Annotated in this window: 210 protein-coding genes, 1 tRNA gene and 1 other RNA gene (1 of these 212 running past the window's edge); 93 read left to right on the top strand and 119 right to left on the bottom strand. The window is 63.4% G+C overall.

All coding sequences use genetic code 11. The features are described from left to right. Positions 1–13: 13 nt before the first annotated feature. Positions 14–1,210 carry a CaiB/BaiF CoA transferase family protein gene (locus AC0L20_RS12475; RefSeq protein ID WP_473288767.1) on the bottom strand — a complete coding sequence of 399 codons (1,197 nt, stop codon included), beginning with the start codon at positions 1,208–1,210 and terminating at the stop codon, positions 14–16. 210 nt (positions 1,211–1,420) lie between these two features. Between AC0L20_RS12475 and dctP the strand changes: the two genes are divergently transcribed. The 5 genes from dctP to AC0L20_RS12450 all read left to right on the top strand — a co-directional run bounded on the left by dctP (position 1,421) and on the right by AC0L20_RS12450 (position 6,261). Next, positions 1,421–2,419, top strand: coding sequence for a TRAP transporter substrate-binding protein DctP (gene dctP / locus AC0L20_RS12470; RefSeq protein WP_473288766.1), 999 nt, complete (start codon positions 1,421–1,423; stop codon positions 2,417–2,419). Between the two features lie 6 nt (positions 2,420–2,425). Continuing rightward, entirely contained in the window at positions 2,426–2,980 is a 555-nt protein-coding gene (locus AC0L20_RS12465) for a TRAP transporter small permease (protein WP_473288765.1), read from the top strand. Continuing rightward, positions 2,977–4,284, top strand: coding sequence for a TRAP transporter large permease (locus AC0L20_RS12460; protein WP_473288764.1), 1,308 nt, complete (start codon positions 2,977–2,979; stop codon positions 4,282–4,284). Before AC0L20_RS12465 ends, AC0L20_RS12460 begins: the two co-directional genes overlap by 4 nt. Positions 4,285–4,297: 13 nt before the next feature. Beyond that, on the top strand, positions 4,298–5,215 hold the full coding sequence (locus AC0L20_RS12455) for an SMP-30/gluconolactonase/LRE family protein (RefSeq protein ID WP_473288763.1): 918 nt from the start codon (positions 4,298–4,300) through the stop codon (positions 5,213–5,215). Between the two features lie 137 nt (positions 5,216–5,352). Continuing rightward, a complete protein-coding gene (locus AC0L20_RS12450; protein WP_473288762.1) occupies positions 5,353–6,261 on the top strand; it encodes a tripartite tricarboxylate transporter substrate binding protein in 909 nt (302 codons plus the stop codon). Between the two features lie 440 nt (positions 6,262–6,701). Here the strand turns inward: AC0L20_RS12450 and AC0L20_RS12445 are convergent, their stop codons facing one another. From AC0L20_RS12445 to AC0L20_RS12405, 9 genes are all read right to left on the bottom strand, one after another. Further along, positions 6,702–8,105 carry an amidase gene (locus AC0L20_RS12445; RefSeq protein WP_473288761.1) on the bottom strand — a complete coding sequence of 468 codons (1,404 nt, stop codon included), beginning with the start codon at positions 8,103–8,105 and terminating at the stop codon, positions 6,702–6,704. A gap of 83 nt (positions 8,106–8,188) precedes the next feature. Next, a complete protein-coding gene (locus tag AC0L20_RS12440) occupies positions 8,189–8,950 on the bottom strand; it encodes an SDR family NAD(P)-dependent oxidoreductase (protein ID WP_354208889.1) in 762 nt (253 codons plus the stop codon). 45 nt (positions 8,951–8,995) lie between these two features. After that, complete coding sequence (locus AC0L20_RS12435; RefSeq protein ID WP_354208890.1) at positions 8,996–9,721, bottom strand: ABC transporter ATP-binding protein; 726 nt, start codon at positions 9,719–9,721, stop codon at positions 8,996–8,998. Beyond that, complete coding sequence (locus AC0L20_RS12430; RefSeq protein ID WP_247288218.1) at positions 9,711–10,430, bottom strand: ABC transporter ATP-binding protein; 720 nt, start codon at positions 10,428–10,430, stop codon at positions 9,711–9,713. The genes AC0L20_RS12435 and AC0L20_RS12430 overlap by 11 nt, the downstream gene beginning before the upstream one ends. A 2-nt stretch (positions 10,431–10,432) precedes the next feature. Further along, complete coding sequence (locus AC0L20_RS12425; protein WP_247288217.1) at positions 10,433–11,506, bottom strand: branched-chain amino acid ABC transporter permease; 1,074 nt, start codon at positions 11,504–11,506, stop codon at positions 10,433–10,435. Between the two features lie 11 nt (positions 11,507–11,517). Then, complete coding sequence (locus tag AC0L20_RS12420) at positions 11,518–12,384, bottom strand: ABC transporter permease subunit (RefSeq protein WP_473288760.1); 867 nt, start codon at positions 12,382–12,384, stop codon at positions 11,518–11,520. A gap of 97 nt (positions 12,385–12,481) precedes the next feature. After that, positions 12,482–13,699 carry an urea ABC transporter substrate-binding protein gene (locus AC0L20_RS12415; protein ID WP_456769839.1) on the bottom strand — a complete coding sequence of 406 codons (1,218 nt, stop codon included), beginning with the start codon at positions 13,697–13,699 and terminating at the stop codon, positions 12,482–12,484. Between the two features lie 57 nt (positions 13,700–13,756). Continuing rightward, the gene (locus AC0L20_RS12410) at positions 13,757–14,752 is read right to left on the bottom strand and encodes an acetamidase/formamidase family protein (protein WP_247288215.1); all 996 of its coding nucleotides are present in this window, start codon (positions 14,750–14,752) and stop codon (positions 13,757–13,759) included. A gap of 17 nt (positions 14,753–14,769) precedes the next feature. Further along, positions 14,770–16,170: an amidase gene (locus AC0L20_RS12405; protein WP_473288759.1), complete on the bottom strand. Its 1,401-nt coding sequence runs from the start codon at positions 16,168–16,170 to the stop codon at positions 14,770–14,772. Positions 16,171–16,579: 409 nt separating this feature from the next. Here AC0L20_RS12405 and AC0L20_RS12400 point away from each other — a divergent pair, with 409 nt between their 5' ends. Both AC0L20_RS12400 and AC0L20_RS12395 read left to right on the top strand, forming a co-directional pair. Next, positions 16,580–17,755, top strand: a complete 1,176-nt coding sequence (locus AC0L20_RS12400) for a transporter substrate-binding domain-containing protein (protein WP_129276036.1) — start codon at positions 16,580–16,582, stop codon at positions 17,753–17,755. Positions 17,756–17,829: 74 nt separating this feature from the next. Further along, complete coding sequence (locus tag AC0L20_RS12395; RefSeq protein ID WP_354208893.1) at positions 17,830–18,339, top strand: ANTAR domain-containing response regulator; 510 nt, start codon at positions 17,830–17,832, stop codon at positions 18,337–18,339. Positions 18,340–18,667: 328 nt separating this feature from the next. On the opposite strand, the gene AC0L20_RS12390 is transcribed toward AC0L20_RS12395, so the two are convergent. The 3 genes from AC0L20_RS12390 to AC0L20_RS12380 are packed head-to-tail and all read right to left on the bottom strand — an operon-like array spanning position 18,668 to position 21,919. After that, on the bottom strand, positions 18,668–19,681 hold the full coding sequence (locus AC0L20_RS12390) for a hypothetical protein (protein WP_473288758.1): 1,014 nt from the start codon (positions 19,679–19,681) through the stop codon (positions 18,668–18,670). After that, positions 19,660–20,676: a hypothetical protein gene (locus AC0L20_RS12385; RefSeq protein ID WP_473288757.1), complete on the bottom strand. Its 1,017-nt coding sequence runs from the start codon at positions 20,674–20,676 to the stop codon at positions 19,660–19,662. Before AC0L20_RS12385 ends, AC0L20_RS12390 begins: the two co-directional genes overlap by 22 nt. Continuing rightward, positions 20,666–21,919: an MBL fold metallo-hydrolase gene (locus tag AC0L20_RS12380; protein ID WP_473288756.1), complete on the bottom strand. Its 1,254-nt coding sequence runs from the start codon at positions 21,917–21,919 to the stop codon at positions 20,666–20,668. Before AC0L20_RS12380 ends, AC0L20_RS12385 begins: the two co-directional genes overlap by 11 nt. Positions 21,920–22,069: 150 nt before the next feature. On the opposite strand from AC0L20_RS12380, the gene AC0L20_RS12375 reads away from it, so the two are divergent. Beyond that, positions 22,070–22,804 (top strand): metallophosphoesterase family protein, encoded by a 735-nt coding sequence (locus AC0L20_RS12375; RefSeq protein WP_473288755.1) that lies wholly within the window; start codon positions 22,070–22,072, stop codon positions 22,802–22,804. 299 nt (positions 22,805–23,103) lie between these two features. Beyond that, on the top strand, positions 23,104–24,456 hold the full coding sequence (locus AC0L20_RS12370; protein ID WP_473288754.1) for a hypothetical protein: 1,353 nt from the start codon (positions 23,104–23,106) through the stop codon (positions 24,454–24,456). 171 nt (positions 24,457–24,627) lie between these two features. Here AC0L20_RS12370 and AC0L20_RS12365 read toward each other — a convergent pair whose 3' ends face one another. Beyond that, positions 24,628–26,037: a DUF2130 domain-containing protein gene (locus AC0L20_RS12365; RefSeq protein ID WP_473288753.1), complete on the bottom strand. Its 1,410-nt coding sequence runs from the start codon at positions 26,035–26,037 to the stop codon at positions 24,628–24,630. A 414-nt stretch (positions 26,038–26,451) separates the two neighbouring features. Then, positions 26,452–27,144, bottom strand: coding sequence for a helix-turn-helix domain-containing protein (locus tag AC0L20_RS12360; protein ID WP_473288752.1), 693 nt, complete (start codon positions 27,142–27,144; stop codon positions 26,452–26,454). A gap of 250 nt (positions 27,145–27,394) precedes the next feature. Between AC0L20_RS12360 and AC0L20_RS12355 the strand changes: the two genes are divergently transcribed. Then, a complete protein-coding gene (locus AC0L20_RS12355) occupies positions 27,395–30,688 on the top strand; it encodes a DEAD/DEAH box helicase (RefSeq protein WP_473288750.1) in 3,294 nt (1,097 codons plus the stop codon). A 289-nt stretch (positions 30,689–30,977) separates the two neighbouring features. Here the strand turns inward: AC0L20_RS12355 and AC0L20_RS12350 are convergent, their stop codons facing one another. The 3 genes from AC0L20_RS12350 to AC0L20_RS12340 form a co-directional block, all read right to left on the bottom strand. Beyond that, a complete protein-coding gene (locus AC0L20_RS12350) occupies positions 30,978–31,463 on the bottom strand; it encodes a hypothetical protein (protein ID WP_473288749.1) in 486 nt (161 codons plus the stop codon). Positions 31,464–31,593: 130 nt separating this feature from the next. Then, positions 31,594–32,037 (bottom strand): hypothetical protein, encoded by a 444-nt coding sequence (locus AC0L20_RS12345; protein ID WP_473288748.1) that lies wholly within the window; start codon positions 32,035–32,037, stop codon positions 31,594–31,596. A gap of 264 nt (positions 32,038–32,301) precedes the next feature. Next, positions 32,302–32,664 (bottom strand): hypothetical protein, encoded by a 363-nt coding sequence (locus AC0L20_RS12340; RefSeq protein WP_473288747.1) that lies wholly within the window; start codon positions 32,662–32,664, stop codon positions 32,302–32,304. A 371-nt stretch (positions 32,665–33,035) separates the two neighbouring features. Between AC0L20_RS12340 and AC0L20_RS12335 the strand changes: the two genes are divergently transcribed. From AC0L20_RS12335 to AC0L20_RS12320, 4 genes are all read left to right on the top strand, one after another. After that, on the top strand, positions 33,036–33,611 hold the full coding sequence (locus AC0L20_RS12335; protein ID WP_473288746.1) for a tyrosine-type recombinase/integrase: 576 nt from the start codon (positions 33,036–33,038) through the stop codon (positions 33,609–33,611). Positions 33,612–33,622: 11 nt separating this feature from the next. Next, complete coding sequence (locus AC0L20_RS12330) at positions 33,623–34,696, top strand: hypothetical protein (protein WP_473288745.1); 1,074 nt, start codon at positions 33,623–33,625, stop codon at positions 34,694–34,696. A gap of 221 nt (positions 34,697–34,917) precedes the next feature. Continuing rightward, positions 34,918–35,487: a hypothetical protein gene (locus tag AC0L20_RS12325; protein ID WP_473288744.1), complete on the top strand. Its 570-nt coding sequence runs from the start codon at positions 34,918–34,920 to the stop codon at positions 35,485–35,487. 118 nt (positions 35,488–35,605) lie between these two features. Further along, entirely contained in the window at positions 35,606–35,941 is a 336-nt protein-coding gene (locus AC0L20_RS12320; protein WP_473288743.1) for a DUF3768 domain-containing protein, read from the top strand. Here AC0L20_RS12320 and AC0L20_RS12315 read toward each other — a convergent pair. Beyond that, positions 35,938–36,192 (bottom strand): helix-turn-helix domain-containing protein, encoded by a 255-nt coding sequence (locus AC0L20_RS12315; protein ID WP_473288742.1) that lies wholly within the window; start codon positions 36,190–36,192, stop codon positions 35,938–35,940. The genes AC0L20_RS12320 and AC0L20_RS12315 overlap by 4 nt on opposite strands. Before the next feature lie 83 nt (positions 36,193–36,275). Between AC0L20_RS12315 and AC0L20_RS12310 the strand changes: the two genes are divergently transcribed. Genes AC0L20_RS12310 through AC0L20_RS12295 form a run of 4 tightly spaced genes read left to right on the top strand, consistent with a single transcriptional unit; the run spans position 36,276 to position 39,081 of the window. Continuing rightward, positions 36,276–36,908, top strand: coding sequence for a DUF4339 domain-containing protein (locus tag AC0L20_RS12310; protein ID WP_473288741.1), 633 nt, complete (start codon positions 36,276–36,278; stop codon positions 36,906–36,908). Between the two features lie 59 nt (positions 36,909–36,967). Next, positions 36,968–37,777, top strand: coding sequence for a hypothetical protein (locus AC0L20_RS12305; RefSeq protein ID WP_473288740.1), 810 nt, complete (start codon positions 36,968–36,970; stop codon positions 37,775–37,777). A gap of 34 nt (positions 37,778–37,811) precedes the next feature. After that, entirely contained in the window at positions 37,812–38,717 is a 906-nt protein-coding gene (locus AC0L20_RS12300; RefSeq protein ID WP_473288739.1) for a dienelactone hydrolase family protein, read from the top strand. 22 nt (positions 38,718–38,739) lie between these two features. Further along, positions 38,740–39,081 carry a hypothetical protein gene (locus AC0L20_RS12295; protein WP_473288738.1) on the top strand — a complete coding sequence of 114 codons (342 nt, stop codon included), beginning with the start codon at positions 38,740–38,742 and terminating at the stop codon, positions 39,079–39,081. 335 nt (positions 39,082–39,416) lie between these two features. On the opposite strand, the gene AC0L20_RS12290 is transcribed toward AC0L20_RS12295, so the two are convergent. Continuing rightward, positions 39,417–40,232 carry a DUF5131 family protein gene (locus AC0L20_RS12290; protein ID WP_473288737.1) on the bottom strand — a complete coding sequence of 272 codons (816 nt, stop codon included), beginning with the start codon at positions 40,230–40,232 and terminating at the stop codon, positions 39,417–39,419. Here AC0L20_RS12290 and AC0L20_RS12285 point away from each other — a divergent pair. Beyond that, the gene (locus AC0L20_RS12285) at positions 40,197–40,562 is read left to right on the top strand and encodes a hypothetical protein (RefSeq protein WP_473288736.1); all 366 of its coding nucleotides are present in this window, start codon (positions 40,197–40,199) and stop codon (positions 40,560–40,562) included. The genes AC0L20_RS12290 and AC0L20_RS12285 overlap by 36 nt on opposite strands. A gap of 199 nt (positions 40,563–40,761) precedes the next feature. On the opposite strand, the gene AC0L20_RS12280 is transcribed toward AC0L20_RS12285, so the two are convergent. Together AC0L20_RS12280 and AC0L20_RS12275 are read right to left on the bottom strand one after the other, a co-directional pair. After that, positions 40,762–41,046: a hypothetical protein gene (locus tag AC0L20_RS12280; protein WP_473288735.1), complete on the bottom strand. Its 285-nt coding sequence runs from the start codon at positions 41,044–41,046 to the stop codon at positions 40,762–40,764. Between the two features lie 342 nt (positions 41,047–41,388). Next, complete coding sequence (locus AC0L20_RS12275) at positions 41,389–41,703, bottom strand: hypothetical protein (protein WP_473288734.1); 315 nt, start codon at positions 41,701–41,703, stop codon at positions 41,389–41,391. Between the two features lie 98 nt (positions 41,704–41,801). On the opposite strand from AC0L20_RS12275, the gene AC0L20_RS12270 reads away from it, so the two are divergent. The 4 genes from AC0L20_RS12270 to AC0L20_RS12255 all read left to right on the top strand — a co-directional run bounded on the left by AC0L20_RS12270 (position 41,802) and on the right by AC0L20_RS12255 (position 46,648). Beyond that, complete coding sequence (locus AC0L20_RS12270) at positions 41,802–42,332, top strand: hypothetical protein (RefSeq protein WP_473288732.1); 531 nt, start codon at positions 41,802–41,804, stop codon at positions 42,330–42,332. 172 nt (positions 42,333–42,504) lie between these two features. Next, positions 42,505–43,332: a hypothetical protein gene (locus AC0L20_RS12265; RefSeq protein ID WP_473288731.1), complete on the top strand. Its 828-nt coding sequence runs from the start codon at positions 42,505–42,507 to the stop codon at positions 43,330–43,332. 128 nt (positions 43,333–43,460) lie between these two features. Further along, entirely contained in the window at positions 43,461–45,068 is a 1,608-nt protein-coding gene (locus AC0L20_RS12260; protein ID WP_473288730.1) for a DUF927 domain-containing protein, read from the top strand. Positions 45,069–45,625: 557 nt separating this feature from the next. Continuing rightward, positions 45,626–46,648: a tyrosine-type recombinase/integrase gene (locus AC0L20_RS12255; RefSeq protein WP_473288729.1), complete on the top strand. Its 1,023-nt coding sequence runs from the start codon at positions 45,626–45,628 to the stop codon at positions 46,646–46,648. A 61-nt stretch (positions 46,649–46,709) separates the two neighbouring features. Here the strand turns inward: AC0L20_RS12255 and AC0L20_RS12250 are convergent. The 6 genes from AC0L20_RS12250 to AC0L20_RS12225 form a co-directional block, all read right to left on the bottom strand. Next, positions 46,710–46,785: transfer RNA gene (locus tag AC0L20_RS12250), tRNA-Lys, on the bottom strand. Positions 46,786–46,953: 168 nt separating this feature from the next. Continuing rightward, positions 46,954–47,577 carry a Spy/CpxP family protein refolding chaperone gene (locus AC0L20_RS12245; protein WP_473288728.1) on the bottom strand — a complete coding sequence of 208 codons (624 nt, stop codon included), beginning with the start codon at positions 47,575–47,577 and terminating at the stop codon, positions 46,954–46,956. Positions 47,578–47,772: 195 nt separating this feature from the next. Next, on the bottom strand, positions 47,773–48,777 hold the full coding sequence (locus AC0L20_RS12240) for a TRAP transporter substrate-binding protein (protein ID WP_473288727.1): 1,005 nt from the start codon (positions 48,775–48,777) through the stop codon (positions 47,773–47,775). Positions 48,778–49,000: 223 nt separating this feature from the next. Beyond that, positions 49,001–50,563 (bottom strand): 2-isopropylmalate synthase, encoded by a 1,563-nt coding sequence (locus AC0L20_RS12235; RefSeq protein ID WP_027519477.1) that lies wholly within the window; start codon positions 50,561–50,563, stop codon positions 49,001–49,003. A gap of 370 nt (positions 50,564–50,933) precedes the next feature. Then, on the bottom strand, positions 50,934–52,175 hold the full coding sequence (locus tag AC0L20_RS12230) for a hypothetical protein (protein ID WP_473288725.1): 1,242 nt from the start codon (positions 52,173–52,175) through the stop codon (positions 50,934–50,936). 475 nt (positions 52,176–52,650) lie between these two features. Further along, complete coding sequence (locus AC0L20_RS12225; RefSeq protein ID WP_473288724.1) at positions 52,651–52,914, bottom strand: hypothetical protein; 264 nt, start codon at positions 52,912–52,914, stop codon at positions 52,651–52,653. A 281-nt stretch (positions 52,915–53,195) separates the two neighbouring features. Here AC0L20_RS12225 and AC0L20_RS12220 point away from each other — a divergent pair, with 281 nt between their 5' ends. The 10 genes from AC0L20_RS12220 (at position 53,196) to AC0L20_RS12175 (ending at position 67,287) form a co-directional block, all read left to right on the top strand. Then, on the top strand, positions 53,196–54,416 hold the full coding sequence (locus AC0L20_RS12220; RefSeq protein ID WP_473288722.1) for an SMP-30/gluconolactonase/LRE family protein: 1,221 nt from the start codon (positions 53,196–53,198) through the stop codon (positions 54,414–54,416). A 255-nt stretch (positions 54,417–54,671) separates the two neighbouring features. Continuing rightward, complete coding sequence (locus tag AC0L20_RS12215) at positions 54,672–55,856, top strand: hypothetical protein (protein WP_473288721.1); 1,185 nt, start codon at positions 54,672–54,674, stop codon at positions 55,854–55,856. Between the two features lie 10 nt (positions 55,857–55,866). Beyond that, positions 55,867–56,970: an NAD(P)/FAD-dependent oxidoreductase gene (locus tag AC0L20_RS12210; RefSeq protein ID WP_473288720.1), complete on the top strand. Its 1,104-nt coding sequence runs from the start codon at positions 55,867–55,869 to the stop codon at positions 56,968–56,970. A gap of 250 nt (positions 56,971–57,220) precedes the next feature. Further along, positions 57,221–58,462 carry an ABC transporter substrate-binding protein gene (locus AC0L20_RS12205; RefSeq protein WP_473288719.1) on the top strand — a complete coding sequence of 414 codons (1,242 nt, stop codon included), beginning with the start codon at positions 57,221–57,223 and terminating at the stop codon, positions 58,460–58,462. A gap of 104 nt (positions 58,463–58,566) precedes the next feature. Continuing rightward, complete coding sequence (locus tag AC0L20_RS12200) at positions 58,567–59,442, top strand: branched-chain amino acid ABC transporter permease (protein WP_018457493.1); 876 nt, start codon at positions 58,567–58,569, stop codon at positions 59,440–59,442. Between the two features lies 1 nt (position 59,443). Beyond that, positions 59,444–60,370 (top strand): branched-chain amino acid ABC transporter permease, encoded by a 927-nt coding sequence (locus AC0L20_RS12195; RefSeq protein ID WP_219683503.1) that lies wholly within the window; start codon positions 59,444–59,446, stop codon positions 60,368–60,370. Further along, positions 60,370–61,851, top strand: coding sequence for an ATP-binding cassette domain-containing protein (locus AC0L20_RS12190; RefSeq protein WP_473288718.1), 1,482 nt, complete (start codon positions 60,370–60,372; stop codon positions 61,849–61,851). The genes AC0L20_RS12195 and AC0L20_RS12190 overlap by 1 nt, the downstream gene beginning before the upstream one ends. A 41-nt stretch (positions 61,852–61,892) precedes the next feature. Beyond that, entirely contained in the window at positions 61,893–63,134 is a 1,242-nt protein-coding gene (locus AC0L20_RS12185) for an ABC transporter substrate-binding protein (protein WP_473288717.1), read from the top strand. Positions 63,135–63,305: 171 nt separating this feature from the next. Then, positions 63,306–65,822: an excinuclease ABC subunit UvrA gene (gene uvrA, locus AC0L20_RS12180; protein ID WP_473288716.1), complete on the top strand. Its 2,517-nt coding sequence runs from the start codon at positions 63,306–63,308 to the stop codon at positions 65,820–65,822. Positions 65,823–65,976: 154 nt separating this feature from the next. Continuing rightward, positions 65,977–67,287, top strand: coding sequence for an ABC transporter substrate-binding protein (locus AC0L20_RS12175; RefSeq protein WP_354060746.1), 1,311 nt, complete (start codon positions 65,977–65,979; stop codon positions 67,285–67,287). A 190-nt stretch (positions 67,288–67,477) separates the two neighbouring features. Here AC0L20_RS12175 and AC0L20_RS12170 read toward each other — a convergent pair whose 3' ends face one another. The 9 genes from AC0L20_RS12170 to AC0L20_RS12130 form a co-directional block, all read right to left on the bottom strand. Further along, a complete protein-coding gene (locus tag AC0L20_RS12170; RefSeq protein ID WP_473288715.1) occupies positions 67,478–68,647 on the bottom strand; it encodes a Gfo/Idh/MocA family protein in 1,170 nt (389 codons plus the stop codon). Between the two features lie 49 nt (positions 68,648–68,696). After that, positions 68,697–69,008 carry a septal ring lytic transglycosylase RlpA family protein gene (locus tag AC0L20_RS12165; RefSeq protein ID WP_473288714.1) on the bottom strand — a complete coding sequence of 104 codons (312 nt, stop codon included), beginning with the start codon at positions 69,006–69,008 and terminating at the stop codon, positions 68,697–68,699. A 103-nt stretch (positions 69,009–69,111) separates the two neighbouring features. Beyond that, positions 69,112–69,957, bottom strand: a complete 846-nt coding sequence (locus tag AC0L20_RS12160; protein ID WP_473288713.1) for a CmcJ/NvfI family oxidoreductase — start codon at positions 69,955–69,957, stop codon at positions 69,112–69,114. Between the two features lie 329 nt (positions 69,958–70,286). Continuing rightward, entirely contained in the window at positions 70,287–71,225 is a 939-nt protein-coding gene (locus AC0L20_RS12155; protein WP_473288712.1) for an ABC transporter substrate-binding protein, read from the bottom strand. After that, positions 71,222–72,322 (bottom strand): LLM class flavin-dependent oxidoreductase, encoded by a 1,101-nt coding sequence (locus tag AC0L20_RS12150; RefSeq protein WP_473288711.1) that lies wholly within the window; start codon positions 72,320–72,322, stop codon positions 71,222–71,224. Before AC0L20_RS12150 ends, AC0L20_RS12155 begins: the two co-directional genes overlap by 4 nt. A gap of 29 nt (positions 72,323–72,351) precedes the next feature. Continuing rightward, positions 72,352–73,524, bottom strand: a complete 1,173-nt coding sequence (locus AC0L20_RS12145) for an acyl-CoA dehydrogenase family protein (RefSeq protein ID WP_473288710.1) — start codon at positions 73,522–73,524, stop codon at positions 72,352–72,354. Continuing rightward, entirely contained in the window at positions 73,518–74,318 is an 801-nt protein-coding gene (locus AC0L20_RS12140) for an ABC transporter ATP-binding protein (RefSeq protein ID WP_473288709.1), read from the bottom strand. The genes AC0L20_RS12145 and AC0L20_RS12140 overlap by 7 nt, the downstream gene beginning before the upstream one ends. Next, positions 74,312–75,334: an ABC transporter permease gene (locus tag AC0L20_RS12135; protein ID WP_473288708.1), complete on the bottom strand. Its 1,023-nt coding sequence runs from the start codon at positions 75,332–75,334 to the stop codon at positions 74,312–74,314. Before AC0L20_RS12135 ends, AC0L20_RS12140 begins: the two co-directional genes overlap by 7 nt. Continuing rightward, positions 75,312–76,415, bottom strand: coding sequence for an ABC transporter substrate-binding protein (locus AC0L20_RS12130; RefSeq protein ID WP_473288707.1), 1,104 nt, complete (start codon positions 76,413–76,415; stop codon positions 75,312–75,314). Before AC0L20_RS12130 ends, AC0L20_RS12135 begins: the two co-directional genes overlap by 23 nt. 475 nt (positions 76,416–76,890) lie before the next feature. On the opposite strand from AC0L20_RS12130, the gene AC0L20_RS12125 reads away from it, so the two are divergent. Both AC0L20_RS12125 and AC0L20_RS12120 read left to right on the top strand, forming a co-directional pair. Further along, positions 76,891–77,871 carry an ABC transporter substrate-binding protein gene (locus AC0L20_RS12125; protein ID WP_473288705.1) on the top strand — a complete coding sequence of 327 codons (981 nt, stop codon included), beginning with the start codon at positions 76,891–76,893 and terminating at the stop codon, positions 77,869–77,871. Positions 77,872–78,249: 378 nt separating this feature from the next. Beyond that, entirely contained in the window at positions 78,250–79,344 is a 1,095-nt protein-coding gene (locus AC0L20_RS12120) for a catalase family protein (protein ID WP_473288704.1), read from the top strand. 5 nt (positions 79,345–79,349) lie between these two features. Here AC0L20_RS12120 and AC0L20_RS12115 read toward each other — a convergent pair whose 3' ends face one another. Beyond that, positions 79,350–82,421, bottom strand: a complete 3,072-nt coding sequence (locus AC0L20_RS12115) for an ATP-binding protein (RefSeq protein ID WP_473288703.1) — start codon at positions 82,419–82,421, stop codon at positions 79,350–79,352. Between the two features lie 203 nt (positions 82,422–82,624). Between AC0L20_RS12115 and AC0L20_RS12110 the strand changes: the two genes are divergently transcribed. Further along, entirely contained in the window at positions 82,625–82,804 is a 180-nt protein-coding gene (locus AC0L20_RS12110) for a hypothetical protein (protein ID WP_473288702.1), read from the top strand. After that, positions 82,801–83,019, top strand: a complete 219-nt coding sequence (locus AC0L20_RS12105) for a hypothetical protein (protein WP_473288700.1) — start codon at positions 82,801–82,803, stop codon at positions 83,017–83,019. The genes AC0L20_RS12110 and AC0L20_RS12105 overlap by 4 nt, the downstream gene beginning before the upstream one ends. On the opposite strand, the gene AC0L20_RS12100 is transcribed toward AC0L20_RS12105, so the two are convergent. Continuing rightward, on the bottom strand, positions 83,010–83,453 hold the full coding sequence (locus tag AC0L20_RS12100; RefSeq protein ID WP_027519496.1) for a hypothetical protein: 444 nt from the start codon (positions 83,451–83,453) through the stop codon (positions 83,010–83,012). The genes AC0L20_RS12105 and AC0L20_RS12100 overlap by 10 nt on opposite strands. 335 nt (positions 83,454–83,788) lie before the next feature. Here AC0L20_RS12100 and glgC point away from each other — a divergent pair, with 335 nt between their 5' ends. Genes glgC through AC0L20_RS12085 form a run of 3 tightly spaced genes read left to right on the top strand, consistent with a single transcriptional unit; the run spans position 83,789 to position 86,799 of the window. Then, entirely contained in the window at positions 83,789–85,051 is a 1,263-nt protein-coding gene (gene glgC, locus AC0L20_RS12095; protein ID WP_007613273.1) for a glucose-1-phosphate adenylyltransferase, read from the top strand. Then, positions 85,048–86,502 (top strand): glycogen synthase GlgA, encoded by a 1,455-nt coding sequence (glgA, locus tag AC0L20_RS12090; protein WP_473288699.1) that lies wholly within the window; start codon positions 85,048–85,050, stop codon positions 86,500–86,502. The genes glgC and glgA overlap by 4 nt, the downstream gene beginning before the upstream one ends. Before the next feature lie 36 nt (positions 86,503–86,538). Continuing rightward, the gene (locus AC0L20_RS12085; protein WP_007601071.1) at positions 86,539–86,799 is read left to right on the top strand and encodes a SemiSWEET transporter; all 261 of its coding nucleotides are present in this window, start codon (positions 86,539–86,541) and stop codon (positions 86,797–86,799) included. Between the two features lie 157 nt (positions 86,800–86,956). On the opposite strand, the gene AC0L20_RS12080 is transcribed toward AC0L20_RS12085, so the two are convergent. After that, positions 86,957–87,754 carry a DODA-type extradiol aromatic ring-opening family dioxygenase gene (locus AC0L20_RS12080; protein WP_473288698.1) on the bottom strand — a complete coding sequence of 266 codons (798 nt, stop codon included), beginning with the start codon at positions 87,752–87,754 and terminating at the stop codon, positions 86,957–86,959. 158 nt (positions 87,755–87,912) lie between these two features. Here AC0L20_RS12080 and AC0L20_RS12075 point away from each other — a divergent pair, with 158 nt between their 5' ends. Continuing rightward, a complete protein-coding gene (locus AC0L20_RS12075; protein ID WP_027519499.1) occupies positions 87,913–88,092 on the top strand; it encodes a hypothetical protein in 180 nt (59 codons plus the stop codon). A gap of 17 nt (positions 88,093–88,109) precedes the next feature. On the opposite strand, the gene AC0L20_RS12070 is transcribed toward AC0L20_RS12075, so the two are convergent. Both AC0L20_RS12070 and AC0L20_RS12065 read right to left on the bottom strand, forming a co-directional pair. After that, complete coding sequence (locus tag AC0L20_RS12070) at positions 88,110–89,570, bottom strand: carboxylesterase/lipase family protein (protein ID WP_473288697.1); 1,461 nt, start codon at positions 89,568–89,570, stop codon at positions 88,110–88,112. Positions 89,571–89,650: 80 nt separating this feature from the next. Further along, a complete protein-coding gene (locus tag AC0L20_RS12065; protein ID WP_027519501.1) occupies positions 89,651–89,860 on the bottom strand; it encodes a hypothetical protein in 210 nt (69 codons plus the stop codon). Between the two features lie 228 nt (positions 89,861–90,088). On the opposite strand from AC0L20_RS12065, the gene AC0L20_RS12060 reads away from it, so the two are divergent. Further along, positions 90,089–92,779, top strand: a complete 2,691-nt coding sequence (locus AC0L20_RS12060; protein ID WP_473288696.1) for a flavin-containing monooxygenase — start codon at positions 90,089–90,091, stop codon at positions 92,777–92,779. A gap of 113 nt (positions 92,780–92,892) precedes the next feature. Here the strand turns inward: AC0L20_RS12060 and AC0L20_RS12055 are convergent, their stop codons facing one another. Beyond that, positions 92,893–94,293: an MFS transporter gene (locus tag AC0L20_RS12055; protein ID WP_473288695.1), complete on the bottom strand. Its 1,401-nt coding sequence runs from the start codon at positions 94,291–94,293 to the stop codon at positions 92,893–92,895. A 59-nt stretch (positions 94,294–94,352) separates the two neighbouring features. Between AC0L20_RS12055 and AC0L20_RS12050 the strand changes: the two genes are divergently transcribed. The 3 genes from AC0L20_RS12050 (at position 94,353) to AC0L20_RS12040 (ending at position 96,124) form a co-directional block, all read left to right on the top strand. Then, complete coding sequence (locus AC0L20_RS12050; protein ID WP_473288694.1) at positions 94,353–95,318, top strand: LysR substrate-binding domain-containing protein; 966 nt, start codon at positions 94,353–94,355, stop codon at positions 95,316–95,318. A gap of 138 nt (positions 95,319–95,456) precedes the next feature. Further along, on the top strand, positions 95,457–95,729 hold the full coding sequence (locus AC0L20_RS12045) for a hypothetical protein (RefSeq protein WP_018457466.1): 273 nt from the start codon (positions 95,457–95,459) through the stop codon (positions 95,727–95,729). A gap of 89 nt (positions 95,730–95,818) precedes the next feature. Continuing rightward, entirely contained in the window at positions 95,819–96,124 is a 306-nt protein-coding gene (locus AC0L20_RS12040) for a hypothetical protein (protein WP_456769837.1), read from the top strand. 21 nt (positions 96,125–96,145) lie between these two features. Here AC0L20_RS12040 and AC0L20_RS12035 read toward each other — a convergent pair whose 3' ends face one another. From AC0L20_RS12035 to AC0L20_RS11945, 19 genes are all read right to left on the bottom strand, one after another. Beyond that, positions 96,146–96,301: a hypothetical protein gene (locus AC0L20_RS12035; protein WP_014493103.1), complete on the bottom strand. Its 156-nt coding sequence runs from the start codon at positions 96,299–96,301 to the stop codon at positions 96,146–96,148. A gap of 113 nt (positions 96,302–96,414) precedes the next feature. Then, a complete protein-coding gene (locus AC0L20_RS12030; RefSeq protein ID WP_473288693.1) occupies positions 96,415–96,930 on the bottom strand; it encodes a septal ring lytic transglycosylase RlpA family protein in 516 nt (171 codons plus the stop codon). Between the two features lie 94 nt (positions 96,931–97,024). Then, a complete protein-coding gene (locus AC0L20_RS12025; RefSeq protein WP_473288692.1) occupies positions 97,025–97,249 on the bottom strand; it encodes a hypothetical protein in 225 nt (74 codons plus the stop codon). A 29-nt stretch (positions 97,250–97,278) separates the two neighbouring features. Then, positions 97,279–98,529, bottom strand: a complete 1,251-nt coding sequence (locus tag AC0L20_RS12020) for a DUF1501 domain-containing protein (RefSeq protein WP_473288691.1) — start codon at positions 98,527–98,529, stop codon at positions 97,279–97,281. A gap of 2 nt (positions 98,530–98,531) precedes the next feature. Continuing rightward, the gene (locus tag AC0L20_RS12015; RefSeq protein ID WP_473288690.1) at positions 98,532–99,983 is read right to left on the bottom strand and encodes a DUF1800 domain-containing protein; all 1,452 of its coding nucleotides are present in this window, start codon (positions 99,981–99,983) and stop codon (positions 98,532–98,534) included. Positions 99,984–100,147: 164 nt separating this feature from the next. Then, positions 100,148–102,667 carry a M56 family metallopeptidase gene (locus tag AC0L20_RS12010; RefSeq protein WP_473288689.1) on the bottom strand — a complete coding sequence of 840 codons (2,520 nt, stop codon included), beginning with the start codon at positions 102,665–102,667 and terminating at the stop codon, positions 100,148–100,150. Further along, positions 102,664–103,056: a BlaI/MecI/CopY family transcriptional regulator gene (locus AC0L20_RS12005; RefSeq protein ID WP_473288688.1), complete on the bottom strand. Its 393-nt coding sequence runs from the start codon at positions 103,054–103,056 to the stop codon at positions 102,664–102,666. The genes AC0L20_RS12010 and AC0L20_RS12005 overlap by 4 nt, the downstream gene beginning before the upstream one ends. Before the next feature lie 344 nt (positions 103,057–103,400). Further along, a complete protein-coding gene (locus AC0L20_RS12000) occupies positions 103,401–105,053 on the bottom strand; it encodes an NAD-dependent malic enzyme (RefSeq protein ID WP_473279115.1) in 1,653 nt (550 codons plus the stop codon). A gap of 292 nt (positions 105,054–105,345) precedes the next feature. Further along, on the bottom strand, positions 105,346–106,344 hold the full coding sequence (locus tag AC0L20_RS11995; RefSeq protein ID WP_473288687.1) for a tripartite tricarboxylate transporter substrate-binding protein: 999 nt from the start codon (positions 106,342–106,344) through the stop codon (positions 105,346–105,348). Between the two features lie 222 nt (positions 106,345–106,566). Then, positions 106,567–107,133, bottom strand: a complete 567-nt coding sequence (locus AC0L20_RS11990) for a hypothetical protein (protein ID WP_473288686.1) — start codon at positions 107,131–107,133, stop codon at positions 106,567–106,569. Positions 107,134–107,298: 165 nt separating this feature from the next. Then, positions 107,299–109,629, bottom strand: a complete 2,331-nt coding sequence (locus tag AC0L20_RS11985; protein ID WP_473288685.1) for a mechanosensitive ion channel domain-containing protein — start codon at positions 109,627–109,629, stop codon at positions 107,299–107,301. 1,034 nt (positions 109,630–110,663) lie between these two features. Then, positions 110,664–111,623 carry a polyphosphate kinase 2 family protein gene (locus AC0L20_RS11980; RefSeq protein ID WP_473288684.1) on the bottom strand — a complete coding sequence of 320 codons (960 nt, stop codon included), beginning with the start codon at positions 111,621–111,623 and terminating at the stop codon, positions 110,664–110,666. Beyond that, entirely contained in the window at positions 111,583–112,602 is a 1,020-nt protein-coding gene (locus AC0L20_RS11975; protein ID WP_473288683.1) for a branched-chain amino acid ABC transporter permease, read from the bottom strand. The genes AC0L20_RS11980 and AC0L20_RS11975 overlap by 41 nt, the downstream gene beginning before the upstream one ends. Continuing rightward, entirely contained in the window at positions 112,599–113,480 is an 882-nt protein-coding gene (locus tag AC0L20_RS11970) for a branched-chain amino acid ABC transporter permease (protein ID WP_027519515.1), read from the bottom strand. Before AC0L20_RS11970 ends, AC0L20_RS11975 begins: the two co-directional genes overlap by 4 nt. A 13-nt stretch (positions 113,481–113,493) precedes the next feature. Next, positions 113,494–114,198: an ABC transporter ATP-binding protein gene (locus tag AC0L20_RS11965; RefSeq protein ID WP_027519516.1), complete on the bottom strand. Its 705-nt coding sequence runs from the start codon at positions 114,196–114,198 to the stop codon at positions 113,494–113,496. A 3-nt stretch (positions 114,199–114,201) separates the two neighbouring features. Next, positions 114,202–114,969 carry an ABC transporter ATP-binding protein gene (locus AC0L20_RS11960; protein ID WP_473288682.1) on the bottom strand — a complete coding sequence of 256 codons (768 nt, stop codon included), beginning with the start codon at positions 114,967–114,969 and terminating at the stop codon, positions 114,202–114,204. Positions 114,970–115,000: 31 nt separating this feature from the next. Continuing rightward, a complete protein-coding gene (locus AC0L20_RS11955; RefSeq protein WP_473288681.1) occupies positions 115,001–116,323 on the bottom strand; it encodes an ABC transporter substrate-binding protein in 1,323 nt (440 codons plus the stop codon). A 95-nt stretch (positions 116,324–116,418) separates the two neighbouring features. Further along, positions 116,419–117,123, bottom strand: a complete 705-nt coding sequence (locus AC0L20_RS11950) for an NUDIX hydrolase (protein WP_473288680.1) — start codon at positions 117,121–117,123, stop codon at positions 116,419–116,421. Between the two features lie 29 nt (positions 117,124–117,152). Next, positions 117,153–118,178 (bottom strand): ABC transporter substrate-binding protein, encoded by a 1,026-nt coding sequence (locus tag AC0L20_RS11945; RefSeq protein WP_473288679.1) that lies wholly within the window; start codon positions 118,176–118,178, stop codon positions 117,153–117,155. A 137-nt stretch (positions 118,179–118,315) separates the two neighbouring features. Here AC0L20_RS11945 and AC0L20_RS11940 point away from each other — a divergent pair, with 137 nt between their 5' ends. Next, positions 118,316–118,765: a cupin domain-containing protein gene (locus AC0L20_RS11940; RefSeq protein ID WP_247288096.1), complete on the top strand. Its 450-nt coding sequence runs from the start codon at positions 118,316–118,318 to the stop codon at positions 118,763–118,765. Between the two features lie 39 nt (positions 118,766–118,804). On the opposite strand, the gene AC0L20_RS11935 is transcribed toward AC0L20_RS11940, so the two are convergent. Continuing rightward, a complete protein-coding gene (locus AC0L20_RS11935; RefSeq protein ID WP_473288678.1) occupies positions 118,805–119,590 on the bottom strand; it encodes an ABC transporter permease in 786 nt (261 codons plus the stop codon). Beyond that, positions 119,590–120,408 (bottom strand): ABC transporter ATP-binding protein, encoded by an 819-nt coding sequence (locus tag AC0L20_RS11930; protein ID WP_473288677.1) that lies wholly within the window; start codon positions 120,406–120,408, stop codon positions 119,590–119,592. Before AC0L20_RS11930 ends, AC0L20_RS11935 begins: the two co-directional genes overlap by 1 nt. A 143-nt stretch (positions 120,409–120,551) precedes the next feature. Between AC0L20_RS11930 and AC0L20_RS11925 the strand changes: the two genes are divergently transcribed. Next, positions 120,552–121,334 (top strand): ATP-binding cassette domain-containing protein, encoded by a 783-nt coding sequence (locus AC0L20_RS11925; protein WP_473288676.1) that lies wholly within the window; start codon positions 120,552–120,554, stop codon positions 121,332–121,334. Then, the gene (locus AC0L20_RS11920; RefSeq protein WP_473288675.1) at positions 121,331–122,887 is read left to right on the top strand and encodes a glycine betaine ABC transporter substrate-binding protein; all 1,557 of its coding nucleotides are present in this window, start codon (positions 121,331–121,333) and stop codon (positions 122,885–122,887) included. Before AC0L20_RS11925 ends, AC0L20_RS11920 begins: the two co-directional genes overlap by 4 nt. A 151-nt stretch (positions 122,888–123,038) precedes the next feature. Here the strand turns inward: AC0L20_RS11920 and AC0L20_RS11915 are convergent, their stop codons facing one another. From AC0L20_RS11915 to miaA, 10 genes are all read right to left on the bottom strand, one after another. Then, entirely contained in the window at positions 123,039–124,751 is a 1,713-nt protein-coding gene (locus AC0L20_RS11915) for a sulfatase-like hydrolase/transferase (RefSeq protein WP_473288674.1), read from the bottom strand. Between the two features lie 436 nt (positions 124,752–125,187). Further along, on the bottom strand, positions 125,188–126,039 hold the full coding sequence (locus tag AC0L20_RS11910) for an SDR family oxidoreductase (RefSeq protein ID WP_473288673.1): 852 nt from the start codon (positions 126,037–126,039) through the stop codon (positions 125,188–125,190). A 476-nt stretch (positions 126,040–126,515) separates the two neighbouring features. Then, the gene (gene ilvC / locus AC0L20_RS11905) at positions 126,516–127,535 is read right to left on the bottom strand and encodes a ketol-acid reductoisomerase (protein WP_456768492.1); all 1,020 of its coding nucleotides are present in this window, start codon (positions 127,533–127,535) and stop codon (positions 126,516–126,518) included. Positions 127,536–127,667: 132 nt separating this feature from the next. Further along, on the bottom strand, positions 127,668–128,270 hold the full coding sequence (locus AC0L20_RS11900) for a LysE family translocator (protein ID WP_456768491.1): 603 nt from the start codon (positions 128,268–128,270) through the stop codon (positions 127,668–127,670). Between the two features lie 7 nt (positions 128,271–128,277). Beyond that, complete coding sequence (locus tag AC0L20_RS11895) at positions 128,278–129,153, bottom strand: EamA family transporter (protein ID WP_473288672.1); 876 nt, start codon at positions 129,151–129,153, stop codon at positions 128,278–128,280. Positions 129,154–129,219: 66 nt separating this feature from the next. Continuing rightward, positions 129,220–129,909, bottom strand: coding sequence for a class I SAM-dependent methyltransferase (locus tag AC0L20_RS11890; protein ID WP_456768489.1), 690 nt, complete (start codon positions 129,907–129,909; stop codon positions 129,220–129,222). A 3-nt stretch (positions 129,910–129,912) separates the two neighbouring features. After that, the gene (gene ilvN / locus AC0L20_RS11885) at positions 129,913–130,455 is read right to left on the bottom strand and encodes an acetolactate synthase small subunit (RefSeq protein ID WP_027519532.1); all 543 of its coding nucleotides are present in this window, start codon (positions 130,453–130,455) and stop codon (positions 129,913–129,915) included. 23 nt (positions 130,456–130,478) lie between these two features. Beyond that, on the bottom strand, positions 130,479–131,462 hold the full coding sequence (locus AC0L20_RS11880; protein WP_473288671.1) for a threonine dehydratase: 984 nt from the start codon (positions 131,460–131,462) through the stop codon (positions 130,479–130,481). A 4-nt stretch (positions 131,463–131,466) separates the two neighbouring features. Next, positions 131,467–133,242, bottom strand: a complete 1,776-nt coding sequence (locus AC0L20_RS11875; RefSeq protein WP_473288670.1) for an acetolactate synthase 3 large subunit — start codon at positions 133,240–133,242, stop codon at positions 131,467–131,469. Positions 133,243–133,571: 329 nt separating this feature from the next. Further along, positions 133,572–134,528 carry a tRNA (adenosine(37)-N6)-dimethylallyltransferase MiaA gene (miaA, locus tag AC0L20_RS11870; protein ID WP_473288669.1) on the bottom strand — a complete coding sequence of 319 codons (957 nt, stop codon included), beginning with the start codon at positions 134,526–134,528 and terminating at the stop codon, positions 133,572–133,574. Positions 134,529–134,539: 11 nt separating this feature from the next. On the opposite strand from miaA, the gene serB reads away from it, so the two are divergent. Next, a complete protein-coding gene (serB, locus tag AC0L20_RS11865) occupies positions 134,540–135,445 on the top strand; it encodes a phosphoserine phosphatase SerB (RefSeq protein ID WP_473288668.1) in 906 nt (301 codons plus the stop codon). 131 nt (positions 135,446–135,576) lie between these two features. Here the strand turns inward: serB and AC0L20_RS11860 are convergent, their stop codons facing one another. From AC0L20_RS11860 to AC0L20_RS11810, 11 genes are all read right to left on the bottom strand, one after another. Next, positions 135,577–137,076 carry a Do family serine endopeptidase gene (locus AC0L20_RS11860; protein ID WP_473288667.1) on the bottom strand — a complete coding sequence of 500 codons (1,500 nt, stop codon included), beginning with the start codon at positions 137,074–137,076 and terminating at the stop codon, positions 135,577–135,579. 144 nt (positions 137,077–137,220) lie between these two features. After that, positions 137,221–137,427, bottom strand: a complete 207-nt coding sequence (locus AC0L20_RS11855) for a DUF2065 domain-containing protein (RefSeq protein WP_007600979.1) — start codon at positions 137,425–137,427, stop codon at positions 137,221–137,223. A 71-nt stretch (positions 137,428–137,498) separates the two neighbouring features. Continuing rightward, entirely contained in the window at positions 137,499–138,395 is an 897-nt protein-coding gene (gene hflC / locus AC0L20_RS11850) for a protease modulator HflC (RefSeq protein WP_275173496.1), read from the bottom strand. Next, positions 138,392–139,528 (bottom strand): FtsH protease activity modulator HflK, encoded by a 1,137-nt coding sequence (gene hflK / locus AC0L20_RS11845; protein WP_027570796.1) that lies wholly within the window; start codon positions 139,526–139,528, stop codon positions 138,392–138,394. The genes hflC and hflK overlap by 4 nt, the downstream gene beginning before the upstream one ends. Positions 139,529–139,681: 153 nt before the next feature. Further along, positions 139,682–140,191: a dihydrofolate reductase gene (locus AC0L20_RS11840; protein ID WP_473288666.1), complete on the bottom strand. Its 510-nt coding sequence runs from the start codon at positions 140,189–140,191 to the stop codon at positions 139,682–139,684. Then, on the bottom strand, positions 140,191–140,676 hold the full coding sequence (locus AC0L20_RS11835) for a GNAT family N-acetyltransferase (protein WP_473288665.1): 486 nt from the start codon (positions 140,674–140,676) through the stop codon (positions 140,191–140,193). Before AC0L20_RS11835 ends, AC0L20_RS11840 begins: the two co-directional genes overlap by 1 nt. A 5-nt stretch (positions 140,677–140,681) precedes the next feature. Continuing rightward, the gene (locus tag AC0L20_RS11830) at positions 140,682–141,476 is read right to left on the bottom strand and encodes a thymidylate synthase (protein ID WP_007613362.1); all 795 of its coding nucleotides are present in this window, start codon (positions 141,474–141,476) and stop codon (positions 140,682–140,684) included. A gap of 223 nt (positions 141,477–141,699) precedes the next feature. After that, positions 141,700–143,265 carry a tripartite tricarboxylate transporter permease gene (locus AC0L20_RS11825; RefSeq protein WP_007600973.1) on the bottom strand — a complete coding sequence of 522 codons (1,566 nt, stop codon included), beginning with the start codon at positions 143,263–143,265 and terminating at the stop codon, positions 141,700–141,702. Between the two features lie 7 nt (positions 143,266–143,272). Then, on the bottom strand, positions 143,273–144,034 hold the full coding sequence (locus AC0L20_RS11820; RefSeq protein ID WP_456768481.1) for a tripartite tricarboxylate transporter TctB family protein: 762 nt from the start codon (positions 144,032–144,034) through the stop codon (positions 143,273–143,275). A gap of 95 nt (positions 144,035–144,129) precedes the next feature. Next, the gene (locus AC0L20_RS11815) at positions 144,130–144,660 is read right to left on the bottom strand and encodes a chromate transporter (protein ID WP_027519544.1); all 531 of its coding nucleotides are present in this window, start codon (positions 144,658–144,660) and stop codon (positions 144,130–144,132) included. Further along, entirely contained in the window at positions 144,657–145,274 is a 618-nt protein-coding gene (locus tag AC0L20_RS11810; RefSeq protein WP_473288664.1) for a chromate transporter, read from the bottom strand. Before AC0L20_RS11810 ends, AC0L20_RS11815 begins: the two co-directional genes overlap by 4 nt. 84 nt (positions 145,275–145,358) lie before the next feature. Between AC0L20_RS11810 and ssrA the strand changes: the two genes are divergently transcribed. The 7 genes from ssrA to feoB all read left to right on the top strand — a co-directional run bounded on the left by ssrA (position 145,359) and on the right by feoB (position 150,937). After that, positions 145,359–145,724: a transfer-messenger RNA gene (gene ssrA / locus AC0L20_RS11805) on the top strand. A 114-nt stretch (positions 145,725–145,838) separates the two neighbouring features. After that, on the top strand, positions 145,839–146,354 hold the full coding sequence (locus AC0L20_RS11800; RefSeq protein WP_456768479.1) for an SspB family protein: 516 nt from the start codon (positions 145,839–145,841) through the stop codon (positions 146,352–146,354). 87 nt (positions 146,355–146,441) lie between these two features. Then, a complete protein-coding gene (gene fumC, locus AC0L20_RS11795) occupies positions 146,442–147,914 on the top strand; it encodes a class II fumarate hydratase (RefSeq protein ID WP_473288663.1) in 1,473 nt (490 codons plus the stop codon). Between the two features lie 276 nt (positions 147,915–148,190). After that, positions 148,191–148,379: a DUF4169 family protein gene (locus AC0L20_RS11790; protein WP_027570789.1), complete on the top strand. Its 189-nt coding sequence runs from the start codon at positions 148,191–148,193 to the stop codon at positions 148,377–148,379. Next, positions 148,376–148,630, top strand: coding sequence for a ribbon-helix-helix domain-containing protein (locus tag AC0L20_RS11785; protein WP_007600962.1), 255 nt, complete (start codon positions 148,376–148,378; stop codon positions 148,628–148,630). The genes AC0L20_RS11790 and AC0L20_RS11785 overlap by 4 nt, the downstream gene beginning before the upstream one ends. A gap of 139 nt (positions 148,631–148,769) precedes the next feature. After that, positions 148,770–149,045: a FeoA family protein gene (locus tag AC0L20_RS11780; protein WP_473288662.1), complete on the top strand. Its 276-nt coding sequence runs from the start codon at positions 148,770–148,772 to the stop codon at positions 149,043–149,045. 20 nt (positions 149,046–149,065) lie between these two features. Continuing rightward, on the top strand, positions 149,066–150,937 hold the full coding sequence (gene feoB, locus AC0L20_RS11775) for a ferrous iron transporter B (RefSeq protein ID WP_473288661.1): 1,872 nt from the start codon (positions 149,066–149,068) through the stop codon (positions 150,935–150,937). Between the two features lie 226 nt (positions 150,938–151,163). On the opposite strand, the gene AC0L20_RS11770 is transcribed toward feoB, so the two are convergent. Then, positions 151,164–152,339 carry a GAF domain-containing sensor histidine kinase gene (locus AC0L20_RS11770; RefSeq protein ID WP_473288660.1) on the bottom strand — a complete coding sequence of 392 codons (1,176 nt, stop codon included), beginning with the start codon at positions 152,337–152,339 and terminating at the stop codon, positions 151,164–151,166. Positions 152,340–152,484: 145 nt separating this feature from the next. On the opposite strand from AC0L20_RS11770, the gene AC0L20_RS11765 reads away from it, so the two are divergent. After that, entirely contained in the window at positions 152,485–152,982 is a 498-nt protein-coding gene (locus AC0L20_RS11765; RefSeq protein WP_473288834.1) for a GNAT family N-acetyltransferase, read from the top strand. On the opposite strand, the gene AC0L20_RS11760 is transcribed toward AC0L20_RS11765, so the two are convergent. The 4 genes from AC0L20_RS11760 to AC0L20_RS11745 all read right to left on the bottom strand — a co-directional run bounded on the left by AC0L20_RS11760 (position 152,964) and on the right by AC0L20_RS11745 (position 155,993). Continuing rightward, positions 152,964–154,145 (bottom strand): MFS transporter, encoded by a 1,182-nt coding sequence (locus tag AC0L20_RS11760; RefSeq protein ID WP_473288659.1) that lies wholly within the window; start codon positions 154,143–154,145, stop codon positions 152,964–152,966. The two genes, AC0L20_RS11765 and AC0L20_RS11760, sit on opposite strands and share 19 nt — an antisense overlap. Continuing rightward, positions 154,142–154,528, bottom strand: a complete 387-nt coding sequence (locus AC0L20_RS11755) for a putative quinol monooxygenase (RefSeq protein WP_473288658.1) — start codon at positions 154,526–154,528, stop codon at positions 154,142–154,144. The genes AC0L20_RS11760 and AC0L20_RS11755 overlap by 4 nt, the downstream gene beginning before the upstream one ends. Before the next feature lie 114 nt (positions 154,529–154,642). Further along, positions 154,643–155,038: a (R)-mandelonitrile lyase gene (locus AC0L20_RS11750; RefSeq protein ID WP_456769834.1), complete on the bottom strand. Its 396-nt coding sequence runs from the start codon at positions 155,036–155,038 to the stop codon at positions 154,643–154,645. Positions 155,039–155,207: 169 nt separating this feature from the next. Next, positions 155,208–155,993 (bottom strand): carboxymuconolactone decarboxylase family protein, encoded by a 786-nt coding sequence (locus tag AC0L20_RS11745; RefSeq protein WP_473288657.1) that lies wholly within the window; start codon positions 155,991–155,993, stop codon positions 155,208–155,210. Between the two features lie 205 nt (positions 155,994–156,198). Here AC0L20_RS11745 and AC0L20_RS11740 point away from each other — a divergent pair, with 205 nt between their 5' ends. After that, the gene (locus AC0L20_RS11740; protein ID WP_473288656.1) at positions 156,199–157,098 is read left to right on the top strand and encodes a LysR family transcriptional regulator; all 900 of its coding nucleotides are present in this window, start codon (positions 156,199–156,201) and stop codon (positions 157,096–157,098) included. A gap of 44 nt (positions 157,099–157,142) precedes the next feature. On the opposite strand, the gene AC0L20_RS11735 is transcribed toward AC0L20_RS11740, so the two are convergent. From AC0L20_RS11735 to AC0L20_RS11720, 4 genes are all read right to left on the bottom strand, one after another. Continuing rightward, a complete protein-coding gene (locus AC0L20_RS11735; protein WP_473288655.1) occupies positions 157,143–157,385 on the bottom strand; it encodes a hypothetical protein in 243 nt (80 codons plus the stop codon). Positions 157,386–157,443: 58 nt separating this feature from the next. Further along, positions 157,444–158,562: a DUF2336 domain-containing protein gene (locus AC0L20_RS11730; RefSeq protein WP_473288654.1), complete on the bottom strand. Its 1,119-nt coding sequence runs from the start codon at positions 158,560–158,562 to the stop codon at positions 157,444–157,446. 326 nt (positions 158,563–158,888) lie between these two features. Then, a complete protein-coding gene (locus AC0L20_RS11725; protein ID WP_473288653.1) occupies positions 158,889–162,548 on the bottom strand; it encodes an AsmA family protein in 3,660 nt (1,219 codons plus the stop codon). A 139-nt stretch (positions 162,549–162,687) separates the two neighbouring features. Continuing rightward, positions 162,688–163,917, bottom strand: a complete 1,230-nt coding sequence (locus tag AC0L20_RS11720; protein ID WP_473288652.1) for a cytochrome P450 — start codon at positions 163,915–163,917, stop codon at positions 162,688–162,690. A 129-nt stretch (positions 163,918–164,046) separates the two neighbouring features. Between AC0L20_RS11720 and AC0L20_RS11715 the strand changes: the two genes are divergently transcribed. The 4 genes from AC0L20_RS11715 to AC0L20_RS11700 all read left to right on the top strand — a co-directional run bounded on the left by AC0L20_RS11715 (position 164,047) and on the right by AC0L20_RS11700 (position 166,242). After that, positions 164,047–164,658, top strand: coding sequence for a TetR/AcrR family transcriptional regulator (locus tag AC0L20_RS11715; RefSeq protein WP_473288651.1), 612 nt, complete (start codon positions 164,047–164,049; stop codon positions 164,656–164,658). A gap of 182 nt (positions 164,659–164,840) precedes the next feature. After that, a complete protein-coding gene (locus AC0L20_RS11710) occupies positions 164,841–165,383 on the top strand; it encodes a hypothetical protein (protein ID WP_473288650.1) in 543 nt (180 codons plus the stop codon). Positions 165,384–165,443: 60 nt separating this feature from the next. Then, on the top strand, positions 165,444–165,797 hold the full coding sequence (locus AC0L20_RS11705; protein WP_473288649.1) for a hypothetical protein: 354 nt from the start codon (positions 165,444–165,446) through the stop codon (positions 165,795–165,797). Positions 165,798–165,819: 22 nt separating this feature from the next. Next, complete coding sequence (locus AC0L20_RS11700; RefSeq protein WP_018454312.1) at positions 165,820–166,242, top strand: hypothetical protein; 423 nt, start codon at positions 165,820–165,822, stop codon at positions 166,240–166,242. A gap of 75 nt (positions 166,243–166,317) precedes the next feature. Here the strand turns inward: AC0L20_RS11700 and AC0L20_RS11695 are convergent, their stop codons facing one another. The 3 genes from AC0L20_RS11695 to AC0L20_RS11685 form a co-directional block, all read right to left on the bottom strand. Beyond that, entirely contained in the window at positions 166,318–166,773 is a 456-nt protein-coding gene (locus tag AC0L20_RS11695) for a hypothetical protein (protein WP_473288648.1), read from the bottom strand. Between the two features lie 135 nt (positions 166,774–166,908). Further along, complete coding sequence (locus AC0L20_RS11690) at positions 166,909–168,282, bottom strand: HD-GYP domain-containing protein (RefSeq protein ID WP_473288647.1); 1,374 nt, start codon at positions 168,280–168,282, stop codon at positions 166,909–166,911. Positions 168,283–168,456: 174 nt separating this feature from the next. Further along, positions 168,457–168,945, bottom strand: a complete 489-nt coding sequence (locus tag AC0L20_RS11685; protein WP_473288646.1) for a MarR family winged helix-turn-helix transcriptional regulator — start codon at positions 168,943–168,945, stop codon at positions 168,457–168,459. A gap of 122 nt (positions 168,946–169,067) precedes the next feature. Between AC0L20_RS11685 and AC0L20_RS11680 the strand changes: the two genes are divergently transcribed. Both AC0L20_RS11680 and AC0L20_RS11675 read left to right on the top strand, forming a co-directional pair. After that, the gene (locus AC0L20_RS11680; RefSeq protein WP_473288645.1) at positions 169,068–169,964 is read left to right on the top strand and encodes an alpha/beta fold hydrolase; all 897 of its coding nucleotides are present in this window, start codon (positions 169,068–169,070) and stop codon (positions 169,962–169,964) included. A gap of 56 nt (positions 169,965–170,020) precedes the next feature. Further along, positions 170,021–170,824: an isocitrate lyase/PEP mutase family protein gene (locus AC0L20_RS11675; RefSeq protein WP_473288644.1), complete on the top strand. Its 804-nt coding sequence runs from the start codon at positions 170,021–170,023 to the stop codon at positions 170,822–170,824. 29 nt (positions 170,825–170,853) lie between these two features. On the opposite strand, the gene AC0L20_RS11670 is transcribed toward AC0L20_RS11675, so the two are convergent. The 3 genes from AC0L20_RS11670 to AC0L20_RS11660 form a co-directional block, all read right to left on the bottom strand. Next, positions 170,854–173,439, bottom strand: coding sequence for an EAL domain-containing protein (locus AC0L20_RS11670; protein ID WP_473288643.1), 2,586 nt, complete (start codon positions 173,437–173,439; stop codon positions 170,854–170,856). A 152-nt stretch (positions 173,440–173,591) separates the two neighbouring features. Next, positions 173,592–174,884 (bottom strand): MFS transporter, encoded by a 1,293-nt coding sequence (locus AC0L20_RS11665; RefSeq protein WP_473288833.1) that lies wholly within the window; start codon positions 174,882–174,884, stop codon positions 173,592–173,594. 98 nt (positions 174,885–174,982) lie between these two features. After that, on the bottom strand, positions 174,983–177,373 hold the full coding sequence (locus tag AC0L20_RS11660) for a putative bifunctional diguanylate cyclase/phosphodiesterase (protein WP_473288642.1): 2,391 nt from the start codon (positions 177,371–177,373) through the stop codon (positions 174,983–174,985). A gap of 315 nt (positions 177,374–177,688) precedes the next feature. Here AC0L20_RS11660 and AC0L20_RS11655 point away from each other — a divergent pair, with 315 nt between their 5' ends. After that, on the top strand, positions 177,689–178,855 hold the full coding sequence (locus AC0L20_RS11655) for an ABC transporter substrate-binding protein (protein ID WP_473288641.1): 1,167 nt from the start codon (positions 177,689–177,691) through the stop codon (positions 178,853–178,855). A 7-nt stretch (positions 178,856–178,862) separates the two neighbouring features. Here AC0L20_RS11655 and AC0L20_RS11650 read toward each other — a convergent pair whose 3' ends face one another. Genes AC0L20_RS11650 through AC0L20_RS11640 form a run of 3 tightly spaced genes read right to left on the bottom strand, consistent with a single transcriptional unit; the run spans position 178,863 to position 182,757 of the window. Then, positions 178,863–179,840, bottom strand: coding sequence for a hydroxyacid dehydrogenase (locus AC0L20_RS11650; protein ID WP_473288639.1), 978 nt, complete (start codon positions 179,838–179,840; stop codon positions 178,863–178,865). Between the two features lie 12 nt (positions 179,841–179,852). Continuing rightward, positions 179,853–181,718: a TRAP transporter large permease gene (locus AC0L20_RS11645; protein ID WP_473288638.1), complete on the bottom strand. Its 1,866-nt coding sequence runs from the start codon at positions 181,716–181,718 to the stop codon at positions 179,853–179,855. Positions 181,719–181,725: 7 nt separating this feature from the next. Continuing rightward, on the bottom strand, positions 181,726–182,757 hold the full coding sequence (locus tag AC0L20_RS11640; RefSeq protein ID WP_473288637.1) for a TRAP transporter substrate-binding protein: 1,032 nt from the start codon (positions 182,755–182,757) through the stop codon (positions 181,726–181,728). Positions 182,758–183,185: 428 nt separating this feature from the next. Here AC0L20_RS11640 and AC0L20_RS11635 point away from each other — a divergent pair, with 428 nt between their 5' ends. Both AC0L20_RS11635 and AC0L20_RS11630 read left to right on the top strand, forming a co-directional pair. Beyond that, entirely contained in the window at positions 183,186–184,673 is a 1,488-nt protein-coding gene (locus AC0L20_RS11635; RefSeq protein ID WP_473288636.1) for a caspase family protein, read from the top strand. A gap of 139 nt (positions 184,674–184,812) precedes the next feature. Then, on the top strand, positions 184,813–186,480 hold the full coding sequence (locus tag AC0L20_RS11630) for a SulP family inorganic anion transporter (protein WP_473288635.1): 1,668 nt from the start codon (positions 184,813–184,815) through the stop codon (positions 186,478–186,480). 6 nt (positions 186,481–186,486) lie between these two features. Here AC0L20_RS11630 and AC0L20_RS11625 read toward each other — a convergent pair whose 3' ends face one another. Both AC0L20_RS11625 and AC0L20_RS11620 read right to left on the bottom strand, forming a co-directional pair. Beyond that, positions 186,487–186,849, bottom strand: a complete 363-nt coding sequence (locus tag AC0L20_RS11625; protein ID WP_473288634.1) for a hypothetical protein — start codon at positions 186,847–186,849, stop codon at positions 186,487–186,489. A gap of 50 nt (positions 186,850–186,899) precedes the next feature. Then, positions 186,900–188,324, bottom strand: a complete 1,425-nt coding sequence (locus AC0L20_RS11620; protein WP_473288633.1) for an FAD-binding oxidoreductase — start codon at positions 188,322–188,324, stop codon at positions 186,900–186,902. An 87-nt stretch (positions 188,325–188,411) separates the two neighbouring features. Between AC0L20_RS11620 and AC0L20_RS11615 the strand changes: the two genes are divergently transcribed. After that, positions 188,412–188,918: a thioesterase family protein gene (locus AC0L20_RS11615; RefSeq protein WP_473288632.1), complete on the top strand. Its 507-nt coding sequence runs from the start codon at positions 188,412–188,414 to the stop codon at positions 188,916–188,918. 122 nt (positions 188,919–189,040) lie between these two features. Here AC0L20_RS11615 and AC0L20_RS11610 read toward each other — a convergent pair whose 3' ends face one another. After that, a complete protein-coding gene (locus AC0L20_RS11610) occupies positions 189,041–189,214 on the bottom strand; it encodes a DUF1328 domain-containing protein (RefSeq protein ID WP_007600914.1) in 174 nt (57 codons plus the stop codon). Positions 189,215–189,455: 241 nt separating this feature from the next. On the opposite strand from AC0L20_RS11610, the gene AC0L20_RS11605 reads away from it, so the two are divergent. The 9 genes from AC0L20_RS11605 (at position 189,456) to AC0L20_RS11565 (ending at position 197,811) form a co-directional block, all read left to right on the top strand. After that, positions 189,456–192,050, top strand: a complete 2,595-nt coding sequence (locus AC0L20_RS11605) for an ATP-dependent helicase (RefSeq protein ID WP_473288631.1) — start codon at positions 189,456–189,458, stop codon at positions 192,048–192,050. Positions 192,051–192,057: 7 nt separating this feature from the next. Then, positions 192,058–192,348 (top strand): type II toxin-antitoxin system HicB family antitoxin, encoded by a 291-nt coding sequence (locus AC0L20_RS11600; protein WP_473288630.1) that lies wholly within the window; start codon positions 192,058–192,060, stop codon positions 192,346–192,348. Positions 192,349–192,436: 88 nt separating this feature from the next. Next, the gene (locus AC0L20_RS11595) at positions 192,437–192,853 is read left to right on the top strand and encodes a hypothetical protein (protein WP_018454284.1); all 417 of its coding nucleotides are present in this window, start codon (positions 192,437–192,439) and stop codon (positions 192,851–192,853) included. Next, the gene (locus AC0L20_RS11590) at positions 192,853–193,524 is read left to right on the top strand and encodes an OmpA family protein (protein ID WP_473288629.1); all 672 of its coding nucleotides are present in this window, start codon (positions 192,853–192,855) and stop codon (positions 193,522–193,524) included. The genes AC0L20_RS11595 and AC0L20_RS11590 overlap by 1 nt, the downstream gene beginning before the upstream one ends. A gap of 151 nt (positions 193,525–193,675) precedes the next feature. Continuing rightward, positions 193,676–194,212: an Mpo1 family 2-hydroxy fatty acid dioxygenase gene (locus AC0L20_RS11585; RefSeq protein ID WP_473288628.1), complete on the top strand. Its 537-nt coding sequence runs from the start codon at positions 193,676–193,678 to the stop codon at positions 194,210–194,212. A 29-nt stretch (positions 194,213–194,241) separates the two neighbouring features. Then, a complete protein-coding gene (locus AC0L20_RS11580; RefSeq protein ID WP_473288627.1) occupies positions 194,242–195,273 on the top strand; it encodes an NAD-dependent epimerase/dehydratase family protein in 1,032 nt (343 codons plus the stop codon). 30 nt (positions 195,274–195,303) lie between these two features. Next, positions 195,304–195,930 (top strand): methyltransferase family protein, encoded by a 627-nt coding sequence (locus AC0L20_RS11575; protein ID WP_354171185.1) that lies wholly within the window; start codon positions 195,304–195,306, stop codon positions 195,928–195,930. A gap of 226 nt (positions 195,931–196,156) precedes the next feature. Beyond that, positions 196,157–196,366 (top strand): hypothetical protein, encoded by a 210-nt coding sequence (locus tag AC0L20_RS11570; protein WP_007613466.1) that lies wholly within the window; start codon positions 196,157–196,159, stop codon positions 196,364–196,366. A gap of 140 nt (positions 196,367–196,506) precedes the next feature. Beyond that, positions 196,507–197,811, top strand: coding sequence for a PQQ-dependent sugar dehydrogenase (locus AC0L20_RS11565; RefSeq protein WP_473288626.1), 1,305 nt, complete (start codon positions 196,507–196,509; stop codon positions 197,809–197,811). Positions 197,812–197,814: 3 nt separating this feature from the next. Here the strand turns inward: AC0L20_RS11565 and AC0L20_RS11560 are convergent, their stop codons facing one another. Continuing rightward, positions 197,815–198,639, bottom strand: coding sequence for an aspartate dehydrogenase (locus tag AC0L20_RS11560; RefSeq protein WP_473288625.1), 825 nt, complete (start codon positions 198,637–198,639; stop codon positions 197,815–197,817). A 37-nt stretch (positions 198,640–198,676) separates the two neighbouring features. After that, the gene (locus AC0L20_RS11555; protein ID WP_473288624.1) at positions 198,677–199,594 is read right to left on the bottom strand and encodes a LysR substrate-binding domain-containing protein; all 918 of its coding nucleotides are present in this window, start codon (positions 199,592–199,594) and stop codon (positions 198,677–198,679) included. 145 nt (positions 199,595–199,739) lie between these two features. Between AC0L20_RS11555 and AC0L20_RS11550 the strand changes: the two genes are divergently transcribed. The 5 genes from AC0L20_RS11550 to AC0L20_RS11530 all read left to right on the top strand — a co-directional run bounded on the left by AC0L20_RS11550 (position 199,740) and on the right by AC0L20_RS11530 (position 203,520). Beyond that, on the top strand, positions 199,740–201,038 hold the full coding sequence (locus AC0L20_RS11550) for an MFS transporter (protein WP_473288623.1): 1,299 nt from the start codon (positions 199,740–199,742) through the stop codon (positions 201,036–201,038). A 19-nt stretch (positions 201,039–201,057) separates the two neighbouring features. Next, positions 201,058–202,131 (top strand): tartrate dehydrogenase, encoded by a 1,074-nt coding sequence (locus tag AC0L20_RS11545; RefSeq protein WP_473288622.1) that lies wholly within the window; start codon positions 201,058–201,060, stop codon positions 202,129–202,131. A 234-nt stretch (positions 202,132–202,365) separates the two neighbouring features. Further along, positions 202,366–202,821 carry a small heat shock protein HspD gene (gene hspD, locus AC0L20_RS11540; RefSeq protein ID WP_473288621.1) on the top strand — a complete coding sequence of 152 codons (456 nt, stop codon included), beginning with the start codon at positions 202,366–202,368 and terminating at the stop codon, positions 202,819–202,821. 115 nt (positions 202,822–202,936) lie between these two features. After that, positions 202,937–203,254, top strand: a complete 318-nt coding sequence (locus AC0L20_RS11535) for a hypothetical protein (protein ID WP_473288620.1) — start codon at positions 202,937–202,939, stop codon at positions 203,252–203,254. 26 nt (positions 203,255–203,280) lie between these two features. Then, positions 203,281–203,520, top strand: a complete 240-nt coding sequence (locus AC0L20_RS11530; RefSeq protein ID WP_473288619.1) for a hypothetical protein — start codon at positions 203,281–203,283, stop codon at positions 203,518–203,520. 304 nt (positions 203,521–203,824) lie between these two features. Here the strand turns inward: AC0L20_RS11530 and AC0L20_RS11525 are convergent, their stop codons facing one another. Together AC0L20_RS11525 and AC0L20_RS11520 are read right to left on the bottom strand one after the other, a co-directional pair. Continuing rightward, positions 203,825–204,757: a LysM peptidoglycan-binding domain-containing protein gene (locus AC0L20_RS11525; RefSeq protein ID WP_247288029.1), complete on the bottom strand. Its 933-nt coding sequence runs from the start codon at positions 204,755–204,757 to the stop codon at positions 203,825–203,827. Positions 204,758–204,884: 127 nt separating this feature from the next. Beyond that, entirely contained in the window at positions 204,885–205,502 is a 618-nt protein-coding gene (locus AC0L20_RS11520; protein ID WP_473288618.1) for a CGNR zinc finger domain-containing protein, read from the bottom strand. A 127-nt stretch (positions 205,503–205,629) separates the two neighbouring features. Between AC0L20_RS11520 and AC0L20_RS11515 the strand changes: the two genes are divergently transcribed. Next, entirely contained in the window at positions 205,630–206,481 is an 852-nt protein-coding gene (locus tag AC0L20_RS11515) for an alpha/beta fold hydrolase (RefSeq protein ID WP_473288617.1), read from the top strand. A 22-nt stretch (positions 206,482–206,503) separates the two neighbouring features. Here AC0L20_RS11515 and AC0L20_RS11510 read toward each other — a convergent pair whose 3' ends face one another. Further along, positions 206,504–207,493 (bottom strand): zinc-binding metallopeptidase family protein, encoded by a 990-nt coding sequence (locus tag AC0L20_RS11510; protein WP_473288616.1) that lies wholly within the window; start codon positions 207,491–207,493, stop codon positions 206,504–206,506. A gap of 402 nt (positions 207,494–207,895) precedes the next feature. Further along, complete coding sequence (locus AC0L20_RS11505) at positions 207,896–208,609, bottom strand: hypothetical protein (protein ID WP_027519595.1); 714 nt, start codon at positions 208,607–208,609, stop codon at positions 207,896–207,898. Positions 208,610–208,888: 279 nt separating this feature from the next. On the opposite strand from AC0L20_RS11505, the gene AC0L20_RS11500 reads away from it, so the two are divergent. Continuing rightward, complete coding sequence (locus AC0L20_RS11500; RefSeq protein ID WP_027570727.1) at positions 208,889–209,812, top strand: ABC transporter ATP-binding protein; 924 nt, start codon at positions 208,889–208,891, stop codon at positions 209,810–209,812. Further along, positions 209,809–210,570 carry an ABC transporter permease gene (locus AC0L20_RS11495; RefSeq protein ID WP_354060558.1) on the top strand — a complete coding sequence of 254 codons (762 nt, stop codon included), beginning with the start codon at positions 209,809–209,811 and terminating at the stop codon, positions 210,568–210,570. The genes AC0L20_RS11500 and AC0L20_RS11495 overlap by 4 nt, the downstream gene beginning before the upstream one ends. Positions 210,571–210,619: 49 nt before the next feature. Here the strand turns inward: AC0L20_RS11495 and AC0L20_RS11490 are convergent, their stop codons facing one another. Further along, positions 210,620–210,943, bottom strand: a complete 324-nt coding sequence (locus tag AC0L20_RS11490; protein WP_027519597.1) for a hypothetical protein — start codon at positions 210,941–210,943, stop codon at positions 210,620–210,622. A 329-nt stretch (positions 210,944–211,272) separates the two neighbouring features. Here AC0L20_RS11490 and AC0L20_RS11485 point away from each other — a divergent pair, with 329 nt between their 5' ends. The 3 genes from AC0L20_RS11485 (at position 211,273) to AC0L20_RS11475 (ending at position 214,247) form a co-directional block, all read left to right on the top strand. Then, entirely contained in the window at positions 211,273–212,043 is a 771-nt protein-coding gene (locus AC0L20_RS11485; protein ID WP_473288615.1) for a L,D-transpeptidase, read from the top strand. A 224-nt stretch (positions 212,044–212,267) separates the two neighbouring features. Further along, on the top strand, positions 212,268–212,522 hold the full coding sequence (locus tag AC0L20_RS11480; protein ID WP_473288614.1) for an acyl carrier protein: 255 nt from the start codon (positions 212,268–212,270) through the stop codon (positions 212,520–212,522). Positions 212,523–212,546: 24 nt separating this feature from the next. Beyond that, positions 212,547–214,247 carry a fatty acyl-AMP ligase gene (locus tag AC0L20_RS11475; protein ID WP_473288613.1) on the top strand — a complete coding sequence of 567 codons (1,701 nt, stop codon included), beginning with the start codon at positions 212,547–212,549 and terminating at the stop codon, positions 214,245–214,247. A gap of 6 nt (positions 214,248–214,253) precedes the next feature. Here the strand turns inward: AC0L20_RS11475 and AC0L20_RS11470 are convergent, their stop codons facing one another. Genes AC0L20_RS11470 through AC0L20_RS11460 form a run of 3 tightly spaced genes read right to left on the bottom strand, consistent with a single transcriptional unit; the run spans position 214,254 to position 217,629 of the window. Then, positions 214,254–215,192 (bottom strand): hypothetical protein, encoded by a 939-nt coding sequence (locus AC0L20_RS11470; protein WP_473288612.1) that lies wholly within the window; start codon positions 215,190–215,192, stop codon positions 214,254–214,256. A gap of 49 nt (positions 215,193–215,241) precedes the next feature. Continuing rightward, positions 215,242–216,624 carry an MBOAT family O-acyltransferase gene (locus AC0L20_RS11465; protein ID WP_473288611.1) on the bottom strand — a complete coding sequence of 461 codons (1,383 nt, stop codon included), beginning with the start codon at positions 216,622–216,624 and terminating at the stop codon, positions 215,242–215,244. 45 nt (positions 216,625–216,669) lie between these two features. Beyond that, the gene (locus AC0L20_RS11460; protein ID WP_473288610.1) at positions 216,670–217,629 is read right to left on the bottom strand and encodes an acyl-CoA desaturase; all 960 of its coding nucleotides are present in this window, start codon (positions 217,627–217,629) and stop codon (positions 216,670–216,672) included. Between the two features lie 161 nt (positions 217,630–217,790). Here AC0L20_RS11460 and AC0L20_RS11455 point away from each other — a divergent pair, with 161 nt between their 5' ends. Further along, positions 217,791–218,798, top strand: a complete 1,008-nt coding sequence (locus AC0L20_RS11455; protein ID WP_473288609.1) for a glycerophosphodiester phosphodiesterase — start codon at positions 217,791–217,793, stop codon at positions 218,796–218,798. A 34-nt stretch (positions 218,799–218,832) separates the two neighbouring features. On the opposite strand, the gene AC0L20_RS11450 is transcribed toward AC0L20_RS11455, so the two are convergent. Beyond that, positions 218,833–221,109: a spermidine synthase gene (locus AC0L20_RS11450; RefSeq protein WP_473288608.1), complete on the bottom strand. Its 2,277-nt coding sequence runs from the start codon at positions 221,107–221,109 to the stop codon at positions 218,833–218,835. 177 nt (positions 221,110–221,286) lie between these two features. Between AC0L20_RS11450 and AC0L20_RS11445 the strand changes: the two genes are divergently transcribed. Next, complete coding sequence (locus tag AC0L20_RS11445) at positions 221,287–222,897, top strand: phytoene desaturase family protein (protein WP_473288832.1); 1,611 nt, start codon at positions 221,287–221,289, stop codon at positions 222,895–222,897. 277 nt (positions 222,898–223,174) lie between these two features. Here AC0L20_RS11445 and AC0L20_RS11440 read toward each other — a convergent pair whose 3' ends face one another. Beyond that, a complete protein-coding gene (locus AC0L20_RS11440) occupies positions 223,175–223,330 on the bottom strand; it encodes a Flp family type IVb pilin (RefSeq protein WP_456769831.1) in 156 nt (51 codons plus the stop codon). Between the two features lie 163 nt (positions 223,331–223,493). Here AC0L20_RS11440 and AC0L20_RS11435 point away from each other — a divergent pair, with 163 nt between their 5' ends. Next, positions 223,494–224,381 carry a 50S ribosomal protein L11 methyltransferase gene (locus tag AC0L20_RS11435; RefSeq protein ID WP_473288607.1) on the top strand — a complete coding sequence of 296 codons (888 nt, stop codon included), beginning with the start codon at positions 223,494–223,496 and terminating at the stop codon, positions 224,379–224,381. Between the two features lie 24 nt (positions 224,382–224,405). Here the strand turns inward: AC0L20_RS11435 and AC0L20_RS11430 are convergent, their stop codons facing one another. Continuing rightward, positions 224,406–224,585 carry a hypothetical protein gene (locus tag AC0L20_RS11430; protein WP_473288606.1) on the bottom strand — a complete coding sequence of 60 codons (180 nt, stop codon included), beginning with the start codon at positions 224,583–224,585 and terminating at the stop codon, positions 224,406–224,408. A gap of 188 nt (positions 224,586–224,773) precedes the next feature. Between AC0L20_RS11430 and AC0L20_RS11425 the strand changes: the two genes are divergently transcribed. Together AC0L20_RS11425 and AC0L20_RS11420 are read left to right on the top strand one after the other, a co-directional pair. After that, positions 224,774–226,603 carry an aminopeptidase P family protein gene (locus AC0L20_RS11425; protein WP_473288605.1) on the top strand — a complete coding sequence of 610 codons (1,830 nt, stop codon included), beginning with the start codon at positions 224,774–224,776 and terminating at the stop codon, positions 226,601–226,603. 323 nt (positions 226,604–226,926) lie between these two features. Continuing rightward, positions 226,927–227,254: the 5' portion of a multidrug effflux MFS transporter gene (locus tag AC0L20_RS11420; RefSeq protein WP_473288604.1), read on the top strand. 947 nt of this gene lie beyond the right edge of the window; the window shows 328 of its 1,275 coding nt (coding positions 1–328); its start codon is at positions 226,927–226,929; its stop codon lies beyond the right edge, outside the window.

Here is a 227,254-nt window from a genome sequence, read left to right as displayed (position 1 = left end):
TCATCAACCCGCCTCACTTGCTCTTGCCGCTCGGGGAGATTGTCTCCGGCACATGCACTCCGATCTCCGCGAGCAACTCGGCCGTATGTTCGCCCAACCGCGGCGCATGGCGGCGAACTCGGAACGGCGAGGAGCTAAAGGACACCGGCGCCCGTATCGACTTGTATGCTCCCTCCGATGGATGCTCGGCGCGGCTGAACATCTCGACCGCCTTCATGTGTTCGTCGTTTGGCAGATCGGCGAGACCCAGGACGGGCATACAGGGAATGCTGACGTCGTCGCAGAACGACACCCATAAGGCCGTAGAATGCCGAGGGGCTTCTTGCTCGATGATCTCGTAGAGTGTCTCAAGATGGGCTACTCGCTCGACCAGCGGAAAGAAGCGGGCGTCGTACTTCATTTCCGGGCGCCCAACGAAGTCGAAGAAGTCGCGCCAGTTGCGATCCGAATAGGGTAGGATGCACATATAACCGTCGCCGGTGCGAAACGGCTTGCGGCGCGGGCTGACGACGCGGGCATAGCCGGGGTCGCCGAGCGACGGCTCGAAGGCAAAGCCGAGCAAATGCTCGATATAGGCGAACTCCGCCGTGGTCTCGAACATCGGCACTTCGATGGCCTGCCCTCCGCCACCACGCTCACGCTGGAACAGAGCTGCCATCACCGAATAGGCGATCGCTTGCCCGGACAGCTTGTCGCACAGCACCGTCGGCATGAAGGCCGGCTCGCCGCGCGCGACCATATGCAATGCAGCGAGCCCGGAGCCGGCCTGGATGATATCGTCATAGGCAGCCTTGTCGCGGTAGGGCCCCTTCTCGCTGAACCCGTAAGCGCCGCAATAGATGATATCAGGCTTGATGGCGCGGACGGCCTGATAGCTAAGCCCGAGCTTGTCGATGGCCTTGGGTCGCAACGAGTGGACGAACACGTCGGCTGTCGCAATCAGCTTGCGCAGCGCATCCATTCCCGCGGGCTGCTTCAGGTCGAGCAAGACGCTGCGCTTGTTGCGGTTGAGATGGAGAAAGCCGCCGGCCATGCCTTCGTTGCGATTGGGGCGATAGGTGCGAAAGGAGTCACCCTCTTCGCTCTCGATCTTGACCACGTCAGCCCCGAGATCGGCCATGATGTGGGTCGCAAACGGTCCCATGATCACGTTGGTCAGGTCGATGACGCGAATTCCGCCCAACGGGCCGTCTGCAGGGGTCGTGTCCATCCCAAAGCTCTCTCATTCAATTGGCCGCGACGGCCGGCGCGTTCCGCGCGGGACGTCCAACTTCTACGTGATCGCAATCCGATCAATACGGTTCGGCACGATCACGCCAATTATCACATATGCGATTGATTACGCCCCTCCGCTCTCTTGCTGGCGGGAACGCGATCAAACATAGTTTCGCCCAACCACAAAAAGACTTGGGAGAAAACAATGATATCGACGAGCCGTCGCCATTTTGCGGGCGTGATCGCTGGGGCATTTGCATTCGCGGGCCTTACAGTGCCAGCCGCAGCCGCCGAGAAATGGGATCTCTATATCTATAATCCCGTGGCGACAGTCGCTGCGGCCAAGGGCATGAGTGCCGTCGCGGAGCAAATCGAAAAGGACACCGGCGGCGAGCTGTCGGTCCGGCTGCACCTCGGGGGCTCGCTCCCCATCAATACCACCACGATTACGCAGGCCGTCAGCGACGACGTCGTGCAGATGGGCGACGACGGATATTTCCTCGGCAACGTGCCGATTGGCGGCGTCCTGCGGCTGCCGATGCTGATCCGGTCTCTGGGCGAATACAAAAAGGCGGCGGACATCATGGCGCCGTACCTGGAAAAGGCGTTCGAAAAGAAGGGCCTTCTAGTGCTCGGGCAGTACCTCTATCCCTACCAAGTGGCATTCTCGAGCAAGAAGCTGACGTCGCTAGCCGAAGTCAAGGGCCAGAAGATCCGCGTGACATCGCCCGAGCAAGGCGAGTTCATCAAGCGGCTCGGCGGCGTGCCTGTCACGCTCGGCGCCCCGGAAGTTCCGTCCGCGCTCGACCGCAGCATCGTCGATGGCGTCCTCACTGCCAACACCGGCGGCGGTAACACCTGGAAGGACTTGCTCAAGTTCAATTACCGGCTGGGCATCAATTACTTCAACTCCGTCGTCATCGTGAACAAGGAGCGCTTCAACAAGCTGTCGCCGGAGATCCAGGCCAAAGTCCGCAAGGCCGTCACCGACAACATGCCGCTGATCACCAAGGCGATGGCGGACGAGGAAGACAGCCTCAGCAAGAAGTTCGCCGAAGGCGGCATGACGGTGACCGAGCCGCAACCCGGCGATCTCGACGTCGGCACCAAGGCGATTTCGGCCTATTGGGATGAATGGGCAAAATCGAAGGGGCCGGATGCTGCGGCCGCGCTCAAGCAGGTTCGTGCGGCGCTTGGCCGGTAATCGATCATGGCTGGCAGCATGGAGATCAAGGAGGTGGCGCCTGACGGCGCCGTCCACTTCATCGACAACGTCTCCTCGGGCCCTGGCCCGGTCGAGAACGCCTCAGAAGCGATTTGCGCGCTCTTCCTGATGGCCATGATCATCCTGATCGGAGCAGAGGCGATCGCACGCAATCTGTTTGCGACATCGCTCCAGATCACCGATGAGATTGGCGGCTATCTGCTGGTGGCCATGACCTTCCTGAGCATGTCGGTCGCCGAAGCCCATGGCGCATTTCACCGGGTCGAACTGGTTCAGGCCCGCCTCGGACAATCCGCCCGGCTGGCGTCGCAGATCGTCTTCGACCTGATGTCGCTGGTCGCCTCCGCGTCGCTTACCTGGCAGCTGACGCGCCTGGTCATGAACTCGTGGCGCGCGGAGGACGTGGCGCCCACGCCGCTGCAGACGCCGCTGTGGATGCCGCAGACCACCATGGCCATCGGCATGTTCCTGCTCTGCCTCGCCCTTCTCCGAACCATACTCACCAAGGCTCGCCGCCTTCGCAGGAGTGCGCAGTCATGACTCCGGGCGTCGAACTGATCTTTGTCCTGGCGATCTTCGTCGGGCTGCTCTGCGTGGGGATGACGATCCCGTTTTCGATCACAGTCCCATCTGTCCTTTATCTGGTGCTGCATGCAGGTCTGCCTGGACTGAAGGGTATCGGCCTCGTCAGTTGGGGCAGCATGAACAGCTTCACGCTCAGCGCGATCCCGCTGTTCATCCTGATGGCCGAGATCCTGCAGGAGAGCCGGCTGAGCTTGCGGGTGTATCACGGCCTGTCCAAACTGGTTTCCTGGATTCCCGGCGGCCTGCTGCAAACCAACATTGCCGGCTGCGCCATCTTCGCCGCCATCAGCGGCTCGAGCGTGGTCACCGCCGCGTCGATTGGGCGCGTCGCGCTTCCTGAATTGCAGAAGCGCAAATACAGTCCGCGCCTGTCCGCGGGCTCGCTGGCGGCGGGCGGCACGCTCGGCATCCTGATCCCGCCGAGCATCGCGATGATCGTGTACGGCACATTCACCGAGACGTCGGTCGCGAAACTGTTCATGGCCGGCGTGATGCCGGGCTTGCTGCTGACCGCGATGTTCATGGCCTATATCGCCATACATGCTTGGTTCAGACCCGAGTTCGCTCCGCGCGAGGTTGGCGCTCGTTCGGGTCGAGAACTGCTCGCGGCCCTGCTCGACGTCATCCCGTTCATGGTGCTGATCGGCGGAACCATTGGCAGCATCTATTCGGGTCTGGTCACGCCAACCGAGGCAGCGGCCGTCGGCTGCGTGCTGGCGATGATCATTGCAGTGTTCTGGGGCGAGTTCAGCGTCGCGATTCTGTGGCACGCCTTGCAAACCACGGTGCGCGTCTGCGGCAACATCCTGTTCATCGTCTATGCCGCTTTCCTGTTCTCCTACGCGATCAGTTATGCCGGTGTCGGCGAGCAGATTACGCAGTTCCTGGTCAACCTGAAGCTTTCCAGGCTGGAGTTCTTCTTCGCCCTGTTCGTTCTTTACACGGTGTTGGGCTGCCTGGTCGAAAGCCTCGGGATGATCGTGGTCACGGTGCCGCTGCTCTATCCGGTCCTGGTCCAGTACGGCATCGATCCAATCTGGTTCGGCGTAGTCCTGGTGCTGTTCATCGAGATGGGCCAGATCTCGCCGCCAATCGGCATCAACCTGTTCGTGATCCAGAGCATATGGTCGGGCAAGCTGAGCGACGTCGTCGCGGGCACGATCCCGTTTCACCTGATCATGTTCGCGCTGCTCGGCCTGCTGGTGATCTTCCCCGAAATCGCAATGTGGCTGCCTTCGCAAGTCACTGCCGTGCCTTGAGCGAGATACCCTGATGTATACACCGCCCGAAGAAATCAAGACTGAGGTCTTTGCCCGCCTGCCGGATAAGTTTCGACGCAAAGACCCCGACAATGCATGGTCGTTAGTCAACCGCCGCGGACTGGTGGCGGATTCCTTCCTTGAAGGGCCGTCATTCGACCGCGACGGTAATCTGTATATCGTGGACATTCCCTACGGACGCATCTTCCGCATCTCGCCCGCCGGAGAATTCACGCTCGTCGCCGAATATGACGGCGAGCCGAACGGGTTGAAGCTCGCGAGCGACGGGCGGATCGTCATCACGGACTATCGCCACGGCCTCATGACGCTCGACCCGGCCAGCGGCAAGGTCAGCTCCCTGCTGGAGCGGCGCTGGTCCGAGCGCTTCAAGGGCGTCAACGACCTAGTCTTTGCCGGCAACGGCGACATCTATTTCACCGACCAGGGCCAAACCGGAATTCACGACCCGACCGGCCGCGTCTATCGATTGCGGGTGGACGGAGTGCTCGACCAGATCGTCAGCAACGTCCCCAGCCCAAATGGCCTCGTGCTGAACGGCAGCGAACACATTCTTTACGTGGCCGCCACCCGGGGCAATGCCATCTGGCGCATACCGCTGATGCCTGACGGCACCGCATCGAAGGTCGGGATATTCATCCAGCTGTCAGGCAGTCTAGGCGGCCCCGACGGCCTTGCAATGGACGAGCAGGACAACCTTGCCATCGCCCACGCCGGTCTTGGCACCGTCTGGATCTTCAGCCGCCTCGGCGAACCGCTCTATCGGGTTCGCTCTTGCCAGGGCCTCGCCACGACCAACGTGGCCTATGGCGGCTCCGCCAACAAGAACCTCTACATTACGGAATCCGAGAGCGGTTGCGTGTTGGTCGCGCGCGTTCCTGTTGCTGGACGGCTCATGGAATCGCATCGGTAGTGCCGGGCGAGATAGGCAAGGGTTCGAGTCCCAGCAGCCGGCAATTGTTTGCTACGAGGAACGAAAGAATGGCCTTCATGCTCGGGAAAGTTCGAACAGTCGTACTGATACTTGGCCTGACGGCCTCGGGGGCGGCGATGGCCGCGTGGCCCGATGACAAGCCGGTCGAGGTCGTCGTTGGCTTCGCCGCGGGCGGCGGGACCGACGTCATGGCTCGCAAGCTGCTTCCTTTCGTCGAGAAGCGGCTCGGCGGAAACGCGCGTTTTGTTGTCCTCAACAAGCCCGGCGCCGGCGGCGAGATCGCGTTCACCGCGATCGCACGCGCTGCTCCCGACGCCTATTCGATGGGGGTAGTCAACGTGCCCGGCTACAACTTTCTGCCGATGACGCGGAAGACCCAGTACACTATGGACGAGATCCGTCTGGTCGCGCGCGTGGTCGACGATCCCGGCGTGATCGTCGTTCGCAACGATAGCCCGTTCACGACGATCACTAGCGTTCTCGACGCGCTGCGCAAGACGCCCGGTTCAGTCACGTTCGGCCATAACGGCGCAGGCACGAACGGGCATCTGGCCATCCGCATGCTCGCAAAGGCCGCCGGCGTCGAGCCGAATGAGATTTCCTATCACGGAACAGCAGCGCAGAGGACCGACGTGCTCGGCGGCCATCTGGATATAGGAATGGTCAGCCTGAGCGAAGTGCCTGAGCTTCACGGCACCAACAAAGGAGAGCTCCGGGCTATCGCAATGCTTTCTAAGGCTCGTTCCTTATCATTGCCCGGCGTCCCAACGGCCGAGGAAGCCGGCGTTCCCGTCATCATGACCGCCGAACGCGGCTTTGCGCTGCCGAAGGGCGCGCCCGATGACATTGCGAAGAAGCTGGAAGCCGCGATCGCCGAGAGCCTCAGCGATCCCGAATACATCAGGAGCTCACCCGGTGATGCTCCCGTCCTCGCTTTCATGGCCGGAGCCGAATGGCAGAAGCGTCTCGACGATATGACGAAGGGGTTGCAGCCGCTTGCGAGCGAACTGGCCGAGCCGAAATAGCTTCAGTCGATCGGAGCGCGCCGTTTATGCCAATCCGTAACTGGCTGCAAGTCCTATGGACGGTAGGAAGTCATTGAATTCGAGTGGCGTCGGGGCTCCCTCGGGCTCCCAAAAAGGCTTACCCAGGCATCCGCTGAGATCGACGATATGCGGTTCGATCTGACTTCCGCTCATGGCCGTAGCTGGCTTTCTACAACTCATGCCTGCTAGATGGGCCGGCGGCGTCACCTTATCTAGGCCCGGCCACCACTGATAAGCTTTCAGCAATTTCCTTATCAGTTCGCGAAACTGCTCCATTTGCGACAAGCCATATCGGTTGCCGACTGACTGCTGCGCTCACCAACCCCACTTCGTCTCGGACTCGCTAAATGAGCCCTATCTTCCAGTCGACTCCGCAGGCTAGGAGATTGCGCGCGCGTCTTGGTGTTCCGTGACACCGTTCATTCAATGGGCGCGCGCCGGGTGTGCCAGTCCGTCACCGACTGGAAGGCATGACCAGCGCGGGCAAGCACATCCTCGGACAGATGCGGACCCACCAACTGCATGCTGAGCGGCAGGCCGTCGGACGCCATCCCGTTCGGCAGTGTGATAGTGGGGCTGCCCGAGAAGTCGAACACTGCGGTGAAGCGGAGGATACTGAGCAGCACGTTCGGATCGGCACCGTATTCGCCCATCTTGGTCAGCGTTGGGATCGGCAGAGGCATTGTCGGGATCAGCAGCAGGTCGATATCGCCGAACAAGGCGGCGAGACTGCCGCAAAACTTCAGTCGCTCATGATGGATCTGCGCGATTTCGACACCGCTCATCGACCTGCCCTGCTCGATCAGCTGCGCCAGATCGGGGCCGTATTCCGATTTTCGCGACGGATAGGTCTCCAGGTGCGCCTCCGCCGTTTCGATCGAGCACATCGGGATCCACATGCTGACAAGCTTCTCGTAGGCCGGGAACTTGACGTCGCGCATATCGGCACCGAGCGCGGCCAGCGTGCGTTCGGCTTCCAGCAACGCAGCGACCACCTGCGAATCGATCCCGTCCTGGATGTAGCTGCGGTCTACGCCGATCCGTACGCCCCGGATGCCGTCACCGATACCGGCCAGATAGTTCGGCACCGGCGCCTGCAGGGCCGTGGAATCATTCACATCGGCGCCCGCGATGACGCCAAGCATAGCGGCGGCATCGGCCGCGCTCCGGCACATCGGCCCGACATGGTCGAGCGAGTCCGCCAGCGGAAACACGCCGTGACGGCTGACGCGTCCCCAGGTAGGCTTGATTCCTGTCAGTCCGCAGGTTGCGGACGGAAACCGGATCGAGCCGCCAGTATCAGTGCCAATCGAACCGAAGCATAGGCCCGCCGAGGTTGCCGCGCCCGATCCACTTGAGGAAGAGCCGACCCAGTAGTCGACGCCCCAGGGATTGAGAGGTGCCTCGTCGTTCGGATGATGACTGGTGTAGGCGCCCTCAGTCATCTTCAGCTTGCCGAGTATGATGGCGCCGGCATGCTCGAGCCGGTCCACGATGGTCGCGTTGAAGGGCGGGATAAATTTGGCGTGCATCGTCGTGCCGCCCGCAGTCGGCGCAAAGATCGTGTAGCAGAGATCCTTCAATCCGATCGGCACGCCGTGCAGCGGTCCGCGCCAGATGCCTTTCGCTAGCTCGGCGTCACATAGCTTCGCTTGCGCCATGGCGCGCTCAGCGAGAACGAGTGCGTAGCTGTGGAACTTTCCATCGAGCTTGTCGATCCGGCTCACTATGGCCTCGGTTACCTTCGAGGGCAGCAGCTCGCCCCGGCGGAACAGATCGGAGAGTTCGATAATCGATTTGTAGTGAATTGGATCTGCTGACATTTGACAGCCTTCTTGTTGTCGAAAGCGGTTTAGGCCACCTGCGCCGCAGCCGACGCGGTCCGGTGACCATGGGCTCTCGATGCTTAGAACTGCACGCCGCGCGTGAGAGCCCCATCGACCACGAGGTTGGTTCCAGTGATGAAGCTCGCCGCCTTGCTGGCGAGGAACACCGCGCCGTTCGCCATCTCCTGTGGCGTGCCCATGCGGCCGGTAGGGTTCAGCGCCAATGCGCTCTTGTACAGCTCGGGATTGCCGTCCCTGATCTGATTCCAGACACCGCCCTCGAAATAGGTGTTGCCCGGCGACACCGAATTGGCGCGGATGCCTTTGCCGGCAAGCTGGAAGGCGAGTCCTTGCGTGTAGTGAATGATCGCGGCCTTGAACGTGCCGTAGGGACCGCTAGCGAAATCGACCTCGCGGCCTGAGACGCTGGAGATGGTGACGATCGCGCCGGCCTTGCTCTTCTCCAGATACGGCATCGCTGCATTGACCAGCCGCACCGTACCCATCATGTCGGTCGAAAATTCTTTCTCCCAGCTCTCCTCGTCCTGTCCGATCGACAGCGCACTAACGTTGGCCACGACGATGTCAATGCCGCCGAGCTTGGAGGCCATGTCCTCGACCCAGGCCTTGAGCGCCGGACCGTTCGAGACATCGACCGAGCTACCATACGCGGCGATGCCCTTGGCCTTGATCGCGGTGACTGCGGTATCGACGTCTGCCTGGTTGCGCGCGCAGATTCCGACATCCGCGCCCTCGGCCGCGAATGTATCAGCGATCGCCCTGCCGATCCCCTTGGTGCTGCCGGTGACGAGAACCTTCGCTCCCTTGAGTCCCAGATCCATGTCCATTCCCTCCCTTGACGACTTGAAAACATGCTATGTGGCCATTCAGAGTAGGAGCTGCTCGCGAACATTGTCCTCGTTGACCTCGTCACCCGCCAGCGATTGCGTGATCTTGCCCTTCTCCATGATGTAACAACGCTCGGCGATCGCCAGGATCGTGTCGAGGTTTTGCTCCACGAAGATAATCGTGGTGCCGAGCTCGTTCCGAAACGACCTCAGCGCCTCGCAGATGTGCTGGACGATCGAGGGCTGGATACCCTCGGACGGCTCGTCCAGGATCATCAAGGACGGATTGCCGATCAGCGCACGGCCTATGGCGAGCTGTTGCTGCTCGCCGCCCGACATGGTGCCTGCGGCCTGCCGTCGGCGTTCTTTCAGTCGCGGAAAATACTCATAGACGAGTTCAGGCAGCTTCTTGCCACCGGGACCGCCAATCAACTCTCCCACCTGCAGGTTTTCCTCGACAGTCATCTGCGGAAAGACATCGCGTCCCTGCGGGATGTAGCCGAAGCCTGCCCTCGCCCGCGCGTCGGCTTCGAGCCTTGTGATGTCCTGCCCCATGAAGCTGATCGTGCCACGCCAGGTCTGCAGCAAACCGATCAGGCACCGCATCAGAGTCGATTTACCTACACCGTTACGGCCGATCACGCCGACGATCTCGCCGCGCGAGACCGACATCGTGACGCCCTGCAGGATCGGCGTCGCACCGTATCCCGCCCACAATTCCGATACGTCGAGAATCTGGTCAGTGGGATTGGGTTTAGTGAGCATGGGTCTTACCGAGATAGATCTGCGCGACCTTTTCGTCCTGCAAAATGCCTTTGAGATCACCGCGCGCGAAAATCTTGCCGAGATGCAACACCGTGACGCGCTGGGCAACCTGACGCACGAAGGCCATGTCATGCTCGACGACAAGCACCGTCATGCCTTCGGCATTGAACGACTTGATCAACTCGCCGGTCTTGAACGTTTCATCCGGAGACATGCCGGCGGTCGGCTCGTCCAGCAGCAGGAGCTGAGGCTTCAGCGCCAGCGCCATCCCGATCTCGAGCCATTGCTGCTGGCCATGCGACAGCGCACCCGCGAGCTTCTCGCTGTCCGGCCCGAGGTTGAGCAGAGTCAGCAGGCGATCCTCCTCGGCGATGCGTTCCGCACCGGACAATCGCTCCTGGAGCGCAATCCGGATGTTTTGCTGGACCGGCAGCTCCTTGAACACGCTTGGAGCCTGCATCTTGATGCTCATGCCCCGCTGCACGCGCGCATATGGACGTTCAGCCGTGATGTCGACGGTATCGAACAGGATGCTGCCTTGGCTCGGCGGGTAAAGACCCACGATCAGCTTGAACAATGTGCTCTTACCGGCGCCATTGGGTCCGATCAGGCAGTGGACCTCGCCGGCGTTGACCGTGAGGTCGACGTCGGAGACTGCGGTCAATCCGCCAAAACGCTTGGATACGCCTTTGACTTCAACCAGCGCCATGATCAGGTCTCTTCCGATTGCAAGCGACCAGCCTCCGCCATGACGGGGTTCCCTTTGCGCCGCCGACGCCCGCTCCACCAGTCAGCAGCAAGCTTGCCGATGCCGAGCACAAAACCCTGCGGCGCCAGCATCACCGTGGCGAGCAGCAGCGCCCCCATCAGCACGAGTGCTGCCTGCTGGCTGTAGACCGTGATGGTCTGAAAGCCGAACAGCAGCAGGAACGATCCGACCAGCGTCGCGGTCAGATCGCTCCGTCCGGAGAAAGCCACCCATATGATAGGCATCGCCGCAGCAGGCAGACCGATGCTGGACGGCGTGATGAACTGCCCCCATGACGTGTACAACGCGCCGCTGAGGCCCGCCAGGCCGCTGCCAATCACAAAAGTCAGCAGCTGATATTTTCGGACATCGTAACCTAGCATCTCGGCACGCTGCGGGTTTTCCCGCGTTGCCACGATGACGTTGCCTATGCCCGAATTCACCAGCATGCGCAGCGCGAGGTAGACGATCACGATCAACGCGATCATGACGTAGTACAGCGTCGATCCTTCGATAAACAAGTCGCCCACGGTCAGCGGGTCCATGCCCTTCATGCCGTTGAAGCCGTTGAGCCGAGCCGAGCCTATGTGCCACTCCGGCCCTGCAGTTTGGCCAAGGAAGAAGGCGAGCACGAGGGTCGCGGACAACGTCACGATACCGAAGAAGATGCCGCTGATACCGCCCCAAATCATGAAATAGCCGAGGATGCCCGCCGCCACCATCGCTAGGACAACGGCGAGCATCAGCGCGACGATCGTTGCTGTGCCGCCGCCCATGTTGATCGCGAGCACGCCGTACCCGTAGCCGGCGATGCCGAAGAACAAGGTCTGGCCGAACGATAGCATGCCGCCATAACCCCACATCAAGCATAGGCCGAGCGCCATGAAGATCCAGATCAGAAAGTAGGCGAAATTGCCAACGTCGTAGGAATCAGCGAACAGCGGATATGTCAGCGCGCCTGCGAGCACGACAAGGAAGCTGGACCAGAAGACCTTGCCACGTCCGAGGGTCTGCGGACCTTCCAGCAGCTTCAACATCACGATTCCCTTTAGCGCCCACGACGAACTAGAACACTGGAGAGTCCCTCGGGCAGAACCCGAATGATCAAAATAACAGCGACCAGCATGCCAATCTGCCCGATGATCTGGCCGTAGCTCGCGTTCAGCGCCATCCGGATCATGGCCAGCAACACGGCCGCTGGCGCTGTTCCGAGCAGCACGTTCGCCCCTCCGATCACGACTGTGACAAAGCTTTCGACCACGAAGGTCGCTCCCATGGTCGGGATCAGCGTCATGGTTGGTGCGTAGAGGGCCCCGCAAAGCCCGGCGAGACCCGTGCCGATTCCGAAACTGATCGCATAGATGCGGCCAGTGCGCGCGCCCAGCGCCTTCGCCATAGCCGCATTCTGCATCGTCGCGCGCGAGATCACGCCGAATCGCGTCTTCATGAAGATGATGTAAAGACCGGCCAGCACCGCTACCGCGCACGCGAACAGCACCAGACGATAGGTCGAAAACGTATAGCCACTGATCGCAAAACTTCCCTCGGGCGTTCCGATGCCCCGCACCGCGGAGCCTACGATCAGAAGCATCGATTGCGTTACGATCAGACTAAGGCCCCAGGTCGCGAGCAGAGAGTCCAGCGGCCGCTTGTAGAAGCGTCGCACGACCAGGAACTCGACGAGGACACCGATGAGCCCCGCCGTGAGCGCGGCCAGGATCTGCGCAATTGCGAGCGGAACGCCCAGATTCACAAGGCCGACGGTGACATAAGCGCCGCACATGATGAACTCGCCATGCGCCATGTTGATGACGCCCATCATACCGAACACGATGGCAAGACCTGCAGCCGAGAGAATGAGGAACGCGAACACGTCGGCGAACTGATAGAATACTGAGAATACTTCAGCCGACATCTTGGTTCCTCTGTCGATCCCGGCGCCGCATCGTTGCGGCGCCGGCCTTGTACAGAACGCGACTCTCAATACGAGCAAAATCCGTGCCCGTCAGGTATCACGATTTCTTCGGGAGATGGCTTGGCGTGTATTGGTCCTTGTCGTTCTTCTTGGTGAGATCGCAACCGATTTCGCTAAGCCAGTACGGCTGGATCGTCCCATAGTCCTTCTCGACCTTCACCTCATGCTTCGGCCCGACCGAGATCAGACGCATGCGGTGCGATGTGTGCTGGCTCTTCGGATCGATGCACACCTTGCCTTCGGGAGCGTCGATGCATGCATCGCCGGTCGCGATCACCTTGCGCATGTCGTCGAGCTTGATCGACTTCGCTTTCTCGACCAGCGCCTTGTACATATAGAGCGCGTTATAGGCATTGTAGCCCATGTCGTTGATGTAGAGTTCGTCAGGGAATTTCGCATGCCAGCGCTTCTTGAACTCGGTCGCTTCCGGCGTGTCGATCTCCTCAAACCAATTCGCAGTCGCATGCATGTTGTTAAGCGCAGGCGGCTTGAACCGCTTGTGCTCGAAGCCGAGCATGACCTTGATCGACGATCCCATCGGCAGATTGAGGTTGGCCGCAGCCGCCTGCTCGAAGAATGAATCCTGCGCAGCGCCGACATTGATCGTGAGTAGCCAATCCGGCTTCGCTTTCTGGATGTTCTGGATGGTCTGCGCGAACTGCGACACGCCGAGCGGAATGAACTCCTCGCCTACGACCTCGCCGCCGAGATCCTTCATGATCTTGCGGTTCCACTCGGCCGAGATTTGACCGAAATTGTAATCAGCGGCGATGACATAGACCTTCTTTCCGAATTTCTCGACCATCCATGGAATCAACGTTGAGAATTGCTGCTCCGGCACTGCGCCCATGCTAATCATGCTGGCGTCACAGACGCCGCCTTCATACTGATTGGTGTAGAAGTACGGTGTCGAGGTGCGATCGACGATGGGACGTAGCGCCTCGCGAGAAGCCGAGGTGATGCCCCCGATCAGAACGTCGACCTTGTCGCGGTTGAGCAGTCGACGGCCGAACTCCTGATAGCGCGCGTTGTCGCCCTGCGGATCAAGGTGAATCAGCTCGATCTGTCGCCCCAGGATGCCACCGCTTTTGTTGATCTCCTCGACTGCCAGCTGCGATCCATGCAGCTTTGGCATTCCCATGAAGGCGAGGTCCCCGGACACATCCTCGAGCAGACCTACCTTCAACGGCGGTTCCGCCGCCCGACCAACACACGCGCCTGCCACTGTACCGAGCATGGCGCCAAGTAAGACCATTCTGAGCTTACGTCCCGAATTCATCGTGATATCTCCTGTTCTGAAAGCGTCTGGACGTCATGGCTTGAGGTAATTCTTCAGGATCGATGCCCCCATCGTGTATTTTGGATCGACCATGTTGCCGAGCCGCATGCGGCCGGCTTGGCTGAGCAGCATGTAGGCGTCGATCTCGTCGAAGCCGTAATCGGCCGCCATCCACCGCACGAGTTCGCGATAGGCGATACGCGCCGCGTCCTCAAGCGGACGCGCGCTGCCGATCGTCATGATGAAGTCCTTCGTCTCGAGCCGCGGCCAGGCGAAGCTCCAGTTCTTGATCAGGTCGACCTGCAACGTGACGGTTGCGCGCTGCTCCAGCGCCACGCCCGAGAGCTCACCGTCGCCCTGCGTCGCATGGCAGTCGCCGACGTAAAGCATCCCGCCCTCGGTATGCACCGGGAAATAGATGATCGCTCCGGGAGCGACATCGGGCAGATCCATGTTGCCGCCGTGGTAGTCGGGTTGCAGCGACGAGATCGCCTCGATCTCCGGAGAGACGCCGATTGTGCCGATGAACGGCTCGTAGGGCAGCGTGATCTTATCGTTCCAGCGCACGCCGTTCCTGTCGACATGCAGCTTCTTCACACGCTCCGGCAGCGGCGGATTGAGCAGCGCCGTCGAGCTTGTTCCAACCAACCCCCCGAACTCCGGAATAATGCAGGTCGTTCCGGCCGGCTGTTCACCCCGCGTCTCGACATCGCGGATATAGATTGCAAGGCAATCGCCCTTCTTGGCGCCTTTGACGGCGATCGGTCCGCATTGCGGGTTGAGATAGGGGAAGTTCAGTTTGGCCGTGGGGCTGTCGCTCTCCTTGGTGAGCACGCCGCCAAAGGCGTCTTCCGTCTCGACGACGACCACTCCGCCCGGATCGATGGACAAGGTCGGCTTGGCATAGGGACCGTAGACGTAGTGGAAGCTACCTTGTTGCTCGATGGTCAGACTATGCGTCGCGCCGATCGCACCCTTGGCGACTGCGCGTTCAGCCATGATGGATGTCTTCAACCAGTCTTCGGACATGTGATCGGCTCCTCAGCTCAGATCGGGGGATGACGCTTGTGCCAGTCGGTAACGCGCTGGAACGCATCGCCTGCGCGAACGAGGCCGGCCTCATCGAAGTGACGGCCGACGAACTGGAAGCCGACCGGACCGCTATTTGCGGTGAAGCCCCCGGGCAGCGTCACGGTCGGGCTTCCCGTCATGTCGAACGGACACGTAAAGCGGAGCAATCCAGAGATGAGGGAGGCGTCCTCGCCGAGGGCCGCCATCTTGGCGAGGGTTGGCGCCGCGAATGCCTGCGCCGGCACCGCGAGGAGATCGACCGACTCGAACAGAAGGCGGACGGCGCCACGAAACGCCTCGCGGCGAAGCACGATCTTCTGATAGTCCATGCCGGACTGCTGCCGGCCGAGATCGAGCAGGCCCGCGAGCGCCGGGCCGTACTCGTCCTTGCGCGCAGGATAAGTGTCCTCGTGCGCGACGGCCACCTCGATGCCGCAGAGCGGGAACCAGTCGTCGATCACCGCCTTCGGATCGGGAAACGTGACCTCCTTGATCTTCGCGCCGAGGTCGGCCGCCACACGCAACCCCTCAGCCAACACCATGGCCGCATCGCCGTCGGGGCCTTCGCTGGTACAGCGCCGGTCGACGCCGATCGTCACGCCACGCAGGTCGCCGGAGAGACCAGCGAGATAGTCGGGCACGGGCAGCGGGACCGACGTCGTGTCCTTGGGGTCCTGACCCGCGATCACGCCGAGGATCGCGCCGCAGTCGACCGCGCTCCTTGCCATCGGGCCGATATGATCCAGCGTCGCCGCAAGCTCGAACGCGCCGTAGCGACTGACTCGTCCCCAGGTCGGCTTGAGCCCGGTGATGCCGTTGGCCGCGGACGGAAAACGGATCGATCCGCCGGTATCGGTACCGAGCGAGCCGAAGCAGAGCCCTGCCGCGGTGGCGACGCCGGAGCCGCTCGAGGACGCGCCGGGCCAGAGATCCGCGTTCCACGGATTTTTCGGCGGGTCGATCTTCGGGTGATGATCGGCGTAAGCGCCTTCGGTCTGCTGCAGTTTCCCGAGAATGATTGCGCCGGCTCCCTTCAACCGCGCCACGACAGTTGCGTCCTCGGTTGGACGAAAGTCGCGATGGATGGTCATGCCGTGCGCGGCGGGCGCGCCCTTTGCCCAGCAGAGGTCCTTCACCGCCACCGGCACGCCGTGCAGCGGCCCCCTGATCTTGCCGGAAGCGACTTCCTTCTCGGCCGCCGCCGCTTCGGCGAGCGCCGAGTCGGCCATTACATAAGCAAAGCTCTTGAGCTTGCCGTCGAGCTGCTCGATCCGCCCGAGCATCGCTTTGGTCGCTTCGACCGGCGATAGCTCCTTCGCCTGGATCTTCCGCCCGACGTCAACGAGTCCTAGATAGTGGAGATCTGCTGTCGCCATCGCCTATCATCCTCCCACTCGATGTGACACACGGTCGTCTTCACGCATGCGCTATCCTCACTGGCGACGCGGACGCATCGCCAGCTTCCCCGGCGGCAAACGAAAAAAGCCACCCGTCCCTCCCGAATGAGGCGACGAATGGCTCAAATGCCGCGGCTATGATCTATCGCTTAGGGTCCACAATCGAACGAAGCACTTAGTGCAAAGAGCTGGACGTCATCGGCCAGATCGGCGCACGCAAGGTTCGGCAGGTAACCCCTAGGAGAAAAGTCTAAGTAACTGCCCATCGCATTGTCAACGATGCTCTCTGCCTAAATTTCGATAGTGCTGCGCAGCAAAACGGCAGGCTACTTGCACTGCCATCCCCGATGATGATTTCATTGTCGCGTTGCACCACCGAAAGTCGGCAATGACAAAATCGTCTGTTCCCGTTGGCATCATCTGCTCGCAGTCCGGGCCCTATCAGGCCATGGGCCGCGAGATCCTCAAGAGCGCCATAATGGCGGTCGACGAGATCAACAACCAGGCGGAGTTTGATTTCTCGATCGCTCCCCATATTCGCGATCCCCACGGCGTCATCTCGGAGTATCATACGGTCTGCGACGACCTCATCCGCAATGTCCGCGTCGAGCACATCATCGGCTGCTACACGTCGGCATCGCGCAAACAAGTGCTGCCCATCGTGGAGCGCACCGATCGCCTACTCTGGTATCCTGCGCGCTATGAAGGCTTCGAGTGCTCCGACAACGTGATTTATGTCGGCGCTTCTCCAAATCACAACGTCTTGCCGCTCGTCCAATACGTGCTCGACAATCTGTCACGGGAGATCTTCTGCGTCGGCTCCAACTACGTCTGGACTTGGGAGACAAATCGCGTCACCCGTGAACTGGTCAGCGCGGCAGATGGCCAAATCCTCGCCGAACGGCTGCTCGAACTCGGCGAAGGTGCCGTCGATCACATTGTCGACGAGATCGTTCGTCGCAAACCGCCAGTCGTGTTCAATACGTTGGTCGGAAGCTCGAGCTACGACTTCATCCACGCCTTTCACGCCGGCACCAAGGCCGCGGGTCTGGAGATTCCCATGTTGAGCTGCAGCCTCTGCGAGCCGGAACTCGCGATCATCGGACCGGCATCGGCCGGCTGCATCACGTCGTCGGCCTATTTCGAGAGCATCCGCCTGCCGGAGAACCGCGCGTTCGTCGCACGCTGGAAGGCGCGGTATGGTGACGACAGCAGCCCCTCCGTCGACGGGCAATCCGCCTATGTTGCGGTCTATTTGCTGGCGCGCGCGCTGCAGCGCGCGGGCACATCCGACATCGCCGAGGTGCGGCGCGCCGCGGCAGGCTATCGCTACAATTCGCCGCAAGGGCCGGTCTGGATCGACGGCGGCAACAATCATTGCGTCCTTACACCGCGGTTGGCCGTATCCAATCCGCACGGACAATTTGATATCTTCTGGGAAGCCGACGCGCCTGTTAAGCCTGATCCTTACCTGACGCAGCTCGACGTTGCGGTCAGCCCTTCGAGGGAGATCTCGGTGGGCGGCGCATTGCCGAGCGCGCCGCATTTGCGGGTTGTGAAATGAGCAGACCGTCTTCGTTTTCGCTGCGCGGACGCAAGGCGCTCGTTGCCATCAAGGACGAACGCGATGCAATCATCGTGCGACGCCAGTTCGAGCGTCTCGGGATCGCGGGTGTCGCATGGACGCCGGGTGAGCACGTCGGCTTCGCACCGGACCTGTCGCTGATCGATGACGAGTTTCTACCCTTGCTGCAGCCGGCGCAACGCGCGTACCTGGCGCGGTCACCTGTCATCGCACTGGTCGGCACCGAGACCCCAAGCCGCCTGAAGTTGGTGTTCGAGCTCGATCCAGCTTCGTTCCTCATCAAGCCGCTGCGATCGGCCGGCATCTATGCAGCGCTCGTCATGGCGTTCGAGCGAAACGAACGCACAAGCGAATTGAAGCAACAGATCGTCAAGCTCGAGCAACGCCTGCGGTCACGTCGTGTCGTACTTGCCGCTGTTCTCCAGGTGATGCATTCGCATATGCTTGCCGAACCTGCCGCCTTTGCGCTGATCCGAAAAGCCGCCATGGAGCAACGCAAGACGATCGAAGAGCTTTCGGCAGAGATTGCGGCAACGGGCATGCTCCCGCGCGCAACAGGTTAGATCGCCTTCTGCGGGCGGACGTGGCAGGCCGCAATCTCCTATGCCCGCTGGACTCTTTGCTGTTTGCGTGGTCACATCAAGAAGATGAGCCGTAGCACGCGCATCGCATAGCGCTTGAAAAGCTCTCAACTGATTGGCACCATCGGGCAAACTCTGTTTCGGCTTCTCGCCCCATAGTTGACATTCCAGCGGTTTTAGCTGCGGTCTGCTATTCGGGCCAATCAGGCATCCACCTCCCGTCCAGCGCCCAACTGATAAGCTTTTGTTAGTTTTCTTATCAGTTGGCGACTGAGCCGTTCTGGGGCCCGGGTGATCGATAAAGCAATCTTCAACTAAAATCCTGGACCAACTGCCGAGTTTTCCGCATTGGCTCTCTGTAGCTCACGAGCTTCACATCGAGCTCAAAACGCGACATCGTCGTCAGCGCCCGCCGGATGGCAGCGTCAATCCAGTCGTCCTCGTTGCCAAAAGCCCCCCCACCAAGACGCGTGAGCAAAACAACGTTCGACATGCCCCGCTGCTTGTTCAGGATAGCAGCCAGCAAAGTGGCCTCATAGGCAGCCTCCAAAACAAGCGACGCGAAGGGCTTCCAGTATACCGACGGAACGCCGCTGTAAGCCACCGGAAGCGCCGAGCAAAACACCTGCGAAACCCGCGGTCGCTGCGTGCCCTCGGCGTCAGTGACCTCCACGTCGCTGTGCACACCGATGCGCAGCCTGGCACGCAGCGCATCGAGCTGATCCGGCGTCATACCCTCCAGGTACTCCGCGATGGCATCGAGGCCAGCGCGAGTGCACAGGGCGTAGCCGTTGGTCATCCGCCACAACGCCTCGACCGGCCTGTTCAGGTCCGCGGCGAGAGCCTCACCAATGTCGGCCAGTCCATCGAGCTGGCGCGTTGCCGTCTGTCCGTAACTGTCGCCGACCGGAGCAAAGTAGTTCCGGTAGATCGTGGCCGCGCCGGCAGCGATGGCGCACGCCGGGCCCTGGGTCGGGTCGCCTTGATAGCGGGCGACACCATCCTCAGGAGCCACCCCGGGGCCAGTCATCTCCAGCAGGTTGAATTGGGAGGCAACCTGAAACAGGGCGCCGGCGTTCGCGGGCAGGTGATGCATTCCCCGGACGTCGCCGCTGACGGCTGTCAGTTTCAGCCGTCCCGCCGGGCTGCCAAGGGACATCACCCGCTCACGCAGCGACTGCAGGGACACCAGCTCGAGCTTGCCGATGCCATAGCTCCTCCCGTTGACGAGGGACTGGAGCTCATGTCCCTCCACCTTGAGCTTGGCGCGCGTGTCGGCGTAGTTGCCCTCGCGGAAACCCGTCAGTTGCTCGAACCAGTCCATTTCTTCATCTCGCTCAATACGTCGTCGGCCAACCGGAAGTCCCCGGGCTTGCCCTTGGCAATGGTCCTTACCCCTGCTTCTTTCAGCTGCTGCCGCTTGCTCTTGATCTTGCCGTCCTTCTCATCCTGGCCGAAATCGTAGATTAAAAGATAGACGTGGGGGTGGATCTTCAGCTCCACTTTCCCCTCTGCAACCTGCCTGACGAGATTATCGACCAGACGGGCCGGGCTTTGACTGCTGATTTCCACCAGATTCCTGCAGACCCTGACGTAGCCCTCAATCAGGCTTTCCTGGGTTTCCTTGGCCTGAATGAACTGCTCATACTTCCTGATCTGAGCGATCACAGCCGCGGATTGCAGGGCAAGCGCGGGGGTTTTTGCTCCCTTGGGAAGCTTTTCCCTGTTCCACAATTCGGGATTATCAGCGCATTTCGCTTCGCAAAAGATCAGCTCTGCTCCACCCGATTCCGTCGGCACCAAGACGGCGATGTCCATCCGCGGCGCGGATAGATCGCCGTTCTCTCCGGCCTTCGTGAAGGCAATCTCGAGATCGACGACCTTGGGCTCTTTTCTGGCGATCTTGTGCACGCCGCTCTTCTCGGGCCCGGCAAATCGCGCAGCCGTCTTGATCAGCTCCGGCAAGGTGAGCTTGGACTTGTATTCGGTGTTGATAATGTCTTTGGGCTCGATTTCAAACTTCGTTCCATTGAACGAAACGTACGGGTCTCTCGTCTCAAGCTCGGGCTTCACCAGGTACTTGTAATGGATAGCAAGGCGGGGCTCGCTGCCGCTGCTGCCTTTGCCAAAGCCAATCTTGAAGACGCTCTGACCTTTGACATAGGCATTCAAGTATCCGTTCCGGACCGCCAGCAACAGGTTCGTACTCTCCAGAACCTCTCTCCACCAATAGTCAGTCGGGCTCGCCGCGAGCTTTTTCAGGCCTTCGATTTGTGGGCTCGAAAGTCCACGCTTGAGGAAATTCAGTTCAGACGTCAATCCATTCGCCATCGTTTGCCAATTCCACGTTGTTAAAGAGATCCGGAAACCGTAGCCGTTCAAATGTATGGATGGGGATCAGGCGCTTCGCCGCGACGGCGGCGGCAAGGCGCTTCAGGTCGGTCGGGCTGGCGTGTCCCGAGGTGTGTACCGTTTCGAACGGGATACCGCGGCGTTCGCAGTCGGCCTTCAAGGCCGCTCCGGACTGGCCCTCGGCCAGATAGCCGTCCCATTGCGACCAGAACACCCGCGCACCCTTGAGCGCGCCTGCCCGATCGAGATCAGACATCATCCAGCCCCGAAATAGCATGACCGAACGCGGCGCACTTTCGGCGAGCTGCCCGAGCCAAACCCGAAAGCCGCGATAGCTGTCGACCAGGGGCGCGATCCCCTTGGCCTTCAACTGAACGCGCTGCCGCTGCGGGATGTAGACCGAGAGATTCGACCATCCCGGCGCTGGCTGGGGAATGCTATCGCGCCCCGTCGCCTTCAGCACCTCGGCCGCGTAGGCATCGATGAGAAGGCTGCGGCCGGTTCGCTTCGCCGCACGATAGACCGTGACCACCCGGTCGATGTTCTGGGCCGAGCAGGCGACCAGAGCGAGGCCTTCGGTCTCCTCGAAGCGCGTGATGAAGGTCTCCTCGAGGTCCTGCTCGGACGGAAACGTCGCGTTGTCGGCCAGACGGCCGAGGCTCGAGCCTTCCATCAGCATGAGGTCGATGTCGCGCGGCGGATCGCTGATCAGTGCGTCGAACAGCTTGTGCTTGCGGCCGTGAGCACGCAGATCGCCGGAATAGAACAGGCGCTTGCCGCCGGAGGCGATTTCTATGGCGTAGGCGTCAAAGCCCGAATGGTCCACGAGGCGGGGCGTGACGGTGAAGGGGCCAAGCTGGATCGGCTTGCGGTGCTCGAGGTGGTGACTTGCCTTCAAGGCCACGGCATCAGGAACGAAATCGGCTGCCGCGCGGATGATGCTCTCGGTCGCCTGTCCCATGATGAGCGGAATCGCAGGGTTTACCTTCGGCACCAGCCCCCAATGGTCACGATGACCGTGAGACAGCACGATACCGAGAAGGCTGGCGCTGGGGACGGAAAGCCCTTCGACCTCGGGCAGCGGTGTTGAAGCAAGGTCCTTGGCGTTCAGGGGAAGACCGAGATCGAGCAGGATTCGGGCCCCCTCGCTCTCCAACTCGATACAGCTGCCGCCAATCTCACGCGTCCCCCGATGGATTCGCAATCTCACGACGTGACCTCGCCCCCACTCATTCCAATCTTCCTATATTCAATCGAGGCCCCGAGAAATTTACACGTTATGGAACATTTACAAAAAATATCTACCTAGCGAAGCTCCCCTGTTGATGTCAGCTAGATTGATTTGCAGTGGGCGGTCAATATGAACGAACGCATGACCTTCGCGATTGGAGACATCCACGGATGCTTCGAGGAGCTCAGGTCTCTGCTCGAAATCTGCCGAAGCACCGCGGGCGCCATCGCACACGATTTCCTATTCCTGGGCGACTATGTCGACAGGGGGCCCGCCTCCGACCAGGTGATTGCCTATCTGATGCGAGAGCAGGCCAGTGCCCCGTCGCGTTTCCGCTGTCTCTTGGGGAATCACGACTATATGCTTTGCCTCGCCGCGGATCGAAGCCGCTCCGATGCCGAGCTCATTCAGTGGTGGACGAACGGCGGCGAGCAGACACTGGATGCCTACGGCCTGGACGATCCCTCCGATCTCCCGGCGGAGCACCTCGCGTGGATGAGAGCGTTGCCTCTTCAAGTTCGCGACGAGCACAGGTTGTTCGTTCATGCCGGAGTAAGACCCGGCCTTGCGTTGGAGGCCCAGTCCAAGGACGACATGTTGTGGATACGTGAGCCATTCCTGTCTTCGAGGCTGTGGCACGGTGCTCTCGTGGTGCACGGCCATACGCCAACGGCAACGCGTGCTCCCGACGTTCAAGCCAATCGCGTCAACATCGATACGGGAGCCTGCTTCGGTGGGCCTCTAACGGCAGCGGCCTTTGGTTCGGTCCAGCCAGCCCCCCTGTTCTTTGTCAATAGCGACGGATCGAAGTTTGAACTGAAGCCCGAGCCTGCAACGCGGAGAAACCCCAAAAGCTTTCCCTAGTTTGCGAGCTTGAGAAATGACCCCGTCACGAGCTACCCCCGTGCCTCGACTGATAAGCTTTCGCTGTTTTCCTTATCAGACCGCCAACCGACGGCGGAAACCAAGGCGAAAAACAAACTCAACAATAGTTTCAGTGTCGGATAGCATTGCCGGAGGGAACACCGAAGCGTCTTTTCTTTATCAGCAGCCCGCGCGGGATCACACCGACAGTGAAAGCAAACGTACGTACTACGCGCCATCCGTCCCGGACTTCACTTTCCGGGGGACCAATTTGAAATAAAATAAGATACGATCAGGTCATGAATCCGACTCGCATCATCTCTGATTTTAAGCAGCGCAAGCTGCACATCGATTTTCTCGAGCTCTCCCTGGTCCAAAATACTCCGGGCAGTCGTGCAATCTCCTACAAAGGCAAGGGATATGTGCAGCAGACCGACGATGATTTCCTCGCGTTCACGCTCTATGCCGAGCAAACCCTCAACACCGATTTTTCTCGAGCCATCGACGAATTAAACACCTTGAGAACAGGCGAGCTATACCCCAAGGGCGCCTACTACAATCTCAGGGGAACGGCGAGCGACGGAACGATATGGACGGCCAAGGACGTCTTGCCCGCCTGCGATTGGCATGCCGAGCACATGAATCCAATTGTCCGCGGCAAACTCTCCTCCATGCTGGGCGGCGAGCTTTTGCCCGAACCAAAATCAGTCGCTCTGCATTTCTTTGAGAAGTCAGCTTTACCGATGACGGGCCGCGAAGCCAAGTTCAGGGCGGCCGCTTGCGACTTCCAAATCGAGAAGGACGACAACAGTTTCGTTGTGCGCGCAAGATCCGACGAGCCGCTTGTAGCGCACTTCGGAATGCGCGTTGAGGAAGCCCTTCGGTTCTTGCTGGCGCAAGCGGTTGCCCCACGCGCAATCGTGCACCCTCGCTGTGTTGAGCTCGTTTCGACCACATTCAGATCGCCCTCTGTGCGGCTTGGGTCGCCAATATCGCGTGGTACAGCCGCGTTCCATATTAACTCGTGGGGCTTGTTTGGTACCTACCTTGAATTTGTGGTCCGCAAGACCAAGTTTGGTAACTGGAACCCCTGCAGCGGCTACCTGCATATAGCGCATGAAGCGAGCGCCAACTCTCTTGATGCATGGGGCATTGGCCTTTCGGTTGCCGTCGAGGGCCTCGCCAGCATGATCAGCATCGACCAAGACAAGCCAGAGAAGGATAAGCGGAAGGCAGAGAACGAGAAGCTCAAGAAGCTGCGAGACTTCATCATAAAGCAAATTTCGTCTCGGACGCGGCTTCGACCATATGCCGATCGCATTCGTGGTATGATGGCAGGCCTCACAGAGGTGCGAGCGGTCGATCGCTTGAAATGGCTATCCGATCACGATGGCACGTGCGACGCTCTAGTAGCAGCATGGAAACGGCTGCGCAACCGCGGCGTCCATCCGGCAACCAAGGGAGAGGTCGACGTGGCTTCTCTTGATTTCCAAAAGATGATCGATGAGCTAAATGCAGTGACCGTCCTGCTTTATCACATCATATTTCATTTGATCGATTACCGCGGACCTTACACCGACTACTCAGCTCGGAACTTCCCAGAAGGCCAGTACCCACCCGCGCAGCCGAGTCCCTCCCAGCTTAAGAAGTGACGCCGCTCGCGGAGCTTTACCAAGACAGGCAGCTCCCAGCCCGCCTTACACGCCGTATCGAGAAACTCCGCGACGTTTGTCGGAAGTCCAGCGCTTGATCCTGGAGAATCTTGAATCGTAAATGATCACACGATGTTACGTCACGGCTTGTTCTGCCAGCCCTTGGCTGGCTTACTCAGCGGCTTCAGCGGGATGGCTTTTGAGCTCCGCAAACTTCGAGGCCATCGTTGGATTGTCCCTGGTCAGCTTCTTGATCGTCACGTCCTGCGCCTTGTCATTCGCGAGGCGCAGGTTGCGGTCCGCGCCGATCAGCGCATCCTTGGTCTTCTGCAGATGATCGATGGACTTGTCGATCTCGTTGATCGCGGTCTGGAAGTGCCTAGAGGCCAGATCGTAGTTCTTCGAGAATGCCGTCTTGAAGGTCTCAAGCTGGTTTTCAAACTGCGTGATGTCGATGTTCTGGGCTTTCACGAGCGCCAGCTCGGTCTTGTACTTGAGCGAATTGATCGCCGCGTTTCGCAGAAGCGTAATCATCGGCAGGAAGAACTGCGGCCGGATGACATACATTTTCTGGTAGCGGTGGAAAACGTCGACAATGCCGGCGTTGTAGAGTTCGTTGTCCGGCTCAAGCAAAGAGACCAGGATGGCGTACTCGCAGCTCTTCTCGGTCCGGTCCCGGTCAAGCTCCTTGAGAAAGTCCTCGTTCTTGCTCTTCGTTGCGGTCCTGTCGCTTTCGTTCTTCATCTCGAACATGATCGAGATGATCTCGGTGCCTGCCTCGTCGGAGTCGCGGAAGATATAATCGCCCTTGCTGCCCGTCCGCGCGTCGTTGTCCTTCTCAAAGTACGCCCGCGGAAAGGCCATCGACCGCATTCGGTTGAACTCGGTCTCACAGTGCTGTTCAAGGGTCTCGCCAACCATCTTGGTCGACAGGCGGGCCTTCATGTCCTTGAGCCGCTCGATCGCGTCGTCGCGATCCCTGATTCGCGTTTCGTACTTGTCCTTGAGCGACTGCTCGGAGAGCTGCTTTTCAAGCTGTACCTGCTTGATGCCGTTCTTCAGCTCATCACGCTCTTTCTCGATGGCGCCGACGGCTTCAGTCACCGCGAGCTTCTTGTGAAGCTCAGCGGCCTCAAGCTTGGCCGTCAGCTCTTGGATTTCCTTTTCCTTGGCAGCGGAGATTTTGTGCTGCTCGCTGGCCAGAAGCGCTTCAGCAAGCTCCGAGGCTGCTTTCTTTTCGCGCTCAGCCTCAGCCAGCGCGTTTGCAAGCCTGTCACGCTCCTTCTCCCCGGCGTTGAGCGCTTCGCTGACGGCAAGCTTCTGAGCGACCTCACTCCCCTCGAGCTTGGACTTCAACTCCAGGATCTCGGCGTCCTTGGCGGCCGCAGTCCTTTGCAGATCGTTGCTCACCTGAGCCTTGGCCAATTCCACAGCGGTCTGCTTATCACGCTCGGCTAATTCCAGCCGTTCGTGGAGCTGCTCTGCAAAATCGGCGTCACGAACCTGCTTCAAAATATCCGCGTAACCGGACTCGTCGACCTTGAAGGCCTTGTCACAGTGGGGACAGATGATCTCGTGCACGGTTCCTGTCCGGATCGGGGGCTACTGCTGTTGTCATTCAAAATACGGGCTAACGCCGGCAGAATCGCCCTGCCGCCACGAGAACAAAATTAGAACAAGGAAATTTGAAGGGGTCAAGCCGGAAGCAGCGGTTTTGCGCATTGTGGTCTGAGAATCCACCGGTTTTCCGATGAAGGCCCGTGGCTTCTGTCGAACTGGCAGGTCAAGGCTCCGAGGGCGCTTGGAATTTGCGTGTGGTCTGTTGCGGCATGAATTCCGGCCTGATCACCCGACCCAGCCGGTCAGGATAGGCCGACACCAAGGAAAGGATCGCAAGATTGAACCGCAAAACTCAGTCACACGTAGCCGGACGCCAAACCCGACGTCTGGAAAGCGCTTTCCATGACTTGCTTGGCGGCTTGCCTCCCGCCTCCGCTAGGAAAGCTTGGTCTTGCGGGGCACATAGAGGTGTTCGAGCTTTTTGGTCGCCGGGACGACCATCAGGTAGCCCAGGCTCATCGACATCGGGGTCTTGTCGGCCCAGTTCTCACCAACGAATTTGCGGTCATGCTTGGCCGTGTAGACGAGCGCGCCCTCGGCCTTCAGGGCTTTGAGCATATCATCGAGCTCGTTGGCGAAGGTCAGGCTGCTGGCGGCGGAGAGATCATCGAGCTCGCCTGCGTCGCGCACATAGTCGGCGAACGTGGCGGCGACTTCCTTGGTCTCGCGGTTGAGGTCAGGGCTTATATCGAACAAGGCCGCGTCGTTGCCCTGGGCGAACCGGATGGCTTCCTCTCCAGAGCTAACGACCTGCACCGGAAGACGCATCTGGTCGGGATGCTGGTCGTCGACCTGCTTCTGCTGGAAGGCCTTCAAATCATCGAGGAAGCTAAGCACTGTCGCGGCAAACTTCGGATCGACGAAGATGTCCTGGTCGCCGTATCCCAGCGCCTTGGCCAGACTGCGGCGCGAGCCGATCTGGACAGTCTCGCCGGCCTCGAAGCGTTGCACGGTCCGCACGGTGATGCCGGCGGCCTCGGCCAGCGCGTCTTGCGATAGATGCTGGGCCTCGCGAACACAGCGCGCCCAGAAGCCCAGAAGTTTGGGGTCAAGCAAAGTGGTTGTCATGAAGTCCTCCTGTACGGACAACATAGGCGCGCGCGGCGACGACGAACACGACAGAATGCCGACAGTTGGCCGACACTCCACGTAACTTTCTGACCAAATTGATTATTTTCAGGCCATGCCTAGACTGCGGTCACAAACCCTCCACAGCCTGAGGATGTTTATTCCCCTTCGCTCCCTTTCAGGCGTATTCTATAGCCGGGGAATCGGAAATGGCTGAGGAAAAGCAGTCTCGGGGCTGCCACCATATATTATGAGTTTATTTAAGAAATGGACGCGGCCTGCCCGGCTGCCATCTGCGCCTGAACGTCGGCTGAGCGCCGGGAAAAACACCATCACTCAGACCGCTTTTCAGGAAGCGGTGGTTTCGGCCGATTTTTTCGAGTCGCAGCATTCCGGGCACGACCTCATTAAAACGAAGCTGAGCCCTCCCTTCGATGAGATGCTCGTGCGCTTTCCGAAGGCGCACCGCGTCACCACTCCCCTGCCCGTGCTAACCGCCGTGGACCCCGAAGACTACAAGCAGTCATCCTCTCCGCTCGAATTGACATGGGACCGGCTTGGCGCACTGGAGACCTGGGCCGATAGCCCCGAAAAGGTGCTGGAGACCTGGCGAAACCGCTTCATTTTTGCCGTCGAGGATCTCGATGACGGCCATCCCGGTTTGCGTCTGCCGCAGATCGGCGCCCTGCACGCCATCGCGGCACACTTCTCAGTGGGCAGGGAGTTCGAGCCCGCCACGGTCGTCCTGCCCACGGGAACGGGGAAGACCGAGACCATGCTTGCCGACCTTGTGTACCGACGCGAGCGCAAAATGCTCGTCCTGGTGCCAAGTTCGGTCCTGCGAAGCCAGATCGGCGCCAAGTTCTCGACCCTGGGCGTGTTACCTGCCGCTGGCGCCATACCCGTTGAACTTGCTCGGCCGTTCGTGGCCAAGATTACGAAGGGCATCAGCACGGTGAGCCACGCCGAGGCCATCGTGAATGCATCAAACGTCATCATCGCCACTCCCGACATTCTGAAGGCATCGGCCCGTGACGCGCTGCGTCGGCTGCTGGAAGGCTGTTCGATCCTGGTCGTCGATGAAGCCCATCACATCACCGCGGCGACCTGGAGCGAGGTGCGGGACCGATTCACAGCGAAGAAGATCATCCAGTTCACCGCGACACCATTCCGTCGCGATGAAAGGAAGGTCGACGGCAAGATCATTTTCAATTTCAAGCTCGGCGATGCGCAGGAGGCGGGCTACTATCGGCCCATCAACCTCAGGAGTGTCGAAGAGTATGGTGACCAATCGACACGCGATCACAAGATCGTCGCTGAAGCCGTCGCCGTCCTAAGACGCGACCGGAACGAGCTGGGCCTAGACCACCTGCTGATGGCGCGGACGCGGACGAAGGAACGTGCTGAGGAGGTGTGGAAGCACTACCGCAAGCTCGCACCGGAAATGAAACCCGTGCTGGTCTATTCGGGCCCTGGCCGCAAGACGGGGAACGCAAAGTCGATGGCGCAGCTCTATGACCGGGGCGTCAACGGGTCCAGGATCGTCGTCTGTGTGGACATGCTCGGTGAAGGCGTTGACCTTCCAAACCTGAAGATTGCTGCCTTGCACGATACGCACAAATCCTTGGCCGTCACGCTGCAGTTCATTGGGCGCATCACCCGCAAAGGCGACTACAAGACGATCGGTGAGGCCACCGTTGTCACCAACATCGCCGACCCGGAGGCCGAAAGAAAGCTGGGCGATCTTTACGCGGAAGGAGCCGACTGGGACAAAATCATCAAGCGGCTCAGCGAGGAACGGATCGAGCAGGAACTTCGGCTCCAAGATGTCGTGGCTGGGCTCAAAAGCAAAGGCACCCTCCACAATCAGCTGTCGCTCTGGAACCTGCGGCCCCGCTTCTCTACTCAGATTTACCGCACACGCTGCCTGGCATGGTCGCCGACCCTTTACACGCAAGTGCTGAAATCAAGGGACGAGAGCTGGTACGCACTGGACGAAGCCCAAAACCTCATGGTGGCGGTCATCCACCGTGAAGAGCCGGTGGACTGGGGCAATTATCAGACCCTTGAGGAGACCAACTACTACCTCCTGGTGATGTGGTGGGACCAGGCAAACCAGGCGCTGTTCATCTACGCGAGTGACTACGAAGCCTTGCGCACCGAGCAGTTGGCCTCCATCGTGACCGACGACAACACCCGCTTGCTCTCCGGCACGCCGATATTCCAAATTCTCAACAACGTGGAGCTCCCACTGGCCAAGAGCCTGGGGTCGTCGCGCGTCGGCGCGATCAGTTTCACGTCCTACTTCGGACCAAACGTCACAGAGGGCTTGGCCAGCATCGAGAAGGCGGAGTCCGAGCTGAACAACATCGCCTGTATTGGGTATGAGAACGGCGATCGCGTGCTGTGGGGCGGTGCCAAACGCAAGGGCAAGGTCTGGCAGCAGCGGGCCGGCACCCTCGCCGAATGGGTGGAATGGTGCGGCAGGACCTGGCAGAAAGTCTCCGCAGAGAAGGCGTCCGCGCCCAACATCACCGAAGACTTTCTGAGGCCTTTGCGGCTCACATCACCGCACAACTCCTATCCGATCGCAATCGAGTGGGGAGAGCACGCCCAGAATGCCTTTTCGGATCAGTTCGTGCTTTTCGGTCCGACGAGCATCCCGTTGTACCTGGTCGATCTGGAAGTTGCCGCGGTCGAGCAGGATGGGTCGATCGATATCCGGCTCTCGTCAGAGACGTTGAGCGCTACCTACCGGTTGAGCATTTCGAACGGCTTTCCGGCCGGCTACCGACATACGAAGGTCTCGGGGCCAGATGTCGGCTTCAAAAAGAAAAACAAGGATGTCGTGCCGCTCGACGAGCATCTCGCGGTCGATCCATTTGTCGTGAGGTATGCTGATGGGACCTACTCCTACAATTGCTATCACATTCCCACCAGCCTGAACGCAGGCCGTTTCCCGGCAGCGCGGCTCGAATCCTGGCCCTGGAAGGATATCCCGCTGAACCGGGAATCCATGGGCAAGTCCCGCGACGCCAACACCATCCAGCATTATGCGTTCCAACGCCTCAAGGTCGATTTTGACCTCGTCTTCAACGACGACGGTTCGGGTGAAGCGGCCGACCTCGTCGGCCTGAAAGAGGTTGACGAGAAGACCATCCGCCTCTGCCTCATTCATTGCAAAAACGCCTACAAGGGCATGATTTCGCAGGACATCCAGAACTTTTATGTGCTTTGCGGACAGGCGCAGAAAAGTGTGACGGTCAAGCACCACGGGATGTTGCGGCTCTACAATGATCTCAAGCGCCGTCACGAACTCTGGATGATGGATGGCCACACGCGCTTCCTCAAAGGTGACATCAAGCAGTTGGCCTACTTCAGGGATAAATCCCGTCGTGCAACGGTCGAGTTTGAAGTTATCATCGCGCAACCCGGTGCATCGGCAGCTGCTCTCAACGATGATGCGTTGCTGCTGCTCGGGACGACGGAGTTATACCTGAAGAAAACGGCAGCTGCCGGATTGCGCGTCATCGTTTCGCCGTAGTGCGTCTCCGATCGGTCTTGCCCCCTGCCGACGCGGCATTGCGCTCCGGCAGAATTCCGTTGCCTAACGTCAGAAAGCCAGATTTTTGCCTAGGCCGTTCAGTCTGGCTCGTCCTCGATCGGCGCCAGGATCAACGCGACAAGAGGCGCTTCGTCGCCGTGAAAGCTGGCGATCATCGCGTTGACGAAGGCCTCGGGGCGAGGTCCTCAAGATCGATCGAAATCCGGCCTGATCCGCGAGCAAGACATCGGGCCAAACGCGAACTGATAAGCTTTCTCTCAAAAGCTTATCAGTTGATCATCGCTGAATCATTGCAGACGCGAGCCCCTGCATCCGTTAGTCTCCATCTGAGCATGCCGACATCGTCAAAGCCGTCAATTTTCGTCAGACCCAGATTGTAGGATTCGAACGCCAGCACAGATTTCTTTCTGATGAACTTTAACCTTCGTCGGAATTGGCCGCCGATGGCGTTTTTGAGCTTGCGGCCCTCCTCGGCTCCGATTGATGTAGTTAACTCGTAGCGCGAGCAAGGCGCGATATTGGATCCTCGGGAATCGGTCTCTACCCGGCTGGTTGGAACCCACCGCGGCGGCGATTGCGATTCAACTTGAGCTACATCATTGAAGAAGAGCTGCTTACAAAGTTCGGCTACGCGTGTTGCCTGCTGCAAGGCGACGAACTCTGGTCGCCTGTCTAGGATCTCTGCCTCATTCCAAAGGACGATTTCCAAGATGAGGGGATTTACTTCGAAGACGAAGCCGCGCTGCATTTTCATTTCTCACTCGTATTGTTGAAAGCGATTGTTCGTAGGGTTCACGTTCACTGCAGAACTTGCTGCGCGCCTCAATTTACAGGATTGAGAAGCATGGCTTTCGCGAGCTTCGATTCGATTTTACAAGTGTGATCTACAAATTGTCCCAATGCCGTCGAGCGATATCAACGATTGGCGGCTCCATGTTGGGATCCTGTTTCGACCACTGACGGCGCAGCTTGTTTCTACCGGGGGCTGGCATGCCGCTGGCCTTCAAAAGTGCCTCTAGGCGGAACTCTACCTCATCCGGGCAAACCAGCGCGTCGGTGAGGCGATCATGCGCCAGAGCTTCCCAGTCCTTGGTGAATGAGATGAGCTTGGAAAGCTCCTCGGTGATCTTCTGTTCGTTGCCGGCGAGCCACTCGGGCCTTTTTTCGAGCTGCATTAGCAGTTGCGTGGCCCTTTCTAGTCCGACAGCGCAATCATTAAGCAGTTGAACTGCGTCATAAACCCAGTGCTCTATAAGCGCTTCCCGCGCCTCTTTGATAACTCTCGACAAGAGCTGGCCATTGCGAAACGTCTGTTTAATTGTCTTCATTGATGAAGCCTCATGGTTGGTTTTGAGGCCGCGATTGCGACCATGAAGCTCATTTACAGGATCGTTTCAGATCGCAACCGGGGCGCTGCCTCACAAGACACGGCCTGTCGCTTCGACTGATAAGGAAATTCTGATTTCCTTATCAGTCATTGGGCCCAAAAATGTCGCCCTCGTTGCCAAGCGTACGGAGTACGCGGCGGATGATCTCCTGAGTACTCCGTTGCCGACCTTTCGTCTCTCGCTAAACTTCACATCAACGGGCTTCTAGTTGGGCCACGAGGGCCACGGGTTGCTTGGGTCAGAAGCTAACCACCGACCGTGGAAGTATTTAGTGCGCTTGCCTTTGATTTTGACGACGTCGAGTTTCGAACGATCAATCCTGAACTCGTCACCGGAGAACACCCAGCTCCAATTTTTGACCAACCTTTCGGTCGATAGGAACGAGTCCAAATCTCGACCTTCATCATATTTATGATTAGCGGCGCCAGAGGCCACCATTCCCTCCAAGACGGTCATTAGAGCGCGTTCCTGTACGCGTGCTTTCTCGTTGGCAAACTCGGGCCCTATTATTTCAGCGAGTACACGAAAGACGTATTCCTGAACGGCGGCATCCATTTCGATTTTCATAGGCAGTCCTCAACATAATCTATTACACAGCTCGGTACGGCTGCTAGATCATTTACAAGATCGTCTCAGCGGCCAACGGCGAGCGCCGACGGCGAGACCGATCTACTTGTCGAGTCGACACCGCACAGTCGACGGTAAAATGAGCGCGCGACTGAACTGCAATTTGCATTCGCCATAGGCGTCTATGTTGCGACGAGCAGTTTGTGCACGCCGTGCCGCACACTTTGCACATGATCTTAGGAAGGCGGAGCGCACTGCATTTGCAGACTGATAAGGAAATCTTGAAACTCTAGCAGTCAGAGACATGCTAGATTTTCCCTTGCACGCAGAACCTGATCGTCTAGAATCTGCTCGTAACTGGTTTGAATGAAATGGCCGGCAAGCAAGCCAAGACGCTTTCAATTGATCATATCGACGATCTTTTGTTTTTCGCCGCGCGCTCTCGCCACCCACTTCGCAACCGTCTCATCGTCTTACTCTCTGTCAAGGCAGGTCTTCGCGCCGCCGAGATCGCCAAATTGACCTGGGCCATGCTGCTCGACCCAAGCGGCGAGGTCGGCAGCACGCTTGAAGTTCGCGATGAGATTGCCAAGAAACGCAGCGGCCGCTCCATTCCAATTCATCCTGAGCTCCGAGATGCCCTCGTCGATGCGCGTCGGCTGTGCAAGGGGCATGGGCCGCTCATTCGCTCAGAGCGAGGCGGCGCTATGACACCAATGAGCATCGTTGTCTGGTTCAGCCGCGCTTACGGAGAGCTCGGGTTCGAGGGATGCTCGTCACACTCCGGGCGTCGAACTTTCATCACGCGAGCAGCACGCTCGGTTCACAAGGCAGGTGGCTCGCTGCGCGACGTTCAACTGCTGGCCGGCCACCGGTCTATCCAGACTACGCAGCGGTACATCGACGGGGATTCGGATGCCCAAAGGAAGCTCGTTTGCCTCATCTAGCAGCCAGCGTCTTGGGCCAGTACTCGGCAAAGGTCCCCTCCGCCAAAAAGTCGGTCGCGGCAAATAGAACCTCCGATCCGCTGGGCCGTGCTGAAAGCTTGATCCGGACAGTCTGTGCGGTCGCCGGTTCGATGTCGTTCCTCGACGAGATCGACAACGAGGCTCGGGACGCCGGCCTAAATCGAGCTGTCGCGCTCGCTGCCACGCCGCCGATTTTTGATTGGCTCGTCACGACGTTTAGCTTCCAAGGCATCTCAGACCGCGTCGCGCGCGACTACATCCACAAGCATGGCACGGCATCCTGGTCGACGATTGCAGCGAGCGAGAAGAATGCGCCCTCTTGTCCCAAGCTGCGCAGCTACTGGCACTTCGAAGGCTGCCGATACGACAAGACCAGCATTACCTGCGCGGAGCCCGATCACATCGATGCGTGCGCCCTTCCCCGGCCGCGCCTTCGCAATGGCCGATTAAACCAAACCGCGTACTCGTTCTTCTTGTTCGTCCGCGACCTCGCCAACGGCGACCTGGTGGGCTGGATCGACGCCCAACTGGACGGCGCGAAAGGCGCTACAATGGCCGAGTTGGAAGCGGAACGTCAGGAGGCATTGATCGGCCCCCTCCGAAACGTCTACGGCGTCTCCGACAAGATATTGATGATGACGCTTTCGACGCTGCTGATCGGCGTACGCGAGCACCGGCCGCTCTGGCTTGAAACCGGTACCGCGATGATCGCGGTAGACACGCTGGTTCATAACTTTCTGCATCGCACGGGCATTTTACAAGACTGCGGTAGCTCTCACGCTTATGGCGCCGCTTGTTACGGCCCCGGTGGCTGCGCCGAAATCATCAGGACCGTGGCCGGCCGTATCGATACGCGCACCTTGAACCCTGTATTCCCGAAGAGGTTCGCCAGGTTCGTGCAAAATGCCATTTGGAGGCTGTGCTCTCTCGACGGCCTCAACCTGTGTAATGGCAACCGAATTGACGACCGGCAAGCGTGCCAAATCGGCTACTGCCACCTGCACCAAAGGTGCAGCCGAATACCGTTAAAAATGGCTAAAATCGACGCAAAATCAATTAGTTAGAACGCGTTTTTGGCGCAGATTTCGCTTGAGACAGCACCACGGTGCGCCTATACTCGCGCTACAAGGTCTAGTAACGACTTTGCAATTTATAGTGGAGAGACATCTGTGATTGATTTACCTCGGCGGGCGCCAGGCCCGCCACCATGGCCAAGCCATGACATCGCTAGAACCGCAGAACACGGGGCCCTATTGGGCCCCGTCTGCTTTTGAGGAGGAGAAACATGGGAAAGCAGCCAGACAAGAAGACGGCCAATGCTCCAGACAAGCTCTTTGTCTTCGGACTTGATGAGGATGGAAAGCCACGGGGCGCCCGGTTTCCGGAGTTCAACGAGAAGGTCGTTAGCGCTGCGGCGCAGATGAAGCTGGCGTCCGTGCACGCGGCGTCGCCAGCAGTCACCGAAATCGCAATGAAGCTACCGTTGGGAAGGCTGTACGCGAGCGGCAAGGCATTCGTTCCACCGATCCGGCGGGATCTTCTGGGCAAGCTCAAAGCAGCGCTAGAGCTGCCTGGCGACGAAAGCCGTGTTCAGCAGCCCACGGCGGCACCATCTCCTCAGGAGACGAAGGCAAGCGGCATTGTTGCGGTTGGCCTGCCGCGAACGTGGGAGAGCATCGATGTCGGCCAACTGGTGCTCGTTGAGGACGATGATCCCGGATTCGGCTGGTGGCCCTGCCTTGTGACCAAGCGCGAAGACCAGGTCTTGACGCTTCGGCTTCGCGACTATCCGGACAAAGGCACCTACGTCCGGCACATCGCTCAGGTGGGGCTCGTAAACCCCGGTCCAGAGTAACCTCGCGGCTAGCTCCCAAGCCCGGACCACGGCCCGGGCTTTTGCAAATATGACTATGCCTGATGCTGAGCGGACCCGAGCCAGGCACATCAACCAACACACATTATGGAGAACAACCATGTCCATGCACACGGACGCGGATCGCATTCGCACGCTCAATGACGAGCTTCGGCAGCACCTTCTCGGCGGCGGAGCGGTCATCACGGCAGGCATTGCTGAATTAGGCCCCGAGGCGGTCGAGCGCCTGGTCAAAACCATCGCAGTTTTCGACGACTTTTGCCACGCCAACGATCCCCACGGGGAGCATGACTTTGGCGTCTTCGATTTCGAAGGGACCGCCGTGATGTTCAAAATTGACTACTACGACAAATCCCTAAACTTTCATTCGCCCAATCCGGCAGACCCTGCCGTCACCGAGCGAATCATCACGATTATGAGGGCGGACGAGTATTAGGACTTTCGGGGCCGGCCCACCTTCGTCTTCTTAAGAAGTGCAGGGGCCGCTTCGAAGAGGGCTCCAGGCCTAATCCTTAGCGCGACCGATATGTGCCAAAGGGTGACGGCGGTAGGATTCCGGCGGCCCGCCTCCAGCCCGCTCAAGTAGCTCTGCTCAACGCCGATCTTTGCAGCGAAAGCCTCTTGCGAGAGCTTCGCTGCAATCCGCCTCGCGCGCACGTTTTCTCCAATAAGGCGCCTCACATCCATGACGCCATGCGAGGGATTTTCGTTCGCCGAATCTATGCACTAAAGTATATAATTATGATCTCAACTTGACCGAAAGAAAACCAATGACTGAAGAACTCTCTGCACCACCCCCGCTTCCGCATCTTGGGGCGGCGAATCAGCCTGGTCCAAACGAGTGGTACTACGTCGCGAACGGCGCTCGGCGAGGCCCAACGACAGCTACGGCCATCAGGGACCTACTGAACAAAAAACAGATCGAGACGGACACGCAAGTGTGGCGGCAGGGCATGCCCGAATGGAAGCCCCTCCGAGAGAGCGACCTTGGCGAGCTGGTAGCTGCCGAGCCACCTGCGATTTCGTCCAAGCACGTTGGCAACGGTTACGTCTGGATGCTCGCCCTGTTGCCTCTCGTTATCGGGGTAATCGAGGCCGTCGTGAGCGCCAGCAACCAGGACGCTGCGGTTCGCTCCCTAGCACTCGGGTTTCCGTATCACCCAAGCAGAGGATTGCCGTTCCAGGTGCCCCTTGTCATCAACGGTCTTCTCGGTTGGCTCGATGATCGCAGACTGCAGCAAGCGGGTTATGGCTCTCGGACAACACGCGTCACAGCCGTGCTGCTCGCGCCAGTCAATCTGTTTCTAAGAGCGAAACGCCTGAAGCAGCGCCCGTACTACGCGGTCGCGTGGATCATCAGCATGGTTGCGGGATTCCTCATCTACGCATCCGTTAAAGGATAACGCGGAGCCTCATCTGACCCGGCATCCGCCTAATACGTAACTCACATCAGAGATCGCAAATGATGAAATGGATTGCTCTGCTCTCAATGTTCGCGTGTTCATCGACCTTTGCGCAGTCTGTACCGCCCGACCCAATAACAGTGATCCGTGCCCAAATAATGCAGCATTGGTTTCCGGCCCCGCAAGTCAAACTCGACTTCGCTGTCAGTTTCGACCTGGATCGAGACGGTAGGATTATCGGTCAACCGGTGGTCGCCGCAAAAAGCTTTGACCAAGGAAACTCCGCTGAAGGCCTGAAATTTGCCGTCCTGGGCGCGCAGCCGTTCTTTTTACTTCGCCCGAAGGACTACGACAGCTGGAAGCACGTTACTACCAGCTTGACCGGGGCGGATAAACGGTCAACGAACATTCATGCATTTACAAAAAAGGACATTTTGGGAGTCGAGACTGGCATGACTGAGCCTGCGACAAAGGCCGCAATGGCGAAATTAGGATGCAATGTATCGTCGCCAAAGCCAACGGTCTTGGCGTGCACGAACAACAAGAGCAATCAGCTTACCGCCCGCTTGACCGCGAACATGTCACCCAACGTGGTGACAGCCATATCCTACGTCTTTCAATCTGGCGCACCAGCCCAGGAAATCGTTGGTGCAGTCTCCGCACAATTTCACACTCGGCCATTCAACCAAGTTTGGCACCTCAGCGACTCTTCAACGATGGAGTTTGGTTCATATTCTAGCGAACCGAGATCCGCGCAATCCCCGATTCCGTCATGGGTGCTCGTTATCAACGAGCCACAACTCTTGGACAAAGATCAAGAAGCTCTCGCGGACAAGCAACGGGCCGCTGTTCCAATGCCGAAATTCTGATCCAACGTTTATTTGCGACATCGAGAAAACGGACATGAAATATCTCGTCTTCGTACTCGCAGCCTTGATTTCAACGGCGGCATCGGCGGCCCCACCAGAAGTCAAAATACCGTGGAAGGGTGACTACCCGCACAATTCGAGCAAGCACTGGTCAAAGGACAACCCCCATGATTCTGGCTTCTCGAACAACTTTAAGAACGGCACGCCGGAAGAGTTCGGCGAAGTGCAGAAGGACGGCGAACTGAAGGCTTTCATATACTCGCCACAGGCCGCCAAAGGTCCGGTGCCGTTCGTCATTCTACTGCACGGCTGCGACGGCCTCGGCACACTTTCCAAGGAGTGGGCGGCGCACGTCGCAGATGTGCTCAACCCACAAGGCACCGGCGTGCTGGTGCTCGACAGCTTCACCACGCGTTATGTGGATCGTTCGTGCGGCCCCGCTGACCTACACTGGGGTCGCCGCCGTGCCGACGATGCCTACTCCGCTCTCGACTACTTGCTCGACAAGAAGCTGGCAAAGGCCGATGAAGTCTACCTTATGGGTTACAGCAACGGCGGCACGACGACGTTGGTGTCAATGACGACGCAGGAAGAAGATCATTCACACCACTTTGCGGCTGCATTCGCGATTGCTCCAGGCTGCAGTCCGTCATTGCAGCATTCCGCACTATATACGGGTCCGATTATCATCTTTATGGGGGACCAAGATGACGCGAACAATCCAAAATGGTGCGAAGAACTGGCGAAGAGGAAGCGGTCGGTCCCTGTGCAGATGATCGAGTATCATGGCGCTAATCATGGCTTCCCAGTGAATGCGCCCGCGCATGACTTTATGGATTGGCACCTGAGCTACAGTCCGGCTGCGGAGAGAGACATGATGGAAACGATCATCTCCGCGATCAAAACGAAGCAGTTCGCCAAAGGCATCGAGCTCCGATAACCGCTCGTACAAGGACCTTCTTATGGGCCAGAAGTCGGCACCTCCGGCATTCGAGCAGGTCTATGTCCTTAGATTGGATGACGACGGGAATCACCGCGGCGCTCGGTTCACAGTCCTGAGGGACAGCATCGTCTCCGCGGCAATGGACATGAATTGCCGCATCCTGATCCGACAGCCCGCGGAAGTAAGCGCGCTGGCCGGAAAACTGCCGCTGGGCTACGTTCTCGGCACCGGGAAGATAGTGAAGCTATTGATCCCGAGCATTGGCTGCGATCTTTACAGACTGATTTTGGAAGCTACGCGCGCGGCTAGAATTGATGAAGAAACCAGAATTTCCGCTGCGATTTCGACGAGCTTGCATTGAGTTTTTTTTCGGCTGGCAAATGGCAAAAAACATGACTTGGGAGCGCCCCAACAGCTACGACGGAATGCTAATGCTGAGACAAGTATTAGCAATAAGCCTCGGCAATCTCTGAAGATTGCCCGCAAGCTGCGAGCGCTACGGCTTGGATTAAAAGCCCTGTGGCGAGACTTCCCCGCTCCGAGTAGCCGATCGGAGCGGGCTCTCTTTTGTTGTCGTCGGTGATCTCAAAGCGCTATTGCTTAGCCGACCTGAACCGCGACCGCAGACACAATACCCGATAAGCAATCCGCCTTCCAGACCGACCCGCCGGTTGAAGGAAGAGCCCCCAAGGACCTTTATTCCCGATCTGGGAATTCACGAACGAGCATATCATCGACCAACCCGCCACCCTTCCCTTCTGCATCGACTGCGCGTGCTTCACTAGCTGTCATACCTTTCTCCACCACAAGCGGGTTGTTGTCGTAAGACCCCCACTGTTTATGAAATGGCGCAACACCAAGGCGGCGGCAATCGGCAATAACATCGCGAACCCAATGTGGCCTCACTGCACGGGCACCCGCACCGCTTTCTCCTCCAGATATCAGCCAATCCGGCAAAGGGCCGTTGGTCGGCAACCGCACGGGCCCAAGAGCGGGCTCGTAAGATATGAAGCGAATAACCGCAGGTACTTTCTTTAGACGCTTCCACCGGAAATCGAACCGTGCCTGATCTTCGGCCGTGGTTCCGAGCCACACGTTGGAATACCCATCGCGCCAATCGGAAGGCAGCATTTTCTCTATATTTTCTGGTCTTTTAGTAAGCACCAGCCAATCTAATGCATCGCATTTCCGGATTAACGCGAACAAGTCCTTGCGCCACGACGAATCAACCTGATTATCAAAGACGTCGGCGAGCGAAGCGCAAAACACCCGAGGTCGATGGCCATTTTCCTTTCTAAACATGCGAGCTTGCCCGTTCCATTGAATAGGCTTTTTCCAATTTTGCTCTGACGTTCGTTTGCGCTCGCCGTGGGCGCCCCATTGCACCCTCTTGTAGCGGTGATCCATCATTGCTTCGGCGTAACAATTATCACAGCCCGGCGACACTTTCTGGCAGCCAATCCACGGATTGAACGTATGATCGCACCATTCTATCTTTGTATTTTCACCCATACTACTCTCCAAAGTTCAGAGCATCGCTCCGCCCGAAACAACGGTCCCGGTGGCATCCTTTACAAGTTTGTGTTTCCGCCATTGGCCGTTGGCCGCTTCGAACTCTACAACGTGCTGCAGGCGAAGCGCCGCAGGATTACAAAGCAGTCCCCTCATACATCTGCCGACGATCTAAACATTGCTTGGCGCAAAGGCATGACCCCGATCCGCGTGTTGATAAACGCGGTAGAGCCCGATGCCGATTTCAAGCAAATGAGCCGGTGGTCCGCGCTCTGGAATGTGTTTATTCCCAAGACGTTCCGGTTGAACGATTCCAGAAGTTCGTTGTAGGTCGCGGAAGCTTGGCTGGCTGCGTCCGACCAGCCGTGCAGGTGAAGAGGAAGCGAAGGCGACCGTACCGTCAGTGGGAGGACTGGTCTGATGAGAATGTCTACGTTCAGCTTTGTCGCAATCTCACAAGGCTGCGGGGCGCCCATGGGCGCCCGGCATTGGGGTCTGCTGGAATTCCCGACGGGAATGCCAGCAAGTTTTATAGCCCACATCTCTTGGCAAGCTTGCGCATCGCTTTGGTGGAAGTATAGCAATGCTCCTGAACCTCGATCTGATCAGTATCATCCCCAAATAATCTAGAGTCCGCCAAGCCAATTCTGCACAACGCTTCACAGACCATCATCTGATCGTCTGGATCCTGAATGCCTTCCAAATCAAAAAGCGTGCATATTGGTTCATCAAACTCGATTGACCACTTAAATTTCCTGCCGTCGCTGGTTTTAGACACGACCACGGAAGAGACATTTCTATTTGCATTACTCATAGCACTTCTCCTTAGAGTCGCGGTTAGCGGCATGCATCCGTCGACATCTAGGAAACCTTTACAAGTTTCAAAAGCCGTCACTCGTTGAGCCACCTTTCGGCAAATGATCGGTTTAAGCCTTGGCTGATTTCCAGATTTTCGTCTGAAAGAATCTCCGGCGGGAATTCAGACCACCGCACCTATGTTGTCAGCTCGGGTTCGGGATTCCGGGGCGATCGCAAATTATCTAGACCGAGCGCCCCGAAGTTCACCTACGCCTCGCACTTGAGTGCCGCCATCGGAAAATAAAAAGCCCCACCGTTCTGGCGGGGCTCTCATCGCTTTCATTAATGGCGTCGGTCGCTAAACGGCTTGCTCTGCCTTCTGAAGAGCCGATCGGGCCATTCCAATTGCCACTCTCAGATCGAGTAGCCCGGAAATAACATCGCAAAGGCTCTCGTCCAAGTGATTGACGACGATGGCATCCCTATCGACCTCATAGCCGAGGGAAACCATCGGCCTTGGGGCAACATCAAAAGCCTCGCTTTGGTCACCAACAAACGTCTCCAGTCGGCTCAGATCTGACCTGAGCGCGAAGAGAGTTGTTACAAATCTCCCTCCGTCCAGGCCGCCGAGAACGACGCAGTTCTTCTCCATGTGTAGATCAGTTCCAGTCATGTTTTTCCTTTGTTTACGACGGCACGCTGCCGGTGGCGTGGTTTTGCCACGCAAGGGATTTTACAAGTTCGGTTATCGACACTAGACGCGCACGCGCGATGCTGGCCGAGCCGTCGTTACATCGTCTTCAGGCCGCGCAGCTTCCTTTGACGCCGTCGCTCGACTACGACGCGCGTGCTGCTTGTCCGCCTCCTCGGCACCGACCTGTCATCCGCCTTCAAAGCCACGCGATTGGCGGTTCTGAGCAGGCGCGCACCATCACCACCAGCCACCGCGAGCCGATCCAAGTGAAGGTGCTTCATGGCGTGAAAGAGCACGATCCGGTCACCATGCCGGAGGTTCGCCTTGCCATGCTTGAACTGCTGGAGAACTACGCCGTCCGCACTCGTAGTCGGCCGACCCAGTTTATCTTCCCGATCTCGGACCGACACCCGATAATTTTTGCATGGCGATTTCAAAATATACGCCGAGTGCGTGGGCAGCCGTCCCTGCTTGATCTTGCGGGTATGGGTGGCATCCAAACCATCGGCTATGGCGGCATAGTGGCCTGCCTGCACGAGCTTTCGGAGGTGCTTCTTCAGCTCCTTTGGCGCCACGCTAAGCTTCTGTTATTTCGCTCAGGACGATAGAGGCGACGTCTCCCCTGGCGTCCCGTGCAATCCGTGCAATCGTGCGTCCATCTTGTCCTTTTCGGCCCTGTGCAATCGGTGCATGCCAAAGTGGTGATTGCGAGTTCGTCTTGTGCTGCGCAATCTTGTCCAGACCTCGAATCACTGCACGGAATGCACGGTGTACCCGCCAATGGCAGCTCAAACCTCAGTTCACAAATTCGACCCCTCCGACGCCATCGCGGTAATAACGGGCTATCGACGGCAACAATTTCCGATGGAGCGCGAATTGGCTTTCTTGGGCTTCATTACATGGATGTTGTTTCCGACGAAGGCTCAAACCGTTCAAACTGCGCTTATCATTGGTGCGGCGAACTACTATCTCCATCTTTCCAGAGCACGCCGCGGTAGTCTCGTTCGCACGAACCCCTATTTTTCGCAGGAAATGTTTGCAAAAGCTCTACTGACGTTTCCTTTGGGTGACACGTTCAGTATGGAATTTGAGCTAGCGTTCAATGAACTCGCCAACATAAGCCAGTTGATCGAGTTCTTTATGATCTGCCCGAATGAGCAAAGGCCATCATTGTTGAAGGCACTGCATTTTATTGAACAGGGCGGCTTTGTCCCCGACGATGTTAAAGAGGGCGACCGGAGCGCGTACACACGGTCTCGCTCTACATTGAAGGTCAGCTGGGTGAACTACGCCGTATCCGGCCCGTTTATCTGGGCCGCGACGCAATCCAAGTACGAGTTCATTACCCGCCTGTGCCCGGACCTCAAATCGACAATCAACAAGGTTGATAAGTTTCTAGCAAAGAAAGACGAGGTCATGGAGTTCTTTGAGTTAGCTCGCTTCTGTCAGGCCAGACTGATTCCTCGTTTGGACGAGAGGAGTCGATCTCGTTTTCATTTTCTCAAGTTCCCACCCAACGTAGCGCCTGTGGACGTCGAGCTTTCGGAGCTTGATCCCTTGCAAGCCGCCATTCTGAAAAGGTACCGACCTCCAAAGCTGATTGATTAAGTAGGCCGACAAACTGCTGGCCTAGACCAGCAAACTTCCGGCTTATTACGCCCCCTCTGTTAAATCGATAGTTTCGGGTCTTCGAAATCGGCCGTGCATCGTGTGCGGGCTCAGACCAGGAGACTCGTTTGCCCATTTTGAAGAAGACCGCATTGATTGAGGATCTGTCCGACGGCCAGTTCTTTCAGCGATATGCTTTTACGAGGGAGGATAAAGGCGAGGGATTTATGGAAGTGCGCCCTGCCGAAGCTGACAACTGGCGGTCGTTTCGTGACCGGCTGCGCAACAGGAATGCTCATCCTTCCCTGCTGACTAAATCGACCGTCGAAGCGGCTGCGGCATCAGCACCACATACACGGTTCGCTTATGCCGCCGCTGCAGGTTGGCGCCCCGGCCGTAATACTTTTGTGCTGCCAGATCGGGTTATTGGAGCCAACACGAAGAACATCTGCGGCCTGCCGCCCGAGGCCCATAGACCGCGACCGCGGGGCTCATCTAAGAATTGGCTGAAATCTGTGGGGTCGCTTGCCGCGAAATCGTCGGGCATGATGCTGACCACGTCCTGCTCATTTGCAGCGCCGCTTCTCCGCATTGTGGGCGAGCAGTCATTTGGACTTTGTCTAGCAGGGAAGACCGGAGGAGGAAAGACGACAGCTACCCTGGTCGGCTCATCAGTTGGTGGGGCCGGTCAAATCGATCAGTTACTTACCTGGAACGCAACACTGGCTGGCCTTGAGCCGGCCCTGCGCTCACACAACGACTGCTTGATGGTCGTCGATGATCTTAACAAGATGCCCGTTGCATCTGACAAGGAAAAGCACCACAGCACAAAAAACTTCGCCCACAATCTTGGCTCCGGTTCGACCAAGCTCCGCAGCCCCACTTTCGACGAGACCTCGGGCAATGGCGAGCAATATCGAGTGATCTCGCTTACGTCAGCCGAGACCACCATAGCTGAGCTTGCGGCCAAATGCGGTGAGCAAAGAGGCGGGGATGCTCGTCGCCTAATCGACGTACCGATTTACTTGGACGATCTTGATCATATCTTTGATCGAGTGCCCGACGCTGGCCAGCTCGGCCAATCAGAATTGCAGCAACTGTTCTCGTCGGTCTACACCGCGTGCACCAAGGATCACGGCCATGTCTTCGCCAAGTATGTCAGGTTTCTGAGCCGATCTCGGACAGGACTTCGAAACAAGATCGTCAGGCACGTGAAACGGTTTAGGGCGAATATCGCCGGCCGGGCAGATAGCATCGTGTACGCCGACATCATACGAAAATTTGGCTTAGTTTACGCGGGCGGCGCACTTGCGATCGAAGGTGTAGGCCTCCCCTGGAAAAAGACGGAGCTGTTGGACGCAACTACGAAATGCTGCAACGCGGCTCTCGATACGCTCTCAACCGAGCAGCGGACCCTCGACGCTGGCTGGAAATCGCTCAGAGCGCGGCTGTTCAGCTTGCCGAGGGCTTCGACTATCACGCAAAGCGATTATGGTTCCATAGATGGCTATGTCGAACCACTGGGAAATCAATTCCATTGCATAGTGAAGACCGACAAGTTCAATCGCATCTTCGACAATCCTTTGCAGCGCAAACTCGTACTGGACGAATTGGCGCGACGAAACTGGATTACCCGGTCCCGCTCGAACGAAAACCAGGGACAATTCATTTGGCCTGACGGCGTTCGAAGGCGGTCGCTTGAAATCAACTGGGCTCGTCGGACGAGCAGTGCATGAGAGTCAACACGGGCAGATCGGTAAGCAGCATGCTTACCGATCGCGCCTTTGACTTCACGGCCGTTCTGGTGTAATCTACTGCTAACACACGGTTATCCGGTGTTCCGCAACTACTCCTCCCACTCAGTCTTTAGACGAGTCACGTGAAACAATCGCCGCTGGTACCGGCGACTGGCACGTTAAAATGGAGTCGGAATCTACTGGCCGCGCGCGCAACACGCGGCTTCGGGGCGAACATTCGCCCGCTTCTGGTCGTCGCACATCTCGTGGAAGCTCTAGTGCGGCCACCTGCTTCTCAAGCTCAACCACATCCCAGGACGTCGACTCGACGCCCTGCCGACAGCCTGTTCCGCGGTTGTTGAGCAGGCAGCAAGCAGCTGCCTACTGCAACCTATCGCCGAGCGCTTTTTCCGCTTGGGTGCGAGCCGGCAGGCTGCCTTCACCGCTCGCCGGCACAACGCGCTGGGACTTGAAAGCTATCGACTTCGCCTTGGACGCAATGAGCGGCCTACAACCGAAACAAGAAACATCTGCTTTAGACGAATGGAGGGAAAATCGTGCGCGTCGTTCTGAAAGGAATTCATAGGGTCAAGGTGCCGCTCGCGAGCGGCGACACCAAAACCTACTATTACGCCTATCGCGGCGGCCCCCAGATCAAGGCCACGCCGGGCACCCCTGACTTTGTCCGGCAGTACCAAGACGCACACGCGAACTTGCGCACGCCCAACGCCAGGTCGTTCATGTCGATCATCACGCAATACAAGGCGGCACCGGAGTTCAACAAGATCGCGGCGTCTACGCGCCGCGACTACCTGAGATACATAAAGCTGATTGAAGACGAATTCGGCGACTTGCCGATTGCCGCCCTCGCCGACCGTAGGATCCGCGGTGAGTTCAAGACGTGGCGAGACAAGTACGCCAACACACCACGCAAGGCTGATCTCGCCTGGACCGTGCTGGCCCGCATCATGTCCTTCGCAAAGGACCGCGGTATCATCACTAACAACCCTTGCGAGCGCGGCGGCCGCCTCTACGTAGCCGACCGCAAAGATAAGATTTGGACTGAGCAAGACATTTCTGCGGTTCTCGCGGTCGCATCGAGCGAGATCCAGCTCGCGCTGATCTTGGCTCTATGGAGCGGGCAGCGGCAAGGAGATCTCCTTCGCTTACCCTGGTCGGCCTACGAGAGCCCCTACATCCGCCTTCGCCAATCGAAGGGCGGCCGGCGTGTGGCGATGCCTGCGGGCACGCCCCTGAGGGCCCTGCTCGACACGACGTTGCGTCGTGGACCGCTCATCCTGACAAACACGTTCGGCCGCCCCTGGACGTCCGACGGCTTCAGGACGTCGTGGTCAAAGGCAAGCGAGCGAGCTGGTGTTAGCGGTCTTACGTTTCACGACCTGAGAGGCACGGCGGTGGTTCGGCTGGCTATCGCCGGCGCAAGCGTGCCGCAGATCGCGGCCGTCACCGGCCACTCGTTGAAGGACGTCGAGGCCATTCTCGACGCGCACTACCTCGGCCGCGATATTCAGCTTGCTGAAGCTGCAGTGCTGAAGCTCGAAGCGCGAACAAAACTGTAAAATGGCCTGTAAAATGAGGCCACTTGCTGCGCCGTGATTGATGCTAAGTGCTTGATTTATATGGTGGGCGCACCAGGGCTCGAACCTGGGACCCGCTGATTAAGAGTCAGCTGCTCTACCAACTGAGCTATGCGCCCGAAAGGCGGTTAAAAGCCTTGCGAGGCCGGTCGTTTAGCAAAGCGATCCGGGTCTGGCAAGCGATGGCACGTAAGTTTTCCAAGGGTATGCCTACATCCCCCAAAAAAGCGAAAAGCCGCTGGATTCCAGCGGCTTCGCCAAGGTTGATCGCGGCAACCCTTGCAGGCTCAGAGCCGGCCCTCGCGGTCTCCGTCCGGGCCGCCGTCGCGGTCGAAACGGTCACGGTGGAAGTGGTCCATGCCGCGCTCCATCATGCGGTCCATGCCACGCTCCATGAAGTGGCGGCGCGGGCCGTCTTCGCCGCCGCCGAACGGGCCGCGGTGGCGGGTCAACACGGCGAGGCGCCGCTTCTGGCCCTCATCCAGGGTCTTGTAGAGCGGATCGGCGGCATCGGCGATCTTCTTCAGGGCCGCCGACGTCGCCCCCATGTCCTCGGCGCGCTGGCGCAGGCGGGCGACTGGATCCTCCGGCCTGTCGGCATCCTTATTCGCGTCCTTGCCGGCATCGCCGGGACCGGCATTCATCCGTGCATTGGCGCGGTCGATGCGCAGCTTGGCGAAGTCGCGCACGGCGGCCTCGACCGGCGGCCACAGCTTTTCCTGGTCGGCGTTGAGCTTCAGCCCGGCATGGACGGCGGCGATCCGCGCGTCGACCATGGCGGCGCGGTCTTCCGGGTTCATGCGGATGTGGCGCATGTGCTCGTGCATCCACGGGCGATGATAATGGGCATAGACCGCGCCCGAGCCGGCGATGCTGAGCACGGCGATGGCCGCGATGGTGAACTTCCTCATGCGAACTCTCCTCTGGAAGGATGTTGTGAGGATGAGCGCAGCGCAGCTTACGCGCAACTTACAACTTGGACAGGGAGCGGGTTCTTTCGAAGATATAACGCTCCTGAACCTTTATTCAGTCGCAATCGGAAATCATTCGCAACAAAAAGGGCTTCCGCGCCCGGCACGGAAGCCCCCATTCATCGTCCGTTCAAATCAGTTTGTCGTGCTCTTCGCTTCCTTCTGGAATTCGTCGATTAACGGTTGGCCGATGCGGCCTGCCGCTTCCTTGTAGACCGGCTCCATGGCCTTGCGCATCGCCTCGTCCTGCTCCGGCGTGAGCTTGATGATCTCGCTCTTGCCGCTCTTCCTGATCTCGGCGAGCGCGTCCTCGTTCTCCTTCTGCGACTGTGTATTGTTGAAGTCGGTCGCTTCCTTCATCGCCTTCGTCAGGGGGTCGCGGATGTCGGCCGGCAAATCGTCCCAGAACTTCTTGTTCACGATCACGACGTAGCCGATATAGCCGTGATTGCTCTCGGTGATGTACTTCTGCACCTCGTGCATCTTCTGAGTATAGATGTTCGACCAGGTGTTCTCCTGCCCGTCGACCACACCGGTCTGCAGCGCCTGGTAGACTTCGCCGAACGCCATCACCTGCGGCAGCGAGCCAAGCGCCTTGAACTGGGCCTGGAGCACGCGCGAGGACTGGATGCGGAACTTGACGCCCTGATAGTCGGCCGGCGTCACCAGCTTCTTGTTGGCGCTCATCTCCTTGAAGCCATTGTCCCAATAGGCAAGGCCGGTGATGCCCTTCGGTTCGAGCAGCTTGAGCAGCCTCGCGCCGAGCGGACCTTCCGTCACCTTCCGCAGCGTCTTCAGATCAGGGAGGATGTAGGGGAGATCGAATACCTCGAACTCGCGGATGCCGAGCGGGCCGAACTTGGAGTTGGACGGCGCCAGCATCTGCACGCTGCCGAGCTGGAGCGCCTCGAGCTCTTCCTTGTCCTTGTAGAGCGTCGAGTTCGGATAGATCTCGACCTTGACCTTGCCGCCGGTGTACTTCTCGGCGAGCTCCTTGAATTTCTCCGACGCCTTGCCCTTCGGCGTGTCGGTGGCCACCACGTGGCTGAACTTGATGATGATGGGCGCTTGGGCCGATGCCGGCCCGGTCAAGCCAAGAGCCAGGACCGCGATGGACGCAGCGATCGCGAAGGTGCGCATAATCTCTCCCTGTTGTTATTGGGCCGCCCGGCGCACGGGTGGCCGATCCTTATGCCGGTTGCATCAATAGCGGCTGGGAGGCGGAGCCGCTATTGGCCCTTAGCAGGGCAGGTATTCGCCGCCACATGCAGAGTCATTCCGGGGAGGTCCGTTAGGACCTAACCCGGAATCCCGAGATTCCGGGTTCTCGCTTCGCGAGCCCCGGAATGACGAACTTCGTTCGTCAGCTCGCCGCCGCGGTCGTCACGGTGTCGCGCTGGCGCTTCATGACGATTTTGTTGAGTGCGCCGAGATAGGCCTTTGCCGAGGCCACCAGCGTATCCGGATCCGCCGCGCGCGCGGTCATCGCACGTCCCTCATGCGACAGCCGCACCGAGACTTCGGCCTGCGCGTCGGTGCCCTGAGTCACTGCGTGGACCTGGTACAGCTCGAGCTTGGCTTCGTGCGGCACCAGGCGCTTGATGCAGTTGAAAACCGCGTCGACCGGACCGTTGCCCTCGGCCTCCTCGATCTTGATCTGGCCGTCGACATCGAGCTTCATGGTCGCGCGCTGCGGGCCATGGGTGCCGGCGATCACGGTCAGCGAGGTCAGCTTGATGCGGTCGTGCGAAGCGGCCATTTCCTCGTCGACCAGCGCCTCGATGTCCTCGTCGTAGATGTCCTTCTTGCGGTCGGCCAGCGCCTTCATCCGCGTGAACGCATCTTCCAGCTGGTTCGGGCCGAGCTTGTAGCCCATCTCCTCCAGCTTGTGCACGAAGGCATGGCGGCCGGAATGCTTGCCCAGCACCAGCGAGGACTGCTTGAGGCCAACCATCTCGGGACGCATGATCTCGTAGGTGGAAGCGTCCTTCAGCACGCCGTCCTGGTGGATGCCGCTCTCATGTGCGAACGCGTTGCGGCCGACGATGGCCTTGTTGTACTGCACCGGGAACGAGGTCGCCGCCGACACCACCTTCGAGGCGCGGGTCAACTGCGTGGTGTCGATCTTGTTCCAGTAGGGGAATTTGTCGTTGCGCACGTTGATCGCCATCACGATCTCTTCCAGCGCGGCGTTGCCGGCGCGCTCGCCGATGCCGTTGATGGTGCACTCGACCTGGCGCGCGCCGCCGACGACGCCGGCCAGCGAATTCGCCACCGCCATGCCGAGATCGTTATGGCAGTGCACGGAGAACACCGCCTTGTCCGAGTTCGGCACGCGCTCGATCAGCGTCTTCATGAAGTGGGTGTATTCGTCGGGCGTGGTGTAGCCGACGGTATCAGGAATGTTCACCGTGGTGGCGCCGGCCTTGATGACGGCTTCAACGATGCGGCACAAATAGTCCATCTCGCTGCGGGTGCCGTCCTCGGCCGACCATTCGACGTCGTCGATCTGGTTGCGGGCGCGCGCGACCATGGCAACCGAGGTCTCGAGCACCTGTTCCGGGGTCTTGTTCAGCTTCACCCGCATATGCAGCGGCGACGTCGCGATCACGGTGTGGACGCGGCCGCGCTTGGCAAATTTCACCGCTTCGGCACAGCGGTCGATGTCGGCCGGATGGGCGCGCGACAGACCGGCAATGACGGCGTTCTTGGAGCGGCGAGCGATCTCGCTGACCGCCTGGAAGTCGCCTTCCGAGGTGATGGGGAAGCCCGCCTCGATGACGTCGACGCCCATATCGTCCAGCATCTCGGCGACCTCGAGCTTCTCCTCGAAGGTCATGGTGGCGCCGGGGCACTGCTCGCCGTCGCGCAGGGTGGTGTCGAAAATGATGACGCGGTCCTTATCGGACTTGTTCACGGGGGCCATTTGAATTTCCTTTTGAGCTTTTGCGCCGTCAGTCTTCTAGGCGCTTGAGGTGTCCGGTGATCTCGACCAACCCCTGAGCGCCCAGGCGCATGGCGCCCAGCCGGCCCTCAGGGGCAAGTAAGAAGAAGCCCGCCAATCAGGAGGGTGGGCAGCAGCGCGGCCGGGATCGTGGCGGCGGCCAGAGCCACCTCCCCCGAAATCCCATCAATTTGGCCGCGAATCAGCATTGCCAGACCCTTTGAGCCCTCAATCCTCGGTCAAAACCGTTGACGGTTGGTTGCCGGGAGGCTCGATCTGCCGTTTCTAGACGAGAAATGGCAGCAACCGCAACGCCAAAAGATGGACAGAACGATTGACCTGGTTTCCCCGGCTATTGCCGGGGGGGCGGCACGAGGTCGAGCAACCGCTTGCGGACGCTCATTTCCAGAGGCGCGTTGCAGACCGGCCGATTGTAGATGCCGCTGCTGCGACACAAGGTGGGCGTCGGACCGCGAAGGTCGCCGGCCTGGCAGGCAAGGCAAATTCGGAACGCCGCCGCCTCGAGCTGGAGCGAATAGTCGAGCGTCGATGCAGCCGGCTCGGACGGTTGGAAGAGCTGGCTGCCCTTGATGTTCTGGAACCAGGTGTCGATGTGGCCCTTCACCTTCGCAGGATTGGCGAGGTCGTCCATGTTGAAGCGACTGTCGAGCAGCCCGATCGAGGCGCGCGGCGTGCGCGCCGCTGAGTGACACGACAGGCAGGATGAGCGGATATTGTCGGCAGGTCCGTTGGCGCGCCCCATGAAGCCCATGGTGAGACGCTGGTCCCAGCCATAGGTGACGTTCCGCAAATCGGGATTGATCCAGCTCTCACGGATGGCGCCGTCGTAGACACCGGGGTCGTTGCCCCATTGCAGCGATACCGGCACGAGATTGTCGAACAGGGCGTCGCCCTTTGCCGGGCCGCGCCAGACAAACGTCCCGAACACCCATCCGGTGTCCAGAGACCGGCCGGTCTTCGCTGAATCCTTCACTGAAATATCGACCTGAAGCAGGCGCACCGAGCGGATCGTGCGGGTGCCGGGATCCTGACCGCCGGAGCCAGCGCCCAAATTATCGATAAAGGCGTCGTATTCGGGTGCGCCCTGGAGGTAGGCAACTTCGTCGGGTGAGGCATCGGTGAACAGAAATTTGACGGAGACAGTGTCATTCGGAAATTTCATCGCGACCGGGAAAGACGGATTGCAAGGCTCGGCGAAGACCTCCCCGAAGACTGCTGCTCCCGGCCTGTTGTAGAAGCCGACCGCCCAGACCTGGGAACCTCGTGTGTTGGTCTTGGACAGATCGCCGGGATCGGGGCCGCGTTCCTTGGTCAGCCCCATCAACGGCTCGCGCCCGGAGTTTCCGTAGTCGAGCCATTGCGAGATCCACCACTGCTCCTGACCGGTGCCGACGAGCTTGCGGTCCACGATCTTGAAGGACGTCTTCGCGGTACTGAGCACGGCATTCATGTAGTCAGCCGGCTTGGTGCGAAAATCGACCGATTCCCAAGGCTGCGGATCATTGGGATTGGGGCGCACCGGCGGATAGTCTAGTCGCCACTTGGCCGCGGCAACCGTGCCATTCGCCTTCATTGTACTCGCCGAAAAGCTCTGACACTCATCGGCCTGGCACGACGAGCCCGCAATCATAGCCAGAACGACGACAACCCCTGCCGCTCTCATGACGGGCTCCTTTGCGCCTGCCGGTGAATCCAGCCGGACCACGATTAGGCGCATTGCCGCATCAGGTGTGTTAAATGGTTCACACAACCTTGGAGAATTGCACGAGCAAATCGCCGCATGTCGGGCGAGGTGGCAGTGCACATGCGCTTTCGCCGGCGGCCCACTTGGCGACATGATGACCCGCGCCGCCCCCGGTCTGCTGCCGCCGACTCGGTCATCTTGCTCGCAACGAGCCTAGGACCGGCACAAGAGCGAGCGCGGCAGTCACACCCGACGCGTTCGTCTTTTGCTTTCAGGGAGGCGGACTCGATGCGCAGACACGCCCTACGCTCCGAGCCACTCGGGACCGAGGGTACAGACGATCAGCCATCAGGCGATCTGGCCGCTACCCAACGCGGCGAGCGCGAGCCCTGCTCTCCCAGCGGTTCAGCATCTGACCGAGCTCGCCGGTGGCGACCGGCGCAGCCTTGCCGGCGATCGCGATCTCGTTGGTATTGGCCGGTGCGTTGGCACTCAGCCAATCCGGCTGGCTGTACTCACGCCAGCGGCGCGCCTCGGCCCGCCTTTTGCGGGACACGTAGTCGCGGGTGAAATAGCCGGCCGCAAATGCAATCCCGAGCAGCAAAACCAGTACCACGACAGCGACCACAGTAAACTCCGACTTACGCCCCCAATGACGTTCTGCCAGCCTCGCTCAGGAGGTCAAGGCTTGACATGCTCCACAGCTTGGCAATGTCCCGAAGGCAGTTTCGGTAAACTCCGTCACGCCGGACGAATTTGTCGTTTCCATGTTCGATGTTGCAGCGCTTTTGCCGCCCCGATATCTCGCTGAGGATGCGTACCTCCCCCTCGCAACCGTCATCGGACCGGACTAACCTCGCCCTGCTCGGCCGGATCAACCGGCTAGCCGAACAAGACCGGGAGAACGCGATGATACGCCAAAAGCAGCGTGACCATGATGCTGCGCTTTCACGACGAACGCTCGTTCAGGGCCTTGCGCTCGGCGCCGCCACTTTTGCCGGCGCCGGCTCCGCGCTGGCCCAGACCGGACCTGCCGCGCCGCCGACGACGATTACCACCCCACCACGCGATTTCGGTCCCAACGGCGCGCCGACGACCTATTTCTGGGACCCCGACGTCATCGCGGTCGATCCGTCCTTCAACGATCTCGCGCAGCCCAACACGGCGATCAAGCGTCTCTATACCGGCGTGCTGTGGGCCGAAGGCCCGGCGTGGAGTGCACAGGGCCGCTATCTGCTATGGAGCGACATTCCCAACAACAGGCAGATGCGCTGGAGCGAAGACGACGGTCGCGTCAGCGTGTTCCGCTCGCCGTCCAACAATTCCAACGGCAACTCGTTCGACTTCCAGGGCCGTCAACTCTCCTGCGAACATTTGACCCGGCGGGTGACGCGTTATGAACATGACGGTACCGCGACCGTACTTTGCGACAATTACAACGGCAAGAAGCTGAACTCGCCGAACGACGTCGTCGCGCATCCTGACGGCAGCTACTGGTTCACCGATCCGCCCTATGGCGGCCAGCTCTACGAAGGTGAGCCCGACGCCGCGGGCGGTCCGAGCAACACCAGTGGCAAGCTCAATCCGCGGATTGGACAGCCGGCCGGCTTCGCACCGGGCAAGCGCGAGCTGCCGACCAATTGCTATCGCATCGATCCTAGCGGCCGTGTCGACCTCGTCGTCACCGAGGAGCAGGTGCCAGATCCAAACGGGCTGTGCTTCTCGCCGGACTTCAAGAAGCTCTACGTCGTCTCAACCGGAAAGGGACCCGGCGACACCGGGCCCGGTGGCAAAGGCGAGATTTTCGTGTTCGACGTCGGCGGCGACAACAAGCTCACCAACCAGAAGCGGTTCAGCGAGTGCGTGATCGACGGTGTGAAGTGCGGGCCGGACGGTGTGCGCTGCGACGTCAATGGCAATGTCTGGGCCTCCAGCAATGCGGGCCGCGCCGTCGGCTATAGCGGCGTGACGACGTGGTCGCCGGACGGCAAGCTCCTCGGCCGCATCCGGCTGCCCGAAGTGTGCGGCAACATCTGCTTCGGCGGCCCCAAGCGCAACCGCCTGTTCATGGCGGCAAGCCAATCGCTCTATGCGGTGTACACGGCCACGCAAGGCGCAGGCCCGGGCTAAGCCCGCGCGCAAGATCGCAAGCCCGGGCGTCGGCGTGGATCGCCGGCGCCCGATCGGTTTCCGAGCGTGCGATCTGCACAAATAACGATCACGAGCGCACAAAGTCGCGGTTCCCTGATCGCAATCAAGCTACGTCCCGGGCAAATCTCCGCCATCAATCCAACGAAGATTGTATCGCGCGGAAGGGCCGCAGCGCGGTGCGCGAAGGCATGATGCTCTTCGTTCTCGCGCCCGACTTGAACGGGGAGTTGCGCGATGCGCCGTATGCCAAACGACACCATCATCGTCAGCGTTGGGGACCAGCAATTCGTGACCGAGTTCGGGGACCCGGGCCTGCCGAACGACGCCCGCGGCGGCAGCGACAACATGATCGCGACCGTCGACGGGGGCAACGCGGTCCTGATATTCGTTGGCGACGACCAGACCCTGCAAGGACATTCTCACGGAGGAAACGACCATCTCGCTGCGACCGTCACAGGTTTCGGGGACTACGTGTTCCTGGACGGCGATGCGCAGGCGATGTCCGGCGAGGCCCATGGCGGCAACGATGTGCTTCATGTCGATGCATCGACATCGATCTACGCGACCCTCGGTGTTTTTGGCGATGCCGAAACCGCCATGTCGGCCGACACGAGCGGCGGCAATGACGTCGTCATTGCATGGATGGGAAACAGATCGTCCGGCGCGTTCAGCGGAGACTCCGGCAGTTCCATGAGCGATCATGCACATGGCGGCAATGATATCCTCAGCGTGACCCAGGTCGGCAGTTACGGCGGCGCTTCGATATCAGGCGATGCCCTCGTCTCCATGAGCGGCGATGCGCGCGGCGGCAACGACATCCTCAGCTACACCGTCGGCGCCGCCGCCCAATCCGGCGGCGCGTCTCTGGTCGGAGACGCCGGCTACATGAGCGACGATACCCGTGGCGGCAACGATATCCTAATCGCTACCGTCGACGGCAACCCAGACTCCACGTCCATCGTACTCGTCGGAGACGCCTCGAACATGTCAGGCAATGCGCATGGCGGAGATGATATCCTCCACGGCAGCAGCCGCGACGATTCGCTGTATGGCGACGCACAGACCTACGCCCCGTTCACAGCCGGCTCGATCACGGGCGGCAAGGACATGCTGAATGGCGGTCGCGGAAATGACCAGCTCTGGGGCGGACCGAACAACGACAGATTCGTCTTCAACAAAAATTCCGGCCTGGACGTGATCAACGATTTCGACCAGGGCAACAAGGCTGTCGGCAGCACGGCGCGCGAGCATGACGTAATCAACGTGCACGATTACGGCTTCGCAGACTGGGCGGCGCTGAAAAGTCTGATCAGCGATGACAGCACAGGAAATGCGGTGATCCATCTGACGGCGACCGATACGATCACGCTGGAGGGGGTCCATACCGCGGATCTCCATCCAAAGGATTTCATGGTGTAAGAGAGCATTCATGCGCGTTGTGATCTGCGGCGGCGGCGTGATCGGGGCCTGCACCGCCTGGTTTCTTCGACGTCACGGCATCGATGTCATCCTCGCGGAACGAACCGAGGTGGCGGCCGCAGCGTCAGGCAAGGCAGGCGGCTTCCTCGCGCGCGACTGGTGCGAGGGCTCGCCGCTCGATGCGCTGGCACGACGGAGCTTTGCTCTCCATGCGCAACTGCCGGATGAGATCGCAGGCGATTGGGGCTATCGCCCGATGACCGCTTATAGCGGCTTCGCTGCCGCTGATGGCCATCCCCGCCGGGATGCACCGTCCGCGCTCGGCTGGCTCAGCAACGGCGTCATCATCACGCAGCGCATCGGCACGACGGAGACCACTGCGATCGTTCACCCCAAAAAATTCACCTCGGCCGTGATGAATGCGGCGCTGACGCTAGGCGCCGAGCTTCGCATCGGCCAGGTGACCGCCATCATGCGCGATGCGGATGGCACGACCGCGACGGGCGTCGAGGTCGACGGCCGCATCGTCGACGCAGACGCCGTCGTGATCGCGATGGGACCATGGTCATTGCTCGCCGCGCAATGGATGAGACTGCCCGCCGTCTACGGCCAGCGCAGCCCGAGCATCGTGTACGACACTGGCACGGATGTGCCGGGCGATGCGCTGTTCCTGGATTACGAGGAGAATGGCAGCGCCGTGTCGATCGAGGTCTTTCCTCGCGCTGACGGCAGCACGCATATCACCGCTCTCTCCGACATCGCGCCGCTTCCGCTCGATCCGGCTGCCGTGACGCCGGACCACGACGCGATCGCGCGCGTGCAAACCATGTCCGAGCGGCTGTCGCCGCTGTTCCGCGCCGAGAGGATCATTGCGCGACAAGCCTGCTTTCGTCCCGTGACACAGGACGGCCTGCCGCTGATCGGCAAGGTGCCGCAAAGTGAAGGTCTCTATGTTGCGACCGGGCACAATGTATGGGGCATCCTGAATGCGCCCGCCACGGGCGAGGCCATGGCGCAACTGATCGCGGAGGGTGCGACGCGCAGCGTCAACATCTCGCCATTTGATCCGGCCCGGCTCGCGCCGCTCGATCCATCGCTGCTGCGAGCGCGCTGAGCCGACGCGACGGCATCGCATTCATCGATCGCGTTGCTGTGCGCCCGCGATAGCTGCGCATGCCTACCAACGAAATCTGCATGCCTACGCGTGAAACGGGTCCGACGGCTTTCCTGCCCGCTATTTGCGCAGCGCTAGACTTTAGTCCGTGCCTCACAATCCTGGACGCGGTTTCACTTGCCGAGAATGTCTCCGCCGGTATAGTCGCGGCATAATGGCTCATAAGAGGCCTGTTAAGGGAGAGAACAAGATGAAGAAACCGCTCTCTGTTGCGTTGCGAATAGCACTCGGTACCGCGGCGGCCGCTGTGTTGATGACGTCAGGCGCGGCACTTGCAGCCGATCCGATCAAGATCGGTGTGATCGCGGAAGCGCAGGCGATTGCCGGCGCCTCCATCCCTCAGGCGGCACAGCTCGCCGCCGACGAGATCAACGCCAATGGCGGCGTCGACGGCCGCAAGATCGAGATCGTCTCTTACGACAATCACTCGTCCTCGGCAGATTCAGTGCGCGCTTTCCAGCGCGCGGTGAACGAGGACAAGGTCAACGCGGTCATCGCCAGTTACATCAGCGAGGTCGTGCTGGCACTGGAGCCCTGGGCCTCGCGGCTGAAGACGCCGTTCGTCACGCCCGGTGCCGCGTCCAACGAGATCAGCAAGAGCGTGCATGCCGACTACGAGAAGAACAAATACACCTTCCACGGCTATCTGACCTCCGCCGCGCTGGCGCTCTCGGTCTGCGACGGTGCCAAGGACCTGCTGGTCGACAAGATGCACATGAAGACCGCCGTCATCATGAGCGAGGACGCCGCCTGGACCAAGCCGCTCGACATCGGCTACGAGGAATGCCTGCCCAAGATCGGGCTGAAGGTGCTCGACCACATCCGCTTCTCGCCCGATACCACCGACTTCACGCCGATCTTCAACAAGATCGAAGGCGCCAAGCCCGACGTGATCATCACCGGCATCTCCCATGTCGGCGTGCAGCCGACGGTGCAGTGGAAGAACCAGCAGGTGCCGATCCCGATGTTCGGCATCGCCTCGCAGGCCACCAACGAGACCTTTGGCAAGGACACCAATCAGGCCGCGGAAGGCGTGCTCTACCAGGGCGTCTCCGGCCCAGGCGTCGCGGTGACGCCCAAATCGGTGCCGTTCGCCGAAGCCTTCAAGAAGAAGTTCGGCAATTATCCCTCCTATGCCGGCTACACCGCCTATGACGAGGTCTACTACATCGCCGACGCGGTGAAGCGCGCGGGCTCGACCGACGCCGACAAGCTGGTCGCCGCGCTTGAGACGACCGACTGGGAAGGCACGATCGGCCGCGTCCAGTTCTACGGCAAGGACGATCCGTTCACGCACTCGATCAAATACGGCAAGGGCCTGATCACCGGGCTGATGCTGCAATGGCAGGGCGGCAAGCAGAGCGCGGTCTGGCCCAAGGACGTGGCCAAGGTCGACATCAAGTTCCCGAGCTTCATCAAGCTCTCCAACTAGCAGGACACGCTCCCGGGACCAACTCCCGGGAGCTTCCACATGCGGCTCCCGCCGCACGTGGCTCCAGCAACATCGTCTCTCATCAATCAGATTGCCAATCCTAGATGCGTGCTTTCCAGATTCTGATCGATGGCTTTGCCATCAGCGCTCTCTATGCTCTCGGTGCCACCGGCTTCACGCTGATCTTCGGCGTGTCCGGCGTCCTCAACCTCTCCCACGGGGCTATCATGGTGGCTGCAGCGGTGGCGGCCTGGGCCGCCGCCAGCATCCTGAATGTCGGCACCTATGCCGGCGCGCTGATCGGGGTCGGTGTCGCCCTGCTCACCTCCTTTGCGACCTATTTCGCTGTGGTGAAGCCGATCCAGGACTCCCGGCGCATCCCGAATGAAGAGAAGGAGATCTTCGTCCTCACTGGCACGCTGCTGTGGGGGATCATGATCCAGGAGGTGATCGCCTATTTATTCACCAACAACGCCAAGACCGTGCTGCCGATCGTCGAGGGCGTCGTCGAGATCCTCGGCGTCCGCACGCCCAGAAACGAGATCTTTACCGCGATCGTGTGCTGCTTCGTCATCGCGCTGTTGTGGCTCCTGGTGAACCGCACCCGCACCGGCAAGGCGGTGCTGGCGGCCTCGATGAACCCGCGCGGCGTCACCCTGCTCGGCCTCGAGCTCACCAACATCTACGTCGTGGTGTGGGCGATCTACGGCATTCTCGCCGGCATCGCCGGCGTGCTGCTCGGAATGTTCCTCGGCGTCAGCTCCTACAGCGTCGGACCGCTGACCGCGAGCGCGTTCTCGATCGTCGTGCTCGGCGGCCTCGGCAGCGTCTCCGGCTCGCTGATCGCGGCCTTCGTGGTCGGCTATCTCGAAACGCTCACGGCCTATCTGGTCTCGCCGGCCTACCGCACCATTCCCGCGCTGCTGCTGCTCGTGTTCGTAATGTACATCCGGCCCCAGGGCCTTCTGGGGAGGCGCTGAGATGGCCAGCTTCTTTACGACCCGCCTGTTCTTCATCTCGCTCGCGCTGGTCGTCATCGCGGCGACGCTGCCGCTCTACGTCTCCGGCTACGTGCTCGGGCTTCTCACCGTCGCCTTCTATTTCGGCGTGTTCGCCATGGCGTGGGACCTGCTGTTCGGCTTCGCCGGCGAGGTCAATTTCGGGCCGACCTTCCTGATCGGCGTCGGCGCCTACACCGCCGGCATCCTGAATGCCCAGTTCGGCTGGTCGGTTTACGCTTGCATCGTGCTCGGCGCGCTCGCCTCCGTCATCGCCGGCCTCGTGCTGGCGCTGCCGGCGCTTCGGGTGCGCGGACCGTATTTCGGCCTGACCACGCTGGTCGCGGTGCTGATGCTGCAGAATTTCATCGTGGTGTTCGCCGATCTGACTGGTGGCGAGATCGGCCTGACCATTCCCGACGTCATCTCCATCAACGCCGGCGTCAATTACTGGATCGCGCTCGGCTTCATGACGATCTCGGCGGCCATACTTTATGGGCTGTCGCAATCGCCTGTTGGCCTGGTGCTGCAAGCCAGCGGCCAGGATCCGGTGCAGGCCGGCGCGCTCGGCTTCAACATCGTCAAGCACAAGCTCGCAGCCTTCATCGTCAGCGCGTTCTTCTCAGGGTTATCAGGCGCGCTGCTGGTGTTCTATTTCGGCACCGCCTCGGTCGGCACCGTCGTCGACGTCGCGGTCGGCGTCAACGTGATCGTCTCGGCCGTGCTCGGCGGCCGGCGCACCGTGCTTGGCGCGGCGCTGGGCGCGATCTTCCTGATCGTCGCCGGCGAGTTCCTGCGCCCGACCGGCGAGCTTGCGACCTTCATCGTCTCCGCGGTCGCCCTCCTCGTCGTGCTGTTCTTCCCCGGCGGCTTCCTCGGAGCGGCCCTCTCGCGTGAGGCGCGCTCGTGATGGATATGCGATCTTCAAACCGGGCCGTGCTCGAAGTCCGCGGCCTGACCAAGCGCTTCGGCGGGTTGACGGCGGTGAAGAACCTCGGCTTCGAGGTTAATAGCGGCGAGATTTTTGGCCTGATCGGGCCGAACGGCTCGGGCAAGTCGACCGCGATGAAGAGCGTGATGGGCATCGAGCGCCCGACCGCCGGCGAGGTGATCTTCGAGGGCGAGGACGTCGCCGGCCTTCCCGCGCACAAGATCGCGCGCAAAGGCTTTGGCATGGTGTTCCAGCATTCGCGGCCGCTGAACCGGCAGACCGTGCTGGAGAACATCATGGTCGCGCTGCTGCCGGACAGCCTGTTCATGCTGTTTCCGGACAAGGCGCTGGTCGAGCGCGCCAAATGGATCGCCGACCGCGTCGGGCTCGGCAACGTGATGAACCGCCGCCCTCCGACGCTGCCCTTCGCCGACCTGCGCCGGCTCGAGCTCGCCAAAGCGATCGCGCGCGACCCCAAGGTGGTGCTGGTGGACGAGCCCTTTGCCGGGCTGACGCGGGCCGAGGTCGAAATCTTCTCCGACCTGATCCGCAGCTTTCGCGACGAAGGCCGCGCGGTGATGCTGGTCGACCACAACGTCAAGAGCGTCGCGGCGCTGGTCGACCGCGTGCTCGCGATGTATCTCGGCGAGGAGATCGTCACCGGCAAGGCCGAGGACGTCATGAAGAACGAGACGGTGCGGCGGGTCTATCTCGGCGGCGCCATCGAGACCCATGCGCGGCCCGAGACCAGCTTCAAGGACAAGGTGCCGCTGCTCCAGGTCGAGAATGTCAGCGTGTTCTACGGCAAGGCGCAGGCGCTGGAGAACGTCTCGATCCACGTCCACGAGGGCGAATTCGTCTCGATCGTCGGACTCAACGGCGCCGGCAAGACCACCTTGTTCAACACCATCTCCGGCTTCCTGCCCTATACCGGCGAGATCGTGCGCAACGGCGAGAAGCTGCGCGGCACGAGCCCAGCGAAAATCGCCCGCAGCGGCCTCGTGCAGTGCCCCGAATCGCGCGAGCTGTTCGGCGAAATGTCGGTACGCGAAAACCTCGACCTCGGCGGGCAACATCTGGCCGACGACAAGCGCGCGGCCCAGCTTGCCTGGCTGTTCGAGCTATTCCCGATCCTGAAAGAGCGCCAGGGCCAGATGGCGCAAACGCTCTCTGGCGGCGAGCAGCAGATGCTGGCGATCGGCCGCGCGCTGATGATGCAGCCGCAGATCCTGATCCTGGACGAGCCGACGCTGGGCCTCGCCCCCGTCATCCTCGAACTCCTGTCCAAGGCCCTAACGAGGCTGCGGCAGACGACGTCGATCACGGTGCTGCTCGGCGAGCAGAACGTGACCTTCGCGCTGCCGCATGCCGACCGCGTCTATGTGCTCGAACATGCAAGGATCGTCTGGGAGGGCGATCCCGGCCGCTTCGCCGCGGAGGCGGGCGCCGATTTTCTCTAGTTCGTGCATATCAATAACAAAACAAGCAAAGGGAAACGACCATGCGACCATCACCAAATTTGAGCAGCAGCTTCCTCCTCGCCTCTGCGCTGGCGCTATGCCTTGCCGCTCCCGCCTACGCGCAGTCGAACGACCCCATCAAGATCGGCGTCATCGCCGAGGTCCAGTCGATCGCGGGGGCCGCGACTCCCGGCGGCGCGCAGATCGCCGCCGACGAGATCAACGCCAAGGGTGGCATTCTCGGCCGCAAGATCGAGATCGTGACCTACGACAACAAGAGCTCCTCTGCGGACTCCGTGCGTGCGTTCCAGCGCGCGGTGAGCGAGGACAAGGTCTCCGCCGTGATCGCGAGCTATATCAGCGAGGTCGTGCTGGCGCTCGAACCCTGGGCGGCGCGGCTGAAGATGCCGCTGATCACCCCCGGCGCCGCCTCGAACGAGATCACCAAGGCGATCCATAACGACTACGAGAAGAACAAGTACACCTTCCACGGCTATCTCACCTCGGCCGCCCAGGCCCAGCTCGTCTGCGACGCCGCCAAGGACCTGCTGGTCGATAAGCTCAAGTTCAAGACGGTCGCGATCATGAGCGAGGACGCCGCCTGGACCAAGCCGCTCGACGTCGGCTACGAGGCCTGTCTTCCGAAAGCGGGCCTCAAGGTCGTCGAGCACGTCCGGTTCTCGCCTGATACCACCGACTTCACGCCGATCTTCAACAATATCGAGGCCAAGAAGCCGGACGTGATCGTCACCGGCATCTCGCATGTCGGCGTGCAGCCGACCGTGCAGTGGAAGAACCAGCAGGTGCCGGTCCCGATGTTCGGCATCAGCGCCCAGGCGCTGAGCCCGAGCTTCTGGAAGGACACCAATGGTGCCGCGGACGGCGTGCCGTCGCTGGCGGTCGCGACGCCTGACGTCGCCGTGACCTCCAAGACGAAACCGTTCGCGGCCGCCTTCAAGGCCAAGTTCGGCTCGCCGCCGGCCTATACCGGCTACACCGCCTATGACGAGGTCTACTTCATCACGGAGGCGATCAAGCGCGCGGGCTCGACCGATCCCGACAAGATGGTCGCTGAACTCGAAAAGACCGACTACGAGGGCACGATCGGCCGCATCCAGTTCTACGGCAAGGACGACGAGTTCACCCACGGCATCAAGTCGGGTCCGACGACCGTATCCGGTCTGGTCTTCCAGTGGCAGGACTCCAAGCAGGTCGTGGTCTGGCCCGAGAAGATCGCCGAGGGCAAGCTGAAGTTTCCGAGCTTCGTGAAGCTGTCGCAGTAACACGCCGGGCTCGGCACGGGCCCGGTACCCAGCGCCGCATCACCCCTGCAAGGCCCGTCGCTTCAATCGCGACGGGCCTTTGTTTTGTGCAGAACGCCACGGGTACGCTGTCACCCGTGGACCCATCCTGCGATCCTGCCGTTAACCCCCATGCGCGGCCGGAGCAGCCAGATGGACGACCGATCAAGACAACCCGATGGCCTGACGCAGGACGACGGCTTCGTTCGCGTGCGCGGCGCGCGTGAGCACAACCTCAGGAACGTCGACGTCAGCATTCCGCGCAATGCCCTCGTCGTGTTCACCGGCGTGTCGGGCTCCGGAAAGTCCTCGCTCGCCTTTGGGACGATCTACGCCGAGGCGCAACGGCGATATCTGGAATCGGTGTCGCCTTACGCGCGGCGCCTCTTCCACCAGATGCAGATCCCTGAGGTCGACGACATCGAAGGCCTGCCGCCCGCCGTAGCGCTCCAGCAGCAGCGCGGCGCGCCGACGACGCGGTCGTCCGTCGGCAGCGTGACGACCATCTCGAACCTGCTCAGGATGCTCTATTCCCGTGCCGGCGATTACCCGCGCGGACAAAAGATGCTCTATGCGGAGTCGTTCTCGCCGAACACGCCGGAAGGCGCCTGCCCGACCTGCCACGGCATCGGCAGGATGCTCGACGTCACCGAAAAATCCATGGTGCCCGACGACACTCTCACCATTCGCGAGCGCGCCGTCGCGGCCTGGCCGAGTGCCTGGCAGGGACAGAACCTCCGGGACATCCTGACGACGCTGGGTTACGACGTGGACAAGCCCTGGCGTGAGCTGCCCAGGAAGGACCGCGACTGGATCCTGTTCACGGAGGAGCAGCCGACCGTTCCCGTCTATGCCGGTTACACTGCGGCCGAGGTCAAACGAGCCCTCCGCCGCAAGGAGGAGCCGAGCTATCAAGGCACGTTCACCGGTGCCAAGCGCTACGTGATGCAGACCTATGCCAAGTCCGAGAGTGCGATGATGAAGCGCCGCGTCGCGCAATTCATGATCACGCAGGACTGCCCGACCTGCCACGGCACGCGATTGAAGCCGGAGGCGCTCAAGGTCAAGTTCGCCGGTCTTGATATCGCCGAGATGTCGCACCTGCCGCTCAAGCAGCTGCAGGAGGTGATGAAGCCTTTCGCAAAGGCTTCGACGGACAACGCATCGGAGAAGACCATCGTCGCCAGGCGGATCTGCGAGGATCTGTCCGCGCGATTGGCCGTCCTGCTCGACCTCGGCCTCGGCTATCTCGCTTGCGAGCGCAGCACGCCGACGCTGTCGCCGGGCGAGTTGCAGCGGCTACGACTTGCGACACAGGTCCGCTCCAACCTGTTCGGCGTCGTCTATGTACTCGACGAGCCATCCGCGGGCCTGCATCCCGCCGACACCGAGGCGCTGCTGCGGGCGCTGGACCGGCTGAAACACGCGGGCAATTCGATCTTCGTGGTCGAGCATGAGATCGAGGTGATCAGGCATGCCGACTGGCTGGTGGATGTCGGGCCTGATGCCGGCGAAGGCGGGGGACTCATTCTCTATAGTGGACCGCCCGCAGGGCTCGGTCAGGTCGCGCAATCTCGAACCGCCCATTATCTCGCGCATCCACGAAAGCCGCTGCCCACGGTCCACCGCGAGCCGAAGGGCCACCTGAAGATCCGGGGGGTGACCCGAAACAATCTTCGGGGCCTCGGCGTCGATATTCCGCTCGGGGTTCTCGCCAGCGTGACCGGCGTGTCGGGCTCCGGCAAATCGAGCCTGATCAGCCAATTCCTCGTCGATGCCGTGGCGGAGCATCTCGGCCATGCACGGGCTGCGGACGCGGACGACGACAGCCTGGCAGCACCCGCGGTCGAGACATTGGGTGGCAAGATCGTCGCCGGCCTCGACCAGGTCGATCGCCTCGTCGTGGTGGATCAGAGGCCGATCGGCCGCACGCCGCGATCCAACCTTGCGACCTATACCGGCCTGTTCGACCACGTCAGGAAGCTGTTCGCCGCGACGCCGCAGGCCAAATCCCGCCGCTACGATGCCGGGCGCTTTTCCTTCAATGTCGCGAAAGGCCGATGCAGCACCTGCGAAGGCGAAGGATCTGTTTGCGTCGAGCTTCTGTTCCTGCCCAGCGTCTACGCACCCTGCCCGACCTGCAAGGGCGCGCGCTACAATGACAAGACGCTGGAGGTGAGGATCCGCGGAAAATCCATCGCGGATGTGCTGGCGATGCGCGTCGACGAGGCCTTCGAATTCTTCCGGGACGATGCCACGCTGAACCGGTCGCTATCGGTCGTCCGCGAGGTCGGGCTCGGCTATATCCGCCTCGGCCAGTCCGCGACCGAATTGTCGGGCGGCGAAGCCCAGCGCATCAAGCTCGCGACCGAGCTGATGCGTCCGCAACGCGGTCACACGCTCTATGTCCTGGACGAGCCGACCACCGGTCTTCATCCCAGGGATGTCGAGCGGCTGATCGCCCAGCTCGAGCGCATCGTGGATGCCGGCAACAGCGTGGTCGTGGTCGAGCATGACATGGATGTCGTCTCTCACAGCGACTGGATTATCGACCTCGGTCCCGGCGCCGGCGATGAAGGCGGCCGCATTGTTGCGTCAGGGGCACCGCGCGAGGTGGCCAAGGCCGGCGGGAAGACCGCCGGCTATCTCGCCCGTCGCTTGAAACAATAGCGCGCGATCTCGTCCCCGCCCATTTCGCAATTGCGTTCTGCGCTGCGGAGCCAGACCCCGACTTTCGCCATGTTGACTTTCCACCGCCCGCCTCCCCATACTTCGAAAAAGAATAACAAGACCAACTCATAAGACGATTTTGAGGGAGGATAGGATGCCGACTTCACGCAGGCAGCTGCTGAAGAGCTCGGCGGCTGCCGCCGCCGCACTCAGCCTCGATTGGACACGGGCCCAGGCGCAAGCCGAGAATTTACGCATCGGCCTGATCTACGACCTCACCGGTCCGTTCGCCGCCGGCGGCTCGGTCGCCTCCTCGGTCGGCGCGCAGATCGCCATCGACCTCGTCAACGAAAAGGGCGGCATCGGCGGCAAGACCAAGATCGTGCCGGTCGCGGCGGACTCGCAGAGCAAGGCGGACGTGGCGATCAACGAAGCCGAGCGGCTGATCAGCCAGGAAAAGATCGACATCATCAACGGCGTCTATTCCAGCGCGCATGCGGTGCCGATGGCCGCGAAGGTCGAGCAGCAGAAGAAGATCCTCTGGATCACGACCGCAGTCTCGACCGCCGTGTTCAAGGACAAGAACCTGCAATACGTGTTTCGCGCGCAGATCCATTCCGACCAGTACGGCCAGGCCTTCGCGGGCTTCGTCGCCGAGCACGCGCAGGGCAAGCTCGGCATGGACCCAAAGGACGTCAAGGTTGCGCTGATCCACGAGGACGGCCCTTATGGCGTCGGCGTCGCCGCGGCCGACGAGGCCTATGCCAAGCAGGCGGGCATCCAGGTGGTGATGCGCGAAGGCTATTCGGCGTCCGCGCCCGATCTCTCGGTGCTTGTGACCAAGCTCAAGCGCGCCAAGGTCGATGTGATCTCGCATGCCGGCTACAACCCCGACATCACCCTGTTCCTGCGTCAAGCCCGCGAGAGCGGCCTGCGTTTCAAGATGCTGTTCGGCGCGGGCGCCGGCTACAGCCAGCTCGACAAGCTGCGCGCGACCTTCGGCCCCGACATCGACAATTTCTGCAACATCGATCCGGTGCCGGCGCAGCTGCTCGATGCCGCCAAGCTTGCGCCTGGAATCGGCGACCTGACCAAGACCATGGTTTCGCGCTACCAGGCCAAGACCAGCGCCACCGACGTGCCGCCGCACTGCTCGATGGGATTCAACCAGACCTGGATCCTGCTCAACAACGTGCTGCCGGTCGCCAAGGAGAAATACGGCAGCTTCGAGCCGGAAGCCATTCGCAAGGCCGCGCTCGACGTCGACATTCCCGCCGGCGGCACCATCCAGGGCTATGGCGTGAAATTCTTCCCGCCGGGCACGCCGCTCTCCGGCCAGAACGAGCGCTCGACCCCGGTCGTGATGCAGAATGCCGGCGAGCACATCTCAGTGGTATGGCCGACGAACATTAGGACGCAAGACCCGGTGTTTCCGCTGCCGAAGGGATCGACCTACGGGACGTAGGCGCCGCAAGGGGACTGCGCTCCCTCGCCCCGCTCTTCGCGGGGAGAGGGTTGGGGTGAGGGGCTGCCTCCCCGGAGACGGTGACAGTTGGACTCGCGGAGAGCCCCCCTCACCCGGATTGCATCTTCGATGCAATCCGACCTCTCCCCGCAAGCGGGGCGAGGTGACATCGCGGCGCTGCCGACGCCCCCTACAACACCACCCTTCGTCCCTCCTCCGCCGCCCAATAGCCCGCGTAGTTCACCTTGATCGTCTCATACGCCAGCGCGAGGTCCGACAGCGGCTGCCGTCCCGTCGCGGCGCATTCCATGAAGTCCTGGATCTCCTGGAGATAGCCGCGCGTCCACTCCTCTTCGAGGCAGACATATTGCCAGCCGGTTTTGCGGTCGACCTTCTCGGTGATGTAGACCGAGGCGAGTTTCTCCTCGGAGGTCTGGTAGCTCATCAGATGATTGTTCGGCGTGATGTTGGCGAACAGCGAGCCGCCTGAGGTGTAGGTCTCGATCAGATTGCGGACGCCGCCCATGATCATGTCGCCGGAGAACACCGTGGCCTTGGTGCCGTCCGAAAACGTCGCGGTCAGCATGCCCCAATCCTCGACGTCGACAGACTTGGCCTTGATGTAGGTGCGCTCGTCCGGCTTGAGGACGGCCGTGACGTTGCCGACATCGCCGCTGACGCTGGCGACGCGGATGGTCTCGCCGCGCGCCTTGGCCTCGACCTGTTTGAGATACAGCACGGCGGAAAGCGGATGGCAGCCCATCCGGATCAACGAGCCGCCGCCGGTCATCGCCCATTGCGCGGCATGGGCGGCGTGCGAGCCGGAATGGCTCTCCTCGCCCTTCATGAACAGGATTTTGTCTTTGGTCGCTCTGAGAATCTCCGCGGTCTTGGTCACGGCGGGCGCGTAGATCCAGTCCTCGGCATACATGAAGAGCTTTCCGGTGCGCTCGATCGCGGCACGCGTGGCGTCCATCTCCTCCAGCACGCGCTCATACATCAGCGCCTTCGGCACATGCTTGCCGATCGGCTGCCGGTCGCCGTCGCGGCCGAAATAGCCGGCGAACGGCTTTTCGCAGATCACATGCTTGCCGGCCTGCATGGCGGCGACGATCATCGCCGCATGCAGATTGGGCGGCGTGCAGATGTCGATGACATCGAGTTCGCGGTCCGCAATCAGCTCGGCGAAGCTGCGATAGACCCGCGGGATCTGGTGGCGGTGTGCGAATTCGACGACGTGGTCGCCGCGCGCAGCGACCGCCACGACCTCGACATCCACGCCATAGACGCGCCGGAACGCATACATATGCAGCTCCGACACGAAGCCGCAGCCGACGAGTCCCACCCTGATCCTGGCCATAGCGCCCCCTGACCCATGCTTTGGGCAGCACTATAGCGCGCTGGCAGGTCTAATCCACCGAGACCCGTACGACGCCGGCGCTCATCATGCCCAGCGCCTTGGCGGCCGGCACCGAGAGATCGACGATCCGGCCGCGGATGAAGGGGCCGCGATCGTTGACGCGGCATTGAATGGAGCGGCTCCCGTACGACACCCTCAGCACGCTTCCGAAGGGGCGCGTCCGGTGCGCGCAGGTCAGCTCGCCTTTCCCGGCTTTTCCGTATCCGTAATAGGAGGCAAGCCCGCTCTCGGCCTGGGCAAAGGAAACTGCAGAAAGCGAAAAAGTGGCAAGGCAAGATAATAGCGTGGTCTGCGCTCGCACGGCACCGCTCCGGGTTGGCCCTGCCCCGCGCAGCAACGTTCGTTGGTTCCCGTGGGTTCCTGAGCCGCCGCCGGGCCGCGCCCGGCGGTGCCATCACAGTTTGTTACTGTTTGTGGAACACCAGCGTGCGGACTTCGATGCTTTCGCGCGGCACCGCATCCGCCGGCGTGGTCGGATCGACGAAAGCCGTATGGGGCCCGAAGCGGGTGCGGCCATCGGTTGCGGAATCGTAGCACTTCAGCAGCAGCGCTTCGTCCGCCGTCATCTCCGGGAAATAGAACCAGCGATGGTCCGGATTGTATTTCACCGAATAGATCTCGCCGCGGCGGTTCGGATAGATCAGATCCGAGGCGACCAGATCGTCGGGCGCCACGGTCGTGCCGTCGGCCATCGCCAGCGGCGAGTCGCGCAAGGGACCGCGGATCGGCCGCCACAGATTGATCACCTGGACACGGCCCTTCAGCAACTCCTCGGCCTCATCGGGCAGATGTTCGCGCACGCGGTTGGCGCCGGAGATGGCGGTCTGGTCGACATGGACGCGCGTTGCCGGCTGACGCGGTCCGCCGTCGCGAATATCCGCCGCACCCTCGACACGCCGGCGCACGGTATGATCGAAGATGACGACGCGGTCAGCCTTCAGCGTTGCGCGCAGGAAAGCCTCGACGGCGGGATAGTAGACCGCCCTCACCTCTTCGTCGTTGCTGAAGTCCTTGACCTGGGTCGGATGCCGCACCAGCGCAAAGCCTTCGCGGTCGAGCGAGAAATTTTGTGCGATCAGTCGCGCATCGAAGATCGGGACCTGATGCGGCTCCGGCAACGACGTGCTCTTGGGCTCGCCAGGCGGCGGATCGAAGGCATAGGTGCGCGGCTTGCCCGAAACCGGCGCGAGATAGTTGAGTTCGGCGGTGACGAAGGGAGGCGATTCGATTTTTGTTTCTTGCAGGCCCATGGCCGGTCTCCCGATGTGGTCGTCGTTATGATTTTTGCCGGGAGGGTGCGCGGCGCAAGGGAGTTGTTGCAAATAGCAATGCGGGTGTTGTTGGCGCAGCGAAACGCAGAAGGAATGTTTCGACGATGGCGCCGCGTACGCCACTTCCCTTCTCCCCTTGTGGGAGAAGGTGGCGCGAAGCGCCGGATGAGGGGTTGCCTCAGCGAATTCGAATGCGAGAGGGATACTCGCGGAGAGAACCCCTCACCCGTCTCGCCGCTACGCGGCGAGCCACCCTCTCCCACAAGGGGAGAGGGGTAAGCAGCGCGTCCGGGACACGAGAGCTGTTCCTACAGCCCCGCCTTTGCAATCGCATCCGAGAACGAGCGATCCACGATCTCGGCCGCATCGAGCTTCTGCTTGATCAGGCCCCAGCGGAAGTAAAGATCGATCGTGCTCTGCTCGTCCGCGACCACGCCGTCATCGATCGGCGCGATCCGGATTTTTGCGCGCGACAGCCAGTTCTGCGGCACGGCTGTGGGGATGTTCATCAGCCTGCCCCAGGTCGCGGCATAGCTGTCGATATTGTTCAGCGACCACGCCCGCGCTGCGGTGAGGCGCAGGATGAAGTCGGTCAGCTCCGCGCGCTTGTCGCGGATCGAATCGGGCCGCGCCACCTGAAAGCTCAGCCCCGGTGTCAGGCCCTCCGAGGTGATGACACGGCGCGACTTGAACAGCACCTCCTCCTGGCTGACATAGGGCTCCCAGGTCGACCACGCGTCGACGGAGCCTTGCGTGTAGGCGATCTTGGCATCGGACGGCGCCAGGAACGCAATCTGCACGTCAGCCGCAGCCCAACCGTTCTTCTCAAGCGCCGCGAGAATCAGTTGATGCCCGATCGAGCCACGGCCGGTCGCGATCTTCTTGCCGCGCAAATCCGCAAAGCTCTTGATCGGAGAATTCTCGGGCACGAGGATGGCAAGCCCCTCGCGCGTCTGCCGGATCGCGGCGATCGCCTTCACCGGCGCGCCTGAGGCGGCGGCGAAGGTGAAGGGTGCGTCACCGACGAGCCCGGTCTCGATCGCGCCAGCGCCGAGCGCTTCCAGCAGCGGCGCAGCCGCCGGAAACTCCTTCCACTCGATTTTGTAAGGAACGTCTTTCAGCACGCCAGCGGATTCCATCACCGCTTGCGAATTCCCCTTCTGGTCGCCGACACGCAAGGTGGCTTGCGCCGCCGCCAGCTCGACCGAGCCGAACAGCAGCGCACCGGCCAGCTTCAGGCGGATCATTCCGCCGCCTCGCCGCGAACGGCCTGGCGCTTGGCGATCAACTCGCGCGTCAGCGGGATCAGCTCGCGGCCGTATTCGATGGCGTCGATCAGGGGATCGAAGCCGCGGATCAGGAAATGGCTGACGCCGAGGTCGTAATAATCGCCGAAGACCTCGGCGACCTGCTCGGGCGTGCCGACCAGTGCGGTGGTGTTGCTGTTGGCGCCGGTGAGCTTTGCGATCTCGGTCCACAGCCGCTTGTCGATGCGGCTGCCCTGGTCGGCGAGCGAGAGCAGGCGCCGCGCGCCGGCGGTGGCATGGCCGTCGGCGGGCTTGCGATAGCCGGTCTTGTCCTGGAGCGCAGTGGCGCGCGCAAGAATCTCTTCCGCCTCGTCCCAGGCCTGCTTCTCGGTCGGGGCGATGATCGGCCGCACCGAGAGGCTGAATCGCGGCGTCGGACGGCCCTGCCTGACGGCCGCATTGTGAACGCGCGCGGTGACGTCGCGCACCTGCGCGTAGGATTCGCCCCACAGCGCAAAGGTGTCGGCATGCTTGCCCGCGACGTCGATCGCAGCGTCGGAGCCACCACCGACGAAGGTGTAGATGCCGGCCTTCTGCAGCGGCTTCACCTGCGAAAAACCGTTCTCGACGTTGTAGTACTTTCCGCTGTAGTTGAACGGCTTCTCGCTGGTCCATTCCAGCCTCACCACGTCGAGAAACTCGCTGGTGCGGGCGTAACGCTCGTCCTTGTCGTCGAGCGTGTTGCCGTCCTGCCTGAGCTCGGCCGCATTGCCGCCGGTGATGACGTGCAGCGAGACGCGGCCTCCATAGAGTTGGTCAAGTGTCGCAAGCTGCCGCGCGAGCAGCGTCGGCGCGGTAAAGCCCGGTCGCTGCGCAATCATTACCTTTAACGACTTGGTGATGGTCAGCACATGCTGTGCGACCTGGAGCGCATCCGGCGTGGTCGAATGGAACGCCAGCAGCGCGCGGTCGAAACCCGCGAGCTCATGCGCCTTCGCGACGGTCTCGATATAGGCGGGATCGAGCACCGGACCCTGACGCACGATGGTCTCGGAGGCATTGCTGTTGGCGATAAAGCCGATGAACTCGACCGACATGACGTTCTCCCTGAATGTTTGGCGGCAGGCTAGAGGCCCAATGCGGCACGGCCGAGGCCGGTGCGCGTGGAATCGTCCTGCGGCGTGTGCACGCGACCGTACAGGACGTCGCGATAGTGCCGCTCCAGCGGATTGGCGCGGGACAGGCCGTGATTGCCGGTCAGCGACAAGGCATCCTCGACCGCGGCGACGGCGTTGTTGGTCACCGTGAGCTTGATGACGTTGGACTCGCCCGCAGAAAGCGCGACACCGTCATCGAAATCGCCGGCGAAGGATGCGATCAGCCGCGCATTGACCACGAGCCGGGCTTCGATCGCGCCAAGGATCTCCTGCGCGCGCGGCAAGGTCGCAAGCGGCGCTCCCAGGCTGGCCGGCACGCGCTGCTTCAGGAACCCGACCAGCCAGTCGCGTGCAGCCCGCGCAACGCCGTCATAGATCGCGGCGACAAAGATCGTGTGGACGGTCGCCTGCGCGACATCGGGTGCGCGCCAGTCCGCCGGCTCGCGCACATCGATCTCGGCATCGAGAGGTATCACGACGTCATCGAAGATGACGTCGTGGCTGCCGCTGGCGCGCAGGCCGTGATGATCCCAGGTCTCGACGATGCGCGTGCCCGGCAGGCCCGCCGGCACCAGGAACTGTCCGACGCGCGGCTCGGCTTCGTTCGTCCGCGCCCAGACCAGATACCATTTCAGGATCGGCGATCCCGTCGAATAGATCTTGTGCCCCGAGAGCCGCCAGCCGGTCTCGGTCCGGCGTGCAATGGTCGCGGGCAGGCCGCCGCGCGCAGGCGAACCCAGTTCGGGCTCGACGCGGAGCGCGTTGACGAGCGCAAGGCCTTCGACACACTCGCGCGCGAGCTTGCGCGACAGCCGCGCCGGCCAGGTCGGGCTCCGTGCCATCACCAGATGGTTGATGTAGTGCATCGACAGCACCAGCGCGGTCGACGGATCGGCCTTGCCGATGATGCCGAGGACGCGTGCGGCGTATCGTGCGCCCGCCCCGGCGCCGCCATGGGCGGCAGGCACCGTCAGCGACAGCAGGCCTGCCTCGGACAGCTCGCGAAAATTCTCGAACGGGAAGCTTCCGGTGCGATCGTATTCGGCCGCACGGGCAGCGAAAGCCTCGGCCAGCGCTTCGGCACGTGCGATGTAGTCGGGCTCGTAATGCGCCGCGCGCCCCTTGGCGATCGAAGTTACCATGTGGCGTCCAATCCGAGCAGGCCAAGAATCTGGCGGCGCAAATCGGCCAGATACGGATCACCGCGATGGCGCGGATAGGGCCGGTCGACACGGATATCGGCCTTCACGCGCGCCGGGCGGTCGCTGAACACGATGACGCGGTTGGCGAGCACCAGCGCCTCCTCGGCGTCATGCGTCACCAGCAGCGTGGTAAAGCCCTTGCGCTGCCAAAGCGAGACCAGCTCGGCTTGCATGGTGATGCGGGTCAGCGAGTCGAGCTTGCCCAGCGGCTCGTCGAGAATAAGGATTTTGGGATCGTTGACCAGCGCGCGGGCCAGCGCGACGCGCTGCGCCATGCCGCCCGAGAGCTGGTGCGGATAGGCATTGCGGAAGGACGAAAGCCCCACGAGATCGAGCGCGGCATCGACGCGGTGACGCTGGCTCTTCAAGATGCCCTGCGCCTCCAGCCCCAGCGCGACGTTGTCCCAGACCGTGCGCCAGGGAAACAATGTCGGATCCTGGAATACGACGACGCGCGACGGGTGCGGTCGCGTGATGCGCGCCTCGTCCTCGCGCAGCGTTCCGGACCTGGGCTTGTCGAGGCCTGCGACGAGGCGCAGCAAGGTCGACTTGCCGCAGCCGGAGGGACCGAGCAGCGCGAGGAACTCGCCCGGCTCGACGGAGATGCTGACATCACTGAGCACCGGCAGCTCGGTGCCGTCGATGTCGAAGGCGTGGCTGACCTGCTCGATGTCGAGCGCGGCCCCGGCGGCCGGATGAGCGTCGATTTCAGCCAGTGTAGTTGCGGCTACCATTTCACGGTCCCCTTCTGCCAGACCAGCACACGATCGCGGATCGAAAACAGCAGCGTGATTGCGCCAGAGCAGAGCAACGACATCACGATCAGGGCCGCATACATGTTGGCGTAGGCGGCCCAGCCCTGCGCCCATTGCAGGTACCAGCCTAGGCCGGCCTTGACGCCAATCATCTCGGCGACGACCAGCACGGCAAAGGACGAGCCGAGCCCCATGAACAGGCCGACGAAGACGTGCGGCAATGCCGCGGGGATCGCGACCTTCAGCACCAGGAAGGACGGCTTTGCCCCGAGCGTCCGCGCGACGTCGTAATAGGCGTTACTCACACTCGCGACACCCGACCAGGTCAGCACGGTGACCGGGAAGCCGGTTGCCAGCGCGATCAAAAAGGTCGATGCGCTCCAGCTCGACGGAAAGGTGAAGAAGGCGATCGGCAGCCAGGCGGTCGCCGGCAGCGGGCCGATGAAGCGCAGCACCGGGTGCACCCAATAGCCGACCGCGCGCGACCAGCCGATCGAGACGCCGGTCAGGAAGCCGACCGTCGCGCCGATCAGATAACCGCCGAGCTGGAGCTTGACCGAGGCGAACACGCTGTCGAGCAGTTTTGGCAGGTCGTCGGTGTAGACCTCTATGATCGACTGCGGCGGCGGGAAGAACGGCAATGGCAGCCATGCGAATTTCGCCGTCGCGACTTCCCACAGGGTCAGGACAACGCCGAGCGCGACGAGCCACGGCGCGCTCTGGCGCAAGGCGCGGCCCGTCGAACCGAGATAATCGGCGCCGACAGTCCCGAACAGCGCGATCGCTGCGATGACAAGCGCGGCAATGCCGAGCGAATGGGTCCGCGACCAGTCGCCGACGTCCTCCCACCACAGGCAGGACAGGCCGAAGGCAATCCACGCCATGCTCGCGAGAACGCCGACACCGGAGTCCCGGATCCAGCTGGCAAGCCACGGTGCGCGCGAGAGACGCGGCGCGCCGGAAGCGAGGCCGTCAGACAGCGAATACGTCGACATAGATGCGCTCCGCAAATCTGGCCGTATCGGTGCTCTGCTTGAACACCTGCACACTCTTGAGATCGTCGGCATAGGCCTTGAGCTCGCGCTTTAGCACTTCGCCGACGGGATGATGATGATGGGTATGGTAGCGCACCATGCCCTCGATATCCGCGAGTGACGCCGTCTTCGGCGCATAAGGCTGGAACGATTTCGCCGTCACTGACGGATTTTGCGCAGTGAACATCGCGGCATCGAGCAGCGCCTGCGTGAGGGCGCGCGCGACCAGCGGCTCCTCGCGCACCAGGCTGCCGCGCAGGCCAAGGATACAGCAGCTCTTGTCGCGATATTCGCCATCGAGATTAGAGGCGACCTCCTTGTACTGGCTGTCCTTGAGCCAGAGATAACCCAGCGGGTCGGATGACAAGAAGGCCTGCACCTCGCCCTTCTCGACGGCGACATTGAGAAGGTTGCCGGGATAGGCGCGCCAGTCGACATCCTTGTTCGGATCGATACCGAGCTTGGCGAGCTGAATGGAGAAGAAATTCTTGTCGGGGCCACCGAGATCGCCGACCGCGACGATCTTGCCCTTGAGATCGGCGAGCTTGCTCACGCTGGAATCGGCGCGGGTCAGGACCCGCATGCAGCCACCATGGGTGCCGGCGGCAATCTTGACGTCAAAGCCCTGCTCCAGCGGCTTCAGCCAGCGGAGCGCCATGCCGAGCCCGGCATCGCTCTTGCCGGTCGCGATGGCCTCGAGCAGCTGGTCGGTCGAACCGGAATAGTTGATGAGTTCGATGTCGAGATTATGCTTCTGGAAGAAGCCGTGCTCGATGGCGACCGGCACCGGGGCGAGACAGACCGCGCCGGCGTTCCAGGACAGCTTGAGCTTGCGCGGCGCGCCGGTGAGCGCGGGCACATCCGACGCCGTCCGGCACAGCGGAAACTCCGAGAGATCGACGCCGGGCGCGATGGCCCGCGGCGCAAAGGCCTGTGCCGCACCGAAGGCACCGAGCGGCGCTGCGAATGCCGCAGCTAATCCCGCCTGGAGCAAATGGCGCCGGTCGAGCCCCGATCCGTCGCGCTTGTCGTCGTCGTTCATCCGTCTGCACTCCTGCGCTGGCACGGCTCCGCCATCGGCACAACGGCTTGCGTTGCGCCTGTTCCGTGCGGAGCTGCGTCGAGAGAAACTCTTTTCGCCGGCGCCTGCTCGGTGCCTTGATGCGATGCGCAAATCATGCGGCGCGTTCGCCGTATCGTCAATGAAATGGAATTTCGAATGTGGCACGAAGCGAAGTCATTCTCTCCATCTGTGCGTGCGAGGACGATGAAAGGATTTCCGCCGATGCATCGGTTGGCGGAGACCGGCGCGACTCCCTCTGCTGCTTCATTTTTGCGCAGCATCAGTGGCGCATACCGCACGTTCTCGAAATCAGTGTTTCGCTGAAATGTCCTTGCTGGTCGCGCGCGCAATACGGTTAGCCATTTCATTGACCGCGCATCGCGCGACCATAGACTTGATCGTCTCGCCGCATCGTTCGCTCACGCGTCGTGGGCAAAGCAACAAGACAGGCCACATGAGCATCAACTCCCTCGATCATTCCATCACGCGCCGGCTCGCGGCATCGCTGCTTGCCGCCGCCATCACCCTGTCGACGGCCGCCGCGTCGTTCGCGGCCGACGCAATCGTGCTGCGCGTCGGCGACCAGAAGGGCGGTAGCCGTTCGCTGCTCGAGATCTCGGGCTACGCCAAGGATCTGCCCTACAAGATCGAGTGGTCGGAATTCCCCGCGGCAGCTCCAATCCTGGAGGCGCTCAACGCCGGCGCGCTCGACGTCGGCTACACCGGCGACCTCTCGTTCCTTTCCGTCTACGCGGCCGGCGCGCCGATCAAGGCGATCGGCGGCACCAGGTCGGATGCGAAGACACAAGCCATTCTCGTGCGCCAGGATTCGCCGATCAAATCGGCCGCCGACCTCAAGGGAAAACGCCTCGCCGGCACGCGCGGCGGCTGGGGCCAATTCCTGATCGACGCCACGCTGGAGAAGGCTCAGATCAGGCTGGAGGACGCGACCTTCGCGCCGCTCGGCCCGGTCGACGCCAAGATCGCGCTGGTCGCGGGCTCGATCGACGCCTGGGCGGTGTGGGAGCCCTACGTCTCGTTCGCGACGCTCAAGGACAAGGCCCGCGTGATCGCCAACGGTGAGGGCCTGACGCCGACCATCACCTTCATCGTCGCCTCCGACAACGCCATCGCCACCAAGCACGCGGCTGTGCAGGACCTCGTGCAGCGGCTGAACAAGGCGCGGCTGTGGTCGCTGGATCATCTCGGCGAATATGCCAAGAGCACGTCCGAGCTGACCAAGCTGCCGGAGGACGTGCTGCTCTCGGCCTACACCGCGCAACGCACCAGCCCGATTCCGATCGACGAGAGCGTCGTGAAGGAGGTGCAGGAAGCCTCCGACCGCTCGACACGCTACGGCATCCTGCCGAAGAAGCTCGACGTCAGCAAAGCCGTCGACCGCAGCTTCACCGCTGCGGCCGCGGGATCGAACTAAGCGGAGGCGCCGGGATGCGCGCGCTGCGCCTCAAGGCGGGCCCGCTGCATCTCGCCGCGATCGTGCTCGCGCATTTCGCCTGCATGAGCCTGATCGTGTGGCTGTCGCTTTAGACGCCGTCCAGCGTCGCGTTCGCCGGCCCGGCCTTAAGGAAAACATCAGGACAACATAAGGAGCCCATAAGGACTTCCGAGACGCCGCTGGCCTAGCATCAACCTGTGATCGCGTCGGTAACAGGATGCCTCATCCACGGCTCGCCCAGGCAATCGCAACTCGCTCTCGGGTTGCCGATCCCGATTGGTCGGGCTTACAGTGATCCGTCCTGCGGCCGTCGACGCTCGCGATGGGAAGGCGACCTTCGGGCTGGAGATCAGCGCCATGTCAGCCGATCAGTATCTTCGTTACGATCCGTCCTTCGAACACATCCGGCCGGAGGAAGCGGCGGCCGTCGAGGAGATCGTTGCCTCGATTTCGCGAACGAGCGACCGCACTTTTCGCAAAGACAAGCACGGGACCCGACAGCAGCACGCCAAGGGCGCCGGCTATCTCCGGGGCGAGCTGATCGTCTACGACGATTTGCCGGATCATCTGCGCCAGGGCCTGTTCAAGCAGGCTGGCCACTTCCCGATCATCGTCCGCCTCTCCACCGCCTTCAACAGGAGCGATCGCGTCCGTTCGCCGCGGGGGTTTGCCATCAAGGTCCTGGGTGTGACCGGGCCCAAGGCGCTCGGCGACGACGATACGACGAACCAGGATCTCCTGCTCGTCAATCACGCCAGCTATTTTGCGGATGCGATGGCCTATATGCGCGCACAGCACCAGGTCGAGCGCAACCTGTTCCTGCCTGATCTGGCGTACGGACTCATAGGCTTTTTGGCGCGCGTCCTGGTCGCCGCATCGGACAGAACGGGCATTCCGATCCCGATCGTCTTGAAAGCGCTCGGTGATGCCGGCAGCAACATCCTCGGAGAAACCTTTCACACGGAGGGAGCATTGCGGTTTGGCGATTATATCGCCAGGCTTCGCCTGGTGCCGATCTCGGCCTCGGTTCGCCAACTCACCGGCCAGCCCTGTCACGATTCCGATGATGCCGTGCTGAACAGCGTCGTTGCCTTCTTCAAGGACAATGCAGCCGAGTACGAACTGTCTGCCCAGCTCTGCACCGACCTGCAGCGAACGCCGATCGAAGATGCCTCGATCGACTGGCCCGAAGACGTCGCGCCGCCGCAAGCACTCGGCAAGCTCACGCTTCCGCGCCAGACCGCCGACAGCCCCGCACGTCGCCTTTATTCCGACGAGGTGCTTTCGTTCGATCCATGGCGATGTCTCGCCGCGCATCAGCCGCTGGGCTCGATCATGCGATTGCGCAGGGATGCCTACCGTGCCTCCCGCACGCTGCGGCAGCAGCAAAATCACTTCACGGTCAAGCAACGGCCCGGCGAGCCGCGAGTGATCGCGGACCTGCCGGATTGAGCCGATCACCGTCCCGCGTCATTGGGCCCGGTGTCGCGGGCTGCGTCGAAAAATGACGCCGAGCGCAGCGGATCGCCGCGATCAAGCGTCTCCGCCAGCGATGCGATCACCCGGCAGGAGCGGTCCCGCCACTTGGCAGCCCTTTGCGCTCGTCCGAGGCTCTCATAGAGCACCGCAGTCGTGCGATAAACACGCCAGGCGGCGTGCGGTAACCTGGCATGGCGGAGAATCGAAATGGCCGTCGACAAATGCCCGCCGGCGAGTTGCGTCTCCTGCTTCAGGATCGCAATTCTCGCCATGGCCTCGTAGCACAGCGCGAGAAACGGCCGGTCGGGTGCCGCGCTCGTCACCTCATGAAACTGGCTGGCCGATGTTTGCGCGCGGTCCAGATCGCCGATCGCGATCCAATAGTCGCAGCAAGTCAGCAGATAATGGGGGATGACCAGCGACTCCATCGGCACCCGGTCGACCTCCATCCGCCGCTCCATCGCATCGAGATGCTGCCGCGCCCGAGGCAGGTCGCCCATCCTGACATAAGCTCGCGCCAGCAGGTTCCTGCCGACGAAGAAGGTGAACGGATTGGCCTCGATCATCGGGCCGAGCGCATCCTCCGCACGCCGTGACGCGCTGCCATATTCCTCCGCCTCGGAATACAGCCATCCAATCGTGAGATGACACAGTGCGACGGCCTGCGGATTTGCATTTCGCTCCGAGATAGCCAACGCGGAGACGACGTTTCGTTGCGCCCGTCCCCATTCACCCAGATAGATCTGGGCAAAGGCCTCGACCGATTCATAGAGCACGAACAGATAGACGTCACCGACCAGGCGGGCGAGCTCCTTTCCCCTGGTCGTCGCATCGCAGCAGGCCGGATAATTCGCGCGCAGGAACTCCAGCACCATCTCCATCGAGCAGCGTCGCAGCCGCATGCTCAGATCCTGCTCTCCCGTGATCAGTGCTGACGCACGCTCGGCAAGGTCCGCATTCTCGCGATCCCAGCCGCGGAGCATCAGCTTCAGATTGGCGACGTTGCCCTGGACCAGAGCGCTGAACGCCGCGTCGTCGATCGCCCGGCTCTTGACAAGAGCCTGTTCCGCAACAGGCAGGCTCTGCCGGCGATCGACGTAGAGACAAAATCTGCTGAGATCGACCAGCGCGTTCACCTCTTCGCGCACGTGCCCGTTCTCCGCCGCGTGCGCGACGACTGCGCTGAGATCCTGCAGCGAATTCAGGAAATCTCCACTGGCTCGCCAGGCCCAGGCGCGCTGAAGCAGCAACTTCAGACGTGTCGCCACCTGAAACTCCGGCGGCAGATGCGGCACCAGTTCCAAAGCGCGGGACAGGTAATTGGCGGCCTCGCGCGTGCTGAACCTTCGCGCCGAGCCCTCGGCCGCCGCGCCCAGATAATGCATCGCCTTCGGAAAATCGCGGCCCAGTTCGAAGTGGCGCGCGACGACGGCGGCGAGCTCCACAGCCTGCGGCCCGTATCCCTGCTCGATTCCCGCCCCAAGCAGCGCATGGGTTTTCGTGCGGCGCGCCGGCGCGAGCCGCTGGTAGAGGATCTCCTGGTAAAGCGCGTGCTGAAACGCATAGCGACCGGAGACACCTCCGTTCGGCCACTCGGTCATGCCGGCAGCGACGATAATGCGATCGGTCCGCGCCAGGTCCTCGCACATCTGCTCGACATCCAGCACGGGACGGTCCAGCGCACCGGCGATATGGAGCGCGGAAAACTCCGCCCCCGCCGCACTGGCGACCTCGAGCAGGCAGCGCTCGTCCACGGTGAGGTGATCGATCTGCTGCTTGATCATTCCTTCCAGATCGCGCGGCATGCTGTCATGCGAGGCCGCGTCTTCGCTGACCAGCCGCCAGCCCAATTCGTGCTCGACCAGCGCGCCTTGCACCACGAGATGATCGAGCAGAGACGACACGAACAGAGGATGCCCGCCGGTTCGCGCGAAGATGCGCTCGACCAGCTCGCTGGCGAAATCGGTCGAGTTGAAGCGCAGGGACAGATAGCGTTCGACGTCGGTGCCGGTCAGTCGATCGAGCGCGAGCTCGGTGGCGTGTCCGTGAATCCGCAAATCCTGGTGAATCGCACGGATAGGATGTCCGCCGACGGCGACTTCCATCGGCCGATAGGTGGCGAGCACGAGGATGGAAGCCTTCCGATCCCGGCGCGCAAGCCGGGAGAGCACATCCACGGTGGCAAAGTCGCTCCAATGCAGATCTTCCAGGATGATCACCCATGGTCGCGTGACGGCGAGATGTTCCATGAGATCGGCAAATTCGCGCAGCATGCGCTCCCGGGTCGCGCCAAAGACCTCGTGCTGGAATGCGGCCCGGTCTGCTTCGCCGAGGAAACCGGGCATTTGCGCGAGCCAGGTCGGCGCGTGCTCGCGAATCGAAGTCAGCAGCGATGCTCCATCGGTGCGACGGCAGCACTCGTTCAGCGCTCCAATCAGCGGAAGAAAGGCCTCATGGGTGCCGAACAACTCGTTGCAGCTACAGTGCAGCACGCCCAGTCCCTGCTGGTTCATCCTGTCGAGCGTCATCTGCAAGAGAGTGGTCTTGCCGATCCCGGCCTCGCCGGTGATGAAGACGACCTGACGCTGTCCGGTACGGGCGAGGTGCAACGCCTTGTCCAGCGTATCGAGTGCCCCGGTGCGCCCGACCCTCCAGTGCCGGCGTCGATCGACAGCCTGCTCCGTGGCGGACGCCGCCTCCTGTTCGCGCGCTCGGTCGATCGCAGGCAATTCGACGGTCGCGACCGCCGCAATGAAGCGATAGCCGCGCCGCGTGACCGTCTCGATGTAATTGGGGGACTGCCTGTCGTCGCCGAGCACCGAGCGTAGCGCGTTCACGGCAACGGCGAGGCTCGACTCGCTGACGTGCAGATCGGACCAGACCGCGTCGAGCAACTCTTCCTTGGTGACGAGCTCACCGGGCCGACCGACAAGATGGCAAAGAACCTCGAACGGCTTCGGCGCCAGCGCGATCCGCTCCCCGCCTCGCCACAATAGCGCGTTGGCACGGTCGAGGCGGAATTCACCAAAGGCAAGCGCGTCTGTACGCACGGCTCCGACCCCCGGATGCTCCCCCACCTTAAGGGAAAGCTCAGCCAAATGTAAGGACACGATAAAGACCTGCGCCCTGCGCCGGCACTAGCATCGGCCTGTCCATTCAAGAGACGCCGGCAAAGGCGTCGGACGGCCTTTTCATCACGCTGTCATTTCAGTCGACAGGCAGTCGATGCCTGAATTTTGGCAAGGAGTTGGCCATGAGCATTTTAAGACATTTGGCGATCCCGCCTCTGGCTTTTGCCATTCGCCATTACGACGTCAGGGTCATATTGGGCCTCACCGTCCTCAGCCGCATCTTCCTCGTCGCCATCTACCTTGCGAGCGGCGGCCCGGGCCTGTCCGAGTTCGATCTCGCCAACACCATCGCGCTGCCATGAGCTCGGAACCGCTCGAATGGTGCATCGAGATCGCGATCATCGTCGCGATCTGCACCGGGATTGTCGTGGGCGGGCATGGCCGGCTCGTCGTGCCGCATCACCGGGTTCAACGCGCGCAAGCCGATCGGGCCGCTTGCATCCAGCGGCCCTCAAACCTCTTCAGCGTCGTCGCCCCTGCGGCGAGCCGGTCCGCCCGTTTGATCGGTCACCAATAGGCGCGGTGATAGTGCCGGTAATACGGCCGGTAGTAGCCGTAACGAGGGCCGAAATACGGGCGGTAAGGCCGATAGTAGCGCGGATAAGCATAGGCCGGACCATAGCCGTAATAGGCCGGCGCATAACCATAGCCATAGCCGTAGCCCGGCCCTGGGTATCCGTAGCCGCCATAATACGGTCCGCCGCCATAGTAGCCATAGCCGTAAGGCGCGCTGCTGGCGATGGCGCTGCCGATGATCGCGCCGGCTGCGAGCCCGCCAATACCCCATCCAAAACCTCGCCCGCGCCAATGCACCTGCGTGACATCATCGCCAACGGCGGCCTTCATGGTTGCGACATTGGTGGGCAGCGGAGCCGCCGCAGCCTGCTGAATTCCCCCCGCCATCACCGCGGCGGCGAGCGAACCGGCAACTGCCGTTTTCCAGACCCTCATCGTCTTACTCCTTTCTGACGTTTGGCTTGGACATGGATCGCAGCGCCATCATCGGGCATCCTAGCGCGAGGTCAAAGCCTCGCGTTTTGCGTGCACCGCACAAGACACATGCCTCCATTCTGATCAACCGGCACCCGACGGGCTCGACAACCTCGCCGCGTGTGACACCGGCAGGACGGTGCCGGGGGCACGATCACCGCGGCAAAGCATTAAGCTTCCGGCGCATTCGCAACCAACAACCACCTTCCCGATTTACTATTCGTGCCGTTACTATCGGTTCCAAATGAGCGCGGCCGGGAGGCTTCTCGCGAGCGCCAGAGTTGTGGGAGAATGACATGAGTGCCGCGAGACCCGAGCCGCTTGCCCGTCAGGCCCTGGCGTTCGTCCTGGCCGGCGGACGCGGCAGCCGGCTCCTGGAGCTGACCGACCGGCGCGCCAAGCCTGCGGTCTATTTCGGCGGAAAATCCCGCATCATCGATTTCGCGCTGTCGAACGCGGTGAACTCGGGCATCCGTCGCATCGCGGTCGCGACCCAATACAAGGCGCACAGCCTGATCCGGCACCTTCAGATGGGCTGGAACTTCTTCCGTCCCGAGCGCAACGAGAGCTTCGACATCCTCCCGGCGAGCCAGCGCGTCTCCGAAAACATGTGGTATGTCGGCACGGCCGATGCGGTCTACCAGAACATCGACATCATCGAATCCCACGCCTGCCGCTTCATCGTGGTTCTCGCCGGCGACCATATCTATAAAATGGACTACGAGGTGATGCTGCGCCAGCATGTCGACAGCGGCGCCGACGTCACCGTCGGCTGCCTGGAGATGCCGCGGCAGGAATCTTCCGGCTTCGGCATCATGCATATCGACGAGAACGGCTGGATCAAAGAGTTCCTGGAAAAGCCGAAAGATCCGCCGCCGATGCCCGGCAAGCCGGATGTCTCGCTCGCCAGCATGGGCATCTACGTGTTCGACGCGAAATTCCTGTTCGAGGAGCTCAAGCGCGACGCCGAGGATCCGAACTCCAACCACGATTTCGGCAAGGACATCATCCCCTACCTCGTCAAGAACGGCCGCGCCATGGCGCACCAGTACTCGACCTCCTGCGTTCGCTCCGGCAGCGACCCCCGCGCCTATTGGCGCGATGTCGGCACGGTCGACGCCTATTGGGCCGCTAATATCGACCTCACCGACGTGGTCCCCGAGCTCGATTTGTTCGACAGCGCCTGGCCGATCTGGTCCTATTCGGAGATCACGCCTCCGGCAAAATTCGTCCATGACGAGGAGAGCCGGCGCGGCCAGGCCGTGAGCTCGCTGGTCTCGGGCGGCTGCATCATTTCCGGCGCCTCGCTGCGGCGCTCGCTGCTGTTCACCGGCGTGCGCGTCAACTCCTACGCCAATGTCGAGAACGCCGTGATCATGCCCTACGTCAATGTCGGCCGCGGCGCGCGCCTGAAGAACGTCGTGATCGATCGCGGCGTCGAGATCCCGGAAGGGCTCGTCGTCGGCGAAGATCCCGAGTTGGACGCAAGACGCTTCCGCACCACCGAGCAGGGCATTTCGCTCATCACCCAGCCGATGCTCGACAGGCTCAATACATGACGCCTGTTCGCGTCCTCGCGGTCGCCTCTGAAGTCTATCCCATCGTCAAGACCGGCGGCCTCGCCGATGTCGCGGGCGCGCTGCCGATCGCGCTGAAGGCGCATGGCGTCGAGATGCGCACCTTGATGCCGGGCTATCCCGACGTGATGCGGGTGCTGGGAGGAGCCGACGAAATCCGGCGCTGGCCGGATTATTTCGGCGGACCCGGACGTCTGCTCGCCGCCTCGCATGACGGCCTCGATCTGTTCGTGCTCGACGTGCCGCATCTCTACGCACGGCCCGGCAACCCCTATGTGACGGCCGAAGGCGTCGACTGGGCGGATAATGGCGTGCGGTTCGCCGCGCTCTCGCGCATCGCGGCCGATATCGGCCACGGCCTCGTGCCCGCCTTCGTGCCCGATGTGGTGCATGCCCACGACTGGCAGGCCGGGCTCGCGCCAGCCTATCTGCACTACGACAACCGGCCGCGGCCCGCCACCGTGATGACCATCCACAACATGGCCTATCAGGGCAAGTTCGCGCCCGAGCTGATTGGGTCGATTGGCCTGCCGTGGCGCGCCTATGGCGTCAACGACCTCGAATATTTCGGCGGCATCAGTTTTTTGAAGGCGGGCCTGCAATTCGCCGATCGCATCACCACGGTCTCGCCGACCTATGCGCAGGAGATCCAGACCGACGAGGGCGGCATGGGGTTCGGCGGCCTGCTTCGCGCCCGCGCGAACGTGCTGAGCGGAATCCTCAACGGCATCGATGTCTCCGTTTGGAATCCGCAAACCGATCCGCACATCGCCTACCGCTTCGGCGCGGAGGACCTCACGTTCCGGGCCGCGAACAAGGCGGTGCTGCAGCAACAGTTCAATCTGGATTCCTCGGACGAAGCGCCACTGCTCGGCGTCATCAGCCGCCTGTCCTGGCAGAAGGGGCTCGATCTCCTGCTCGAAGCCATTCCGACCATTTTGCGCGAAGGCATGCAGCTCGCGCTGCTCGGCAGCGGCGACCGCGATCTGCAGGATCGCTATCAGGCCGTTGCGCGCGCGAACCCCGGCCGGATCGGGGTCGTGATCGGCTATGACGAGATCATGGCGCATCTGATCCAGGCCGGCTCGGACGCGCTCATCGTGCCATCACGCTTCGAGCCGTGCGGCCTGACCCAGCTCTGCGCGCTGCGCTACGGCGCCGTGCCCATCGTCTCGCGGGTCGGCGGCCTCGAGGATACCATCGTCGATATCGGCGAGGCCGACAAATCGGGCCACGATGCCACCGGCTTCAAGTTCGGCCCCGTCACCGCGGATGCCCTCGCCGGCACGCTGCGCAAGGCCAACATCGCCTTTCACGACAAGCTGACCTGGCGACGGCTGCAACTGAGCGGCCTTGCGACCGACGTGTCCTGGCGCAACCGCGCCGGTGACTATGCCGCGCTCTATCGCAGCCTCATGACCGCGCGCACCTGAGGCCCGACATCGTCGAATCAATGCTATAGAGCCGCCATGGACCCGTTCTTGATCAAGCTGATCGGCTTTGCCGCCGCGACCTGCACCACCGTGGCTTACGCCCCGCAAGCCATCAAAGTGTGGAAGACCCGCTCGACCGGCGATATTTCGCTCGGCATGTTTCTGGTCATGGTGCTGGGCTTGGCGCTCTGGCTCGTCTACGGCCTGCTGTCGGGCGATGCGCCGCTCGTCGCCGCAAACGCCATCACCATCGTGCTCGCCGGCGGCATCCTGTTCATGAAGCTGAAATACGGGTGATGATCACCCTCTCCCCTTGTGGGAGAGGGTGGCTCGCCGCAAAGCGGCGAGACGGGTGAGGGGTTGTCTCCGCGAATTCATACGACAGTTGGACTCGCAGAAAGAACCCCTCATCCGGCGCTTCGCGCCACCTTCTCCCACAAGGGGAGAAGGAAGATCACCCCCCGAACACATACGAGGCCATCGCGACATTCGCGACTTCGTCGACGAAGACGCGCTTGCCCGGGTCGCTGCCGGCGGCGCCGGCGGCCACCATCAGCGGCAGCAGATGATCCTCGCGCGGATGGGCCAGGCGCGCGCTCGGTGCGTTCTCCCAGTCAACCAGCATCGCGTTGCGGCGCGCCGCGTCCTTTTCGCTGATCGCCTCGTTCAGATAGGCCTCGAAATCATACGAGACCGGCTTCGATTCCGCGCGGCCGAACCCGCGCATGTTGTGATAGGTGAGCCCGCTGCCGACGATCAGAATGCCTTCGTCCCGCAGCGAGGTGATCGCCTGGCCGACCCTGATGTGCTCGGCCGCGTCATAGCTCGATCTCAGCGACAGCAGCACGATCGGCATGTCGGCGTTCGGATACATCAGCCCGAGCGGCACGAAGGTGCCGTGATCGAAGCCCTGGTTGGAATCCTCCCGGCAGTCGACGCCCGCGCGAATGAGCAGCGCCTTCACCTCCGCGGCGAGCTCGGGCCGCCCCGGAGCCGGATATTTGAGGTGATAGGTGTGCTCGGGGAAACCGTGATAGTCGTACACCATCGGCGGATGCGCCGAGGTCGACACGGTGAAGGCGTCAGCCTCCCAGTGTCCTGATATGACGAGCACGGCCTTGGGCTTCGCCGGCAAGAGCTGCGGCAGCCGGCCGAACGCCTCGGCGGTCTTCGCATATTGCACCCGCCTGTCTTCCATGAACGGCCAGGGACCGCCGCCATGCGACAGGAACAAGGTCGGAAATCGCACCATAGGCTCAGGCTCGTTTCATTGGCAACATGCGCGTGCGAGCTGCCCGCGCGATCGGCCGCGAGCATAGGCAAACCCGTATGGTTAGCAAGACGTTAACGATTTTCCGCCCAGAATCCCCGGCGTAGCCGAAGGAGTCGGCCAGCAGCCAGGGACGTGAAATGAAGAAGTTTGCGTTGGGGGACGTCGTCAACAGTGACAAGGGCCGCCGCGGCGTCGTGCGCGCCGCCTACAGGTCGAAGGAAGGCCAGCAGTTCTACGCCGTCGAGAAAGACGGTGCGATGGATTATCTGGAGGAAGACCGGCTGAGCCCGGCGCCGCGCGTCGAGCTCGCGGCTTAAGTCCAACTCAACCTGCCCTAACGCCCGAACCGGTCCAGGTGCTCCGACCAGGGGTCGTCTCCGCTCGCGATGCCATCGTTCGTGATCAGCAGCAGGCGATCGCTGCCTGCGGCCGCATCCCAACGCGGCAGGTCCGCACCGTTGGGATCGCCGTTCTTGGCAAAATTGATCCAGTAGGCGCGCATGCGGTTTGCGACCTCGCGATCGCCTCGTGACAAGATGCCTGCACCGGGCATGCCTTCCACGCCGAAGATGAACTGCAATTCCCGCCCGTGACCGCCCTCGGGGTTTGCGCGCCGTGCCTCCGGCACATAGGCAAAGCGATAGCGAAAGGTCGGCGCACCGCTGGCGGCATGCAGGCGCGCCAGCAGTCTCACCGGCTCGGAGAAGACCTTGTCGGTGTAGAATCTGGCCGCGCGGCCGGAGGGTCTGGCGAGATCGGGATAGAGTTCGCGCAGCTCATCGCCGGTGGTGCCTGACGACGCCAGCTCTTCCCGGATATCCAGCTCGCCGTCGAAACCCGTCTCGTCGTCGTTCGAGCCGATGATCACGGGAATGCGGCTCTCATGTCGGGCCGCGAAGCCTGCGGCGACCTCCTCGCGCACCAGACTCCCATCGATCGTCGGCGCGAAGCTCCTCGGCGATTTTTCGAGCAGACGTTTTTCAGCGGCAAGCAGGCGTCGCGGCTCGGCTGCGCGCAAATCGGCCTGTCGCCCCAGCGCCGCCACGAATTGCCGGCCCACAATCTCGGCCTCTTGTGCCGAACGCAGGCGCGCACTGCCGGGGATCGATTGCAGAATGGCTTTCTGGAACAGATCGCGCGATTGGTCAGACAGCATCAGCAGCGCGATCGAGGTCGCGCCTGCGCCACTGCCGAACAAGGTAACGTTGGTGGGATCGCCGCCGAAGGCCGCGATGTTGTCGTGCACCCAATGCAGCGCCGCGATCTGGTCCATCAGGCCGTAATTGCCGGAGCCGCCTTCCGACAGCGCGGGATCGCTGAGCCAGCCGAGCGCGCCGAGGCGAAAATTCACCGTCACCACGATGAGGCCGGCTTGCGCGAGCCTCGCACCGTCGAACAGCGGATCGTTCGCGGTGCCGCTGACGAAAGCACCGTCGTGGATGAACAGCATCACCGGCAGCGGGCCGTCGACCCCGAACGGACGGAACACGTTCAGCGTCAGGCAATCCTCGCTCGATCCCGGCAGCGACGGCTGAAGACACGGCGCGCCATACGCATAGGCGGTGCGCATCTCCGAACTCTCGGGCGCGGCCTGCGGCGGACGCCAGCGCAGCGGCCCGATAGGCGCGGCCGCATAGGCCAGCCCCTTGAACGAGGCTACTTCGCCTTCGACGGCGCCGAGCATCTGCCCTTCGCGCGTCAGCGCAAATGGAAACTGGCCGACCGGCTGGGCCGCGGCCGAGCCGGCGCACCAGAGGACCAGAGACGTCGCAAAAAGCGCGAACACGGACCGCATCTTCGGAGCATCTCGATGCGCGGAAGGATTTGAGCAGGTTATGTCCGTGGCCCGCTGCGAGGCAAGCGCCGCGGCTGCGCCTAGCTCCGCTTGGCGGCAAGCTCCGCCAGTGCGTGGCGTGCGATGATGCCGAGCTCACCGAGCGTGGTGTGACCGGACCGCGCCGCCTCGATCAGCCGCTCGGCGATGAACCTGCGGCTGTCGTGATCACCGCCGTGCGGCAGTTGGCGGCACGTCTCCTCCAGGACGACGTCCATGTTCGCTTTGGTCCGCTCACTCAACTCTGTCATGACGCCCTGAGAACGCGTGGCTTGTAGCCGCAAGCATACACAGACGGATCGTACATGATTAGCCCGGGTAATCACGGCCATTGTGCATCGCGATGCGTGCATTGAAGCAACGTTCGCGCAGCCACGATGACGCCGCAAACGGCCACCGAAGATTGCACTTGTTCTGATGACAAGCCGAACCTGCAGCGATAGCCTGCCGGCAAAACAAAACACACGGGAGGAAATGCCATGCCTGATGCAATGGTTGCTGCGCGTGCCTCTGACACGGGGCGCGGAACCAGCCAGCAGGTCGATGTTGCCGTGGTCGGTGCCGGCTTTGCCGGCCTCTATCTTCTGCATCGGCTGCGCAAGGCCGGCCTCACGGCGGTCGGCCTCGAAGAAGCCGGCGACGTCGGCGGCACCTGGTACTGGAACCGATATCCCGGCGCGCGCTGCGATATCCAGACCATCGACTACAGCTACACCTTCGATCCGGACCTCGAGACCGCCTGGACCTGGTCGGAGAAATACGCGGCCCAGCCCGAGATCCTGCGCTATCTCGGCTTCGTCGCCGACCGCTACGATCTCAGGCGTGACATCCGCTTCAAGACCAAGGTCACGGAAGCGAAATGGGACGAGGCCACCGAACGCTGGCAGCTCACCACCGACAATGGCGCGGCGGTCTCCTGCCGCCATTACATCATGGCCACCGGCTGCCTCTCGGCGCCGAAGCCGCCGGAGATCGACGGCGTCAAGGACTTCAAGGGCGAGGTCTATTTCACCGGACGCTGGCCGCATGACGGCGTCGATCTCGCCGGCAAGCGCGTCGCGGTGATCGGCACGGGATCGTCGGCCATTCAGTCGATCCCGCTGATCGCCGAGCAGGCCGCACATCTGACCGTGTTCCAGCGTACGCCGAATTTCGCGCTGCCGGCGCATAACGGCCCAGCGCCTTCCGATCGCATGAGCCTGCTGCAAGGCGATCGCGCGGCCTATCGCGAGCAGGCGCGCCAGTCGATGGCCGGCGTGCCCTATCCGCAGCAGACGGTCGTGAGCTGGCAATTAAGCGATGCCGAGCGTCGTGAGCGGTTCGAACGCGCCTGGGCGGCCGGCGACCTCGTCCACATCCTGACCCAGCTCTGGGCCGACCAGGCGGTCGATATCGACGGCAACAAGATCGTCCAGGACCTGATCCGCGAGAAGATCCGCGCCGCCGTCAAAGACCCCGAGACCGCCGCGGCGCTGATGCCGGACGATCATCCGTTCGGCGCCAAGCGGCCCTGCCTCGATACCAACTACTATGCGACCTACAACCGGCCGAACGTCACGCTGGTCAATCTGCGCCAGGAGCCGATCAAGGCGATCACCGCAAGCGGCATCACGACGGCAAGGCGCAGCGTTGATGTCGATGTGATCGTGTTCGCGACCGGATTCGACGCCATGACCGGCGCGATCCGCGCCGTGCATCCGATCACCGGACGCGGCGGCAAGTCGCTCACCGACGTCTGGGCGCAGGGGCCGCAGACCTATCTCGGGCTCACCGTCGAAGGCTTTCCGAACTTCTTCATGATCACGGGACCCGGCAGCCCGTCGGTGCTGTCGAACATGGCGGTGTCGATCGAGCAGCATGTCGACTGGGTCGTCGATCGTCTCGCAGCATTGCGCGACGCCGGCTTCACCACGATCGAGCCGACCGAGACGGCGCAGGCCGGCTGGAACAGGCACATGGCCGACTGCTCGATGGTGACGCTGCACCGGCTCGCCAACACCTGGTACACGGGCGCCAACGTTCCCGGCAAGGTGCAGGGCCTGATGCCCTATACCGGCGGCGTCGGTCCCTATCGCAGCATCTGCGACGAGGTGGTCAGCCGCGGCATGCTCGGCTTCAAGCTGACGGGTCCCAATGTCGCCGCGCAATGCAATGACGGCGAGGTGGTGCGGCTGCAGCCGGATGTGCGGCTGGTGCTGAACCTGCTGGCGTCGCTCAACCTGCCGCCGATCGAGTCGATGGGCGCGCAAGGCGCCTGCGCCTTCGTCAATGAGTTCAACAAGGGCCGTCCCGCTGGACGGCCGATCGGCGAGATCGTCGACGGCACGCTGCCCGGCGCCGACGGTCCCTTGCCTTATCGGGTCTACAAGCCGGCAACATCAGGGCCGCATCCAGTCGTGGTCTATTTCCACGGCGGCGGCTGGGTGCTCGGCGACGAGCAGTCGGACGATCCGTTCTGCCGCGACATGGTGCGGCGGACCGGCATGATGCTCGTCAGCGTCGGCTATCGTCATGCGCCCGAGCATCGTTTCCCGGCCGCGGCCGAAGACGGCTACGCGGCGACGCGCTGGATCGCGGAGCACGCCGCCGAGCTCGGCGGCAGGCCGGGCCCGGTGCTGGTCGCGGGCTGGAGCGCCGGCGGCAACATCGCCGCCGTCACCTGTCAGCTTGCCCGCGATCGCGGCGGGCCTGATATCGCGGGCCAGCTCCTGATCTGCCCGGTCACCGACTGCACTTTCGACCGCCCCTCCTACAACGACAATGCGACCGGCTATTTCCTGACCCGCTCGTTGATGTACTGGTTCTGGGACCTCTATTGCTCGCCGGCCGACCGCACCGATCCGCGCGCCTCGCCGCTCCGCGGCAAGGTCGCAGGCCTGCCGCCGGCCTTCGTCGTCACCTGCGAATTCGATCCGCTGCGTGACGAAGGCATCGCCTATGCCGAGGCAATGGCGGCCGCCGGTGTCCCGGTCGAGCAACTCAAGGCGCGCGGCCATTTCCATTCGTCCTTCACGATGGTGGACGTGATCATCACCGGCGCGCCGGGCCGGGTGCAGATGGCCGAGGCCTTGCGACGCTTCGCCGGGCTTCCGCCCGAAGTTGGTCGCGGCGACGATCGCAGCCAGGTTCATACCAGCCCGGGGCATAAGATCGCGGCCGCCGCGAGTTGAGCAGCGGCAAGCCGGCCGGGAGCCATGCTCCCGGCCGCGACGACAATTGATATCGTCCCGGTACGCGCGTTTCCTTTGGACCAGGCCCGACGACGCTGAGCCGGCCTGCGTTGTCAGCTGAGCAGCTGGGGCTGGTGATCCGGCAACAACGACGAGGCCGCAATGAGGCCGCCTGCGGATGCAAGAGCGGCAATAAGCCAGGGCCACACATAGCTGACAGCCGCGGCTTCGTAGGGCAGCGGCGCACCGAGCGCCGCGATGCCCAATGCAAAGCCGCCTTGGCGCATGACCACAGTCACTGCCGAGGCCATGCCGGTTTGGTCCGGAGACACCAACGCGACGACAGCACCCGATAGTTGCGGGTGCGCCAGCGCTGCGCCAACCCCGATCAACAGCATCCCGGTCGCCGTCGCGGCGAGAATAACTCCAGTGTTCGGGAGCCAGCCACTCGCGATCAGCATCAACGTGAGATCGCCCGCCAGCAGCACCAGCATCGCGGTCGCGAACAGCCGGCGCCAGCCCCAGCGTTTCGCCAAACGGGCTCCATAGGGCGGCAGCAGAAGCATCGGCAGCGTCGCAAAGAGCAATGCGAATCCGACCGATGAGCCTGTCCAGCCAAACGCTGCATCCAGGAACGGCGGCAGGTAGACGAGGACGGCCCAGTATCCGATGGAGACGGCAATCAGCAACGACGAAATTCCGATCATGACCGGTCGACCAAATACAGCCGGATCAAACATCGGCGCGGGCCGGCGCCGCTGCTGCATCGCAAAGATGGCGAGTAGACACACACTTGCCCCGAGACCGACCGCAACCCGGACCGGTGCTGCACGCCCCATCAACAGGCTCTCGATCGCTAGGCCAAGAGCAAACGTGAGAAGAACGATACCGCTCCAATCAAGCGGACGACCGGCAGGGCCGCGCGATTCTGCGACCAACCGTGGAACAGCGAGAATGGCGAGCAGGCAAAGTGGGATATTTGCCAGGAAAATCCAGCGCCACCCAACCCACGTCGAGACGAGCCCTCCGAGCGTCGGCCCAAGAGCCATCGCCGTACCCGAGATCACGCCCATCAGCGCGAATGCACGGGCGCGCTCGTCAGGCCGGGTATAGGTGCTCGCGAGCAGCGCGATGCCTCCGGTAATGACGAACGCTGCGCCAAGGCCTTGAACTGCACGCGCAGCCCACAGCACCGGGCCTCCCGCCGCGAAGCCGCAGGCGATCGAACCGGTCAGGAACACGATGTTGCCGCCAAGCAAGGCACGTCGTCGTCCATACCTGTCCGCCAGCGCACCGGCGGCCAGCAATCCCCCTGTAAAAGCCAGACTGTAGGCATCCATGACCCAGGCATAGGCGGCGACGCCGAAACCGAGCTCGGCCGCGATGGCCGGCATTGCGACGACAACCGCTGTCACGTCGAATTGCGTCAAGAAGGCCGCCATGCCGAGCACCGTCGCCGGCAGCAGGTTGTGCCAACAGCCCCGCGACTGCGTAGGGAGTTCGGGCTGGGTCATCGGTTTCCAATCGTGAAAGCGTCTCTCCCGATATGCACGCCGGCGCGGGTTGCACGCCAATGCAAGTTGTTCACATCGCCATGAAATTCATTCATGATGATGCGATGCGCTCATTTCCTCCTTTTGACGGCCTGATTGCGTTCGAGGCCGCCCTGCGACATGCGAGCGTCACCCGCGCCTCGGCGGAACTCGGGCTTACGCAGAGCGCGGTCAGTCATCGGCTGCGCAAACTCGAGGACTTCGTCGGGACGCCGCTCCTCATTCGCCAGCCGAGCGGCCTCAGCGCCACGCCCGCCGGTATTGCACTCTCGAACGAGTTGGCCGGCTTGTTCGACAGAATGGCGGATTTTCGTGCGCTTTGTCGGGCCGCCGCGCCACCTCAGGCCTTGAAGGTCGGCGTAGGTGCAGCGCTTGCCGACTATTGGCTCGTGCGGCGCTTGCCCAATTTTGCGCAAGCGCATCCCGGCATACCGGTTGAGCTGGCGGTACGTGAAGCCGACGCACACGCGAGGTCGGCCGATCTCGACGTCACGGTCCTGTGGCAACCAGCAGCGGGCTTCAGGCCCATGTCCACGCAGCGTTTGCTGTTTCGCGAGCATGTGTACCCCGTCTGCCACCCGCGCCTGCTGCTTGGCCGACGCCCCCTGACCGACGTGACCCGCCTCAAATCGTTGCCGCTCCTGCACAAGGGCCGGGCCGGCGAAGACAGTGGGGTCGAATGGTCATGGACAACGTGGTTCGAACGATTGGGCCTCGGCCGCCCGCCGCCGGCCGAGATCCGTTTTGCAACGATAGCCACTGCCGTCGCCGCCGCCCTCGCCGGCAACGGGATCGTGCTCGCACGCTCGCTACTGGTCCAGGACGCGCTCAAGGACGGGAGGCTGGTACGGGTGCTTCCGCAATCGTGGGACTTGCCGGCGAGCAAAGCCCAAATCGTGCGCTGGCCCCCGGCGATGGCCAAAGATTCCCGGGTGCAGGCGTTTGTTCGCTGGATCCTGCAAATGCCCAGGATTCCCCAGGATTGAGCCAACGCCGCGACGATTAGCCGGGAACCATTTCTCGGCCGCCGCGTTAAGGGGCGTGTGGCATTGAGATGCAGTAATGGGTGTGGGCCCCGGTACGCACGATCGTGTGCCGGGGTTCTTTTTGCGTGAGGCGGGACGATGGGGGACGTGGTTGGGGATTCAAAGGTCGATTTTGGTGTGCTGGCGGTGCTGCATAAATGGCCATCGCTTGCGAACCAGCGGCGGTCGGACCGAGCGTCCTACCAGGTGATCGAGGGCACGCTCGACGAATGCATCTCGGCGTTCATGGCGAAGCCGGCGGCGACCAGGCATCTCTATGAGATTCGCACGATCGCACAACCGCCGCTGGTCACCGACATTCTCTCGCCCGAGCACATCACCGAGCTGGCGCGGCTGCGCGAATTTCTCTGATCCCCGCAGAAAGCACCGGCTGAGCGAAGGAACCTTCTTCCGGTTTTTCCCGTTGATGGTGATCGGAAGCGAAGGCGTGAGTGCCTCAGATGCTTGAAGCCGGCGTGCCAGCCCCGGTCGTGCCCTATGGCGCAGACCAGACCCTGTTCGTGGTGATCGACCGCCTCGACAAGGCGACTGAAGTCCGTGTCGAGCGAAGCGATCTCGACGCCACGATCGGCGAGCTCGTCGCCGGCTGCTTCAACGACCCCGTCAAGGTCATCTCGTTCAACACGCTCGAGCACTGGATGAAGGATATCTCGACCGACGTCGCCGGCGAGATTCGGGCGCGCTGCGACATCGATGGCGTGACGCTGCCCGACTATCTCAGCGACTTCGTCGAGAGCCACAGCTGAGCGCGCGTGGGATGATGAGTATCAGGCGCGCCGGTACTTGCCGGCGATGACCTCGATCTCGCGGCGGCGTTCGCCCGCGAAGGTCAGGAGCTTTTCGATCGTCAGCGTATCCGTGATCCGTTTGGCCAGCCGCTCGGCGCGTGCGGCCTGATCTTCGAGATACTGGATCGTATTCAAACGCCACCTCCCAAGAGCTTCAATCTGGAGTCCCGAATGTTTGGGTATCCATGGTGGCTGGAGGCGGCTAACAGCCGGTTAAGCACAGCGTTTCGGATCGATATCACTGCAAATTATTGCACCACGTCGAGCCGGACATTGGTGACACCCTTGTCGACCATGCCGAGCGCCTCCGCCGCGGAGGGCGAGATGTCGACCACGCGTCCGCGAACATACGGCCCGCGATCGTTGATCCTGACGGTCACGAAGCGGCCGGACGAGACATCGGTGACGCGCAGCTTGGTGCCGAACGGCAGGCTGGGATGGGCCGCGGTCAATTCGTTCTTGTCGAACCTCTCGCCGCTCGCCGTCTCCGTATCCGAATAGAAGCTGGCGACGCCATGCGAGACGCTTTGCTTTGCGTCGCCGGCGGGAACGCGCGCCCGGCTGATCGGACGCGGATGCAGCGCCGCCACCCTGTGCGGTCGTTCGACAGCGGCGTGCCGGTGGGTGCCGAGATCGGCTTTCTGGCGGCCGACCGGCGATTGCGCACACGCCGCAAGCGACGCCGCGCCGATGATGGCGAGCAGGATCCGGCACAGGGTTGCCAGCGAAATCCGGGCAGTTTCGGCACGTGCAAATCGAGACATGATGCGCCCTCCGAACGGCCCCGAGTTTCGGTGGGCAATGAGGGCAGAACCTTGTCGGAACGAAAGCACGCCTGAGGCCGCAGCCGTTTCAGGTTTAGCTGTGGCGATTCCACCACACTGGCTTGTCCTGAATCGAGACAGACTCGTCGGAGAGGCCTGATACGACGCGCCAGATCATCGGGCGCGTCTCCGGGGAAACCTCGCCAGGTTCGGCGCCAGCCCTCGAGAGCCGCGCGAGCTCGCGCCGATAGAGCCACGGCCAGCCGGTTTTCAGGCTGGCGAGAAAGTCGAGCTCCCGTTGTGTCAGCGTGCACATCATGAACAGGGTCCGGTTGCAAAGCCGCGCCGTCAGCCGACGAGGCCTCCCATCGCTTTGACGTCGGCGCTGCCCGGGAAGACTGTTTCTGCGAGCACCTTCTCCTCGACACGCAGGTGATCCCGCAGCAGGCCCTTCAACACCGCGCGCAAATCCGTAGTCGGCTTGAGATCGCGATCCTCGAACAGCTGCGCCGGCTTCAGACCCGGCCAGTCCGCGATCACGCGGCCACCGGTGAGCCCGCCGCCGATCAGGAAGGCGACCGTGCCCGTGCCGTGGTCGGTACCCTGCGTCCCGTTGATGCGCGCGGTTCGCCCGAACTCGGTGACAACGGCCACGACTGTTTCGCGCCACGCTTCGCCCATGTTGCTCTCGATTGCGGCAAAGGCGCCATCGAGCGCGCCGAGCAGATTGTAGAGCTGGCCCGAGGCCGCGCCCTCGGCGATGTGCGTATCCCAGCCGACGAAGCCCATGGCGCCGACGCGCGGACCGTCGGGCTTGGCGAGATAGCGCGCGGCCGTGCCGGCGGCTTCGGCGAAGTAGGCGCGCACGCGCGCGATGCCGGGCGGCGCCAAGGTCGGATCGTCGGACATCGGATCGCCCGTGCCCGATGCGCCGCCGAGCGAAGCGAGCTTCATGCGGGCCTGGAGCACGGTCGCAAGCTTCGGATCGGTGTGCTGGTAGAGATCGAGCAGGCGGTTCTGCGTGTCCTCGCTCGCCGGCAACAATCGCTGCGGCACCCAGGTCATCACAGGCGCCGAACCGCGCACCACTAGCGGCGTCACCGAGCCGATGCCGAGCGCGCGGCTGCCGCGCGGGTCGACACGCCCGCCGGATTCCAGCGCGAGCAGCGCGCGGTTGAGCCATCCCGAGCTGGTCATGCCCGGCTTGACGAGCCCGCTCTCCAGTACATCCTGGCCGTCGAAATGCGAACGCTCGCGATACGGCGTCGCGGTGGCATGGACGATCGCAGCCTTGCCGCTTTTGTAGAGCCGATGCAGATTGGGCATCGCCGGATTGAGCGCGAAGAAGGCATCGAGCGGCAACGCGGGCGGCTTGCCGTCCAGCACCAGCGCGCGATCGCCGCGCAAGGAGATCCAGTCGGGATCGCCGACCGGTGCAACCGCGCCGAGGCCGTCGAGCGCGCCGCGCAGCACGATGACCAGGAGGCGCGGATCGCGCCCTTCTGCGCGCGCGATTCCAGGCATCTGGCTCCATGCGAATAGTGCGCCGGATCCGACCAGAAGCTCGCGCCGCGTGGGCAAATGATTGACGACGCCCATGCTCACCTCCTCTGAAAATCCGCCGACATGAACAACAGCGCCAGCGCCTGCTGCCGGCTCTCGGCACGGCCGACCGCCTGCTTCACCTCGGGCGCGATCTCGGATCCGAACACGTCCTCGATGATCGCTTGAGGATCGGCCATGCCAGTGATGCGCTCGGCAAAATTGTTGGCGACGTCCAGCCGCCGGCCGACGCCGTCGATCCAGCTGGGCTCGTCATCCGGATAGCCCTTCGGCGCCGACGGACGCCACAGCGCCTCGCCGAGCAGCTCCTGGCCGCCGGTGAAGCGGATGGGATCGACGACCGTGATGCCGACCGCACGCACCATGCCAACGCCCCACTCGCTGGGACGCTTGAGTTTCGACGGCGGCTCGCGCCAGGCTTCGTCGGACGACACCATCGCGATCGCGACTTGCTTGAGATCGCCCTCGGTGTCGCGAAAAGTCTTCGCCATCTGCTCGATCAGCACAGGCGGCGGCTCGTCGGCAACGAAGTGCCGGGCGAGCTTGGTCGCGACATGGGTCGCGGTGGCCGGATTCGCGGCGAGATCGCGCAGCACCGCACGGCCCTGCTCGACATCTTCCTGTTCGTAGCGCTTGCCGAGCACGGTCTGTCCGCCCGGTTCGTGCAGCCGCGGATTGAACGTGAAATCGCCGCCGTGCTGGGGATCGGCGCCCGGCGGCACCAGTGTCCAGCCGGTCAGCACATTGGCAAAGCTGATGACGTCGTCCTGGGTGTAGCCAGCGCGCACGCCGAGCGTATGCAGCTCCATGATCTCGCGCGCAAAGTTTTCGTTGAGGCCGCTGCTGCGGTTGATGCCGGCCGTCGAGTTCGCGCCCATCGAGCCGAGATTGTCGAGATAGACCAGCATCGCCGGATGGCCCTCGACGGCCAGCAGGAGATCGACGAAGCGGCCGAGCGCATTTGCGCGAACGGCTTCGCGCTCATAGGCGCCGGACATGCTCTGGATGCGGTTGGCCGAGACGCAGAAATGGTTGGACCAGAACCACACCAGCCGCTCGGCAAAGCCGATGTCGGCGGAAAGCGCCGCTTCCGTGCGCACCTTGGCTTCCTGCAAATAGATCGGACGGCCGGGATCGGGAATGGCATCGGCCGCTTGCTTCGCCGCCATCTCGGCGGCGTCCTTGTCCGCTCCCTGTCCTTGCGTCTGGTCTTCCGACATGGTCGGCGTCGCCGCCACCTGCTGCTTCTTGGCCTGCTGCTGGGCCTGCTTGGCGCGCGCGGCGCGCCGCGCATTGGCATCAGCCACGGTGCGATAGGCCTTTGCGCTGGAAGGAAGACTGGCGGCGGCGTTCAGGACGAGCGGGCGGTCGAGCTCGGCGATCAGCGCGCCGCGCGGGTCGGTCCCGACAGCCGCGATCGATCCCGGGCGCGGCCCCATCCCGAAGCGATGAAGCGCCAGCACTGAATCGGCCTTTGCAGAACTGCTCATGGCGAATGCCCAATTCTTTCGAGCCTGCCGACGGTGCCCGTCGCAGGCTACGAACTGTAATGCTACAGATCGTAGCATTCACGACGAAGACCGGCAAGCGGAGATTGAGAGAGCGTCGTCAACAACTCGGGAGCCGCCGGTCCCGCAGACCAGCGGCAATCGTCCTAAAAATTCGGCCCGAGCGCGATTTTCGTGATCGTTCCGTTTCTGACGCCGATGCGCCATTCCGCCGAACCATTGGCGAACTGGGCGACGTAGATGTCGCTGTCGAGCGCAGTGACGCCGCGGAAGGAGACCGCACGCAGCGCACCCAGCCGCGTCAGAATCGCCTGATCGAACGGAAGCTGCGCGCGTGTGATGTCGGCGACCTCAGACGTCATCCGTTCGTAGTCCGGCTGCCCCTTGCCGACGCCCTCGATGTAGCGGCGCAGCATCTCCTCGCCATTGGCGATCGGAACGGCGCGCCGCGCTGCGCGACCCGGACGCGCGCCGAGGTTTGAGGCCTCGACATTGTGGAAGCGCGTTTGCCGACCCGGCACCAGGATCTCCATGCACCGTCCCGACTTGTCGGCAATCACCCACGGATTGTTCACGGTGGTGGTGGAAGCCCAGGTCATGTTGGGCCTGACGACGCTCTGCGTCTTGCGATTGCCGTCGGCATCGAGATTGAAGATTTGGATGTCGTCGCCCATCTCGTTATAGACCATGATCCTGATCGGCGAGGTGCCGGCGCGGCCGCGCACGTTCGCCTCCTCCGAGCAAGGCACGATGCCACCGAGTTCGTCGTTGCCGTCGGCCCGGAAGATGACATCGCCGGCTTTGCCGTCGGGCTCGATCAGCAGGCGGAATTCGGCCGTGCCGTTCTCGAACTTCGCGCCATAGATGTCGTAGCCGCCGGGGCCGACGCCGCGGAAGAAGATCGATTCCAACCCGCCGAGCGCAACGAACGTCGCGTGCATTTCATTGAGCTGGCGGTGGATCTTGGCCGCGAGCGGCGCGCTCATGCGCTCGTAGTTCGGCGTGCCGGCGCGCAGATCCTCGATCCCGCGCAAGATCATCTCCTTGCCGCCGACGGCCGGGACCTGCTCCCTGAAGCGATCGGGCACTTCGGCAAGACGACGCGCGAAATCCGCTTCGACCGCCTGAGCCACCGCCGCATCGACGCGGGCCGCAAGACGCGCGCCGAAAACCGCACTCTGTAGCAACACGCGCGAGACCCTCGACTGCTCGTCGCGCAGGAAGATCACGAGATGGTCGCCGCGGAAGGAGAACGCATCAGTGCCCTCGGCAAGGATTTGCGTCGTGCCCTGCCCGGTTTCCTGCAACCAGAGACGGTCGCCATCGCGGCGCACGGTGAGCACGCGGTTCGGCGCAATCCTGTACCAGCCGACATATTGATCGAGCGAGGCAGCTTCGGTCGTCGGCGCCGGCATCTCGGCGACACGCACCGCGCGCACGTCGCGGCCGTTCATGCGCAGCATCAGTTCGGCGGAGCGACGTTCCGCATCGAGCGGGAACGTGATCTCGCCGGACGAAGCCATGTAGGACGCGGTTCCGTCGCTACCGACATTCAGGCGCAGCCGGCGTTGCCCGGTGAGTTGGCCGTAGAGGTCGTCACCTTCGCGGAAGATGGCGAACACCGAAGCCGGGCCCATCGCGTAGAAATTGACGAAGGGGCGGTAATGCTGGGCCGGCACCTCTCCACTATCCGCGGCGAGCAGCGGAGGCTCCGGGGTGCGATAGGCGATCATGCCGGCGGACACGATCACGGCGGGAACGATCGCGGCCGCGATCCACGCCCGCTTGCGCCAGCCGACCGCGACGGGCATCGCGGCGGTCGCGATGATGCGCTCGACGCGGGCGCGCACGGTCGAAGCCCGCGCCATCGCGAGCTCGAGCGGCCGCGGGTTTACCGTGCTTGCGAAATCAAGCAGGATTTCCGCATAGGACAGCCGGTCGTCGATCACCTCGATCGCCTCGGCGTCGCTGATGATCTCGGCAAGTTCGGCAAGACGCGCGAGCTGCCACCAGGCGAACGGGCTGAACCAGAACACCGCGCGATTGAGAGAGGCGAGCAGAAGGATATAGAAATCTCGGTTGGCGACATGCGCGCCCTCATGCGCGAGCACCGCGAGGCGCTTCTTGGCGTCCCAGCCGGAAAATTGCGGCGGCACCAGAATGGTCGAGCCAAACGTGACGGGACCGCCGATCTCGCGGCTGACGCGCACATCGGCGTCGACCATGCGCGGACCGTTGATCGGCCTTGCCGCGCGCGCGAGGCGCCAGGTCAGACAGAGGCCGATGGCCAGCCGCAGCAGCAACAGGCTGGCAACGCCGGCATGGACGATTGTGGCGATCAGCCACCAATTGATCGAGACGCCGCTCTGCGCCGGGGAAACAATCGCCGCGCCGGGCGTGATCGGCTGCATGGGCTGCGGCATCTCAAACATCGAGATATCGGCAGGCAGGACATCAGCCGGCACCGATACCGGCAATGGCAGCCGGGTGATGGTGACCGTCGGCCAATGCATCACCAAGGGCATCGCCAGCGATGCCAGCAGCACGATGACCCACGCCGTCATGTGGACGTGCGGATTGCGCACGCGAAACAGGTTGAGACCGAACCAGACGACGCCTCCCAGCACAAGGGAGCGTAGCGCCGCCTCCGCCAGAGTTGCGATCATTCTTTCTTCACTCCCCTCGCCTTCTTCGCCTTGGCCACCTGGTCGGCCAGTGTGCGCAACTGCTGCTGGTCAAGCATTGCATTGTCGACCATGCCGACGAGGACCTCCTCCATCGAGCCGTTGCAGAACCAGTCGACGATGCGCTGCACCGCCTTGGCCGCAACCCGCGCGCGCTCTTCGGCTGCGTGGTAGACATAAGTGCGTCCGTCCACCGTATGCCGAGCATAGCCCTTTTCTTCCAGCCGGCGCAGCACCGTGCGGACGGTCGATTCCTTCAGCCGACGCGACAGCTTCTCGCGCACCACCTCGGCCGTGACAGGACCATGGGCCCAAACCAGTTGCATGACCTCGTGCTCAAGGTCGCCCAGGTCGGGCAAACGATCGTCCATGGCGGCTTACCTTGGTTTCGAATTTTCTTGTAGCGCTACAGAGCGTCGCATACACGGCCGCGCCGCGCAACGGGGTTTCTACCTGAAATGGTATCGCGTGCTGACCGAACCGGGGAAATAACGTCGCAAGTCGGATCGACTTTCGATCGGGCTAGCAGACTGCCCTGCCCCTCACCCGGATTGCGCCGGACGATGCTTCGCATCGCCGGGAGCAATCCGACCTCTCCCCGCAGAAGAGCGGGGAGAGGTTAGGGAGGCAACCTCTCTCACTCCCTCGCCCCGTTCTTACGGGGAGAGGGTGGGGTGAGGGGCTGCCTCCGCAGATTCAGATCGAATTGTAAGCGTCAGTACTGCGGCTCGTACATCTGGGACTGAACCAGTCCCTTCACGTCATTGGGCGCGGGTCCGTCCGCAAGCCCGCGCTGAAAAGCGACATCGGCGACGGCCGCGGCGATGCGGACCGAGACCTCGCGGATGCGCGGCAGCGCCGGGTAGAGGCTGCCTTGCGCGAGATCGTCCTTGCCGACGCAATTGGCGAGCGTATGGGCGGCCGCCATGAACATCTCGTCCGTGACGAGGCGCGAGCGGCTGGCGATGACGCCGAGGCCGACGCCCGGGAAGATGTAGGAGTTGTTGCCCTGGCGCGGCACGAAGGTGCGGCCGTTGAGCTTGACCGGATCATACGGACTGCCGCAGGCAAATAGCGCGCGGCCCCCGGTGTAGCGGTAGGCGTCCTCCGCCGAGCATTCGGCCTTCGAAGTCGGATTGGAGAGCGCGAACACGATCGGCTGTTCGTTGAGCTCGGCCATCGCCTTGAGCACATCGGGCGTGAAGGCGCCGCCGACCGCGGCAACACCGATGATCGCCGTCGGCTTCAGCGTCCTGATCGCGGTGAGGAAGTCGGCGATCGGCGCCTGGTCGGCATGGGCATAACGGAGCTTGTGACCGGACAGGCCTTCACGGCCGCCGACGACGAGGCCGCGGGAATCCACCAGCCAGTTGCGGCGGAGCGCCTCGGCTTCAGAGGCGCCCTCCGCCATCATGGCGGACGTCACGAGATCGGCGATGCCGGTCGCGGCCTCGCCCGCGCCGAGGAACAGGATGCGCTGATCCTTCAGCTTGCCGCCGTTGACGCGCAGCGCCGAGAACAGGCCGGCGAGCGCCACCGCAGCCGTGCCCTGGATGTCGTCGTTGAAGACGCAGGCCTCATCGCGGTATTTGTGCAGCAGCTTGAACGCCGAGTGGTTGGCGAAATCCTCGAACTGGATCAGCACACCGGGAAAGGTCTTGCGCGCGGCGACCATGAACTCGTCGACGAAGCTGTCATAGGCCTCGCCCGTGAGCCGCCGCTCGCGCAAGCCGAGATAATACGGGTCCTTCAAGAGCTCTTCGTTGTTGGTGCCGACGTCGAGCACGATCGGCAGGCACGTTTCGGGATGCACGCCGGCGCAGGCCGAATAGAGCGAGAGCTTTCCGACCGGAATGCCCATGCCGTTGGCGCCGAGATCGCCGAGGCCGAGGATGCGCTCGCCATCGGTGACGACGATCAGCTTGGCCGGATAGGGCCAGTTCTTCAGGATCTCGCCGATCTGGCCGCGATCGCGCGAGGAGATGAACATGCCGCGTGGGCGCTGGAAGATCAGGCCGTATTTCTGGCAGGCGAGCCCGACCGTCGGCGTGTAGATGATCGGCTGGATCTCGTCGATATTGTCGACCACGACGCGGAAGAACAGCGCCTCGTTGCGGTCGTGCAACGCGTTCAACGCGACATATTTTTCGAGATCGGTCGGCAGCGTGCGCAGGTTGACGAGCACCCGCTCGACCTGGGTCTCCATCGTCAGCACGCAAGGCGGCAGCAGGCCGCGCAGGCCAAGCGCATCGCGCTCCTGCGCGGTGAAGGCGGTGCCCTTGTTGAGCAGGGGATCGCGCAGCAGCGCCATGCCGTGCACGGAGTCGGACGATGTCGAATGGGCGCTGACCCGAGCAGGTCTATTCACGAATTCCCCCAGGGAGTTTCTTATTGAAGGGCGGGCATTGTCGGCCAGCGCTCACCTGAGATCAAGGACGCAGAAGCCTGCGGCAAGGATCGTGATCCCGCACCGCAGCGAGGTTTTCCCCGCCGTTTTGCGCGCGAAAGGTTAACGCCGCAACGGTGGTCGTTCTCCTCATGGTGAGGAGCGCGGAACGCGCGTCTCGAACCATGAAGGCCCCATCTCGCTTGTGGCCATCCTTCGAGACGGTCGCTGCGCGACCTCCTCAGGATGAGGAAAGCGCTTGTGGCGCCGCAAGCTACTCCGCCTTGATGTCGGCGGCCTTCACGATCGGCCACCATTTCTCGGTCTCGGCCTTCTGGAAGGCTCCGAGCGCTGCGGGCGTTTGCTGATCGGGCGGAGGAATCTCCTGCCCCAATTCGCCGAACCGTTGCTTGACGGAAGCGTCGGCAAGCACGTTGACGATGGCCGCGTTGAGCTTCGTGACGATCTCCTTCGGCGTGTTTTTCGGTGCCCAGATGCCGTGCCAATAGGAGATGTAGAGACCGGGCAGCCCCGCCTCGTCGACGGTCGGGATATCGGGCGCGGAGGCGAGCCGCGTCGGCGACGTCACCGCGAACGCCTTGATCGCACCGTTCTTGTAGTGCGGCAGCGAGTTCGAGGCCTGATCGAACATGATGTCGATCTGCCCCGCCACGAGGTCGATCATGGCGGGCCCCGCGCCGCGATAGGGCACGAACTGGAAGTCGGTCCTGGTTCTCTCCTTGAAGAAGACACCGGCGACGTGGGCCCCGGTGCCGGCGCCCGCGGTGCCGGCGGTCACCTTGCCGGGATTGGCCTTCAGCCACGCGATCATCTCTTTCAGAGTGTTGGCCTCGAGCGACTTCCGGCCGACGATGAGCTGCGTGCCCATCGCGATCGTCGCGACCGGTTCGAAATCGGCGATCACATCGTATGGCAGCTTGAAGATCGCGCCGTTGAGCACATGCGTGCCCCAATGTCCGATCGTGATCGTGGTGCCATCAGGCGTTGCGCGCGCGACGCGGGCGCCGGCGATGCTGCCGGAGGCGCCCGCCACGTTTTCAACCACGATCGTCGCGTGCAATTCGGCGGCGATGCGTTCGGACAGGATGCGCGCCAGCGTGTCGGTCGGACCGCCCGCCGCGAACGGCACCACGAGGGTGATCGGCCGCGACGGAAACGGCTGGGCGTTTGCCGGTGTGGCCCACGCCGCACATCCGAGCAACGCACACATGACGGTCACATGACCGCGCAGTCCAGCCCACCGCCCCCGCATCAGTCTCTCCCACCTTTTTGCCGCCCGCATATTGTCAACGGGCTGGAGCCGGAGTGAACGCTGCCGAACGGATGGAGGCAAGCCGGAAATGATGCCGGACCGCTCAGGATATGTACTCATAAACTCGCGCTGCACTTCGTGTGAGGTCCGCTCTGCCTCCGATACCGGCCGTGTTGGCGCACCTCACCCTAGGTCCGAGTTGTGCCAAGAAGAGACATGCGGTTAAAGCGCCCGGGCACCAAGGTCGAACGCTTTTTTTGCCGCCTGTAGGACTGACCGACTTCCCACCTTGGCGACTGAGAGTGACCGAATTCGACGGTTTAGTTTGTTCGAAGTGCGAGTGACAACATTCCAATTCCAAGCCATTGGATCGCCCATGGAATGCTGGGTATCAGCCCACTTCGTGGCCCGCTTCTGAGTGTTGTGGTTGGTACGAGAGGGATGCAATCCCATCTTACCAACTCCACCGAGTTGAAGAGAAATCAGGCCCCAGCCCTCTGCAACGTGTCTGTGCGAGCCTAATCCACTCGATGGATCGAGCTTGATCCGCCGTATTCGCACATGGTTCGACGCTTCGACAGGCCAAAGCACAAGAAAACATGACAATGCTCCGTTGGAGCAATCACCCACATTGGTGCCTTTGGCCAGCTCCTCCAAGGAGGAAAACTCTCTGAGGTTTTTGTCAAAACTTGAATAGGCCTCTAGGACGCGGCAATGCAGGTCGTCAAAAATAAACTGCAGTATCGGTTCAAAGTCGCCCGACACCGCGTAGAAGTCGCAATTAGGCAATGGCGCGTGTCCTACTCATCAAGACATGTACGGTAGCACTGCGCGCTGGCCGGGCCAAGTAGAGCAGTCATCCCGCATGACCGCTTCGGGTCACGAGCCGCCGATCACACGCAAGGTGGAGACTTCCGCTTTGGATTGGTAAGCCGACGTTTAGGGGTGCACGCCCTATCCTGCCGCTCGCCTTGGCGTCAAATGAGCGGCGCTATCAGCCGGCGGCGCGATGTGCATCAGGATGGTCTGGGTGGCGGATGCGACCTCGATGCCGTTGTGCTGGAAACGCTGCTTCATGCGGCGGTTGAATTCGCGCTGCACCGGCCAGCGGCCGGCCTCGGTGCAACGGATCTGGCCGACAATCGACACCATGGCGCCGTCGACCTTGTCGATGCCCCAGAGCTCGAGATCGCCGCGGATCAGGCTGCGGAATTCGACCTCGCGGCGCATCTCGTCGACGATGTCCTTGAGGATCTGACCAGCGCGGTCGGTGTCTTCCTTGTAGGCGACGTTGACGCTGACGGACGCATTGCCGGCGCCGCGGCTGGCGTTGGTGATGGTCGTGACCGCGCTGAACGGCACGATGTGCACGGCACCGTCGCCGGCCCGCAGCCTGATCGTGCGGATCGAGACGTTCTCGACCACGCCCGATAGCCCGGACACGCTGACGCTGTCGCCAACCTGGACGGTGTTCTCCAGGAGCAGGAACAGCCCGGTGATGAGGTCCTGCACCAGCTTCTGCGAGCCGAAGCCGATGGCGATGCCGACGATGCCGGCGCCCGCCAGCAGCGGCGCGACGTTGACGCCGATCTCGCTGAGCGCCGTGAGGCCGACGACGGTGGCGATGACGCACAGCAAGGCCGTCCGCAGCATCGGCTGAAAGGTCCGCAGCCGCGCGGCGCGGGCATAGTGGCCGTCGCGCGACAGCGAATTGATCTGGCGGTCCAGCAGCGCGTTGCTGGCTTCCCAGATCGCAGCAGCAATGAATACGGCAAGTCCGATCGTCACCACCGCCGAGATCAGCCGGCTGCCGATCTGGCCGCCATAGAACCAGACGATGGCGTCGACGCCCCAGACTTCGAGCACGGCCACCAGGCCAATGAAGGCGATGACGCCGGATACGATCTTGCGCAGCAGCGGCAGATAGCGGTTGGCGCGGATCTCGAGGCCCGGAAAGCGCTGGAGGATTTCCGGCTTGATGCGGAAGCCGCGGTCGATCAGGCCAAGCGTCAGCATGATAGCGACGCGCGTGATCAGCGCCACCGCGATGGTGCCGACGAAATATTGCAGCAGCAGCGAATAGCCGTTGCGGATGTTCAGCGCCCAGACGGCCCACAGCGCAAGGTCAAGCGCGATGGCAAGATAGTGCCAGCCGCCCGCGATGCGGTTGCGCAATCCCGCCGCGATCCCCTGCCGGTCAGCGGGCGCGCGGATGGCTTGCGCGACCTGGCGGCGGCATTGCAGGATGATGACGACGACGAAGAGATGCACCACCAGCATCACCATGCGCAGGAGCGCGGCATAGCCGCCGCGATGCAGGCCGAGCAGCAGCGCCACATTGGCAAAGGCGATGCCGGAGACGCCGACACCGACGATACGGCGCGCCCAGATCTCGATATAGGCGGCTGTTTCGGCCCTGACCGGAAACAAGCCGAACGGTCCCGCCAGCACACGAACCACACAGATGAGCCCGCGCGAGGACGCATAGGCGTTGACGACGGCGAGGATCACGAGGCGGACGGTGGTGGGCTCGCCGATCTCGGTGCCGAGCAGCGCCGTGGCGACGCCGACAAAGACCAGCACGGGAAGCAGTTCGAGCAGAAAGCGTGCCAGCACGAGGGGCAGCCGCAGCATGATTTGCCAGGCCCGCGCCAGGCTGTGGCGGCGCCTGTGCAGTTCGGGCGCGGGGGTGACATCGGCCACTGATGACGGCGGATCGGCAATGGGCAACAGCTGCACCGGCAGGCGCGCCGTTTGCGGCATGCGCCCTTCCAGGAACACGACGGGGCGCCGGATCAGACGGAACATCACCCATTCGGCGCAGAAAGCGGAGCCGAAGACCAAAGCGAGCTTCCAGGCGATCTCGATCAGGAGGTTGTAGGCCGCGGGATCGTTCGCGGTTCGCACGATCCAGTAATAGAACGCCGGGAAGTGCGTGAGCGTCCTGGCCATATCGGCGACGTCTCGGGAAATTTCGCCGATCTCCTCGGACACGGTGAGCATGAGCTGCGCACCGAGGCCGTCGGCCGCGAGCGGGATCGGCGATTTTGGCTCGGGCGCGGGCTGCTGTGCACCGGACGCATTGGCAATAGCACGCAGCGTGTCAATCATCTGCGCGCGCTTCTTGTCGTCCTGCAGCGTCTCCAGCGCGCGCTTGGCCTCATCGGGCGACAACGCGGCAGCGCTATTCGCCGCCGGTGCGGGCGGCGCGGCGCGGGTGCTGGAGAGAGATGAGATCGCGATCAAGAGCGCGGCGAGAAGCGCGGAGGCAAGCTTATGCGACACGAGGGATTCCCTGGGAAAAATGAATGCGACGGCGACGTCGGGACCGTCACCGCCGAAGCACATGCATCATGTCGGATCGACGCTATTCGCCCGGGCGCTGTGTCGGAAGTTGGCCAATGAGGCGACATTCTCTTGGCATTTGCCGCGGTGCAGGAAACGGGAACCGCGATTTCATGCCGGGACGTGCAGCGATCGAATGCGGCACGCGGCTGGAAGCTCGGCTGCGGCCATCCTTCGAGACGCTCGCCTGCGGCGGACCCTCAGGATGAGGGATCAGTATGCGGCAGCATTTCAAGGCAGATAGCGCAGCTGAGCCTCATCCTGAGGAGCCGCGGAACGCGGCGTCTCGAAGGACGAGGCGCTCGCTCAGGCGCCGCTGAGACGTCATCTGCGATCACCCTGATATGCGATCGCCCTGCGTCATTCCGGGAGTCGGCCCGGAATGACGCGATGAGGAGGAGGAGAGAAGCAGGATGTCGAAAGCGCGGCGGCCTTGTCACGGCCATCCGACATGATCGCTGTGATGCAATCGATGTGATGCAGAGTACAGCGCCGGGCAGGTAGGGGCTATGCCACACTGATGCAGCCCTCTAAACCTTGGCCCGGCGTGCCGTTCGCGTTTCTGCCGCTATGCGATAGTCCGAACGAGCTCCATCGCACTTAACGCGGCTGGATCTGCGGAGGTGGTGTCATAGACCTCCCCTTGCTCTTGATGTGGACGTTGCGCGTCGCTTGTTTGCGACCATTGCGATGGTCCTCCCGTGACGGAGGACTGTCAAGCAAGATCGACGGCGCGCAAATCACATTTGAAGGCGCGTTCCATCTCACTGCGACGGATTGGCTGCTGCGAATACGAGAAGCGGGCGAATTGCGAGGCTGCCCTTCCCGGCAATGTGGAGCGCTTCTGCCACGGGTTGGCGCGTGGGTACCGAGGGATTGGGGATGATGACATCATACCCCTGTTTTGCCCGACGAGTCAAATCGCTTCGGTAAACCCGTAATCGATCGAGATCACCTTCAAGTCATTGATTTCGCTATCCCCGGCTACTGTGCATGGGGTTGTTTTCGCGTTTTTTTTTCTTGCCCCCCTTCTCCTCCTTCTCGAGCGCCTTGCGCACCTCGTCGAATTCGCCCAGCGAAGCCTTGTCGGCGCGGGGGAAGCGCAGATCGAGCTGTTCGAGCGCCGCGACGATGGCCGACCCGATCACGACGCGCGCGAACCATTTGTGATCGGCCGGCACGACATACCAGGGCGCATGCGGCGTTGCCGTGTGCCGGACAATGTCCTGATAGACCGCCTGGTAGCGCGGCCACAGCGCGCGTTCCTTGATGTCGTCCATGGAGAACTTCCACTGCTTCGATGGATCCTCCAGCCGATCGAGGAAGCGCTCGCGCTGCTCGTCCTTGGACAGGTTCAGGAAGAATTTCAGCACCACGGTGCCGTTGCGCGAGAGATAGCGCTCCCACGCAGAGATGTCCTCGAACCGCTCCTTCCAGATGCTCTTGGTGACGACCTTCTGCGGCAGCTTCTCCTTGGCGAGGATCTCCGGGTGCACGCGCGTCACCAGGCATTCCTCATAGTGGGAGCGGTTGAAGATGCCGATATGACCGCGCTCCGGCAGCGCGATCACATGGCGCCAGAGGAAATCGTGATCGAGCTCCTTGCTGCTCGGCGCCTTGAAGGCACTGACTGCGCAGCCCTGCGGATTGATGCCCTCGAAGATCGCCTTGATCGCAGAATCCTTGCCGCCGGCGTCCATCGCCTGGAACACGATCAGCACGGACCAGCGGTCCTGGGCGTAGAGCTTCTCCTGAAACGCGATCAGCCGCTTCTTGTTGGCCTCGAGAATGTCCTGCGCCTTCTCCTTGTCGAGGTCGCCCTTCTCGTCCGTCTTGTGGTCCTTGAGATGAAACTTGCCCGAACCATCGTAGCGGAATGGCGTGATGTAGCGGTCAAGCTCCTGGGCGAGCGATTTGGACGACTTCTTGCTCATGAGCGCGGGGCACCTTGCGTTGCGGCTTCAATCGGTCGAGCAAGCTACCAAGGATGCCCTTCGGAAGGAATATGATGAAAAGCACGAGCAGCACGCCGTAGACAAGATTGTCCCAGCCGACCGCCTTGGTGCCGAAGCCGATGCGCAGGGTCTCGGCCAGCATAATCGTGATGACGGCGCCGAAGGTCGGGCCGAGCGAGACGAACAGGCCGCCGACGATGGCCGCGAACACCATCTGCAGCGACACCGCGATGCCGCTGACGGTGTCGGGCGTGATGAACATCTGGTACTGGCAGTAGATCGCGCCGGCCAAGGCCGTCATCAGCGCGCTGAGCAGCGTGATCTTCAGCTTCTCCGCGGTGACGTCGACGCCGGCGGCGGCTGCGGCGTCCTCGTCCTCCGAGATCGCCTCCAGCGCATAGCGGGCCATGCTGCGGTCGACCCAGTGCCAGACCACGATGCCGAACAGCCAGACCCCGAGCGCGATCAGGTACCAGGTGATCTTGTCGTCGAATTGCAGCGCCCAGAGCTTGTTGCCCGCGGCCCGGTTCGGCGTGTAGCCGAGCGAGCCGCCGGTGTAGTCGCGCGTCGCCGTGATGACCTGGAGCACGATGCCGGAGAGCGCGAGCGTCACCAGCACGAAATAGTGCCCGGTGATGCGGAAGCGGAAACAGGGGTAGCCGACGATCAGCGCCAGCGCGCCGGCGGCGATCATGCCGATAGGGATGCCGATCCAGGGCGACCATCCCAGGTGATTCCAGAGCAGCGCAGTGACATAGGCGCCTATTCCCATGAAACCGCCATGACCGAGCGAGACCAGGCCGAACCGCCCCATCATCGACCACGACGTATAGGCGAACGACCAGATCAGGATCAGCACCAGGATGTGCAGATGATAGGGATCGCGATAGACGAAAGGCAACGCGACCAGCGCCGCCAATCCCATCGCCCAAGCTGCAAGCCGTCCCCGCCCCATCATCGGCGCCTCGCGAGCAGGCCCGCAGGCCGGATGAACATCATGACGATGAAGAAGGCGAAGGCGAGCACATAGCCCCATTCGAGATCGGAGAACAGGCCGCCGAGCGAGATGATCTCGGCGAACACGAAGGCCGCGATGAAGCCGCCGATGAAATTGCCGAGGCCCCCGAGCACGCAGATCAGGAAGGTGATCGGCCCGAACGACAGACCGACGAAGGGATGCACGTCATATTGCAGCACCAGCAGGCAGGCGGCGAGCCCGGCCAGCCCGCCGCCGATCGCGGAGGTGATGAGATAGATGCGCTTGGTGTCAACGCCCATCAGCGCCATGATCTGCCGGTCCTGCGAGATCGCCCGGATCGCGGTGCCGGTGAAGGTCCGCGTCATGAACAGATAGACCGCGACCATGCCGACCAGCGCGGCCAGGAAGGATAGAAGTCGTGCGTAGCTGAAATTCATGTCGCCGAAGGCGAGCACCGGCAGGCGGATGCCGAGGTTGCGGAAGTCGATGCCGAAGGCGACGGTGGCAAAGCTCTGCAGCACGAACAGCACTCCGCCGGTGGCGAGCAACTGGTTGATCGGCGGCGCCGTGAGCAGCGGGGCGATCACGAGGTAGTGCAGCGCCGCGCCGAGCAACGCGACCAGCAGGATGGTGAGCGGCGCGGCGAGGAAGTAACTGATGCCGTAATACTGCACCAGGAAATACATGGCGTACATGCCGATCATCACCAGCTCTGCGTAGCAGATCCAGGTCACGTCGATGACGCCGAAGATCAAATTGAGCCCGAGCGCGAGCAGCGCCAGCACGCCGCCGAGCAGGATGCCGTTGATCACGGCCTCCAGCAGGTAGATGTCGAAAATGTCCAGAAATGCTTGCATGCCCGCATCAACCTCACACCCCGAGATACGCTTCCTTGACCGTGTCGCTCGCCAGCATCTCGGCCGAGGTGCCTGAGGACCTGATCGTGCCCGCCTCGATCAGATAGGCGCGATCGACCACTTTCAGCACCTGCTGCACATTCTGCTCGACGATCAGCACGGTCAGCCCGCTGGCGCGGATCCGCTTCACCAGCTCGAACACCTGCTGCACCACGACCGGCGCGAGCCCAGCCGACGGCTCGTCGAGCAGCAGCAGCTTTGGATTCGACATCAGCGCGCGGCCGATCGCGCACATCTGCTGCTCGCCGCCGGACATGGTGCCGGCCATCTGGTGGCGGCGCTCCTTCAGGCGCGGAAACAGCTCGAACACCACGTCCAGCCGCTCGGCATAGTGGCCGCGCGCCTCCTGCATGAAGGCACCCATCTTGAGATTGTCGTCGACCGAGAGCTGCGGAAACAGCCGCCGGTTCTCCGGCACATGCGCGATCCCGAGGCTGACGATCTTGTGCGGCGGCGTGGCCACGACATCGACGGCTTCCATTCTGATCGAGCCACGCGAGGGGCGGATCAGCCCGGAGATGACGCGCATCAGGGTGGTCTTGCCGGCCCCGTTCGGCCCGATGACGCCGACGGCCTCCCCCGCCTTCACGTCGAGGTCGACGTCGAACAGTGCCTGGAAGGTGCCATAGCCGGCATTGACGCCGCGGAGCTCAAGCATCGGCTACCCTCCCGCGCGGCGGCGCGCTGCGGCGGCCGCGGCCTGCGTGGTTTCGGCATCGGTGCCGAGATAGACCTCGATGACGCGGGGATCGCCGGCAACGGCACTTGGCAAACCTTCCGAGATCTTCTCGCCGTGATCGAGTACCATGACGCGATCGACGACGCGCATCAGCACGCCCATGATGTGCTCGACCCAGATGATGGTGATGCCGAGTTCGTCGCGGATGTTGCGGAGCATGTCGGCCGCCTGCCCCATCTCAGCTTCGTCGAGGCCGCCGAGGCTCTCATCGGCCAGCAGAAGTTTTGGCGCGGTGGCGAGCGCTTTCGCCAGTTCGAGCTTTTTCAGGCCGGCTGCACCGAGGCCGTCGACACTGGCATGCCGATCGGTCGGCAAGCCGACCATTGCCAGCGATCGTTCGGCCGCCTCCTCGGCCCTGGCACGGCTGTGCCGGCCCTGGCCGTAGAATCCGGCGAGCGCGACGTTCTCGAAGATCGTCAGGCGACGGAATGGCCGCGGGATCTGGAAGGTGCGGCCGATGCCGCTGTTGATGATCCGGTGCGGCGGAAGGCCTGCGATCTCGGAGCCGTCGAACAGGATCGAGCCGGACGTCGGCGCCAGCGTGCCCGAGAGCATATTGAAGATCGTGCTCTTGCCCGAGCCGTTAGGGCCGATCAGGCCGAGGATCTCGCCCTGGCCGACCTTGAACGACACATTGTTGACGGCGGTGAAGCCGCCAAACCGCTTCACCAGCCCGCTGACTTCCAGCACCGTCCCGCTCTCCTCTCTGCGCGCATTTGCGCTACTGGTTGCTGTAGGTGGTGCCCTTCGGAAACGGCAGCACGGCCTCGCGCTGCGCCTGGCTCTTGGGCCACACCACGGAGGACTTGTCGTCGATGTATTGGATCACGACCGGGAACGAGCGCTCGTTCTGCCCGGCCATCGGCGTGCCCTCGCCGTAAAACTTGACGCCGAAGCCGAGCATGGTGCCGCCCTCGGGAATATCAGTGTCGAGCGCCGCCTTGCGCAGCGCATCCGGATCGACCCCGCCATATTTCTTGATGGCGCGCGGAAGCACGTCATTCATGAACACATAAGTGTTGGACGCGCCGATGCCGACATGCGCCGAGCGGATGGCGACGCCGGGCCGGATCTTGTCGAATTCCTCGCCGACCATCTTGATCACCGGCGGGAGCTTGGGATCCATGGTCTTCTGGTTGGCAAGCCAGATCGAGATCGGGTCGGTGTTGAAGATGTAGGTGGCATCGGCCCCCATGCCCTCCTTCAGTTTTTCATAGACCCCGTAACCCGCACCGTGCCCCATCAGCGCGCCGAATTTCAGCCCCTGCTCGCGCGCCTGACGCAGCAACAGCGTGATATCGGGGTTGTAGCCGGTGTGGAAAATGACGTCGGGCTTGGCACGCTTCAACTTGGTCACCAGCGCTGAGAGGTCAGGCGCGGTGGCCGAATAACCCTCCTTCATCACGACGTTGAAGCCCGCCTTCTTCGCGCCGGCCTCGTTGCCCCTGGACACGTCGACGCCATAGGCGCCGTCCTCGTGAATGATGGCGACGCGCAGATCCTTCGGCTCCTTGTCGAACTTCGCCTTGGCGTTCTGCGCGATGAAATCCATCGTCATCATGCCGAACTGGTCGCCGCTCGCCTGCGGGCGGAAGACGTATTTGTAACCCTTCTCGTTGAACACGGCCGACGAGATGCAGGTCGTCATCCACATGAACTTCTTGAGCTGCTCGACGCGAGCGGCGACCGGGACGCATTGCGCCGAGGAGAAGAAGCCGAGCACCATGTCGACCTTTTCCTGTTCGAGCAGGCGGACGGATTCGTTGATCGCGATGTCGGGCTTGCTCTGCGCATCGGCATAGACCGCTTCGATCTTGTAACCCTCGACGCCGGTCCTGGCGAAATGGTCGAGAACGATCTTTGCGCCGATATAACCGAGTTCAGAGCCGCCGCCGGCGAGTGGCCCGGTCAAATCGAAAACGACGCCGATCTTGATCTTCTTGTCTTTGCCTTGATCCTGGGCCTGGGCGGACAGCGCCAAGCCCGTCGCTGATATCGCGACCAACAGCCCACGTACCAAACGGGCAGCCATGCGCATGCGCATCAAAACCTCCCTGGCCGATTGTGCATTGCATTCTTTTTGCTTTTGTATTTTTGCCCATCACATGGGCTGGGCGCAGCGATGTCAAGCCTCGCGCGTCAGCGCGACGCGAACTGCTGCTCGACGAAGGCCGTGACAAATCGCGGCATGGACGGCGTGAGATCGCTCATTCCGCGTACGAGATGGATGGACGAGAGCTCCGGCTCGGCCTCGGCCGCCAGATTGGCTTCGATCCGCGCACGCGCCACATCACCCGGCATGTCCAGGTTGATAATTTGCAACATCGCAATCGTTGGGCCGGTGACGACGCAGTGCCAGTCCGGCTCGACCCGATAGTCGGCCGCGGTCAGGCCGGTCTCTTCCTCGAGTTCGCGGATCACGCTGCCGGGAATGTCGAGCCTGTCGCCCCTGACGTCGTCGAGATCGGGCGTGCCCGATGGGAAATAGATCCGGCCAGCATTGGCGGTGTGCTGCGCCATCTCGCCCATCACGAATGCGCCGTCGGAGCTGCGCAGCGCGCCCATGCCAAAGCCGTTGAACACGGCCTTGTCGGGAAAGCCCCAGTCGCGCCAGGCGAGGAAGCTCGCGAAATCGGTCTCGAAATAGGTCGCAGAAAGATGCCCGTCGGCGAACGTTGCATCGCGCCCGAGCAGGACGCGGCCGTTCCAGATCTTTGGCCGCTCGCGCTGCTTCTCGGCGAAATGCGCGGTGATCTCGGCGCGCCGCTCCTCCGCGAACGGCCAGACGATCGACCGCACGGCAAGTTCAAGCGTCGTGACCCGATGGATTGTCAGTGACGTCATGACGCCTGGTTACCGAGCCTTGGCGTCAGTTATTTGGCGCTCCCCGTGGTCTTCTTGGCCTGCTCGACATATTTGTTGGTGAAGGTCTTGCTGACGTCGATCTTGGCGTTCGCCACGTCGGGTGAGCCGACGCTGAACACCGCGAGCACGGCGTCAGCGCCCTTCGGGTCCATCTTGCCGGTTTCGGAGAACATCGGGATCGTGTTCTTCAGCGCCGCGAGATAGAGGTCCTTGTTCTTGCCGACCGTCTCCTCCGGCATCTTTGCCATGATCTCCTCGGGCGAGTGCGAGTGGATCCAGGCGAGCGTGCCCAGGATCGCGTTGGTGAGCGCCTGCGTCTCCTTCTCGTGGCCGGCCACCCAGGCCGCGGTCGAGTACAGCGCGCCGCCCGGATATTCGCCCCCGAAGGTCTCGAGCGTATCCTTTTGCGTACGGGTGTCCGAGAGGATGCGCAGATCCTTGTGGCTGCCCTGGAGCACGGTCACGGAGGGATCGAGCATTACGGCCGCGTCGATCTGGCCCTGCTCCATGGCGGCGACCGCAGTGGCTCCGAGGCCGACGCCGATCACGGCGGTGCTGGCGGGATCCACGCCATTCTTCTTGAGCATATATTTGAGGAAGAAGTCCGTGGAGGAGCCGGGCGCGCTGACGCCGACCTTCTTGCCGGCGAGGTCCTTGATCGACTTGATCTCGTTGGTGTGCGACGGCGAAACCACCAGCACGAGGCCGGGATAGCGGTCATAGACGACGAACGCCTGAAGCTCCTGCTTCTTGGCCGCGAGGTTGACGCAATGGTCGAAATAGCCGGAGACCACGTCTGCGCTGCCGCCGAGCACGGCCTTGAGCGCGTCCGAGCCGCCCTTGAGGTCCACGAGCTCGACATTGAGGCCGGCCTTGTCGTATTCGCCGAGCTGTTTTGCCAGCACCGTCGGCAAATAGCACAGGCAGGAGCCGCCACCGATCGCGATGGTGACCTTGCTTTGCGCCGCGGCAAGACCGGTGGTGAGCGTCAGCGCGAGCAGCGTGCCCGCGAGCCTGGCTATCGTGTTCTTCATTGGTTTCCTCCGTTCGGCTGGCGGCACCATAGAGCAGCCGGGCTGGCTTGAGAAGCAGGACCGAAGGCGCTGGCCATCGGCCTTTCGGCGCAATAGCATGAGCCCACAAGAACAATTCTTGATGGGGAGGATCATCCATGAATCGCCTTGCAATCGGACTGTCGATCGCCACCGCTTTTGCCGCCGGATGCGGCGCAACCCACCTGCTGAGGCCGGCGCTGGCCGCGGAGAACATCACGCCGCAGATCATCCACACCGGCGAGATGGAGGGCGACGCGCTCGGGAACGCCAATGCCGTCGGCTTCCGTTCCAAGATGTTCGCGAGCGCCGACGGCGCCACCATCTCGATCCAGGTCGGCAATGTGCCCAAGCACATGCATCCCAACACCAACGAGATCCAGTACATTCTGGAGGGCACCGGCACGATCTGGTTCGGCGACAAGGAAGTCACGGTGAAGCCGGGCGACCTCGTCATCATCCCGAAGGGGACGCCGCATGGCGGCACCAAGCCGATCAGCGGGCAGGTCAAGGCCATCGCGATCAAGACGCCGCCGCAGGCCCCCGACGACACCAAACTGCTGGATTGATCGATCCGGGGCTCGCACGCCGTGCGGGCCCCTTGCGGCCTAGCTGCGTCCGTCCACGGTCGGACGCCAGACCAGCAGTCTCCGCTCCACCAACGTCACGCCAAAGTCGATCAGGATGACAAAGGCCGACAGCACGAACATGCCGGCGAACACGCCGGCGACGTCGAAGATGCCCTCGGCCTGCTGGATGAGATAGCCGAGCCCCGCCGCCGATCCCAGATATTCGCCGACGACCGCACCGACCACGGCAAAGCCCACCGACGTGTGCAGCGAGGAGAACATCCACGACAGCGCCGAGGGCCAATAGACGTGCTGCATCAGCTGCCGCTCGCTCATGCCGAGCATGCGGCCGTTGTCGAGCACAGTGCGGCTGACCTCCTTGACGCCCTGATAGACGTTGAAGAACACGATGAAGAACACCAGCGTCACGCCGAGCGCGACCTTGGACCAGATGCCCAGCCCAAGCCACAGCGCGAAGATCGGCGCCAGCACCACACGCGGCAGTGCGTTGACCATCTTCACGTAGGGATCGAACACCGCGGCGACCAGCGGCTGGCGCGCGAACCAGAAGCCGATCAGCACGCCGCCGGCCGATCCGATCACGAAGGCCAGGATCGATTCCGTCAGCGTAATCCCGAGATGCTTCCAGATCACACCGGACGAGAACCATTTGACGATCTGGGCGAAGACGTCGACCGGGTTGGAGAAGAAGAACGGCGGCAGCAGGATCTTGCCGAACAGGGGCACGGTCGACAGCAATTGCCACAGCGCGAGGCAGACCACCGCGACCAGCACTTGCAGCGAGAGCAGCGTCACGCGCGACATCAGACCGCCTCCGCCGCTTGCGTGGATTGGGCGTAGCCCTTCATGACCTCGTCCTTGAGCACGCTCCAGATCTCGCGATGAAGCGCATGGAATTCCTTGTCCAGCCGTACTTCAAAAATGTCGCGCGGGCGCGGCAGGCTCACGCGCCAGTCGCCGATGATGCGGGAGGACGGTCCCGCCGACATGATCACGACGCGGTCGGCGAGCGCGATCGCCTCTTCCAGATCATGGGTGACGAACAGCACCGCCTTGCGGTCGGCGTTCCAGAGGTCGAGCAGCAGGTTGCCCATCACCTGCCGGGTCTGTGCATCCAGCGGCCCGAACGGCTCGTCCATCAGCAGGATCTTCGGATCGCGGATCAGCACCTGCGCCAGCGCCACGCGCTTGCGCTGGCCGCCCGAGAGCATGTGCGGATAGCGGTTGGCAAAGGCGCCCAGGCCGACCGAGGTCAGCCATGTCTGCGCCCGCGGCAGCGCCTCGCTGCGCGGCGTGCCGCTGACTTCGAGCCCGATTGCGACGTTGTCGAGCGCGGTCTTCCATGGGAACAGCGCATCGGCCTGGAACAGATAGCCGGCATCCCGGTTCAGCCCGGCGAGCGGCTGGTCGAATATCCTGACGCTCCCGGCAGCCGGTTTCAGCAGCCCGGCCGCGACGTTGAGCAGCGTCGATTTCCCGCAGCCGGTCGGGCCGACGATGGCGACGAACTCGCCCTGCGCCACCGTCAGATGCGCCTGCTCCACCGCCGTATAGACCCGCCCGTCCCCCAGCTGGAACGCGACCTTGGCATCTTCCAGCGCCACTGCCGTAGGCGTTATCATGTATTCCCTCCGAACTTGGCCCGATGCCTTAGCCGCTCGCGCGGCCAAGTTCAATCAAGCCGCCAAGCGTGGTACGCATGGGCCTCGTCATCCCCTCCCTCCCTCCAATCCTTGGGGCGGGTTAGCGCAGTGAGCCCCGCCCGATGCCATCCAGGCCGATGATTGGCTATGCCCAGGTCACCAAGAGCTTCGGCGCGCTCAAGGCCGTGGACGATGTGTCACTCGACATCGCCGAAGGCGAGTTTGTGGCCGTTGTCGGCGGCTCGGGTTCGGGCAAGACGACGCTGCTGCGGCTCGCCAACCGCCTGATCGAGGCGGACGGCGGCACGATCACGGTCGAGGGCGACGACGTGCAGTCTGTCGATCCGGTCGCGCTGCGGCGCCGCATCGGCTATGTCTTCCAGAGCGGCGGGCTGTTCCCGCATCTGAGCGTCGCCGACAATATCGGGATCACGCCGAAGCTGCTCGGCGTCCCGGCGGCGGATATCGCAACGCGGGTCGATGAGTTGCTCGAGCTCGTGCAGCTCGACCGCGCCGCGCATCGCGAGCGGTTGCCGGATGCACTCTCGGGCGGCCAGCGCCAGCGTGTCGGCGTGGCGCGCGCGCTTGCGGCACGGCCCCGCATCGTGCTGATGGACGAGCCATTCGGCGCGCTGGATCCCCTCACCCGCGATGCGCTCGGCGAGGATTTTCGCGAGCTGCACCGCAAGTTCGGCCTGACCACCGTGATGATCACCCACGACATGACGGAAGCGATTCTGCTGGCCGACCGCATCGCGGTGATGCGCAGCGGAAAGCTGCTGGCGCAGGGCACGCCAGTGGAGCTTTCGAAAAGCACCGACGCCTACGTGCTGGAGCTGCTGCGGACGCCGCGACGCCAGGTCGAGCGATTGAACGCGTTGCTGCCACAGGGCGGGACGGCATGAGCCTTTTCACCGATCCGCGTTGGGGCGAAGCGCTGGGGCATTTGCCCGACTATCTCGGCAACCACGTCCGGGTGAGTCTCGCTGCACTTGCGCTCGGCCTGATCATCAGCCTGCCGCTGGCGATCCTGACGCGCAACCGCCCCACCCCGCGCGCCGTCCTGCTCGCGCTCGCCAGCATCGTGCAGACGGTGCCCGGGTTGGCGCTGCTCGCGCTGTTCTATCCGCTGCTGTTGCTCGCGGCCTCCGTGGCGCTGGCCTGGTTCGGCGTCTCCTTCTCCGCTTTCGGCTTCCTGCCGGCGATGCTGGCGCTGGCGCTCTATTCGATGCTGCCGGTGCTGCGCAACGGCATCACCGGTCTCAACGGCATCGACCCGGCGCTGATCGAGGCTGCCAAAGGCGTCGGAATGACCGCACCGCAGTCGTTGATGATGGTCGAACTGCCGCTGGCCCTCCCGGTGATGATGGCGGGCATCCGTACCGCCGCAGTGTGGGTGATCGGCACCGCGACGCTGTCGACCCCGATCGGGCAGACCAGCCTCGGCAATTACATCTTTGCCGGGCTGCAGACCCAGAATTGGGTGTTCGTGCTGTTCGGCTGCTTTGCCTCGGCCCTGCTGGCGCTCGCGGTCGATCAACTGCTCGGCCTGATCGAGAGCGGTCTGCGCCGGCGCAGCCGCGTACGTACGGCGCTCGGCGCGGCCGGGATCGCGGCACTGGTCGCCGCAACATTGGTGCCGACGATGGGGCGCTCGACACAGAGCTATGTCGTCGGCGCCAAGACCTTCGCGGAACAGTATGTGCTGTCGGCGCTGATGCGGGACCGGCTCCAGGCGGCCGGTCTTTCCGCCGTCGCGCGATCCGGTCTCGGCTCGAGCGTGATCTTCGAGGCGTTGAAGGCCGGCGATATCGATCTCTATGTCGATTATTCCGGCACGCTCTGGGCCAATCAGCTTCACCGCACGGACATCAAACCGCGCGCGGAGCTGTTGGCGGAGCTGCAGACGACACTTGCGAAGGAGAACATCACCCTGCTCGGCGAGCTCGGATTCGAGAACGCCTATGCGCTGGTGATCCCGAAGAAGCGCGCCGAGGCGCTTGGCATCCGCACCATCGCCGATCTCGCCGCGCATGCTTCGACCCTGTCGATCGCCGGCGACTATGAGTTCTTCTCGCGACCCGAATGGGCGGCGCTGCAAAAGGCCTATGGCCTCTCGTTCCGCGCCCAGCGCCAGATGCAGCCGGACTTCATGTATGCGGCCGTCGCCAGCGGCGAGGTCGATGTCATCGCGGGCTACACCAGCGACGGGCTGATCGCAAAATACGATCTTGTTGCGCTCGATGATCCCAGGCACGCGATCCCGCCCTACGATGCCATCCTTCTGCTGGCTCCGAAGCGCGCCGGCGACGAGCGGCTGCAGGCCGCGCTGAAACCGCTGCTCGGCAAGATCGACATCGCGACCATGCGCGAAGCCAATTTACGCGCCGCCGGCAATGATGCGAATTCGTCGCCGGATGCGGTGGCGAGGTGGTTGTGGGAGAAGGTGGGGAAGTAAGTTGCCCTATGTCCCGTCATCCTGAGGTGCGAGGCGTGCGCTGCGAAGCAGTGCGCGAGGAGCCTCGAAGGATGAACGGCCGCGATGCAGCCGGGCCGTCGCCCTTCGAGGGCCGCTGAAGAAGCGGCCACCTCAGGGTGACGGTGAAAGACTACAGCCCCCGGATCAACCCCGCATCGATCAGCAGCCGATTCAGCCGGCGCGCCTCGGCGCCGTCCTTGCAGCCGTAGAAGATGCCTTTACAGCGGAGCATGATCTCCTTCTGCGCGGCGAAGGACGGATCGAGCGGGATGCCGGCGGCTTCCTGGATGACCAGCGGCAGATACGGACCATCGACCGTGTCCATCACGGCCTCGCTCTTCACCGGCTCGAAATTGACGGCGTCGATCGCGTAGTAGGTCGCGTAGAGGCGCGGATCGTAGGCGTCGAGCTTTTTGCCGATTGCACCCTCATCGAGTCCGGGCTCGAGGATAGCAGGCGCAAACTCGGGCTGATGATCGCCATAGCGCACGATCAGGAAAGGCTCGCCGGGAAAATTCTTCTTCAGGCCCGCGAGGAAAGCCTTGTATTGCTCGGCGCTCATCGCCTGCCGACGCAGATATTCGTCGATGGACGGCACATTGCCCGGTGCGCGCCAGTTCGGCAGCAGATCCGGACGGAAGCGCGTCTCCCAGGGGAAATGATTGGCGCCGAGATAGATGAAGGCGAACAGCGGCTTGTTCGGCGTTCGCTCCCCCATCAGCCGGAGCGCCTTGTCGTAGAAGAAGCTATCCGGCTCGACATCCTTGGCGCCGAGATCCTTGGAGTCGAGGAAGCGTTCGATGCCGGTCGTCATCTGAAAGCTGCGCGCGGCCATGAAGCCGCCATTGGCGGGGTAGAGCGACATCGTGTCGTAGCCGCAGCGGCGCAGCGCCAGCGGCAGGCCACGCTCGACACGGCCTGTCGCGATGCGCGTCACGAAATAGGCGAAGCGGCCGAACGAGCGCGACGACAACCCCGCGAGCACGTTGTATTCGGTGAACCAGCTCGGCCCGCCATTGCTCTCGGCCAGAAACGCGCGCTCCTTGCCGTCCCAGGATTTAAAATGGCTGCCGTAGCCCGGCGGCACCTTGATGCCCTGCGCGGCGCGGATGTCGAAGCTCGATTCATCATGGACCATGATGATGTTCGGCCGCCGTCCGGCGGGATGGCAGGCATCGACCAGCGGCATGTTGAGCCGTTCGTTGGTCGAAGCGGCCGACTCCATGAAGCCGTATTGCGCGAAGTCGGAGACCGCGCTGACGCCGGAGCGGAAGAACTTCGAGAGATAGCCGTCGTCGTAATAGCCGCGCCAGGCCTCGTCAGGATGATAGATCGAATAGCCGACCAGCGCGGCGAGGCAGGCGAGCTTGCAGGCGAGCGCCGGCAGCCTACGGATGCGGAACGGGTCGAGCCACCACAGCGCATACATCAGCGGCAGCGTGACGAGGCCGGCCCCGATCACCGACCAGCGCAAATTCGGGAAGATCGTGAACAGGAACGCGACCGTGTCGCGGTCGATCATCATCAGGTCGATGAAGTTGACCGTCATCTGCACGACGTCGTGCTTCAGCCGCGACAGCAGCACCAGCACCACGACCATGGTCAGCGACAGCGCACCGGAGAGCGCCGGCCGCCGCAGCAGCGCGATCCAGAAGAAATTGAGGATGCCCCAGGCCAGCACGAAGGAGAGCCGTGCGCCGAAATCCGTCTCGGTCTCGTACATCAGGACGAGCGCAGCGAAATGCGGCGCTGCAACCGCGAGCAGCCGCCAGATACCGAGCGCGGCGACGCTCGCCAGTACGGCGGTCGCGGCAGAAGGACCTGGATTGGGCGCGGACGCCATCGACGACACGCAACTGCTGGTCCGGCACGGTGATGCCGAGCCGGCTGACCGGGCCTGCGGCGTTCGGCGCAGCCGGAAGGCCTGCACCGTGTCATAAAACTGTAATTGAACGGTCACGGACAAGCAACGCGCGTCGCGGTCCGACCTTCGCTTAATGTTAGCGATGGGCGAATGGGCCGCATGGGCCAGCCACGCTTAAGCTTGGCGATGCCCGCGATGAAGAGGTCGATGCCCCCTCCGCCATCCGCTCGATCTCGCCTCCTCCGGGTCGGCGGCGGGTGCCTGTTCCAGCGCCACCTCGATCTCGGCCCGAAAGCGCGCCTGCGCGCCTCCTCGGCTGCCGCTGACATGAGCGCGTCGCGGTTGGGGAAGTGCCGGAAATGGCGCCCCGGCGAAACTGCGGCCCGACGTGCGGCCGAGGCGGGCTGAACGTCGGTCAGCGCTGCGGCAGCAGCCCGAGCCGCTTAGCGATGATACGGTCGACCACACGTTTGGGCAGCGCGGCCGTCATCAAATGTCGCATCCGGTCCGGCGCGATCTGATAGCGAACCTTGGGCCTTTCGGCGGTGAGCGCCTCGAAAACGACCTCGGCGATCCGCTCGGCCGGCAGCCCAGTCTCGCCGAGCTTCATCATGAACGCCATGACCTTGTTCAGCGCCGGGAGATAAGGCGAGTTCTGGTAGACCGAGAGATCGATCTGCTCGGCCTTGCCCCAGATCGGCGTCTTGACTGCGCCGGGGGCGACGATGATGACGTCGATGCCGAACAGCATCAACTCGCGGCGCAAGCTCTCCGACAGGCCTTCGATGGCGTGCTTGGAGGTGCTGTAAGGCGCCAACAACGGATTGCCGTTCTTGCCCGCGACCGAGCTGATCATCACGATCCGGCCCTTCGGTCCCTTCAGCGACGGATCGGCGCCGAGTAGCGGCCCAAAGGCCTGCGTCGCGATGACCGGGCCAATGACGTTGATCTCCATCTGCCGGCGGAAGTCGTCGACCGACAATTCGAGCACGGGACCGGCGACCGCGACGCCGGCGTTGTTGACGAGACCGGCCAGCGTCTCGTCGCCCAGCGCCTCGCGGACTTTTCGCGCAGCCGCCAGGACCGCCGCCTCGTCGGTGACATCGAACAGCAGCGGCGTGAAGTTCGCACCGAACTCACCCGTGAGCCGGTCCGCATCGGCCTGCTTGCGGACACTACCGAAAACACGATAGCCGCGCCCGATCAGAAATTTCGCAATGGCCCAGCCAATGCCGGTGGACGCGCCGGTGACGACGACGGATCGCATGGTCTTTCCCCCGAAGAGCTCCCGCGATCATGCAGTGGAAAGGTGCCGCGGCGCAATGCCGTCCACCGTTCAAGGAGACGCCGCCAATGTCAGTTCTTAAGTTGAAGCGAGGCGCGAACGTCGCGACGTGAGATCGATTGCACCATGAAGATATGGATGAAGAGCCGAATCTTTGACTCTGAAGACGCTCGGCTTTTGGGGATCGGGAGCTTCTGAGAAATTCCGAAAAATAACGCGAGACCAAGAATGTGGTTTAAGCGTCAGTTCTTCGTGCTCAGGGAGCACTTCAGCTCGCGAAGAATTTGAATGAAGCAGCAATGCTTCGCGCGAGACGAAAAGAGCGAGACCGCTGGTTGCGATCTCGCTCGAATATAGCCGCGAAAGATTTAAGAATTGGTTTGGCGAGCGAAGCTTGTGTTTTCGCTCGCGTGTCCGGATGCGGCGTAACCGATACGCCGCATCCGAACGGCCGCGACTTAGTTCTTCGACTTATCGACCAGCGCGCCCTTCTTGATCCAGGGCATCATGTCGCGCAGCTTGGCGCCGACTTCCTCGATCGGGTGCTCGGCGAGCTTGGCGCGGGTCGCCTTGAACGAGGTCTGGTTGACCTTGTTCTCGAGCATCCAGTCGCGGGCGAACTTGCCGGACTGGATGTCGTTGAGCACGCGCTTCATCTCGGCCTTGGTCTCGGCGGTGACGATGCGCGGACCGGTGACGTACTCGCCGTACTCGGCGGTATTGGAGATCGAGTAGTTCATGTTGGCGATGCCGCCTTCATAGATCAGGTCGACGATCAGCTTCACTTCGTGCAGGCACTCGAAATAGGCCATCTCCGGGGCGTAGCCGGCTTCGACCAGCGTCTCGTAGCCGCCCTTGATCAGCTCGACCAGACCGCCGCAGAGCACAACCTGCTCGCCGAACAGGTCGGTCTCGCACTCTTCCTTGAAGGTGGTCTCGATGATGCCGGCACGGCCGCCGCCGACGGCGGAGGCATAGGACAGGCCGAGGTCGTGGGCGTTGCCCGAGACGTCCTTGGCGATCGCGATCAGGCAGGGCACGCCGCCGCCGCGCTGGTATTCGGAACGAACGGTGTGGCCGGGGCCCTTCGGCGCGATCATCAGCACGTCGAGATCGGCGCGCGGGTCGAGCAGGTTGAAGTGGACGTTGAGACCGTGCGCGAAGACGAGCGCGGCGCCCTTCTTCATGTTGTCGTGCAGGTGCTCGCGATAGATGTCGCCCTGGAGCTCGTCCGGGGTCAGCATCATGACGAGGTCGGCCCATTTGGCGGCCTCGGCGACTTCCATCACCTTGAAGCCGGCAGCTTCCGCCTTCTTGGCCGAGGCCGAACCCTTGCGAAGCGCAATCGCCACGTCCTTGACGCCGGAATCCTTCAGGTTCAGCGCATGGGCGTGGCCCTGGCTGCCGTAGCCGACGATGACGACCTTCTTGCCCTTGATCAGGTTCAGGTCGGCGTCGCGATCATAATAAACACGCATGGTCGTTTCCTCGTTCAGGGCCAGAATCGGCCAAAGGTCAGTGTCCGAAGGGCGAAATTTGCAGATTTCGGGGGCTGTCTAGAGCATTTTGGCCCCTTAAGGAAACCCGTTTCTGCATGGAAATCCGGGACATCATGCATCCATGAAAACGGGGTAGAGGGAGGCGAGCAGCAGGATTGCCATCACGATGTTGAAGGCCCGGACCAGGCGCTCGGACGTCAGCACCGGCCGTAGTGCAGTGCCGAACAGGACCCAGACCACGGTCGAGACCGCGCCGACGAGGAGGCTGACCAGGGTCTGGATTGCGATATTGACGGGGAATTGGGCAATCGCCGCGTAGGCGGTGATTGTGCCGATCACGATCACCCAGCCCTTGGCGTTGATCCACTGGAACATCGCCGCGCCCCAGAAAGTCATCGGGCCGCGGCCGGTCTCACCATCAGGCGTGGTCGGGCCGGACAAGGCAATCACGGCGGCGAGGTAAATCAGATAGGCCGCGCCTGCATATTTCAGGATGGTCTGCAGGATCGGATAGGCCAGGAACACTGTGCCGAGCCCGAGACCCACGGCGGCGATCATGAAAGCAAAACCGATGACGATGCCGGCGATGTGGGGGATGGTGCGCCGGAAGCCGTAGGTCAGGCCCGACGCCAGCAGCATGATGTTGTTCGGCCCGGGCGTGAAATACATCACCACCATGAAGGCGAGGAAGGCATAGAAGAGCGAATAGGCCATAGTCACCTCACGCGGTCTTCGGCAGGACTTGCGGACGCTTCGCCAGCACCATCACCGCGATACCGCCGATCACGGTGAGCATGCCGGCGAGACGCAGCGGGCCGAACCGCTCCCCGAACACGATGCTGGACGCGGCCGAGCCGACGAACGGCACCAGCAGCGCAAACGGCACCACCTGCGCAGGGGGATAGTCACGCAGCAGCCGGCCCCACAGCCAATAGGCGATGCTGGTGGAGATGCCGCCGATCAACAGCAGGCAAATGAGGCCGGTGAGCGACATGTGGATCAGCGACTGCCAGGTCGGCGTCGGTCCGTCGACGATCAGCGTGAGCGCGAACAGCGGGACCGCGGTGGCCAGGCACAACCAGGCGAACAGATCGAACATCGGCACGCCGCGGGCCCCGCGCAGCAGGATATTGCCGACCGCAAAGCTGACCGGCGCGATCATCAGCACGGCGAAGGCACCGATGCTGAAATCATAGCCGACCGTGCCGCAGATCATCAAAAGACCGATTGCTGCGATGACGATACCCAGCGTCTGCACTGGCGTCGGCCGCTCGCCGAATGCGATCGCGGCAAAGCCGATCGTGAACAGCGCCTGGCTCTGCACGACGACGCTGGTCAGCCCCACCGGCACGCCATGGGCGATGCCATAGGCCTGGCTCAGAAACTGGCCGAGAAAGAGCGTGAAGCTGATCGCGATCAGGAGCGACCAAGCGACCTTCGGCTTGCGAATGAACAGGCACGGGACCGCGGCAATGGTGAAGCGCATCGCCGTCATCAGCTCCGGCGAAAATTCGTCGAGCGCGATCCGGCTCGCCACGAAGGCAAGCCCCCAGATGATCGCCACCAGGATGGCGATGAGGATGTCGGCCGGCTTCATTGTCGTTCCCGGTTCTGCCCTGTCGTGCAGCCCTGTTTGTTGTTCTGGTCGAGCCTTCGCCGGCCGTTACGTGGAGGAATTGGGTTTCCGCAGCAGATAGGTGCCGTGCATCGGGGCGTGGTAATCGGCCGAGACCAGCGTGAAGCCGACGTCGGTCAGCATCCGCTCCATGACCCAGCCAAAAGTGGAATATTCGTCGCGCATGTGAGTGACGACGCTTTCACGCGGGACATCGTGGTTCTTGATCTCGAAGTCGGCCCATTGCTCGACGTCGCGCTCGAGCGCATCGGGCATCGAGGCGTAGACGATGTCGCGCAAATAGAACGTGGCACCGGGCTTGAGCGCGCGATAAATCCGCGACATCGCCACCGCCTTCCAGAAATCCGGCAGATGGTGCAGCGTGAATTCGCTGACGATCAGATCATAGGACTCCGGCCGGTAGGCGAAGCTGAGCAGGCCGGCGGACTGCGTGCGGACGGGCGCCTTGCGGTCGCGCGCGTAGATCTCGGCGAGCGCCAGCATCGCGGGCGAGATGTCGATGGCATCGACTTCGGCGCCCATCAGCGCCGCCTCGGTCGCGAGCACGCCGTTGCCGCAACCGATGTCGGCGATGCGCCAGCCGCGCTGGACCCCAAGCATTTTCAGCGCCGCGCGCGCCCGTAGATCGGCATCGTCGTGGCTGTCGTAGATCGAGGCCACTGCAGGCCCGATCCCCATCCGGTTCCGCTCGTTGTAGTACCAGTCGCGCGCCAGCATGGCTCACATTCCTTCAGGCCCGCGGCCAATCGCGGCAACACCGGTGCGCGACACTTCGACGAGGCCAAGCGGACGCATCAGGTCGATAAACTGGTTGATCTTGTCGGTGTTGCCTGTGATCTCGAACACAAAGCTCTCGGTGGTGGCGTCGATCACGCGGGCGCGGAACGCGTCCGCCAGCCGCAGCGCCTCGACGCGATGCTCGCCCTCTCCGCGCACCTTGACCATTGCAAGCTCGCGCTCGATCGAGCGTTTCGTCAGCGTCATGTCGACGACGCGATAGACCGGGATCATGCGGTCGAGCTGATGCTTGATCTGCTCGATCACCATCGGCGTACCCGTGGTGACGATGGTGATGCGCGAGAGATGCTTCTGGCTCTCGGTCTCCGAGACCGTGAGGCTCTCGATGTTGTAGCCGCGCCCCGAGAACAGGCCGATGACGCGCGCGAGCACGCCGGGCTCGTTCTGCACGAGCACCGAAAGCGTGTGCGTCTCGTTCGGATCGTGGCGTTCCTCGATGAAATAGGCGGATGCGGGCTGGTTCATTGTCGTCCCCTTCATTCTCGTCGTTACGCCGTCGCCAGACGAGCGACCGGCGCTTCCGTCCCGACCCAACCGCGGAACAGATCGAAATCGATATTGCCGCCGGACAGCACGAGACCGACGCGCTTGCCCTGTAACTTGGTCTTTTCCTGAAGCGCCGCGGCGAGCGCGGCGGCACCGGCGCCTTCGGCGAGATTGTGCGTGTCGGTCCAGAGCGCATGGATCGCGAGCGCGATCTCATCGTCCGTCACCTGGACGATACGCGAGGCGCCCCTGAGGATGACCGCGAGCGCTTCCGGATCGGGAATCCGCGTCGCCATGCCGTCAGCAAGCGTGTTGCTGGTTTCGGTCGTCACCACTTGGCCCGCCGCGAACGACAGCGCGTAGGACGGCGCCTCGGTCGATTGCACGCCGACAATCTCGGTCTTCAGGCCGAGCAGATGGCGCGCCATGATGCAGCCGCAGATCCCCGAGCCCTGCCCGATCGGCACATAGAGGATGTCGAGATCGGCCGCGGCCCGGAGCAATTCGAGCGCATAGGTCGCCACGCCCAGCACCAGGTCCGTATGGAACGACGGCACCATATGCAGCCCGGCGAACTGCGCGTGGCGCCCGGCTTCCTCGCGTGCGGCCTGAAAGTCCTCGCCGTGCTCAACGAGCTCGGCGCCAAACGCCTTCATCGCGCGGTTCTTCTCGACCGAGTTGCCGCGCGGCACATAGATCACGGCAGGCACGCCATGGCGGCTCGCCGCAAAGGCGAGGCTCTGGCCATGATTGCCGCGCGTCGCCGAGATGATGCCCGGAATGTTCGGCCGTTCGCGCTTCAGCCGATCGAGATAGACCAACCCGCCGCGCACCTTGAAGGCGCCGGTCGGCGTGTGATTCTCGTGCTTGACCACGACCTGCGTGCCGAGCCGCTGGCTGAGCAGCGGCCAGGCGTGCGCCGGCGTCGGCGGGACAGCCTGCCCCACGATCGCATGCGCGCGTTCGAGCTCGTTCAGGTCGAACATCACATCACACCAGCGCCTTGCCGCCGGCGAACGCCTTTGCGGTGGCTTCGTCGTTCGCCTGCTCCGGCAACAGCATCTCGTTGTGCGCCTTGCCGGAGGGAATCATCGGGAAGCAGTTTTCCAGCGACGCGACGCGGCAGTCGAACAGCACCGGGCGCTTGACCGAGATCATCTCCTGGATGGCGCCGTCGAGATCGCCGGGCTTGTGCACCTGGAAGCCGACGCCGCCATAGGCTTCCGCGAGCTTGACGAAGTCCGGCATCGCCTCCGAGTAGGAATGCGACAGGCGGTTGCCATGGAGCAGCTGCTGCCACTGCCGCACCATGCCCATGTACTGGTTGTTCAGGATGAAGATCTTGATCGGCAGCTCGTACTGCACCGCCGTCGACATCTCCTGCATCGTCATCTGCACCGAGGCATCGCCCGCGATGTCGATGACGAGGCTGTCGGGATGGGCAACCTGCACGCCGACCGCGGCCGGCAAGCCGTAGCCCATGGTGCCGAGACCGCCCGAGGTCATCCAGCGATGCGGCTCCTCGAAGCCGTAGAACTGCGCGGCCCACATCTGATGCTGGCCGACCTCGGTGGTGATGTAGGTGTCCTTGCCGCGCGTCGCCTCGAACAGGCTCTGGATCGCGTGCTGCGGCAGGATGACGTCGTTGCTCTTCCTGTAATAGAGCGAATTGCGGGCCCGCCACTGCGCGATCTGCTGCCACCACGCCTTGATGTCGGGCTTCTTCGCCTCCGCCTTGAACACCTGGAGAATGTCGCCGAGGATGTTGCCGCAGTCGCCGATGATCGGCACGTCGACGCGGATGTTCTTGTTGATCGAGGACGGGTCGATGTCGATGTGGACCTTCTTCGAGCCCGGCGAGAACGCGTCGACGCGACCGGTGATGCGGTCGTCGAAACGCGCGCCAACGCACAGCATGACGTCGCAATCATGCATGGTCATGTTGGCTTCGTAGGTGCCGTGCATGCCGAGCATGCCGAGCCAGCTCTTGCCCGACGCGGGATACGCGCCGAGGCCCATCAGCGTGGAGGTGATCGGAAAGCCGGTGACCTCGACCAATTCGCGCAGCAGCCTGGTGGCTTCAGGACCGGAATTGATCACGCCGCCGCCGCTGTAGATCACGGGGCGCTTGGCGCCTGCGAGCAGCGCCACGGCCTTGCGGATCTGCGTCGCATCGCCCTTCACCCGCGGCGCATAGGAGCGATGCACGTCGGACTTGCGCGGCGGATGATAGGTGCCGGTCGCGAACTGCACGTCCTTGGGCACGTCGACGAGCACCGGGCCGGGTCGACCTGTGGTCGCAACGTAAAATGCCTCGTGCAGCACCTTTGCGAGATCGTTGACGTCGCGCACCAGCCAATTGTGTTTGGTGCAGGGGCGCGTGATGCCGACGGTGTCGCATTCCTGAAACGCGTCGTTGCCGATCAGATGCGTCGGCACCTGGCCGGAGATGCAGACCAGCGGGATCGAGTCCATCAGCGCGTCGGTGAGTGGCGTCACCATGTTGGTGGCGCCGGGACCGGAGGTCACCAGTGCAACGCCGGGCCGGCCGGTCGAACGCGCATAGCCCTCGGCGGCGTGACCCGCACCCTGCTCGTGGCGGACCAGGATGTGCTGGACCTCGCTCTGCTGGAAGATCTCGTCGTAGATCGGGAGCACCGCGCCGCCGGGGTAGCCGAAAATGTCGGTCACGCCATGATCGATGAGTGCGCGGACGATCATCGCGGCGCCGGTCATCTGGTTCGGATCGTGGCTCTTGTCGCTCATTGGCTTGCTCCGGATGCGCTGTTGTCAGCGGCTTCGTTCGTGTCGGGTTTTCGGAAATAAAAAAGGCCCCGAAGAGGGCCCATGCACACCGCCTGTCATGTGGATGGCAGCTAGCCACCCCCGGCGGTGTGCCTGGGTACGACGGCGATAAGGAGTTTGGTAATAATATTACGCATGGCGGCGGCTCGGCTTCCCAAAGGTTGCGCGAACATAACGGCCGGCGCCCCGATGTCAAGGCAATGCGGCCGTTCCCGCGCGATTTTGGCAGTGTAGCGGTGTTCCCGGGGTTGGGCGAGAGGTAAATTCGGCGACCGAGGCACAAAAGCGTGTCAAACGGGGTGCCGGGCCGCGTTCACGATCGCCGCCAGCCAACCTTGCGTCTCCCCGGGCTTCAGCCACTCGAACTCGGGCAATTGGTGCCGGAACCAGGTGAACTGCCGCTTGGCGTAGTGGCGGGTGTCGGCGCGGCCGATGGTGGCCGCCTGCTCCAGGCTGAGCTCACCGCGCAGATGCCGGATTAGCGCCGGCACGCCATGAGCCTTCATCGCCGGCAGTAGCGGATCGAGGTTTCGGGCGGCAAGACGCTCCACCTCCTCCAGCGCGCCGGCACCCAACATGGCGTCGAAGCGGGCGTCGATACGCGCATAGAGTTCGTCGCGCTCGGGCGTAAGGAACACCGCGCGAAAACTGTCCTTGGGCAAAAGCGGCGGCTGCCCCTCATGATGCCAGTCCAGTAGCGAACGGCCGGTGGCTTCGACCACTTCGAGCGCGCGCGCAATGCGCGCGCGATCGCGCGGGTTCAATCGCTCGGCCGCTCGCGGATCGGAGGCCGCGAGTTCCGCATGCAGCGCCTCGACGCCGTTCCGCTCCAGCCGCGCCCGGACGTCCTCGCGCACCTCGACAGGGATCGGCGGCACCACGGAAAGGCCCGCCGTCAGCGCCTTGAAGTACAGCCCGGTCCCGCCGATGAAGATCGGCAGGCGCCCTTCGGCTTTCGCCTCTTCGAGCGCCTTGGCCGCGTCGCCCACCCAGGCACCGGCCGAAAAATTCACGGCCGCATCGACATGGCCGTACAGGCGATGAGGCGCCCGCGCCTCGTCGCCATCTGTGGGGCGCGCGGTGATGATGCGGAGGTCGCGGTAGACCTGCATGGAATCGGCATTGATCACGACCCCGTTCGCAGCGAGCGCAAGCTCGAGCGCCAGCGCCGACTTGCCGCTGGCGGTCGGGCCTGCGATAAGCACCGCCTTGCCAACATGCCTTCTGCCGACTTGCCCCTCGCTCACGAAAACCTCAAATGTCCCTCGTTGCCACGCTGATCTGCAACCCGAATAATCCCGCGCTCGACTCGACCATCGTCGACGGCGCCCGCGCGGTGCTGCCACAGGCGGCTCCCGCGCACTGGCTGTTCGACGGGGTTGCAGTCGACATCCCCTTCGGCGCCGACAGTAACCTCGAAGGCGACCGTCACGCCATCGAGCAGCGACTCCGCGAGATACGAGGCGACCTGCCCATCGATATCGTCGTGCAGCCAGTCGGCTTCCGGCGCAAGAAGCTTTTTCTCGCCGACATGGATTCCACCATGATCGGTCAGGAATGCATCGACGAGCTCGCCGATTTCGTCGGGGTGAAGGCCCATGTGGCAGCCATCACCGAGCGCGCGATGCGCGGCGAGGTCGAGTTCGAGCCGGCGCTGCGCGAGCGCGTTGCGCTGCTCAAGGACCTCCCCGCCAGTGCCGTCGACGAGGTGCTGGCCAAGCGCATCACCCTGACGCCGGGCGGCCGCGAACTGGTCGCGACCATGCGCGCCCATGGCGCCTATGCCTGTCTCGTCTCCGGCGGCTTCACGCTGTTCACCAGCGCGGTCGCCACCAGGATCGGTTTCCAGGAGAACCGCGCCAACGAGCTCGTCGTTCGCGACGGCAAGTTCACCGGCGAGGTGAAGGAGCCGATCTTGGGGCGCGCGGCAAAGCTCGCGACGCTGGTGGATCTGATGGAGTCGTTCGATCTCGACGACATCGACTCGCTGGCGGTCGGCGACGGCGCCAATGATCTCGCGATGATCCAGGCGGCGGGGCTGGGCGTGGCGTATCATGCGAAGCCTGCGGTGGCCGCCGCTGCGGCGGCCCGGATCGATCATGGCGATCTCACCGCGCTGCTGTATGCGCAGGGGTATCGACGTGAGGAGTTCGTGGAGGCGTAAGTCTTACCGCACGCCCAACTGCTGTAGGGTGGGCAAAGGCGCATTTGCGCCGTGCCCACCACTCTTGCAGCAGTCGTGGAAAAGTGGTGGGCACGCTTTCGCTTTGCCCACCCTACGGAACTGCGCCGCGCCTACTGCACGCTCAGCGCAACAAACCGCAGCTCGCCGTCGGCGTTCGAGACCAGCAGCAGCACCGACTTCTTGCCGTCCTTCTTCAGCTGGTCGACCCGCTTCTGGATGTCGGCGCCGCTGGAGACGCTCTCCTGCGCCACCTCGACGATGACGTCGCCGGCGGAGAGGCGCTTCTCGGCGGCATCCGAATTAGCGTCGACATTGGTGACGACCACGCCCTTGACGCTGTCCTTGATCTTGTAGCGCGTACGCAGATCCTTGCTCAGCGTCGCGAGATCGAGGCCGAGCGACTTCTGTGTCACGGTCTTTTCAGGTGCGGGCTCGTCGATCTTCACTGCGGCCTGCACCTTGTCGGGATCCTGCAGCCGGCCGAGCATGACCTTCTTGGTCTCCTCCTGCCCCTTGCGGATGATGACGACATCGACCTCCTTGCCGACCGCGGTGTCGGCGACCACGCGAGAGAGATCCTTGGGGTCCTTGACGTCCTTGCCGTCGAACTTGACGACGACGTCGCCGGGCTCGATGCCGGCCGGTTTGGCCGGGCCCTTGTCGTCGACACCGGCAACCAGCGCGCCCCGCGGCGGCTTGATGTTGAGGCTCTCGGCGATCTCGTCGGTGACGCTCTGGATGCGCACGCCCAGCCAGCCGCGGCGCAATTCGCCGAACTGGCGGAGCTGGTCGACGACACCCGCCACCGTCTTCGACGGTACGGCGAAGCCGATGCCGATCGAGCCCCCGGAGGGCGAGATGATCAGCGTGTTGACGCCGATGACGTCGCCATCGAGGTTGAACAGCGGACCGCCGGAATTGCCGCGGTTGATGGAGGCGTCGGTCTGAATGTAGCTGTCGTAGGGACCTGAGGAGATGTCACGGTTCTTCGCCGACACGATACCGGCCGTCACGGTGCCGCCGAGGCTGAAAGGATTGCCGATCGCGACCACCCAATCGCCGAGGCGCAGCTTGTCGGAATCGCCGAACTTCACCGACACCAGCGGTTTCGACGGCTTGAACTTGAGCACGGCAAGGTCGGTCTTCTTGTCGACTCCGACCAGCTCGGCCTTGATCTTGGTCCCGTCGTTGAGGATGACGTTGATCTCGTCGGCGTCCGCGATGACGTGGTTGTTGGTGACGACTATGCCTGACGTGTCGATGATGAAGCCACTTCCGAGCGAGTTCGTTTTGCGCGGCGCCGGGCTGTTCTCGCCGCCCTTGCTGCCGCCGCCGGGACCCTTGCGATTCTTGAAGAAGTCGTCGAAGAACTCCTCGAAGGGCGAACCGGGCGGCAGTTGCGGCATGGCATTGCCGCCGCCCCCGCCCTTGGCTTCGACAGTCTGCGAGGTCGAGATGTTGACGACCGCGTCGATCACCTTCTCGGCGACGTCGGCGATGCCGTCCGGTCCGCGCGCATAGGCCGGTGTGCCGAGTGCGCTGAAAACGCCGACGGCGAACGCGGCCAGCCCTAAGCGCAAACGGGTCGGGGCAATGGTGGCAGCGGTCATTGTGATCTCCAGGAGACTAGGATTCGGCGTCAAGACTGCGCTCGAACGGGGGGACGGCGCAAGCGCGGACCTTAACGGGCCTCAAGACCCGGACAATAAGGCGAAAACCGGTCCCTCGCCTTCACTTTGGCGTTGGTGCGACGGCTAAATTGGACGTCGCATAACCCAGATCAGGACCAGGCCGGCCACGGCCGAACCAATGCCGACCGCCCGCAGAACATTGTCCGGCGTGGCCATCGCGCTTTTCATGGCCTTGCGCATCCAGGCCGGGCTTGCCGCGAACATCAAGCCTTCCAGCACGAACAGGATGCCCAAACCGATGAGGAAGTCGGTGAACGCAATGGACCTCATCGGATTGGAACCTCCCGTTGTGCTGTTCTTGTCTGGACGAAGGGCGGCCAGACTTGCCACCCTTGTCTCACTTACGGCTTCGCTGGCGTCGTGGTCGCCGTCTTGCCGGATGGGTTACCAAAGAACCGGAAGAAATCCGAGTCCGGCCGCAGCAGGAAGCGGGTGTCGTTCGCGCGCAGCCCGGTCTCGTAGGCCGCCATCGAGCGGTAGAAGGCGAAGAAATCCGCATCCTTGCCGTAGGCTTCGGCGAACAGACGGTTGCGCTCGGCATCGCCGACGCCGCGCGTCTGCTCGGCCAGCGACCTTGCATCCGCCTCGATCACGGTCGCCTCGCGGTCGGCCTTGGAGCGGATCTCCTGTGCCTTCTGGCCGCCCTGCGCGCGGAACTCGGCGGCTTCGCGCTCGCGTTCCGTCTTCATGCGCAGATAGACCGCCTGGCTGTTCTGCTCCGGCAGGTCGGCGCGGCGGATCCGGACGTCGACGACCTGGATGCCGTAGCCGTCGGCCTCGTGGTCGAGTTGATCGCGGATGCGCTGCATCAGCTTCTCGCGGTCGTCGCGGACCACGTTGATGAAGGTCACCTCGCCGAGCACGCGGCGCAGCGCCGCGTTCAAGAGCGTGGTGAGCTGGATGTTGGCCGCCTGGATCGAGCCGATGCTCTGATAGAAGCGGAGCGCGTCCTTGATGCGGTAACGCGCGAAGGCGTCGACCACGAGCCGCTTCTGGTCGGACGCGATCGCTTCCTGCGACGGGTTCTCCAGATCGAGGATGCGCTTGTCGATGTTGATCACCGAATTCCACGGCGCCTTGAAGTGCAGGCCGGGAGCGGTGACGACGTCGACGGGCTTGCCGAACTGCAGCACGATGGTCTGCTCGGTTTGCGCCACCGTGAACAGGGACATGTAGCCCACGATCACGACGAGCAGGAGGCCGAGCAGCGTGGCGATGCCTGTGACCGGAGATCTCATCGGTTGCCTCCGGTCGTCTGCTGGCCGGTTGCAGGCGGCCGCTTGGTCGTCAGTTCGCTGAGCGGCAGATAAGGCACGACGCCCTGGCCCGACTGGCCGCCGTCATAGATCAGCTTTTCCGAGCCGCCGAGCACGCGCTCCATCGTCTCCAGATAAATCCGTTCACGCGTCACGTCGGGCGCCTTCTTGTATTCCTCGTAAACCTTCAGGAAACGCGAGCTCTGGCCCTTGGCCTCGGCGACCGTCTGCTCCCTGTAGCCTTCGGCGGCCTGCATGATCTGCGCCGCACGTCCGCGTGCCTGCGGCACGACCTGGTTGGCATAGGTCTGCGCCTCGTTCTGCAGCTGCTCGAGGTTGGCGCGCGCCGCCTGGACGTCGCGGAAGGCGTCGATCACCTGCGCCGGCGGATCGACCTTCTGCATCTGCACCTGGCTGATCTGAATGCCGGCGCCGTAGCTGTCCAGGGTCTTCTGGATCAGTTCCTGCACGCCCTGTTCGGTGACGTTGCGCGCGCCGGTCAGGATCGGCTGGATCTGCGAGCGGCCGATCACCTCGCGCATCGCGCTCTCGGCGACCGCCTTCACGGTGCCTTCGGGATTCTGGATGTTGAAGAGGAAATCGCCGACGCCATTGGGCTTGATGCGCCAGAGCACGGTGAAGTCGACGTCGACGATGTTCTCGTCGCCGGTCAGCATCAGGCTCTCTTCCGGCACGTCACGAATGGAACGGCCGCGCCGCGCCGGATCGTCGATCAGCGTCATGCCGATGGAAATGGTGGACACGCGCAATGCCTTTGGCAGAAGCACGGTCTCGATCGGATAGGGCAGATGGTAGTTCAGGCCGGGCTCCACGGTGCGGACATGCTTGCCGAAGCGCAGCACGACGCCGAGCTCTTCGGACTGCACCCGGAAGAAGCCCGACAGCAGCCAGAACGCGACGATGAGCAGCACGATCAGCGTGATGCCGATGCCGGAGAAATAGCCACCCGGCATGATCTGCTGGAGGCGATCCTGGCCGCGCCGCAGAAGGTCTTCCAGATCCGGCGGCCTTGGCCCGACCGGTTGCGGGCCGTTGCCCCATGGCCCCTTCGGACCCGAGCCCCATGGGCCACCGCCCTGATTCTTCCACGGCATTCGACGCTCTCCTCGGCAGGGTGAAATTGCCCCCGCCCGCTTTGTCCGGTCCGGCTTTATAGGGGACAGGCAAGTCCCTTACAACGCAGCCATCGCCGCCCTCCGAGCTAAGCTCGGGGGCAGAAAAGTCAATGTTAACATTGGCAAATGCGGTTAATGGCCCGCCCGCCGACGATATGTCACATAGGAGTAGTCGGCGCTGTCGTTGGGACCGGCAGGATGACGGATGCGCTCAACCTCATCCCACTCGGCCCTGTCGATGCCGAAATGCGTGTCGCCCTCGGGGCGGGCATGCACTTCGGTGATCTCGAGGCGATCGGCGCGATCGAGCCATTGCCGGAAGATTTCGGCACCGCCAATCACGGCGATCTCAGTGACCGAACGCCGCAGGGCATCGCCGCGCGCGATGGCGTCTGCGGCGGCGGTCGATGTCGTGACAATGGCGCCGATAGCGCGATAATCCGCATCGCGCGTGACGACGATGTTGGTGCGGCCCGGAAGCGGCCGGGGCAGGGACTCGAAGGTCCTGCGGCCCATGATCACGGGCTTGCCGATCGTGAGCGCCTTGAAGCGCGCCATGTCGGATTTCATTCGCCACGGCATCGCGTTGCCGGCGCCGATGACGCCGTTCTCCGCGATCGCCACCACGAAGACGATCTCCATCAGGTCGCGCTCCCGGCAAGCCGCGTCAGCGCAGGCCCGGTGACGCGACACAGCGTCCAGTCGTCCAGCATCACGGCCCCGAGCGATTTGTAGAACGCGATCGACGGCGCGTTCCAGTCAAGCACCGCCCATTGCAGCCGCGACCAGCCGTTCTCGACGCATTCCCTGGCAAGGTGCACGAGCAGAGCCTTGCCGAGGCCCCTGCCCCGGTGTGACGGCCGCACATACAAATCTTCGAGATAGATGCCGTGGCGGCCGCTGAACGTCGAGAAATTCGCAAACCACACCGCGAAGCCGACCGGCTCGCCGTTCCACTCGGCGAGGGCGCAATGGACTTGCGGTCGCTCGCCGAACAGTGCGTCGGCGGTGTCAGCCTCGGTCGCCTCGACCTCGTGCGAGAGCTTTTCGTACTCGGCGAGCTCGCGGATAAACGCGAGAACAAGCCCGGCTTCGCCGGGACGCACACGGCGGATGTTGAGCGACATCGACTTCAGACCGCGACCGCGGCCTTGATGTGCGGATGCGGGTCGTAGCCGACGAGCTCAAAGTCCTCGTAACGGAAGGAGAAGATGTCCTTCACGTCGGGGTTGATCCGCATCACCGGCAGCGCGCGCGGCGCGCGCGTGAGCTGGAGCTTCGCCTGCTCCAGATGGTTGGAATAGAGATGGGTGTCACCGAACGAGTGCACGAAGTCGCCCGGCTTCAAGCCCGTGACCTGCGCCACCATCATGGTGAGCAGCGCGTAGGAGGCGATGTTGAAGGGCACGCCGAGGAACACGTCAGCCGAGCGCTGATAGAGCTGGCACGACAGCTTGCCGTTGGCGACGTAGAACTGGAACAGGCAGTGGCACGGCGGCAGCGCCATCTTGTCGACCTCGGCCGGATTCCAGGCCGAGACGATCAGGCGGCGCGAGTCCGGGTTGCGCTTGATCATGTCGATGACGTTCGCGATCTGATCGATACTGCGTCCGTCCGGCGCGGGCCAGGAGCGCCACTGATGGCCGTAGACGGGGCCGAGATCGCCATTGGCGTCGGCCCACTCGTCCCAGATGGTGACGCCGTTGTCGCGCAGATATTTGATGTTGGTATCGCCCTTCAGGAACCACAACAGCTCGTGCACGATCGCCTTCAGCGGCAGGCGCTTGGTGGTCAGCATCGGGAAGCCGGCCGACAGGTTGAAGCGCATCTGATGGCCGAACACCGACAGCGTGCCGGTGCCGGTCCGGTCGGTCTTTTCGGCGCCGTCTGAAAGAATCCGCTCGAGCAGGTCCTGATACTGGTGCATGTGCGTGAGCCTTTGGGGAGGCGGCGAATTTAGCGGCCGCCCCCACGCTGCGACAGCGGCGATTCGCCATCCATACGCATTATACCCGAAAAAGTGAGTGTTCCCGGTGCAAACGACAAGGGGCGGAACTCGGCGTCCCGCCCCTCGTCTATCAGATTGATCCTGCTGGCCAACTTGCCGGCTCGGGTTCGATCCACGGCGCGCCGACGCAGGCGCGGCGCTCCTAGTTTTCGGATTCCGTGAACACCTCGTCGCGCTTGGCACGCAAGGCGGGCAACACCGTGAGCACCAGGAGGAAAGCGGCGATCGCGAGCAGCACGGCCGACAGCGGACGCGTCAGGAACACGCTCCAGTCGCCGCGCGAGATCAGCAGCGCGCGGCGCAGGTTCTCTTCCATCAGCGGCCCGAGCACCATGCCGAGCAGCAACGGCGCCGGCTCAAAATCGTGCTTGATCAGCCAGTAGCCGACCAGACCGAACACGCCTGCCAGGATGACGTCGACCGGCGCGTTGTTCACCGAGTAGATGCCGATCGCGCAGAAGATCACGATCGAGGGGAACATCAGCCGGTAGGGAACGCGCAACAGCCGCACCCAGATTCCGACCAGCGGCAGGTTGATGATGATCAGCATCAGATTGCCGATCCACATCGAGGCGATCATGCCCCAGACCAGCTCCGGCTGCTTCTGCATCACTTGCGGACCCGGCACGATGCCGTGGATTGTCATCGCGCCCACCATCAGCGCCATCACGGCGTTGGGCGGAATGCCGAGTGTCAGCAACGGGATGAAGGAGGTCTGCGCCGCGGCATTGTTGGCGCTTTCCGGCGCCGCCACACCCTCGATCGCACCGCGGCCGAACCGCGACGGGTTCTTGGCGATCTTCTTCTCGAGCGTGTAGGACGCAAAGGACGCGATGACCGCGCCGCCGCCCGGCAGGATGCCGAGGATCGAGCCGAGCACGGTGCCACGCAGGATCGCAGGCGCCGAGTCGATCAGGTCCTTCCTGGTCGGCATCAGGCCGGTGATCTTCTGCTGCACGAGATCGCGATTCATCTCGGCGCCGGCGTCGAGATTGCGGATGATCTCGGCGAAGCCAAACACGCCCATCGCCACCGTCGCAAAGCCGAGACCGTCGGCAAGCTCAGGAATGTTGAACGCCATGCGCGAGGCGCCGGTCTCGATGTCGGAGCCGACCATCGACAGCATCAGGCCGAACACGATCATCGCGATCGCCTTCAGCACCGAGCCCTTGGCCAGCACCACCGCGAAGATCAGGCCGAGCACCATCAGCGAGAAATATTCGGCCGGACCGAACGCCAGCGCGAGCTTGGTCAGCGGCGCGCCGAGCACGGCAATGAGCACGGTCGCGACGCAGCCGGCGAAGAACGAGCCGATCGCCGCGATCGCCAGCGCCGGGCCGGCACGGCCCTGCTTCGCCATCTGGTGACCGTCGATGGCCGTGACGACCGAGGTCGCCTCACCGGGAATATTGACCAGGATCGAGGTGGTCGAGCCGCCATACTGGGCGCCGTAATAGATGCCGGCGAGCATGATCAGCGCGCCGACCGGCGGCAATCCGAACGTGATCGGCAGGAGCATCGCCACGGTTGCGACGGTGCCGATACCGGGCAGCACGCCAACCAGCGTGCCGACCAATGCGCCAATCAGGCACATGAGAATGTTGATCGAGATCGGCAGCGACAGACCGTAGAGCCACCAGGGTGACCACCAGGAGATCTGAAACACCACACCGAAACCAAGGCCCAGATTGTGGAAGAGATCGAACATCACACCCTCACTGAACCAGGAAGCGCGGGAACATCGGCATCGGCAGCCCCAGCACATAGGGGAAGAGCAGCGCGCAACCGAGCGTCAGGCAGGCGCCGACGATGATCGCTTCGACCCAGCGCGTTTCATGCGTGCCCATCGCCGAGATCAGGAAGCTCGTGAACGCCGTCACCACCACGCCAAGTGGACGAATCGCCAGGGCGAAGAAGACGATCGAGATCATCACGAAGAGCGGCCCGCGCCAGGCATAGTGCGCCATCGCCGGCCCGTCGGTCAGCAGTCCCGTCAACGCAATGCCGGCGCCAAGTGCAACCAGGAGCCCGCCAAACATCCGCGGCGCCGTGCCGGCGCCAAAGGAGAAGCCGCGCATCCCCTGCAAATCGCTGGAGGCCCACAGCGCGAACAAGGCGAGCGCCATCAGCACGATTCCGCCGACATAGTCCTGCGCCGACCTGATCGTCATGAAGAACGTGAGAATCGCCACCGCAAAGACCGGATAGGAATAGATCAGCGCCAGCAGCACATCGGATGACGCCTTCTTGGTGTCACCGCCGACCGCCCCGAGCAACGCGCCGGGCGCCCCCGCGAGCAGCGCCGTAGCGTGGCTGATCACCACGGCGGCCGGCCCGCGTCCCGCGCCCCAGCCAAAGATCGTCCCGAACGACCAGATGAATTCGAAAATCTGCGGCGCTATGGCCAGCAGACAAAAGCTGATCACCACCGAGGTGTTTCGGTTGGCTGTCGCCGAGTGGCCCATCGTATCGGCCATGCATGTCTCCTCCGCGACCCGTAAGCCACGAGCAATGTTGTTCTAATCGGCTGGAAATCGATGCCCCCGCCCGGATCCCTGCCTAGCCATTTTCATTACACAATGCCAGCAAAACCCAACAAGCCCCCGACCAGCAAAATCCATAGTGGATTGATGCGCGAGACGGATGCGACCACTGCAACCGTCGCGGTCAGAAGCAGCGCAGCAAGCGTACGATCGGTCGACTCGGCGAGGATCAGGGCGCTCGCCGCCATCAAGCCGATCGAGAGCGGAACCAGTGCAGCCTGGATCAGCCCGGGCCAGCGCGATTGGCTCGGCCGATTGAGGAGCCGGCTGACATAATAGGCAAGCAGCGCGGTGGGCAGGCACATGGCCAAGGTCGCCGCCAGGGCGCCGGGGATGCCGGCGACGGCATAGCCGATTAACGTGACGATAAGGACGTTCGGACCTGGTGAGAGCTGCGCGATCGCATAGGCGTCGGCGAACTGCTTGTCGGTCATCCAGTGATGCACATCGACCGCGATGCGGTGCATCTCGGGCACGGCCGCCGCGGCGCCGCCGACTGCGAACAGCGACATCAGGCCGAAGGTCGAGATCAGCGCCCAGATCGGGTTCTCCGCGTTCATGCTGCTACCTTCCGCCGCATCAGGGAGGTGGCGCCGATACTGACGGGGATCGCGACCAAGAGCACCGCCTGGAGCGGCAGGCGAAGGACGCCGATGGCGAGGAAGACGCCCAGCATCAGGATGAGCGCGACGGCGTCCAGCCGCTTGAGCAGCGGCGTCATCATCCGAAAGACCACCGCGATCAAGAGGCCGACGGCCGCACAGGAGATGCCCGCGAGAATACGGCGCAGCACCTCCACATCGCCGAACCGGGCGTAGACGATCGCGAGCACCGTCATGATCAGCGTGGGCGGCAGCAACAGCCCCGCAAACGCGGCAATGCCGCCGGCGATCCCGCGCAGCCGCGCACCGAACACCATCGACAGATTGACGATGTTGGGCCCGGGCAGGAAATGGCAGAGCGCAAACGTCTCGTTGAACTCGTCCGCCGTCATCCAGCGGTGCTGCTCGACGATGGCCTGCCGGGCGAACACCAAAACCCCGCCGAAGCCCGCCAGCGACATCCGGGCGAAGGCCAGGAACAGCGCGAACAAGCCCGGTGGAACGGCGCGAGTGGCTGGCCGGTCCGGCTCTTGAACTGGTTGTTGGGCGGCCGGTGCGGAATCCTCGGACATGTCAGGAGCTTAGAACGCCGGCCGGCGCGCGGCCAAGCCTACCGGGAACCTATCCCAAGGGAACCTCGGAATGGTCGCTCGAAACACCTGTTATTTGAAACCTTTGCCCCCTATATTGGGAGTGCCGGTTCGCCGGCTATGGAAATAAACGGTCGTCGCAATAAACCATTCGGACCCGGGGGCGGTACCCGGCGCCTCCACCAAAGCCCACCAGCGGGCTAGCCCTGAGGCGGGCTTTGGCGGGGGCGAAATAGGATCGACGAGGGCGTAAAGGGCGTTCTTTTTCTCGGTATTGTTCCGCCGTTATCGGGCTATGCAATAGTTGCCAACGACAACTTTGCTCCGGTTGCTCAGGCTGCGTAACGCAGTTTGAAAGACCATTCTGAAGTCCTAACGGGTTAAGCTCCGTTAGGCGGGGTTCGGAGGCACCTGGCAACAGAAGCCTCCACTTACCTCTTATTTCCTACCCCGCGGGGACTCCTGTTGACCCGTCAGGCGCGGTACTATTGCGGCTTGGCGAGTCGGGCCGGCAGGGCCCAGCTCCTGGAATGCAACAGGACCACCATGGCGACCGATCATATCCGATACGATGTGCTGGCCCGCGACGCGCTGCGCGGCGTGTTGCGCAAGGTGCTGACCGACGCCGCGTCCCAGGGACTGCCCGGCGAGCATCATTTCTTCATCACCTTCGTGTCGAAGGCCGACGGCGTGAAATTGTCGTCGCGGCTGCTGGCCCAGTATCCGGAAGAGATGACGATCATCCTGCAGCACCAGTTCTGGGATCTGACCGTGCTCGAGGACCGCTTCGAGGTCGGCCTGTCCTTCGGAGGCATTCCGGAGCGGCTGATCGTGCCGTTCAGCGCCATCAAGAGCTTCCTCGATCCGTCCGTGAAATTCGGCCTCCAGTTCGACACCTCCGATGTCGCCGATGTCTCGGCCGAGACATTGCCGGCCGCTCCCGCCCCATCCGCGGTCGCGGTGCCCCCTGCCACTGAACCGGCGGAAGGCACTGAGGAGCCGGCGGCCCCGAACCAGGGCGGCGCCGAAGTCGTGCGATTGGATCGTTTCCGCAAGAAATGATCTAGATCGGACTGGCGCCCGTCGCAGGCGGCCAAACTCCCTATATAGAGGCACATAATGAGGCCGCGTGGCATTTCGCGCGGCGGAATGGATGTGCTCATGGCCAAAACTTCCCTCTCGAAGAATCCCCACTCGAAGGCTGCCCGCGCGAAGACCGACCGTTCCTCGCGCCCGGCGACCCGCACCGAGACCGACAGCTTCGGCCCCATCGAGGTCCTCGCCGACCGCTATTGGGGCGCGCAGACCGAACGCTCGCGGCAGAATTTTCGCATCGGCGTCGATCGCATGCCGATCGCGCTCGTGCACGCGCTCGGCATCGTCAAGCTCGCCGCGGCGCAGACCAACCAGGAGCTCGGCCTGCTCGACCAGCGCCGTGCTAATGCCATCATCCGCGCTGCGCGCGAGGTGATCGAGGGCAAGCTGGACGATCATTTCCCGCTGGTGGTGTGGCAGACCGGCTCGGGCACGCAGAGCAACATGAATCTCAACGAGGTCATCGCCAACCGCGCCAATGAGCTCCTGGGCGGCGAGCTCGGTGCCAAGAAGCCGGTGCATCCCAACGATCACGTCAACATGAGCCAGTCGTCGAATGACTCGTTCCCGACCGCGATGCATATCGCGGCGGCAAGCCGCATCACCGCCGATCTCGTCCCTGCCCTCGGCGAATTGCTGCGTGCACTGCGCAAGAAGGAGAAGGAGTTCGCAAAGATCGTCAAGATCGGCCGCACCCACACCCAGGACGCGACGCCGCTGACACTCGGCCAGGAATTTTCCGGCTATGCCGCCCAGGTCGAAAGCGGCATCGCCCGGCTCAAGGTCGCCGTGAAGGAGCTCTATCCGCTGGCGCAGGGCGGCACCGCCGTCGGCACCGGCCTCAATTCGAAGCCGCGCTTTGCAAAACTGTTCGCAAAGCACGTTGCCGGGATTACCAAGCTGCCCTTCACCAGCGCCGCCAACAAATTCGAGGCGCTGGCTTCGAACGACGCCTATGTGCTGGCGCACGGCGCCATCAATTCGGTCGCGACAGGCCTGTTCAAGATCGCCAACGACATCCGCCTGCTCGGATCGGGTCCGCGGTCGGGCCTCGGCGAACTGATGCTGCCGGAGAACGAGCCGGGCTCCTCGATCATGCCCGGCAAGGTCAATCCGACGCAGTGCGAGGCGATGACGATGGTGTGCTGCCAGGTGTTCGGCAATCACACCGCGATCACGGTCGCCGGCAGCCAGGGCCATTTCGAGCTCAACGTCTACAAGCCCGTGCTGGCCTACAACATGCTGCATTCGATCCGGCTGATGGCGGACGCCGCGCGCTCCTTCACCGAGCATTGCGTCAGAGGCATCCGCGCCGACGAGAAGCGCATCAAGGAACTGATGCAGCGTTCGCTGATGCTGGTGACGGCGCTCGCCCCCAAGATCGGCTACGACAACGCGGCCAAGGTGGCCAAGACGGCGCATGCCAACGGCACCACCCTGAAGGAAGAGGCGCTACGGCTCGGCTTCGTCTCGGCGGAGGAGTTCGACCGCCTGGTGCGCCCCGAGAAGATGACCAGCCCGGGATAAATTCCGAATTCCGATAGCCATCCGTAATGATACGGAGCCCCAAGCTCCATTAAATGTAGGGCTTAACGGACGGGATTTGATTACCGTCAATGTCGCGGCGGGATTGCGTGTTACGCAGCCCCTCCGTCCCCACGGGGCGGAATTCATCGTTTGATGGCCCAAGGGTCGATTGACGAGGACAAGCGAATGGCGATCAAATCTCATTGGGCGCAGTGCGGCGCACAGTTTCTGAATGTTTCATCCTGCCCACGGAGGATCGGATGATGGAGACGCGACATGGGGAACGTCATCAACCTGAATCGTTTCCGGAAGCGCGCCGAGCGGCAAGCCACGGCGAAGCAGGCGGACGCCAACCGAACGAAGTTCGGCCGCACGAAGGCGGAGCGGTCGGCGGAGGAGACGCGCGCGGACCAGGCGAAGGCGCACCTGGACCAGCACCAGATCGATCGCGAGGAGCAGCCATGAAGTCGCCCGTCGTGAAACGGTCGATCGTCGTCGCCGGCCACAAGACCAGCGTCAGCCTGGAAGAGGCGTTCTGGAACGGCATGAAGGAGATCTCGGGCCTGCGCAACATGACGCTGTCCGAGCTGGTCGGCGAGATCGACGGCAACCGCCAGCAGGGCAATCTGTCCTCGGCGATCCGCCTGTTCGTGCTCGACTACTTCAAGAGCCGCGCCATGGCCGCCATCCAGGCGGAAAAGGTCCCGGCCCAGTAGCCGTCTTGGCGCCGATCCTGACGCCGATCTTGGCGCCAATCGCCTTCGTCACGAAGCTGGCACTTTAAAATCACTCTAAGGTGCAGTTTCAGCGACCGAGTGCGCTTGACCTCGATGCCCTGCGTTGAAAATACAGGGCATGACCGACATCCATGATACGCGTCCGCAGATGCCGCTGGGCCTGGCCCAGCGCGGCTATACCGGCGTCATCCAGCACCTTTCCCCCAAGGACGCAGGCTCGGCGCTCTCGGACGTCGAGCTCGAGAGCCGGCTGATCGAGCTCGGCTTCGTCGAGGGCGCCCGGGTCGAGGTCCTGCACGAGGGGCTGGTCGGGCGCGACCCGATCGCGGTCCGGGTCGACAGCATCACCATCGCGGTCCGCCGTCGCGAAGCCATGGCCATCATCGTCGCCTGAAGCGACCGGACCCCAATTCCATGGAATTGCCCCTACTTCATCTCGCCCTGGTCGGCACGCCAAACAGCGGCAAGACCTCGCTGTTCAATGCGCTGACCGGCAGCCGGCAGAAGGTCGCGAACTATCCCGGCGTCACCGTCGAGCGCAAGGAAGGATTCTTCGTCACGCCCATGGGACGCCAGGTCTCCGTGGTCGACCTGCCCGGCACCTATTCGCTGCGCGGCCGCAGCCCGGACGAGGAGATCACCCGCGACTTCGTGCTCGGCAAGGCTTCCGGCGAGACCCTGCCCGACCTCGTGCTGTGCGTGGCCGATTCCACCAATCTGCGCCTGACCATCCGCCTGCTGCTGGAGCTCAAGCGCACCGGCCGGCCGATGATCCTCGTGCTCAACATGTTCGACATCGCGACCCGCCGCGGCATCACTGTCGACGTCGCGCGGCTCGCCAAGGAGCTCGGCGTGCCCGTGGTCACCTCGATCGCGGTGCGCAAGGGCGGCACGGCCGACCTGCTGTCGCTGACCGACGAGATTTCGGCGAAGCTCGCCGCCGAGCCGGGCGAGAACAATTGGCGGGCGCTCAGCGTGGCCGATCTGCGCGCCACCCAGCGCGAAGCCGACCGCATCATCGGCGACTGCGTCAGCCTGCCTAGCAGGCCCGACACCTGGACCGCGCGGATCGACGCGATCGTGCTGCATCCCGTCGGCGGGCTGATCGTGCTCGCGGCTATCCTGTTCGTGATGTTCCAGGCGGTGTTCGCCTGGGCGCAGCCGCTGATGGAGCTGCTCAACTCGGGCTTCGACTCGCTCGGCGAGTTCGTCCACGCCACCCTGCCCGCAGGCCTGCTGCAGAGCTTCCTGCAGAACGGCGTGATATCAGGCGTCGGCAGCGTCATCGTGTTCCTGCCGCAGATCATCATCATCTTCCTGTTCATCCTGCTGCTGGAAGATTTCGGCTACATGGCGCGCGCCGCGTTCCTGATGGACCGCATCATGGGCGGCGCCGGCCTGCACGGCCGCGCCTTCATCCCGCTGCTGTCGAGCTTTGCCTGCGCCATCCCCGGCATCATGGCGACGCGCGTGATCGACAACAAGCGCGACCGGCTGACCACGATCCTGATCGCGCCACTGATGACCTGCTCGGCGCGCATTCCCGTCTACACGCTGATCATCTCCGCCTTCATTCCGGCAAAGGACGTCTGGGGCTTCATCAACCTCCAGGGCCTCGTGATGTTCGGCCTCTATGCCGTCGGCATCGCCAGCGCGCTTGCCGTCTCGTTCCTTATCAAATTCTTCATGCTGCGCGACTATGCGCCGGCGCCGTTCATGCTGGAGCTGCCGGACTACAAGATGCCGCGGCTGAAATCGATCGCGATCGGCGTCTACACGCGGGCCAAGATGTTCCTGCACCGCGCCGGCACCACGATCTTCTCGATGATGGTGCTGATCTGGTTCCTGGCCTCGTTCCCGCAGCCGCCCGCGGGCGCAACCGAACCGGCGATCGACTTCAGCCTGGCCGCGATCATCGGCAAGGCGCTCGAGCCGCTGCTGGCGCCGGTCGGCTTCAACTGGCAGATCGCGGTCGCGCTGATCCCGGGCATGGCGGCGCGCGAGGTCGCGGTCGCGGCACTCGGCACCGTCTATGCGATCGAAGGCGGCAAGGAAGCGGCCGAGCAGATCGGCCAGGTGCTGGCGACGAAATGGTCGCTCGCGACCGCGCTGTCGATGCTGGCCTGGTACATCTTCGCCCCGCAATGCGCATCCACGCTGGCCGTGATCCGGCGCGAGACCGGAAGCTGGACCTGGATGGCCGTCACCTTCTTCTACATGCTGGTGCTGGCCTATGCCGCGAGCCTTCTGACCTACAATGTCGCGGTCGCGTTCGGGGCGGGGTAGCCTCTCTCGAAACTAAAAGCGCGAAAACAACCCCATGCACAGTAGACGGGGGTTGTGAAATCAATGGGTTACGCGTGTGCTAAAATCAGCTGACCGTCGCTGGCCAGAAGCAACGCCGGCACACAAGGCCGGTTGCGCCGTCGGGCAAAACAGGCGCATGATGGTATTGTCGGAGAATTGGCGAGACGCTCGGTGACGGCAAGATACCGGAGCGTGGCACGCCTTCTCAGCCGCTGGCCTGTGTTGCCGGGAACGACGCAGTGAACACCGTTTCATCCCGCATCGACGACGCGACGATCAGCCCGCCATGGGCGCGCGCGATCTCCTGGGCGATGTACAGTCCGAGCCCAAGCCCTTTCTGGTTCGGCAGAACGTCGCCGCGATCGAACGCCGTGAAAAGGCGCGGGATCGTATCAGCCGGAATTGGCGCGCCTTTGTTGGCAACGCTGAGATCAAAGCCAGCGCCGGTCGTCTGCGCCAGCACCCTGATCGGCTTGTCGGCGGCGCCATAGGAAATCGCGTTGCCGAGAAGATTGGACAGCATCTGCCCTATGCGGTCGGCGTCAATTTTCACAGGTCCCGGAACGTTGACGACCGTTTCGATGACGCGATCCGGATGCACGTTCTCGAACTCCGCGACAATCTGCCTGATGACAGGCTCGAGCGGCTGTTCTCTCAACTTGAGCTGCATGCCGGCGCCGAGCCGCGCGCGGGCGAAGTCCATGACATTGTCGATCAGGCCCGCCATCCGGGCCACGCTTCCCTGCAGCAGGTTGATCCAGTTCTTGCCCTCGTCATCGACCTTCTTGTTCAGAAGCCGCAGCCCGCCCTGGATCGAGGCGAGAGGGTTTCTGAGGTCGTGACCGAGCACGGCAATGAACTGCTCGCGCAGTTCAGCATTGCGTTGTTCCAGCGCGAGCCTGTTCTCGATCAGTTCGACACGGTCGGCCGCGTCGAGGTGAGACGCGATCAGCTCCGCAAACAGCTTGAACATGCCGATGATCTCGGGGGTCCGAAGCTTGCGCGGCTTCGGATCGATCGCGCAAAGAGTTCCAAAGAATGAACCGTCGGGAAGAATGATCGGCACGGAGATGTAGCTTTGGAGGCCATATTGCGCGGGCGTGTGATGCGTGCAGTACGCGGCGTCTTCGCTGACATTCTCGATGACAACCGCCTCGCGGCTCTGCCGGATCTCGTGGCAGATCGTGGTCTCGACCTTGAGCTCGTCACCGGGCTTCAGCCCGAACGCAAGTTCGTCACGCGAGGCACATGTGATCCACCTGTCCTCGGTGACGCGGGCAACGGCCGTAAACCCCATTCCGGTGGTCCGGCTGACCACGTCCAGGATGGTCGAGACCGCAGCGATCCCGCTGACCTTGGCTATGTCGCGCTCGAAATCCATTGCCACTCCGCGTCGGAACATTCGCCTCGGGCCGGCCACCCCCAACTTAAAGCGCGTCCTTGCAACGGTGAAAAGCACTGCCAGCCCAGTCATTCCGCGTCAATGTTACTCGACGCTCCGCCTTGGAAGCGGCTATCTGTTCCCGATGGAACATTTCAGCACGGCTAGGCTAACCGCCGAGAGGCTTCGTGAGGATCACCTCGCGGACCTCGTCGCATTGCATCTCGATGCCGAGGTGTCCCGATATCTCGGCAGCGTGCGCCCGGCGGAGAGGACGAAGACCTACCTCGACGCCAATATAGCGCATTGGGACCAGCATGGCTTCGGGCTGTGGGTGCTGCGAACGAAAGACGGGGCATTCGCGGGGCGAGCGGGCATCCGGCACATTCTGGTGGACGATATCGACGAGATCGAGATTGCCTACGCGTTCAAGCGCGACGTCTGGGGCCAGGGACTTGCAAGCGAGATCGCCACGGCGCTGACGGATATCGGACTGTTACACCACGAGCTGCCGTCTCTGATCGGCATCGTCTTCGCCAGAAACGGCGCGTCGCGCCGTGTATTGGAGAAATCGAATTATCTCCTCGAGCGAAGTACGATCCGTCACGGCGAAGACGTCGTGATCTACCGTATTCGGCGGTAGACCCCAAAAGCCAGAAGTCCGGAGCCGCAGAGCACGACGGCGGCGGCAATGAAGGCGCTCCGGTACCCACTGCTGTCGTACAAGAATCCTCCGAGGGAGGCGCCCGCCGTTATGGCGAGCTGGATCACCGCGACCATCAGGCCGCCGCCCGCCTCCGCATCCTCAGGCAGCGTCTTGCTCATCCAGGTCCACCAAGCGACCGGTGCGGCCGTGCCGATGAGGCCCCAACCGGCCAGCAGCACGGTAACAACGAGGGTCGACCCTCCGAAGGCGGTCAAGCCGAGGGCAAGGGCGGTCATCGCAAGCGGCATGCCGATCAGAAGCCCGTGCAAGCCTCGCTTCAGTAGGAAGCTGATGAGGTAGGTCCCGAGCAGGCCCGCGACGCCGACCACGAGCAGGATAGCCGAGAGCGTGGAGACGTCTACGCGTGTCACGGTCTCCAGGAATGGACGCAAATAGGTGAAAAGCGCGAACTGGCCCATGAACAGGAGGGCAACCGAGAGCATCCCGATGCCGACTACCGGCCGGCGAAGCAATCCGAAAACGTTCCCCGCGGCACCGCGTTCTGAGGGCATTGAGGGCAATGTGGCGTATTGCCAGACCAGAGTGACGATCGCGAGCGGGACGACGCAGAAGAAGGCACCTCGCCAGCCGATGAACTGACCGAGGAAACTCCCGAGCGGCGCGGCGATCGTGGTCGCCAGCGCGTTTCCACCATTGAGGAGGCTAAGCGCGGCCGCAACCTGCCGCTCCGGCACAAGGCGCATCACGGTAGCCGCCGACATCGACCAGAACCCGCCGATGACGATCCCGATCAGCGCGCGCCCTGCCATGAACACCAGGGCATTCGGGGCCAGGGCCACCATCAGCCCCGAGACGATCATCAGCGAGGTAAGGCCCAGCAACAGGCTGCGTCGATCGATGCCCCGTGTCACCGACGCGATCGCAAGGCTAGTGAAGACGGCGAACAGTCCGGAGACCGCGATGGCCTGGCCCGCCTGCCCCTCGGTCATGTGGAGATCGGTCCCGATCGGTGTCAGCAGGCTGACCGGCATGAACTCGGACGCAATCAATGTCCCGACGCACAAGGTCAGCGCAAAGACCGCACTCCAAGCCGGATCGCGCGACAGCGCCTCGTTGCCTCGAGCGAGTTGTACGCTCATGATTGGGCGCCGAGCACGATCGGCGTTGCCTGTATCAGCTTGAGCGACTTCACCATCTTCTCAACCGTCGCCTTGTATTTCTTGAAATGATCTGTTCCGAGATGAGCTTCGTAGGCGCTCCTGTCCCGGTAGATTTCGAAGACCTTGACGTGGGCCGGGTTGTCCTTTTCGGAAACGGCGTAGAGCACCAGGACGCCCGGCTCCTTGCGAATTGCTGCGTCGATCTGTTCCTGCACCGCAGCCCTGTAGCCGTCCAATTGGACGGGATCGATCTCGATTTCCGCCACCTGGACATATCGTTCGTCCGCCGGCTGGGCGACGACGCCGCCGGCGAGTACCGCGGCCAGCATCGATAGGCCGTACGAGAAAAGCTGCTTCTTCATGTTCTCCCCCTCAGAGGCTTCACTGGCCCTACCTGATTTGGACTGCTCGAAGGTTACTCGCGGCTTTGGCGATGTCGTTCAGTTCATCGCCTTCGCACCCGCGCATCGCAGATATCACTTCAGGTATTGGTCGTCGGCCACCTTCTCCATCCAATCGACGTTCTTTCCGTTGACGGATTCCTGAATGGCGATGTGCGTCATTGCGGTGGTCCGCGTCGCTCCGTGCCAATGTTTCAAGCCCGGCGGAAACCACACGACGTCGCCGGCGCGGATTTCCTCAATCTGTCCGCCCTCTCGCTGCACCCAGCCGAGACCGGCTGTCACGATCAGCGTCTGCCCGAGCGGATGCGTGTGCCAGGCCGTGCGTGCGCCGGGTTCAAAAGTGACCTGAGCGCCGCTGACGCGTGCGGGCTCGGGCGCCGCGAACAGCGGGTCGATACGCACCGTCCCGGTGAACCAGTGTTCGGGGCCCTTCTGGGAAGGGCGGGACCCGTTTCTCTTGATGTCGATGTCCATTGCAGTCTCCTTCAGTGCTTCGGACGCGAGCGCCGGCGCCAGTCGAATTCCCGCGACGGCGAAGGCGCTTCCGCCAACGAGAATGTCTCTACGCGTCACCACGGCATGTCTCCGCTCGTGGCGGATCGCGAACGGGATTGTCGATCGAGGCATTGTCGTTCTTTCAGCGAGGTCGCTTCTCGATGACGTCCTTGACGACAGGCGCTGCGGAGAAAGCGCTAGGCCAGCCGGCGTAGAAGGCGAGATGGCCGAGCACCTCGCCCGCTTCCTCCCGAGTCAACCCGTTGTCCATGGCGCGGTTCAAATGGTAGGTGATCTGCGCGACCTGACCGGTGGCGATCAGCGCGCTCACGGTAACCAGGCTGCGGTCGCGCGGAGCCAGCGCCGGCCTGAGCCAGAGATCGCGGAACAGCACGTCGGTCGTAAAATGAACAAGGTTCGGCGTGATCTGCCCGAACTGCTCTTCGACGCGCGTTGCTCGCTGCTTCTCCGCCGCCTCGTCGAGCGGCAGTTGCGGCCCCGACGCCGGGGGGAGCTGATCGGGCCCGATGTTGCGGCTCTCGAAGACTTCCTTCGCAGCCGGGATCGCATCAATCGCGTTGGCCCAGCCGGTGTAGAAGGCCAGATGCGTGATGATCTCCGAGATCTCCGACGGCTTCACGCCATTATCCAGCGAGCGACCTAGATAGCATGGCAGCTCCGCCTTCTGATCCCGGGCGATGAGAGCGGCGACGGTGACGATGCTGCGGTCCCGAGGCGTAAGCCCCGGGCGCTTCCACAGATCGCCGTGGACGAATTTTTGCGCGTAACCTTCGAGGGCTGGCGCGACCGCGCGGACGTCTTCCGACTTTGACATGGTCTTTGCTCCTTCGGTGGATGCGTCTCTGGCCGCGACCGGGCCGTCAGCAAACAGGCAGAACGAAAACAAGGCCGCTGCGAGCATTCTCATCGCGTGGATCCTTCCAGATTTGCGGGTCCGCCATCAACCACAAGGCGACGGGTGCTGCGCCGAGCACGGTGCCGCGCTCACGAGCTGGCGAGCCCTTGGGCGATCACGAGATCAAGTGCCGCCTCATGTTGATGGGAAACTAAGGCTTCCGACTCCGTCCGATTAGGTGATAAAATCTGAATGCAGTCATAAGACAGGCTTATCAATGAACCGGGACGACGCCAGCGATATCCTGGCCTTCCTCGCTGTGGCGAGGGAGCGCAACTTTACGCGTGCCGCAGCCAAGCTTGGTATGACGCAATCGGCGCTGAGCCAGATCATCCGAAAGTTGGAGCATCGCCTGGGCGTCCGTCTTCTCAATCGAACGACCCGGAGTGTCACGCCAACTCAAGCCGGAGAACGGCTGTTTCTGAGCGTCGGGCCCAAATTCACCGAGATGGATGCCGATCTCGCGGCGCTGAGTGAGCTCCGGGAAAAGCCCGCTGGGACCGTGCGTTTGACGGCAACGGAGTACGCCGCCACCGAGATCCTGCTGCCGGCGCTGGGGAAGATTCTTCCCCAATATGCAGACATCCACGTCGAGGTGATCATCGATTACGGGCTCACCAACATCGTTGCGCAGCAGGTCGACGCGGGAATTCGTCCGGGCGAACTCGTCGCCAAGGACATGATCGCTGTGCGCGTCAGCCCTGATCTGCGAATGGCGGTCGTGGGATCGCCGTCCTACTTCGCCGAACGCAAGCGGCCGAGGACGCCTCAGGATCTAACGCGTCACAATTGTCTCAACCTGCGCCTGCCGACCCACGGCGGCAGCCTGTACGCGTGGGAGTTCGAGAAGAACGGGCGGGAGCTCAACGTGCGCGTGGAAGGACAGCTTGTGTTCAACAGCGCAGGGCTTCTTCTGGAGGGAGCGCTAAAGAGCCTGGGACTTGCTTACCTCACGGAGGGGCACGTGCAGCCATACATCTCGCAGGGCCGGCTGATCAGGGTGCTGTCGGATTGGTGTCCGCCGTTCTCGGGTTACCACCTTTACTATCCCAGTCGGCGCCAACCTTCACCGGCATTCTCGCTGCTCGTCGAGGCTCTTCGATATCGCGGCAAGTAGATTGCCGCTCATGGCGCTGGACAATTCTCCGGCGGGCACGATTGCTACCTGAAATACCCCAGCACGAGATCGACATCCGCGCTGCCGGCTACCGTGCCGTTCAGCTCGGCGTCGAGGACGCGGCGGCAAGCCTCGATCGCGGCATGGTCACCGAGATCGTTGGCGGCTTCCAGCACGAGCCAGGCGGCATCGACCGAGGCCTGGTCCGCTGCTCCGCCGCCGATCTCGCCAGCTGCGGCCTTGTTGAGGTTCTTCTTGCGAACGGCGGTGCCGAATTGAGGCAACATTGCAAATACTCCCTGCCAATTCCCGGATGATGCTCGGTGTACCTGTTCGGTGTACCGCTCAGTGCACCTGCAGCTCGGGCTGACGACCCGTGGCGGGATCGGAGCCGGTCTTGCGCGACTGGTAGAACTTCAAGACGCTGCGCGAGGTCTCGATCTTGAGCTTGCCGAAATCGCGTTCGTTGTCGTGGAGCTCGCGCGCCGTGATCAGGTGATCCTTGGCGCCGAGGAACAGCAGCGACATGGTGGTGTCCCAGGAGAAATCGAGCGCCTTGCACAGCACCAGGATCATCTCGCGATTGCGGTCCATCATCGCACGCTCGATCACGTCGACCGGCAGCGACGACAACAGCGACAGGCCGATCTGCACCTCGTCGAAGCGGTGCTGGCGCGCATAGTTCGAGATCGAGTCCTGATTGAGGTTGCCCTGCCGGTACTGCGTCGTCACCACGCGTTTGGCGACGAAATAGCTGCGCGAGGACGGGCCGAACTTGGAGTGCAGATCGCCGGTGACGTCGCTCACCGAGCTCTGGATCTGCGCCATCATTTCCGGGCGCTCGTGCTCGAGCCGGCGGCGGACGTCCTCCGACGCCTTCGAGATCAGCTGCTGGAAGATGTGACGCGGCACGTCCTTGCGCAGGCCAAGCTGCTCAGCGAGAATCGAGTCACCCTCGGCGCGGCGGACCATGTGCAAAAGGCCCGAGCCGGAGAAGCGTGCGCCCTCGTTCCGGGCAACCGACGTCACGACCTCCTGGTCGCCGCGCTTGACCAGCACGTCGGTGACGGCCTCGCCGATCGACTTGCGCTGGGCGATCGCGAGCAGATGCGACTGACTCTTGGTCATGGCGCTCTCGACCAGCAGCTTCTCGTCGATACGATTGGAGTCGCGCAGCACGGGACCGGCGACCTCGATCTCGTCGTCGATCGCGAGTTGCGCAATGACATTGAGCGGAGCGTGATCGCAGGCTGCCATGACCTCGGAGAGCTGCACGCGCGCGGCAACCTCGATCTCGTCGGCGAGCCGGCCGATGACTTCGCCGAACGTGCTGATCTCGTCGTCGCTGTAGCGGCCGGTGATCAGAATGTCGGTCGCGTGCCACAACGCCTTGTTCCGGCTTTCGTCGGTGCCGCGTGCGATTGCGTCGTCCAGATCCTGCAGAAGTGTTGTCGCGCCGTTCATCCCGATGACCCCAGTTCTTGGCTAGCCATCCTGCTTGTGCCGCAGGACGCCGAGTTCCTCTGGGAACAGAGACTAGGGAACAAACGCGAGAATCCGGTAAAGTCGGCAGATCAGTTTTGCCGGGCAAAATTCGTTAAAAAGCGAGGGAATGGGTTTACCGGTGGGCCACCAGCGAAGGTGCGCTCCCTCTCCCGCTTGCGGGAGAGGGTTGGGGAGAGGGTGTCTCTCCGGCGTCATGGCCGGGCTTGTCCCGGCCATCCACGTCTCACCGCCTGGGACGAAGAACGTGGATGCCCGGGACAAGCCCGGGCATGACGGACTATCGCCTACGGATTCTGCGGCGTCAGCACCAGCGGCGGCTTTGGCTTGGGCTTTGCGGGCGGCGGGCCGGGGGCCGGCCTCACGTCGATCGGCGGAGGCAGCGGCGCGATCTGGTGGCTCGCAAGCGGCGGGCTTGTGAGTTGAGGGCTTGTCAGTGGCGGGCTTGGCGCTGCGGGAGCGGCCTGCGGCGCCTTCGGGGTCGGCGCAACCCTGATATCGGCCTTGGGCTTCGGCGGCGGCGCGCGGCGCGGATCGCGGCCGGGAATCGGCACATCCGTGAGCGACGGCTCCGACACCGGTTCGGGCGACACCAGAGTCGGCAGCGCGGCGGTGGCCGGCGGCGGCTCGCCGCGCTCGATGGCGTCCAGCCGGCGCGTCTCGCGGTCGATCGTGCGCACCGCAAGCCAGGACGACAGCGGCCCGAGATCGAGGGTGCGATTGAGCCTGTCGGGGGGACCGGCCGCGAACAGCTGGATCTCCGGCGGTGCGCCGGAGAGCCCGGTCATGATCGGCGTCAGGCTGGCGCGGATGTCGGCCTGGTCGGCGGGGATGTCGTAGCCGCCGGAGACGATGGCGCGCGCGTTCTTCGCCTCCAACGACGTTGCGCCGACGCGCAGGCGCCCGTCGCGGATCGTGAACGGGATCTGCGCCGAGGCCACTGCAATCGGACCCGCCGACAGCGCGGGCTCGACCAGCTGCCGCAGCCGGTTGTCGTCGGCAATTTGGCCGCCGTCGCTGGCGCGGATGGCGATCTCGAAGGCGCGCGGATTGAGGCCGGAGATTTCAGCGGAATCAAGCGTCACCGTGCCGTTGCCGGCGAGCGCGCCGGTGAGCGCCGCAACGCTGCGGCCCTGGCTGGTCAGCGCCATCTGCGCCGAGGCACGTCCCTTCGGCAGCGCGAGGTCGCGATAGCGCAGCGCCGCCGCGTCGACATTGCCGAGCTCGATACGCGCGTTCACCGTCAGACCATTGGCGCCATTGCGCGCATCAAGGCTCGCCGACATCTCGCCGCCGCCGACGCCGCCCTTGATTGCGTCGAGCGCGAGCGACTGCCCGTCGCTCCGGATCGTACCGCCGAAGGGGCGCAGCTCGATGCCGCCGGGTAACGTGCCGTGCAGCGCCTGGAAGGCGACGCGGCCGCGCCAGCCGCCGAGAAGCCCGGCACTCAACGGCGCATTGGCATCATGTCCGGCCGCGCCGATGGCCATCGCAAGCGCCGGCACGAGGTCGAGCGAATCGAGGCCGACTTCGCCGTCGACGGTCTTCTCCTGATCGAGCGTCACCGCCAGATGACCGCGTAGATGCGAGCCCGCCAGGGTGCTGTCGAGATCGTTGAAGGTCAGGCGGTTGCTGGAGAGGCCGACGCGCGAGGACAGATTGACGCTCTGCACGGATTTATCGGCCGGGCTGGTCCCGAACAGCGGGGCCAGATTGGCATTGCGCACGCGCAAATTCACGCTGCCTTTCGGCTCCGACAATTCGACGGTGCCTTGTGCGTCCGCGTCCAGCCCGCCGCCGCTGAGCTTTGCATTCAATTGCAGCTGATGGCGCCACGCGCCGCTCAGATGGCCTTCGAACTGCGAAGCGCCCTCGCCTGCGGCAACCACGCGATCGAGCCCGAGCAACGCCGGCAGTGAATTGGCCTGCGGTGTCGAGGCTTTTGAATCCAGCGTGAATTCGCTGTTGCGCAAGCGGTCGATGTCGATGCCGTTGAGGGCGGCCACCGGCGTCTGCGCGGCCAGCGTCGCGGTGGCCTTGAGTTGCGGCGCGTCGAGCTCGATTACCGCGCGCGCGTCGTTGCGATCGGCGTGCTCGGCGTTCTTGTCGAGGCTGAGGTCGAGCTTGAGGCGGGTCGCACCTGGCAGCGACGGGATGGCGTCGAAGCGCGCGCGCACCGACGGCGCAAACGGCTCAAGCATCGCGGTGAGATCGCGCAGCGAATTGGCGGAGGATTTCAGCGCGAGCTTGCCCGTTGCCTTGGCGCGGTCGAAGCTGCCGCTCGCTTCCGTCGTCACGCCACTGGCCTGGCCGAACCGCAACTGCTCCAGCGAGAGCGATGCCGGGCCGTAGCCGAGTTTCGCGGTGAACGGCCGCAGCTCCTGGCCCGCCGAGATCGCGCGGCCGATATCGAGCGACAGCTTCGCTTCCTCCGGCCATTCGCCCTGCGGCCCCGAAAGCGCGCGCACAAAACTTGCGGCGGCATCGAGGTCGAGGCGGTCGGCCTTGAGCTCCGCGTCGATCCGCGACCCCTTGCTCGCGCCGGTCTGGACGAAAGCGATGCGGCCCTCGACCGCGCCGCCCTCGATGTCGGCCTTCAGCCGGTCGATGGCGAAATGGTTGGCCGCGATGGTCACGTCACCGGCAAGGCGCAGTGGCCGCGTGCTGCGGCGGTTGACTTCGTTGCGGCCCTGGAGCCAGGCCACCAGCGTATCGGGATCGGAGGAATCGACGCTGAGGCGGCCGCTGAAGCTATCGGCGCCGGGCGTCGCGCCGTTGAGCGAGAGCTGCGTCTGGCCCGGCGCGCGCAGCTCGAGCCGCTGGAAGGTCCAGGACCGTCCGTCGGTCGCAAGCTCGGCCGTGATGTTCTGGAGCGGACGGCCGCCGAGCATGATCTGGTCGGAGTTGAACTCGATCTGCGCCGGGATCGGCGCCTGCGGGATTGCGGCCAGCCCCGCGCGGAGCGCCGGGAGGATCCGCTGCGGCTCGGCATCGTTCTTGGCCGTCAGCTTGTCGGCATCGACCTGGCGCGCCGACAGCACCGCACGCAGCAGCGGCGAAGCCCCGAACCTGATATCGCCGACGCCGCCGAGCTTCAGCGCGGAGTCTTCGGGCCCGAAGCTGGCATCGACCTGCTCGAACTTGGCGCCGGCCGGATCGGCCTTGAGTTTCGTGGTGAGCTTCCAGGGCGTCGGCCCCGCCTCGCCGGCCTTCTTCGGCGCCGGCACCGCGAGCGTCAGCGCGCCCTCGAATTTCGGCAGGCGGTTGTCGAAGGCGAGCACGCCTTCGAGATCGGCCAGGATGGCGCGCTCGCCGGGGTCGATGTTGAGGTGGAGGCGGGTGGCGTTGCCGTCGGCGCTCGGGCCGGAGGAGACGCGGAACGGATAGCGCACGCCGCTGAGGGCAAAACTTCCATCGCCCCGCACCGAGCCGGCCAGTGAGCGCACGTCGCCGGAGAAGGCGATGTCGTTGAGCTCCAGCGTCGAACGGCTGGCGGCATCATGCAGGGCGATGCGGCCGGTGAGGTTCAGCCGCTCGATCGCCAACGACGCCAGATTGAAGCTGCCGCTCGCGGTGGACGGCAAATCGACCCGCCCGCGCGCGTCGAGGCCGAGATCGACCGCCATGCCGTTGACCGAAAGCTCGGTGGCGCGCCATTCGCCGCGCATCAGCGAGCTCAAGCTGAATTCGACGTCGAGCTTGTCGGCGCGCAGGCGGCCGAGATCGTTGTTGCCGCCGAAGGTGACCCCGCGCAGCCGCAACGTCGGCGCCGGCAACAGCCGCGCGTCGAGCTCGCCCGCCACCCGCACCGGCACGCCGATGATCCTACCGGCCTCCGCTTCGAACTGGGGCCTGAACTGGTTCCAGTCGACGAAGTAAGGCCCGATCAGAGCGGCCAGCAGCGCTAAGATAAAGGCAATCGCCAATCCGAGCAGCGTCGTCTGCACGGGTCTCCCCTCGGCCAAACCGGATGCGGGCCTTGCCTGAGCCGCAGGGCCTCAGACGTACCGGAACAGCCCCTTATATAGGGGGAAGTGTGGCGAAGTCACAGCGACTGTTGCGCGCGGAGGTTAACGCGGGCGGCCATCACCAGCTTGCGGGCAGCCGCTTCAGGCCGCGCAGCACGAAGGTCGGCCGCCATTCGGGGTTTTCGAGGTCGTCGATGCGCAGGTCGGGCAGCCGACGCAACAGCGTGGCGATGGCGATCTCGGCCTCGAGGCGGGCCAATTGGGCCCCCAGGCAGAAATGGATGCCGCCGCCGAACGACAGCGGCCTCACGTTCTGGCGGGTGACGTCGAGCCGGTCGGGGCGGTCGGGATAGACCGCCGGATCGCGGTTGGCCGAGCCCAGCAGGCAGAGCACGGTCTCGCCCTTGGGGATCTTCGCGCCGCCGAGATCGTCGATATCCTCCAGCGCGACCCGCCCGGTCATCTGCACCGAGGAATCGTAGCGCAGAAATTCCTCGATCGCGCCCACCATCAGCTCCGGCCGTGCCTTCAACAGCGCGAGCTGGTCCGGATTGCGATGCAGCGCAAGCAGGCCGTTGCCGATCAGATTGACCGTGGTCTCGTGGCCGGCGCCGAACAACAGGATGATGTTGGCGGTCAGCTCCTCGTTGGTGAGCTTGTTGCCGTCTTCCTCGGCCTGCACCAGCTGGGTGATGAGATCGTCGCCGGGATTTTTGCGACGCAGCTCGAACAGCTGCTGGAAATACATCTGCGCCATCATGTTGCCGGCGTTGCCCTTGGCGATCTCCTCCGGCGAGAGCGGCACGGGGTCGAGCAGCCGTCCGCCGTCGCGCGAGCTGTTATAGAAAGTCTCGCGGTGGTCCTCGGGGATGCCGAGCATGTCGCAGATGATGGTCACAGGCAGGCGGAAGGCGAAATCCTCGATCAGGTCCATATGGCCGCGGTCGATCACGGCATCGATGGTCTGGTCGACGATCTGCTGGATCCGCGGCCGCATGTCCTCGACGCGGCGGGCGGTAAAGGCCTTGACGACGAGACCGCGCAGGCGGGTGTGGTCGGGCGGATCGGCCTGCAGCATCCAGTGGCTCATGCTGCGGAAGACCGGCTCCTCCATGATCTTCTCGCTATAGCGGCGCTTGGAACGCTCTACGAAATCCTTGCCGAAACGCTTGTCGCGCATCACGAGGCTGACATCGGCATGGCGGCTAGTGACGAACTGGCCGAACGGCGTCACGTGAATCGGATAGATCGCGCGGAGCCGGTCATAATGCGGATAGGGATCGCGGATGAAGTCCGGCGACAGCGGATTGAACAGCGGACCGCCGGCGCCCTGCACGTGCTCGTTCATGGTGACCTCATATCGGTTGCCGCATGAATCGCATACGCCGGGCAGCCCCTGTTGCGCAGCGTAACCATCCCTGAATTATCAACTCGATACATTGTTGTATCGAATTGCATTCTGCCCTAACCTGCTCCGATGTCAAGGGTGAGAACCAGGCCGACCAGGGACGACACGCGCGACAGGCTGTTCGAGGCGGCCGCGCGCGTGTTCGAGGAGGACGGCATCGGCGGCGCCAGCATCGAGGCGATCGCGGCGGCGGCTGGATTCAGCCGCGGCGCGTTCTATTCCAACTTCAAGAGCAAGGACGAGCTGATCATCGCCATGATCGAGGACCATGTCGCGCAGTCGATCCGGCGCAACATGGACATCCTGGCGCAGCACGACAATCTCGACGACTTCATCGCGGCGCTGAAGGCGATGGATCGCACAAAGCAGGATCCGCTCGGCCGCTCGCCGCTGCTGCACATGGAGATGATCCTGTTTGTCGCGCGCGCCGAGAAGCGCCGCCCGGAGCTTGCAAAGCGGCTGCGGGCGCGGCGCAAGCTGGTCGCCGACATCGTCGAGGCCACGCTGAAGAGCAACGCGAAGAGCGACACGCTCAATCCTCCCTGGATGGCCTCCGTCGTGCTGGCGCTGGAAGACGGCTTTCGCCTGCACCGCCTGATCGATCCGGAGACGACGCCGGCCGACAGCTTTCTGCGCGCGATCACGGATCTGCGGCGCAGGACGGGATTGTCGTCGGACTAGCGCTTTTTTCAGAACTTCGCTGTTCCCGCTCGACATTGGTTCGCTGCGCTTCGCAGCTGGAACCTGGCCGCAATCATGCGCGCGCATTTTCCACTTCGTCGCACCCATCCAAGGAACGTTTGTGCGGCTTACCACTTTATCCCGAGCCTGTTTTGGCAATTTGATCATTGGAGGAGACAACGATGAGGATTCTGAAATTGACTGCGGCCGCAGCTGCGCTGCTGGCCGGTACGGCGCTCGCCGTGGCGCAGTCGAGCTCGACGGTCGGCACGGGCGGCTCGTCAGCCGGCGGTGGCACCAGCAACTCGACGATCGGCACCGGCGGTTCATCGGCGGGTTCGGGCAGCGGCTCGGGTTCGGCCTCGACGCTTGGCACCGGCGGCTCGTCGGCCGGCGGCGGCACCAGCAGTTCGTCGATCGGCACCGGCGGCTCCGCCGCGGGCTCCGGCAGCGGCTCAGGCTCGGCGTCGACGCTCGGCACCGGCGGTTCGTCGGCTGGTGGCGGCAAGAGCTCGTCCAGCGTCGGCACCGGCGGATCTGCGGCAGGCTCCGGCTCCGGCTCCAACTCGGCATCGACGCTCGGCACCGGCGGCTCGTCGGCCGGCGGCGGCAAGAGCGGCTCGACCGTGGGAGCGGCCGGTTCCTCCGCGGGCCATGGCAGCGACATGGGCATGGAAAAGGGCAAAGGCCACCACAAGGACGAGATGAAGAAGGACAAGGACTGACATCCCGGCCGGCGGAGCGGCAGCAATGCCGCTCCTTCGTCCTTCCTGAGGAGGACTGGCATGAACAGACCAATCGTTGCGATCGCAGTTTTGACTTTGATGAACAGCGCCGCCGTGGGGGAGACCATGCAGAAAACCGGCAAGACCGCGTCCGGCGAGACCTGCCGGGTCACGGTCGAAAAACATCCCGACGGCAGCATCACCGCGCTGGGCTCATCGGGTTCAGGCACAACCGGCTCGACCTCGTCGAGCGGCTCGCTGTCGAGCTCAAGCTCGGCCGGCGGATCGTCGGTGCACGTCCAGGCCGGTGGCGGCAACGTGTCGAGCTCATCCTCGACGGCCGGCGGTCCCGGTTCGACCAGCGCGAGCACCGTCACGGTCAACGGCTGCACCATCTCGACATCGTCGCCATAGCAAAAGGATTTCACAGATGAGAATGTTGATCGCGACCTCGTCGGTCGCACTCTTGCTCGCCGCCGCCTCGCCGTTGTCGGCGCAAACCAGCATGACCGGCGGGACCGGCGGCTCGGCTGCGGCCGGCGGCACCTCGGCCAGCACGCTCGGCACCGGCGGCACGTCGACGTCGGGCTCCGGACAGACCGGCTCGTCGATTGCAGCCGGCGGCAGCGCCGCGTCCGCCAACGGCAAGGCGCAGTCCGGCACCAGCATGAACAAGGGTAACGGTCCGGTGCTCAATTCCAATGCGCGCGCGCAGGCGCATGAGGGTGGCACGTTCAGCCGCTCCCACACCCGCACGAAAGTAAAGGCGGGCGAAGAGGTCGGGTCCACCACCAAGACCATGTCGCACGTGCCGGGCTCCAAGCCGACCATGTCGACGACATCGACGAACGTGCGCTGAACCATCCTCACGAGACTGCTGCCCGCGATTTGCGGGCAGTTTTTCTTTGTGAGCAGGTTTTTCGTTGTGAACGGATCAACCGCCGCTCAGCGTGCGGCTGACGCGGGTCACGACCGCATCCCACTGCCGCTTTTCGGCGGCCGGATAGTTGATCAGCACGCAATGCACGTAGCGGCGGCCAAAGTTGCAGCGGTCGTACCAGATCTTGCCGCCCCGGGTGCTGGAGACCACGAAGAAGCGCGGCGTGATGCGCTTGTAGGTGATGCCGGACGGCGGATTCTTCCGAGCCAGGAAAGCAGCCGGCGAGCTGCCGTCGTTCGGAACGGCCTGCACCGTCAAATCCGCGCGGCCGTCGCTGGTCCGGTACTGCATGCCATAGCCGTCGGGCCGACCGGCTTCCTCGGTGAAGACGGACGAGGGAATGTCGACGTTGGTCCCGGTCTCGGGGATGCGATAGCCACTCCAGCTCTCCGCACCGGCAGCAGCCGGCAAGCTACAGAGCATGACAAGGATGGTGGCGATCTTCTTCATCGTATGGCCCGGTTTGCGCTCGACGGCCGACAACGTGGAGACACGCCGGACGTTCCTTTCCGCGACGCGAACGCGCGTTGCGCCCGCTGTCGGCTCACCAGACATTGCAAGCCGGATGACGGCGTCGGACCCTCGTCAAGCCGCCAGCGTCTCGTCGACCCGTCCAAGGGCCCGACGAAGAGCCGCAAAGCAGTCCGCGTCGATCTGGGTGCCGATCATCCCCGACATGATCGCAAGCGCTTTCGTCACCGGCATCGCAGCGCGATACGGCCGCTCCGCGGTCAGCGCATCGAAGATATCCGCGGTCGTGATGATTCGGGTGTCCAGGCAGATCTGGTCTCCCGCGAGCCCACGAGGATAGCCTTTGCCGTCCAGCCGCTCGTGATGCGCCCCGGCGATCGGAGCGAGATCGCCAAACGCGCCGATGCGCGACAGGATCGCTTCCGAATGCGCGGAATGCTTGCGCATGATCTCCCATTCGAAATCGTCAAGCTTACCGGGCTTGTCGAGGATTGCGTTGCTGACGCCGAGCTTGCCAATGTCATGCAGCAGCGCGGCACGCTTGAGCCAGCGTCGCCGCTCAGCAGCGAACTCCAGCTGCTCCGCGATCATGTCGGTAAAGAGCGTGACGCGCTCGCTGTGGCCGCTGGTGTAGGGGCTTTTGGAATCAACCACCTGGGCAAAGGCAGCTGCGATGTCATCCAGATAATCCTCATCCACCGGCACGCTCGCCTGCTGCGGCTGCAGAGGCACAGTTTCGGTCCCTTCTTCAGTGCCAAGGATGTCCCAGAATCCAGGCTGCGACGCGATGCGCTCAAATGCGGCGACCAAGTCTGGATCGAACCAGGTGCCGGCTCGATTCCGGGCCTCACGAAGGGCGGCTTCGGGACCGTTCGCGATGTAGAACACATCGACCACCTGGGCCAACAACGCGAGGCGGGAATAAAGCGGGATGGCCGCGCCGCGAAGGCCGAGCGGCTTGCCGCCGCCATCCCAATGCTCATCGAGATTCTTGATGCCCTCCGCGACCGGTTCGGAGAAGCGCATTTTGCGGGCGATGTCGGCGCCGCGATGGCATCGCGTCTCGATCAGTTCGCGAGCGATCTCGCCGCCGTTCTGGAAGATGTTGACGATGGCGCGAAACCGTTCGGCCAGGCCGGCTTTCAGCCCGGTATGGCCCAGCACGAAGCGCAGCGCCTGAGGCAGGCTGCCGTCAATGAGCTTGAAGTCCTGCTTGAAGGAGAGATCATCGGTCAGATACAGCTCGCAGATGCGCGCGGCGTTGCTGCTGCAGCCAAGATCCTTCAGCAACAGTGCGTAGTAAAGTTCGACTATCTCGTCCTCGCCGAGGCCGATCTCCCTGCCGATCAAGACGCCGATGCGGCTGCATCGCACGCAATGTCCGGCCGGCTGCCCCTCCGAAAGATCAAGCGCGTGGCTGAGTGCGCCCAGCAGTTCGGAAAGCGTGATCCGATCGAGCGGCTTGGGGGCATGCGGGATGGGGTCCATTGACGGGGGGCTCCGAGGCTGGGTGCGGCCAGTGAACAGGGCGGATCACATCACCAGTCGATCAACTGAACACCAGAGGATTAACAGGAGGTTGTTTGCGAGCGATCCGTCGACAGGAAGTCTCCGAGAACGCCCTCGCCTGCTCGGCAAAGTTCCGTGGCCACCGCGCGCCGGCTAGCGAGCGCGCTTGCTCTTGTCCGTGGGCAACGGGCAATTCGTGCAAACGCTGTCGTCGCACATGCGGCAGATCGTGAAGCGATCCATCTCGGACGTATCCTGCCGTGCCAACAATTCATGGAGCAGCGTTTCAAGTCGTTTCGTTTCCGCCGGCGACAGCACATCCAGAAGCGACGCGACGGCCGAAATCCGCGAATTCATCAAATCGTTGCGGGTTGCGGCACCCTTCGCCGTCAGGTGCAGAGCAACCTCGCGGCCGTCCTGTCCGGGCCGACGTTCGACCAGCCGGTCCGACACCAGACGGTCCACCAGCCGGACCGTTCCCGAATGCGACAGCCCAAGGATCCGCCGCAGCTTGTCGTTGGTCATGCCCTGGCCATAGCCGATGACGACCAGGGCGGCAGGCGTCTCGCCGCCGCGGCCGATGACCTCGCGCGCACCCTGCTCGATCCGATCCATGACGGCGAGCGAGAGCGCCCCCAGCAAATTTGCGATTCCGTTTTCCATGAGCCGGACAATATGTGCGGAACGCACAAAAAACAACTTGACGAATATGTGCGCTCCGCACATATTTCTACTGGCAGGCTACGATGACATGGAGAATGACGATGAATACTGGGAGCGCGGCACGACTAGCGAATACGAGAGGCATTGAACCCGCCTTGAAATACGTGCAGGCCAACGGCGTGCGCTTCGCCTATCTCGAACAGGGCGACGGCCCCCTGGTCATGTTCCTGCACGGCTTTCCCGATAATGCCTGGTCCTATCGAAAGCAGCTGCAGGTCTTCGCGGATGCAGGATATCGTGCGGTCGCGCCCTTCCTGCGCGGCTATGCGCCGACCGAGATTCCGGCGGACGGCGTTTTCGATCCGATCGCACTGGGCAAGGATCTTGAAGCCCTTATCGCGGCGCTGAGCGACGACGGACAGGCGCGCGTCGTCGGCATGGATTGGGGCGGCACCTCGACCTTTCAGGCGCTGGCCACGGCGCCATCTGCAATCAAGGCCGCCGTGGTCATGAACACCGCACATCCGATTACAATTTCGAGCATCAGACGGGATCCGGAGCTCGTTCGAGCCGTCTTCCATGTCTATTTCTTCCAGCTTCCCGGCGCCGTATCCGCGGTCAGTACCGAGGGACTTCCCTTCGTCGACTATCTCTGGAAGCTGTGGTCGCCGACATTCAACAATGCCGAGCACATCCGTTCAATCAAGGAGACGCTCAGCTCGCCCGGCACCATGGCCGCTGCGCTTAAATATTACGGAGGCCTGACCGATGCGGGGCTCGCGCGCCGCCTGCCCATCAATGACATGCACACGCCGACGCTGACGATCTATGGCAGCAACGATCCAACAGCGAGGTACTCGGTCAAGGAGGAGCCGCTGTTCAAGGGGCCGCACAAGCGGATTGTCCTGCCCGATGTCGGGCACTTCCCGCACCTCGAGCGTGAGGAAGAAGTCACCGGCCTGATCATGGACTGGTTCAAGACGCACGCGCCTGACTGAACGCAGAGGGCGTGGCCCACAACATCCCTTGAGTTCTCTCATCCGGAGTACGCGCAATGGACGCCAAGACACAACAGCAATATGCCGAGACCTTTCATGCCCTTCACAGGAAAGGCGATCCGCTCATCCTGTTCAACGCCTGGGACGCCGCCACGGCCAAAGCTATCGCGAAGACCTCTCCGGCCATCGCGACCAGCAGCGGCGCGGTCGCCTCTGCACTTGGATACGTCGACGGAGAAAATGTCCCGCTCGACATTGTGACCGGCCTGGTGTCGCGGACGACCGCGGCCGTGTCTGTTCCAGTCTCAATCGATCTGGAGGCCGGATATGGCGACACCCCGGAGGCCGCCGCCAGATCGGCGACCGAGATTTTGAAAGCCGGCGCCGTCGGCATCAATATCGAGGACGGGCTATCAGGGGGAAAGCGGCAACTCGTCAATCCCGAACGCCATGCCGCCAAGATCAAGGCTGTGCGGCACGCTGCAAAAGATCTGGGAGTTCAGCTGTTCATCAATGCGCGAACGGATCCGTTTCTGCTCAAATTCGGATCGCCGGACGAGTGCCTGAATGAAGCGGCAAGCCGGGCGAAGGTCTATGCCGAGGCGGGGGCCGACGGAATTTTCGTACCCGGCCTCACCGACCTCGCGCTCATTGAAAAGTTCGTTCAGCTCACGCCTCTGCCGGTCAACATCATGGTGACACAAGGCGTTCCCGCACTTCCGGATCTGGCTCGCGTCGGTGTTCGGCGGGTCAGTCTTGGGCCGTGGCCGATGATGGCAGCAATGCGGATGATCGGACAGGCCGCAGCCGCGGTCGCCGCGACCAGGCAATACGGCACGTTCCTGCAACCGGATGCCTGAGCCCGGACATCACCGGCCAAAAGTCGCTTCTACGCCGACCGCTTCACCGCGGTCGCGCCGGCCGGTGCAATGTCGAGACGAGCCAGCATCGCCCGCGCCTGCTCGGCGCAGTGCTCGATCAGCCAGCGCTCGAAGGCGACGGGCGCGAGCGCGGGCGCGTAGAGAAAACCCTGCACGACGTCGCAGCCCAGCTCGGCCAGCACCTTGCGCTGCGCCTCGGTCTCGACACCTTCGCCGACGACCGTCATGCCGAGGCCCTGCCCGACGCGCACCACGGCGGTGGCGATCGCGAGCGCGCCGGCGTCACGCTCGATGTCGCGCATGAAGCTGCGGTCGATCTTCAGTTCGCGGATCGGCAGATGGGCGAGCCGGCTGAGGCTGGAATAGCCGGTGCCGAAATCGTCCACGGAAAGCCCGACGCCGAGCTCCCGGATCGCGTTCATCGTCTCGAGCGCGGCGACGCTGTCCTGCATGAACGCGCCCTCGGTGATCTCGAGCATCAGCGCGTCCGCCGGCAGATCGTATTCGGCGAGGATGTCCTTGAGCCGCGCGGCCAGCGTGACGTTGCGGAAATTGATCGGCGACAGGTTCACCGACACGGATGGAATCTCGAGCCCGGCGCGGCGCCAGCTCGCCATCTGCCGGCAGGCCTCGCGCACCGACCACAGGCCGATCTGTTCGATCAGGCCGCACTCTTCGGCGAGCGGGATGAATTTTGCCGGCGAGACGTCGCCGAGCTCGGCATCGTGCCAGCGCGCCAGCGCCTCGACGCCATGGATCGCGCCGTCGCAGCTGCGGATCTGCGGCTGATAGCGAAGCGTCAGCGCGCCCTCGGCGATGGCGCGGCGCAGCGCCGCAATCAAGGCCAGCCGCTGCTCGGTGAGCCCGTTCATCTCGGCGCTGAACAGGCGATGGGTCGAACGTCCCGCCTGCTTGGCCATGTACATGGCCGCGTCCGCCTGCTGCATCAAGGTGTCGATGTCGGTCGCATGATCGGGATAGAGGCTGACGCCGATGCTCGCCGACATCTGCAGCTGCCTGGAGCCGAGCCGCAGCGGCGCGGCCAGCGCTTCGGTGATTCCGGCCGCCACGCGCTCGGCACCCTCGGCGTTGCGTCGCGGCAGCAGGATCACGAACTCGTCGCCGCCGAGCCGCCCCAGCATGTCCTCGGGTCCGATCTGCTCGCGCAGGCGCTGCGCCAGCTGGATCAGGAGCTCGTCGCCGGCGGCATGACCGAGCGTGTCGTTGACGTCCTTGAAATGATCGACGTCGAGGAAGGCCAGCGCGACGTGGCTGCCGGTCGGGCAGGCGTCGATGGCGGTGGTGATCAGGCGCCGCAATTGCGCGCGGTTCGGCAGGCCCGTGAGGATGTCGTGATAGGCGAGCCGCGCGATCTCGGCGCGCGCTTCCTTGCGCTCGATCGCGAAGGCGCCGAGATTGACGCAGGCCTCGACGATGCGCCGATGCCAATTGCTCGGTGCGCGCGGCTCCCGGTAGTAGAAGGCGAAGGTGGCGATGACCCTTCCGTCCTTGGCCTTGACCGGCGTCGACCAGCATGCGCGCAGGCCAATCGCGAGCGGCATCGCCTTGTAGGGTTGCCAGCGCGGATCGGTCTCCAGATCGGTCGCCAGCACCGGCTCGCCGTAGAAGGCCGCGGTCCCGCACGAGCCGACATTGGGGCCGATGGCAACGCCGTCCAGTGCGCGGGAATAGTCCTCGGGCAGGCTTGGGCCGCCGAGCGGATGGATCAGGCCCGCGGCATCGATGTGCAGCAGCGAACAGACGACGTCGGGCGCGATCTGCTCGACACGGCGGCACAGCCGGTCGGCGATCTCGCCGATCGGGACCTCGTCGGCGAGCGCGCCCATGATGAGCTGCTGCAGCGATCGCAACTGCTTGGTCTCGGTGATATCCTCGAGCAGCGCGAAGAAGTGCTTGACCTGGCCTTTCTTGTCGCGGAAGGCATCGATGCGGGCGCAGACCCAGATCTCCTCGCCGTCCTTGTCATAGGCGAGCATCTCGATCTCGCCGCGGTGGCCGCCATGCATCAGGCGCTTGACGAGTTTCGCAACAGCCTTGCGATCGGTGTGGCGGCCGGCGATCAACCCCCTCGCACGGCGGCCCTCGGCTTCTTCGCTGGTGTAGCCGAACAGCGTCGTGAAGGCGGAATTGACGTAGACGATGTTCTGGTCGGTATCGGTGATGAGCACCGCGCGGTTGGTTTGGTCGGAGACGGCGTTGAGAAGCCGGATCCTGACGCGGCGCTCGGCCTCAGCTGTGACGTCGCGCGCAAACACGACGTGATGGGTCGCGCCGCCACTTGCAATGGATGAAAGCGAGATGGCCGCGCGGATCCGGCTGCCGTCACGGCGCACCAGGCTGATCTCGTCCCGGAACTCCGCACACGGTTCGGCCTGAAGGCATTTGAGGGTGAGAATTTCGGCGTCGCGGCCGATCACATCAGCGCGTGCGAGATTCCAGATCCGCTCTGCACCGGCATTGAAATGCGTGATGCGATGCGCGCTGTCGACGATGACGATGCCCTCTTCGGCGCGTTCGAGCGCGGCCAACAGCACTTCCGGAGTTTCTATCATGGCACAATCGGAGGCAGACATCGCTAGACCCGGAGGCATCGGGAAGATATGGCAACCGAGGCTAGCGCCGCGATGGTGTCCAAGACGTTTTTGCAGCCCGGGCGCATCGCGCCAAGACGCGACATGCTTAACGTTCGGCAAAAGACGCGAAGGTAATCCGCTGCGTACGGAACCTATTCGGCGCCGGTCCCGGCCTGAAGCTTGCCTGCGACGGCGCGCACCTTTCGCGGCGCGGCTTGCCAGATCGAGAGCGCCGACAATCCGCTCACGATGATGGCAACGCCAAAGGCGAGCGTGTAGTCGCCGGCCCGATCGTAAAGCAAGCCTGTGACCCAGGGACCGGCGGCGCCGCCGGCCAATGCCGCCAGCATGATCGTGCCGAAAATGCTGCCCTGGTGCTTGCCCTGAAAAATCTCGAACACCACTGCGCCCATGATCGAAGTCAGGCCGTAGCCGAGCGCGCCTTGCGTGAACACCATGAGGTAGACCAGCCACAATGACGGCTGGAATTTCAGGGCGATCAGCGCCGCGAAAGAGATCGCAAAACCCGCGCAGCTGATCGCCCACACCCATTCCCGCCCGATCCGGTCGGAGACATGGCCGAGCAGGATCTGGCCGGGAATGCCGAGCAGGCTGACGATGCCGAGTGCCCACACCGCGACACCCGGGCTGAAGCCGATGTCGAGCAGGAATTTGGTCTGGTGCACCTGCACCGCGTACCAGATGTAGAGGCCGCAGAAATAGCCGAGCGCGATCCACCAGAACCGCGTCGTGGCGACCGCTTTCCGGAGTGTCCATTCGGCCCCGGCCCAGACGGGATCGACGATGTTGGAGGCGGGTTTTGCAGCGCCTGCGGCCGGGGCCGCATCGCCGTCGGGCCGCAGGCCGATATCCTCGGGGCGCCTGTGCAGGAACAGATTGATCGGCGCCAGCACGATCAGGATCATCAGGCCCATCGCCGTGCAGGCGGTGCGCCAGCCTGTCCCTTCGATCATGTGCTGCACCCATGGCAGCAGCGTCACCGAACCGATGCCGACCCCGGCGAAGGCGATGCCGATGGCGAGGCCGCGCGTGCGGATGAACCAGTTCGGCAGGAACAGCGACTGCCCGGAATAGCCGAGACACACCGAACCGGCACCGACCATGACGCCGATGGTGAGATAGAGATGCCAGGGCTGGCTCGTGAGCGGCGCGAGCAGCAGCCCGCCGCCCATCAGAACCACGCCGAGCTCCATCACCGCACGCGGCCCGGCGCGGTCCATCAGCCGGCCGATCAGCGGGCTGACCATGCCCGATACCACGAAGCCGAAGGAAAAGGCGCCCGCGGTGACGCCGCGCTCCCAGCCGAATTCGGAGATGATGGGAGGAAAGAACAGCGAGAAGGCGGTGCGCGCGTTGACGCCGATGGCCATGGTGACGAAGGTCACCGCGACCACGACCCAGCCGTAGAAGAACGGAAGCCGCATTGTGTGTTTCATCCCTGGACGGTCCTTCCGACCATCCGGGGCTGCCCGGGTCAAGCGCTTTTCGCGCATGCCTCTTTGAGCGATCCTTGGGCGGGCGCTCAGGCGGCGTCGCGTTGGGACGGTTTGACGGGCACGTCGAACAGAATCCGTTCGATCGGGTGCGGGCGGCCGAACAGATAGCCTTGCGCGAAATTGACGCCGAGCGCCTTCAGCCGTTCGTATTCCTCGCGGGTCTCGACGCCTTCGGCGGTAACCGACATGTCCAGCCCGCGCGCCAGCGTCACGATCGAGGAGATGATGGCGGAGCTGCGCGGCTGATGCGTGAGGTTGCGGATGAACGATTTGTCGATCTTGATCTTGTCGAACGGGAACGCGGTCAGATAGCTGAGCGACGAATAGCCGGTGCCGAAATCGTCGAGCGCGAGCGCGATGCCGATGCTCTTCAGCCTCTCCATGAAGGCGTGGTTCTCGACGCCGCGTTCCAGCAGCACGGATTCCGTGATCTCGATCTCCAGCCGCTGCGGCGGCAGCCCGGAATCCACGAGCGCCGCGCTGATCATCTCGAACAGCTCGGCCTCCTTGAACTGGATCGGCGACAGGTTGACGGCGACCGCGAGCTCGGACGGCCAGCCGGCCGCGTCCGCGCAGGCGCGTCGCAGCACGAACTCGCCGAGCGGCACGATCAGCCCGGTCTCCTCCGCAAGCGGGATGAACTGGTCCGGCGGAATCAAGCCGCGCGTCGGATGCCGCCAGCGCACCAACGCCTCGAAGCCGCGCCGCGCGCCGCTGAGAGCGTCGACGAACGGCTGGTAGTGCACCTCGAGCTGGCACCGCGCGATGGCATCGCGCAAATCGCCTTCCAGCGTGCTGCGCGCCTCGAGCTCAGCCGACATCGCCTTGTCGTAGATGGTGAAGCAGTTGCGGCCCGATGATTTCGAGCGGTACAGCGCAAGGTCGGCCTTCTTCAGCAGTTGCTCCTGATCGGTGCCGTGATCGGGCGCGATCGCAATGCCGATGCTGGTGCCGATCTCGACGCGGTGTCCGGGAAGAAGGAACGGCTCGGCGACGAGCTTGGCAATCCGCCCCGCCAGTTCGGTCGAGCAGACGCGCTGATCCTCGCAAGCTTCCTGGATGATGGCGAATTCGTCACCGCCGAGCCGGGCCAGCACGTCGCTGGCGCGCAGCGCGGATTTCAACCGTTCTGCGACCTGACGCAGCAGCGCATCGCCCGCACCGTGACCGAGCGAGTCGTTGACGTTCTTGAAGCGGTCGAGGTCGAGCATCAGGATCGAGAAGGTCGGACCGGCGTCCATCAAACGGCCATTGAGCTCGTCGAGCCGGGCGAGGAAGAAGGCGCGGTTCGGCAATCCGGTCAGGATGTCGGTCTGGGCGAGTTCGAGCACCCGCCGGTTCGCCAGCGACAGCCGCTGCGAATTGCGGCTTGCGAGCATGAGATAGGTCGAAAGCGACAGCGTCAGCAGCATGCCGACGATCAGCACCGCGCCCGCGCGATCGTAAGTCGTCTCCAGCGGACCGCCGGCAGCCGGTACCGCCCGCACCTGCCAATCCATGTCGCCGATCTTGAGATTGCCCGACCAGTGCAGGGTCCGCGCGACGTCCTGCATCGACTGCGGTGCCGTCGCGGCCGACGAATAATCCGGCAGCATGTCCTCCAGGCCGACGATCTGCGCCGTAAACGGCGGATAGACGTTCACGCTGACCGCGGGGCTTGCCCCGGTGGTCGCGCGAATGGACTGGATCAGCAGCGGCAGGTCGAAGACGCCGACGACGAAGCCGGCGAGATTGCGGCGCCGGTCCACGACGGTGTCGCGCGACGTGCCCTTGGCGTAGACGGGAATAGCGACGAGGACGTCGGGCAACCGGCCGCCCGCCTTGGGCTCGTAGAGGCGGGTGCGAATGGCCGAGACGCGGTCGGTGTCGCGTGCGCGCTCGAGGATCGCGCGGCGCTCCGGAATGGTCGCGTAGTCCATGCCGTAGACCGGAGATGTCTTCGGCTGGGTCGAGTAGAGCACCGGAAAATATTCGTCGCTCTGCGGCGCGGTCGCGAACGCATCGCCCTGGAGCGACTTGATGCGATAGCCGGACACGCCGTCCGTGATCGCCGCGGCCTCGTATTCGGTGCGCTCCTTGCGGTTCACGCGCGGCACCCAGGAGATGCGCAGCATGCCGGGATGGCGCTCGAACAGGCGGGCGCTGAAGGTCTCGAATTCGCTGCGGGTGATCTCCTGGTTGGTCGATTCGAACAGCGTGCGCAGCGCGACGAGCCTGGAAATGTACTCGCCCATGCCGTTCTGCATGACGATCACTTCAGTCTCGGCCGCGTTTTCGAACTCGATCTTGTTGACGCGGCCTTCCCATCGCGCCACGGCGGCCGCACCCGCGACCGAGAACAGAAGACCAACGCCGGCGGCGACGAGCGCAGGGCGATAGAGCCCGAGCAGCGGCGCGGCACGCCACCATCCGGTCATACGTCCCCGATCCTGATCGTTCTGATCCCGACCGCCCATTCCAGAAACCGCCGTCCCCTCTCCCGGCCAACCGAACCTCTGGTTGAGCCGCCGGAGCCACTATCGGAACAGGACCGCGGTTAAGAACTGCACAATTTCGGAACGCGGCTTTTCTGCATTAGCCGGCTTAGTTAATGAAGTGCAGGATGATGCGGGCTTTGTCGAAATAAGTTGCCGGTTTTCCCCGGAGTAGTACGGAGCCGCCGATACATCGGCGATTCATCCTGCGGCGATAGCTTTACCCGAAACCACTCCCCGCACCCGTAGACTTTTTTGATGTATCGATCTCGATCTGCGACATCCATCGTCGTCACCGTCGCCCTCCTGGCAGCAACCATGCTGCCGGCGAAAGCCGACGAGATCGGCGTCAGCGAGGATGCGATCCTGTTCGGCCAGGCCGCAGCACTCGAGGGTCCCTCCTCCACACTCGGACAGCGGATGCGGCAAGGCATCGTCGCAGCTTTCACCGAGATCAACACCAAAGGCGGCGTCCACGGCCGCAAGCTCCAGCTCATCAGCCGGGACGACGGCTACGACCCCGACCGCTCGGTAGCGCAGACGCTGCGGCTGATCGAGGACGACAAGGTGTTCGCGCTGATCGGCGCGGTGGGCACGCCGACCGCGGTGGCGACGATACCGATCACCAGCGCCAGGAACGTGCCCTTCATCGGTCCGTTCAGCGGCGCCGAATTCTTGCGCGACCTCGAGCTTGCCAACGTGGTCAACATCCGTGCGAGCTATGGCGCCGAGGCCGAGGCGTGGGTCAAGCACCTCACGGAGGATCGCCATTTCACCCGCATCGCCATTTTCTACCAGGACGATTCCTTTGGGCGCGACGGTCTTTCCGGCGTGAAGCGCGCGCTTGCCAAACGCGGCCTCGAGCTCGCCGCCGAAGGCACCTTCGAGCGCAACACTCGCGCCGTCGCGTCGGCCTGGCGCACGATCAAACGCGTCGAACCCGAGGCGATCGTCATGGTCGGGACCTACGGTCCCTGTGCCGAGTTCATCAAGCTCGCGCACCGCAGCGGCGCTCGTCCGACCTTCGTCAACATCTCCTTCGTCGGCGCCGTGGCGCTCGCCCGGGAGCTCGGCCCCGAGGGCGAAGGCGTCGTCGTCACCCAGGTCGTGCCGTTTCCCTGGGACCGCTCGCTCAAACTTGTCGCCGACTACCAGGCCGCGCAGACCGCGTTCGACCCGGCGCTGACACCGAGCTTCGTCTCGCTCGAAGGCTATATCGCCGGCCGTCTCGCGGCCGCGGCGCTGGAACAGGCCGGAGCGCAACCGACGCGCGCGAGCCTGCTGCGCGCCATCAACGATGTTGGCCGCTTCGACATCAGCGGCAGCACCGTCACCGTCGGCATGCGCATGCTCGACGCTCCGCCGAAGGTGTTTTTGACGGTGATCCAGAAGGACGGGACGTTCAAAGCAGTCGACCGGCTGTAGAGCCGGATCAGGGCCGACGCGTCCAGCGGTCGGCGTTGACGGCGCCTTGCGGGATCTCGCCTTTGACGATCGCTTCGACCTGGCGCACGGTTTCCAGCGACTGGTATTCGATCGCCTGCGGCGTCAGGCCGCCGACATGCGGCGTGGCGATGACGTTGGGAAGCTTCGCAAGCTCCGGGCTTGGCATCTGGTCGGGCGCGCGGCCGACATCCATCGCGGCACCCGCGATACGATTCTCGAGCAGCGCCTTCGCCAGCGCCGCTTCGTCGACGAGGTTGCCGCGCGAGAGATTGATGAAGACGGCATGTTTCTGCATCCGCGCCAGCGCCGCCTCGCCGATCAAATTTTCCGTCTGCTCATTGGCGATGGCAAGGCAGACGACATAGTCGGACGCGGCGAGGAGCTCATCGAGGCTGACCTGCCGGATGGCGCTGTCGCTCACGGTCGCAAAGGGATCTGCGACCAGCACCTCCATGCGCATCACCTTGGCGATATCGGCGAGGTAACGCCCGATGCTGCCATAGCCGATGATGCCGATCTTGCTGCCGGCGAGCTGACGGCCCATCCGCGCTTCCGGGTTGCGGCCTGCCTGGTAGTCGGCCGTCGCCCGGGATACGCCGCGGGAGAGATCGACCATGAAGCCGAGCGCGAGCTCGGCAACGGCTTGCACGAAGCCGGGCCCGGCGCGGGTCACGAGCACGCCGGCGTTCGAGGCAGCCTCGACATCGACGTTGCGGATGTCGACGGCGCAGCGGACGAAGGCGCGCAGACGCGGCAGTTGCGCAAAGATCTCGCCGCGGCCCTCGGTCATGCGATCGGCCACGATGATGTCGACATCTTGCGCGGCGCGCACGAGGCTGGCTGAAACCAGCGTCTCATCGCTCTCGTGCAGGACCACGTCGGCGGCCGAGCGCAAACCGTTCAGGCTGCGATCGCCATAGTAATTGCGTCGCATCTCCGGCGTGTGGGCCAGCAGGACTTTCACGGCAACACTCCCTCAATAGCCGAACGCGCGCGGCAATGCCGTGCTGAGCCATGGCACGAACGCGATCACGAGCAGGCAAAGGAACAACAGGCCGAGATAGCCCATGATCGGCTTCACCGTCTGCTCGATCGGCACGTTGCCGATCAGGCAGGCGCCGTAAAGCCCGAGCCCGAGCGGCGGCGCGAACAGGCCGATGCCCATCGCGATCACGAGCACCACGCCGAAATGCAGGGGATCGATGCCGAGCTGCACGGCCACCGGCAACAGCAACGGCCCGAAAATAATCAGCGCCGCCGCGCCTTCGAGCACCGAGCCCATCACGATCAGCACGGCGATTGCGAGCAGGATGAACAGCCAGGTGCCTGATGTCTTGGACAAACCCAGCATGAAATCGCCGACCGCGTGCGGCACCTGCTGCAGGGTCAGCGTGAACGCCAGCGATTGCGCTGCGGCAACGATGAACAGCACGAGTCCCGCGCGCGTTGCGCCCTGGACGAAGCTGTGCGCGGCCGAAGTGAAGCTGAGCTCGCGGAACACCACGCTGCCGACGACGAGCGCATAGGCCACGGCAAAGGCCGAGATCTCCGTGGCGGTGGCGAAGCCGCTCTTGAAGCCGAAGAAGATCATGAAGATCAGGCCGAACGAGGCGATCGCGCCGCTCCACAGCCCCGACACCGGAATCTGAGGCTCTATGTCCTCGGCATCAGCTGGAATCTCAGCTGGGGTCTTGCCGAAGATGATGGAGACGGCGATCAAGGCCAGCGCCATCAGTGCCGCCGGCAACAGTCCTGCGACGAACAGGCCGCCGATCGACAAATTCGCGACGAAACCCAGGATGATCAAATTGATGCAGGGCGGAATGGTCTCCGCCATCACGGCAGAGGCCGCGAGCAGCGCCACCGCGCCGCCCGGGTTCTGCTTGGAGCGGCGCGCGGCCGGAATCAGCACGGAGCCGACAGCGGCGACATCGGCCATCTTCGAGCCCGAGATGCCGGAGAACAGCACCATTGACGCGACCATCACGACGTTGAGGCCGCCGCGCATGCGCCCGACCCCACGCTGCAACAGCTCGATCAGCCGCACCGACATGCCGTTGGCTTCCATGAGGTAGCCGACGAGAATGAAGAACGGAATCGCGAGCAGCACGAAATTGTCGATGCCGCGCGCCATCTGCTGGGCGAAGATCACGCCGGGCAGCGCGCCCTCGACCCAGATGAAGATCAGCGCGGCCAGCGCGAGCGCGAAGCCGATCGGCAAGCCGCCGACCAACGTCGCGAAGAAACCGATCAGCATCAGCGTGCCCGCCGACGGCACCGTGGCGGGCGACAGATAATCCCACGCGAGATAGAGGCCGGTCACGACGGCAATCGCGACGAGGCCTCTGACGATATCAGGGAACGGCCTGGCGCAGAGCTGGTCAATCGCGAACACCGTCATGAACAGCGCGCCGGCGCCCATCGGGTAGAAGGTCAGCTCCAGCGGCAAGCCGGATCCGGTGGTCTGGCCCGCCGTCAACGAGCCGAGCTTGATGGCGTTGTAGGCGACATAGGCCGAGATCAGCACCACCAGCAGCGCACTCGCGGCATCGACCAGCGCGCGCAGCCGTACCGGAGCCAGGTCGCGGAAGAAGGAGACGCCGACATTCTCGCCGCGCGCGAGCGCACTCGCCGCGCCGAAGAAGGCCGAGCCGACCATCAGGCCGCGCGCGACGTCGTCGGACCACTCCACCGGCGCGTTGAAGCAGAAGCGCAGCAGCACGGAACCGCAGACGACGACGAGATCCGCGGCCAGCAGGATGGCCGCGATCGCGTCGCTGAGGCGAAGCAGCAGGGCGATGCTCCCGTGGCGGCCGCCCGAGAGAGGTACGGCAGCTGTCATTGCCACGTCAGGCCTGCGTGGCGCGGATGATGTCGATGACGGCCTTGGATTCCGGCCGCGCCTTGATGAAGTTCTCGATCTGCGGCGCGACGCGCTTTTTGAACGCCTCGCGGTCGCATTCGGCCACCGTCACGCCCTTTTCAGTCAAGGCCGACAGCGCCTCCTTCTCGACCGCGAGCCCGTGGGTCCGCGTGTCGGCCGCAGCCTTCTTCGCGGCGTCGAGGAAACCCTCGCGCAGCTTCGGATCCATGCGATTGTAGGTCGTGTCGCTGAAATAGATCGCGAGCGGCGAGAAATTGTGCTGCGTGAGTGAATAGAACTTCGCCGTTTCGAAGAACTTGCTGGCCAGGATGGTCGGCGGATCGTGCTCGAGCCCGTCCAGCACGCCGGCCTGCAATGCCGTGTAGATTTCGCCGAACGCCAGCGGCGTCGCGGCGGCGCCCATCAGGCGCAGGCATTCCGTGATGACGGGGTTCGGCAGGGTGCGGATCTTGAGACCGGCGAGATCCTCCGGCGTCTTTACCGGCTTCCGCGCCAGCACGCTGCGCGAGCCGAAATTATACGCCCAGGCGATGATGCGGATGTTGCTGCCCTTGAGCAGCGCGTCCTCGATCGGCTTGGCGGCGCCCGAATCGAACGCCTTAGTCTGCTGCGGGAAGCTCGAGAACAGGAAGCCGAGATCGAAGGTCCCGACCAGCGGCACCAGATTGGCCGAGATCGACGAGCCCGAGACCATGAGATCGATGACGCCGAGCTTCACCGAGTTGATGACGTCGATTTCCTGACCCAATTGGTTGTCGGGAAAGAACGCGACCTCGACCTGCTCACCGAGGCCGTTCGCCTTCAGGTTCTTCACGAGATTGTCGTAATAGACGCGGCCGTTGGCGAATTTGGGATCGTTCGGCAGCGAGGAGGAGCATTTCAGCTTCAAGGTCGCGGCTTCGGCGCGGCCGATGAGTGCGGGGGAGAACACGAGGCCGGCGGCAAGTCCCGTCGACGACTTGATGAACGCGCGACGGTTCACGGGCACGATGGACATAATGCGGTCTCTCCCCGATTATTGTTTTTCGAGCGACGGTCGTTGCCGCAGCCCGTTGCGCGGACTGTATGGCCAAAGCGACGGCGCAGGCAAGACTTGCGGCCGGCCGTTGCAAAGCGGCATCTCGCGAAGATCGACGGCATCAGCGCGCGGCGAAACAACCGTGTTTTTTGCGGGATTCTCGCTTAGACCGGCATCGGGCCCATTGTGCGAGAGGATGCTTTCGCGCGGCATCGGCAATCAATCCAATTGGCGCATGGATCAATGCGCAATTCACATGGATGGCGCCAGAACGATGCCGCACTGGCTCTGGCAGACCTCCTGCCCCATTTTGCCGCAGCTCAACGTGATCCAGTGCACAGACAGACGCATGGCGGCCACTTAGAAAAGGTGACATCATCGCGCGCATTGCCGATGGAGGTGACACCATGCGCCGTCCAGTTCTTCGCAATTTGTTTCTTGCATCCGGTCTTCTCGCGCTCACGCAATTGACGACGCCCACGGACGCGGCGGCCGAAGCGCGGCTCGCACTCGTGATCGGTCAATCGGCCTATCGTACCGTGCCGGAACTGCCCAACGCAGCCAACGATGCCAAGGGCATGACGGAGCTGCTCGGCAATGCCGGCTTCACCGTCACCACGGCATCCAATCTGGCGCAGAACGACATGCGTCAGGCGATCTCGGATTTCGCCGGCAAGGTCAGCGCCAGCGGCGCCGACACCGTCGCGCTGGTGTTCTATGCCGGCCACGGCCTCCAGATCGACGGCGAGAACTATCTCGTTCCCGTCGATCTCGACCCCAAGCGCGAAGCCGACATTCCGCTGCAGGGCGTACGGCTCAACGATTTGCTCAACACGCTCGGCGCGCTGCCGACACGAGCCCGCATCTTCATGCTCGATGCCTGCCGCAACAACCCGTTCCCGGCGCTCAGCGGCGCCGGACACGGGCTTGCAATCGTCGATACCAAGGCCGGCGCGCCGGGCTCCTTCATTTCCTATTCGACCTCGCCGGGCTCCGAAGCCGAGGATGGCTCCGGCATCGACAGCCCCTACACCACCGCGGCGCTGACCGTCGCCAAGCAGCCCAATCTGCCGATCGAGGAAGTGTTCAAGCGCATTCGCGTGGCCGTGGCGCAATCGACCGACGGACGCCAGATCCCCTGGGAAAGCTCGTCGTTGACGACCGACTTCAAGTTCTTCGGCGGCGACAGTAGCGGCGCTCAGCCTGCGCTTCCTGGCGCATCCTCCATGGCACTTGCGAGCGGCACGCGCAGCCTCGATGACTGGCGCAAGGATTTGCAGGGCAAGCCGGCCATGGTCGCCTATGAGATGGTGATCACCGACGACACCGTGCCGGCGTATCAGGCCTATATCGAGTTGTACGCTCAGGATACCCGTACGCCGCGGCTGCGCACGATTGTGGAGCGCCGGCGCCAGATGCTGGCGTGGGAGCGCGCCACCGCGATCAACACCCGCGCCTCGTTCGAGGCGTATCTGGCGAACTGGGACAACAGCGATCTGGCTGCGACCGCACGCAGGCTGCTGCTCCGCGTGCAGAACCGCAACTACGTCTTGCCTGCCGTGGTCGCGGCCGCTCCTGCCCCGGTCGCTGTCGCGATGGCGCCGACCTGCCCGTGCTCGACGCCCTCGACACCGGCAACGCCGGTCAACCCGACGATCGCGCCCGTGATCAAGAAGCGCGTCGACGACACGCCGCCGAAGCGCAAGGTGGTCGACACGCCGCCCAGGCCGCGCCGGCCGCCGCCCGATGAAGTGATCTACGAGCGCGCACCGCCGCCGGATCGCGGCCCGCCGCCCGGCGCCATCATGCAAGGCATTGGCATCGGTGTCGGGATCGGCATGGGTATGGGCGGCGGACGCGGCGGCGACTATCACAACGACCGCGGCCGTTACTGAGACCGCTCGCGAGATACGGAGGACAGATCTGTCCTCCGTCATTGCCACCGGATGGAGATAAACTGCGTCTGCTGCTTCCCGATACGGAAATGCTGTAGTCTAACCGACTGACGCCAGGCTTTCCGGGGACTCCACATCGATGCCGCACGACGCTCACGCCAAGCCAGCTTGGCCGCTGTTTCGCTCGCTCGCGTCCTATTCTCTCCCGGGCGACCTGATGGCGGGGCTGACGCTGGCCGCGATCGCAATTCCCGAGCAGATGGCGACCGCACGGCTCGGCGGCTTCGCGCCGCAGATCGGCTTCTTCGCCTTCATGGCGGGATCGCTCGGCTTTGCCATGCTCGGCGGCAACCGCTTCCTGTCCTGCGGCGCCGATTCCACGATCACGCCGATCTTCGCCGGCGGACTGGCGGCGCTGGCCGCCACCGGCTCGCCTGAGTACCAGGGCCTCGCAATCGCGCTGGCGCTGATGGTCGGCGCGATGATGCTGGCCGGCGGCGCCTTCCGCCTCGGCGGCATCGCCAATCTCCTGTCTGTGCCGGTCATGGTCGGCTTCCTCGCCGGCATCTCCGTCCACATCATCGTCTCGCAATTGCCGGGCGTGCTGGGGCTGGACTCGCCGGGCGGGCCGACGCTCGATCGCATCGCTGTGCTCGCAAGCGAGCTCGGCCGCAGCAATCCCTTCACGCTGTGCATCGGCTTCGGTGTGCTGGCCGTGGTCTTCGTCGCCGAGAAGGTCAGCGCAAAAATTCCGGGCGCGTTGATCGGGCTCGTCGCCGCGACCTTGGCCACCATCGCCCTCGGCCTCGAGAGCAAGGGCGTCAATGTCGTAGGCAGCGTGCCCGGCACGCTGCCGCGGCCGACCTTCCCCGACCTTGCACCGGAGCAATGGGTCCGCCTCGTGCCGCTGGCCTTCGTGATCACGATCGTGGTGATGGTGCAGACCGCGGCGACGACGCGGTCGTTTCCGTCCGATCCCGACAAGCCGGCCGACGTCGATCGCGATTTTCTCGGCGCGGGTGCCGGCAGCGTGCTGTCGGGCCTGTTCGGTGCGTTTCCGGTCAATGCCAGCCCGCCGCGGACGGGCATTGTCGCCGAGACCGGCGGACAATCGCAGCTCGCGGGTCTCGCCGCCGCTGCGATCGTGCTGGCGCTGCTCGCGTTTGGAACGGGATTGCTGCAGCACGTTCCGGACGCGGCCCTCGGCGGCATCCTGCTGTTCGTCGCGCTGCGCATCATCCGCGTGAAGCAGATCGTCACGATCTATCGCCAATCCCCCAGCGAATTCCTGCTGATCGCCGCCACCGCCGCACTGATCATCGTGCTGCCGATCCAGCAGGGTGCGTTCCTCGGCATCGTGCTGTCGCTGCTGCACGGCATCTGGAGCACGACGCGCGCGCGGCTGGTCGAGTTCGAGCGCGTGCCGGGCACCACGATCTGGTGGCCGGCGCATCCGCACATCGCGGGCGAGCGCATCGCCGGCGTCGCCGTGATCGGGCTGCAGGCGCCGCTGTCGTTCCTCAACGCGCCCGGCTTTCGCAGCGACGTGACCAAGGTGCTCGGCGCGACGCCGCCGCAGCTGCTGGTGCTGGAGGCAAGCGGCATGGTCGAGATCGACTTCACCGCCGCGCAGATCCTGCTCGATGTGTTCAGGGCGTGCAGCGAACAGGGCGTCACGGTCGCGCTGGCGCGGCTGGAATCGGTGCGTGCGCAGGACGCGTTCGAGCGGTTCAGGCTGTTCGAGGCCCTGCCTCGGGAGAACGTCTTCCACAGTGTCGACGAGGCCGTGCGCAGGCTGGCGAAATAACTGCGCTCACTGCGCCAATGTCGGATGATCCCGCTGCACCGTTTCGCGGATCCAGCTGGCATGGATCGCCCGAAACAGGATCTGCGCCGTCTTGAGGTCGTTCGCCTTCATGCAGAGATCGACGATGCGACGGACCGCGTCGTCGCGCATCAGTCCATCCGCGATCTTCATCGCGATTTCCATCGCGACTTTCGCCGCGCGCTCGTAGCGCTCGCTGTCGCGCTTGTCGTTGCGCGCGCTGCCTGCCGCACTGGCGGCAGCGGCGTCACAGATCGCACGGATGCGCTCGGCGGCCTCGATGTCGCCGAGCGGCCGTTCGATCGCTTCGTCCCAGATGTCCCGGCGCGTCTTGCGGGCGAACCACTGCATTGCCTGCTCCGTGGTGAGGGAGCGAGCATAAACGGCGGTGAGCCTGCGCGCTACGCCTCCGGAACGATCTTGCCGGGGTTGAAGATGTTTTGCGGATCGAGCGCCTTTTTCAGCGCCCGCATCGCGTCGATCGCCTCGGGACCGAGTTCTGCCGCAAGATATTTCTGCTTGCCCTGTCCGATGCCGTGCTCGCCGGTGCAGGTGCCGTCCATGGCCTGCGCGCGCTCGACCAGCCGATGCATGAACTCCTCGCCGCGCGCCATCTCGTCGGCATCGTTGGTGTCGCAGACCAGCGAGCAGTGGAAATTGCCGTCGCCGACATGGCCGACGATCGGCGACAACAGGTTGAGCCGCTTGAGATCTTCCTCGGTCTCGCCGACGCATTCGGCAAGCCGCGAGATCGGCACGCAGACGTCGGTCGCGACCACGCCGATGCTGTCACCGGGCCGCAGCGCCTTCACCGACCAATAGGCGTCGTGCCGCGCCTGCCACAGTTTTGTGCGATCCTCCGGCTTGGTGGTCCAGGAGAAATCGCCGCCGCCGCAGTCCTTTGCGATCTCGCCGAAGGCCTTGGACTGTTCGCCGACCTCGATCTCGCTGCCGTGGAATTCCATCAGCAGCAGCGGCGTTTCCGGCAGCGTCAGCTTTGAATAGGCGTTGCAGGCCCGCACCTGCGCGGCGTTGAGCAGCTCGATGCGCGCCACGGGAATGCCGGTCTGGATCGCCAGGATCACGGCCTGACACGCCCCGTCCACGGTCTCGAACGACACCGCGCCGGCCGCGATCGTATCGGGGATGCCGCGCAGACGGATGGTCAATTCCGAGATGATGCCGAGCGTGCCCTCGGCGCCGACGAACAGATGCGTCAGGTCGTAGCCGGCGGATGATTTCTTCGCACGCGTGCCGGTCGTGATGATCTCGCCGTCGCCGCGGACCACTTTCAGCGCCAGCACACTGTCGCGCATCGTACCGTAGCGCACCGCGTTGGTGCCGGAGGCGCGGGTCGAGGCCATGCCGCCGAGGGAGGCGTCCGCGCCGGGGTCGATCGGGAAGAACAGGCCCTGGTCGCGCAGATGCTCGTTGAGCGCCTTGCGGGTGACCCCGGGCTGGATCACGCAGTCGAGGTCCTCGGCATGCACCGCGAGCACCTTGTTCATGTCGCGCAGGTCGATGCAGATGCCGCCGGCGGGTGCGTTGACCTGGCCCTCGAGCGAGGTGCCGGTGCCGAAGGCGATGACGGGCACGCCGTTTTTCGCACAGATCCGCACCACGTCCTGGATGTCGGCAGTTTCCTGCGCCATCACCACGCCGTCCGGCGGCTGGTTCACGATCCATGTGGTGGTATGGCCGTGCTGCTCGCGGACGGCCTGCGAGGTGATGAGGCGGTTGCCGAAGCGCGCGGCAAGCTGCTCCAGCGCGCTCGCGAGGGCTTTCGGCGCCGGCCGCGGCGGATTATTGGTGATGGTCGTACCCACGGACGTTCCTCCCGACGAGACGAACCGTGGCAAAGGACATCTCACCGGTCAAGTCAAGCGACCGGACGCATAGCTGGGGAAGGACACATGCCGGAGACTGCTGCCACAACGATCGAGGGCGCACCGTTCCGCGCCTCGATCATGCAGATCGAGCCGCAATGGATCGACTACAACGGCCACCTCAACATGGCCTATTACAACGTGATGTTCGACCGCGCGATCGACCAGATGTGGCTGACGCTCGGGATCGGACCGGGCTACATGAAGGAGCGCGGCGGCTCGACCTTCACCGCCGAATGCCACGTGCGATATTTGCGCGAAATCCACCTCGGCGATCCCGTGCAGGTCTCGGTCTGGCTGCTGGAAGCCGACGACAAGCGGCTTCACACATTCCAGGAGCTGCGACACGCGACCGAAGGCTGGTTGTCGGCGACCTCCGAAAACATGTCGCTCCACATCGACATGGGCTCACGAAAGGTGGCGGCTTTTCCACCAGACATAAGTGAGCGCATTGCGGCAGTGATCAAGGCCCACAGTGCCGTGCCGCGGCCCGAGGGCATCGGCCGGAACGTGGCGATGCCCTCGAAGCGGTAACGGCTCCAACTCCTCATCCTGAGGAGCCCGCGAAGCGGGCGTCTCGAAGGATGCAAGGCCACAGACGGGCCTGCATGGTTCGAGACGCGCGTTCCGCGCTCCTCACCATGAGGATCACATGGCTAGACCCTGTTACGGCCGCGGGCCAGTCCAACAACGGCCGAGACCAGGAACAGCACGACCGCGATGAAGAAGATGATTTTGGCGATTTCGATCGATGCGCCGGCGAGGCCGCCAAAGCCCAGGATACCGGCGATCAAGGCGATAACCAGAAACGTCACAACCCAGCTAAGCATGATCCGAACCTCTGTTTCGATGTCTGTCTGCGATCGGCGCGGCTGACGCGCCTCACTTGCAGAACCAATCGCCAACGCGGAACAATGGTTCCGGGCCGCTGGGGCCGGAAATTCGCCTGAGCGACAGGAACAAATTGGCTGCCCGCGCACGTGGAAAACCCCCGGCCGCGGCCCCATATAGGGACCAATCCCTGTTAAGAAGGCTCCCCTTTCACCACCCCGCGGTGCCAACGTGGGGCAAATGATTCGCATGACCGAGCCGAGCAAGATCACGTCCCAGAGTGTCCCCGACCACCAGCCCGCAGCCGGCGGCATTGCCGCGCGTGCGCGGGCCTCGGTGGGCCCGCAATATTTGTCCGGGCTCAATCCGGAGCAGCGCGAGGCGGTGGAGACGCTGGACGGCCCGGTTCTGGTGCTGGCCGGCGCCGGCACCGGCAAGACCCGCGTGCTGACCACGCGCATCGCCCATATCCTGAGCCAGGGCCGCGCCCGCCCCTCCGAGATCCTGTCGGTGACCTTCACCAACAAGGCCGCGCGCGAGATGAAGCACCGGCTCGGTCAGATGCTCGGTCATGCCGTCGAAGGCATGCCGTGGCTCGGCACCTTCCACTCCATCGGCGGGCGCATCCTGCGCACCCACGCCGAGCTGGCGCAGCTCAAATCGAACTTCACCGTGCTCGACGTCGACGATCAGGTGCGGCTGTTGAAGCAGCTCCTGCAAGCCGACAATATCGACGACAAGCGCTGGCCCGCGCGCATGCTCGCCGGGCTGATCGACGGCTGGAAGAACCGCGGCCTGACGCCGTCGCAGGTGCCATCGGGCGAAGCCGCCGTGTTCGCCAACGGCAAGGGCGGCAAGCTCTATGCGAGCTACCAGGAGCGGCTGAAGATTTTGAACGCCGCCGATTTCGGCGATCTGCTGCTCGAGGACATCCGCATCTTCCGCGAGCACCCGGATATCCTGCGGCAGTACCAGCAGCGCTTCAAATTCATCCTGGTCGACGAGTATCAAGACACCAACGTCGCGCAGTATCTGTGGCTGCGGCTGCTGTCGCAGGCGCCCTCCTCTTTCACCTCTCCCCGCGTGCGGGGAGAGGTCGCATCGCAAAGCGATGCGGGTGAGGGGGACTCTCCAAGCACCGCGCCCGTGGAGACTCCCCCTCATCCCAACCTTCTCCCCGCAAGCGGGGAGAAGGAGCAGAAGACCCCCGTCAAGAACATCTGCTGCGTCGGCGACGACGACCAGTCGATCTACGGCTGGCGCGGCGCGGAGGTCGACAACATCCTGCGCTTCGACCATGACTTCCCCGGCGCCAAGGTCATCCGGCTCGAGCGCAACTATCGTTCGACCGGCCACATCCTCGCCGCCGCCTCGCATTTGATCGCCCACAACGAGGGCCGGCTCGGCAAGACGCTGCGCACCGAGGACCATGACGGCGAGAAGGTCACGGTGACAGGTTCGTGGGATTCGGAAGAGGAAGCCCGCGGCATCGGCGAGGAGATCGAGCAGATCCAGCGCCAGGGCGACAAGCTCAACGAGATCGCGATTCTGGTGCGCGCGTCCTACCAGATGCGCGAGTTCGAGGACCGCTTCGTCACGCTTGGCCTGCCCTATCGCGTCATCGGCGGCCCGCGCTTCTACGAGCGCGCCGAAATCCGCGATGCGCTGGCCTATCTGCGCGTCATCAATTCACCGGCCGACGATCTCGCCTTCGAGCGCATCGTCAACACGCCCAAGCGCGGCCTGGGCGATGCCACCGTGCAGATGCTGCACGACCACGCCCGCAAGCGCCGCATTCCGCTGTTCGAGGCGGCGCGCGCGGTGGTCGAGACCGACGAGCTGAAGCCGAAGGCGCGCGGAAGCTTGCGCGACGTCGTCGCGCAGTTCGACCGCTGGCGCGCCCAGCGCGAGGTCACGTCGCACACGGATCTCGCCCAGATCGTGCTCGACGAGAGCGGCTACACCGAGATGTGGCAGAAGGACCGTTCGGCGGACGCCGCGGGTCGGCTCGAAAACCTCAAGGAGCTGGTGCGCTCGATGGAGGAGTTCGAGAATCTGCAAGGCTTCCTCGAGCACATCTCGCTGGTGATGGACCGCGACAGCGGCGCCGATGAGGACGCGGTGTCGCTGATGACGTTGCATTCGGCCAAGGGGCTGGAATTCGACAACGTGTTCCTGCCCGGCTGGGAAGAAGGCCTGTTTCCGAGCCAGCGCACGCTCGACGAACAGGGCCGCGCGGGCCTCGAGGAAGAGCGCCGGCTCGGCCATGTCGGCCTGACCCGGGCTCGCCGCCGCGCCAAGATCTATTTTGCCACCAACCGCCGGATCCATGGCACCTGGTCGACCACGATCCCGTCGCGCTTCCTCGACGAACTGCCGGCGGCCAATGTCGAGATCACGGAATCCAAAGGCGGCTCCGCCTGGGGCGGCACCGGCGGCTACGGCGCCTCCCGCTTCGACGACATGGAAGCGTTCGGCTCCACCTATTCGACCCCCGGCTGGCAGCGTGCCCAGGCCAATCGCAATCGTGGCGGCGGCGGGGGCGGCAATGGCGGCCGCGGCAGCTTCGAGGAACAGGCCTCGTCGTTTTCGTCCCAGTCGTCCTCGCCCGATTTCGGCAGCTTCTCCTCGCGTCGCCGCGGGCCCCTGACGATCGAGGGCGAGCTGGTGGCCAAATCCACCGGCACGACCTCGGAATTCTCCCTTTCCGATCGCGTCTTCCACCAGAAATTCGGCTATGGCCGCGTCACCAAGATCGACGGCAACAAGCTCACCATCGCCTTCGACAAGGCGGGGGAGAAGAAGGTCGTGGACAGTTTTGTGCAGCGGGCGTGAGGCCTGCATGCCGCACTACGTCGCCATCATCGAGGACGCCGGCCCGGATGAGGCCGTTGGTTTGTGGTTTCCCGACCTGCCCGGCTGCATTTCCGGCGGCGACGACGTCGACGAGGCCCTGGAGAATGCGCCCGAGGCACTCGCGTTCTATGCACAGGAACTGATCGCGGACGGCCGCCAGCTTCCCCCGCCGCGGACATTGGACGAGCTCAAGGCCGACCCTGATCTGGCCGACGACCTCGGGAAACACACGGTCGCCCTGATCGAATGGCCGCCCCTCACTGAGGCCACTGAGTGAGGACTGTTCGCCGCACTGGTCGGACTCTCGACACTTCTCGCCCGAACGCCCCTTGACCACCGCGAACTTCCCCGTATCAGATGCGGCCATGGTCCGGGGCTCCATCACACTGATCTTGCTGGCATTGGGTATGCCGTCGCTTGCGGCGGCGGAGACCATGAGCTTTGGCGATGCGATCGGGCTGCTGGCGAAAAGTTGCGGCGCGGAAATCGTCGCCAATTGCCGCGGCGTCAACCCGGATTCGACCCGCCTGAAGGAGTGCCTCTCGCGCAACCGCGACGTGCTCTCCCAACAGTGCCAGAGCGACTATCTCGGTGCCTTCGACGCCATCCAGAAGCGCGTTGCCGCCCGTGTCACCGTGGCGAACGTCTGCCAGCGCGAGATCGTCAAGGTCTGCGGCGGCTCGACCAAGGAGACCAGCAAGGCGGTCCCCTGCCTGGTCTCGACGCCCAAGGGCATCAGCAACAATTGCCTGAAGGCCGTCGACGACGCGGGGTATCGGTGATGCCAGCGACCAGGCTTACCACCGCCGGAATATGCATCGCGCTCGGCCTCGCTTTGCTCGCGGGCACAGCGGAAGCGCAGACGGCGCCGCCGACCCGCGACGACATCGTCGGCAAGCTCAACCATTTCGAACAAGCCGCCGAGATCGATCTCCCCGCGCTGAAGCTGCAGGTGATGGAGCGGGCCAAGGCCAGGATCAAGAACGATCCCGGTCCGGTGAACCGGCCGCTGATCGCGCCTGATCTGGCCAATTTGCCGACCTTCACCGCGCAGATCCAGTTCGACGCCGACACGCCGATCATCCAGCCGGCGTCCTACCAGACTGTCGGGCGCCTCGCCGACGCGCTGGTCCATGCCTCGCTGCTGCCCTACACGTTCCTAATCGTCGGCCATGTCGAATCCAACGCGAAGACGCGCGAGGCCAACGCCATCCTGAGCCAGCGCCGGGCGGATGCGATTCGCGACGTGCTGGTGAACACGTTCAAGATCTCGACCAAGCGGCTGCATCCGATCGGCCTCGGCGAGGAGCAGTTTCTCGACCGGGCCAAGCCGACCTCCGCCGCCAACGCCCAGTTGCAAATCCTGACCTACGCCAAGGTACCGGAGGAAGCGCCTGCGCATCCGGCTGCGACACCTGCGCCTGCGGCGAAAAAGCCCGCCAAGAAGCGCTGAGCGACGCGCCCCGGCCTGGCGGAACCCTTTGAAGACTTGATCATTTTGTGACCTGTCTCACAGCGCAACAGCGCGGTTTCGCGCGACAATTACGTCGGTTTGTGCACCGCCCTATCAGGTGCTATAGGCTTTTTTCGCCCTGCCCGACCCCATGCTACACGAGACCGAGATGGCCAGTTATTTTCAACGTCAGCTGGCCGACTACGTCGAATATCATCGCGATCCCTGGAACTGCGCGATGCACGTGGTCGGCATCCTCCTGCTCTTCACCGGCGCCGTGCTGCCGCTGACGCTGGTGCATTTCGCGCTGTTCGGGATCGAGGTCAGCCTGGCCGTGGTTCTTGCCCTGCCGGTGCTGGCCTACTGGCTGATGCTGGACGCCGGGATCGGGCTCGGCATCCTCGCCGCGATGATCGTGCTGCTTTCGGTCGCAACCGCGATCGGCAATCAGGTCTCGATCGTCATGATGTGGTCGATTTTTGCGGTGCTGATCGGGCTCGGCGTCGCGTCGCAAATCGTCGGCCACAAGGTTTTCGAGGAGCGACAGCCGTCGATGGTCGACCACCCCACGCATTTTCTGCTTGGACCGATGTTTGTCATGGCAAAATTATTCATTGCATTGGGCTTCCGTCGCGACCTTGCCGCGATTCTGGCGCCTGCTCCGACCAATTCCCTTTCAACCCGTTAGTTCTAGACGCGAAACAGCAAACCTACTGCATGGCTCTCGTACTGGTTACCGGTGGCAGCGGCTTCATCGGACATCATCTTGTAGAAGCGCTCCGCGCCCGTGGGCAGCGGGTGCGTGTTCTCGACGTCCGTGCACCTGCCGCGCCGTATGCCGACGTTGAATATGCCCAAGGCTCGGTGCTCGACGGTGCCGCGGTCGATGCCGCGATTGCTGGGGTCGATCAGGTCTATCATCTCGCCGGCCTGCCCGGCATGTGGGTCGCCGACAAGCAGGCCTTTCACGACGTCAATTGCCGCGGCACCGAGATCGTGCTCGCGGCCGCCATGAAGCGCGGGGTCTCGCGCTTCCTGCACTGCTCGACGGAATCGATCCTGTTCCCCTATTCCGACCTCAACGGCGTTCCCGCCGAAGAGGCGCTGCAGCCGGCCGAGGCGATGCCGGGCGCCTACACGCGGTCGAAATCGCTGGCCGAGCATTGCGCCGCGAAGGCCGCAGCCGCAGGCTTCCCGCTGGTGATCGGCACCCCGACCATGCCGATCGGCGCCGCCGACCATAATCTGACGCCGCCGACCGCGATGCTGTGGTACTTCCTGCAGAAGAAAGTGCAGCCGCATCTCGATTTCCCGGTCAATCTCGTCGACGTCCGCGACGTCGCCATGGGCCTGGTGCTGACCATGGAACGCGGGCGTAACGGCCAGCGCTACATCCTCGGCGGCGACTGCGTCAGGCTCGGCCAGATTCTGCGGATGATGTCGGCGATGAGCGGCCGCCGGCAATTCCCGGTCGTCGTTCCCGGTAAGATGGCCGAGCTGTCGGGCATCATGCTCGAATATCTCTCCGATCGTATCACGCGCCGGCCGCCCAACGGCACCGCCGAGGGCGTGCGCATCGCGCTCGCCGCGAGCGACCTCTCGATCGGCAAGGCGCGCACCGAGCTCGGCTACGCGCCGCGCCCGATCGAGCCGGTCCTGCGCGAAACCATCACCCATCTTCTCGCCCGCGGCGGCGCGCTTGCCTCCGGCGCCATCGAGCATCACGCGCTCTCCTCGCGCGCCAGCTGAGCTGCCGCCCAACCCAAAGAACCTTTCCGCATGTCCTTCGATTTCAGCAAGCTTCTCTCTGTCGCCTGGGGTGGTTGGACCACGACCTGGCCGACGCAACTGCTCGCCCTGATCTGGCTCGCCTGGCTCGCAAGCTGGGTCGGCGCCTCGTTCTGGCAGGGCCGCACCCAGAAGCAGGTGATGACGCTGGAGTCCGGCCGCTATCGCATCCCGATCCTGGTCGGCGGCATCCTGTTCACCCCGTGGACCGCGGAAGTGCTCGGCGAGAAGCCGCTCTGGGTGTTCAGCAATAGCGCCGTCTACGTCGTGGCGCTGATCGTGCTGGCCGGCATCTCCTTCACATGGTGGGGACGGCTGCATCTCGGACAGTTCTGGTCCAACACCATCACCCACAAGCAAGACCACCGCGTCATCGATACCGGCCCGTACGGCATCGTGCGCCATCCGATCTACACCGGGCTGATCCTCGGCATGCTGGTGACCGGCATCGCGGTCGGCACGGTCACTGCGATGCTCGGCGCGATCCTGATCTCGCTCGGCATGTGGCAGAAGGGGCGGATGGAAGAGGTGTTCCTGTCCAAGGAGCTCGGCGAAGACGCCTACGGCGCCTATTGCCGCCGCGTGCCGATGATCATCCCGTTCCTGTCGCCGCGGTGAGAGCGGGGAACGCGCCCCACATTCGATGTCGTCCCGGCGAAGGCCGGGACCCATAATCACGGGCCGTGGTTTGGCGAAGACTCGTCGCTTGGTACTTCTACCATCTGCAAACGATGAATTCCGCGGTATGGGTCCCGGCCTTCGCCGGGACGACATCGAGAGGAACTGCCCTCCCTCCAGCCCGTTAGCCCTTCGATACCTGCCACACACCGCAGAGCATCGAGCCATGTCCGACGCCTACGATTATTTTCGCGAGCACGCGATCGCCGCCGTCCGCAAGGCGCGGGCGCTGCCGCCCGGGCGGCCGAAGCAGAAGCAGCGCACGGTGGCGCGCGTTTATCATCTCCTGTCCAGGGAGGCCGCGCTCGCGCCGAACATCCATCATCTGGATGATTTTCGCGCGGCGCGCCGGGCGGAGCGGCAGATCGGCCGCTGATCTCCGGCCAGCCAGTCGGCATTCGTCCCATGCAAAATCGAACGGCTGCCATTCCACGGGAATAGAGCCCCGCGGCCCGTCGCACAGGTTGACGTCTGCCCCGCCAGCCCGTTGGATGCGCGCGCAAACAGGGGCCTCTCATGACTTTTTCCAGCATCTTTGCGCAGTTCGTTGCGCTTCTCGGTGGCATCGCGCTGCAATGGCGAAAGCTGTCGGGCACCGTGCCTGCGCCGGCCTGGGGCCAGTCGCCCGCCATTCCCGAAGCAAAGCCGCAAGGCGCCATCCCGACACTGAAGATGCCGACGGCGCGGGGCTGGAGCGAGGGACAGAAGCCGACGGTCGCACCCGGGCTCAAGGTCAATGCGTTCGCGACCGGTCTCGACCATCCACGCTGGATCGAGGTGCTGCCCAATGGCGACGTGCTGATCGCGGAGGCGACGCAGATCGCGGGGGCGCCGAGGTCGGTGTTTCACTACGCGATGCAGGCGACGATGCGGCGCGCCGCCGCGCTCGGCGTCAGCGCCAACCGCATCACGCTGCTGCGCGACAAGGATGGCGACGGCGTCGCGGAGTATCGCGGTGCGTTCATGGAAAATCTCAGCCAGCCATTCGGCATGGCGCTGGTCGGCGACACCTTCTATGTCGGCAACACCGACGGCGTAATGGCCTTCCCGTACGTGGCGAATGCCGATCGCATCACCGCGCCGGGCAAACGCCTCACCACTTTCAAGCCGAGCGGCCACTGGACCCGCAGCCTGCTCGCAAGCCCCGACGGCAAAAAACTCTATGCCGGCGTCGGCTCGCTCAGCAACATCGCCGAGATGGGCATGGAGGTCGAGGAAGGCCGCGCCGCCGTCTACGAGCTCGACCTCGTCGCCGGCACGCACCGCATCTTCGGCGCCGGCCTGCGCAACCCGGTTGGCCTCGCCTGGGAGCCAACGACCGGTGTGCTCTGGACCGTCGTCAACGAGCGCGACGGCCTCGGCGACGAAACGCCGCCGGATTATCTGACCTCGGTGCGCGATGGCGGCTTCTACGGCTGGCCCTATTGCTACTGGGGCAAGACGGTGGACGATCGCGTGCCGCAGGATCCGGCGATGGTCGCCAAGGCGCTCACGCCCGACTACGCACTCGGCGGCCATACCGCCTCACTCGGCCTGTGCTGGATGCCGGCGGGCACACTGCCGGGCTTCCCCGACGGCATGGCGATCGGCCAGCACGGCTCGTGGAATCGCAGCACGCTGTCAGGCTACAAGCTGGTGTTCATTCCGTTCGAGAACGGCAAGCCTTCGGGTCCCGCACGCGACATCCTGTCCGGCTTCCTCGCGCCCGACGAAAAGGAATCCTACGGCCGTCCGGTCGGCGTCGTGATCGGTCCTGACAAGAAGTCACTGCTGATGGCCGACGACGTCGGCAACGTGATCTGGCGCGTGACGGGCGCTTGAAGGTTATGTTCCAACACTGAGCGTGGCGCGCTGCTTGCGGAGCAGCGCGATCACGGACAGCGCCGTGATCAACCCGGTCTTGGGATTCTCGGACGGGATGTTCTCGATTGACATCGAGAAGCGCGCCGAATCTGCTTCGACCTCGATGCGATGAACATTGCGCGTCACGGTGGGGTCGGCCCAGATCTGCACCAGGGTGCGATCCGGCCCGACGCCCGCGAGCGACAGCGCGACTGCGACGTTGAGATTGGCCGGAAAGCCTTTCGCAGCCTCCCGCGCGGTGCCCTCGAACAGCTTCAGCGGCTCGCGCAAATGGTCGATATCGATGTTGTTCTGGACGATGAACGGCGCGCCCTTCAAGCCGTCGATCGGCTTGCGCGTCACCATCTTCACCGAATGGATAGTGCCGATCGCGGCGGCGTTGACGGCGTCGAGCCCGATCAGCGCGCCGGTCGGCACCAGGATACGGCCACCATTGGCGCGGGCGAGATCGACAAGATCGAAATTGTCGAGCAGCCCGCCGACGCTGACGACGACCGCGGCCCTGCCGCGTTTCACGGCGGGCTCGACGATCGCGCGGAGTTGGCTGCTCGGCGCGCATTCGACGACGATGTCGGCGGCGTCGCCGAGCTGGTCGAGCGGTAGTACGGATGGCGGACGACGCAGGCCGGAGAGGAACGTCTGATGCTTTGCGGGATCGCGCGCCGCCACGGCAGAGAGCGTCAATCCCTCGATGCCCTGATCGAGCGCGGTCGCGATCTTGGTGCCGATCGAGCCGAGCCCCGCGATGGCAACCCGCAATTGGTTCGAAGCTCTCCGTTCCATCATCGCATTACCCCTCTCGCCAAGCCGATGTCATAGCGCCTCAGGCGTCGCGCGCATAGCTGCGCAGACGCGTCTCGAGCACAGACAGCATCGCGTCGCGGGCCGGATCACGCGAGCCGCGCAGCCATGCGGCAGCGAGCGGCAGCCGGCCGACTGGTCCGATCTGCTTTGGCCGCAGCGGCACGAAGCGCACGCCTGATACCGCCATCCGCGTGCTCCAGCGCGGCACGATCGCGACCCCGAGCCTGGTTGCGACGAGATTGATGATGGTCTGCTTCTCGTCGGCGACCTGCACGATGCGTGGCGTGAGGCCTACCTGCTCGAACAGTCTTATCGTGAGGTCGTGGCTGTGCGGCCGCGAGCGGCGGTCCGGCACCAGCATCGCTTCGTCGGCGATCTCCACCAGCGTGATCGACTTGCGTTTGGCCAGCGCGTGGCGCTGCGGGAAGGCCACGATGGCTGTCTCCTGCAGCAGATCGCGGAATTCGAGCCGCTTGTCCCGCTGAGCCGGCGGACGCACGAAGGCGAGATCGAGCGCGCCAGTCAGGATCTTCGGCAGCAGCCGGACGGTCTTCTCCTCCAGAAGCTGCACCGCGATATCAGGATGCTTTGCACGAAAATCGCGCAGCAATGCTGGCAACAGCCCCGCCGCGGCACTGTCGATGGCGCCGACCCGGAGTTTTCGGGTAGCCCCCGCGCGCGCGCGATTGCGCAGATTGCTCTCGACCGCCTCGACGCGGGCAAGGATGGCACGGGCATCGCGCAGCAGCGTCGCGCCATCTTCCGTCAGCGACACCGCCCGTGTCGTCCGCGCGAACAGCCGCGTGTCCAGATCCTGCTCCAGCAGCTTGATCTGGCGGCCGAGTGCGGAGGGCAGCATCTGCAGATGCTGCGCCGCGCGGCCGAAATGCAACTGCTCGGCCGCCGCGACGAAGCATCGCAACTGATGCAATTCCATTCGCAGTCCTCTGATCCTGCGATGGGATTATATCATTTTTTTGTATAAACCAGTGCCGATTGAGTCCCCCAGCCGCTCCCGCCTAGGTTGGCTTCCGGAGTGGACCTTCAGGGTCCGCCGTCACAACGGAATCAGGGAGGCTGGGATGGCGACCGAGATTCAGACGCGCGTGCTGCGCAAGATCACATGGCGCATCGTTCCCTTCATCATGCTGCTCTACTTCGTGGCCTTCATCGACCGCGTCAATATCGGCTTCGCCTCGCTGACGATGAACAAGGACATCGGCCTGTCGCCGACCGTCTACGGCTTTGGCGCCGGCATCTTCTTCTGGGGCTACTTCCTGTTCGAGGTACCCTCCAACATCATCCTGCACAAGGTCGGCGCGCGGATCTGGATCGCGCGGGTGATGATCACCTGGGGCATTGTGTCGGCCGCGATGGCCTTCGTGCAGGGCCCGACCAGCTTCTACGCGCTGCGCTTCCTGCTGGGCGTCGCCGAGGCCGGGTTCTTTCCCGGTATCATCCTCTACCTCTCCTACTGGTTCCCGGCACGCCAGCGTGCGGCCGTGACTGCGCTGTTCATGGCGGCGGCGCCGCTCTCGACCGTGCTGGGATCGCCCGTTTCGGGCGCGCTGCTGGAGATGGATGGAATGCTCGGCTTCAAGGGCTGGCAATGGCTGTTCGTGCTGGAGGCGCTGCCGGCGGTGCTGCTGGGGTTCGTGGTGCTGGCATTCCTCACAGACCGCCCGGAGAAAGCAAAATGGCTCGCGGATGACGAGCGGCGCTGGCTGGTCGAGACCATGAACGTAGAGACCACCAGCAAAGCTGCGACCGCGAAGCATAGCATCTGGCGAGGGCTGGCCGATCCGCGGGTGCTGGCGCTGGCGCTGATCTATTTCGGCACCTCGGCCGGCCTCTACACGCTCGGCGTCTGGGCGCCGCAGATCATCAAGCAGTTCGGCTTGTCCTCGCTCCAGGTCGGATTCCTCAACGCGCTGCCGGCGAGCGCCGCCGTCGTCGCCATGGTGCTGTGGGCGCGCCATTCGGATCGCACCGACGAGCGCACCTGGCACGTCGTTCTGGCCTGCCTGCTCGCGGCGGCGGGGCTCGCCTTTGCCGGACTTGCGACCGGCGTCGCGACCGTGCTGATCGCGCTGGCGCTCGTCAACATCGGCATCTCCTCGGCGAAGCCACCGCTGTGGAGCATGCCGACGTTATTCCTCTCCGGCCCCGCGGCCGCGGCGGGCATCGCCACCATCAACTCGATCGGCAACCTCGGCGGCTTCGTGGGGCCCGCCATGATCGGCTGGATCAAGGACCAGACCGGCAGCTTTGTCGGCGGGCTCTACTGCGTTGCAGGCCTGCTGGTTCTCTCCGCGGTCCTGACCCTGCTATTGTCGCGGGCGCAGACCGCCCGCGTCGAACCCGTCACGCAATCCCACTGACACCCAACGGAGCATCCTCATGCGCACCCATTCGATTGCAGCGATTCCCGCCGACGGCATCGGCCCCGAGGTCATCTCCGCGGGCGTTCGCGTGCTGGAGGCGCTGGCCAAACGCAGCGGCGACCTCGCTTTCAACATCAAGACCTTTGACTGGGGCTCGGACTATTACAAGAAGCACGGCGTCATGATGCCGGCCGACGGGCTTGCGGAGCTGAAGAAGTTCGACGCGATCTATTTCGGCGCGGTCGGTGCGCCCGACGTGCCCGACCACATCACGCTGTGGGGCCTGCGGCTGCCGATCTGCCAGGGCTTTGACCAATACGCCAATGTGCGGCCGACCAAGATCTTGCCGGGCGTCGCTTCGCCGCTGCGCAATGTCGGCGTCGGCGACCTCGACTGGGTGATCGTGCGCGAGAATTCGGAGGGCGAGTATGCCGGCATGGGTGGCCGCGCCCACAGGGGTCTCCCGGAAGAGGTCGGCACCGAGGTCGCGGTGTTCACCCGCGTCGGCGTGACGCGGATCATGCGCTATGCGTTCGAGCTCGCGCGGTCGCGCCCACGCAAGTTCCTGACCGTCGTGACCAAGTCGAACGCGCAGCGCCATGGCATGGTGATGTGGGACGAGATCGCCGCCGAGGTCGCGGCCGAATTCCCTGATGTGACCTGGGACAAGATGCTGGTCGACGCCATGACGGTGCGCATGACACTGCATCCGAAGAGCCTCGACACCATCGTCGCGACCAATTTGCACGCCGACATCCTCTCCGACCTCGCCGGCGCACTGGCGGGAAGCCTCGGCGTCGCGCCGACCGGCAATATCGATCCGCAGCGCCGCTTCCCGTCGATGTTCGAGCCGATCCACGGCTCGGCCTTCGACATCACCGGCAAGGGCATCGCCAACCCGGTCGCGACGTTCTGGACCGGCGCACAGATGCTGGAGCATCTCGGCGAGAAGGACGCGGCGGTGCGGTTGATGGCGGCGGTGGAGAAAGTATGCGCAGCCGGCGTGCTGACACCCGATGTCGGTGGCACGGCGACGACGAAGGACGTGACGGACGCCGTGATCGAGGCGATCCAGGGATCAAACGTGTAGTCCGAACTACGTCTCTCCCTCCCCCGTTCCTTGCGGGGAGAGGGTAGGAGCGGGAGCCGCCAAGGATTTCCAAAAAATTTTGGACCCCCTCTTGAAACCAAAACGGGCTTTTTTTATTTTTCCGCTGCCGCCGAGAGGTGGCGTTCCCGACGCCTGGTGGGTCGGGAAACTGAGACGGGCACCGGTCGTGTCCGGTGTCGTTCGTATCCATTTTGCTCCTTGGAGGATCTGGCTATGCGCACTTACGACTTCTCTCCCTTGTGGCGTTCGACCGTTGGCTTCGACCGCCTTTTCGACCTCGTTGAAACGGCACAGCGTGCCGGCGAGGACAACTATCCCCCCTACAACATTGAACGCCTCGGCGAGGATCGCTACCAGATTTCGCTTGCGATTGCGGGCTTTGCACCCAACGAAGTCACGGTGACTGCCGAGCAGAACGCGGTGACCGTCGAGGGAAATAAGCCGGACAGAACCGAACGCGAATATCTCTACCGGGGCATTTCCGCGCGGCCGTTCAAGCGGCAGTTTAACCTAGCCGATTATGTTCAGGTGCACAGCGCCTCGTTCGAGAACGGCCTGCTGAAGATCGAACTGGTCCGGGAAATCCCTGAAGCCATGAAGCCGCGGCGAATTGCCATCAATGCCGCGCCGTCCAGCAATGTGCATCAACTCGAAGGCAAAGCCGCCTGAATTCGGTCTGTCGAAGACCCGGTGATCCCGCCCGATCGTCGGGCGGGATCACCACGGCCTTCGATCCGCGTACCGAATGCAAGTCAGAGGTTTAGAGAAAGGAGGAGGACCTCTCATGCTCGATCATATCGACAACGTCATCGATCTGAACGCGATATTGCACCCTGGCTCTGTCTATGATCATCCCCGCGACGTCATAGCCGACCCAACGCTGTCGATCGGCGAGAAGCGCGCGATCCTTGCGTCCTGGGCTTCGGATGCAGCCAGTATCGCCTCGAGTCCGGCATTGCGGGAGCTGCCCGGCTCGGGCAAAGCCGTCACCATCGACGAAATTCTGGAAGCGCTCGCGAGCCTCGACCACCGTCCAAAGGGGCCTCCGGGCGGCAAGCCGGTCCGCACGCGATCGGTCGAGCGAACCGGCCTCGCAGCCTAGGCAACGACAGCTCAACGGGGATTGCGATGATGGTCGATGAAGAGCTGGCCTTGTTGCGCGGCCACCGCAGCAACATCAGCCGCTATCAGCGGTTGCTCAAGACCGAGCTGACCGAGTTCGAACGGCGGTTCATCGAGCGACGTTTGTCCGAGGAGCGCTCGGCGATCGAGAAGCTCGCCGTCTCCGCCTTTCCGCTCACCTTCCAGGCTCCGAACCGGGCGATGGGGAACGCAGCCACGCGCCTGACGGCGAGCAGCCACGGGTAATCGACATGCCCGAACAGCTCCCGACATTCGAGGTGTTCCTGAAGAAATGCGGTCGAAGGACATGGCGGTGGCGTGTCTGCACAACCGAAGGACGCCTGGTCATGCACGGCTTCGAAAATGGCCGACCCGCTGCAAAATATGCGGCCGAGAGGGCCTTGTTTCTGATGCTTCTCGCCGCGCCCTATCGTCCGGCGGGCCGGGCTTCCGCCACGGCTCGCTCCCCAATGCGTGAATGACAGAGGCCGCGAGGGATGGTGCCTGGCGGCAGCCAAGCTCCATCCCGGCCATCTCCGTTGCTGACCGCTTACCGCCGTCCGGGCGGCGGGGTCGCCATGGCGGCCGTCGGCTCCGGTGGCGTCAGGTGGCGCGGGACGATGATGGACTGGCCGGGGGTGAGCGTTGCGTTCTCCGGCAGCGAGTTGCTCTGCGCCAGCGACCACAACGGCACGCGATTGGCTGCCGCGATGCTCTCCATGGTGTCGCCGCGGCGCACCGGTAGCCGCACGCCACTGTCCCACAATTCGACCAACGTATTCGCCGGCACGAGATAGCGCAGCGGCACGGCATCGACCTGCGTCTGGGGCGGAATGCGCGGCAACTGCGTGACCATGTCGACGATCTGACGGTGGATGTCGTCGGACTTCTCGATGTTGATGTGGCTGACCCGCGCGTTCTCCTTCAAATCATAGCTCGCATAGTGACCGCGATAACCCGGCACCGCGACCACGTTGCCGCCGCCAAGCACGCTGTCGGAGAGATAGATGTTGATGAAGCGCTCGACATTGAGCGGCACGTCGCCGGTCGCATGCGCGGGATCGATGGTGATGACGAGGCTGATCGGGACGTTCTCCTTGGCCGCCATCTCGGAGATGACGATCGAGCAAAGCCCGCCCATCGAATGCCCGATCAGCACGATCGGCGCCGGCGTTTCCTTGTAGCTGGAGATGGCACGATCGCCGATCCATCGGCAGATGGTGAATTCATAGACGTTGGCCGAAAAGCCGGCCTGCGTCAGCTTCTCTTCGAGCCGGTCCATGCCGGTGGAGAAGAACGGCCCCATGGCGCCACGGAACAGGTAGATCTTCGGCGGCGGCAACGGCTCGAACGGTGGGGGCGGCGGCGCCGCGGGGGCGGCCGCGGCGGGCTTCGTCTTGGCAGGTGAGGCAACGGCCGTCCCGGTGCTGAAGGCGAGCAGCGCAACGGCTGCCAGCGCGAGGAGTCGCCTCAAATCGATCATCAGTCCAGCAGTCCCACTCCGGGAGGCTGCAGCCTCCCCCAAAGGCGCTTAGTGACGGTCGATTGGGTGGAATTTGGGGCACGGAACCGGGCTCGATCCGCGCTCATTCCAGCATCTCGACACCCAATCACTGCATGCTCTTGAGCCTGCTGCGGTGCGCGGCTTGTTTCGCGCGGTTGCCACAGACCGCCATGATGCACCATCGCCGCGCGCGCCTGCGCGTGTGGTCGGCAAACAGCATAGTGCAGTTGTGCCCCTCGCACGCCTTGACGTTCGAAAAGTCCTCCTCGCAGACGAACTTCGCCATAGCTTCGCCAACCGGCAGCAATAGCGCTTCCGGCGATCGCCAGCGCCGCCTCATCCGCAATGCCAGAGCGCCGCCATCGTCGTGCCCGGGCTCGATGCGGCTGAAGGATTCGTCGCGCTCCAGCAGGCTGTTCAACGGACCGAGCTCGCGCAAGGCATCTGTCGTGAGCGGCCGGCCCGCATGCTTGCGCACGAACCCCCTGAACCATTCGCGCAAGGCGCGCGCCTGATCCGCGACCTTGTCCAGCTCGTCCGGCGTGGCGTGTGCCTTCAGCGCGTGCAGATCATCCGCCGGCACCAGCTTCGCTTGCGCCAGCCAGTCGATCAGGCCATCGCCGTCATCGATCCAGTCCACGGGCGTATCGACCGGCGTCGCCACCGAGTTGAGGAAGTCGAGGCCGAGCGAGTCGGCGATGAACATGGCAGGCGGGCGGTCCATCAGCGGTCCTTGGCCGGTCGGGAGAACATGGACCTAGATAACCAGTTAAAACGTTATTGACAAGTTACGACGCCTGACGGTAACCTATTAAGTAGCTTTTGTACGGTTACTGCCAATGGAGAATGTCATGGCCTCAATCACGTACCGCAGCGCGGATGTCGACGGATTCAAGGTGGCCTATCGCGAGGCCGGCACTGTCGGAGCGCCAAAACTCCTGCTGCTGCACGGCTTCCCGAGCGCAGGCCACATGTTTCGCGACCTCATTCCGCTGCTTGCGGACAGGTTTCATATCGTGGCGCCCGATCTTCCCGGCTTCGGCCAATCCGACATGCCTTCGCGCGAAAGCTTCCGTTACACGTTCGATAGCGTCGCACGCGTGATCGAACGCTTCACCGAAGTGATCGGCTTCGACCGCTTCGCGGTCTACGTCTTCGACTACGGCGCGCCGACTGGTTTCCGACTTGCGCTCAGTCACCCCGAGCGGATCACGGCGATCATCTCGCAGAACGGCAACGCCTATGAGGATGGCCTCAGCGACAACTGGACTCCGCTCAAGGCCTATTGGCAGGATCCCTCGCCGGCCAATCGCGAGGCGCTCCGCGCGCTCCTCACGCCGGAGGCGACGCGCTGGCAGTACACGCATGGTGTTTCCGATCCGATGACCGTGTCACCGGACGGTCAGAACCTCGACAATTTCTACCTCGCGCGCCCGGGCTCGGACGACGTGCAGCTCGACCTTTTCGGCGACTACAAGAGCAACGTCGCGCTCTACCCCGCCTTCCAGGACTATTTCCGCAAGCACAAGCCGCCGTTCCTGGCGGTCTGGGGCAAGAACGATCCATTCTTCATTCCGCCCGGCGCCGAAGCGTTCAAGCGCGATAATCCGAACGCCGTGGTGCAGTTCTTTGACACCGGTCATTTCGCACTGGAGACGCACGCGAAGGAGATCGCGGACAGCATTCGCGCCTTCCTGACGTAACGGGGGCTGTCCGCCGCGACGTTTATGCCGCCAAGCTCTGCTGATCGCGGAATGCGCTGATCGCCATATGGACGAGATGCAGCTTGCCCTTGACCGCCGGCGATATGTCGAACGGATATGCGTCGCTCATCCCAAGCGAGCGGTTGAGTTCGTTGATGCTGCGGGCAAGCGGCATCCACAGGGCCAGGAGTGCCTCGAAGTCGCTCTCGAGATAGGGATCTGTGAGGGTCTGGCGGGCGCGCTCGTCCAGCGACAACGGCAAACCTGCCAGCGAGTCGAGCGTCGACACGATATGCAGGAAATGCGCGAACGTTTCCGCCCAATCCTCCCAAGGGTGGGACGTGGCGTACTCGCTGATGAAGCCGCTTCGGTCGTATGAACGATCGGCGCGGCTGTAATAGGAGTTGATCGCGGCCTGATAGTCCTGCGCCTGGTCACCGAAGATCAACTTGAACGGCGCCTGGAATGTCGTGCCGTCAACGAGCAAGTCCCAATAGAAATGACCGATCTCGTGTCGGAAATGCCCGAGCAACGTGCGATACGGCTCCCGGAATGCCACGCGGCGAGCTTCCCGCTCGACATCGTCGGCCTCCGCAAGGTTGAGCGTGATCAGGCCCGACAGATGCCCCGTCAGGATCGGACTGACCTCGTCCGAGAGAATGTCGAACGCCAATGGTTCGCCGCTGCGCGATGCGAGCGGAAGCCTGAGGCGACCGAGATCATAGAGAAGACGGCGCTTGGCTTGCTCCATGCGGCGCCAGAGCATGATGTTTCGGGTGCTGCCGAGGTTTGGAATCGTACGCGTGAGGCGGCACGAGGCGCAATACCAGTCCGCGCCCTCGACACACCAGTTGCAACCGATGATCTCGCGGTTCCGGCAAGATTGATGGGATGCAAGTTTCGTCATGTCGATGCGCGAGGAATCGAACGCCAGCTCGGTGCTGCAATTCGCGCAGGCGACGTGCTCGAACGAGACAGGATGGCGGCATGACGGGCACTGAAAAAACTTCACGTGGACTGGCCCCAGACAGACGGCACGCCGGAAAACCGGCCTGTCAATTCGAGGAACTCTTAACTCTTGCGACCGTCGCGGTTGCCGCGAGCAGCGCCCGCTGCGTTCGCAGCGCGCGCTGCCTCAACAGGCCGGCTCGCGTCGCGCTCAACTGGCGCGATTGCGGTTGCGGCTTTTTCTCAAGGACGTTTTCGGAAACAGGCCGACCGGGCCACGCCCGCTCGGGCTGAACCGCCATGGGGCCGACGTTTCGTTTCCTTGTCATGGTGTGACAACACCAGATCGCGTGCCGAGTTCCCTTCACTCGACCGGCGGGTGATCGAGCTTGGCTTGTGCAGATACGACAATGCCGCCGTCAGCGTGACGGCGGCATTGTCAATTCAGCGGCTTGCGGCGAAGGGCTTAATTCCGGGGAGCTGTTGCCGCCGCCGAGCGCGCCGGCCTGGGCGCGCCGGGTTCGGCAACCGGAGCAGGTGCGCGCGAGCGCATGATTGCCGCGTCGATCTCAGCAATCACGCGGCGCTGGATCGCCTCGTTCTTGTCGATCGAGATGTGGCCGACGCCGGAGCCGCGGACGTCGACATTGTCGAGCTTGCCGCGAAAACCGTCGGCGCGCTTCACCGGTTCGCCGGGGCCGTCGCCGATATAGATGTTGATGTAGCGTTCGGCGCCGGTCGACAGCTTGGTCTTGAACACGGAGTCGAGCCCGATCGCGAGCTTCACGGGCACGCCAAGACGGTTGAGCTTGGCGATCATGTCCGGCAGCGCGGTCGCGCCGGAGGAGTGCCCGACCAGCACGATGGTCTTGAGCCGGCCGGCCTTGTAGGCGGTGGCGGCCTCATCGGCGAGCGAGGACCAGGACACGAAATTCGAGACGGTCACCGGGATGCCCTGCGCCTGGAGCCGGGCGCCGATCGTGTCGAGCCCGAGCGAGAAGATGTTGAGCACGCCGCGGAGCAGGTAGACATGCGTGGTCGCGACCGCAGCCTGGCTCGGCGCCGCCTTGGCGGTCGTCGGGCTGATGGCAACAGCTGACAGCAGGAGCAGGCCCATCGCCCAGGCACGGAGGGCGGACAACTGGCTGGCGCCAGCGGTGTGACGGCCGTTCGGTCTCATCGATCTTTTCCCTGGGAATATGCTTCGGCCGGAATCGTAGCCATGGCCTGCTCGCAGACGCAACAAAGAGCCGCGTGAATAACGATCTTAGCAGCAAGCCGTGACCATCGCGCAACACTTGCCCGAAACCTGCCACGGAAGGGCCTGTTTCGAGGCCATTTTTCTCCGGCTAATTGCAGCCGCGCAAGGGCATTCCTATCTCAGGGCTCCGCTGACCTGCCCCTCCCGGCAGGTTCCAGCCGCCCCTCCCCAGCTTCGCCCCTCAGACTTGCGGCCATCATGTCCTCCATCATTTCCGTCGCCAATTTGTCGAAGACCTATGGGTCCGGCTTCAAGGCGCTAAAGAACGTCAATCTCGACATCAAGCGCGGCGAGATCTTCGCGTTGCTCGGCCCCAACGGCGCCGGCAAGACCACGCTGATCTCGATCATCTGCGGCATTGCCAATCCGAGCGAAGGCAAGGTCCTGGTCGGCGGCGAGAACATCCAGACCTCCTATCGCAAGGCGCGCTCGCTGATCGGGCTGGTGCCGCAGGAATTGCACACCGATGCCTTCGAAAGCGTGTGGGCGACCGTGAGCTTCTCCCGCGGGCTGTTCGGCAAGCCGAAGAACCCTGATCATATCGAGAAGGTGCTGAAGGACCTCTCGCTGTGGGACAAGAAGGACAGCAAGATCATCACGCTCTCCGGCGGCATGAAGCGTCGCGTGATGATCGCCAAAGCGCTGTCGCACGAGCCGCAGATCCTGTTCCTGGACGAGCCGACCGCCGGCGTCGACGTCGAGCTGCGCAAGGGGATGTGGGAGGTGGTGCGCACGCTCCAGCAATCCGGCGTCACCATCATCCTGACCACGCATTACATCGAGGAAGCCGAGGAGATGGCCGACCGCATCGGCGTCATCAACAAGGGCGAGATCGTGCTGGTCGAGGACAAGGCTACCTTGATGCAGAAGCTCGGCAAGAAGCGGCTGACGCTGCATCTGCAAGGCAAGCTCGATGCGCTGCCGGAGAGCCTCAGGCATTACGAGCTCGACCTCTGCGACGGCGGCGCGACCCTGGTCTACGATTACGACACCAAGGGCGAGCGCACCGGCATCACCAGCCTGCTCGGCGACCTCCGCACCGCCGGCATCCGTTTCAACGATCTCGACACGACGCAATCGTCGCTCGAGGACATCTTCGTCGATCTCGTGAGGGCGTCATGAACTACCGCGCTGTCCGCGCCATCTATCTGTTCGAAATGGCGCGCACCTGGCGCACGCTGCTGCAAAGCATCGTGTCGCCGGTGGTCTCGACCTCGCTGTATTTCGTGGTGTTCGGCGCCGCGATCGGCTCGCGCATCAGCCAGGTCGAGGGCGTCAGCTACGGCACCTTCATCGTGCCGGGCCTGATCATGCTCTCGGTGCTGACGCAGAGCATCGCCAACGCCTCGTTCGGCATCTACTTCCCGAAATTCACCGGCACGATCTACGAGATCCTGTCGGCGCCGATCTCCTATTTCGAGATCGTGCTCGGCTATGTCGGCGCGGCCGCGACCAAATCGATCATCCTCGGCCTGATCATCCTCGCCACGGCCGGCCTGTTCGTGCCGCTGCACATCCACCATCCGGTCTGGATGTTGGCCTTCCTGGTGCTGACGGCGGTGACGTTCAGCCTGTTCGGCTTCATCATCGGCATCTGGGCCGACGGGTTCGAAAAGCTCCAGATGATCCCGATGCTGGTGGTGACGCCGCTGACCTTCCTCGGCGGCAGCTTCTATTCCATCGACATGCTGCCGCCCGCCTGGCGCACGGTGGCGCTGCTCAATCCGGTCGTCTATCTGATCTCCGGCTTCCGCTGGAGCTTCTACGAGATCGCGGACGTCAGCATGGCCGTCAGCATCGGCATGACGACGGCGTTCCTGGTGATCTGCCTGGTCGCGATCTGGTGGATTTTCCGCACCGGATATCGGTTGAAGAACTGAGCCCGGCCGTCATTCCGAGGGCACGCGCGCGCCCCGGAATCGCCAGGGGTTACCGATAGCAGTGGAAGCGGTTGTATCCGTCGTAATAGCCGCGGCAGCGACGGTGGCCGCGATGGGGAATGCCGAACACCCCCTCGACCGCGCCGACGGCACCGCCGACACCCGCGCCGACCGCGCCCCCAACCACGCCGCCGACGGGGCCGGCTATCCGGTTGCCTTCATAAGAACCTTCCTGGGCGCCCCGAACGATGCCTTGGGCATGGCCAGGCTGTGGGATGCAGGACAGCGCGGCCAGAACGGCGGCGCCAGCGAAGAGCAGACGGAAAGGCAGACCGGCCGGCCGAGAAGCGGCGGCGACGCAAACTTTGTTCATCTTCATTCCCAAAGGTAAAACCGGCGGCGGAAGCCGCCGGTCGAGGCAACGATCATCAACGCCGATGCGGCCAAATGGTTGCCCGGATGGTTGCGCCATTCTGATGAATTGTCGGCATTATGAACGCATCTCCCGCTCGCGAAAATGTCAGCGCCGCCGCTGGCTTTGCGGCACTAAGCGGCCTTGCTTACGCCGGGCGTCCCGTTAACGATGGCAATAAGGTTAGCTTTGCAGGCCGCTGGAACGAAAGCCGGATTGCAGGCATAGTGCACGCCGGGGGACGGAGAGCCGCGGCGCCTAGTGTGAACAGGCCGGAGGCCACAAGTCAGATGCGTTCGTTTTTTATTGCTTTCACCTCCCTGATGCTTTTGAGCGCGGGCACCGCGCAGGCCAAGGTCGAGATCACCGTCGACAAGGACAATCAGCAGATGACCGTCGCTGTCGACGGCGTCGCGCGCTACCACTGGCCGGTGTCGACAGGCATCCCCTCGCGGGAGACGCCGAACGGCGCGTTCCGCACTTTCCGCATGGAAGAGGATCACTACTCCAAGGAATTCGACGACGCGCCGATGCCGCACGCGATCTTCTTCACCAAGGTCGGGCACGCCATCCACGGCACCGACTCGGTCGGCCGGCTCGGCACGCCCGCCTCGCATGGCTGCGTGCGGCTGTCGCGCCAGAATGCCACGACGCTCTACGCGCTGGTGCAGCAGCAGGGCGTGCTCAACACCACGGTGACGCTGACCGGCTCGGCGCAGGTGGCGCTGGCGCGCAATCCGCGTGGCCGCAACCCCACGGCAGTGGCCCGCGCGCCGCAGCCCGCTGAAGACCAATACGCCACATCAGGCGATCCTGTGAACCTGACGCCTCAGGCTGCACCTGCCCGCCGCTACATGCCGCAGGATGACAACTACATCTATCCGGCCGACGGCAGCGACACCGGCGCGCGCTACCCCGCCCCACGCGGCAGCCGTCCGCTCTATGACGCACAAGTCTATCAGCAGCAGCCGCAGCAATATTACAATCAGGGCAACGGCACCTACTATCAGCCGCAGCCCCGGCAGGTTTACCAACCGCGTGGCTATTATTACCAGAACTGACCCTATCTGAACGCGGCGTTGCCGCGCCAGCGAATCAGAAAGCCGCTGCCGCGACGGGCGCTTGCGGCAGTCGACCGCAGGAATAGCGCCAGCCTGTGCACGGATTGGGCACCGGCCGACGCAAGGAAGCAACAGTCCACAACCTTCAACGCAGCGGCGTTCCGACCAAATTGACAACCAGGGGGTCAGCCCTATTGTCGTTCCCATTGTTTCTGGGACATGACATGACACGCGAGCAGATTTCGGATTTCTGCGTTACCGCCCTGGCAAATATCCTGCGAATTTCGAAGGACCGCGTCGACATCGGCACGAAGTTCAGCCGCCTCGGGCTCGATTCGGCGATGCTGGTCTACCTGATGATGGAACTCGAGGAGAAGCTCGACCTCGAACTGTCGACGGACTACTTCTACGACCATCCGACCGTTGAGGCGCTGTCGCGATTTCTCGCCGACAGGCGCGCACTCCGCCCCGCCGCCTGAGGGCGGCTGAAGCCGGCGCAACCCATGGAAACCTTCCGCTCGCTCGTGGCACTTCTGGCCCGGCGTGCGGCGGACCAGGCCGACGACCGCGCCTATGTCTTCGTCTCCGATCGCGGGACGGAGGAAGCTGTCCTCACCTTTCGACAGCTGCACGATGCCGCGGGCGCGCTCGCGTCACGACTGACCGCGGCCGCGCGTCCCGGCGACCGCGCCATCCTGGTGTTTCCGCCCGGCATCGAATTCATGGTGGCGTTCTTCGGCTGTCTGATGGCCGGCATCATCGCCGTGCCGATGATGATGCCACGGCGAAGCAGCGCGCGCGATGCCAGCGCCGCGATCCTCGCCAATTGCACGCCAACGGTGGCGCTGACAAATTCGGCCGCCGGGCTCCGTGGTGATCTGCGGGCACGCTTCGCGCATGAGAACATTCGCTGGATCGAGGTCGATCTCGCCGCGGCCGACGATGAGACAATCGAACTGCCCGAGCCGGCGCCGGACGACACCGCCTTCCTGCAATACACCTCCGGCTCGACGTCTGCGCCCAAAGGCGTGATGGTGAGCCACGCCAATCTGCTCGCTAATCTCGAGATGATCCGGCTCGCGCTCGGCAACACCCGGCAATCGACTTACGTCAATTGGGTGCCGCTCTATCACGACATGGGGCTGATCCTGAACGCGCTGCAGGCGCTCTATGTTGGGGCGACCTGCGTGCTGATGGCACCGAATGCGTTCATGCAGCGGCCGCTCGGCTGGCTGCGCGCGATCTCGCACTATCGCGCGGAAGTGGCGTGCGGCCCGAATTTCGGTTTCGATCTCTGCGTCAGCCGCTATCGCGCCGACCAGATGGAGGGCATCGACTTGTCCTCGCTCAGGATCGCGCTGAACGGCGCAGAGCCGGTGCATGCGGAAACCATCCAGCGGTTCATCCAGACATTCGCGCCCCACGGCTTCGATCCGCGCGCGATGTACCCCGCCTACGGAATGGCGGAAGCGACGCTCCTGATTTCCGGCGGACGCCGTGGCGGCGGTCATGTCACACGCAGCCTGAGCCGCACGGCGCTGCAGGCGCACGCTGCGGAAGCGCCTTCCGACGCGGAAGATACGCAGTTAGCCGTCGGCTGCGGCCGCGCACTCACCGGCGAACGGATCGCCATCGTGGAGGGAGAGAACCGCACACGCCTGCCCGCCGACCGCGTCGGTGAGATATGGGTGAACGGCGCCAATATTGCCCGCGCCTATTGGCGCAACGACGAGGCGACGCACGAGGGGCTCAATGCGCAGATTGCCGGCGAAAATGGGGCGTGGCTGCGCACCGGCGACCTCGGCTTCCTCGACGTGACAGGCGAATTGTTCGTCACGGGACGGATCAAGGACCTCATCATCGTCCGCGGCATCAACCATTATCCCCAGGACGTCGAGCGCACGGTGCAATCCCTCGATGGAGCTTTGCGCGAAAATTGCGGCGCGGCGTTCTCGGTGCCGGACGAAACCGGCGAAGAAATGCTCGTCATCGTCCAGGAAATCGAGCGCACCGCGCGTCACGCGATCGACGCTGAAGCGATCAGGGGCCTAATTCGCGAGGCCGTCGCCGACAACCACGAACTCTCCGCGCGCCACATCGCGCTGATCCGGCCCGGCACCCTGCCGAAGACCACCAGCGGCAAGATCCAGCGCAAGCTGGCGCGTAAGCTCTGGCTCGATGGCGGATTTGAGCAGCTCGGCTGAGACGATTCAGAAATCGATCTTCGCGCTCTCCCCGTCGCGCAGGCTCGCAGCGATCCCTTTCTCGATCTTGCGCGCGAGAATTGGGCGATAATGGATGAAATCGGCAAAATTGGCGTGGTCGCGCGTGAGATCGTTGTCAACGCGGTAGCTGATGAAATTGCTGCGCGGTCGGCCCGCGACCACTTTTTTCAGCGCGGCGTCGCAGGCGCTCCGCTCCAGGGCGGCTTCCGTGCCGGGCTTCGGCACAGTCGTTGCGAAGGTCGGCGGCACGATGATCACGACCGGCACATCGGCCGGCAATGTCCTGAGCATATCTGCCAGCGCAGCGATCTCGGGAAATGTCGCCCGCATCTCGGCGGACGAGGACGGCGCCGGATCCCTGGGCCAGCCGACTTCCTTGAATTGGCCCGGCGGCCAGATGTCCTCGTAGCTGACAAAGCCGTCAGGGTTCATCCGTGGTCGCCGGCCAAGCCCAATACTGATGCGCTGAAAAGCGTGCTCGATCGCCTGCCAGGAGATCAGGCGTGCAGCGTAGGTGACGACGCTTCTGTCATAGAGCCAGTCAGGGAACGGGACGCCGCCCTCCTCCTTCGCCCGCGCATGCGCGCACCAGCCGGGGTCGGCCACGACCACCAGTGCGCCGACCTCGCGGTGATTCCGCAGGAAGAAGTCCAGCACCGCGAGCTCCTGGCGGGGAAATGCACCGGTCATGTAGAGCTGCACGAAGCGCAGGCCGGTCGCGCGCGACAATTCCGCCGGCTCGATCATCTGCGCCGTCGAATTGCCTAGGATCGCGGCATTGAAATCCGGATTCCGCGCGCGGCTCGCGGCCGTGATCTGGGTCAGACGATTGTCGACGCCGTCGATGCCAAGCAGGCCGAGCTTGCCGCTATCATAGGGATCGACCACCACCATCAGTGCGAGCACCAGCAGCGCAGCGGCCATCAACGTGCCCAGACACGCGAGCAAGCTCCGGCCCCAGCCGGGATCAGTCTCAGAACTTGAAGTAGACGAAGTCATGCAGATCCCGACCACCCATGTGGAGCAACAATGCGAACAGCCCAAGACCGAGCAGACCCGCCAGCCACGGATTGGGACGGCGCGTGAGCACCGCCACGATGTCCTGGCTCGCCGGCAGCAGGAAGGCGAACAGCGGCGCTACAATCAGCGGCCACAAATGCTTGCCGCGCTCGAGCGGCAGCGGCGAAACGAGTCCGGCGAAGACATGCCATGCCGCCTCCACGGAGCCCGCGCGGAAGACCACGCCGGTCGCGAGCACGAACAGCACGGTGAGCGCCCAGCCAAGCCATGACGGGAACTCAGGGCCGTAGCGACGCCACAGCGTGCAGGCGACCAGCGCAAGCCCGTGCAGCACGCCCCACAGCACGAAGGTCCAGCTCGCGCCGTGCCAGAGGCCGCACAGCGCCATCGTGATCATCATGGCGGCGAAGAACTGCACCGGCAGCCAGCGCCGCGGCAACAGGCGCAGATTGACCAGCGGATAGAACACGTAGTCGCGGAGGAACAGCATCAGGGTGATGTGCCAGCGCTGCCAGAAATCCTGGATATTGGTCGAGCGCAGCGGTGCATTGAAGTTGTACGGCAGCTGTACGCCGAACAGCAGGCCGAGGCCGATCGCGATGTCGGAATAGCCGGAGAAATCGAACAGGATCTGGAAGGAGAAGCAGAAGGCGAGCCACGCATCGCCGCTGGGCGAGGGCCCGTTCGCTGCCTGCGCGTAGATGGGATCGAGCAGATGCGCGAGGCCGTCGGCGATCACGATTTTTTCGAATAGGCCGATCGCAATGAAGCAGGTCGCCACACAGAACTGGCGCTGCCAGCCCGGAACGTAGACCTGCCTGCCGAACTGATGCATCACCTCCGACCAGCGCGCCAGAGGGCCGGCGATCGCCTGCGGGAAGAAGGCGATGTAGAGCGCGTAGCGGTCGAGCGTATAGAGCGGAGCCCTGCCGCGCTTCAGGTCGACCAGATACATGATGTGATGGAAGGTGAAGAAGGAGATGCCGAGCGGCAACCCGACGTCGAGCACCGGCAGCGTCGTACCGAGGACGAGGCCGAGATTGGCGAGAAGGAAGTTGGCGTATTTGAACAGCGCCAGCACCGCGAGATCGAGCACGATCACCAGTGTCAGCACCGCCGGCCACTTCACGCGCCCATAGGCGACCGAGGCGAGCCAATTGATCGCGATCGAGCCGATCAGGAGCAGGATGAAGGACGGGCTGCCCCAGGCATAGAAGGCGAGCGACAGCGCGACCTGCACGCCGATACGCAAGCCCGGATAGGGATCGGCCAAGCGATAGATCAGCAGCGCCGCGGGCAGGAAGACCAGGAGAAAGGGATAGTCGTTGAACAGCATCGGTTCAAAGCCGCGCCATCGCCGGCGTGAGCCGGCGGATGATGCTCAGCCCGTTTCGAGGTCGGGCGCAACGTCACCCGGCTGCCGCAGCATGCGTCGCGCAATCTTCTCCTCGCTCGGCACCTTGACGTCCCAGGCCAGTCCCAGCGCTTCCAGGGCCCGGATGAAAATAAAGCCCGGATCGAACTCGAACCAGCGCAGGCCGAAGGCCGCGGAATAGGGAAAGGCGTGGTGGTTGTTGTGCCAGCCCTCGCCCCAGGCAAGCCAGGCCATCACGCCGAGATTGCGGCTGTTGTCGTCGCGGGTGACGAAAGGCTGCGCGCCAAAACTATGCATCACGGAATTGATCGCGGACATGGTCTGCTCGACCACGAACATGCGCACCACGCCGCCCCAGAGCAAGCCGGTGAGTGCGCCCCACGGGCTCATGGTGACAAGGCCGCCGATCGCAGCCGGCAACACCAGGCCGAGAACGACCCAGGTGTAATAGTAGCTGTTGACGGCAACCAGCCTGCGATCCGCCATCAGATCCGGGACATAATGCGCGACGTTGGGATAATCGTGCGCGATCATCCAGGTCAGGTGCGCGTGCAGGAAGCCGCGCAGGCGACCGAACGCGCCGTCCCCGTGCAGCCGCGGCGAGTGTAGATCGCCATCGTGATCGGACAATTCGTGGTGCCGGCGGTGCATGGCCGCCCAGGACAGCATGGGACCGCGTCCGGCCATCGATCCCATCACGACCAGGATCGCACTCATCGCCGTGGAGGTCGCGAAGGCGCGGTGGGTGAAGAGCCGGTGATAGCCGACGGTAAGGCCGAGGCCGGTGACCAGCCAGAAGCCGACGAACAGGCCAAGCTCCATCGCGCCGATCGGGTGGTAGAGCAGAAGGGCCAACGCCAGCAGCGTGCCGACGAAGGGCAAAACGTCGAAGATGATGAAATGCCGGCGCTGCATCCGGCGAAAATGCCGGCTGCGGATAATTCGATGATCGCGTTGCTGCTGCACGGGCGGGATTCCAGGGCACCGACTATGAGTACATACCCCCGCGCCGGCCGCAACCCAAGCGACCGCCCAAGGTTTCAACAGCCACGAAAACCGATACAATCGGCCGGACGCGCCAAAACGCGTTGAAATATCGCCCCTTTCCCCTTGCCCCACGAGCCGCCATGCCGTCACGTGCTGCGACGATCTTGACCGTACTGTCACTTCTCATTGCGGGACCGGCCATGGGATTCGATTCGGCATTTGATTCGGCTTTCGACCTCGAGGCCCATCGCGGCGGGCGGGCGCTGTTGCCGGAAAACACGCTTCCGGCCTTCGCCAACGCGCTCTCGATGGGTGTGGACACGCTGGAGCTCGACGTCGGCATCACCGCAGACGGAGAAGTCGTCGTGTCGCATGAGCGCGGGCTCAATCCCGATATCACGCGGGATGCGAGCGGCGCCTTTGTAGCGGCCCCCGGCACGCCGTTCGTAAAACTGCGGCTCGCCGATGTCAGGACCTACGACGTCGGCCAGATCCGGCCAGACAGCCCTTACGCAAAGCAATTCCCCGACCAGCGCGCCATGCCCGGGACCCGCATTCCGACCTTGAGCGAGCTGTTCGCGCTGGTGCGCAAATCCGGCAATACGCGCGTGCGCTTCAACATCGAGACCAAGATCGATCCTAACCATCCGGACGAGACGCTCGATCCGCAAGCTTTCGTCACCAGGCTGCTTGCCCTGATCGAAGCCGAAAAGTTCTCCGACCGCGTCATGATCCAGTCGTTCGACTGGCGGACTCTGTTGCTCGTCCAGCAGCGCGCACCGAAGATGCCGACGGTGTACCTGACGCTCCAGCGCGGCTCGAGCCAGACGGTGGCGCTGGACAAGGCGACCAACTGGACGGCGGGGTTCAGCCCGGCCGATCATGGCGGGTCGCTGCCCCAAACCATCAAGGCTGCGGGCGGCGCGGTCTGGTCACCCTATTTCGGCGATGTGACCGCGGCGCTAATCGTCGAGGCCCATGCGCTCGGACTGCGTGTCGTGGTCTGGACGGTCAACAAGCCTGAGGACATGGCGCGCATGATCGAGATCGGCGTCGACGGGATCATCTCCGATAGGCCCGATTTGTTGCGGCAGGTCGCAGGCGAGAAGGCAATTGCGTTGCCCGCGGGGACAGCGGTGGAGCCGTGAGGCCGAGCCGCAGGCTTTCTGCTACGAACTGTCCCTACTCCCCGTCGCGCAAGCGCCGGTACAGCGCGCCCAAAATGTTGGAGTAATCGTCGGTCCAGACCCGCACCCTGTCGTCGGCTTCGGTCTGCTCCCATGATTTCGACGATGCGAGCCTGCCGACGTCGGCATCCTCGCGGGCGGATATCACGACGTCGGTCGAGAAGATGTAGTCACCATCGCGCCCCGAATCCTCGTTGTAGACCCAGCTCTTGAGATCGTTGGCATCGGCGATGCCGACCACGACGGTCTCGAGATCGAGGTGGCGGTTGGAGACGTGCATCACCACGGCGCCGTGCGGAGCGAGCTTGTCCTTGTAGATCTTCATCGCCTCCTCGGTCGCAAGATGGATCGGGATCGCATCGGACGAATAGGCGTCGACGATGATGAGATCATAGGCGCCGTCCGGCTCCTTCGCGAAGGTGAGGCGGGCATCGCCGATCACCGGCTTCAGGCCCGGCATGCAGCTCGAGATGTAGCGGAAATTCTTCGGATCGCTTGCCGCGTCGACCATGGACTGGTCGATCTCGAAGAAGGTCCAGCTCTCGTTGGGCTCGGCGGCGCAGGCGAGCGTGCCCGATCCGACACCGATCGCGGCGACCTTCAACGGAGCGCCCTTGCGTTCCCGGATCGCGCTGACGGCCTGACCGATGCCGCCATCCTTGTGATAGTAGGTGATCGGCTCGGGCCGGCCGGTGACCGGTGTGCCGTCATTGTTGAGGAAACGCTCGGCGCCGTGGATCGTGGTGCCGTGCATCAGCACATGGAAATAGCCGCCGGGCGTCACCACGATCTTGTGCACGCCGAAGAAGCTGCGCACCGTGGTGACGCGGCCTTCGTCCGCCGGATAAACCCGGATCAGCGCCAGCGCCAGCGCGACGGTGGCGAATATCTTCCAGCGGCCGGCGTTGACCGCCAGCGCCAGCAGCGCGGCGAGCACGCCGACGCCGCTGGCCAGCCAGACGCGGTGATCCTCGAACCAGCTCGACAGGGCGCCCGTCGTGGCAAAGGGCGTAACGAGCACGACGACCAGCGCGGCAAGCGCCAGCCAGTACCATTTGACGATGCCCGCCAGCCGCTCGTTCGCGGGCGGCCGGCACAGCGCGGCAAGCGCAACCAGGATCGGATATTCCGCGATCCAGGAGAATGTGAACGGCGCAACCAGCCCTGCGAACAGGCCGCCGACCATGCCGCCGAACGACAGCGCGACATAGAATCCGGTGAGATATCTGGCGCCTGGCCGGGTCCGCGCCAATTCGCCGTGGCAGGCCATCGCGATGACGAAGAAGCACAATTGATGCCCGCCGAGCGTCAGCAGCAGGTTCTGTTCGCCCCCGAAGGCCAGCAGGAAGACGATGCCCGCGATCGCGACCGGCTGGAGCATCAGCATCCATTTGTGCGGCAGCAGCGGCCGCGACTGGAACACCACCACCCAGGTCAAGAGGTACAGCGACAGCGGCAGCACCCAGAGCAGCGGCGCGGCCGCAACATCGGTCGAGATGTGCGCGGTGACGGCGATCAGCAGGCCGGACGGCACTCCGGCGAGGAATATCCAGCGCAGCCGCGTCATGAAACCGGGCGCCGGCGCATTCAAATCCTCGGTTCGTGCATCGACCATGGCCAGCTTCGGCGAGCGCAACAGCAGCACGCCGCATGCTGCGATCAGGAGGATCAGAATGCCGTAACCGCCAGTCCAGAGCCGGTTCTGCGTGTGCAGCGTGAACATCGGCTCCAGCAGGAACGGATAGGACAGCAGGGCGAGGAAGCTGCCGATGTTGGAGGACGCATAGAGGAAATAGGGATCATGTCCGGCAGGATGCCCGGTGCGGACGAACCAGGCCTGCAGCAACGGATTGTTGGCGGCGAGCGCGAAGAACGGCAGCCCGATCGAGATCACGAACAGGCCGAGCAGCCAGATCGCGTAGCCCGAAGCGGGCGGATCGCCATAGGCGGAGGCGATGCCGAGCGGCAACGTGACGAACGCCGTGATCAGCAGCAGGAGATGCACCACCACCGGAACGATGCGGTTCTTCACCTGCATCAGGAGATGCGCATAAGCGTAGCCCGCCAGCAGCAGCGACTGGAAGAACACCATCGCCACCGACCACACCGCCGGCGAGCCGCCGAGCCGCGGCAGGACCATCTTGGTGAACAGCGGCTGCACCGAGAACAGCAACAGCGCGCTGACGAAGATCGCGGCGGTGTAGACCGTCAGCAGCAGCCGGTTGCGTGACGAGGACGGCTGCTCCGTGGCGGGTTGTACGATCGAATCCATGGAAGCTCCGGCATAATCCCGGCGGGTGCCGGGCGCGCGCAATGGAGCACAAGGCGCCTGAACGAGCAATAAAGGGTCTCGTGATGTTGCAGCAGGGAATGCTTCATATACAGATGTCATTCCGAACCGGGTCGCACAGACCGTCCCGGAATGACCGTGGAACAGCTTGCACCCTTCATGATCGAAACCGACGTCATCATCATCGGCGCTGGCCATAACGGCCTCACCTGCGCGGCCTATCTCGCGATGGCCGGCTTGCGGGTGCGCGTGGTCGAGCGCCGCAAGGTGGTCGGCGGGGCCGCGGTCACGGAGGAGTTTCATCCGGGCTTCCGCAATTCGGTGGCGGCCTACACCGTGAGCCTGCTTAACCCGCAAGTGGTCCGTGACTTGAAGCTGGCCGAACAGGGCCTGCGCATCGTCGAACGGCGCGCGCAGAATTTTCTGCCCGCCCCCGACGGCAGCTATCTCCTCACCGGCGAGGGGCGGACGCAAGCGTCCGTCGCACGGCTGAGCGCGCATGACGCAAACGCGCTCGACGGGTTTTCGCGCGAGCTGGAAGATATCGCCGACGTGCTCCGGCAGTTCGTGCTGCGCGCGCCGCCAAACCTGCTCGATGGTTTCGGCACGGCCTCGATCCGCGAGGCCGTGAACGCATTCCAGAGCGCCAATATCCTGCGCGGGCTGTCGCTGGAGCAGAGCCGCAGCCTGCTCGATCTCTTCACCCGCTCGGCCGGCGAGATGCTGGACGAACGTTTCGAGCATGATCTGGTCAAGGCGCTGTTCGGCTTCGATGCCATCGTCGGCAATTATGCCAGCCCCTACGCCGCGGGCTCGGCCTATGTGATGCTGCATCACGCCTTCGGCGAGGTGAACGGCAAGAAGGGCGTCTGGGGTCACGCCATCGGCGGCATGGGCGCGATCACCCAGGCCATGGCGCGCGCCGCACGCGACCGCGGCGTTGTGATCGACACCGATGCGGGCGTGCGCGAGGTCATCATCGAGCGCGACCGCGCGGTCGGCGTGGCGCTGGAGAACGGCACGACCATCCGCGCGAAATATGTAGCGGCCAACGTCAATCCGAAGCTGCTCTATACACGGCTGGTCGCGGCCGATGCGCTGCCGGCCGACTTCCTCGCCCGCATCCGGCACTGGAAGAACGGCTCCGGCACCTTCCGCATGAACGTCGCGCTCGAGCGCCTGCCCTCGTTCACGGCGTTGCCGGGCGACGGCGATCATCTCACCTCGGGCATTATCCTGGCCCCTGATCTCGGCTACATGGACCGCGCCTTCCTCGATGCCCGCGCGCACGGCTGGAGCCGAGAGCCGGTCGTGGAAATGCTGATCCCCTCGACGCTCGACGATACGCTCGCGCCCGCAGGACAACATGTCGCGAGCTTGTTCTGCCAGCACGTGGCGCCGGAGCTTCCCGATGGAAAGTCGTGGGACGACCATCGCGACGAGGTCGCCGACCTCATGATCGCGACGGTGGACAAATACGCGCCGGGCTTTGCGACCAGCGTGCTCGGCCGCCAGATCCTGTCACCGCTCGACCTCGAACGGCAATTCGGCCTGCTCGGGGGCGACATCTTCCACGGCGCGCTGACGCTGAACCAGCTGTTCTCAGCCCGGCCGATGCTGGGCCATGCCGATTATCGCGGACCCGTGAGGGGCCTCTATCATTGCGGCTCCGGCGCCCATCCCGGCGGCGGCGTCACGGGCGCGCCCGGCCACAACGCCGCGCAGGCGATTTTGAGGGATCACCGCAGCCTGTTCGGAAGCCGTAGATAAGCCCGTGGATGGGCTGTGGACAAGGCTGTTGGCAGAGCTGTGAAAGAGCGGTGGGTAACGCCCCTTCAGGCCTGGTACAAGTCGGCGGAAAATCCGGGGATGTGCGGCGGAATAATCCGTGGACAAAGTCCGGAAAAACCACCGGAAAGCCTGTGGGCATTCTGTGAAAGCCAATCCCAAAAACGACTTCGCCCGCCGGGGGGCAATTCCCCCGACGGGCGCGGCTCGAAAGCAGTCGTATGGAGAAATGGCCCCGCCGGGAGATGGAAGGCGGAAATTACTTCAAGGAGGTGCTAATCGAGGTGAACTTCTCGTTCATCGTGGTGCCCAGGCCGTTCACCACGGTGATGATCGCCAGCGCGATGCCGGCTGCGATCAGACCGTATTCGATTGCGGTTGCACCTGAATCGTCGGTCCAGAACTTCAAAATCATGCGCTTCAAGTTTCGCCTCCTATTCTATTTCAAGCTGTGTGGGTTGCCCAACACCCGGAAATGTACGGGGCACAACCTGCGGTCGGGTTAATCTCTTAGATGCAAGTTATGAGAAAAATCGGGAACAAAAGTTCCAAAAATTGAACCGGACGGAACCCTAAGAATGCAGCCTTCCCCCACCCATCGCGCCAGTTTTTCGATCGGCAGCGAGATCGCCGCCAAGCGCATCGTCGACGTCCTCACCGAAATGTTCTTCGAGGACGATGCGGCGGTCGCCGCCTTCGAGCAGCCGAACGGACAGTGGGACGTCGCGCTGCATTTCGCGAACGCGCCGGACCGGGCATGGCTGCACGAACTCGTTGCAACTTCAGCAGGAAATGAGATTGCAGACACGCTGGCCTTCGACACTGTCGAAGCCAGGGACTGGGTCAAGTCGAGCCTGGAAGATCTCGTCCCGGTGCCGGCCGGGCGCTTCGTCGTCCACGGCAGCCATGACCGCGACCGCGTGGCGCCAAACAAGCTCGCCATCGAGATCGAGGCGGCTCTCGCCTTCGGCACCGGCCATCACGGCACCACACGCGGCTGTTTACTCCTGCTTGACCATGTCCTGAAAAGCACCCGGCCCGGCCGCGTGCTCGACCTCGGCACCGGGACCGGCGTGCTGGGGATAGCGGCGGCGAAGGCGCTTCATCGCGCGGTGCTGGCCTCCGACATCGACCCGGCCTCGGTCAAGGTGGCAGCCGAGAACGCCTTGTTGAACGAGGTCGGTCACCATGTGCGCGTGATCCGTGCCACCGGATTCGCTGCGGCCGATTTCGGCAGATGCGCCCCGTTCGACCTGGTGCTGGCCAACATCCTGGCCAATCCGTTACGGCAATTGGCGGGCCCGTTGACGCGGCACCTCGCGACCGGAGGGCGTGTCATCCTCTCCGGCCTGTTGACGCCCCAAGTCCCCGCCGTGATCGCCGCCTACCGCGCGCGCGGCCTCGTGCCTCTGAAGCACTTGCGGATCGAAGGATGGAGCAGCCTGTTGCTGCGGAAGATGGGGTGAGTACCGGTGCTGCCGTAAATGCCGCTACTTTGCCGCCTTCTCGTCCCGGCGCATCGCGCGCTCAGCCTGCGAGGCGCGCCTCGCGCGGCGTTCGGCGAAACGGTCGATCATCTGGTTGATGAGGCCGCGCGGTTTCTTCGGTGTTGCCGCAGCCGGGGCGCGGCGCACCGGCGGCGTAATCTTCTCAAACGTGAACGCTGGCATCGAGTGTCCCCTCGTCGTTGAGATGAACAACTTGCTCGAATTTCCCTGTTATCCGGACGAAGCGCAACTGCCGCATCCTGTACTCCACTCAATTCGAATGGAACTTGTTCAAGCACAGTCCATGCCAGATGCGACCTCAAATGCGTCTACATTGCGGACTGATCCGCATGATCCTAAAGTGATCCACCATGTTCGAAGCGCACTTCCAGACATTCGAGGAGCCCGAGGCCGGCGTCGCGTTGACGGCGCGGTTGGCCGCGCTCCGTGAAGAACTCGCCCGCCGCAAGCTGACCGGTTTCGTGATTCCACGCGCCGATCAGCAGCAGAATGAGTATGTGCCGCCGTCGGAAGAGCGTCTGGCCTGGCTGACCGGTTTTACCGGCTCGGCAGGACTGGCGGTGGTGTTGACGCACGAGGCTGCGGTGTTCGTCGATGGCCGCTACACGATCCAGGCGGCCAAGCAGGTCGATTCAAGGGCCTGGGCCGTGGAATCTCTGATCGATCCCCCGCCGGAAAGCTGGATATCGGCACACCTGAAGGCCGGCGACCGCCTAGGATTTGATCCGTGGCTGCACACTTTTGCGGCAGCCGAGCGTTTGTCCGCCGCCTGCACCAAGGGCGGTGCCGAGCTGGTCGCCGTCGACAGCAATCCCGTCGATGCGATCTGGCAAGACCGACCACAGCCGCCGATTGCGCCGGTCACGGTGCACGGGATGCAACATGCCGGCGTGGCTGAAGCCGAGAAGCTGACGCAGATCAGAAGCGAGATCGGCAAGCTCGGGGTCGATGCGTTGGTGCTGTCCGACAGCCATGCCGTGGCCTGGACCTTCAACATCCGCGGCGCCGACGTCGCGCACACGCCGCTGCCGCTGTCCTATGCGCTGGTGCCGAAAGACGGTCGTCCCACCATCTTCATCGATCACCGCAAGCTCTCCAATCTGAGCCGCGACCATCTCGAGCAGTCCGCCGACGTGCGCGAGCCCGATGCGATGGCGCCGACGCTGATGGCGCTCGCCAAGAGCGGTGGATCGATCGCGCTCGACAATGCGACCGCGGCCGACGCCCTCAGCCGGCTGATCACGGGCGCCGGCGGCAAGCCGGTGCGCGGCAGCGATCCGATCGCACTGCTCAAGGCGGTCAAGAACACGACCGAGATCAAGGGCACGCAAACGGCGCACCGGCGCGACGCGGTGGCGCTGGCGCGCTTCCTCGCCTTCATCGATCGCGAGGCGGCAAGCGGCAAGCTCACCGAGATCGACGCGGTCGAGGCGCTGGAGACGTTCCGTCGCGACACCGGCGCGCTCAAGGACGTGTCGTTCCCGACCATATCGGGCACCGGCCCAAATGGCGCCATCGTGCACTACCGCGTCACCCGCAAGAGCAACCGGCGGATCGTGCCCGGCGATCTGCTGCTGATCGATTCAGGTGCACAATACGAAGACGGCACCACCGACGTCACCCGCACCATGGCCGTGGGCGAGCCGACCGCGGAGATGCGCGACCGTTTCACGCGTGTGCTGCGCGGTCACATCGCGATCGCGCGGGCGATCTTTCCCGACGGCGCCACCGGCGCGCAACTCGACACACTGGCACGGCAATATCTCTGGGCCGCCGGCGTCGATTTCGAGCATGGCACCGGCCACGGCGTCGGCAGCTATCTCTCGGTGCACGAAGGACCGGCGCGGATATCGAAGCTCGGCACCACGCCGCTGAAGCGCGGCATGATCCTGTCCAACGAGCCCGGCTACTACAAGACCGACGGTTTCGGCATCCGCATCGAGAACCTCGAACTGGTGGTCGCCGCCGATATCAAGGGGGCGGAAAAATCGATGAACGCGTTCGAGACGCTGACCCTGGCGCCGATCGACCGCCGGCTGATCGATGTCGGCATGCTCGGCAAGGACGAACTCGACTGGCTCAACGCCTATCACGCGCGCGTCAGGACCGAGGTGCGGCCGGCCCTGGACGAGACGACGAAGGCCTGGCTGGACCAGGCCACGGCGGAGCTGAAGGCGTAAGTTCGCCATTTACGGGCTCGACGCATAGCACCACGCGCTTTGCGCAAGGCTCATTTCCACCCCCCGCTGTCATGCTCCGCGAAGGCGGGGAATCCAGTATTCCAGAGACATCAAACGTATGCGGAGATGCCGCGGCGTACTGGATCGCCCGGTCAAGCCGGGCGATGACACCGAGTTTTTGACGCGAGCAACGCGCCCAATCGGCGCCATGGTGCCCTCATCATAACCGTCCCGGAATCCGTATAGCCGCATTCCGAAACGCCGATATCCGTCTTGCGCGGGCGCGCTACAGTCAGATTCGAATTTCTACGAGACGGACACGCATGCACGGCATGATCAGCAAGCCGGCGGACACGGCGAAGAACCTCGCGACCTCGCGCGTGGTGTTGCTGCTGCTCGTCGTCATGACCGGCATCGCGCCGATCTCGCTCTACATGCTGGTTCCGGCGCTGCCGGTGCTGGCGACGACCTTTGGCAGCGACATCTCCGTCGCGCAGATGACGGTGTCGCTGTACATGGTCGGCATCGCGCTGTCGCAACTCATCATGGGCCCGCTGTCGGACCGTTTCGGGCGGCGCCCGGTGCTGCTTGGAGGCCTGGCGCTGATGGTGGTCGCCAGCGTCGCCTGCATCTTCGCGGAAACGCTGCCGC

The sequence above is a fragment of the Bradyrhizobium sp. Kon58 genome (genome assembly GCF_055807455.1).
This window is presented reverse-complemented; position numbering and strand designations above follow the sequence as displayed.

Bases quoted from the DNA above. Each gene is read 5' to 3' on its own strand.
- AC0L20_RS11660 (WP_473288642.1), bottom strand. From the start codon at position 177,373: ATGACCGGATGGTGGCGTGCCGCGCCGCTGCTCGGGCTCTATCGCCCT.
- AC0L20_RS11625 (WP_473288634.1), bottom strand. From the start codon at position 186,849: ATGCAGTGGTTCGCCCGCAAGACGCGCCGGGACATCTGGGACGAAGCG.
- AC0L20_RS11430 (WP_473288606.1), bottom strand. From the start codon at position 224,585: ATGCCAGCGTTCACGTTTGAGAAGATTACGCCGCCGGTGCGCCGCGCC.
- hflK (WP_027570796.1), bottom strand. From the start codon at position 139,528: ATGCCGTGGAAGAATCAGGGCGGTGGCCCATGGGGCTCGGGTCCGAAG.
- AC0L20_RS11550 (WP_473288623.1), top strand. From the start codon at position 199,740: ATGGCGACCGAGATTCAGACGCGCGTGCTGCGCAAGATCACATGGCGC.
- AC0L20_RS11980 (WP_473288684.1), bottom strand. From the start codon at position 111,623: ATGAGCAAGAAGTCGTCCAAATCGCTCGCCCAGGAGCTTGACCGCTAC.
- AC0L20_RS12135 (WP_473288708.1), bottom strand. From the start codon at position 75,334: ATGTCGACGTATTCGCTGTCTGACGGCCTCGCTTCCGGCGCGCCGCGT.
- AC0L20_RS11730 (WP_473288654.1), bottom strand. From the start codon at position 158,562: ATGAACGGCGCGACAACACTTCTGCAGGATCTGGACGACGCAATCGCA.
- AC0L20_RS12320 (WP_473288743.1), top strand. From the start codon at position 35,606: ATGTCCATGCACACGGACGCGGATCGCATTCGCACGCTCAATGACGAG.
- AC0L20_RS11535 (WP_473288620.1), top strand. From the start codon at position 202,937: ATGCTCGATCATATCGACAACGTCATCGATCTGAACGCGATATTGCAC.
- AC0L20_RS12235 (WP_027519477.1), bottom strand. From the start codon at position 50,563: ATGGCCCCCGTGAACAAGTCCGATAAGGACCGCGTCATCATTTTCGAC.
- AC0L20_RS12120 (WP_473288704.1), top strand. From the start codon at position 78,250: ATGTCAGCCGATCAGTATCTTCGTTACGATCCGTCCTTCGAACACATC.
- AC0L20_RS12160 (WP_473288713.1), bottom strand. From the start codon at position 69,957: ATGGGCCTGCAAGAAACAAAAATCGAATCGCCTCCCTTCGTCACCGCC.
- AC0L20_RS12195 (WP_219683503.1), top strand. From the start codon at position 59,444: ATGGCCAGCTTCTTTACGACCCGCCTGTTCTTCATCTCGCTCGCGCTG.
- AC0L20_RS11680 (WP_473288645.1), top strand. From the start codon at position 169,068: ATGAATACTGGGAGCGCGGCACGACTAGCGAATACGAGAGGCATTGAA.
- hflC (WP_275173496.1), bottom strand. From the start codon at position 138,395: ATGAGATCTCCGGTCACAGGCATCGCCACGCTGCTCGGCCTCCTGCTC.
- AC0L20_RS12370 (WP_473288754.1), top strand. From the start codon at position 23,104: ATGAATCCGACTCGCATCATCTCTGATTTTAAGCAGCGCAAGCTGCAC.
- ilvC (WP_456768492.1), bottom strand. From the start codon at position 127,535: ATGCGTGTTTATTATGATCGCGACGCCGACCTGAACCTGATCAAGGGC.
- AC0L20_RS12075 (WP_027519499.1), top strand. From the start codon at position 87,913: ATGAAGAAGTTTGCGTTGGGGGACGTCGTCAACAGTGACAAGGGCCGC.
- AC0L20_RS12435 (WP_354208890.1), bottom strand. From the start codon at position 9,721: ATGCTCACTAAACCCAATCCCACTGACCAGATTCTCGACGTATCGGAA.
- hspD (WP_473288621.1), top strand. From the start codon at position 202,366: ATGCGCACTTACGACTTCTCTCCCTTGTGGCGTTCGACCGTTGGCTTC.
- AC0L20_RS11945 (WP_473288679.1), bottom strand. From the start codon at position 118,178: ATGAAGAACACGATAGCCAGGCTCGCGGGCACGCTGCTCGCGCTGACG.
- glgC (WP_007613273.1), top strand. From the start codon at position 83,789: ATGAGTGCCGCGAGACCCGAGCCGCTTGCCCGTCAGGCCCTGGCGTTC.
- AC0L20_RS11880 (WP_473288671.1), bottom strand. From the start codon at position 131,462: ATGTTCGACCTGAACGAGCTCGAACGCGCGCATGCGATCGTGGGGCAG.
- AC0L20_RS12150 (WP_473288711.1), bottom strand. From the start codon at position 72,322: ATGTCGGTCGAGTTCATCGGCTTTATCGCCAACAGCAATGCCTCCGAG.
- AC0L20_RS11925 (WP_473288676.1), top strand. From the start codon at position 120,552: ATGCCATCCAGGCCGATGATTGGCTATGCCCAGGTCACCAAGAGCTTC.
- AC0L20_RS11505 (WP_027519595.1), bottom strand. From the start codon at position 208,609: ATGAGACCGAACGGCCGTCACACCGCTGGCGCCAGCCAGTTGTCCGCC.
- AC0L20_RS11670 (WP_473288643.1), bottom strand. From the start codon at position 173,439: ATGTCTGCCTCCGATTGTGCCATGATAGAAACTCCGGAAGTGCTGTTG.
- AC0L20_RS12215 (WP_473288721.1), top strand. From the start codon at position 54,672: ATGCGCCGTATGCCAAACGACACCATCATCGTCAGCGTTGGGGACCAG.
- AC0L20_RS12455 (WP_473288763.1), top strand. From the start codon at position 4,298: ATGTATACACCGCCCGAAGAAATCAAGACTGAGGTCTTTGCCCGCCTG.
- AC0L20_RS11585 (WP_473288628.1), top strand. From the start codon at position 193,676: ATGCTACACGAGACCGAGATGGCCAGTTATTTTCAACGTCAGCTGGCC.
- AC0L20_RS12015 (WP_473288690.1), bottom strand. From the start codon at position 99,983: ATGAGCAGTTCTGCAAAGGCCGATTCAGTGCTGGCGCTTCATCGCTTC.
- AC0L20_RS11600 (WP_473288630.1), top strand. From the start codon at position 192,058: ATGCCGCACTACGTCGCCATCATCGAGGACGCCGGCCCGGATGAGGCC.
- AC0L20_RS11825 (WP_007600973.1), bottom strand. From the start codon at position 143,265: ATGTTCGATCTCTTCCACAATCTGGGCCTTGGTTTCGGTGTGGTGTTT.
- AC0L20_RS12070 (WP_473288697.1), bottom strand. From the start codon at position 89,570: ATGCGGTCCGTGTTCGCGCTTTTTGCGACGTCTCTGGTCCTCTGGTGC.
- AC0L20_RS12475 (WP_473288767.1), bottom strand. From the start codon at position 1,210: ATGGACACGACCCCTGCAGACGGCCCGTTGGGCGGAATTCGCGTCATC.
- AC0L20_RS12335 (WP_473288746.1), top strand. From the start codon at position 33,036: ATGGCCGGCAAGCAAGCCAAGACGCTTTCAATTGATCATATCGACGAT.
- AC0L20_RS11565 (WP_473288626.1), top strand. From the start codon at position 196,507: ATGACTTTTTCCAGCATCTTTGCGCAGTTCGTTGCGCTTCTCGGTGGC.
- AC0L20_RS11500 (WP_027570727.1), top strand. From the start codon at position 208,889: ATGTCCTCCATCATTTCCGTCGCCAATTTGTCGAAGACCTATGGGTCC.
- AC0L20_RS11965 (WP_027519516.1), bottom strand. From the start codon at position 114,198: ATGCTTGAGCTCCGCGGCGTCAATGCCGGCTATGGCACCTTCCAGGCA.
- AC0L20_RS11770 (WP_473288660.1), bottom strand. From the start codon at position 152,339: ATGGATTTCGAGCGCGACATAGCCAAGGTCAGCGGGATCGCTGCGGTC.
- AC0L20_RS12270 (WP_473288732.1), top strand. From the start codon at position 41,802: ATGCTGGCCGAGCCGTCGTTACATCGTCTTCAGGCCGCGCAGCTTCCT.
- AC0L20_RS12300 (WP_473288739.1), top strand. From the start codon at position 37,812: ATGAAATATCTCGTCTTCGTACTCGCAGCCTTGATTTCAACGGCGGCA.
- AC0L20_RS11495 (WP_354060558.1), top strand. From the start codon at position 209,809: ATGAACTACCGCGCTGTCCGCGCCATCTATCTGTTCGAAATGGCGCGC.
- AC0L20_RS11675 (WP_473288644.1), top strand. From the start codon at position 170,021: ATGGACGCCAAGACACAACAGCAATATGCCGAGACCTTTCATGCCCTT.
- AC0L20_RS12145 (WP_473288710.1), bottom strand. From the start codon at position 73,524: ATGGTAACTTCGATCGCCAAGGGGCGCGCGGCGCATTACGAGCCCGAC.
- AC0L20_RS12465 (WP_473288765.1), top strand. From the start codon at position 2,426: ATGGCTGGCAGCATGGAGATCAAGGAGGTGGCGCCTGACGGCGCCGTC.
- AC0L20_RS11830 (WP_007613362.1), bottom strand. From the start codon at position 141,476: ATGCACCAGTATCAGGACCTGCTCGAGCGGATTCTTTCAGACGGCGCC.
- AC0L20_RS11530 (WP_473288619.1), top strand. From the start codon at position 203,281: ATGATGGTCGATGAAGAGCTGGCCTTGTTGCGCGGCCACCGCAGCAAC.
- AC0L20_RS11920 (WP_473288675.1), top strand. From the start codon at position 121,331: ATGAGCCTTTTCACCGATCCGCGTTGGGGCGAAGCGCTGGGGCATTTG.
- AC0L20_RS12050 (WP_473288694.1), top strand. From the start codon at position 94,353: ATGCAAGTTGTTCACATCGCCATGAAATTCATTCATGATGATGCGATG.
- AC0L20_RS11755 (WP_473288658.1), bottom strand. From the start codon at position 154,528: ATGAAGAAGCAGCTTTTCTCGTACGGCCTATCGATGCTGGCCGCGGTA.
- AC0L20_RS12185 (WP_473288717.1), top strand. From the start codon at position 61,893: ATGCGACCATCACCAAATTTGAGCAGCAGCTTCCTCCTCGCCTCTGCG.
- AC0L20_RS11645 (WP_473288638.1), bottom strand. From the start codon at position 181,718: ATGACAGCTGCCGTACCTCTCTCGGGCGGCCGCCACGGGAGCATCGCC.
- AC0L20_RS12405 (WP_473288759.1), bottom strand. From the start codon at position 16,170: ATGGCGACAGCAGATCTCCACTATCTAGGACTCGTTGACGTCGGGCGG.
- AC0L20_RS12340 (WP_473288747.1), bottom strand. From the start codon at position 32,664: ATGAAAATCGAAATGGATGCCGCCGTTCAGGAATACGTCTTTCGTGTA.
- AC0L20_RS11900 (WP_456768491.1), bottom strand. From the start codon at position 128,270: ATGGCCTATTCGCTCTTCTATGCCTTCCTCGCCTTCATGGTGGTGATG.
- AC0L20_RS11740 (WP_473288656.1), top strand. From the start codon at position 156,199: ATGAACCGGGACGACGCCAGCGATATCCTGGCCTTCCTCGCTGTGGCG.
- AC0L20_RS11800 (WP_456768479.1), top strand. From the start codon at position 145,839: ATGGCGACCGATCATATCCGATACGATGTGCTGGCCCGCGACGCGCTG.
- AC0L20_RS12200 (WP_018457493.1), top strand. From the start codon at position 58,567: ATGCGTGCTTTCCAGATTCTGATCGATGGCTTTGCCATCAGCGCTCTC.
- AC0L20_RS12020 (WP_473288691.1), bottom strand. From the start codon at position 98,529: ATGGGCGTCGTCAATCATTTGCCCACGCGGCGCGAGCTTCTGGTCGGA.
- AC0L20_RS11705 (WP_473288649.1), top strand. From the start codon at position 165,444: ATGAACAGACCAATCGTTGCGATCGCAGTTTTGACTTTGATGAACAGC.
- AC0L20_RS12085 (WP_007601071.1), top strand. From the start codon at position 86,539: ATGGACCCGTTCTTGATCAAGCTGATCGGCTTTGCCGCCGCGACCTGC.
- AC0L20_RS11995 (WP_473288687.1), bottom strand. From the start codon at position 106,344: ATGCGGGGGCGGTGGGCTGGACTGCGCGGTCATGTGACCGTCATGTGT.
- AC0L20_RS12005 (WP_473288688.1), bottom strand. From the start codon at position 103,056: ATGGACGATCGTTTGCCCGACCTGGGCGACCTTGAGCACGAGGTCATG.
- AC0L20_RS11490 (WP_027519597.1), bottom strand. From the start codon at position 210,943: ATGAACAAAGTTTGCGTCGCCGCCGCTTCTCGGCCGGCCGGTCTGCCT.
- AC0L20_RS12230 (WP_473288725.1), bottom strand. From the start codon at position 52,175: ATGAAGGCGAATGGCACGGTTGCCGCGGCCAAGTGGCGACTAGACTAT.
- glgA (WP_473288699.1), top strand. From the start codon at position 85,048: ATGACGCCTGTTCGCGTCCTCGCGGTCGCCTCTGAAGTCTATCCCATC.
- AC0L20_RS12040 (WP_456769837.1), top strand. From the start codon at position 95,819: ATGCTTGAAGCCGGCGTGCCAGCCCCGGTCGTGCCCTATGGCGCAGAC.
- AC0L20_RS11610 (WP_007600914.1), bottom strand. From the start codon at position 189,214: ATGCTTAGCTGGGTTGTGACGTTTCTGGTTATCGCCTTGATCGCCGGT.
- AC0L20_RS12190 (WP_473288718.1), top strand. From the start codon at position 60,370: ATGGATATGCGATCTTCAAACCGGGCCGTGCTCGAAGTCCGCGGCCTG.
- AC0L20_RS11840 (WP_473288666.1), bottom strand. From the start codon at position 140,191: ATGGAGATCGTCTTCGTGGTGGCGATCGCGGAGAACGGCGTCATCGGC.
- AC0L20_RS12360 (WP_473288752.1), bottom strand. From the start codon at position 27,144: ATGACAACCACTTTGCTTGACCCCAAACTTCTGGGCTTCTGGGCGCGC.
- AC0L20_RS11545 (WP_473288622.1), top strand. From the start codon at position 201,058: ATGCGCACCCATTCGATTGCAGCGATTCCCGCCGACGGCATCGGCCCC.
- AC0L20_RS12220 (WP_473288722.1), top strand. From the start codon at position 53,196: ATGATACGCCAAAAGCAGCGTGACCATGATGCTGCGCTTTCACGACGA.
- AC0L20_RS11815 (WP_027519544.1), bottom strand. From the start codon at position 144,660: ATGAACGCGGAGAACCCGATCTGGGCGCTGATCTCGACCTTCGGCCTG.
- dctP (WP_473288766.1), top strand. From the start codon at position 1,421: ATGATATCGACGAGCCGTCGCCATTTTGCGGGCGTGATCGCTGGGGCA.
- AC0L20_RS12205 (WP_473288719.1), top strand. From the start codon at position 57,221: ATGAAGAAACCGCTCTCTGTTGCGTTGCGAATAGCACTCGGTACCGCG.
- AC0L20_RS11580 (WP_473288627.1), top strand. From the start codon at position 194,242: ATGGCTCTCGTACTGGTTACCGGTGGCAGCGGCTTCATCGGACATCAT.
- AC0L20_RS11455 (WP_473288609.1), top strand. From the start codon at position 217,791: ATGCCGTCACGTGCTGCGACGATCTTGACCGTACTGTCACTTCTCATT.
- AC0L20_RS11475 (WP_473288613.1), top strand. From the start codon at position 212,547: ATGGAAACCTTCCGCTCGCTCGTGGCACTTCTGGCCCGGCGTGCGGCG.
- AC0L20_RS12375 (WP_473288755.1), top strand. From the start codon at position 22,070: ATGAACGAACGCATGACCTTCGCGATTGGAGACATCCACGGATGCTTC.
- AC0L20_RS11975 (WP_473288683.1), bottom strand. From the start codon at position 112,602: ATGATGGGGCGGGGACGGCTTGCAGCTTGGGCGATGGGATTGGCGGCG.
- AC0L20_RS11520 (WP_473288618.1), bottom strand. From the start codon at position 205,502: ATGGACCGCCCGCCTGCCATGTTCATCGCCGACTCGCTCGGCCTCGAC.
- AC0L20_RS12390 (WP_473288758.1), bottom strand. From the start codon at position 19,681: ATGGACTGGTTCGAGCAACTGACGGGTTTCCGCGAGGGCAACTACGCC.
- AC0L20_RS11780 (WP_473288662.1), top strand. From the start codon at position 148,770: ATGACCGACATCCATGATACGCGTCCGCAGATGCCGCTGGGCCTGGCC.
- AC0L20_RS11695 (WP_473288648.1), bottom strand. From the start codon at position 166,773: ATGAAGAAGATCGCCACCATCCTTGTCATGCTCTGTAGCTTGCCGGCT.
- AC0L20_RS12100 (WP_027519496.1), bottom strand. From the start codon at position 83,453: ATGAGGGTCTGGAAAACGGCAGTTGCCGGTTCGCTCGCCGCCGCGGTG.
- AC0L20_RS11835 (WP_473288665.1), bottom strand. From the start codon at position 140,676: ATGTCGCTCAACATCCGCCGTGTGCGTCCCGGCGAAGCCGGGCTTGTT.
- AC0L20_RS12065 (WP_027519501.1), bottom strand. From the start codon at position 89,860: ATGACAGAGTTGAGTGAGCGGACCAAAGCGAACATGGACGTCGTCCTG.
- AC0L20_RS11525 (WP_247288029.1), bottom strand. From the start codon at position 204,757: ATGATCGATTTGAGGCGACTCCTCGCGCTGGCAGCCGTTGCGCTGCTC.
- AC0L20_RS11690 (WP_473288647.1), bottom strand. From the start codon at position 168,282: ATGGACCCCATCCCGCATGCCCCCAAGCCGCTCGATCGGATCACGCTT.
- AC0L20_RS12400 (WP_129276036.1), top strand. From the start codon at position 16,580: ATGACAAAATCGTCTGTTCCCGTTGGCATCATCTGCTCGCAGTCCGGG.
- AC0L20_RS12265 (WP_473288731.1), top strand. From the start codon at position 42,505: ATGGCAGCTCAAACCTCAGTTCACAAATTCGACCCCTCCGACGCCATC.
- AC0L20_RS11485 (WP_473288615.1), top strand. From the start codon at position 211,273: ATGCGTTCGTTTTTTATTGCTTTCACCTCCCTGATGCTTTTGAGCGCG.
- AC0L20_RS11760 (WP_473288659.1), bottom strand. From the start codon at position 154,145: ATGAGCGTACAACTCGCTCGAGGCAACGAGGCGCTGTCGCGCGATCCG.
- AC0L20_RS11450 (WP_473288608.1), bottom strand. From the start codon at position 221,109: ATGGATTCGATCGTACAACCCGCCACGGAGCAGCCGTCCTCGTCACGC.
- AC0L20_RS12310 (WP_473288741.1), top strand. From the start codon at position 36,276: ATGACTGAAGAACTCTCTGCACCACCCCCGCTTCCGCATCTTGGGGCG.
- AC0L20_RS11615 (WP_473288632.1), top strand. From the start codon at position 188,412: ATGCCGGAGACTGCTGCCACAACGATCGAGGGCGCACCGTTCCGCGCC.
- AC0L20_RS11435 (WP_473288607.1), top strand. From the start codon at position 223,494: ATGCAGCCTTCCCCCACCCATCGCGCCAGTTTTTCGATCGGCAGCGAG.
- AC0L20_RS12345 (WP_473288748.1), bottom strand. From the start codon at position 32,037: ATGAAGACAATTAAACAGACGTTTCGCAATGGCCAGCTCTTGTCGAGA.
- AC0L20_RS11605 (WP_473288631.1), top strand. From the start codon at position 189,456: ATGATTCGCATGACCGAGCCGAGCAAGATCACGTCCCAGAGTGTCCCC.
- AC0L20_RS11655 (WP_473288641.1), top strand. From the start codon at position 177,689: ATGTATCGATCTCGATCTGCGACATCCATCGTCGTCACCGTCGCCCTC.
- AC0L20_RS11595 (WP_018454284.1), top strand. From the start codon at position 192,437: ATGGTCCGGGGCTCCATCACACTGATCTTGCTGGCATTGGGTATGCCG.
- AC0L20_RS11765 (WP_473288834.1), top strand. From the start codon at position 152,485: ATGGAACATTTCAGCACGGCTAGGCTAACCGCCGAGAGGCTTCGTGAG.
- AC0L20_RS12130 (WP_473288707.1), bottom strand. From the start codon at position 76,415: ATGAACGACGACGACAAGCGCGACGGATCGGGGCTCGACCGGCGCCAT.
- AC0L20_RS11970 (WP_027519515.1), bottom strand. From the start codon at position 113,480: ATGCAAGCATTTCTGGACATTTTCGACATCTACCTGCTGGAGGCCGTG.
- AC0L20_RS12290 (WP_473288737.1), bottom strand. From the start codon at position 40,232: ATGGGTGAAAATACAAAGATAGAATGGTGCGATCATACGTTCAATCCG.
- AC0L20_RS11790 (WP_027570789.1), top strand. From the start codon at position 148,191: ATGGGGAACGTCATCAACCTGAATCGTTTCCGGAAGCGCGCCGAGCGG.
- AC0L20_RS12170 (WP_473288715.1), bottom strand. From the start codon at position 68,647: ATGGCCAGGATCAGGGTGGGACTCGTCGGCTGCGGCTTCGTGTCGGAG.
- AC0L20_RS11425 (WP_473288605.1), top strand. From the start codon at position 224,774: ATGTTCGAAGCGCACTTCCAGACATTCGAGGAGCCCGAGGCCGGCGTC.
- AC0L20_RS12280 (WP_473288735.1), bottom strand. From the start codon at position 41,046: ATGAGTAATGCAAATAGAAATGTCTCTTCCGTGGTCGTGTCTAAAACC.
- AC0L20_RS11575 (WP_354171185.1), top strand. From the start codon at position 195,304: ATGTCCTTCGATTTCAGCAAGCTTCTCTCTGTCGCCTGGGGTGGTTGG.
- AC0L20_RS11515 (WP_473288617.1), top strand. From the start codon at position 205,630: ATGGCCTCAATCACGTACCGCAGCGCGGATGTCGACGGATTCAAGGTG.
- AC0L20_RS11950 (WP_473288680.1), bottom strand. From the start codon at position 117,123: ATGACGTCACTGACAATCCATCGGGTCACGACGCTTGAACTTGCCGTG.
- AC0L20_RS12325 (WP_473288744.1), top strand. From the start codon at position 34,918: ATGGGAAAGCAGCCAGACAAGAAGACGGCCAATGCTCCAGACAAGCTC.
- AC0L20_RS12175 (WP_354060746.1), top strand. From the start codon at position 65,977: ATGCCGACTTCACGCAGGCAGCTGCTGAAGAGCTCGGCGGCTGCCGCC.
- AC0L20_RS11930 (WP_473288677.1), bottom strand. From the start codon at position 120,408: ATGATAACGCCTACGGCAGTGGCGCTGGAAGATGCCAAGGTCGCGTTC.
- AC0L20_RS11940 (WP_247288096.1), top strand. From the start codon at position 118,316: ATGAATCGCCTTGCAATCGGACTGTCGATCGCCACCGCTTTTGCCGCC.
- AC0L20_RS11560 (WP_473288625.1), bottom strand. From the start codon at position 198,639: ATGATGGAACGGAGAGCTTCGAACCAATTGCGGGTTGCCATCGCGGGG.
- AC0L20_RS11570 (WP_007613466.1), top strand. From the start codon at position 196,157: ATGTCCGACGCCTACGATTATTTTCGCGAGCACGCGATCGCCGCCGTC.
- AC0L20_RS12010 (WP_473288689.1), bottom strand. From the start codon at position 102,667: ATGATCGCAACTCTGGCGGAGGCGGCGCTACGCTCCCTTGTGCTGGGA.
- AC0L20_RS11915 (WP_473288674.1), bottom strand. From the start codon at position 124,751: ATGGCGTCCGCGCCCAATCCAGGTCCTTCTGCCGCGACCGCCGTACTG.
- AC0L20_RS11590 (WP_473288629.1), top strand. From the start codon at position 192,853: ATGCCAGCGACCAGGCTTACCACCGCCGGAATATGCATCGCGCTCGGC.
- AC0L20_RS12315 (WP_473288742.1), bottom strand. From the start codon at position 36,192: ATGGATGTGAGGCGCCTTATTGGAGAAAACGTGCGCGCGAGGCGGATT.
- AC0L20_RS11480 (WP_473288614.1), top strand. From the start codon at position 212,268: ATGACACGCGAGCAGATTTCGGATTTCTGCGTTACCGCCCTGGCAAAT.
- AC0L20_RS12240 (WP_473288727.1), bottom strand. From the start codon at position 48,777: ATGCGCACCTTCGCGATCGCTGCGTCCATCGCGGTCCTGGCTCTTGGC.
- AC0L20_RS11635 (WP_473288636.1), top strand. From the start codon at position 183,186: ATGCGCCGTCCAGTTCTTCGCAATTTGTTTCTTGCATCCGGTCTTCTC.
- AC0L20_RS11555 (WP_473288624.1), bottom strand. From the start codon at position 199,594: ATGGAATTGCATCAGTTGCGATGCTTCGTCGCGGCGGCCGAGCAGTTG.
- AC0L20_RS12355 (WP_473288750.1), top strand. From the start codon at position 27,395: ATGAGTTTATTTAAGAAATGGACGCGGCCTGCCCGGCTGCCATCTGCG.
- AC0L20_RS11745 (WP_473288657.1), bottom strand. From the start codon at position 155,993: ATGAGAATGCTCGCAGCGGCCTTGTTTTCGTTCTGCCTGTTTGCTGAC.
- AC0L20_RS12440 (WP_354208889.1), bottom strand. From the start codon at position 8,950: ATGGATCTGGGACTCAAGGGAGCGAAGGTTCTCGTCACCGGCAGCACC.
- AC0L20_RS12030 (WP_473288693.1), bottom strand. From the start codon at position 96,930: ATGTCTCGATTTGCACGTGCCGAAACTGCCCGGATTTCGCTGGCAACC.
- uvrA (WP_473288716.1), top strand. From the start codon at position 63,306: ATGGACGACCGATCAAGACAACCCGATGGCCTGACGCAGGACGACGGC.
- AC0L20_RS12445 (WP_473288761.1), bottom strand. From the start codon at position 8,105: ATGTCAGCAGATCCAATTCACTACAAATCGATTATCGAACTCTCCGAT.
- ilvN (WP_027519532.1), bottom strand. From the start codon at position 130,455: ATGAACCAGCCCGCATCCGCCTATTTCATCGAGGAACGCCACGATCCG.
- AC0L20_RS11710 (WP_473288650.1), top strand. From the start codon at position 164,841: ATGAGGATTCTGAAATTGACTGCGGCCGCAGCTGCGCTGCTGGCCGGT.
- AC0L20_RS11820 (WP_456768481.1), bottom strand. From the start codon at position 144,034: ATGGCCGATACGATGGGCCACTCGGCGACAGCCAACCGAAACACCTCG.
- AC0L20_RS11935 (WP_473288678.1), bottom strand. From the start codon at position 119,590: ATGTCGCGCGTGACGCTGCTCTCGCTGCAAGTGCTGGTCGCGGTGGTC.
- AC0L20_RS12155 (WP_473288712.1), bottom strand. From the start codon at position 71,225: ATGATCCGCCTGAAGCTGGCCGGTGCGCTGCTGTTCGGCTCGGTCGAG.
- AC0L20_RS12140 (WP_473288709.1), bottom strand. From the start codon at position 74,318: ATGGTAGCCGCAACTACACTGGCTGAAATCGACGCTCATCCGGCCGCC.
- AC0L20_RS11955 (WP_473288681.1), bottom strand. From the start codon at position 116,323: ATGCGCATGCGCATGGCTGCCCGTTTGGTACGTGGGCTGTTGGTCGCG.
- AC0L20_RS12425 (WP_247288217.1), bottom strand. From the start codon at position 11,506: ATGTTGAAGCTGCTGGAAGGTCCGCAGACCCTCGGACGTGGCAAGGTC.
- AC0L20_RS11470 (WP_473288612.1), bottom strand. From the start codon at position 215,192: ATGGCCGCTGCGCTGCTGGTGCTCGCACTGATGGTGGTGGTCGATCCC.
- AC0L20_RS12430 (WP_247288218.1), bottom strand. From the start codon at position 10,430: ATGGCGCTGGTTGAAGTCAAAGGCGTATCCAAGCGTTTTGGCGGATTG.
- AC0L20_RS11630 (WP_473288635.1), top strand. From the start codon at position 184,813: ATGCCGCACGACGCTCACGCCAAGCCAGCTTGGCCGCTGTTTCGCTCG.
- AC0L20_RS11855 (WP_007600979.1), bottom strand. From the start codon at position 137,427: ATGAGGTCCATTGCGTTCACCGACTTCCTCATCGGTTTGGGCATCCTG.
- AC0L20_RS12450 (WP_473288762.1), top strand. From the start codon at position 5,353: ATGGCCGCGTGGCCCGATGACAAGCCGGTCGAGGTCGTCGTTGGCTTC.
- AC0L20_RS11440 (WP_456769831.1), bottom strand. From the start codon at position 223,330: ATGATTTTGAAGTTCTGGACCGACGATTCAGGTGCAACCGCAATCGAA.
- AC0L20_RS12285 (WP_473288736.1), top strand. From the start codon at position 40,197: ATGATCGCACCATTCTATCTTTGTATTTTCACCCATACTACTCTCCAA.
- AC0L20_RS12125 (WP_473288705.1), top strand. From the start codon at position 76,891: ATGAGCATCAACTCCCTCGATCATTCCATCACGCGCCGGCTCGCGGCA.
- AC0L20_RS11785 (WP_007600962.1), top strand. From the start codon at position 148,376: ATGAAGTCGCCCGTCGTGAAACGGTCGATCGTCGTCGCCGGCCACAAG.
- AC0L20_RS12420 (WP_473288760.1), bottom strand. From the start codon at position 12,384: ATGTCGGCTGAAGTATTCTCAGTATTCTATCAGTTCGCCGACGTGTTC.
- AC0L20_RS12110 (WP_473288702.1), top strand. From the start codon at position 82,625: ATGAGCATTTTAAGACATTTGGCGATCCCGCCTCTGGCTTTTGCCATT.
- AC0L20_RS11700 (WP_018454312.1), top strand. From the start codon at position 165,820: ATGTTGATCGCGACCTCGTCGGTCGCACTCTTGCTCGCCGCCGCCTCG.
- AC0L20_RS11715 (WP_473288651.1), top strand. From the start codon at position 164,047: ATGTCAAGGGTGAGAACCAGGCCGACCAGGGACGACACGCGCGACAGG.
- AC0L20_RS12415 (WP_456769839.1), bottom strand. From the start codon at position 13,699: ATGGTCTTACTTGGCGCCATGCTCGGTACAGTGGCAGGCGCGTGTGTT.
- AC0L20_RS12105 (WP_473288700.1), top strand. From the start codon at position 82,801: ATGAGCTCGGAACCGCTCGAATGGTGCATCGAGATCGCGATCATCGTC.
- AC0L20_RS11895 (WP_473288672.1), bottom strand. From the start codon at position 129,153: ATGAAGCCGGCCGACATCCTCATCGCCATCCTGGTGGCGATCATCTGG.
- serB (WP_473288668.1), top strand. From the start codon at position 134,540: ATGTCCCTCGTTGCCACGCTGATCTGCAACCCGAATAATCCCGCGCTC.
- AC0L20_RS12275 (WP_473288734.1), bottom strand. From the start codon at position 41,703: ATGACTGGAACTGATCTACACATGGAGAAGAACTGCGTCGTTCTCGGC.
- AC0L20_RS12025 (WP_473288692.1), bottom strand. From the start codon at position 97,249: ATGATGTGCACGCTGACACAACGGGAGCTCGACTTTCTCGCCAGCCTG.
- AC0L20_RS11445 (WP_473288832.1), top strand. From the start codon at position 221,287: ATGATCGAAACCGACGTCATCATCATCGGCGCTGGCCATAACGGCCTC.
- AC0L20_RS11810 (WP_473288664.1), bottom strand. From the start codon at position 145,274: ATGTCCGAGGATTCCGCACCGGCCGCCCAACAACCAGTTCAAGAGCCG.
- AC0L20_RS12060 (WP_473288696.1), top strand. From the start codon at position 90,089: ATGCCTGATGCAATGGTTGCTGCGCGTGCCTCTGACACGGGGCGCGGA.
- AC0L20_RS12055 (WP_473288695.1), bottom strand. From the start codon at position 94,293: ATGACCCAGCCCGAACTCCCTACGCAGTCGCGGGGCTGTTGGCACAAC.
- AC0L20_RS11860 (WP_473288667.1), bottom strand. From the start codon at position 137,076: ATGACCGCTGCCACCATTGCCCCGACCCGTTTGCGCTTAGGGCTGGCC.
- AC0L20_RS11465 (WP_473288611.1), bottom strand. From the start codon at position 216,624: ATGCTGTTCAACGACTATCCCTTTCTCCTGGTCTTCCTGCCCGCGGCG.
- AC0L20_RS11875 (WP_473288670.1), bottom strand. From the start codon at position 133,242: ATGAGCGACAAGAGCCACGATCCGAACCAGATGACCGGCGCCGCGATG.
- AC0L20_RS12460 (WP_473288764.1), top strand. From the start codon at position 2,977: ATGACTCCGGGCGTCGAACTGATCTTTGTCCTGGCGATCTTCGTCGGG.
- AC0L20_RS11890 (WP_456768489.1), bottom strand. From the start codon at position 129,909: ATGCTGGCGCGCGACTGGTACTACAACGAGCGGAACCGGATGGGGATC.
- AC0L20_RS12210 (WP_473288720.1), top strand. From the start codon at position 55,867: ATGCGCGTTGTGATCTGCGGCGGCGGCGTGATCGGGGCCTGCACCGCC.
- AC0L20_RS12350 (WP_473288749.1), bottom strand. From the start codon at position 31,463: ATGAAAATGCAGCGCGGCTTCGTCTTCGAAGTAAATCCCCTCATCTTG.
- fumC (WP_473288663.1), top strand. From the start codon at position 146,442: ATGGATGTGCTCATGGCCAAAACTTCCCTCTCGAAGAATCCCCACTCG.
- feoB (WP_473288661.1), top strand. From the start codon at position 149,066: ATGGAATTGCCCCTACTTCATCTCGCCCTGGTCGGCACGCCAAACAGC.
- AC0L20_RS12305 (WP_473288740.1), top strand. From the start codon at position 36,968: ATGATGAAATGGATTGCTCTGCTCTCAATGTTCGCGTGTTCATCGACC.
- AC0L20_RS12295 (WP_473288738.1), top strand. From the start codon at position 38,740: ATGGGCCAGAAGTCGGCACCTCCGGCATTCGAGCAGGTCTATGTCCTT.
- AC0L20_RS11665 (WP_473288833.1), bottom strand. From the start codon at position 174,884: ATGCGGCTTCCGTTCTTCTACGGCTGGGTCGTGGTCGCGGTGACCTTC.
- AC0L20_RS12045 (WP_018457466.1), top strand. From the start codon at position 95,457: ATGGGGGACGTGGTTGGGGATTCAAAGGTCGATTTTGGTGTGCTGGCG.
- AC0L20_RS11910 (WP_473288673.1), bottom strand. From the start codon at position 126,039: ATGCGATCCGTCGTCGTCACCGGCGCGTCCACCGGCATTGGCTGGGCC.
- AC0L20_RS11735 (WP_473288655.1), bottom strand. From the start codon at position 157,385: ATGTTGCCTCAATTCGGCACCGCCGTTCGCAAGAAGAACCTCAACAAG.
- AC0L20_RS11640 (WP_473288637.1), bottom strand. From the start codon at position 182,757: ATGTCCATCGTGCCCGTGAACCGTCGCGCGTTCATCAAGTCGTCGACG.
- AC0L20_RS12245 (WP_473288728.1), bottom strand. From the start codon at position 47,577: ATGAGGAAGTTCACCATCGCGGCCATCGCCGTGCTCAGCATCGCCGGC.
- AC0L20_RS12410 (WP_247288215.1), bottom strand. From the start codon at position 14,752: ATGTCCGAAGACTGGTTGAAGACATCCATCATGGCTGAACGCGCAGTC.
- AC0L20_RS12080 (WP_473288698.1), bottom strand. From the start codon at position 87,754: ATGGTGCGATTTCCGACCTTGTTCCTGTCGCATGGCGGCGGTCCCTGG.
- AC0L20_RS11720 (WP_473288652.1), bottom strand. From the start codon at position 163,917: ATGAACGAGCACGTGCAGGGCGCCGGCGGTCCGCTGTTCAATCCGCTG.